At 64.5% G+C, this 230,686-nt stretch carries 198 protein-coding genes and 13 pseudogenes (1 of these 211 cut by a window edge); 98 read left to right on the forward strand and 113 right to left on the reverse strand.

The features are described 5' to 3' along the window. Positions 1-343: 343 nt before the first annotated feature. Positions 344-1,498, reverse strand: coding sequence for an IS110 family RNA-guided transposase (locus ACZY0R_RS38610; RefSeq protein WP_488859803.1), 1,155 nt, complete (start codon positions 1,496-1,498; stop codon positions 344-346). 83 nt (positions 1,499-1,581) lie between these two features. Further along, positions 1,582-2,376 (reverse strand): annotated as a pseudogene (locus tag ACZY0R_RS38615) (ISKra4-like element ISBte1 family transposase); the annotation flags it as partial. A 440-nt stretch (positions 2,377-2,816) separates the two neighbouring features. On the opposite strand from ACZY0R_RS38615, the gene ACZY0R_RS38620 reads away from it, so the two are divergent. From ACZY0R_RS38620 to ACZY0R_RS38635, 4 genes are all read left to right on the forward strand, one after another. Continuing rightward, a complete protein-coding gene (locus tag ACZY0R_RS38620; RefSeq protein ID WP_488866488.1) occupies positions 2,817-3,899 on the forward strand; it encodes a type IV toxin-antitoxin system AbiEi family antitoxin in 1,083 nt (360 codons plus the stop codon). Continuing rightward, positions 3,887-4,756, forward strand: coding sequence for a nucleotidyl transferase AbiEii/AbiGii toxin family protein (locus ACZY0R_RS38625; RefSeq protein WP_488866490.1), 870 nt, complete (start codon positions 3,887-3,889; stop codon positions 4,754-4,756). The genes ACZY0R_RS38620 and ACZY0R_RS38625 overlap by 13 nt, the downstream gene beginning before the upstream one ends. A 138-nt stretch (positions 4,757-4,894) precedes the next feature. Beyond that, positions 4,895-5,905, forward strand: a complete 1,011-nt coding sequence (locus ACZY0R_RS38630; RefSeq protein WP_488857598.1) for an IS5 family transposase — start codon at positions 4,895-4,897, stop codon at positions 5,903-5,905. A gap of 426 nt (positions 5,906-6,331) precedes the next feature. Beyond that, positions 6,332-8,071 (forward strand): IS1634 family transposase, encoded by a 1,740-nt coding sequence (locus ACZY0R_RS38635; protein ID WP_488866492.1) that lies wholly within the window; start codon positions 6,332-6,334, stop codon positions 8,069-8,071. A 323-nt stretch (positions 8,072-8,394) separates the two neighbouring features. Here ACZY0R_RS38635 and ACZY0R_RS38640 read toward each other — a convergent pair whose 3' ends face one another. Beyond that, positions 8,395-9,279, reverse strand: coding sequence for an alpha/beta fold hydrolase (locus ACZY0R_RS38640; RefSeq protein WP_488866494.1), 885 nt, complete (start codon positions 9,277-9,279; stop codon positions 8,395-8,397). Between the two features lie 166 nt (positions 9,280-9,445). Here ACZY0R_RS38640 and ACZY0R_RS38645 point away from each other — a divergent pair. The 5 genes and pseudogenes from ACZY0R_RS38645 to ACZY0R_RS38665 form a co-directional block, all read left to right on the forward strand. Next, a pseudogene (locus ACZY0R_RS38645) lies at positions 9,446-9,776 on the forward strand (TetR/AcrR family transcriptional regulator); the annotation flags it as partial. Between the two features lie 451 nt (positions 9,777-10,227). Next, positions 10,228-10,875, forward strand: coding sequence for a TetR/AcrR family transcriptional regulator (locus ACZY0R_RS38650; protein ID WP_488866496.1), 648 nt, complete (start codon positions 10,228-10,230; stop codon positions 10,873-10,875). Positions 10,876-10,947: 72 nt separating this feature from the next. Then, positions 10,948-12,153, forward strand: coding sequence for an alpha/beta hydrolase family protein (locus ACZY0R_RS38655; RefSeq protein ID WP_488866498.1), 1,206 nt, complete (start codon positions 10,948-10,950; stop codon positions 12,151-12,153). Positions 12,154-12,189: 36 nt separating this feature from the next. Continuing rightward, positions 12,190-12,723, forward strand: coding sequence for a LysR family transcriptional regulator (locus ACZY0R_RS38660; RefSeq protein WP_488866500.1), 534 nt, complete (start codon positions 12,190-12,192; stop codon positions 12,721-12,723). Between the two features lie 754 nt (positions 12,724-13,477). Further along, on the forward strand, positions 13,478-13,951 hold the full coding sequence (locus ACZY0R_RS38665) for a (2Fe-2S)-binding protein (RefSeq protein ID WP_488866502.1): 474 nt from the start codon (positions 13,478-13,480) through the stop codon (positions 13,949-13,951). Between the two features lie 103 nt (positions 13,952-14,054). On the opposite strand, the pseudogene ACZY0R_RS38670 reads toward ACZY0R_RS38665, so the two are convergent. Further along, positions 14,055-16,261, reverse strand: a pseudogene (locus tag ACZY0R_RS38670) (xanthine dehydrogenase family protein molybdopterin-binding subunit). A 792-nt stretch (positions 16,262-17,053) separates the two neighbouring features. Between ACZY0R_RS38670 and ACZY0R_RS38675 the strand changes: the two are divergent. The 4 genes from ACZY0R_RS38675 (at position 17,054) to ACZY0R_RS38690 (ending at position 20,128) form a co-directional block, all read left to right on the forward strand. Continuing rightward, the gene (locus ACZY0R_RS38675; RefSeq protein ID WP_488866504.1) at positions 17,054-17,995 is read left to right on the forward strand and encodes a LysR family transcriptional regulator; all 942 of its coding nucleotides are present in this window, start codon (positions 17,054-17,056) and stop codon (positions 17,993-17,995) included. A 122-nt stretch (positions 17,996-18,117) separates the two neighbouring features. Next, on the forward strand, positions 18,118-18,708 hold the full coding sequence (locus ACZY0R_RS38680) for a LysR family transcriptional regulator (protein ID WP_488866506.1): 591 nt from the start codon (positions 18,118-18,120) through the stop codon (positions 18,706-18,708). Beyond that, positions 18,677-19,711, forward strand: coding sequence for an IS630 family transposase (locus ACZY0R_RS38685; protein WP_488856757.1), 1,035 nt, complete (start codon positions 18,677-18,679; stop codon positions 19,709-19,711). The genes ACZY0R_RS38680 and ACZY0R_RS38685 overlap by 32 nt, the downstream gene beginning before the upstream one ends. Before the next feature lie 9 nt (positions 19,712-19,720). Then, positions 19,721-20,128 carry a LysR substrate-binding domain-containing protein gene (locus tag ACZY0R_RS38690; protein ID WP_488866508.1) on the forward strand — a complete coding sequence of 136 codons (408 nt, stop codon included), beginning with the start codon at positions 19,721-19,723 and terminating at the stop codon, positions 20,126-20,128. Here the strand turns inward: ACZY0R_RS38690 and ACZY0R_RS38695 are convergent. The 3 genes from ACZY0R_RS38695 to ACZY0R_RS38705 are packed head-to-tail and all read right to left on the reverse strand — an operon-like array spanning position 20,112 to position 23,488. Next, positions 20,112-21,089, reverse strand: a complete 978-nt coding sequence (locus ACZY0R_RS38695; protein WP_488866510.1) for a Bug family tripartite tricarboxylate transporter substrate binding protein — start codon at positions 21,087-21,089, stop codon at positions 20,112-20,114. The two genes, ACZY0R_RS38690 and ACZY0R_RS38695, sit on opposite strands and share 17 nt — an antisense overlap. Positions 21,090-21,125: 36 nt before the next feature. Beyond that, a complete protein-coding gene (locus tag ACZY0R_RS38700; protein ID WP_488866512.1) occupies positions 21,126-22,040 on the reverse strand; it encodes an NAD(P)-dependent oxidoreductase in 915 nt (304 codons plus the stop codon). Then, complete coding sequence (locus ACZY0R_RS38705) at positions 22,037-23,488, reverse strand: aldehyde dehydrogenase (RefSeq protein ID WP_488866514.1); 1,452 nt, start codon at positions 23,486-23,488, stop codon at positions 22,037-22,039. Before ACZY0R_RS38705 ends, ACZY0R_RS38700 begins: the two co-directional genes overlap by 4 nt. 746 nt (positions 23,489-24,234) lie before the next feature. Between ACZY0R_RS38705 and ACZY0R_RS38710 the strand changes: the two genes are divergently transcribed. The 6 genes from ACZY0R_RS38710 (at position 24,235) to ACZY0R_RS38735 (ending at position 31,260) form a co-directional block, all read left to right on the forward strand. Beyond that, entirely contained in the window at positions 24,235-25,569 is a 1,335-nt protein-coding gene (locus tag ACZY0R_RS38710) for an MFS transporter (protein ID WP_488866516.1), read from the forward strand. A 26-nt stretch (positions 25,570-25,595) separates the two neighbouring features. Then, a complete protein-coding gene (locus ACZY0R_RS38715; protein WP_488866518.1) occupies positions 25,596-27,047 on the forward strand; it encodes an NAD-dependent succinate-semialdehyde dehydrogenase in 1,452 nt (483 codons plus the stop codon). A gap of 40 nt (positions 27,048-27,087) precedes the next feature. Next, positions 27,088-27,846 (forward strand): SDR family NAD(P)-dependent oxidoreductase, encoded by a 759-nt coding sequence (locus ACZY0R_RS38720; RefSeq protein WP_488866520.1) that lies wholly within the window; start codon positions 27,088-27,090, stop codon positions 27,844-27,846. Between the two features lie 50 nt (positions 27,847-27,896). Continuing rightward, positions 27,897-29,375 (forward strand): aldehyde dehydrogenase, encoded by a 1,479-nt coding sequence (locus ACZY0R_RS38725; RefSeq protein WP_488866522.1) that lies wholly within the window; start codon positions 27,897-27,899, stop codon positions 29,373-29,375. A gap of 32 nt (positions 29,376-29,407) precedes the next feature. Beyond that, positions 29,408-30,385, forward strand: a complete 978-nt coding sequence (locus ACZY0R_RS38730) for an aldo/keto reductase (RefSeq protein ID WP_488866524.1) — start codon at positions 29,408-29,410, stop codon at positions 30,383-30,385. Positions 30,386-30,501: 116 nt separating this feature from the next. Further along, entirely contained in the window at positions 30,502-31,260 is a 759-nt protein-coding gene (locus ACZY0R_RS38735) for an IclR family transcriptional regulator (RefSeq protein WP_488866526.1), read from the forward strand. A gap of 31 nt (positions 31,261-31,291) precedes the next feature. On the opposite strand, the gene ACZY0R_RS38740 is transcribed toward ACZY0R_RS38735, so the two are convergent. Beyond that, positions 31,292-32,278, reverse strand: coding sequence for an MBL fold metallo-hydrolase (locus ACZY0R_RS38740; RefSeq protein WP_488866528.1), 987 nt, complete (start codon positions 32,276-32,278; stop codon positions 31,292-31,294). Beyond that, positions 32,275-33,258: a tripartite tricarboxylate transporter substrate-binding protein gene (locus tag ACZY0R_RS38745; protein ID WP_488866530.1), complete on the reverse strand. Its 984-nt coding sequence runs from the start codon at positions 33,256-33,258 to the stop codon at positions 32,275-32,277. Before ACZY0R_RS38745 ends, ACZY0R_RS38740 begins: the two co-directional genes overlap by 4 nt. Before the next feature lie 293 nt (positions 33,259-33,551). Here ACZY0R_RS38745 and ACZY0R_RS38750 point away from each other — a divergent pair, with 293 nt between their 5' ends. Next, positions 33,552-33,686, forward strand: coding sequence for a hypothetical protein (locus tag ACZY0R_RS38750; RefSeq protein WP_488866532.1), 135 nt, complete (start codon positions 33,552-33,554; stop codon positions 33,684-33,686). A gap of 384 nt (positions 33,687-34,070) precedes the next feature. On the opposite strand, the pseudogene ACZY0R_RS38755 reads toward ACZY0R_RS38750, so the two are convergent. Further along, a pseudogene (locus tag ACZY0R_RS38755) lies at positions 34,071-34,478 on the reverse strand (transposase); the annotation flags it as partial. A gap of 370 nt (positions 34,479-34,848) precedes the next feature. Between ACZY0R_RS38755 and ACZY0R_RS38760 the strand changes: the two are divergent. Next, positions 34,849-37,527 carry a tannase/feruloyl esterase family alpha/beta hydrolase gene (locus ACZY0R_RS38760; RefSeq protein ID WP_488867298.1) on the forward strand — a complete coding sequence of 893 codons (2,679 nt, stop codon included), beginning with the start codon at positions 34,849-34,851 and terminating at the stop codon, positions 37,525-37,527. Between the two features lie 30 nt (positions 37,528-37,557). Here the strand turns inward: ACZY0R_RS38760 and ACZY0R_RS38765 are convergent, their stop codons facing one another. Beyond that, on the reverse strand, positions 37,558-38,502 hold the full coding sequence (locus ACZY0R_RS38765) for a LysR family transcriptional regulator (RefSeq protein WP_488866534.1): 945 nt from the start codon (positions 38,500-38,502) through the stop codon (positions 37,558-37,560). A gap of 172 nt (positions 38,503-38,674) precedes the next feature. Between ACZY0R_RS38765 and ACZY0R_RS38770 the strand changes: the two genes are divergently transcribed. The 3 genes from ACZY0R_RS38770 to ACZY0R_RS38780 all read left to right on the forward strand — a co-directional run bounded on the left by ACZY0R_RS38770 (position 38,675) and on the right by ACZY0R_RS38780 (position 42,288). Then, the gene (locus ACZY0R_RS38770; RefSeq protein WP_488866536.1) at positions 38,675-39,820 is read left to right on the forward strand and encodes a hypothetical protein; all 1,146 of its coding nucleotides are present in this window, start codon (positions 38,675-38,677) and stop codon (positions 39,818-39,820) included. 308 nt (positions 39,821-40,128) lie between these two features. After that, positions 40,129-41,073 (forward strand): Bug family tripartite tricarboxylate transporter substrate binding protein, encoded by a 945-nt coding sequence (locus ACZY0R_RS38775; protein ID WP_488866538.1) that lies wholly within the window; start codon positions 40,129-40,131, stop codon positions 41,071-41,073. A gap of 627 nt (positions 41,074-41,700) precedes the next feature. Then, positions 41,701-42,288, forward strand: a complete 588-nt coding sequence (locus ACZY0R_RS38780) for an oxidoreductase (protein ID WP_488866540.1) — start codon at positions 41,701-41,703, stop codon at positions 42,286-42,288. Between the two features lie 16 nt (positions 42,289-42,304). On the opposite strand, the gene ACZY0R_RS38785 is transcribed toward ACZY0R_RS38780, so the two are convergent. Beyond that, entirely contained in the window at positions 42,305-43,219 is a 915-nt protein-coding gene (locus ACZY0R_RS38785) for a LysR family transcriptional regulator (RefSeq protein WP_488866542.1), read from the reverse strand. Between the two features lie 130 nt (positions 43,220-43,349). On the opposite strand from ACZY0R_RS38785, the gene ACZY0R_RS38790 reads away from it, so the two are divergent. The 3 genes from ACZY0R_RS38790 to ACZY0R_RS38800 all read left to right on the forward strand — a co-directional run bounded on the left by ACZY0R_RS38790 (position 43,350) and on the right by ACZY0R_RS38800 (position 45,460). Continuing rightward, positions 43,350-44,615 (forward strand): serine hydrolase domain-containing protein, encoded by a 1,266-nt coding sequence (locus ACZY0R_RS38790; protein WP_488866544.1) that lies wholly within the window; start codon positions 43,350-43,352, stop codon positions 44,613-44,615. 166 nt (positions 44,616-44,781) lie between these two features. Then, positions 44,782-44,907, forward strand: coding sequence for a hypothetical protein (locus ACZY0R_RS38795; protein ID WP_488866546.1), 126 nt, complete (start codon positions 44,782-44,784; stop codon positions 44,905-44,907). A gap of 43 nt (positions 44,908-44,950) precedes the next feature. Further along, positions 44,951-45,460, forward strand: coding sequence for a hypothetical protein (locus tag ACZY0R_RS38800; RefSeq protein ID WP_488866548.1), 510 nt, complete (start codon positions 44,951-44,953; stop codon positions 45,458-45,460). 308 nt (positions 45,461-45,768) lie between these two features. Here ACZY0R_RS38800 and ACZY0R_RS38805 read toward each other — a convergent pair whose 3' ends face one another. Beyond that, entirely contained in the window at positions 45,769-46,416 is a 648-nt protein-coding gene (locus ACZY0R_RS38805; RefSeq protein ID WP_488866550.1) for a Rossmann-fold NAD(P)-binding domain-containing protein, read from the reverse strand. A gap of 653 nt (positions 46,417-47,069) precedes the next feature. Here ACZY0R_RS38805 and ACZY0R_RS38810 point away from each other — a divergent pair. Both ACZY0R_RS38810 and ACZY0R_RS38815 read left to right on the forward strand, forming a co-directional pair. Next, positions 47,070-47,233: pseudogene (locus tag ACZY0R_RS38810) on the forward strand (IS5/IS1182 family transposase); the annotation flags it as partial. A 188-nt stretch (positions 47,234-47,421) separates the two neighbouring features. After that, entirely contained in the window at positions 47,422-48,507 is a 1,086-nt protein-coding gene (locus tag ACZY0R_RS38815; protein WP_488857140.1) for an IS630 family transposase, read from the forward strand. Between the two features lie 47 nt (positions 48,508-48,554). On the opposite strand, the gene ACZY0R_RS38820 is transcribed toward ACZY0R_RS38815, so the two are convergent. Beyond that, the gene (locus ACZY0R_RS38820) at positions 48,555-49,574 is read right to left on the reverse strand and encodes a zinc-dependent alcohol dehydrogenase family protein (RefSeq protein WP_488866552.1); all 1,020 of its coding nucleotides are present in this window, start codon (positions 49,572-49,574) and stop codon (positions 48,555-48,557) included. Positions 49,575-50,095: 521 nt separating this feature from the next. On the opposite strand from ACZY0R_RS38820, the pseudogene ACZY0R_RS38825 reads away from it, so the two are divergent. Continuing rightward, positions 50,096-50,458: pseudogene (locus ACZY0R_RS38825) on the forward strand (helix-turn-helix domain-containing protein); the annotation flags it as partial. Here the strand turns inward: ACZY0R_RS38825 and ACZY0R_RS38830 are convergent. From ACZY0R_RS38830 to ACZY0R_RS38840, 3 genes are all read right to left on the reverse strand, one after another. Further along, entirely contained in the window at positions 50,379-51,359 is a 981-nt protein-coding gene (locus ACZY0R_RS38830) for an amidohydrolase family protein (protein ID WP_488866554.1), read from the reverse strand. The pseudogene ACZY0R_RS38825 and the gene ACZY0R_RS38830 overlap by 80 nt on opposite strands. A gap of 60 nt (positions 51,360-51,419) precedes the next feature. Continuing rightward, complete coding sequence (locus tag ACZY0R_RS38835; protein ID WP_488866556.1) at positions 51,420-52,349, reverse strand: MBL fold metallo-hydrolase; 930 nt, start codon at positions 52,347-52,349, stop codon at positions 51,420-51,422. A gap of 77 nt (positions 52,350-52,426) precedes the next feature. Then, a complete protein-coding gene (locus ACZY0R_RS38840; RefSeq protein ID WP_488866558.1) occupies positions 52,427-53,875 on the reverse strand; it encodes an aldehyde dehydrogenase family protein in 1,449 nt (482 codons plus the stop codon). A gap of 211 nt (positions 53,876-54,086) precedes the next feature. Between ACZY0R_RS38840 and ACZY0R_RS38845 the strand changes: the two genes are divergently transcribed. Then, positions 54,087-54,869, forward strand: a complete 783-nt coding sequence (locus ACZY0R_RS38845; protein WP_488866560.1) for a coniferyl-alcohol dehydrogenase — start codon at positions 54,087-54,089, stop codon at positions 54,867-54,869. Here ACZY0R_RS38845 and ACZY0R_RS38850 read toward each other — a convergent pair. The 10 genes from ACZY0R_RS38850 to ACZY0R_RS38895 all read right to left on the reverse strand — a co-directional run bounded on the left by ACZY0R_RS38850 (position 54,866) and on the right by ACZY0R_RS38895 (position 66,600). Next, a complete protein-coding gene (locus tag ACZY0R_RS38850) occupies positions 54,866-55,825 on the reverse strand; it encodes an AraC-like ligand-binding domain-containing protein (protein WP_488866562.1) in 960 nt (319 codons plus the stop codon). The two genes, ACZY0R_RS38845 and ACZY0R_RS38850, sit on opposite strands and share 4 nt — an antisense overlap. Before the next feature lie 62 nt (positions 55,826-55,887). After that, on the reverse strand, positions 55,888-57,228 hold the full coding sequence (locus ACZY0R_RS38855; protein WP_488866564.1) for an MFS transporter: 1,341 nt from the start codon (positions 57,226-57,228) through the stop codon (positions 55,888-55,890). Between the two features lie 60 nt (positions 57,229-57,288). After that, positions 57,289-58,749 carry an aldehyde dehydrogenase family protein gene (locus tag ACZY0R_RS38860; RefSeq protein ID WP_488866566.1) on the reverse strand — a complete coding sequence of 487 codons (1,461 nt, stop codon included), beginning with the start codon at positions 58,747-58,749 and terminating at the stop codon, positions 57,289-57,291. Positions 58,750-58,795: 46 nt separating this feature from the next. After that, positions 58,796-59,800 carry a Bug family tripartite tricarboxylate transporter substrate binding protein gene (locus ACZY0R_RS38865; protein ID WP_488866568.1) on the reverse strand — a complete coding sequence of 335 codons (1,005 nt, stop codon included), beginning with the start codon at positions 59,798-59,800 and terminating at the stop codon, positions 58,796-58,798. A gap of 43 nt (positions 59,801-59,843) precedes the next feature. Further along, a complete protein-coding gene (locus ACZY0R_RS38870) occupies positions 59,844-60,566 on the reverse strand; it encodes a class II aldolase/adducin family protein (RefSeq protein WP_488866570.1) in 723 nt (240 codons plus the stop codon). 25 nt (positions 60,567-60,591) lie between these two features. Next, positions 60,592-61,689, reverse strand: coding sequence for a porin (locus tag ACZY0R_RS38875; protein ID WP_488866572.1), 1,098 nt, complete (start codon positions 61,687-61,689; stop codon positions 60,592-60,594). Between the two features lie 86 nt (positions 61,690-61,775). Further along, positions 61,776-63,086 carry an MFS transporter gene (locus ACZY0R_RS38880; protein WP_488866574.1) on the reverse strand — a complete coding sequence of 437 codons (1,311 nt, stop codon included), beginning with the start codon at positions 63,084-63,086 and terminating at the stop codon, positions 61,776-61,778. 87 nt (positions 63,087-63,173) lie between these two features. After that, complete coding sequence (locus ACZY0R_RS38885; protein ID WP_488866576.1) at positions 63,174-64,013, reverse strand: VOC family protein; 840 nt, start codon at positions 64,011-64,013, stop codon at positions 63,174-63,176. Between the two features lie 39 nt (positions 64,014-64,052). Then, entirely contained in the window at positions 64,053-65,711 is a 1,659-nt protein-coding gene (locus ACZY0R_RS38890) for a bifunctional 3-(3-hydroxy-phenyl)propionate/3-hydroxycinnamic acid hydroxylase (protein ID WP_488866578.1), read from the reverse strand. A 40-nt stretch (positions 65,712-65,751) separates the two neighbouring features. Then, positions 65,752-66,600 (reverse strand): fumarylacetoacetate hydrolase family protein, encoded by an 849-nt coding sequence (locus ACZY0R_RS38895; RefSeq protein WP_488866580.1) that lies wholly within the window; start codon positions 66,598-66,600, stop codon positions 65,752-65,754. Between the two features lie 179 nt (positions 66,601-66,779). On the opposite strand from ACZY0R_RS38895, the gene ACZY0R_RS38900 reads away from it, so the two are divergent. The 11 genes from ACZY0R_RS38900 (at position 66,780) to ACZY0R_RS38950 (ending at position 76,601) form a co-directional block, all read left to right on the forward strand. Further along, positions 66,780-67,514 (forward strand): IclR family transcriptional regulator, encoded by a 735-nt coding sequence (locus tag ACZY0R_RS38900; protein ID WP_488866582.1) that lies wholly within the window; start codon positions 66,780-66,782, stop codon positions 67,512-67,514. Between the two features lie 152 nt (positions 67,515-67,666). Then, the gene (locus ACZY0R_RS38905) at positions 67,667-67,882 is read left to right on the forward strand and encodes a PIN domain-containing protein (RefSeq protein WP_488866584.1); all 216 of its coding nucleotides are present in this window, start codon (positions 67,667-67,669) and stop codon (positions 67,880-67,882) included. Between the two features lie 409 nt (positions 67,883-68,291). Next, positions 68,292-69,245: a SphA family protein gene (locus ACZY0R_RS38910; RefSeq protein ID WP_488866586.1), complete on the forward strand. Its 954-nt coding sequence runs from the start codon at positions 68,292-68,294 to the stop codon at positions 69,243-69,245. Positions 69,246-69,317: 72 nt separating this feature from the next. Continuing rightward, positions 69,318-70,913 (forward strand): hydantoinase/oxoprolinase N-terminal domain-containing protein, encoded by a 1,596-nt coding sequence (locus ACZY0R_RS38915; RefSeq protein ID WP_488866588.1) that lies wholly within the window; start codon positions 69,318-69,320, stop codon positions 70,911-70,913. Between the two features lie 34 nt (positions 70,914-70,947). Then, entirely contained in the window at positions 70,948-71,478 is a 531-nt protein-coding gene (locus tag ACZY0R_RS38920) for an S-methyl thiohydantoin desulfurase domain-containing protein (RefSeq protein WP_488866590.1), read from the forward strand. A gap of 50 nt (positions 71,479-71,528) precedes the next feature. Next, positions 71,529-73,217 carry an IS1634 family transposase gene (locus ACZY0R_RS38925; protein WP_488866592.1) on the forward strand — a complete coding sequence of 563 codons (1,689 nt, stop codon included), beginning with the start codon at positions 71,529-71,531 and terminating at the stop codon, positions 73,215-73,217. 302 nt (positions 73,218-73,519) lie between these two features. Continuing rightward, complete coding sequence (locus tag ACZY0R_RS38930) at positions 73,520-74,650, forward strand: alkene reductase (RefSeq protein WP_488866594.1); 1,131 nt, start codon at positions 73,520-73,522, stop codon at positions 74,648-74,650. A 21-nt stretch (positions 74,651-74,671) separates the two neighbouring features. Further along, positions 74,672-75,631: a TIGR03571 family LLM class oxidoreductase gene (locus ACZY0R_RS38935; protein ID WP_488866596.1), complete on the forward strand. Its 960-nt coding sequence runs from the start codon at positions 74,672-74,674 to the stop codon at positions 75,629-75,631. Between the two features lie 10 nt (positions 75,632-75,641). Next, the gene (locus ACZY0R_RS38940; protein ID WP_488866598.1) at positions 75,642-75,770 is read left to right on the forward strand and encodes a hypothetical protein; all 129 of its coding nucleotides are present in this window, start codon (positions 75,642-75,644) and stop codon (positions 75,768-75,770) included. Positions 75,771-75,791: 21 nt separating this feature from the next. After that, a complete protein-coding gene (locus ACZY0R_RS38945) occupies positions 75,792-75,992 on the forward strand; it encodes a hypothetical protein (RefSeq protein WP_488866600.1) in 201 nt (66 codons plus the stop codon). A 33-nt stretch (positions 75,993-76,025) separates the two neighbouring features. Continuing rightward, on the forward strand, positions 76,026-76,601 hold the full coding sequence (locus ACZY0R_RS38950; RefSeq protein WP_488866602.1) for an SDR family NAD(P)-dependent oxidoreductase: 576 nt from the start codon (positions 76,026-76,028) through the stop codon (positions 76,599-76,601). 183 nt (positions 76,602-76,784) lie between these two features. On the opposite strand, the gene ACZY0R_RS38955 is transcribed toward ACZY0R_RS38950, so the two are convergent. From ACZY0R_RS38955 to ACZY0R_RS39000, 10 genes are all read right to left on the reverse strand, one after another. Beyond that, positions 76,785-77,483 carry an SDR family NAD(P)-dependent oxidoreductase gene (locus ACZY0R_RS38955; protein WP_488866604.1) on the reverse strand — a complete coding sequence of 233 codons (699 nt, stop codon included), beginning with the start codon at positions 77,481-77,483 and terminating at the stop codon, positions 76,785-76,787. Positions 77,484-77,520: 37 nt separating this feature from the next. Next, positions 77,521-78,237 (reverse strand): ABC transporter ATP-binding protein, encoded by a 717-nt coding sequence (locus ACZY0R_RS38960; protein ID WP_488866606.1) that lies wholly within the window; start codon positions 78,235-78,237, stop codon positions 77,521-77,523. Continuing rightward, positions 78,218-78,952: an ABC transporter ATP-binding protein gene (locus ACZY0R_RS38965; RefSeq protein WP_488866608.1), complete on the reverse strand. Its 735-nt coding sequence runs from the start codon at positions 78,950-78,952 to the stop codon at positions 78,218-78,220. Before ACZY0R_RS38965 ends, ACZY0R_RS38960 begins: the two co-directional genes overlap by 20 nt. Continuing rightward, positions 78,949-79,989: a branched-chain amino acid ABC transporter permease gene (locus tag ACZY0R_RS38970; protein ID WP_488866610.1), complete on the reverse strand. Its 1,041-nt coding sequence runs from the start codon at positions 79,987-79,989 to the stop codon at positions 78,949-78,951. The genes ACZY0R_RS38965 and ACZY0R_RS38970 overlap by 4 nt, the downstream gene beginning before the upstream one ends. Positions 79,990-80,002: 13 nt before the next feature. Continuing rightward, on the reverse strand, positions 80,003-80,887 hold the full coding sequence (locus ACZY0R_RS38975) for a branched-chain amino acid ABC transporter permease (RefSeq protein ID WP_488866612.1): 885 nt from the start codon (positions 80,885-80,887) through the stop codon (positions 80,003-80,005). Between the two features lie 90 nt (positions 80,888-80,977). After that, a complete protein-coding gene (locus tag ACZY0R_RS38980) occupies positions 80,978-82,243 on the reverse strand; it encodes an ABC transporter substrate-binding protein (RefSeq protein ID WP_488866614.1) in 1,266 nt (421 codons plus the stop codon). A gap of 118 nt (positions 82,244-82,361) precedes the next feature. After that, positions 82,362-83,342 carry a transketolase family protein gene (locus ACZY0R_RS38985; protein ID WP_488866616.1) on the reverse strand — a complete coding sequence of 327 codons (981 nt, stop codon included), beginning with the start codon at positions 83,340-83,342 and terminating at the stop codon, positions 82,362-82,364. A gap of 1 nt (position 83,343) precedes the next feature. Next, positions 83,344-84,234 (reverse strand): transketolase, encoded by an 891-nt coding sequence (locus ACZY0R_RS38990; RefSeq protein ID WP_488866618.1) that lies wholly within the window; start codon positions 84,232-84,234, stop codon positions 83,344-83,346. A 102-nt stretch (positions 84,235-84,336) separates the two neighbouring features. Further along, the gene (locus ACZY0R_RS38995) at positions 84,337-85,791 is read right to left on the reverse strand and encodes an NAD-dependent succinate-semialdehyde dehydrogenase (protein ID WP_488866620.1); all 1,455 of its coding nucleotides are present in this window, start codon (positions 85,789-85,791) and stop codon (positions 84,337-84,339) included. A gap of 56 nt (positions 85,792-85,847) precedes the next feature. Then, complete coding sequence (locus ACZY0R_RS39000; RefSeq protein WP_488866622.1) at positions 85,848-86,942, reverse strand: iron-containing alcohol dehydrogenase; 1,095 nt, start codon at positions 86,940-86,942, stop codon at positions 85,848-85,850. Positions 86,943-87,131: 189 nt separating this feature from the next. On the opposite strand from ACZY0R_RS39000, the gene ACZY0R_RS39005 reads away from it, so the two are divergent. From ACZY0R_RS39005 to ACZY0R_RS39020, 4 genes are all read left to right on the forward strand, one after another. Further along, on the forward strand, positions 87,132-87,977 hold the full coding sequence (locus ACZY0R_RS39005; RefSeq protein ID WP_488866624.1) for a shikimate dehydrogenase family protein: 846 nt from the start codon (positions 87,132-87,134) through the stop codon (positions 87,975-87,977). A gap of 67 nt (positions 87,978-88,044) precedes the next feature. After that, a complete protein-coding gene (locus ACZY0R_RS39010; protein ID WP_441627103.1) occupies positions 88,045-88,725 on the forward strand; it encodes a GntR family transcriptional regulator in 681 nt (226 codons plus the stop codon). A gap of 167 nt (positions 88,726-88,892) precedes the next feature. Next, a complete protein-coding gene (locus ACZY0R_RS39015; protein ID WP_488866626.1) occupies positions 88,893-89,456 on the forward strand; it encodes a hypothetical protein in 564 nt (187 codons plus the stop codon). A gap of 8 nt (positions 89,457-89,464) precedes the next feature. Then, positions 89,465-89,758: a putative quinol monooxygenase gene (locus ACZY0R_RS39020; RefSeq protein WP_488866628.1), complete on the forward strand. Its 294-nt coding sequence runs from the start codon at positions 89,465-89,467 to the stop codon at positions 89,756-89,758. 60 nt (positions 89,759-89,818) lie between these two features. Here the strand turns inward: ACZY0R_RS39020 and ACZY0R_RS39025 are convergent, their stop codons facing one another. Then, positions 89,819-90,733 (reverse strand): LysR family transcriptional regulator, encoded by a 915-nt coding sequence (locus tag ACZY0R_RS39025; protein WP_488866630.1) that lies wholly within the window; start codon positions 90,731-90,733, stop codon positions 89,819-89,821. A gap of 136 nt (positions 90,734-90,869) precedes the next feature. Here ACZY0R_RS39025 and ACZY0R_RS39030 point away from each other — a divergent pair, with 136 nt between their 5' ends. Further along, positions 90,870-91,658: an SDR family NAD(P)-dependent oxidoreductase gene (locus ACZY0R_RS39030; RefSeq protein WP_488866632.1), complete on the forward strand. Its 789-nt coding sequence runs from the start codon at positions 90,870-90,872 to the stop codon at positions 91,656-91,658. A 238-nt stretch (positions 91,659-91,896) separates the two neighbouring features. On the opposite strand, the gene ACZY0R_RS39035 is transcribed toward ACZY0R_RS39030, so the two are convergent. Then, positions 91,897-93,636: an IS1634 family transposase gene (locus ACZY0R_RS39035; RefSeq protein ID WP_488866634.1), complete on the reverse strand. Its 1,740-nt coding sequence runs from the start codon at positions 93,634-93,636 to the stop codon at positions 91,897-91,899. A gap of 79 nt (positions 93,637-93,715) precedes the next feature. Here ACZY0R_RS39035 and ACZY0R_RS39040 point away from each other — a divergent pair. Continuing rightward, positions 93,716-93,925 (forward strand): annotated as a pseudogene (locus tag ACZY0R_RS39040) (LysR family transcriptional regulator); the annotation flags it as partial. Then, positions 93,925-94,137 (forward strand): annotated as a pseudogene (locus ACZY0R_RS39045) (LysR substrate-binding domain-containing protein); the annotation flags it as partial. The pseudogenes ACZY0R_RS39040 and ACZY0R_RS39045, both read left to right, overlap by 1 nt. Positions 94,138-94,151: 14 nt before the next feature. On the opposite strand, the gene ACZY0R_RS39050 reads toward ACZY0R_RS39045, so the two are convergent. After that, positions 94,152-94,994, reverse strand: a complete 843-nt coding sequence (locus ACZY0R_RS39050; RefSeq protein ID WP_488866636.1) for a type 1 glutamine amidotransferase domain-containing protein — start codon at positions 94,992-94,994, stop codon at positions 94,152-94,154. 123 nt (positions 94,995-95,117) lie between these two features. Here ACZY0R_RS39050 and ACZY0R_RS39055 point away from each other — a divergent pair, with 123 nt between their 5' ends. Beyond that, positions 95,118-96,038: a LysR family transcriptional regulator gene (locus ACZY0R_RS39055; RefSeq protein ID WP_488866638.1), complete on the forward strand. Its 921-nt coding sequence runs from the start codon at positions 95,118-95,120 to the stop codon at positions 96,036-96,038. 59 nt (positions 96,039-96,097) lie between these two features. Here ACZY0R_RS39055 and ACZY0R_RS39060 read toward each other — a convergent pair whose 3' ends face one another. Next, complete coding sequence (locus ACZY0R_RS39060; protein WP_488866640.1) at positions 96,098-97,078, reverse strand: NAD(P)H-quinone oxidoreductase; 981 nt, start codon at positions 97,076-97,078, stop codon at positions 96,098-96,100. A gap of 397 nt (positions 97,079-97,475) precedes the next feature. Between ACZY0R_RS39060 and ACZY0R_RS39065 the strand changes: the two genes are divergently transcribed. Then, a complete protein-coding gene (locus ACZY0R_RS39065) occupies positions 97,476-97,856 on the forward strand; it encodes a VOC family protein (RefSeq protein ID WP_488866642.1) in 381 nt (126 codons plus the stop codon). An 8-nt stretch (positions 97,857-97,864) separates the two neighbouring features. Here the strand turns inward: ACZY0R_RS39065 and ACZY0R_RS39070 are convergent, their stop codons facing one another. From ACZY0R_RS39070 to ACZY0R_RS39080, 3 genes and pseudogenes are all read right to left on the reverse strand, one after another. Further along, positions 97,865-98,038, reverse strand: coding sequence for a hypothetical protein (locus ACZY0R_RS39070; protein WP_488866644.1), 174 nt, complete (start codon positions 98,036-98,038; stop codon positions 97,865-97,867). A 271-nt stretch (positions 98,039-98,309) separates the two neighbouring features. Further along, positions 98,310-98,492 (reverse strand): annotated as a pseudogene (locus tag ACZY0R_RS39075) (ISKra4-like element ISBte2 family transposase); the annotation flags it as partial. Positions 98,493-98,559: 67 nt separating this feature from the next. Beyond that, positions 98,560-98,856 (reverse strand): hypothetical protein, encoded by a 297-nt coding sequence (locus tag ACZY0R_RS39080; RefSeq protein WP_488866646.1) that lies wholly within the window; start codon positions 98,854-98,856, stop codon positions 98,560-98,562. A gap of 54 nt (positions 98,857-98,910) precedes the next feature. Between ACZY0R_RS39080 and ACZY0R_RS39085 the strand changes: the two genes are divergently transcribed. Continuing rightward, the gene (locus ACZY0R_RS39085; RefSeq protein WP_488866648.1) at positions 98,911-99,222 is read left to right on the forward strand and encodes a ProQ/FinO family protein; all 312 of its coding nucleotides are present in this window, start codon (positions 98,911-98,913) and stop codon (positions 99,220-99,222) included. A 72-nt stretch (positions 99,223-99,294) separates the two neighbouring features. Here ACZY0R_RS39085 and ACZY0R_RS39090 read toward each other — a convergent pair whose 3' ends face one another. The 12 genes from ACZY0R_RS39090 to ACZY0R_RS39145 form a co-directional block, all read right to left on the reverse strand. After that, positions 99,295-99,507, reverse strand: coding sequence for a hypothetical protein (locus ACZY0R_RS39090; protein WP_488866650.1), 213 nt, complete (start codon positions 99,505-99,507; stop codon positions 99,295-99,297). A gap of 126 nt (positions 99,508-99,633) precedes the next feature. Next, the gene (locus ACZY0R_RS39095) at positions 99,634-100,659 is read right to left on the reverse strand and encodes a D-2-hydroxyacid dehydrogenase (RefSeq protein ID WP_488867300.1); all 1,026 of its coding nucleotides are present in this window, start codon (positions 100,657-100,659) and stop codon (positions 99,634-99,636) included. An 8-nt stretch (positions 100,660-100,667) separates the two neighbouring features. Beyond that, positions 100,668-101,693: a Bug family tripartite tricarboxylate transporter substrate binding protein gene (locus tag ACZY0R_RS39100; protein WP_488866652.1), complete on the reverse strand. Its 1,026-nt coding sequence runs from the start codon at positions 101,691-101,693 to the stop codon at positions 100,668-100,670. 118 nt (positions 101,694-101,811) lie between these two features. Then, positions 101,812-102,702, reverse strand: a complete 891-nt coding sequence (locus ACZY0R_RS39105) for an amidohydrolase family protein (RefSeq protein ID WP_488866654.1) — start codon at positions 102,700-102,702, stop codon at positions 101,812-101,814. Positions 102,703-102,734: 32 nt separating this feature from the next. Next, positions 102,735-103,706: a Bug family tripartite tricarboxylate transporter substrate binding protein gene (locus tag ACZY0R_RS39110; RefSeq protein ID WP_488866656.1), complete on the reverse strand. Its 972-nt coding sequence runs from the start codon at positions 103,704-103,706 to the stop codon at positions 102,735-102,737. Between the two features lie 62 nt (positions 103,707-103,768). Further along, complete coding sequence (locus ACZY0R_RS39115) at positions 103,769-104,557, reverse strand: class II aldolase/adducin family protein (protein WP_488866658.1); 789 nt, start codon at positions 104,555-104,557, stop codon at positions 103,769-103,771. A gap of 28 nt (positions 104,558-104,585) precedes the next feature. Further along, on the reverse strand, positions 104,586-105,758 hold the full coding sequence (gene tcuB / locus ACZY0R_RS39120; protein WP_488866660.1) for a tricarballylate utilization 4Fe-4S protein TcuB: 1,173 nt from the start codon (positions 105,756-105,758) through the stop codon (positions 104,586-104,588). Further along, a complete protein-coding gene (gene tcuA / locus ACZY0R_RS39125; RefSeq protein ID WP_488859180.1) occupies positions 105,745-107,172 on the reverse strand; it encodes an FAD-dependent tricarballylate dehydrogenase TcuA in 1,428 nt (475 codons plus the stop codon). The genes tcuB and tcuA overlap by 14 nt, the downstream gene beginning before the upstream one ends. Before the next feature lie 187 nt (positions 107,173-107,359). After that, positions 107,360-108,310, reverse strand: coding sequence for a LysR family transcriptional regulator (locus ACZY0R_RS39130; protein WP_488866662.1), 951 nt, complete (start codon positions 108,308-108,310; stop codon positions 107,360-107,362). A 75-nt stretch (positions 108,311-108,385) separates the two neighbouring features. Continuing rightward, the gene (locus ACZY0R_RS39135; RefSeq protein ID WP_488866664.1) at positions 108,386-109,099 is read right to left on the reverse strand and encodes a 4-carboxy-4-hydroxy-2-oxoadipate aldolase/oxaloacetate decarboxylase; all 714 of its coding nucleotides are present in this window, start codon (positions 109,097-109,099) and stop codon (positions 108,386-108,388) included. Then, a complete protein-coding gene (locus ACZY0R_RS39140) occupies positions 109,096-109,869 on the reverse strand; it encodes a PIG-L deacetylase family protein (protein WP_477102002.1) in 774 nt (257 codons plus the stop codon). The genes ACZY0R_RS39135 and ACZY0R_RS39140 overlap by 4 nt, the downstream gene beginning before the upstream one ends. 30 nt (positions 109,870-109,899) lie before the next feature. Beyond that, positions 109,900-110,871 (reverse strand): tripartite tricarboxylate transporter substrate binding protein, encoded by a 972-nt coding sequence (locus ACZY0R_RS39145; protein ID WP_488866666.1) that lies wholly within the window; start codon positions 110,869-110,871, stop codon positions 109,900-109,902. 109 nt (positions 110,872-110,980) lie between these two features. Here ACZY0R_RS39145 and ACZY0R_RS39150 point away from each other — a divergent pair, with 109 nt between their 5' ends. Further along, on the forward strand, positions 110,981-111,880 hold the full coding sequence (locus ACZY0R_RS39150) for a LysR family transcriptional regulator (RefSeq protein WP_477123443.1): 900 nt from the start codon (positions 110,981-110,983) through the stop codon (positions 111,878-111,880). A gap of 260 nt (positions 111,881-112,140) precedes the next feature. On the opposite strand, the gene ACZY0R_RS39155 is transcribed toward ACZY0R_RS39150, so the two are convergent. The 3 genes from ACZY0R_RS39155 to ACZY0R_RS39165 are packed head-to-tail and all read right to left on the reverse strand — an operon-like array spanning position 112,141 to position 116,834. Further along, entirely contained in the window at positions 112,141-113,304 is a 1,164-nt protein-coding gene (locus tag ACZY0R_RS39155; protein ID WP_488866668.1) for an acyl-CoA dehydrogenase family protein, read from the reverse strand. A gap of 30 nt (positions 113,305-113,334) precedes the next feature. Next, positions 113,335-115,455: an acetate--CoA ligase family protein gene (locus ACZY0R_RS39160; RefSeq protein ID WP_488867302.1), complete on the reverse strand. Its 2,121-nt coding sequence runs from the start codon at positions 115,453-115,455 to the stop codon at positions 113,335-113,337. 23 nt (positions 115,456-115,478) lie between these two features. Next, entirely contained in the window at positions 115,479-116,834 is a 1,356-nt protein-coding gene (locus tag ACZY0R_RS39165; RefSeq protein ID WP_488866670.1) for an MmgE/PrpD family protein, read from the reverse strand. Positions 116,835-117,132: 298 nt separating this feature from the next. Between ACZY0R_RS39165 and ACZY0R_RS39170 the strand changes: the two genes are divergently transcribed. The 6 genes and pseudogenes from ACZY0R_RS39170 to ACZY0R_RS39195 all read left to right on the forward strand — a co-directional run bounded on the left by ACZY0R_RS39170 (position 117,133) and on the right by ACZY0R_RS39195 (position 123,273). Further along, positions 117,133-118,044, forward strand: a complete 912-nt coding sequence (locus ACZY0R_RS39170) for a LysR family transcriptional regulator (protein WP_428179781.1) — start codon at positions 117,133-117,135, stop codon at positions 118,042-118,044. Between the two features lie 134 nt (positions 118,045-118,178). Further along, complete coding sequence (locus ACZY0R_RS39175) at positions 118,179-119,156, forward strand: Bug family tripartite tricarboxylate transporter substrate binding protein (RefSeq protein WP_488866672.1); 978 nt, start codon at positions 118,179-118,181, stop codon at positions 119,154-119,156. 337 nt (positions 119,157-119,493) lie between these two features. Beyond that, on the forward strand, positions 119,494-119,910 hold the full coding sequence (locus tag ACZY0R_RS39180) for a helix-turn-helix domain-containing protein (RefSeq protein ID WP_488866674.1): 417 nt from the start codon (positions 119,494-119,496) through the stop codon (positions 119,908-119,910). A gap of 271 nt (positions 119,911-120,181) precedes the next feature. Next, positions 120,182-121,966 (forward strand): group II intron reverse transcriptase/maturase, encoded by a 1,785-nt coding sequence (gene ltrA / locus ACZY0R_RS39185; protein ID WP_488857409.1) that lies wholly within the window; start codon positions 120,182-120,184, stop codon positions 121,964-121,966. 166 nt (positions 121,967-122,132) lie between these two features. Then, positions 122,133-122,690, forward strand: a pseudogene (locus ACZY0R_RS39190) (IS630 family transposase); the annotation flags it as partial. A 166-nt stretch (positions 122,691-122,856) separates the two neighbouring features. Beyond that, complete coding sequence (locus tag ACZY0R_RS39195) at positions 122,857-123,273, forward strand: transposase (protein WP_488867304.1); 417 nt, start codon at positions 122,857-122,859, stop codon at positions 123,271-123,273. A 335-nt stretch (positions 123,274-123,608) separates the two neighbouring features. Here the strand turns inward: ACZY0R_RS39195 and ACZY0R_RS39200 are convergent, their stop codons facing one another. Then, positions 123,609-126,251 carry a bifunctional diguanylate cyclase/phosphodiesterase gene (locus tag ACZY0R_RS39200; protein ID WP_488866676.1) on the reverse strand — a complete coding sequence of 881 codons (2,643 nt, stop codon included), beginning with the start codon at positions 126,249-126,251 and terminating at the stop codon, positions 123,609-123,611. 198 nt (positions 126,252-126,449) lie between these two features. Further along, positions 126,450-126,974, reverse strand: a complete 525-nt coding sequence (locus tag ACZY0R_RS39205) for a GDP-mannose mannosyl hydrolase (RefSeq protein ID WP_488866678.1) — start codon at positions 126,972-126,974, stop codon at positions 126,450-126,452. Positions 126,975-127,392: 418 nt separating this feature from the next. Here ACZY0R_RS39205 and ACZY0R_RS39210 point away from each other — a divergent pair. Beyond that, positions 127,393-127,874, forward strand: a pseudogene (locus tag ACZY0R_RS39210) (IS5 family transposase); the annotation flags it as partial. 389 nt (positions 127,875-128,263) lie between these two features. Here the strand turns inward: ACZY0R_RS39210 and ACZY0R_RS39215 are convergent. Continuing rightward, a pseudogene (locus ACZY0R_RS39215) lies at positions 128,264-129,419 on the reverse strand (IS110 family RNA-guided transposase). Between the two features lie 77 nt (positions 129,420-129,496). On the opposite strand from ACZY0R_RS39215, the pseudogene ACZY0R_RS39220 reads away from it, so the two are divergent. Beyond that, a pseudogene (locus ACZY0R_RS39220) lies at positions 129,497-130,022 on the forward strand (IS630 family transposase); the annotation flags it as partial. A gap of 138 nt (positions 130,023-130,160) precedes the next feature. Next, the gene (locus tag ACZY0R_RS39225) at positions 130,161-130,364 is read left to right on the forward strand and encodes a cold-shock protein (RefSeq protein WP_488866680.1); all 204 of its coding nucleotides are present in this window, start codon (positions 130,161-130,163) and stop codon (positions 130,362-130,364) included. A gap of 210 nt (positions 130,365-130,574) precedes the next feature. Here ACZY0R_RS39225 and ACZY0R_RS39230 read toward each other — a convergent pair whose 3' ends face one another. Together ACZY0R_RS39230 and ACZY0R_RS39235 are read right to left on the reverse strand one after the other, a co-directional pair. Further along, a complete protein-coding gene (locus ACZY0R_RS39230) occupies positions 130,575-131,024 on the reverse strand; it encodes a GNAT family N-acetyltransferase (RefSeq protein WP_488866682.1) in 450 nt (149 codons plus the stop codon). Between the two features lie 218 nt (positions 131,025-131,242). Continuing rightward, positions 131,243-131,566, reverse strand: a complete 324-nt coding sequence (locus ACZY0R_RS39235) for an H-NS histone family protein (protein WP_488866684.1) — start codon at positions 131,564-131,566, stop codon at positions 131,243-131,245. Positions 131,567-132,121: 555 nt separating this feature from the next. On the opposite strand from ACZY0R_RS39235, the gene ACZY0R_RS39240 reads away from it, so the two are divergent. The 3 genes from ACZY0R_RS39240 to ACZY0R_RS39250 all read left to right on the forward strand — a co-directional run bounded on the left by ACZY0R_RS39240 (position 132,122) and on the right by ACZY0R_RS39250 (position 134,222). Then, entirely contained in the window at positions 132,122-132,496 is a 375-nt protein-coding gene (locus ACZY0R_RS39240; RefSeq protein ID WP_488866686.1) for a PHA-granule associated protein 4, read from the forward strand. A gap of 179 nt (positions 132,497-132,675) precedes the next feature. Next, positions 132,676-133,548: a hypothetical protein gene (locus ACZY0R_RS39245; RefSeq protein ID WP_488866688.1), complete on the forward strand. Its 873-nt coding sequence runs from the start codon at positions 132,676-132,678 to the stop codon at positions 133,546-133,548. A gap of 260 nt (positions 133,549-133,808) precedes the next feature. Further along, on the forward strand, positions 133,809-134,222 hold the full coding sequence (locus ACZY0R_RS39250; RefSeq protein WP_488866690.1) for a hypothetical protein: 414 nt from the start codon (positions 133,809-133,811) through the stop codon (positions 134,220-134,222). A gap of 15 nt (positions 134,223-134,237) precedes the next feature. Here the strand turns inward: ACZY0R_RS39250 and ACZY0R_RS39255 are convergent, their stop codons facing one another. Both ACZY0R_RS39255 and ACZY0R_RS39260 read right to left on the reverse strand, forming a co-directional pair. Beyond that, a complete protein-coding gene (locus ACZY0R_RS39255) occupies positions 134,238-134,600 on the reverse strand; it encodes a helix-turn-helix domain-containing protein (RefSeq protein ID WP_488866692.1) in 363 nt (120 codons plus the stop codon). Positions 134,601-135,918: 1,318 nt separating this feature from the next. Continuing rightward, positions 135,919-136,362, reverse strand: coding sequence for a hypothetical protein (locus ACZY0R_RS39260; RefSeq protein WP_488866694.1), 444 nt, complete (start codon positions 136,360-136,362; stop codon positions 135,919-135,921). Positions 136,363-136,383: 21 nt separating this feature from the next. On the opposite strand from ACZY0R_RS39260, the gene ACZY0R_RS39265 reads away from it, so the two are divergent. The 7 genes from ACZY0R_RS39265 (at position 136,384) to ACZY0R_RS39295 (ending at position 144,117) form a co-directional block, all read left to right on the forward strand. Next, on the forward strand, positions 136,384-137,175 hold the full coding sequence (locus ACZY0R_RS39265; protein ID WP_488866696.1) for an SHOCT domain-containing protein: 792 nt from the start codon (positions 136,384-136,386) through the stop codon (positions 137,173-137,175). A gap of 509 nt (positions 137,176-137,684) precedes the next feature. After that, complete coding sequence (locus ACZY0R_RS39270; RefSeq protein WP_488866698.1) at positions 137,685-138,701, forward strand: AraC family transcriptional regulator; 1,017 nt, start codon at positions 137,685-137,687, stop codon at positions 138,699-138,701. A 149-nt stretch (positions 138,702-138,850) separates the two neighbouring features. Continuing rightward, positions 138,851-139,831: a Bug family tripartite tricarboxylate transporter substrate binding protein gene (locus tag ACZY0R_RS39275; protein ID WP_488866700.1), complete on the forward strand. Its 981-nt coding sequence runs from the start codon at positions 138,851-138,853 to the stop codon at positions 139,829-139,831. Positions 139,832-139,890: 59 nt separating this feature from the next. Beyond that, on the forward strand, positions 139,891-140,838 hold the full coding sequence (locus ACZY0R_RS39280) for an SDR family oxidoreductase (protein ID WP_488866702.1): 948 nt from the start codon (positions 139,891-139,893) through the stop codon (positions 140,836-140,838). 3 nt (positions 140,839-140,841) lie between these two features. Next, on the forward strand, positions 140,842-141,276 hold the full coding sequence (locus ACZY0R_RS39285) for a Zn-ribbon domain-containing OB-fold protein (RefSeq protein WP_488866704.1): 435 nt from the start codon (positions 140,842-140,844) through the stop codon (positions 141,274-141,276). After that, complete coding sequence (locus ACZY0R_RS39290) at positions 141,273-142,424, forward strand: thiolase C-terminal domain-containing protein (RefSeq protein ID WP_488866705.1); 1,152 nt, start codon at positions 141,273-141,275, stop codon at positions 142,422-142,424. The genes ACZY0R_RS39285 and ACZY0R_RS39290 overlap by 4 nt, the downstream gene beginning before the upstream one ends. Before the next feature lie 91 nt (positions 142,425-142,515). Further along, entirely contained in the window at positions 142,516-144,117 is a 1,602-nt protein-coding gene (locus tag ACZY0R_RS39295; protein WP_488866706.1) for an acyl-CoA synthetase, read from the forward strand. Positions 144,118-144,173: 56 nt separating this feature from the next. On the opposite strand, the gene ACZY0R_RS39300 is transcribed toward ACZY0R_RS39295, so the two are convergent. The 5 genes from ACZY0R_RS39300 to ACZY0R_RS39320 all read right to left on the reverse strand — a co-directional run bounded on the left by ACZY0R_RS39300 (position 144,174) and on the right by ACZY0R_RS39320 (position 149,839). Then, a complete protein-coding gene (locus ACZY0R_RS39300) occupies positions 144,174-145,151 on the reverse strand; it encodes a Bug family tripartite tricarboxylate transporter substrate binding protein (RefSeq protein ID WP_488866708.1) in 978 nt (325 codons plus the stop codon). 59 nt (positions 145,152-145,210) lie between these two features. Beyond that, on the reverse strand, positions 145,211-146,341 hold the full coding sequence (locus tag ACZY0R_RS39305) for a CaiB/BaiF CoA transferase family protein (protein WP_488866710.1): 1,131 nt from the start codon (positions 146,339-146,341) through the stop codon (positions 145,211-145,213). A 37-nt stretch (positions 146,342-146,378) separates the two neighbouring features. Continuing rightward, positions 146,379-147,563, reverse strand: coding sequence for an acetyl-CoA C-acyltransferase (locus ACZY0R_RS39310; protein WP_488866712.1), 1,185 nt, complete (start codon positions 147,561-147,563; stop codon positions 146,379-146,381). 68 nt (positions 147,564-147,631) lie between these two features. Continuing rightward, entirely contained in the window at positions 147,632-148,666 is a 1,035-nt protein-coding gene (locus ACZY0R_RS39315; RefSeq protein ID WP_488866714.1) for an acyl-CoA dehydrogenase family protein, read from the reverse strand. Between the two features lie 12 nt (positions 148,667-148,678). Next, positions 148,679-149,839 carry an acyl-CoA dehydrogenase family protein gene (locus ACZY0R_RS39320; RefSeq protein ID WP_488866716.1) on the reverse strand — a complete coding sequence of 387 codons (1,161 nt, stop codon included), beginning with the start codon at positions 149,837-149,839 and terminating at the stop codon, positions 148,679-148,681. Positions 149,840-150,100: 261 nt separating this feature from the next. On the opposite strand from ACZY0R_RS39320, the gene ACZY0R_RS39325 reads away from it, so the two are divergent. Continuing rightward, positions 150,101-151,012 carry a LysR family transcriptional regulator gene (locus tag ACZY0R_RS39325; protein WP_488866718.1) on the forward strand — a complete coding sequence of 304 codons (912 nt, stop codon included), beginning with the start codon at positions 150,101-150,103 and terminating at the stop codon, positions 151,010-151,012. Between the two features lie 55 nt (positions 151,013-151,067). Here the strand turns inward: ACZY0R_RS39325 and ACZY0R_RS39330 are convergent, their stop codons facing one another. The 3 genes from ACZY0R_RS39330 to ACZY0R_RS39340 form a co-directional block, all read right to left on the reverse strand. After that, positions 151,068-152,618, reverse strand: a complete 1,551-nt coding sequence (locus tag ACZY0R_RS39330) for an acyl-CoA synthetase (RefSeq protein WP_488866720.1) — start codon at positions 152,616-152,618, stop codon at positions 151,068-151,070. Between the two features lie 120 nt (positions 152,619-152,738). Further along, positions 152,739-153,860 carry an acyl-CoA dehydrogenase family protein gene (locus ACZY0R_RS39335; protein WP_488866722.1) on the reverse strand — a complete coding sequence of 374 codons (1,122 nt, stop codon included), beginning with the start codon at positions 153,858-153,860 and terminating at the stop codon, positions 152,739-152,741. A 14-nt stretch (positions 153,861-153,874) separates the two neighbouring features. Then, complete coding sequence (locus ACZY0R_RS39340) at positions 153,875-155,071, reverse strand: acyl-CoA dehydrogenase family protein (RefSeq protein WP_488866724.1); 1,197 nt, start codon at positions 155,069-155,071, stop codon at positions 153,875-153,877. A 231-nt stretch (positions 155,072-155,302) separates the two neighbouring features. Between ACZY0R_RS39340 and ACZY0R_RS39345 the strand changes: the two genes are divergently transcribed. After that, positions 155,303-155,914 carry a DUF2889 domain-containing protein gene (locus ACZY0R_RS39345; protein ID WP_488866726.1) on the forward strand — a complete coding sequence of 204 codons (612 nt, stop codon included), beginning with the start codon at positions 155,303-155,305 and terminating at the stop codon, positions 155,912-155,914. A 109-nt stretch (positions 155,915-156,023) separates the two neighbouring features. On the opposite strand, the gene ACZY0R_RS39350 is transcribed toward ACZY0R_RS39345, so the two are convergent. The 6 genes from ACZY0R_RS39350 to ACZY0R_RS39375 are packed head-to-tail and all read right to left on the reverse strand — an operon-like array spanning position 156,024 to position 161,744. Further along, a complete protein-coding gene (locus tag ACZY0R_RS39350) occupies positions 156,024-156,992 on the reverse strand; it encodes a Bug family tripartite tricarboxylate transporter substrate binding protein (protein WP_488866728.1) in 969 nt (322 codons plus the stop codon). 45 nt (positions 156,993-157,037) lie between these two features. Continuing rightward, a complete protein-coding gene (locus ACZY0R_RS39355) occupies positions 157,038-158,018 on the reverse strand; it encodes a Bug family tripartite tricarboxylate transporter substrate binding protein (protein WP_488866730.1) in 981 nt (326 codons plus the stop codon). Between the two features lie 37 nt (positions 158,019-158,055). Further along, entirely contained in the window at positions 158,056-158,841 is a 786-nt protein-coding gene (locus tag ACZY0R_RS39360; RefSeq protein WP_488866732.1) for a crotonase/enoyl-CoA hydratase family protein, read from the reverse strand. After that, complete coding sequence (locus tag ACZY0R_RS39365; protein WP_488866734.1) at positions 158,838-159,323, reverse strand: hotdog family protein; 486 nt, start codon at positions 159,321-159,323, stop codon at positions 158,838-158,840. The genes ACZY0R_RS39360 and ACZY0R_RS39365 overlap by 4 nt, the downstream gene beginning before the upstream one ends. Before the next feature lie 13 nt (positions 159,324-159,336). Next, positions 159,337-160,503 carry an acyl-CoA dehydrogenase family protein gene (locus ACZY0R_RS39370; protein ID WP_488866736.1) on the reverse strand — a complete coding sequence of 389 codons (1,167 nt, stop codon included), beginning with the start codon at positions 160,501-160,503 and terminating at the stop codon, positions 159,337-159,339. 26 nt (positions 160,504-160,529) lie between these two features. Then, entirely contained in the window at positions 160,530-161,744 is a 1,215-nt protein-coding gene (locus ACZY0R_RS39375; protein ID WP_488866738.1) for a CaiB/BaiF CoA transferase family protein, read from the reverse strand. A gap of 288 nt (positions 161,745-162,032) precedes the next feature. Between ACZY0R_RS39375 and ACZY0R_RS39380 the strand changes: the two genes are divergently transcribed. The 6 genes from ACZY0R_RS39380 to ACZY0R_RS39405 all read left to right on the forward strand — a co-directional run bounded on the left by ACZY0R_RS39380 (position 162,033) and on the right by ACZY0R_RS39405 (position 170,341). Then, positions 162,033-164,825: a winged helix-turn-helix domain-containing protein gene (locus ACZY0R_RS39380; protein WP_488866740.1), complete on the forward strand. Its 2,793-nt coding sequence runs from the start codon at positions 162,033-162,035 to the stop codon at positions 164,823-164,825. A gap of 182 nt (positions 164,826-165,007) precedes the next feature. Beyond that, positions 165,008-166,147, forward strand: a complete 1,140-nt coding sequence (locus tag ACZY0R_RS39385) for an acyl-CoA dehydrogenase family protein (protein WP_488866742.1) — start codon at positions 165,008-165,010, stop codon at positions 166,145-166,147. A 107-nt stretch (positions 166,148-166,254) separates the two neighbouring features. Continuing rightward, positions 166,255-167,442, forward strand: coding sequence for a lipid-transfer protein (locus ACZY0R_RS39390; RefSeq protein ID WP_488866744.1), 1,188 nt, complete (start codon positions 166,255-166,257; stop codon positions 167,440-167,442). Further along, positions 167,443-167,742 carry an FAS1-like dehydratase domain-containing protein gene (locus ACZY0R_RS39395; protein WP_488867306.1) on the forward strand — a complete coding sequence of 100 codons (300 nt, stop codon included), beginning with the start codon at positions 167,443-167,445 and terminating at the stop codon, positions 167,740-167,742. A gap of 6 nt (positions 167,743-167,748) precedes the next feature. Further along, positions 167,749-168,549 (forward strand): SDR family NAD(P)-dependent oxidoreductase, encoded by an 801-nt coding sequence (locus ACZY0R_RS39400; RefSeq protein WP_488867308.1) that lies wholly within the window; start codon positions 167,749-167,751, stop codon positions 168,547-168,549. An 85-nt stretch (positions 168,550-168,634) separates the two neighbouring features. Further along, entirely contained in the window at positions 168,635-170,341 is a 1,707-nt protein-coding gene (locus tag ACZY0R_RS39405) for a long-chain-fatty-acid--CoA ligase (RefSeq protein ID WP_488866746.1), read from the forward strand. Positions 170,342-170,374: 33 nt separating this feature from the next. Here ACZY0R_RS39405 and ACZY0R_RS39410 read toward each other — a convergent pair whose 3' ends face one another. Then, positions 170,375-171,556: a Bug family tripartite tricarboxylate transporter substrate binding protein gene (locus ACZY0R_RS39410; protein WP_488866748.1), complete on the reverse strand. Its 1,182-nt coding sequence runs from the start codon at positions 171,554-171,556 to the stop codon at positions 170,375-170,377. A gap of 220 nt (positions 171,557-171,776) precedes the next feature. Here ACZY0R_RS39410 and ACZY0R_RS39415 point away from each other — a divergent pair, with 220 nt between their 5' ends. Both ACZY0R_RS39415 and ACZY0R_RS39420 read left to right on the forward strand, forming a co-directional pair. Further along, positions 171,777-173,336, forward strand: a complete 1,560-nt coding sequence (locus tag ACZY0R_RS39415) for an acyl-CoA synthetase (protein ID WP_488866750.1) — start codon at positions 171,777-171,779, stop codon at positions 173,334-173,336. Between the two features lie 90 nt (positions 173,337-173,426). Beyond that, positions 173,427-174,275, forward strand: coding sequence for an enoyl-CoA hydratase/isomerase family protein (locus ACZY0R_RS39420; RefSeq protein ID WP_488866752.1), 849 nt, complete (start codon positions 173,427-173,429; stop codon positions 174,273-174,275). 54 nt (positions 174,276-174,329) lie between these two features. Here ACZY0R_RS39420 and ACZY0R_RS39425 read toward each other — a convergent pair whose 3' ends face one another. Continuing rightward, complete coding sequence (locus ACZY0R_RS39425) at positions 174,330-175,445, reverse strand: CaiB/BaiF CoA transferase family protein (RefSeq protein WP_488866754.1); 1,116 nt, start codon at positions 175,443-175,445, stop codon at positions 174,330-174,332. Between the two features lie 330 nt (positions 175,446-175,775). Between ACZY0R_RS39425 and ACZY0R_RS39430 the strand changes: the two genes are divergently transcribed. The 8 genes from ACZY0R_RS39430 (at position 175,776) to ACZY0R_RS39465 (ending at position 185,200) form a co-directional block, all read left to right on the forward strand. Next, entirely contained in the window at positions 175,776-179,270 is a 3,495-nt protein-coding gene (locus ACZY0R_RS39430; RefSeq protein WP_488867310.1) for a pyruvate carboxylase, read from the forward strand. Positions 179,271-179,487: 217 nt separating this feature from the next. After that, positions 179,488-180,318, forward strand: a complete 831-nt coding sequence (locus ACZY0R_RS39435; RefSeq protein ID WP_488866756.1) for an SDR family NAD(P)-dependent oxidoreductase — start codon at positions 179,488-179,490, stop codon at positions 180,316-180,318. A 102-nt stretch (positions 180,319-180,420) separates the two neighbouring features. Further along, positions 180,421-180,615 (forward strand): hypothetical protein, encoded by a 195-nt coding sequence (locus ACZY0R_RS39440; RefSeq protein WP_488866758.1) that lies wholly within the window; start codon positions 180,421-180,423, stop codon positions 180,613-180,615. 96 nt (positions 180,616-180,711) lie between these two features. Beyond that, a complete protein-coding gene (locus tag ACZY0R_RS39445; RefSeq protein WP_488866760.1) occupies positions 180,712-181,848 on the forward strand; it encodes an acyl-CoA dehydrogenase family protein in 1,137 nt (378 codons plus the stop codon). Between the two features lie 76 nt (positions 181,849-181,924). Beyond that, complete coding sequence (locus ACZY0R_RS39450; protein WP_488866762.1) at positions 181,925-183,109, forward strand: lipid-transfer protein; 1,185 nt, start codon at positions 181,925-181,927, stop codon at positions 183,107-183,109. Positions 183,110-183,145: 36 nt separating this feature from the next. Next, positions 183,146-183,586 (forward strand): MaoC family dehydratase N-terminal domain-containing protein, encoded by a 441-nt coding sequence (locus ACZY0R_RS39455; RefSeq protein WP_488866764.1) that lies wholly within the window; start codon positions 183,146-183,148, stop codon positions 183,584-183,586. A 16-nt stretch (positions 183,587-183,602) separates the two neighbouring features. Then, positions 183,603-184,019: a MaoC family dehydratase gene (locus ACZY0R_RS39460; protein ID WP_488866766.1), complete on the forward strand. Its 417-nt coding sequence runs from the start codon at positions 183,603-183,605 to the stop codon at positions 184,017-184,019. A 206-nt stretch (positions 184,020-184,225) separates the two neighbouring features. Then, entirely contained in the window at positions 184,226-185,200 is a 975-nt protein-coding gene (locus tag ACZY0R_RS39465) for a Bug family tripartite tricarboxylate transporter substrate binding protein (RefSeq protein WP_488866768.1), read from the forward strand. A gap of 167 nt (positions 185,201-185,367) precedes the next feature. Here ACZY0R_RS39465 and ACZY0R_RS39470 read toward each other — a convergent pair whose 3' ends face one another. The 3 genes from ACZY0R_RS39470 to ACZY0R_RS39480 form a co-directional block, all read right to left on the reverse strand. Beyond that, positions 185,368-186,195, reverse strand: a complete 828-nt coding sequence (locus ACZY0R_RS39470; RefSeq protein ID WP_488866770.1) for a hypothetical protein — start codon at positions 186,193-186,195, stop codon at positions 185,368-185,370. Between the two features lie 73 nt (positions 186,196-186,268). After that, positions 186,269-187,267, reverse strand: coding sequence for a tripartite tricarboxylate transporter substrate binding protein (locus tag ACZY0R_RS39475; RefSeq protein WP_488866772.1), 999 nt, complete (start codon positions 187,265-187,267; stop codon positions 186,269-186,271). Positions 187,268-187,677: 410 nt separating this feature from the next. Continuing rightward, entirely contained in the window at positions 187,678-190,383 is a 2,706-nt protein-coding gene (locus ACZY0R_RS39480; protein ID WP_488866774.1) for a winged helix-turn-helix domain-containing protein, read from the reverse strand. Between the two features lie 513 nt (positions 190,384-190,896). Here ACZY0R_RS39480 and ACZY0R_RS39485 point away from each other — a divergent pair. The 5 genes from ACZY0R_RS39485 to ACZY0R_RS39505 all read left to right on the forward strand — a co-directional run bounded on the left by ACZY0R_RS39485 (position 190,897) and on the right by ACZY0R_RS39505 (position 198,212). Further along, positions 190,897-192,468, forward strand: a complete 1,572-nt coding sequence (locus tag ACZY0R_RS39485) for a long-chain-fatty-acid--CoA ligase (protein WP_488866776.1) — start codon at positions 190,897-190,899, stop codon at positions 192,466-192,468. 240 nt (positions 192,469-192,708) lie between these two features. After that, on the forward strand, positions 192,709-194,139 hold the full coding sequence (locus tag ACZY0R_RS39490) for an aldehyde dehydrogenase family protein (protein WP_488867312.1): 1,431 nt from the start codon (positions 192,709-192,711) through the stop codon (positions 194,137-194,139). A gap of 106 nt (positions 194,140-194,245) precedes the next feature. Further along, the gene (locus ACZY0R_RS39495; protein WP_488866778.1) at positions 194,246-195,799 is read left to right on the forward strand and encodes a hypothetical protein; all 1,554 of its coding nucleotides are present in this window, start codon (positions 194,246-194,248) and stop codon (positions 195,797-195,799) included. A gap of 150 nt (positions 195,800-195,949) precedes the next feature. Further along, positions 195,950-197,038, forward strand: a complete 1,089-nt coding sequence (locus ACZY0R_RS39500) for a Zn-dependent alcohol dehydrogenase (protein ID WP_488866780.1) — start codon at positions 195,950-195,952, stop codon at positions 197,036-197,038. A 232-nt stretch (positions 197,039-197,270) separates the two neighbouring features. Further along, positions 197,271-198,212 carry a TauD/TfdA dioxygenase family protein gene (locus tag ACZY0R_RS39505; RefSeq protein WP_488866782.1) on the forward strand — a complete coding sequence of 314 codons (942 nt, stop codon included), beginning with the start codon at positions 197,271-197,273 and terminating at the stop codon, positions 198,210-198,212. On the opposite strand, the gene ACZY0R_RS39510 is transcribed toward ACZY0R_RS39505, so the two are convergent. From ACZY0R_RS39510 to ACZY0R_RS39550, 9 genes are all read right to left on the reverse strand, one after another. Then, the gene (locus ACZY0R_RS39510; RefSeq protein ID WP_488866784.1) at positions 198,190-198,576 is read right to left on the reverse strand and encodes a CoA transferase; all 387 of its coding nucleotides are present in this window, start codon (positions 198,574-198,576) and stop codon (positions 198,190-198,192) included. The two genes, ACZY0R_RS39505 and ACZY0R_RS39510, sit on opposite strands and share 23 nt — an antisense overlap. A gap of 47 nt (positions 198,577-198,623) precedes the next feature. Next, positions 198,624-199,619, reverse strand: coding sequence for a Bug family tripartite tricarboxylate transporter substrate binding protein (locus ACZY0R_RS39515; protein ID WP_488867314.1), 996 nt, complete (start codon positions 199,617-199,619; stop codon positions 198,624-198,626). Between the two features lie 155 nt (positions 199,620-199,774). After that, positions 199,775-200,185 carry a Zn-ribbon domain-containing OB-fold protein gene (locus ACZY0R_RS39520; RefSeq protein WP_488866786.1) on the reverse strand — a complete coding sequence of 137 codons (411 nt, stop codon included), beginning with the start codon at positions 200,183-200,185 and terminating at the stop codon, positions 199,775-199,777. 2 nt (positions 200,186-200,187) lie between these two features. After that, the gene (locus ACZY0R_RS39525) at positions 200,188-201,348 is read right to left on the reverse strand and encodes an acetyl-CoA acetyltransferase (RefSeq protein WP_488866788.1); all 1,161 of its coding nucleotides are present in this window, start codon (positions 201,346-201,348) and stop codon (positions 200,188-200,190) included. Positions 201,349-201,368: 20 nt separating this feature from the next. Continuing rightward, entirely contained in the window at positions 201,369-202,529 is a 1,161-nt protein-coding gene (locus tag ACZY0R_RS39530) for an acyl-CoA dehydrogenase family protein (protein ID WP_488866790.1), read from the reverse strand. Between the two features lie 13 nt (positions 202,530-202,542). Beyond that, positions 202,543-204,084: an AMP-binding protein gene (locus ACZY0R_RS39535; RefSeq protein WP_488866792.1), complete on the reverse strand. Its 1,542-nt coding sequence runs from the start codon at positions 204,082-204,084 to the stop codon at positions 202,543-202,545. 22 nt (positions 204,085-204,106) lie between these two features. Further along, positions 204,107-204,982, reverse strand: a complete 876-nt coding sequence (locus ACZY0R_RS39540) for a MaoC/PaaZ C-terminal domain-containing protein (RefSeq protein WP_488866794.1) — start codon at positions 204,980-204,982, stop codon at positions 204,107-204,109. Between the two features lie 10 nt (positions 204,983-204,992). Further along, the gene (locus tag ACZY0R_RS39545) at positions 204,993-205,895 is read right to left on the reverse strand and encodes an SDR family oxidoreductase (protein WP_488866796.1); all 903 of its coding nucleotides are present in this window, start codon (positions 205,893-205,895) and stop codon (positions 204,993-204,995) included. Positions 205,896-205,973: 78 nt separating this feature from the next. Next, entirely contained in the window at positions 205,974-206,888 is a 915-nt protein-coding gene (locus ACZY0R_RS39550) for a tripartite tricarboxylate transporter substrate binding protein (RefSeq protein WP_488867316.1), read from the reverse strand. Positions 206,889-207,132: 244 nt separating this feature from the next. Here ACZY0R_RS39550 and ACZY0R_RS39555 point away from each other — a divergent pair, with 244 nt between their 5' ends. Further along, positions 207,133-207,963 (forward strand): IclR family transcriptional regulator domain-containing protein, encoded by an 831-nt coding sequence (locus ACZY0R_RS39555; protein WP_488866798.1) that lies wholly within the window; start codon positions 207,133-207,135, stop codon positions 207,961-207,963. 76 nt (positions 207,964-208,039) lie between these two features. Here ACZY0R_RS39555 and ACZY0R_RS39560 read toward each other — a convergent pair whose 3' ends face one another. The 4 genes from ACZY0R_RS39560 to ACZY0R_RS39575 all read right to left on the reverse strand — a co-directional run bounded on the left by ACZY0R_RS39560 (position 208,040) and on the right by ACZY0R_RS39575 (position 211,906). Further along, positions 208,040-208,606: an acyloxyacyl hydrolase gene (locus ACZY0R_RS39560; RefSeq protein WP_488866800.1), complete on the reverse strand. Its 567-nt coding sequence runs from the start codon at positions 208,604-208,606 to the stop codon at positions 208,040-208,042. Positions 208,607-209,163: 557 nt separating this feature from the next. After that, positions 209,164-209,841 carry an isochorismatase family protein gene (locus tag ACZY0R_RS39565; RefSeq protein WP_477154829.1) on the reverse strand — a complete coding sequence of 226 codons (678 nt, stop codon included), beginning with the start codon at positions 209,839-209,841 and terminating at the stop codon, positions 209,164-209,166. 80 nt (positions 209,842-209,921) lie between these two features. Beyond that, positions 209,922-210,788: a pirin family protein gene (locus tag ACZY0R_RS39570; RefSeq protein WP_488866802.1), complete on the reverse strand. Its 867-nt coding sequence runs from the start codon at positions 210,786-210,788 to the stop codon at positions 209,922-209,924. A gap of 167 nt (positions 210,789-210,955) precedes the next feature. After that, a complete protein-coding gene (locus tag ACZY0R_RS39575; RefSeq protein WP_488866804.1) occupies positions 210,956-211,906 on the reverse strand; it encodes a VOC family protein in 951 nt (316 codons plus the stop codon). 441 nt (positions 211,907-212,347) lie between these two features. On the opposite strand from ACZY0R_RS39575, the gene ACZY0R_RS39580 reads away from it, so the two are divergent. Continuing rightward, positions 212,348-213,307, forward strand: a complete 960-nt coding sequence (locus ACZY0R_RS39580; protein ID WP_477115037.1) for a LysR family transcriptional regulator — start codon at positions 212,348-212,350, stop codon at positions 213,305-213,307. Between the two features lie 213 nt (positions 213,308-213,520). After that, positions 213,521-214,912 (forward strand): alginate export family protein, encoded by a 1,392-nt coding sequence (locus ACZY0R_RS39585; RefSeq protein WP_488866806.1) that lies wholly within the window; start codon positions 213,521-213,523, stop codon positions 214,910-214,912. A 35-nt stretch (positions 214,913-214,947) separates the two neighbouring features. On the opposite strand, the gene ACZY0R_RS39590 is transcribed toward ACZY0R_RS39585, so the two are convergent. The 15 genes from ACZY0R_RS39590 to ACZY0R_RS39660 form a co-directional block, all read right to left on the reverse strand. Continuing rightward, positions 214,948-215,913, reverse strand: a complete 966-nt coding sequence (locus ACZY0R_RS39590) for a pirin family protein (protein WP_488866808.1) — start codon at positions 215,911-215,913, stop codon at positions 214,948-214,950. Positions 215,914-215,959: 46 nt separating this feature from the next. Beyond that, a complete protein-coding gene (gene aceE, locus ACZY0R_RS39595; RefSeq protein ID WP_488866810.1) occupies positions 215,960-218,641 on the reverse strand; it encodes a pyruvate dehydrogenase (acetyl-transferring), homodimeric type in 2,682 nt (893 codons plus the stop codon). Positions 218,642-218,817: 176 nt separating this feature from the next. Beyond that, positions 218,818-219,207, reverse strand: coding sequence for a nuclear transport factor 2 family protein (locus tag ACZY0R_RS39600; protein ID WP_488866812.1), 390 nt, complete (start codon positions 219,205-219,207; stop codon positions 218,818-218,820). 27 nt (positions 219,208-219,234) lie between these two features. Next, positions 219,235-219,954 (reverse strand): ABC transporter ATP-binding protein, encoded by a 720-nt coding sequence (locus tag ACZY0R_RS39605; protein WP_488866814.1) that lies wholly within the window; start codon positions 219,952-219,954, stop codon positions 219,235-219,237. A 2-nt stretch (positions 219,955-219,956) separates the two neighbouring features. After that, the gene (locus tag ACZY0R_RS39610; protein ID WP_488866816.1) at positions 219,957-220,766 is read right to left on the reverse strand and encodes an ABC transporter ATP-binding protein; all 810 of its coding nucleotides are present in this window, start codon (positions 220,764-220,766) and stop codon (positions 219,957-219,959) included. Then, complete coding sequence (locus ACZY0R_RS39615; RefSeq protein ID WP_488866818.1) at positions 220,763-221,698, reverse strand: branched-chain amino acid ABC transporter permease; 936 nt, start codon at positions 221,696-221,698, stop codon at positions 220,763-220,765. Before ACZY0R_RS39615 ends, ACZY0R_RS39610 begins: the two co-directional genes overlap by 4 nt. Before the next feature lie 2 nt (positions 221,699-221,700). Then, a complete protein-coding gene (locus ACZY0R_RS39620; RefSeq protein ID WP_488866820.1) occupies positions 221,701-222,582 on the reverse strand; it encodes a branched-chain amino acid ABC transporter permease in 882 nt (293 codons plus the stop codon). Positions 222,583-222,618: 36 nt separating this feature from the next. Further along, entirely contained in the window at positions 222,619-223,785 is a 1,167-nt protein-coding gene (locus ACZY0R_RS39625; RefSeq protein WP_488866822.1) for an ABC transporter substrate-binding protein, read from the reverse strand. A gap of 59 nt (positions 223,786-223,844) precedes the next feature. Next, complete coding sequence (locus tag ACZY0R_RS39630; RefSeq protein ID WP_488866824.1) at positions 223,845-224,765, reverse strand: NAD(P)-dependent oxidoreductase; 921 nt, start codon at positions 224,763-224,765, stop codon at positions 223,845-223,847. A gap of 281 nt (positions 224,766-225,046) precedes the next feature. Continuing rightward, positions 225,047-226,123: a Bug family tripartite tricarboxylate transporter substrate binding protein gene (locus ACZY0R_RS39635; protein WP_488866826.1), complete on the reverse strand. Its 1,077-nt coding sequence runs from the start codon at positions 226,121-226,123 to the stop codon at positions 225,047-225,049. A 52-nt stretch (positions 226,124-226,175) separates the two neighbouring features. Then, positions 226,176-226,814 (reverse strand): 3-isopropylmalate dehydratase small subunit, encoded by a 639-nt coding sequence (gene leuD, locus ACZY0R_RS39640; RefSeq protein WP_488866828.1) that lies wholly within the window; start codon positions 226,812-226,814, stop codon positions 226,176-226,178. 14 nt (positions 226,815-226,828) lie between these two features. Next, positions 226,829-228,244, reverse strand: a complete 1,416-nt coding sequence (leuC, locus tag ACZY0R_RS39645) for a 3-isopropylmalate dehydratase large subunit (protein WP_488866830.1) — start codon at positions 228,242-228,244, stop codon at positions 226,829-226,831. 80 nt (positions 228,245-228,324) lie between these two features. After that, positions 228,325-229,269: a hydroxymethylglutaryl-CoA lyase gene (locus ACZY0R_RS39650; protein WP_488866832.1), complete on the reverse strand. Its 945-nt coding sequence runs from the start codon at positions 229,267-229,269 to the stop codon at positions 228,325-228,327. 29 nt (positions 229,270-229,298) lie between these two features. Then, positions 229,299-230,528: a CaiB/BaiF CoA transferase family protein gene (locus ACZY0R_RS39655; protein ID WP_488866834.1), complete on the reverse strand. Its 1,230-nt coding sequence runs from the start codon at positions 230,526-230,528 to the stop codon at positions 229,299-229,301. 133 nt (positions 230,529-230,661) lie between these two features. Further along, positions 230,662-230,686, reverse strand: partial view of a LysR family transcriptional regulator gene (locus tag ACZY0R_RS39660; RefSeq protein ID WP_488866836.1) — the 3' portion only. Its footprint extends 863 nt past the window's final position; the window shows 25 of its 888 coding nt (coding positions 864-888); the start codon falls outside the window, past its right edge — the gene reads right to left on this strand; its stop codon occupies positions 230,662-230,664.

The raw sequence follows: 230,686 nt of genomic DNA on the forward strand, positions 1-230,686 counted from the left end.
TTCTATGAGCAGTCCCTTGTCAAGCCGTTTTGCAAACTGACTGATTGATCGATATACGAATCCTCCCTTATCGCGACAGAGCGGGTTGGCTCCGTTGCGGTGAAACACGATGGCCCGAAGCCGGGTCTTGCGCTCGTGAGAAATGACGTCTCACCACCTTCTATCCGCTGGCGTGAAGCCAGCCTCATCCTGCATGCGCATTACGCCGGAATTGTCACCGGGAGCATGCCCCATCTAGAAAATCGGTTGCCTGTGCAACCCGGGTCTGTTACGGGCATGTTCACTTCAGGCTGTATGGATTGCGTATCACCATCCCCTGCATCTTCCTCCAAACCTCAATGGATTAAGCCGGCTTCAGTTGTGCCCCTTCGGGGATCACGCCATCCTTCAGATAGCGCCACATCGCAATCGCGAGACGTCGTGCCACCGCGACGATCGCAATCCGTCGGGCCCTTCGGTTCGGGCCTGTGCTCTGGGTGCGCTGGTTGAACCACTGCGTCAGTGCGCTCTCTGGCTGGTAGCGGATCCAGGACCACGCCATCTCGATCAGGAGTGCCCGCACCCGTCGGTTTCCCTGTTTGCTAATGCCCTGGTCCACCTGGCTCTCGCCGCTGTCGTAGGGTTGCGGTACAAGGCCAACGCACGCACCGACCTGGCGGCGGTCGCTGAATTCCCGCCAGAACAGCTCGAGCGCCAGTCGCGAGCCGCCAACCGGTCCGATGCCTTTCAGGCGAGTGAGGTGATCGACCCGGGCGCGTGCTGGCGCAGGCAGCTTCGTCGGAAGCGTCTGCTCCAGTGCGGTCAGTTGCTGCTCGGCTACTGCTAGCCGTTCGCACTCGCGTACCAGTCGATCGTTTAGCTCTGCTGGCAGTGGTGTGCCATCGTGACACCGTACCTCGCCGCGGGCGAGTCGGCCGGCGAACTTCCTGCTGTCGACCTCATCCCAGCAACCGAATGTGGCCAGCAGTTTGCGCATGCGGTCGCGGTGTTGCAGGATTTCTTTTTGCAGTTGTCCGCGATCGCGCATGAGATGGCGGGACGCTTCGTCCTGCAAAGAGGGCACCCGGATTGCGCGCATCCGGTCGCGTTCACCGCGCAGCCAGGCACGTAGGTTGATCACCAGCTTGATCGCATCGAGGCGATCCGTCTTCGCGCGCCGTTTCTGGCGCTCAACGGGAATGCTCGCGGGATCGACGACATGACATTCGATCCCGCGAGCCTGCAGCGCGCGACAGATCCAGAATGCGTCCTGGCCGGCTTCATAGCTCACGACAACCCGTACATCCGCCGGCAGCGACCACTCCTCCTTGTACCGTTCAGTCAGGGCCAGCGCTGCCTGCAGCCGCAGCGTAGCCTGCGGTTGCGCGACAGTGTGTACTGTAGGACTATCACGACGGCCGTCGTGCAGTGCAACCATCCACTTGGCCGCCGCCAGCTCAAGTGACACCGCCAGCACCATGTGCCCGGTGTACGTCGTATCTGCCAGATCTGTGCGCATGATGCCCTCCATTAGGTCAAGCCTCGACACGCTGATTCTATCTATCCGTTGATTGCCTCTCCTGCTACATAGGATCTAGTTTGCACACCTTCACGTAGCAGGAAATTCAACATACGATCGGCCGGCCGGTGCTCCAGCTTGTGCACGTAGGCAAAACTATGGCCGGCATCCTGATCCCGCATGGACTTCCCGACGATCACTTCAAACCAGCCGTCCTGCCGGCGCCGGTGGCCGGCCAGCCGAAGGTAGCCGCCGTCAATGCCGACGGCGCGGACCGGACTGGGCTCCGGGATGTCGGGCGAACCGACGCTCGCGGCCACCTCCGCGTGCTGCCGGGCGTCGGTGGCCTGTTCCGCTTCCAGCCGGCGACCGAGCCCGGTGACCTGGCGCCGGATCGAGCTGGCTGCCAGCACATGATCGAGCGGCAACACCTCTTGCAGGACGTTGACGGTCAGACCATACGACATCAGCGCTGCGAACTTGACCTCGAGATACTGCAGTTTTGGACTGACTCGCTCAGGCAAGCAGTTGGAGACCGGACTGAAGGTGGGGGCGTCGCCTTGGCATTGCCGACAGGGATACAGCCTGGGACTGTCAATCGACAGTCGCCCGAACGCGCTACGGAAGACCAAGTGATGGTGGCCCTTGCCAGCCAGCTGCGCACCGCACGTGGGACAAACGCTGGTCCGGGCAACTGCCTCGGCAACCTGTGCCGCGACCATCGTGCGCTGCAGCCGACCCAGCAATGATTTCGCCTCCTCCAGATGCAGGCCCAGCGAGCCCACATCAAGGCTGTCTCTCTCGAACTGGGCAATTTCGGTGACGGTGGCTGGCACCCCTCCCTCGTCCTGCACTACGAGTTGCAAGTGATCCGCCACGTCGGCGCCCGGTATGGTGCTCAAAAAACGTCTCTTACATCGCAAAAAATTAATTGCGGCATTTATGTGCACTCAATACGGCACTTTTCGCTATTGTTGATTTCTCATATCATGAAACGGCAAAGCGTTGCTTACGTTACTTAAAGAGACTTTCAGGTCTGAGGCCGTGGGGCTTACTGCTTCACAAGGGGGGGGCGCAGCGGGGCCAGCCGCTCCAAGAGGCGCTGCCCTGTGGGACGCGCTGGATACTGTGGACGCGAGACGCACCCGTAGGCGTTAGCGATGAAGTGTCTCAAGCAGATCTTTGCATGAGGTACGGGTCCCACGCGGGCGAGTTTGCTCCTAAATTTCAATAGAATGATATATTTCAGCATTTGTTGAATACATCAATTTCAGTGAAAATTCTTGACCAATTTCACTAAACGGATTATATTCAGCAAATGCTGAAAGCCTCAGATTCACTGAAGGGCGCCAATATCCAGGGCCGAGAAGCCCTGGACGGGCTGCTTGCGCAGATCCCGATCATCGAATTCGATGACGTCCGGGAGGAGCAGCCTATCGCGAATCGCCGGGTCGACCTGATTGCTAATATCCGGGCGGCCGGGCAGCCGTATCGGCTGTTTTGTGAGGTGTTGTCGAACGGACAACCGCGCTACGTCAGGAACGCCCTGCTGATGGTCCGAGACTCTGCGAGCCATGGAGGCCCAGGAGCAGTGCCCATCGTCATTGCTCCTTACTTCTCGCCCGCAACTCGGGAGATGTGTCGGGAGAGCGAAGTGGGCTATCTCGATCTGGAGGGAAATGCCCGGATCGCGTTCGGCGGGGTTTTCATTGATCGCCAGGTATCCGAAAAGCCAACCGTCGAACGCCGGGAGCTCAAATCGCTGTTCAAGCCGAAGTCGGCGCAAGTGCTTCGAGTAATGCTGCGTGAGCCCGATCGTCTCTGGCGCGTTGCAGAGCTTGCGGAAACCAGCGGCGTAAGCCTGGGTCACGTGAGCAATGTGCGCACCGGGTTGCTGGACAGGGAATGGGCCAAGGCGACCAGCGACGGCCTTTATCTGTCTCAACCCGGCGCCCTGCTGGACGCATGGCACGACAGCTACGAGGCGCCAGCAGGCGAGCGCAAACGGTTCTACACAACGTTGCACGGGCGCGCGCTGGAAGAAGCCGCACGCAACGTGATAGGTGGAGAATGCCAGAAAAGGGATGTGGTCTTTGCATCGTTTTCTGCTGCCAACTGGCTCGCACCCTACGCTCGCACCGGTACGCACTACTTCTATGCTACCGAGACAGGCCTAGATAAACTCAAGACAGCCCTGAAGCTAGCTCCTGCTACCAAGGGGGAGAACGTCATCATCACGGTCCCGAAAGACGAGGGCCTACTATCCGACACCGTTGAGCCGGCGCCGAACGCCGTCTGCACCAGTACCGTCCAGACCTACCTAGATTTAACCCTTGCTGGTGAACGCGGCGAAGAGGCCGCCCAGCATCTACGCCAAGAAAGGATGATATGGCCGGCATAGTCCCGCAGGAACCGCAGTCCGCAGCCGGATACGATGATCGCACTACCGCTGCAGTGAAATCGGTCCTTGTGGAAATCGGCCAGATCCTCGGCACCTTCCAGGGCAAGTTCGCGGTCATCGGCGGGGCGGTGCCCTGGCTGCTTCTCGACAACGAAGAGATGCGCCACGTTGGTACGATCGATGTGGACCTGAGCCTGGATGCCGACGCGCTCGCCAACAACGAGTACGCCACGCTCGTCGAAGCGCTGATGGCGCAGGGGTACATTCAACGTGAGGGGCTCAGACGCTTTCAACTCGTTCGCCAGGTTCCTGCGCAGGACGGTGGCCCCGCCATCGACGTCGTCGTTGATTTCCTGATGCCGCGGCATGCCGAAATCGAAAAGAACATTCCCCCGCTGATCGAAAACTTCGCAGTCCAACGCGCAGATGGCGCCGACCTGGCGACGCGCTTTTACCAGATGGTGGCGGTGTCCGGGCCAATGCCGAACGGCGGCACGAACAAGGTCGAAGTCGCAGTGTGTTCCATTCCTGCCCTGCTGGCCATGAAAGGGTATGCGCTGAATGGCCGGTTAAAGCAGAAGGACGCCTATGACATCTACTACTGCGTGCGGAACTACCCAGGGGGAACTAGTGCCCTGGCCGAGGCCTGCCGGCCGCTCCTCGACGAGAAAAGTGGCGCGACAGGATTTGGTTACATCGCCGCGAAGTTTGACGAGATTGACGGTTTCGGGGCGACCTCGGTGAGGCAGTTCGTTGAAGACACCCAAGTACTAGGCGATCGAAGCCCTGAGCAATGGCAGCAGGACGCTTTCGGGCAGATCGACGCGCTTCTTCGCGAATTGAAGCTGCGCGAGTAGCGCGTCGATATTGCGCAACGGACTGCGCTGGGCTGATGTTGATGTCTAGGCTAGGGAAATGCTGATCAATTCAGCCACAAGTCATCCGACGGAAAGTGTGGCGCGTTGAAGGGTGAGGCATGGGAAACAAAGACGAGCATGAAACAAACGAGCTTTGCAGATGTTGAGTTCGCGAAGAAGAAGCGCGTGACACGGCGCGAGAAGTTTCTCGGAGAGATGGATCGGATCGTGCCGTGGGCACGGTGGACGGCGTTGATCGAGCCGCTGTATCCGACGAGCGGCCGTGTTGGGCGGCAGCCGATTGGCGTGGAGAGGATGTTGCGGATGTACTGTCTGCAACAGTGGTTCAGTCTTAGTGATGAGGCCGTGGAGGACGCGCTCTACGACAGCCAGGCGTTGCGTCAATTCGTGGGGGTGGATCTGTCGCAAGAGTCGGCGCCGGATGCGACCACGCTGCTCAAGTTTCGCCGGCTGCTCGAGAAGCACGCGTTGACTGCCGCGATGTTCGACGAGGTCAAGGCGGTGCTCAGTGAACGCGGGCTGCTGATGCGAGAAGGCACGATGGTGGATGCGACGCTGCTCGCGGCACCGAGCTCGACCAAGAATAAAGACAAGTCGCGTGATCCGGAGATGCACCAGACGAAGAAGGGAAACGAGTGGCATTTTGGAATGAAGGCGCACATCGGTGCCGACGCGGACTCAGGACTGGTGCACAGCTTGCACACGACGGCGGCGAACGAAAGCGATATCGCTCACACCCATCACCTGCTGCATGGCGAGGAAAGCCAAGTGCATCTTGATGCGGGTTACACGGGTGTGGAGCGCAGGGATGAGATCAAACAAGCCCAAGGGCAAGGGACGATCCGCGCTGACATAAACTGGAACGTAGCGGCAAAGCGCAGCAAGATTGAAAAGATGCCGGCAGGTCGGTGGAAGGACCTGACGAAGGCAGTGGAACGCAAGAAGGCCCAGATTCGGGCGCGGGTGGAACATCCCTTTCACGTGGTGAAGAACTTGTTTGGCCACAAGAAGACCCGCTACAAGGGCTTGGCCAAGAACAAGGCACAGATGTTCAGCCTGTTTGGCCTGGCAAATCTGGTGATCGCCAAAAAGTCGTTACTGGCGTTTCAGGGGGGCAATCCGTCTTGATTACGCAAATCGGGCCCGAAAGGGCGCGAGATGGGGGGCATGCGGCTCGAAAACGGCCTCAGACCCCTCCCGTCTTCCGCATGGTGAAAATCAGACGCCAAACAGCCGCCGACCTCCAGCGCGACTGTTATTGATCAGCAATTCCCTAGCTTCAGATGTCCGGTGTTTGGCTAAGTTGATGACAGATGAAATTCGCCGCATAAGGCTTATGTCAAATCGTGAGCATGTGAACGATTAGGGGCGCCAGTGCCTGGACATCCTGCCATGGAGTTGTCTCCTACTTCTCCTAGTCCTAACTTTGGCCCCTGAACTCGCCGGAACCCGCGCCACCGTTGGGTTTCGGCTATTTTTTGGGGTGCATATGTACCCATGTAAATACATTACATTAGCCTTGTTTTTTGCTGAATATGTCCAATAATGGTGTTCATGTATATCGAACACGTCCCCAACCGCAATTCCCCGCCGGCGATCCTGCTGCGCGAGTCCTATCGCGAAGGCAACAAGGTCAAGAAACGCACCCTGGCGAATTTGTCCGCACTGCCGCCCGAGGTGATCGAGGGCTTGAAGGTCTTGCTGCGCGGCGGGGCGGCCGTGGCCTCGGCCGATGAGGCCCTGGTGATCGAGCGCAGTCTGCCGCACGGCCATGTGGCCGCCGCGCTCGGTATGGCCCGCGCCTGTGGCGCGCAACACTGGTTCGCGGCGGCGCCGGGCCGCGTGCCATCCCTGGTCATGGCGCTGCTGGTGGCACGCCTGATTTCGCCCGCCTCCAAGCTGGCCACGCACCGCATGCTGCAGCAAGAGACCGCGGCCCATTCGCTGTCGCGCATGCTCGGCATCGGCGATGTGGAGCCCGAGGAGTTGTACGCCGCGCTGGACTGGCTGGGAGAGGCCCAGGAAGCCATCGAGAAGCGCCTGGCGAAGCAGCATCTGACGGGTGGCACCCTGGTGCTCTATGACCTCACTTCCACCTGGCTGACCGGGCGCTGCTGCGACCTGGCGGCCTACGGCTACAGCCGCGATGGCAAACGCCACGAGCCGCAGATCGTGTTCGGTCTGGTTTGTACGCCGCAAGGATGTCCGGTGGCGGTCGAAGTCTTCGCCGGCAACACCGCCGATCCGGGCACGGTGGCGTCTCAGGTGGAGAAGCTCAAAGACCGGTTCGGGATTGAGAAGCTCGCCTGGGTAGGGGACCGGGGGATGCTGACGCAAGCCCACATCGACACGCTGTTGCGCCCGGCAGGACTGGACTGGGTGAGTAGCCTGCGCGCCCCGCAGATTGCTGAACTCGCCCGGGAACAAGGCCCCTTTCAGCCCTCGCTGTTCGATGAACGCAACCTCATCGAGCTCACCAGCGAAACGTTTCCTGGCGAGCGACTGGTGGTGTGCCGCAATCCGCTGCTGGCCGACGAACGGGCCAGGAAACGCGAGGCGCTGTTGCAGGCCACCGAACAGGAGCTCAACAAGATTGCCGAGGCCACCACGCGCGCGCGCAACCGGCTCAAGGGCACGGAGGCGATTGCCCTGCGCGTGGGCCGGGTCATCGAGCGCTTCAAGATGGCCAAGCACTTCGAACTGACCATCACCGACACCAGCTTTGCCTGGGCGCGCAAGACGCTACAGATCGAGCAAGAGGCGGCACTCGATGGCCTGTATGTGGTGCGCACGAGTTTGCCGGCGGCGCAACTGTCAGCCGAGGCGGCCGTGTCGGCCTACAAGGGCTTGGCGGCGGTCGAGCGAGCGTTTCGTTCGCTCAAGACCATGGACTTGCACGTGCGCCCCGTGTTCCATTGGAATGCCGAGCGCGTGCGTGCTCATGTCTTTCTGTGCATGCTGGCCTACTACGTCGAATGGCACATGCGCGAAAAATTGAAGCCGATGCTGTTTGACGATGAATACATCGAGCTAGCGCGCGCTTCCCGTGCCTCGCCCGTGGCCAAGGCACGGCGTTCGGAACAGGCGAAAGCCAAGGACGCCACCAAGCGCACCGAGGATGATCTGCCCGTCCACAGCTTGCGCACGTTGCTCGGTGATCTGGCCACGCTCACCTACAACATCTGCCACACGCCGCCGAATCCGGAGGCCAAGATCATCATGACCACTCGGCCAACGCCCATTCAGGACCGCGCCTTCCGCCTCCTCGGTATCAGCCCGGCAGCCCTTCTGTAGCACCTGTACCCAGCAAGCCCTCGCTACGCACTCGCATAACTGCGTGGAATCAACACCTTACGTTCGCAGTGAACTCAAAGTTGGGTCTAGTGATGCTTATCCGGCCAACGTGGCCGCGGTTCGCCTCGGCACCAACCGCATCCCTTGCGCGACGAAGCGATCCGCTATGCCGCGCGCCGGAATGCGTCAGGCGTGGCGGCATAATTTGCCCGACTCGCGGGCGTCCCGCACATGAGCATCCACATGGGCGGGATCAGTCCGGGCCTGCGCGCGAATCTACGCCGTGGCCGGCGCCTGACGTCTGTTTCGCGGTTCCAACCTGCTCATCGCCGCGCTGCTGCCAGGAACGGGACGAGCGCGTCGAGCAGGCCGCGGGGGTTTTCTTCCGGCACGTAGTGTCCGCAGTCCGGGACAGTGACGGACACAAGATCCGGCGCCACCGGCTGCAGCAGCTCTCCCATCCTGGCCCCCAAGGCGGCCGATCCGCCCACCGCCAGCACCGGCATGGGCAGCTGCACCGACGCCGTGGCCCGGTTCTGCTCGATCGACTGGAAGAGGGCGCGGTAGTATCCCAGGCCGGCGCTCCAGCGCCCGCGCCTGGCGTACAGCCCAGCGTACAAGTCGATGTCCGCGGGCGTGAAGGCGTTCGCCGGCCGCAGCGACTTGCTGCGGAAGAACCATTCGAGAAACACGCGCTCCTTGCCTTCGATCAGCAGTTCGGGCAATTCCGGCAGGAAGTTGAAGGTGAAGTGCCAGGTCCCCGAGAATGTCGACGGCGCGAGCCGATAGGCTTCGGGCGGCGTCAGGCCGGGGATCGCCGCATCGATCAGCGCCACCCTGGGAAAGCGCGCGGGAAATCCGGCGGCAAGCGCGTAGCCGATCCAGGCGCCGACGTCGAAGCCGACGAGGACCGCCTCTGACACCAAAAGCGCATCGAGCGCGCCGATGAGTATCCGCGCCACCGCCGCTGTGTCATAGCCGCACGATAGCGCACCACTCTCGCCGATCCCAGGCGGATCGATGGCCAGCACGTGATAGCGCTCGACGAGCGCCGGCATGATCTTTCGGAAGCAGTACGACGACTGCGGCCAGCCCGGCAACAGCAGGATGCAGGGCCCCTGTCCGCCTTCGACGACGTGCAGCGTGTTGTCCCCGACGGTGATTTCGCGATGTGCGAAATCGCCGGGCCCCGAGTGTTGCATAGGCATGAAAGGCTCCTTTTCCGGGGCGGCCGGCGGGTGCGTGTTCCGACACCGTGGCTCCACCGTCTGCGCCACCATATTGATCGATCGAACAATTATAGTCATGCGCGTCGGCGGAGACCAGCTGGTCGCATGAAGATGGAAGAAGTCCCGCAGTTAATGCGGCAATTCGGAATGGATCCGGGTCTATGTTTTTGCCGGCCTGACGCGTGAGGGCATCAAAAACATGTATCTCAACAAGCTTCGCAGCAAGGGATTCCTGCCCGTGCTGGCCGAAGTGCGGGAAGAGTTCGGCATCCCCGAGCCGCGCAGCGCCGCCGAACTCGACGCCGACACCGACACCGAGGTCGAGGTCGAGATGATATGGAGCCTGCACGCGGCCATCTTCTATCTGGTTGCTCGAGGTTCCCAGCGACATTGCCGCGGCAGCGCACCAGAAGGGGGACATGTTCCTCCACGACGCGCCTGCCGCGATTCTTAGTTTGCGCAAGCCAACGGACTGACTCCCTGTCTGCGCTGCCCCACTCCCACTCTCGAAATTCTGCAGGATTCTCCGCGATTCCATGCCGCGGAGCCATCGCTACAAGCCTGGCGCTATAGCGTGCAGAACACGTCCCACAATGACTCTCCCCCAAAAAAAAGCGAATGTCATTTGCATTTCTAGAGGCTCCGCCCTATAGTGATCATGTGATAATTAATACAAAGGAGACATCGCATGAGGCTGGAGATATGCAGCACTGGCATTGGCCGCCTGTGTGATCGGGAGCGCAACGGCGGCGGCCCTGGCAACCCTTTTGTTCCGCCAGCTGCGCGGGAGGAGGTTGTACTCGAGCGGGGCACCATGCTGTAAGAGCAAAATGTTGCGGTGACGCAGCGAGACGGGCTCGTAGTCTTTGCCAACGTCTATCGTCCGATAGCCCATCGTTTCATCGCACTGACCGCCGGAGCCAACCAATGTCTTCCTTAGACACTTCGCCGTTCGTGTTGGCACCCCAACAGGAGCGCAGCCGTATAGCCCTCGTCAAGATCGTAGCGGCGGCGGCCGAGTTGATCAACGCGCTCGGCGGCGATGGATTTTCGATGGCGGACGTCGCGCAGGCCGCGGGAGTGCCGGTCGGTAATATCTATCGGCGCTTCCGCGGCAAGGATGACTTGATCCGGGCTATCAAGCAGGATATCACCAGCCGCATCGAGCAGAGCATTTCCAGGGAACTAACCCGACACGGAGCGACCGGCCTTGACAGCCTGGTCCCCGTGTTCGCAGCCGCAGCAAGCAGAGCGTTTTCCCAGGACGAAGCACTGCATCGGTACTTGTTCAGCCATTCTGCTAAAAGTCCGGCACTCGACGGAATCGGCATGAGCGGCCGTGCACGGGTGTTCTCGCTTTATCGCGAGCGCCTGCTGCCGGCCCTGAGCTCCGTCCGAGCCGAGCGCGCGGAGCTCCTGATTCGCATTTCATTCCACATGATCGCGTCCGCCCTCCTTGCCCGGGTGCGCGGCGACGATCATGAAACGCCTATGCTCCCTTGGGAAACACTGGGAACGGAGCTTGGCAAAGCCGTCGTGGCCTATTTGAGGGCCGAGATTGTCGTGGCAGTGTGACCCTGAAGGTCAGCAGCCATATCAGCAGATGCCCGCCGAGGCGGGCTGAATTCAATTAGGGTGAGAACCACTATGCATTTCCTGTTCCAGAACGAGTCATTTTCCTTTGAAGCCTTGCGCGCAGCCGGATTCGCCAACTACGGGGGCGCCGATTTGGGCGAGGTTCTGGTCACCGCCCGAGCCATTCCCGAGAATGACGAAGAGGCCTGGATGCGCGAATGGACGGCAACCGCCGACCGTGTTGCCGCACTTGGCGAACGGTCGCTACGCAAGGGCCATCGCGTCAGCGCGCGCGACGCCTTCCTGCGCGCCTCCAACTATTACCGGACGGCCGAGTTCTTCCGCCGTGCCGATCCGTTCAACGACCCTCAGGTGGCCGCGCTTTCCCGCCGCTCGCGAGATACCTTCATCCAGGCCGGCAAGCTGTTACCTAGTCCGTTCGAAGTGATCGAGATTCCCTACGAGAACACGACGCTGCCGGGTTACCTCTTCCTGGCCGACGATTCCGGCAAGCCGCGGCCGACCATCATCTACAACAACGGTTTCGACTCCACGCAGGAAGAAGCATGGTTCGCCATCGGCGCCGCCGCGATCGAGCGCGGCTACAACGTGCTGGCCTTCGACGGACCCGGACAAGGCGCGGCAATCCGCCAGCAGCGGCTCCCCTTCCGCCCCGACTGGGAGAAGGTGATAACTCCCGTGCTGGACTACGCCATGAGCCGTACCGAGATCGCGGTCGACAAGATCGCCCTGTTTGGCTACAGCCTCGGGGGCTACCTTGTTGCACGCGCTGCCGCGTTCGACCATCGGGCAGCCGCTCTGATCCTGGATGACGGGTTATATAATTTCCATGAAGCGTTCGCGAATATGCTTCCGCCCTTTCTCAACCAATGGATCGAGAACCAGCAGGACGACGCAGCCGTTCCCGTGCTGCAGCTCCTGATGTCCTTGCGCACCGCGGCGCGCTGGGCACTGAGTAACGGCGTCTGGACTTTCGGAAGCGCGTCGTTGCCGGCCTTTATCCGTGCAACAAAGGCCTACACGATGCAGGGGATCACGGGCGAGATCAAGACGCCCACGCTGGTGCTCGACGCCGAGAACGATCAGTTCCTGAAAGGGCAGCCGGAACGTGTTGCTAGGGAACTGCGGTGCGCGCACCAACTGATCACACTGCACGAGGCCGAAGGCGCGGGGGAGCACTGCCACATGGGTGCCATGTACAGGCTGCACCAGACTATCTTCGATTGGCTAGGTGATACTCTTGGGCATTCGGCCTAATAAGTCAGCCCTGCCGCTAACGCTGGATCCTTGCACATGGACAAGCTACTGGCATTGAAGATGTTCGTGGAAGCGGTCGACGCCAAGGGGTTTTCCTCAGCCGCTCGCCGGCTAAACCTTGCCACGTCGTCCGTGACCCGCATGCTGGATAACCTGGAGGAGGAACTCGGGGCGGTCTTGCTGAACCGGTCAATCCGGCAATTCACCTTGTCCGAGGCCGGCGCGGCTTACTACCAGCGGGCACGCAAGAAGATCGTCAGTTGCTGCCGGGCATCCATTTCCGTCGTCCCCACGGAGTCCACCAAAGACTCCTTTGGCGCCGATCTCAATATTCAATCGACGGCTCCCATCTGTGCCAATTTGGATTACTACGTCGACAGCACCCCCTACTTCACGATCCCGAGTCAGGGCAATCGCGGCTCTGACCGCGTCTTCGGTACGAAGCCCATTACACGGGCCAACGTCTCAGACGTTTCATGCAAGGTCTGCAAATCGCAGAGCAAAGCGGGCGCGGATCGAACAGACGGCAGTAGCCAAGCACGCTCAACCGAAGCTCGGAAGCTCGCATAGGATCACCATCTCTGACGACGGCAGCACCCTAATGGACAACTGGTGCAACAAGGACGGTGGTTGCAGCACCTGCCTGCTGCAGCGTTAGCCCAAGCGCACTGCACACCGCACAGCTAACGGAACGCTTATCTCGGCCTTCTTTGCGCGCACCTCCGTTGCGCCCGTACCTAAAGATCGAAGCCGGTCATCTGCGTCCCGTTCTCCCGATCGGTCACAAGCAAGCCGCCTCCGAAACCTCCAGAACCGCATGGAAGCATTACGGGCCAGCACGAAACCAAGGTACACCGCGACGAACTGGAGCCACGCTGTGCGTACCCCAGCAATGTCTAAGCGAGGGCCGGACACAGTATCGATTAGATGACTGCTGGCCCCCGGCAGGCACAGTTCGAAGCCAACCGCAACCATCGTCAATGCAGCCCCGGCCAGCGCCAGCCGGGGCTGCCGTCGCCACAGCCCGAAAATGAAGTGCAGCACATAGGAATTGGCCATCGCCGGAATTTCGGTGATGTCCGCATGCGGGCGTTGATGGTGTTGCGTATCCAAAGACCTCTCTCTCTGTGCAACCTGGCGTGCCACCGCCGGGCAAGCGCAAAGTTTAACGTCGCAACCTCGCCCCTGCGATAAGCACAGCTTCAAGGCCTATCAAGGGGGAGCACCCTTATCACCGCTGGCTATAACCGCTAATCTCTGGGCGAGCGTGCGCCCCGACCGCAGTTGCGCATCGCGCCTTCCTATCACGCTTCAGAAGCTGGCAATGACTTACACACTCAAAATCAATGGCGCGCCACATACTGTCGACGCCGACGGCGATACAGCCGTGCTCTGGGTTTTACGCGACGTGATCGGCTATGTTGGCACCAAATTCGGGTGCGGCATGGGCCTATGCGGCGCCTGCACCATCCACATTGACGGCGCACCTACGCGCGCCTGTCTGACACCGATCGAGAGCATTGGCGCGCGCGAGATCACAACAATCGAGGCTGTCGGCGAAACGCCCGTCGGTAAGCGCGTGCAGGCCGCCTGGATCGAGCATCAAGTGGTGCAATGCGGCTACTGCCAATCTGGTCAGGTCATGTCAGCCACCGCCTTGCTTCAGAGCAATCCGAACCCGACCGATGCGGACATCGATGGTGCGATGTCGGGCAACATCTGCCGCTGCGGCACCTATGCGCGCATCCGTGAGGCTATCAAGACTGCCGCCAGGGCGACGGGCGAGCCGAAGGTCTAATGCCCCGGACCACTTGCGGTCCTCCCATGGACAATGTGCCGACTCTGGCCGTAGACCCAAACGACAGAGTCGGCGCGTTTTCGCGCCGACCTCCTTCCTATTGCTATGCCTTAGCGAGTTGCGCCGAATCGACTGGCAGGCTCCGCAGGCGCTTACCGGTGGCGGCGAAGATCGCATTCATGACCGAAGGTGCAATCATAACCGTCGAGACCTCGCCGACGCCGCCCGGCTCATCCGTACTGTCGACCAAGTAAGTCTCCAGCACCGGCGTCTCATTGATTCGCATGATCCGGTACGTATCGAAGTTGCCCTGTTCGACCTGCCCGTCCTTTATGGTGATTTCTCCGAACAACGCCGCGGTCAGGCCGAACACCATGCCCCCCTGCATCTGCGCGATGACAGTATCGGGAGAAACCGCACGACCACAATCCATCACCGTCACAACGCGCTTGACCTGTACCTCCCCGCTAGGGTCAACGACCACCTCGGAGATTTGCGCAGCATAAGAACCAAAGCAGAAGGTCAGCGCCACGCCTCGGCCGCTACGCGCCGGCATTGACCGGCCCCAGCCGGCTTTCTCTGCAGCCATCTCGAGCACCCTGCGCGCGCGCGGATGTTTGTCCAACAGGGCCAACCGGTATGCCACGGGGTCCTTACCCGCCGCGCTTGCCAGCTCATCAAGGAAGCTTTCGACTACGAACGCGTTCTGTGTGTGGCCGACACCGCGCCAGAAACCAGTCATGATGCCCGGCGCGGGCTCTTGCCGCACATACTCTACCAAAATGGTGGGGAAATATACGGCCCCGCCGCATCGCGGATGGCATCTCCATCCACGTTGTTGGTAAAGCGCGAAGGTGCCCAGCGCGCGAGTACCGACGATCCCGTTACGCGATGCTGCCACGCTACCGGGCGCCCGTCGTCGTCGAGGGCTGCCGAGATGCGGTTGTAGTGATACGGCCTAAAAGTGCTGTGCCGCGTATCTTCCTCCCGCGACCAAACCACCTTGACCGGACCCTTGACCTGACGCGCGATTTTGACCGCTTCCGTCACAAAATCGACGTCGAGGCGCCGCCCGAATCCTCCACCAAGAAACTGGTTATGCACTAGCACCTTCTCCTTCGGCAGGCCGGTGACCTCTACGGCCGCCGCTTGTGCGCGTCCAGGTACTTGTGTGCCAAGCCATAGGTCGCAACCATCCTCGCGCACATGAACCGTACAGTTCACTGGCTCCATGCAGGCATGCGCGAGAAACGGTTGCTGGTAAATGGCTTCGACGCGCCGCGCGGCCTTCGCCATCGTAAAGAGTGCGTCGCCCTCCTTCCTGGCCACTGCCCCAGGGGCGAGCGATGCGCGGGCAAGATCGGCGACCATCTGCTCGGTCGAGTAGCGAGCGTTCGCGCCGCCGTCCCAGCGCACGTCGAGCGCAGCCAAGCCTTTGCGAGCGGCTCCGGTGTGGTCAGCGACAACCGCCACAGCATTATCCAGCTTCACAACCTGGCGTACCCCTTTGACCGCCAGCGCACGCGCGTCTTCAACGGCGGAAAGCTTGCCGCCGAACACCGGGCACGTCAGCACGGCCGCGACCGTCATATTCGGCAGGCGCGCGTCGAGCCCATAGCGAGCGCGACCGGTCACCTTGTCCGGCGAATCGGGCCGGCCGATCGGCGTGCCAATCAGTTTGAACTCGGCCGCCGGTTTGAGCGGCACATCCTGCGGCACGGGCAGGCGTGCGGCTCGCTCGGCCAGGTCGCCATAGCCGAGCTTGCGGCCCGAAGTTGGGTGCAGCACCGCACCGCTTTCGACACGGCAACTGCCCGGCGCGACTTGCCAAGCCTGTGCCGCAGCCGACACCAGCATTGTTCGCGCGGTGGCGCCTGCACGCCGCATTGGCTCCCATGCACTCCTGATGGAGGTCGAGCCACCTGTCACTTGAAAGCCAAGTGCTGGATTGTCATAACGCGTATCCGCTGGCGGGTGTTCCAGCGTTATGCTTTCCAACGTGATGCCAAGCTCCTCGGCCAGCAGGATCGGCAGCGCCGTATATGTTCCCTGCCCCATCTCGACGCGCGGCACCACGAAAGTCACCTTGCCGTCAGGACCTATGCGGATGAAAGCATTAGGCTCGAATACCTGGCCCGCTGCGATACCATCAGCCTCGCTCGCCTGCGCGGGCCGGTCCGCCAGCCCAAGCAGGTTGAACCCGATAATCAGCCCACCGCCGACGGCAATGCCGCCCTTGAGGAAGGTCCGCCGCGAAATGCTGGAAGGCGTGGCAGGACGATTTTCCTGTTTCACCACTTCGGCATCCATGTTCATGTCTACACTCGTTAGTTAGAAAAAAGGACGGGCCGGGAAAAGCCTGAGACCCACTTCGCGAAAGTCTACGTGTTCACTTTGATCGATAGAACCAGACGCACTGCCAAGCCCTTTGAAGCAGATCTGCAAAGTCAGGCAGCACCTGTGCTTTAGCCCCCGGGCGGTGACGTGCGCCGTAGGATGTGGCTGGAGAGCGCGTCCTGCCCGCGGCAGGCGTGATCACACGCAGGGCCTGAACACTTGTCGTGCGGCGGCAAGGACGTCTGCATTCCGGCACGGCAGCACTATGAGGTCCTACGGCTGCCTGCAAGGAAGGACCACGGGCCGCTGCATTCAATTGGAAGGAAGTACCTTCAGCGTACCGACGCCTGGTGCGCGAGTGACGGCACGCCGCCCACGACGATCGTGCTTCGCCTTACGCCGTTCTGACTACGCTATCCAATTAACTGTTGGGTGGACGTCGCCTGCAACGCAGTTAGCTCGGCGCGTGAGAAGTGATAGCGGTTGCCCTCCTGCAGTCGCGCAACCAGGAAACCCACCATCGGTACCCGCGGTGGCAACGCAGTGCGGTGGCCGTAACAGATAAAAAAGTCCATGCTGCGTGTGATGTGGCGAGTCAGCAGCGGCACAGGCCTGCCCGCGCGAATTGGGGGCACTGCCGTGGAGCTTAAAGGTTTCGCAACTGCATGTTGATAATCGATGCAGCAACTCGTGACGGTAGAATCTAGAGTGCTCCGAAAAGACGCGGCGCTGCGAAGTGCCATCACATGAAAGGAAGAGCCCTGGATGCCCCAAGACCAACTGGACGGCCTCGCCACGTTTGTTTGCGTTGCCGAGTTCAATAGTTTCTCCTCCGCGGCAGTACGGCTCGGGGTCACGCCATCCGCCATCAGCCAGTCGGTGAGGATGCTGGAGAGGCGGGTCGGCATCACGCTGTTTAACCGGACCACGCGCAGCGTCAGCCTCACCGAAGCCGGCGCCCAGTACCTAGCACGCATCGCGCCGGCTGTACGAGAGCTGATAAACGCCACTGAGGCGCTCGGCGACCAAGGCCGCGAGCCAAGTGGCCTGCTGCGGCTCAACGTACCAAGGGCCGCCTATATGATCGTGCTCCAGCCGATGCTTGCGCGCTTTCTTGAGGCCCATTCGAAGATTGACGTGGAAATCTCCGTCGACAACACGCTGGTCGACATCGTTAGTCGCGGCTTTGATGCCGGCATCCGCTTCGGCAACCTCGTCGAGCGCGACATGGTGGCGGTACCCGTGGGGCCGCGCATCACCGCGCATGTGGTGGCCTCGCCCGACTATCTGCTCCACCGCGGCACGCCGTTCGAGCCGGACGATTTGACCGCCCACAGTTGCATCGGCTTTCGCCACGTCACCAGCGGGCAGGTGGAACGCTGGGATTTCCATAAGGATGACAGGTCGGTACAACTGGTGGTCAAGGGCCGCCTGATCCTCAACGACTCCGCCGCGCTGGTGCAGGCAGCGCTAGACGGACTGGGCGTCGCCTACATGATCAATGGGTACCTGGAGCGCTTCCTCGCGGACGGACGGCTGGTGCGCGTGTTAGCCGACTGGAGCCCGACGCTCCCGGGCCTAACGCTCTACTATCCTGACCGTCGTCGAGTGCCGAATAAGTTGCGTGCGTTCATCGACTTTCTGACGCAAGAGAGCGGCGAAGGCAGCCCGGGAGTCGACGGCAGTCTCGTTCTGCCTGCGCCGTAACGAGTTTGTCTGCGCGATATTTCAGTTTTGCTTACAACCAAGGGAAGACAGGCTTAATAGAAAGTCATTGCCGTGGCTCGATGCTGCGCACACCATGTCGGTGCACGTTTATTCAGCCTATCATGCGCACTAGCCTCCCCCCCCTAAATCCCCTTCGCGCCTTCGAGGCCGCAGCCCGCTTGCTCAGCTTCACGCTTGCGGCTGAAGAGATGCGCGTCAGCCAGGTTGCGGTCAGCAAACAGGTGCGGGCGTTGGAAGAGTACTTCGGCGTCACGCTGTTCGAACGGAACCACCGCAGCATCCAGCTGACGCAGGACGGCGCCAGGCTATTGCCGCCGCTCACGCGCGCTCTTGACGAGATCGCTGCCGCCACCAGCGGGCTCAAGCATCGGGGGCGGCGGGACATGTTATCGATTCAAGCTTATACGACCTTCGCGCAACGCTGGCTGATTCCGCGCTTGGCGTCATTTTCCAAGGCACATCCCGAGCTTGAGGTACGCCTGTCCGCATCTCTGCGTCCGGCGAATTTCGAGCACAGCGGACTGGATACGGCCATCCGCTCTGGTACCGGCGTATGGCCGGGGCTGACCGCGGATTTTCTTACACCACTGGAACTACTCAGCAGTCAGAAATATATGCGACAAAAATTGAACTTCCATGATCTGTTGAAATCCGACGTTAATGAAACGAGATGGACGAACCTTGGCGCATAACACCCTTGAGGAAATGCGCGTACTGGCGGTGCAGCGGATGAGGGAGGGTGAGCATCCCGAGGACGTGGCCAAGTCCTTTGGCATGCATCGTTCCTGGGCCTTCCGATGTCGCGCTATGACCATGGGCCGCGGCAAGGGCTTGCAGGCTTTGCGCTCAACCAAAGGTAGTGGCAGGCCACGCAAACTCACGAACAGCCAAGAAGCCCAGGTGTTTCGCTGGATCAATGGCAAGAATCCGACGCAATACGGTTTTGACTTTGGTTTGTGGACGCGCCAGATTGTTCAGTTGTTGGTGGAAGAAAAATTCGGAGTGGATCTGTCCTTGGCTAGCATCGGTGCGCTTCTGGCGCGCAGGGGACTGACGCCGCAAAAGCCACTGCAACGCGCCTATCAACGCGATCCAATGGCCGTTGAGACATGGCGCAAGGAGACCTTTCCTGCCATCGCGAAGGCGGCAAAGGCACAGAAGGCTGACATTTTCTTCTGGGACGAGTCTGGCTTTCGTGCCGACACCGTGCATGGCAAGACATGGGGTGCGCGTGGCAAGACCCCGGTGATCGATCGGCCGGGGCAGCGCCAGAGCATCAGTGCCGCGTCGGCGGTCAACTCCAAGGGGGCCTTCTGGTTCGCCACCTACAAAGGCGGTCTGACGGGAGAGCTGTTCGTCGAACTCCTCAAAAAGTTGATGCGCGGGCGAAAAAACAGCGTGCACATGGTGGTCGATGGACTGCCCGCGCACAAGAAGGCATGCGTGAAGCGCTACGTTCAATCGACAAAGGGCAAGCTCGCATTGCACTTCTTGCCTGGCTACTCGCCCGACCTTAATCCAGACGAGTTGGTGTGGAGTCATACCAAGCGCACAGGTGTGGCACGCAGGCCTCTTCGTAAAGGTGAGGACCTGCAACAAAAGGTTAACGAACAGCTTCAAACCGTGGCGGAAAACCCGACGCTTGTACGCTCATTCTTCCGCCATCCTTCTGTCGCATATATTTCTGACTGCTGAGTAATACCTGTGTGCCGGCCGGGACTGTTGGAAGGCAACGCATCCGCGCCCGTGGACGCCTTGCGACACATCACGCTCCTCCATTCGATGTCGCGCCCTGACGACTGGTCTGCATGGCTCAGCGGCAGCGGGGTGGCAGGCATCGGTGCACATGACGGGATGAAGTTCGAGAACTCAGCAATGGCCTACGAGGCCGCTTTACAGGGTGCAGGCATCGCCATTGGGATTCGCGTGTTGGTTGAGGGCTATCTGGCGGCTGGAGAACTTGTCTCGCCATTCGATCACGTCCATCGGCTTGACGGCGGCTACTACCTGGTGTATCCGACCGGCGCGTCGCTATCATGCGCCTTTCGGATCTTCCGCGAGTGGTTGCTGAGTGCGACCGGCACCGCCAGCCCGTTCAATCCAGATCAGTAGCGCCCGCAATCTTGGCCATCTTGTCCCAACGCTCGTTCTCCTGCCGGATAAACATAGCGAACTCGGTTGGTGACTTCGACAGCGGCTCGGTGCCCAGGGCGGCCAGCGCCCCCCTAAGGTCAGGTGTCTGCAGCACGCCGCGCATGGCCGCCACGAGCCGGTCAGTTGCCGGCTTTGCGATACCGGTGGGCGCCACGAGCCCAAACCAGATTGTCACATCATACTTCGGCACGCCGGCTGCCGCGATCGAAGTCACGCCGGGGAATGCTGACGACCCGTTGATGCTAGTCACCGCAAGTGCCTTCACCTTGCCTGCGCGTACATTTGGTGCGTGCGTGGAGGCCGTATCAAACATCATATCGACCCGACCGGCCAGGAAATCGACCAACGCCGGCGCGGAACCGCGATATGGCACATGCAACAGCTCGGTGCCGGTCATCGAAGCGAACAGTGCGCCAGACAGGTGGCTGGAGCTACCTATGCCAGCGGAACCGTAGGTCAGTTTGCCCGGATTGGCTTTAGCCAATGTGATCAGTTCAGCTACAGTACGTGCCTTGACCTGCGCGCCGACAACGAGCACATTTGAAGCGCTCGCCAAGGTTCCGATCGGCGTGAAATCCTTCTGTGGGTCGTATTTCAGCTTCCGATAGATATGCGGATTGATGGCCATCGTGCCAGTGGTGGCGAAGAACAACGTGTAGCCGTCCCGGGGCGCTGCCAGCGTGTATTCTGCCGCTACAGATCCGCCAGCGCCCCCTCGATTGTCCACGATTACCAATTGGCCGAGTTGTTTGCTCAGCCGTTCGGCTAGAAGCCGTGCCATAGCATCGGTTGCTCCGCCGGCGGGGAAAGGCACCACCAGACTGACGGGCCTATCCGGATAGGCTGCAATCGCCAAGGGCGAGGTAGCAACGCCCGCAAAGCCAAAGGCGAGTATCGTCGCAAGCAAAGTCTTTTGCATCTATTGTCTCCAGTTCTTTGAACTCGCTCACCGTGTTCAGATCGCCCCACTGGGGTCGGCACCATCGCCGATCAGCGTGTAAAGCACGGGGTAATAACGGTCTGCGCCGCCCTCTTGGCAGGTCCGTCTCAGCATGTCGGCAGTGTGCCGACCCAGTGCGGCGTTAACCTGCACCGCCTCGGCCAACTCCAACGCCAGTGAGACGTCCTTCAGCGCGTAGCGCGTCGGAAACTTGCCGGCCGGATATGCGCCTGGAAGCAGGGCCTGCCGACCCTGCACGCGGACGGCGCGGCAGTCGGCCGAACCCAGCTCCATAGCCCGAAACAGTACCTCGCCCTCCACCCCGTTACGACGCGCAATCGCCAGCGCCTCCGATAATGCGTGGACTGTCTCAAACAGAAAAGTGTTGTGAAGTATCTTCACCACCTGCCCGGTGCCGACTGGCCCGCAATGCGTGACGTCCGTTCCCATACAGCGCAACCAAGGCATCACGGCCTCGACGGTTTCTAACGTGCCGCCGACCATAATGCTAAGAGTGCCGTGGATCGCAGCCTCCGGCATTCTTGCCACCGGCGCGTCGGCGAACACTTGACCGGTCGCGAGCGCATACGCATTCAGGTGGCGTGTGATATGGATCGATGTGGTGCCAGTATCGACCAAGATCCCGCACCTTCCTGCGGAATGCCAGGCCGAAAAAATCTCGCTGCCCACGGCTTTGCTAACATCGCCGTCAGCCAAGCAGAGAAATACGATATCGGCTGACTGCGCCACCTCGGCCACCGAGCGTGCAACCTTCGCTCCTGCTTCGCGCGGAGCAGTCGTCCTGGACGTATTTACGTCGAAACAGATAGTGGACGTGCCGGCCTTGCGGGCAAGATTGGCGCACATTGGCGCGCCCATCACGCCCAGCCCAATAAAGCCGAGACGCGGCGCGGGAGTTGCCTCGGTCATTCCAAGCCCCACATCACAGTCTTCGGTTCCTGGTAGGTCCGAATTCCCCAAAAGCCCTTCTCACGCCCGCTACCACTCTCCTTGACACCGCCGAACGGCACGGAGACGGAGAGCTGCTTGTATGTGTTAATCCAGACCGTGCCGGCCTCCAACGCGCGCGAAATACGCCAGGCCTTGGCCATATTATTGGTCCACACGCCTGCCGCAAGCCCGAACGCGGTGCCATTGGCTTGGCGCACCAAGTCAGTCTCGTCGTCGAACGGCAGCACACACAGCACCGGGCCAAACACTTCCTGCTGGCAAATTTTGGCGTCATTGCTCACGTCGCCGATAATCGTGGGCAGAAAGTAAGCGCCGTTCGCCAGCGCGGAATCGACCGGCCGAGTTCCACCCGCCAGGATTGTTCCACCTTCCTCGCGGGCCATCGTAACCATGGCCTCGACCTTGTCGCGATGGATAAAGGACGAAAGCGGTGCAATGTCGGTATCGGCCGCATCCGGCGGCCCGATCTTTAGGTCCCCCGTTATCTCGACGAGTCGCTTTACAAAGGTATCGTGAATGCCTCGCTCCACGAACAGGCGCGAGCCCGCGATACACGACTGGCCCGTCGACGAGAAGATGCCGTACAGCACGCCCTCCAGCGCCTTCCCGAGGTCCGCATCCGCGAATACGATGTGGGGTGACTTGCCACCAAGCTCCAGCGCGACCGCGGCCATGCGGCTGGCGGCCTCACGGGCGATCGCCTTACCTGTGGCTGTGCCTCCGGTAAAGGAGATCAGACGCACATCGGGATGGCTCACCAAGGCAGCTCCGGTTTCGCCACCGAGTCCCGTGACGACGTTGAGGATGCCACTGGGCAGACCCGCTTCCAGGGCCAGTTCTGCCACGCGCAAAGCGATGGTCGGTGTGAACTCGGAGGGCTTCAGAACCACGGCGTTGCCCGCGGCAATAGCCGCTGCAACCTTTTGCGATTCCAACGTCAGAGGCGAATTCCATGGCGTAATCGCCGCGACTACCCCAAACGGCTCATACACCACCATCGAGAGGTGATTGCCACGCGCCGGCGCCACCTCAGACGGGATCGTCTCGCATATCCCGGCAAAGTATCGATACGCAGCCGCGCCAGCCAGAGCCTGATCGCGGCATTCCTTCAGTCGCTTTCCGTTCTCGCGCATTTGCCGAAGGGCAAGCGACTCAGCATCGGCTTCGATCAGATCCGCTAGTCGGCGCAGGATAGCAGCCCGCTTATGCGGTTGCATGCTGCGCCAAGCCGGATCCGCCTGCGCCTCTTTCGCGGCTTGGACGGCACGATTGACATCCGCTGCACTTGCAGCGCCAATCAACCCGTTGCATTCTCCGGTCGCAGGATTGATTGATTTGAATGGCGTGCCTTGGCCAGTTGTCCACTCGGCACCAATAAGGAATGGCTTAACGTCTTGGGATGGCATGGTGTCTCCTTTTGGGCTACGCTAAACCGCGCTGCCTTGGGTGTGAAACTGTCCCACATCGCTACCAGGGGCTCAATAGAGGAAATTTATGTCGATGCCAAACAAAAAGTTATGCGTATCCGCCAGGGTCTTGCAGGATCAGTAGACGAAATTTCTTCATCGGGATTGCTGTCTCCATTCTTCAGGCGCGGAATACGCAGCCATAGAATGCCCTCAAATCCAAACGCTGAGATACCGGAACGTGAATTGTCCGCATGAAGGTCAGGCATCGATTTTGCAAGCAAGCATTTGAGATGGGCTAGGAGGGCGAACGCCGCAGAGCGCAGATCCGCGACACTTGCCGCAAATGACAGTCGGCGCCATGTAGCCCAAGCCTTTGGTGCAGGCCAGCGTCACGGTCTTGCCACAGATCTGCGGCGATGAAAGTGCAATAGTTCAGCGGGACGTTTGCCGACAGCTGCCAAAGCGTTAATTATGCGCAGCGCGCGCCAGCCGCTAGCGTGCGTGGACTACAGACGCTGCCGCGTCACCTTCGGCCTACTGCGTGGCGTCGCTACGCCAAACCGCAGCCTGCGTACTAGCATTCCGCGAACATCTTCCCCGCGGCGTAATCCGCCGCACACCTCCCTCGCATCCTGTCTTAATTCCATCAATTGGAACGCTATCATTGCCAGCCCTCACGGCACGACGCACCATTCCCTGACATAAAAGCAGGCCCGCAATGGCCCAACGAACCAGGAGACAGCATGACTTCCCCTCCACCTCTCGCAACTGGCCACTACGGAGCCACCTCCACCGCCGCCGATCCTGCGGCCGAGCACCGCATCCGCCGGGTCGTACGCGCCGCCGCCTTCGGCACCGTCATCGAGTACTTCGACTACACGGCCTATGCCTTCCTCGCAACCACGCTCGCACAGGTGTTCTTTCCCTCGGCCAACCCGGCGGCCGCCCTGCTCTACACGCTGGGCGTGTTCGGCGTCGCCTTCGTGGTACGACCCATCGGCGGCATCCTGTTGGGGCATCTCGGCGACCGATACGGCCGGCGGCCTGCGCTCACGGTGTCCGTGCTCGGCATGGCCTTCGCAACTGCGGCCATCGGCTTCCTGCCGACGTACGGACACATCGGCATCGCCGCACCGTTGCTGTTGCTCGCGTTGCGCTGCATCCAAGGCTTTTCGGCCGGCGGAGAGCTCGGCGGCGCGGCGGCCTACGTGGCCGAGGCCGCACCAGATAGCCGTCGCGGCTATTTCACGAGCACAACGCAGGTGGGCACGCTGGTCGGCACGATGCTCGGCTCCCTGAGCATCGCACTGCTGCGCGGCTGGCTCACTCCCGAGCAGTTGCTCGCTTGGGGTTGGCGCATTCCGTTCCTGGTCTCACTGCCGCTGGGCCTCATCGGTCTCGCTGTGCGCCGGCAGATGGAGGAGTCGCACCAATTCGAGCAGATGGAGAGCCGTGGCGGCGCCGCGAAGATCCCGGCGCTCGCGGTGCTGCGCGCGCATTCAAGTGGCGTGTTCAGCGTATTCGGGCTCTCGCTGGTGTCCTTTACGGCCTATTACCTCGTCTTCACCTACTTCGCGACATACTTCGAGCGTCAGTCGATCATGTCGGCAAGCCAGGCCGCTTGGTCGACCACGGCCACTCTGCTGTTCGCGGCTATGGCGATCCCCTTCTGGGGTCGGATCACCGATCGCATCGGTCGTAAGCCGCTGCTCGTGGGTGTGTGCATCGCCAACCTGCTGCTGGCCTACCCGATGTTCGTGCTGATGAAACAGTCGGCACTCGCGGCTTTCGCGGCCCAGTTTGTGCTCGGGCAAATCGAGGCCGTCTACCTTGGCGTGATTCTGGCGGCCTACTGCGAGATGTTTCCGGCGCGTGTGCGCCTAAGCGGTTTCAGCCTCGGCTACAACTTTGCCGCCATCCTCGCGGGTGGCTCGGCACCCTACCTCGCGACCTGGCTCATCGCCGTCACTGGCCAGTCGCATGCGCCCGCCTGGATGTTGATGGGGACCGCAACGTTCTCGCTGGTCACGGCGATCTCGATCCAGGAATCCGCCGGCCGGCCGATGCCGGTGGTCTGAGAAGCCCCTATCCGAGGACCTCGACGATGACCTTCTACCCTTTTTCGCGTATCCGCCAGTTCATCGGCGGCGAATGGACCGACGGTTCCGGTGCCGCCACTGAGACCGTGCTCGACCCTGCGACCGGCGAGATGCTCGCAAACTTCGCCCATGCGAGCGAGGCCGACGTGGCCGGCGCACTCGACATGGCGCAGCGCATGGGCCCGGTGTGGCGCGCGACAGCGCCCGACGCGCGCTACCGCATCTTGCGGGAGGCCGCTCGCCTGCTGCGCGAACGCGCAGAACCTGCTGCGATACATCTGTGCCTCGAGCAAGGCAAGCCATTGGCTGAAGCCGCCGCCGAGATTCAGACTTCAGCAGACGTAATCGATTGGTACGCGGAGGAAGGCCGCCGCGCCTACGGTCGCATCGTGCCTGGCCCCGCAGGCACGCGTCTTATGGTGTTGTCCGAGCCAGTCGGCCCCGTGGCGGCCTTCACGCCGTGGAACTTCCCGGGCACCACCGTCGCGCGCAAGCTCGGCGGCGCGCTTGCGGCGGGATGTTCCATCGTGCTCAAGGCTTCCGAGGAAACGCCCGCAACCGCGGTGGCCGTGCTTGAATGCCTGTCGCAAGCCGGATTGCCGCCGGGCGTAGCGAACCTCGTACTCGGCGACCCCGCGCGCATTTCCGCCCAGCTCCTGCGCAGCCCGGTGATACGCAAAGTCTCTCTCACAGGCTCGATCGCGGTTGGCAGGACGTTGGGCCATCTCGCGGTGGACCACGACCTCGTCACGACAATGGAACTCGGCGGCAACGCGCCCGTGCTCGTGTTCGACGACGTCGACGTGGAAGCGGTAGCCGATCTTTGCGCCATCGCCAAGTTCCGCAACGCGGGCCAGGTATGCAACGTGCCGAGCCGCTTCTATGTCCACGAGCGCATCGCTGAACGCTTCGCGGCCCGTATCAAAGCTCGCGCAAGCGCGCTGCGGGTGGGTGCGGGGATTGAACCAGGCGTCGCAATGGGACCGCTGTGCAACGCGCGCCGGCTCGAGGCGATGGAGCGGTTCATGGACGACGCCCGCCGCCGCGGTGTGCGCGTACGCACCGGCGGCGGGCGGCTCGACCGACACGGGTTCTTCTTCGCGCCAACCGTGCTTGACGATGTGCCCGACGACGCGTTGGTAATGCGCGAGGAAGCCTTCGGCCCGATCGTACCGATCGCCACCTTCAGCGACGCGGATGATGCAATCCGCCGCGCCAACGACACTTCCTACGGCCTCGGCGCCTTCGTGTTCACCGAATCGCTCGCGCGCGCCACCGAGGCCAGCGACGCACTCGATGCTGGCATGGTGGGCATCAATACCGTCGTACTCTCGCGCGCCGAGACACCGCTCGGCGGCATCAAAGCCTCCGGTCACGGGCACGAGTCGGGCATCGAAGGCCTCGATGCCTATTTGCGCAAGAAGACCGTTCTCCAGCACCCGCCGGTTTGCGCCTAAGCGCAGCCGTCCACCGCATTTCTCAATCGGAAGCCGATTCATGAACGAACAGAAAGTCGCTCTCGGCACGGGCGCGGGGAGCGGCGTGGGCCAGGAGACTGCCACGCTGCTTCATGCAGGCGGCTACGCCACCGTGGTGCTCGACATCGACGCGCAAGCCGCGCAGGCCCAGGCGCACCATCTTGATCCCGAGGGCCGAAGCGCGCTGGCGGTGGCTTGTGACGTCTGCAACGCCGCCCAGGTGCGCGAGGTCGTCGCGGCGGTCGAGTTTCGCTGGGGCCGCATCGACGTGCTAGTCAACAACGCTGGCTTGCCACACGCAAACCTGCCATTCGACGACTTGGACGATGCGCAATGGCAGCGTAGCTGGGGGGTCAATGTGATGGGCATCGTGAACTTGGCACGCGCCGTCGTGCCCTCGATGCGAGCGCGCAAGTCGGGCGCGATCGTCAATGTCACCTCTGTGGCCGGCGTGCGCGCCCGTAGCGGCCTCAGCGCCTATTGCGCCACAAAAGCCGCCGCGATTTCACTCACACAATCGCTCGCGCTAGAACTCGCGCCGGATGCGATACGCGTCAATTCGGTGGCGCCGGGCTCGCTCGCAACGCCGATGTTCGGCAAATTCCTGCAGCCTGGCGAAAGTTGGGACGCCGCAATGCGGCGCTACCTGCCGCATATCCCCGTGGGGCGGCTCGGCACGCCAGCCGAGGTCGCCCAGGCCGTGGTCTGGGCCGCGACGCATGCGCCAGACTTCATGACCGGACAGACACTCATCGTCGACGGCGGCCGCTCGCTGTAGCTTGCTGTCGCACCTACAAAGGGGCAACAAATGCATCAAAGGAGAAAAAAATGAACCATGACAGAGGCCTGTGGATCGGGCACGAGGAAGTCCTCTCCGAAAGCACGCAGCGCCTGCCGGTGATGAACCCGTACACGCAGGAACAATGGGGCACCGTCGCGCTGGCAACGGCCGCCGACGTGGACCGCGCCGTGATGTCCGCGCAGCGCTGCTTCGAGACTGCCTGGTCGGCCACCAATGGCTATCAGCGCGGCCGGCTCATGAACCGGCTGGCCGATCTGCTCGACGCGCAGGCCGAGCGCTTCGCCGAACTCGAGACCCGCAATAACGGCAAACTCTACAAGGAAACGCTCACGCAGGTGCGCTTCGCCGCGCGCAGCTACCGCTATTACGCCGGCTATGCCGACAAGATCCACGGCGAATACCTCCCGCTAGACGACGCCCATATGGTCGACTTTACTGTCTACCGGCCCTTTGGCGTGGTGGCACTGATCACGCCGTGGAACAGCCCAATGGCGATCCTCTCGAACAAGCTAGCGCCCGCTCTCGCGGCCGGCAACTGTGCGGTGGTCAAGCCCTCGGAATTCGCGCCGATCACCACTCTCGAGTTCGCCAAGCTCTTCAAGGAGGCTGGCTTCCCAGCCGGCGCAGTCAACGTGGTCACGGGAGCGGGCGAAACTGGCGCTGAACTCGTCAACCATCCGAAGGTGCGGAAAATCAGCTTCACCGGCGGCAACGCTGGAGGATGCAAGGTCATGGAACAGGCCGCGGCACGACAGGTGCCAGTGACGCTGGAACTCGGAGGCAAGTCGCCCAACATCGTGTTCGCCGATGCGGACATTCCCCGTGCGATCAACGGTGCGATTGCAGGCATCTTCGCCGCGGGCGGCCAGACCTGCATCGCTGGCTCACGGCTCCTGGTCCAACGGCCGATTTATGCGCAGATGATCGAGGAACTGGGCCGGCGTGCGCGCCTGATTCGCCTGGGTGATCCCATGCAGCCCGACACCCAGATGGGCCCGGTGGCCAACGGACCGCAGCACACTCGCCTGCTCGGCGTAATCGAACAGACCCAAAACGGCGGAGCGCGCATGGTCGCTGGCCCGGGCGCCACAGGCCAACAGGTACCCGAACGCGGCCTGTTTGTACCAGCCACGGTGTTCGCCGACGTGCGCAATGACATGGACATCGCGCGCCACGAGGTCTTCGGCCCCGTGCTCGCCGTGCTGCCCTTCGAAGACGAGGACGAGGCAGTGCGCATCGCCAACGACTCCGAGTTCGGTCTGGCCGGCGGCATCTGGACCCGCGACGTCGCGCGCGCCCACCGTGTGGCGGGACGGCTCGAATGTGGCAACGTCTGGATCAATGCCTACCGCGTGGGCGCAGTGCAGGCGCCTTTCGGCGGCCGCAAGGGCAGCGGCTTCGGCCGCGAGCGCGGCTCCGAGGGCCTGCACGCTTATCTCACTGTACAGAATGTGATGATCAACACGACCGAGACCGACGACGACCCGTTCTCGATTCGCACCTAATTCTTTTTTTCCCCAACCACAAGGAGACTCGAATGAACGCGACACGACACGACCAGGCAATCGCCCTCGGCACCATGGCCATGACGGGCTGCTACGGCTCGGTCACACGCTCGGACGCCATTGCCACAATCCGCGCCTTCCTCGACGCCGGCCAGACTTGGGTCGACACAGCCGATCTCTATGCCGATGGCGACAACGAGGTGCTGGTCGGTGAAGCCATCCGCGGCCGCCGCCAGGACGTGCAGGTCTGCACCAAGGTCGGCTTTACGTTCGGTGTGCGCTCCGATGAGCGCGGCCTCGATGCACGTCCAGAGCGCATCGAAGCCGCATGCGACGCAAGCCTGCGGCGCATGGGCATCGACCACATTGACCTGTACTACCTGCACCGCATCGACCCCAATGTCCCCGTGGCCGACACCGTGGGCGCGATGAAACGCCTGGTGGAGAAAGGCAAGGTGCGCGAGCTTGGCCTCTGTGAGGTCAGCCGCCAATCACTGTGCAGTGCGCTGGCGGTGCACCCGATCTCGGCTGTTCAGGCAGAATACTCGCTTTGGAGCCGCGATCCCGAGTACGACACGCTGGCCGCCTGCCGCGAGTACGGCATCCGATTCTTCGGCTATGCGCCGCTGGGTCGCGGCTTCCTCACGGGCCAGATTAAGACGCCCGCCGACATCCCCGACGGCGACCAGCGCAAGGAATACCCGCGCTTCATGGGCGAAAACTTCATGAAGAACCTCGCGCTGGTCGAGGAAGTTCGCGCGCAAGCGCGTGCACTCGGTGCCTCGCCGGCGCAGCTTGCGATCGCCTGGATCCTGCGCACGCACCAAGTCGTGCCGATCGTGGGGGCCACCACCGCGGCGCAAATCCAGGAAAACCTGGAAGCGCTTAAGCTCGAGTTGAGCGACGATCTGCTGCAGGCACTGGAGCGGATCCTGCCCGCGGGCGAGCGCTATCCCGACTCGGCTATGAAGCGGCTCGATCCCTCACTGCGTCCTGCGGCCCTTGCTTGAGCCGGGGCCCACCGCGCGCGGCATCTTGAATGCTATGCTTACGTGATGCCATGCCCGACGCCGCGCACCCCATGAGCCGCCCTCCCCACTCGCCGCGGAATGCCGAAGGAGCGGCCGTGCCCGCCCTCAAGCGGCAGCAGCAGAACAACCGTTCGCTCGAGCGCGGCCTGCAACTGCTACGCGCCTTCGGCCCGGGCGTAACCACGCTGAGTAACAGCGAGCTGGCCGAACGCACCTGCCTACCGCGATCCACCGTAAGCCGGCTCACGCAGACGCTGGTGCAGGAGCGATTCCTCGACTATCTGCCCGACGCCGGCGTTTACCGACTCGGCCCACCGCTGTTGAGCCTCGGGCTCGCGATGCAGCAGAGCTCCGAGGTCTTCCACTTCGCGCAGCCGCTGATGCGCAGCGTGGCCGAAGGGCGGCGCATCAACGTCGGGCTCGCGTTGCGCGATGGCACCAACATGGTCTACCTCGGCTCGATCCGAAAGAGCCGTAGCGAGGTGTTCCGGCACGTCACCACTGGCTCTCGCATCCCAATGGCGCTGACAGCGCTAGGACGTGCCCACCTTTCCACACTCGGTGCCGCCGAACTCGCGACCACCTTGCGTGCGCTGCAGGCCAAGCACTCGGCCCAGTGGTCCGCGCTCAAGTGCGAGATCCAGACCGCAATCGCGATGTGTCATACCAAGGGTTATTGCAGCGCGACTTGGCAGACCGGCATCGTCTCGGTTGCCGCGCCGCTGCGCGGATATGCGGGCCATGCCTTCAATGTCTCAGTGCTGATCGGTGGCCCGCCGCTGGCCGACCTGGTCGAAGAACTCGCGCGAACGCTGCACCAACTCATGACGCAGGTCAACGCGGTGTTGAAGTAGCCGTACTGCCCGGCGCCGCTCAGCAAGCCGTTCAGGGCACCGTGTCGTAGGCGAGCGGCAACCAGCGGAAGCCCGTGCGCTCTGCACGCAGGTAGCCCAAACCCGGGAATGCGAGGTGTGAGCCGCCGATGAGCACGCCCGAACGCGCAGCTTGCTCGAAAATGCGCTGCCGCACAGTGGCCGCGCCGACCAGGTCGCTGTCGGCGCGAAATCCCGTCTTGGGCCGTGCGAACTGCACCACGCCCATGTGTACCAGGTCACCCCAGAGCATCAATTGCCTGCCCTGCGACGACACCCGGTAGCCGGTGTGCCCTGGCGAATGGCCCGACAACGCGATGGCGCGGATGCCGGGCAGTAACTCGGTCTCGCCGTCGAAGAGTGCGAGGCGGTTGGCTTGGGCATAGGGCCTCAGAGCGTCCTGTGCACTCTTGAAAAAGGACCGCATCGCCTGCGGCGCGGCATCGCGATTTTCTGCCGACAGCCAGTAACCCGCCTCGACGCGACTCGCATGCACCGTGGCATTGGGAAAGACTCGGCGGCCGTCGAAAGTCACGAGCCCGCCGACGTGATCGACGTGCATGTGGGTCAGCAGGATCTCGCCGACCTGCTCGGTCCGGTAGCCCGCAGCCTGCAGGTTTGCGACCAAGTGCCCTAGCCCGGCGCCAAACATGTTGCCACCGCCCGTGTCCACAAGCACGAGCCGGGAACCGGTGTCAATCAGGAATGCGTTGAACGAGGTCATCACCTCATCGGGTTCGCCGCCGCGGGCCAGCAAAGTGCTGATGCTCTCCTCGTCAATATTGCGCAACGTGGCCTTGGCAGACATCGTGCGAGCGCCGTCAAATAGCACCGTGACCTGGAAGTCGCCGAGCCTGAGCCGGTAGTAGCCGGGGGCCTGCGGTGCATCGGCCGCGTCTGTGCCCACGGCGGTCAGCAGCGTGCCGACGCAGAGGCAGGCACTAAGGCCAATGCAGCGCATCCGGCGTCCGACCATGAGAAGAAGAGCCGGCGCATTCATTCGAGGTGGATGTTGGCTTTGCGGACCAGCGCGCCGTAACTCGCCACCTCGCGGGCGATATGTTCGCTCGCCTCCATCTCCTCCTTGAGGATCGGCGCGACGCCCGCGTCGACGAGCTTCCTGCGAAGATCGGCGTCCTTCATGGCCTCGCGCATGAGCGCCGTGAGCCTCTGCATCACCGGGTCGGGTGTGTGGGCGGGCGCAGCCAGACCGAGCCAGGTGGTCGCCTCGTAGCCCTTTGACACCTCGGCGACCGCAGGCACGTCCGGCAACTGGGCCGAGCGCTTCGCGGTGGTCACCGCGAGCGCGCGCAGCTTGCCCGCCGCGATCTGCTGCGCCACTGAGGACTGGCCAGCGATGACCATCTCGATCTGCCCTCCAAGGGTGTCGGTCACAGCCGGCGCCGCACCGCGATAGGGAACGTGAAGCATGTCGATGCCCACGTGGTACTTGAACATCTCAGCCGCGAGGTGCGCACCTGTGCCAGAACCGGGCGAACCGTAGCTGAGCTTCGCAGGATTGGCTTTAGCATAGGAAATCAACTCGGCAAGCGTCTTCGCGGGCACGCGCTGTGGATTAACCGCAATCACAGAAGGCATCTCGGCGAACATTGCGACTTCCCGAAAGCTCTTGACAGAATCGAAAGGCACGCTCTTGTAGAGCACCTGCGAGATTGGTACCGCGCTGGAGGTCACTAGCAGCGTGTAGCCATCAGCCGGAGCGCGCGCGACCTCCCCGGCGCCCACTGTGCCGCCCGCACCCGCTTTGTTGTCGACGACGAACTGCTGCCCCGACACTCGAGCCAGCGTGGCCGCCAGCAGGCGTGCCGGCCCGTCGAGCGTGCCGCCCACAGGGAAAGGCACGACCACTCGCACCGGGCGGTTTGGGAACGACTGCTGTTGCGCCTGTGCCGTTGCCACCGCACCCGCGCAGGCGATGGCGGTCAGCCAAAGGCCCAGTGTTTTGTGGGTCGAATTCATCCTTCTTGTCTCCAACTCTGGATTTTCTTTTGAATGAATGAACGGACGAGAGCCTTGCTAGCGGGCAAGCCAGGCGCAGCGCTGCTCATATTTGCAGGTTCACGGTAAATGTGAGTGCCATGGCGGCAAGCCCCATCAGCCCCTGGCACGCGAGTGCCAGGACGGCGCGTGCGCGCTACGCAAAGCGGTCGTCGATGTGCATCCTTATCATTGCCGACGATATGCGGCCGTGGACAGAAGCATAACGACTCAGACGACGACAGACACCTCCTTAATTCCATTTAATGGAATTTATGGCCAACACTCCGACGACCACGAAGGAAGCGAACCACAAGCCCCGCGCATTCATCGCCGCCCGCGGGCGCTCGCATGCTCTGGCGAAGGCGTTGAATGCGTTCAATGACGCCTGCAACTTCGAACGCCCCTGACACAGCCGTTGGCCCGGTTATCGATCAGCGCCAGCTCGATAGGCTGGAGACCATGTGTTGAGAATCGGTATTTCCGCTTCTATGAAGTCAAGTAGCGATGAGGCTCCTGAGTAAGGATTCAGGTCATAAGTATTCCCCCAGCTCGGAGCCACGGTCTGGACTTGATGTGAGGGAGGCGGTCATTGCGCAAGTGAGACATCGACGTCTCACCAACTTCTATCCGCCGGAGTTGTACCTGCCTCATCCTTTATGCGCGCGGCGCCAGATAGCGCGATCCGGAAGATGTGCCCCATCTAATGTTCGATTGCGTTCAGCAACCCAGCGGAATTGCGGGCACAGCTCACCTCAACCCTTTGAACCTCAAGCGAGATGCCATTTTCGGCTTCATGCCGGTTTGAACTGGGCTCCCTCGGGAATGATGCCCTCCTTCAGGTAACGCCACAGTGCGATTACCAGGCGCCTGGCGAGCGCGACGATGGCAATGCGGTGGGCACGGCGATTCGGCCCGGTGCTTTGGGTGCGCTCGTTGAACCATCGTGCGACCGCACTGCCCGCCTGGTATCGCAGCCAGCCCCATGCCATCTCGATGAGTTGGACGCGCACTTGTCGGTTACCTTGTTTGCTAATGCCCTGGTCGACCCAGCTCTGGCCACTGTCGTAGGGCTGGGGCACGAGTCCTACGCACGCGCCGAGTTGGCGGCGGTTGCCGAACTGCCGCCAGAACAACTCGAGCGTGAGGCGGGATGCACCGATGTCGCCGACGCCTTTCAGGCGCTTGAGCCAGGTGGCCCGCTACATAGGATCTAGGAATCCCGGGGGCTCCTCACCCGAGTGGGGATTTCACGCAACTCGGTTTCACCAAGGTGCTGTTTCCCGACCGGCCTCCCAATAGCGACGACTGATCGCTTTGCCTGGCGCGCTACGGCGCCGTCTCGCCGCCGCACTCTCTTGCTGTCTCCCATTGTTTTGTTGCGACGCCGGGTCAGGGCAAGGGCCGGCGCTCATCCGCTTTACGATTCAGTAGCCCGGCGTCGCCATATGTTTTAAATATGCCTTTAGCTTAATTTATATATTTTACCTGCATATTCCACGGTGCTACCGTCTCGCTCCACATCCCGGGCCCTTGCTACCGGGAGAGATGGAGGAGACAAGAAAGATGAAGATGGATCGTTCCAGCCGCGCGATAGCGTGGTCCCTGATGGTGGCCGCCATGGCGGCGAGCCTGGCGCTCGGTGGCTGCGGCGGCGATGACCAGGCCGGCCCGGCCACCCCCGCCGCGCCGGGTGGCACGGCCGGCGCCTCGCCCGCCTCGCCCGGCGCTCCGGCGCTATCAGCACAGGACGCCTGCATGGTACTCGCCGGCGACGGCCTGCCGGCATCGGCCCTCGCGGTGCCCAGCGGCGGCGTAAAGGTGGATTCGGCCACGCTGGTGATGGCCGACGCCGCCGGCAATACCCTGGGCGAATACTGCGCGGTGCGCGGCGCGATCCTGCCCGTGGACGCCAGTGCGCCCAATATCAACTTTGCGCTCAACCTGCCCACGCAGTGGAACGGTCGCGCCATCCAATTCGGCGGCGGGGGCTTCGACGGCAAGCTGATCGACGGCACCGAGGCTGTGCGTTTCTCGCTGCCCGACGATCCGGCGCCGCTGGCGCGCGGTTATGCCACCTGGGGTGACGATTCCGGCCACCAGAGTGCCAGCATCACTGACGGCAGCTTCGGCACCAATGACGAGGCGCTGGCCAACTATGGCGGCGACACGCTCAAGAAGACCCACGATGCCGCGCTGGCGCTGCTCAGGCAGCGCTACGGCAAGGCCCCGGACCGTGCCTATTTCCTCGGCACTTCGACGGGCGGGCGCGATGCGCTGAGTTATATCCAGCGCTGGCCTGCCGACTACGACGGCGTGATCGCCAACGAGCCCGCGCTCAACTACACTGGCACGCGCCTGTCGAACGTGGCGGTGGGCCGCGCGCTCTATCGCAACGGCGGAGCCGGCTGGCTCAATATCAACAAGACCCTGCTGGTACAAAGCGCGGCCATGACCGCCTGCGACAAGCTCGACGGCGCGGCCGATCAGGTCGTCAGCAATGTGGAGGGCTGCCGGGTCGGCAACCTGCAGGTGCTGGCGAGCCTGCGCTGCCCAGGCGGTACCGATGCGGGCGATACCTGCCTGTCCGATGCGCAGATCGACACGGTCAAGACCATCGAAGCGCCGCTGCAGCTCGGCTACGCGCTCGCCAACGGCGTGACCGTGGCAGGCGGCTACAACCTGCTCGAAGGCGCGCTGGTGGCGGGCCCGTTCACCACCCGCGACCTCGGCACGCGGCCCGTGCCGGGCAATCCGGCCACCACAGCCGATGCCAACATGTACCTGACCGGCGACCAGTGGGCCAAGTACTTCGTCACCCGCAACGCCGGCCTCGACTCGCTCACCTTCGACCCTGTCGCTCCGGGCCCCTATACCGCGCGCGTGCAGCAGGTCTCGGCATTGACCGACGCCACCAATCCGGACCTGTCGGCCTTCCTCCGCCATGGCGGCCGGCTGATCCTCTTGCACGGCCTGGCCGACGAGGTGATCAGCCCGAACTCCACCATTGCCTGGTACCAGGCCGTAACGGGCCGGGTCGGGCAGGCTGCGGTGGACCAGGGCATCCGCTTCTACACCGTGCCCGGCATGGGCCACGGCACCGGCAGCTTCCTGCCGGCGTGGAATTCGCTGACCGCGCTGGAGAACTGGGTGGAGCAGGGCGTAGCGCCGGGTACCCGCACTATCATGGATACCAATGCCCGGACCTATGGCCGCACCCGGCCGCTGTGCCAGTATCCGTCGTGGCCCAGGTACAAGGGTTCGGGCAGCCTGGATGCCGCCATCAACTACAGTTGCGCGGGCGCCAGCGGGCCGCCCCAGTCGTGCCTGAACCTCCCCGCGGCAGCTACCAGCTACAAGGGCGGCAATCTGCTCGGCGAGGAAGTCACGGTGCGGCTCGACCCGGCCACGCTCGACTACACCGTGACCATCGACGCCAGCCTGCAGCGGGCCACCGGCGCGGTACGCAGCGGCAGGCTGGTGGCCCAGGGCGGCTGTACCTTCGCCAGCGGCGAAAACGGCGCGCTGTTCACGTTGACAGGCGGCGGTGTCATGCTGGGCGGGGTGGCCAATGCGTCCGGCGCCGGCTTTGCGCCGCTGCTGGCATTCCAGAGCGTCAGCAGCGACTACAAGGCGGTGGCGGATATCTACAACGTCAACGGTATCCAGTACACGGTGGCAGGCGGTGCCCCCAGCATGGTGAACGGCTCGGCGCGGTTGCGCTCGTCGGCTGCTACCTGGCAGACCTGCCAGGACCCGGTCACCGGCGGCTTTATCACGTATGACGCGGCCTGCACGGCGACCACCAAGGGCTATATCGCCTGGAACAGCGCGCGCAATGCCTTCGATTACTTCGTGGGCGGATCGCCTACCACGGGTGGCGGCACGCTGAGCGGTTCGCTGGTGAGCGGCATGGTCAACGGCAAGCCGGTACCGCTGGTACTGACGCGCGCGGCCACCACCTATGGCATGCAGCTCTACGCGCCGCAGCCGGCCAGTCTGCCACTGGCAGCGGGCGCCGCCGATGGCAGCTACCGCGTGAGCGTCAGCGACGGCACGCAGCTCAACGCCGACTTGGCGGGGCTGGCGATCACCCGCGGCAGCGCCAGCGGCACGCTGACGTACAACCAGCCGGTGCTGGGCGTGATCGGCGCCGCCGGCGGCGTTACCAGGGCCTATACGGTCAGTGGCGGTGTCCTGTCCGGCACCGGCGCGGGCAGCGGCATTTTCGAACTCGGTCTGCTGTATTGACGCCTGCCGTGCGCGGCGGCGAGCCCGGATTCACTGGCTCGCCGCCGCTTTGCCTTGCCGGCGATGGCGTGCTGCAATCCGGTGCGTCAGCGCGACCAGCGCCGCGCAGGCGGGGTTATCGTCCCGCTCCCTGCAGGCCAGGGTCAGCGGGGCGCGCAGCCGGTCGGCTTCCAGCATGCGGCGATAGGCAACGCCATGTGGGTTGAGGCCTGCCATCGAGGCCGGCACCACGCTCACGCCGGCGCCGGCGGCCACCAGGTTGAGGTTGCTCAGCATGCGGTCGACTTCCGCACCCACGCGAGGCGTGAAGCCCAACTGCTCGCAGACGTTCAGCAGATCGCCGTACATGCCTGGCGCCCCCGGCCGTCGCACCAGGATGAAGTCGTCATCGGCCAGCGCGCGCAGCGAGACTGGATCCTGCGCAGAAGCGCCGCGCTTGCGCAGCAGCGGATGGTCCAACGGCAGGGCGATCACCATTTCCTCCTCTAGCAGCAGGTCGAAGCGCAGGCCTTCAGGGCGGCCCACCGGGGCGCGCAGTAGTGCGACATCTAACCTGCCCGCGGTGAGTTGCTCGCCGACTTCGGCGGCATTGCTCTCGTTGAGCTTGAGCGCGATACCAGGGAATTGGCGGCGGCAGGCGCGCAGAACTTCGGGCGTCAGCTTGTGCGCCGCGGCGGAACTGGTGAAGCCCACCGACAGCGTGCCTTCCTCGCCTCGCGCCATCCGGTGCATGCGCTGGCGCATCCGTTCCAGGCGGGCGAAGATGTCCTGCGCGTCCACGCGCAGTGCACGGCCGGCGGCGGTGAGTTCAACACCGCGCGGCTGGCGTTCGAACAGGATCACGCCGAGTTCGGTTTCCAGTGCTTTTAGCTGCTGCGACAACGGTGGCTGCTGGATGCCGAGTTGCTCGGCAGCGCGCGTGACGTGACCGGTTTCGGCTACCGCGAGGAAGTAGCGAAGGTGTCTCAGTTCCATGGTGTCTTTCCGGAGATGCGCGGCGGCGGGAGGCATATTTTTTCGATATGCATTTCTACTACGGCATATATTTTACATCCAGCTGGTGGCGGCCTAGCATGGTGCGACTTTACAAACGAGTATTGGCGCGGCGCGCCGAGTGTTGCGCCGCATCGGCATCAGGAGACCGGACATGAAGATATTTAGCGTTGCGCGCTGCGCGTCGATCGCGCTGATTGCGCTGGCAGCCGCCGCGCAGTGCGGCTGCGTGGCGCCCGGCGTGGACAATGCCGCTGCGCAGGCCAAACCGGCAGCGGCGGCAGCGCCACAAGCGGCCGCCCCGCAATGGCAGCGCGTACAGCTCGGCGCGGGCGCGCAGGCCTACGATTTCCCGGTCTATGCCAACCATCCGCTGGACGGCGACCTGCAAGGCATCCGCGAGGTGATCTTTGTGCAACACGGGATACAGCGCAACGGCGATGATTATTTTGCTGCTGGTGCGGACCTGCTTAAGCAAGCCGGGCGCAATCCCGCCGAGGTACTGCTGCTCGCGCCCAATTTCCCCGGCACGCCGGACGCCGCCAAGGGCAAGGTCTTCGACCGTATGCCGATGTGGAGCGTACAGGGCTGGATGGGCGGCGATGATGCGGTCAACCCGCCGTACTCGGTCAGCTCGCTGCAGGTGCTGGACAATCTCGTCGGCATGGTGACCGACAAGCGCCGCTTTCCCGCGGTGACCCGTGTGACGATCGCCGGCCATTCGGGCGGCGCGCAGCTGGTGCACCGGTATGCCGTGCTGAACAACGTCGACGAACGCATTCGCGCGGGCGGCATCGACCTGCGCTACGTGGTGGCGAATCCTTCGTCGTATCTCTATTTCACGCCGGAGCGTCCGCGCGGCAAGGGCTTCGCACCGTATGACACGGCCATTTGCGCGGACTACGACAAATATCGCTACGGCATGCGCGACATGGTGCCCTATGCGCGCGGCGCGACGGGCGACGCGCTATTCCGCCGCTATCTCCAGCGCCAGGTGACTTACCTGGTGGGGGCGGAAGACAACGACCCCAACCATAGCGTGCTCGATAAGGCTTGCGGTGCCGAAGCCGAAGGGCCGACGCGGCTGGAGCGCGCGCGCAGCTACCTGCGCTACGAGCGCTATCTTGCCGCGCCGCTGGGCAGCCAGCACCCGCCGATCCGCCGCCAGGCCTTCGAGGTGGTCGGCGTTGGCCACAACCAGGGGCGCATGCTCGGCTCGCAATGCGGGGCCAAGGCGGTATTCGGGATGGAGGAGAGGGCCAATGCGGATGGCGCGGCTTGCCGCGCGCCCCAGCTATGACGCGGCGGGCGAGGGCCAGGGCGCTTCCGTAGCCGGGTTTGCCTGGGCACCCTGACGACTCGTGGGCCGGCCGCGCCAGCGGTGCTAGCATGGCGGATCCCGCCGGATACTTCGGTGCGGCGAGACCACGCTGCCGCGTTCCGGCACAGACTGAATGTCCGGGTCGCACTAACCATCCCTTCGTCATGCGTTTTTCCAAGGCCCACAGTTCCGCCCGCCCGCCGTGGCATTCGGACTCCTTAGTCCCGTCCCCGTCGCACTCCCTGCCCCCGGACGCACCCGCTTCATGGCCCAAGCGCCGCCAGCTGGTGCGGTTAGGCGTCCTGGCGGCGCTGGGCGCGGGCTGGCGCGCGGCGCATGCCGCGGAGCCTGCGTGCCGCTTGCTGGTGGGCTACGGCGCGGGCGGCGGCGCCGATCATGTGGCGCGGCTGGTGGCCGATAGCCTTAGCGTGGATGGCTGCCTTACCATCGTTGAAAACCGGCCGGGCGCGGCGGGCCAGGTGGCGTTGCAGGAAGCGGTGCGCGCGCCGGCCCAGCGGCGCACGCTGCTGCTCGGTACGGTCGGCTCGATCAGCATCGCTCCGCAGCTGGCGCCGCAGTCGATCGCGGCGGACCCGCTGCTGCCGCTTGCCATCGTCGCCTGCACGCCGCACGTATTGCTGGTGTCGGCATCGGCCGCTACCGCTGGCCTGCGTTTGCCGGACCTGCTGGCCGACGCACGCCGGCGTCCTGGGCGGCTCGGCTACGCCTCACTCGGCGTGGGTTCGAGCGCGCACCTGGTGGGCGAGTTGCTATGCCGCCAGGCGAGCGTGGAAATGGCCCATATTCCATATCCCGGCAGCGCGCGCGCCATGATCGACCTGCAGGGCGGCCATGTATCGGTGCTGGTCAGTACGCTGCAGGCGGCGTTGCCGTTGATGCGCCAGGGCAGGCTGCACGCACTGGCCGTGACCGGCAGCACGCGTAGCGCGCTGGCGCCCGCGGTTGCGACGTTCGAGGAATTCGGGATTGCTGGCATGGACCAGCAGGCCTGGTACGGCGTGCTGGCACCGGCGAGCTGGGCGCAAGCGCAGCGCACGGCGCTGGCCGGGCGGCTTGGCCGCTTGCTGGCGGGGCAGATGCTGCGCCAGCGCCTGCACGCCGATGGCGCGGAGCCGGTTGCCCTGATCGGGGCAGCCGCGCAGGATTTCCTGGCGCGGCAGCGCGACGTGTGGAATCGGGCCATCGCACTGGTGGGCGCGCGACTCCGTTGACGCGCGCTTGTTTAAAAACTCAAGGATGAGCGACTCTGCGTAGCAGCAGTCCGCCGATTGCGTATAGACCATGGCCTCAGCACATCAGGACACCGGTAGTCCCTGACAAGGCCACGCCAACGACTCATCCAGGCGAAGGCACGAACCACCACCCAGCGCCAGGGGTAACACCGCGAATTGAGCAATGGGGACTACTCTGTCACGGTCACAGGAAGCTACTCTCTGCCGGTCGAAAGAGTCGGCCAAATCATAGTGAGGAATTCCTGTGCCCCGCGCGGGCAGGTCGCCGGCGTATTCATCCATCTAGGAAGAGGAATGCACGGAGCGTTGAAGGATTACGGCATGTAATTTGACATTGCCACAGCGTGTCTTGCCGTGACCTCTGCGGCACTGTAGCTGGCCTCTTCCCGCTGTCGGGCGCAGCGGACGTCGAGCGGGCCTCGAACACGGCGCTGTGGGCCCTGGAGGGCGCGTGGGGAACCATGTCACCCACGCACCGGGGGCGCCTGATGATGTGCTGGGCAGACTTGGTCGCAATGGCGTTCAATTCGCCGTTCGGCGGCATGAAGGACCGCGGTATCGGACGTCAGAACGGCATGGAATCCGTTCCACGGCGGCGCGCCGCCGGTGGCGCCCTCGGCGGTGCCGTTCGAAGGCGCGATCTGGAAGGTGGACCCGGCCACGGGCGCAGGCGCGATGGTGGCCTGCCCGACGCCGCGCGCGCTTACGCGCGAGGAGATCAAGGCCATCATCGTCGAGGATTTCCGCCGCGCGGCGCGCCATGCAATCGAGGTCGGCTTCCACGGCGTCGAGGTTTACGGCGCCAACGGCTATCTCGTCGACCAATTCCTGCGCACAACTGCCAACGTACGCACCGACGAATACGGCGGCTTCGCCTACCTGCACCTGGTCGAAGCCGACTGGGACGACGCGCCGCAGTTCACCGAGGCATTCCGGCAGGCGATCCGCCAGCGCTTCACCAACCCGATCATCGTGGCCGGCAAGTACGACCAGGCGCGCGCCGCATGGGTGCTGGACAAGGGCTACGCCGACCTGGTCGCATTCGGCCGCCCCTTCGTCACCAACCCCGACCTGCCCCGCCGCTTGGCCAAAGGCCTCCCGCTCGCCGCGCTCGATGCCGGCTCGCTGTTCGGCGGCACGGAGCATGGCTACACCGACTATCCCGCCGCCGAGGAAGTTGCCGCGCAGGAGTAAGCGCTGATGCGTGCGCTCATGGCAGCCTCCAGGGCGGGTTCGCGCCGAACGCGCCGACCAGGAAATCGGTCATCGCGCGCACCTTGGCCGGCGGCGCGCGATCCGCGGAGCGGACCAGGTGGATGCCACCGAGGTCCGCGCTGTCGGCATCGAGCCCGACGCGCTCCAGCTCGCCTCGCCGGATCGCATCCGCTACGATGAACTCGGGTTCATAGAGCACACCGAGGCCGGCCGACGCGGCGGCGACGAGCGCATCGCCATTGTTGGTGCGCAGCGTGCCGCTCACGCCCACCCGCCTTTCCCCATCCTTGCCGTAGCGCCATTCCCCGGGGCGGGACAGGTTCGACAGCGCGAAGCTCAGGCAATTGTGCGCCGCCAGGTCCTGCCACCGCGCGGGACGCCCGCGCCGGCGCCAGTAGGCGGGCGCCGCACAGACGATCATCGCGCTGTCGGCGAGCTTGCGGGAAACGAGGCGGCTGTCCTTCAGCGGGCCCACCCGGATGGTCAGGTCCCAGCCCTCTTCCATCAGGTCGACCACGCGGTCGTTCAGGCCGAGATCCACCGTCACGGCCGGATGGCTCTCGCTGAACGCCGGTATCAGCGGGGCGACATAGCGCACGCCAAACGACAACGGCACGTTGAGCCGGAGCAGTCCGGTCGCCTCCACGCGCTGCGAGGCGATCGCCGCCTCCACCTCCGCTAGCTCGGGCAGGAGCCTGGCGCATGCCTCCAGGTACTGCTGGCCGGCCTCGGTCAGGGTGAGCCTGCGCGTACTGCGATGGAACAGCCGCACGCCCAGCCGCCCCTCCAGCGCGTCAACGTGCTTGGCCGCCATCGCCGGCGACAAGCCCAGCTGGCGGGCCGCTGCCGACAGGCTTCCCGCCTGCGCCGAGCGAGCGAACACCTGCATGCCTGTAATGCGATCGAGCATGACAATCTCACACTGTCTGTAGAAACTGTATCGAACGGAAAGCCGATTATCACCCATGGAGATAAGCCCTACATTGTGTCCGATCTTCCACGTTGGTATCGCGATGTCGCACACAGGCAAACCACCGGCCATGAAAAACGCCTCCTCCACGAAGCAAGCGGCCCCCGTCCGCGCACGGCGCGCGTTTCTCGTCACCGCGGCCATGAGCGGACTGTCCGTCGCAATCGGGTCGCCCACCGCCGCGGCCGCGCCTGCCGCGAGCGGCGCCGGCTGGAGCCGCGCCGCGGCGCTGGACGCCGTGATCCGCGCGGCGGTGGACAGCGGCCGGATCGTCGGCGCGACCGTCATCGCCGCGCAGGGCGGCGAGATCGTCTACCAGCGCGCCGCCGGCTTCGCCGACCGCGAAAGCCGGCGCCTGATGGCGCTGGACGAAGTCTTCCGGCTGGCTTCGATGACCAAGCCCATCGTCTGCGTAGTGGCGCTGGCGCTAGCCGACCGCGGCCTGCTGCAGCTGGACGACGCCGTCACCCGCTGGCTGCCTGGCTTCCGGCCGCGGCTGACCGACGGGAGCGAGCCGGTCATCACCGTGCGACACCTGCTCACGCACACAGCGGGCCTCGGCTACGGCTTCCTCGAGCCGCGCGACGGCTCCTACCACCGGCTCGGCGTGTCCGACGGCCTGAATGCATCGGGCCTGACGCTGGAGCAGAACCTGCAGCGCATCGCCGCCGCGCCGCTGCTCTTCGCGCCCGGCACGGGCTGGCACTATTCCGTCGCCATCGACGTGCTGGGCGCCATCGTCGCGCAGGCCGCCGGCATGCCGCTGCCCGACGCCGTGCGGCGCATCGTGACAGCCCCGCTGGGAATGTCCAGCGTCGCGTTCACCGCGCCCGCCGTCCTCGCCACGCCTTACGGCGACGCCGTGCCGCTGCCCGTGCGCATGACCGAGCCGTTCTCGCTCGCCTTCGGAGCCAGCGCGATCGACTACTCGCCCGCGCGCGCCTTCGATGCCGCCGCGTTTCCCTCGGGCGGCGTCGGCATGGTGGGCACCGCCCGCGACTACCTGCGCTTCGCCGAGGCGATGCGCACCGGCGGCGCGGGCATCCTCCGCCCCGAGACCGTGGCCGCGATGACCACCAACGCCATCGGCGACCTGCCCGCCGGCGCCGCGGGGCCGGGCTTCGGCTGGGGGCTTGGCGTGGCGGTGCTCAAAGACCCGGTGGCCGCAGCGCTGCCGATGGCGGCCGGCGCCTGGCACTGGGCCGGCGTGTATGGCACGAACTTCTGGGTAGATCCAGCCAGGCAGCTATCAGTGGTCGCCCTGACCAACACCGCGGTCGCCGGCATGACCGGCAGCTTTCCGCTGGCGCTGCGCCAGGCGGTCTACGCACGATGACAACGTTCCCCGCGCGGCATGCCGGCAGCCGCCTTCGGCAAGCCGGCCCGCGCACCGACACCGAGGAGAACCCATCAAAGCATATCAACTGCAGGCAGGCGCGGGCATTGCCGGGCTGCAACCCATCGAGCACGCCAGCACCGAGGCGGCCCCCCACGAGATCCGTGTGCGGATCGACGCCGCCGCCCTGAACCACCGGGACCTCGGCTTCGCGCGCGGCCAGTTCCCCAACCCGTCGGCCGGCCCGATCGTTCCGCTGGTCGCCGTGTGCGGAGAAGTCGCCGCCGAATAGCCCGGATGCCCTCGCCTCCCTGGCGCCGGAACTGACCTACTACGTGACAGGGTTCTCCAAGTGTTTTGGAGCAGGCCTGCGCATCGCATTTATCAATGGTCCAACCCTGCAGCAGGCCCAACGGCTGCCAGGCACGCTGCGCACCACCACAGTCATGGCAAGCCCCATCAGCACGTTACTGGCCATCGCGTGGATCAAAGACGGTACTGTCGACGACATGCTCAGGGCACTGCGGGCCGAGAACGCTGAAAGACAGGTCACGGCGCGCAGCGTAATAGGCGACCGCCCCTACGAGGCCGCCCCCTATGACTTTCAACCTGTAGCTGCCAACTCCGGAGGCCAGCGCGTGGAGTCCGTCCGAACTAGCCCTCCGCCTGCGCTCGTGCGGCTACGCGCGGTGTCGAGCGCGGCGTTCTCCGCCGACGGCAACCCGTCGAACGCCATACGGATATGCCTTGGCCGCCCGCACGATCGCGACGAGACTGAGGATTCCATGCAAATCGTGATCGACACGCAGTACGATCCGCATCATCTGCATTCGGCGATGCTCTAGCTAGGCGCCGCTTGTCATGCTTTAGACTGCGGGCGCGGCCAGAGCGAAGACCGCATCAGCAGGTTAGCCTCACGCATGACGATATCTCGCAGAACTCGCACCACGGCACGCGGATCGCTCGTGCGCCAGTGAAAGCAATAGTTGAGGTTGTACGGTGCTGGATCGCCGATCAGCTCCACCAACCGCCCTGCGTCGACAAACGGTGCGATTTAAGCCGCGGCGGGCTGATCCCCACGCCCGCCATCACCAGGGTGATCAACGCCGACAGGCTGTGCATTGGATGGACGGCCATGTTGTGGCCCGGTGCGCTACCCCGCTGTTCTGTCGACAATGTTCCTAGACGTCAGCCTTCGGACGCCTTTGCTCTGCGCAAAAACCGCCTCCAAAAGCACGTCTGCGATCGTCGAGGCTGGGTTGATCCAAAGCCCCTTGGGCAGGATCGGTTGAAGCAGACGAGCTATCGGAAGTACCAGTCGCTCGGCCAATCGAAACTCCTCTCGAAAGCCGCCGATCATGCCCGGACGTACAATCGTCACGTACGGGAACCCAACCTCAGCAATGTCTCTCTCTAGCTCCGCTTTGGTTCTTGAATAGAAAAGCGGAATTGAGAACGACGCGCCCGGAGAAGATACCAGGGCGATCGCCTTGGCCCCATCGTCATAGGCACGTCGCGCGAACCGCATGGGCAACACGTAATCTGCGTGCCGAAATGCCTCTCGCGATCCGGCTTTTGCAATTGTTGTCCCTATGGCACATACGATGGAGTCGACCCAGTGCCAGGACATATTGGTGAGCAGAACTTCAAGTTCCGACGCGACTGGGTTGACCAGCTTGGCATGCGCCGTGAGTGGACGGCGCGTTGGTGCCAGTACGAGATCAATACGAGGATCCTTCAGGGCTGCCTGCAGTACGTGGCGCCCCACAAGACCAGTACTACCTAGAACTAGTAGTCTCATATCGACACCTCGCTGCTGCTATCATGCTTTCCCTCATCGGGCCCAAACGACGGCCGTGACCTCCGGCGCAGGCCTATTATGGTTATGGAATAGAAGGACTCCGTAGAACCAGCCACCGGCAAAGCAGTGGGCCTCAAAGCAAAAGCTCTTTCCAACACTTTCTCCGTGTCCTTTTTACAACGTGCATGATATGGCTCGGGTCATTATCCATAAGGGAAAGCACTGCGAGCAGATCGCGTTGGGCTTGCACCACTTCTCAGGATCCCCAAGCCCTCTGGGGTGCGAATTCCCTTGTCCGCAGGTTTCAGGCGCGATCGAGCAGCACCAACTATGCCAATCCAGCGGTACCGGGCGTACTGTTGACGATAGCCCCCACGACATCGACTTCCCATTCGCGCGAGAGCTGGCTGATCCAGCACAATTGCTCTGTCAGCTCATTAAAGAAACCGGTATGACAAAGCAAGTGCAGATATCTATTTAATAAAGAGTTTCATGCCACGTATCTCCGGACCTCGTGACGACAGTAGCGAGGAGTCGAACGATCCGAAAACATCGTTGGTTGCGACACTTCCTAGGCGAGATCGGCTAGCACACACTGAACCTGTATGGCAGACGACTTTCTTCCGTAAGAAAGCGCGACGTCTCGATCGCTCCACCATTCCGAGACGGATCCCGATGCTCGGCTGTTCCGAAAAGGCAAGACTGCAGCGTGCTGCGCTACATGGGACACACCCTGAGCGATAACCGTCATGGCCTGATGGCCAGCGCCATGGTGACAGTCGCCGGTGGTTGCGCAGAACGCGAAGCCGCCATGGTGGGAGCCTTACGCACTGCCGTTGTATCGAGTGCTGGCCGGTGACTATGCTATTGCGACCCTTAGCGCAGCAACATGGTTCGGCCATACGCATGCATAACTGGCTAGCTAGTGTCCTGCGTCAGAAATTCATTGCATTATTGACACTACGTAGTAGTCTGCGTTGAAGGCACGCAAACGGCGAGGCGGTGATGAGAGGAAGACCAAAGGCGGAACTTGTGTTGAGTGCGGTCGAACGTGAGCAACTCAAGGCGCTGACGATGCGGCGCAAGACGGCACAGGCGTTGGCCTTACGCGCGCGCATTGTGCTGGCTAGCGCTGAAGGCTTGGACAACAAGACCGTCGCGGCAAGGCAGCGTGTCACTCAGCAAACCGTATCGAAATGGCGTGCGCGCTACGTGGCACATCGGCTCGATGGACTGCTCGATGCACCGCGACCAGGGGCACCGAGGACCATCGGTGATGCACAGGTGGATGCGATTATTGCCCAGACGCTCGAATCCGTGCCAGCCGGCGCCACCCACTGGAGCACGCGGAGTATGGCTCGCGCGGCGAATCTATCGCCGTCGACCGTGACGCGTATCTGGCGTGCCTTTGGACTGCAGCCTCATCGACAGGAGACCTTCAAGCTCTCCACCGACCCATTGTTCGTGGAGAAGGTGCGCGATATCGTGGGGTTGTACCTCGACCCACCGCTCAAGGCCATGGTGTTGTGCGTTGACGAGAAGAGCCAGATCCAAGCACTGGACCGTACGCAGCCCATCTTGCCGCTGGCGCCAGGCCTCCCCGAGCGACGCACGCACGACTACATGCGCCATGGCACGACAACGTTGTTCGCTGCGCTGGACATTGCCACAGGAGAAGTTATCGGTGAATTGCATCGCAGGCATCGCAGCAGTGAATTCCTGCAGTTTCTACGCACGATCGAAGCCAACGTGCCACCCACGCTCGATGTGCATCTCGTCATGGACAACTACGGCACGCACAAGACGCCGTCGATCAAGGCTTGGTTCGCTCGCCATCCGCGCTTCCATGTTCATTTCACACCGACCTCTGCCTCATGGATCAATCAGGTGGAGCGCTGGTTTGCGACCATCACTGAACAATACATTCGCCGCGGCACGCATCGCTCAACCCGACAACTTGAGCAAGCCATCCGCCAATACCTTGACCTGAACAACGCCAACCCCAAGCCTTTCGTGTGGACGAAGTCTGCCGATGACATCTTCGCCAGCATCAAGCGATTTTGTCTACGAATTTCTGGCGCAGGACACTAGCGCGCTGCGCTGAGTCAACCGAGCCGTAGCATCGGACTGTGATCGCGCTATGCATGGACACGAATGACAACTTTGCCAAGGTGCTTCCCGGATGCGAGATACTCGTAAGCGGCTTCCGCCTCGTCGAATGGGAAAACCTTGTCGATGGTGGGCGCAATCTTGTTTACTTCGACAAAGCGAACGAGTTGTTCGAGCATGGCCCGGCTACCCGTCGTCACGCCGACCAGTCGCTTGGCACCGCCGATAAGCATGCCTGGCTCGAGCAAGACGCCACCGCCCCCACTGACCCTCCCGATCACGACCACGATGCCACCGGGACCGGTGGCTTTGAGCGAACGCGCCAACGTGCCTTCACCTCCAACTTCGACCACGAGATCGACCCCGGTGCCTCCCGTGAGCTGCAAGACTTGATCCTGCCATTCCGGTGTGGTCCGGTAATTGATGGTCGCATTCGCGCCCAGCGAGCGCACGCGTTCGAGTTTCTCATCTTGAGACGACATTGCGATCGTGAAGAGGCCCGCCGCCTTGGCAAGTTGCAGCGCCCAGAGCGAGACCCCGCCGGTGCCAATCAAAAGCACGCTGGCCCCCGGCTTGGCCGCGCCGGCGACGAACAGTGCATTCCATGCCGTCAGCCCTGCACACGGCAAGGTGGCCGCCGACGCGGCATCCAGGCCGCGTGGTGCTAGAACGAAAGCCTCTTCACTGGCCACGAACTCTTCGGCAAGAGTACCGTCAAGTTGGGCTCCGAAGGAGCTGTCCGTCTTGCTAGCCGACTGGGCACCATCAAGCCAGCGCGGGTAGTAGTTAGTGATGACACGGTCACCCGTTTTGAAGCGGGTGACGGCCTGCCCAACGGCGATGACTTCCCCACATCCATCGACGAGCGGGACGATCGGATAGCTGGGCGGGTTATAAAACTGCCCCTGCGCGAAACTGAGGTCGCGGTGGTTCAGTGCTGCAGCCTCAATGCGCACAAGGACTTCGTTGGCATTGGGCTGGCGGCTGGGACCCTCGACAAGTTCGAGTCCAGCAATACCGGCACCTGCTTTGAGTTGATAAGCCTTCATCGGGATTTCTCCAAAATGTATGTGAAAGCAGAGTCAATCGAAACGTCTAACCGCTTTGAAGCGCACGAAGCGCGGATGTCTGAGTCATTCCGGCTTACCGCAAGGACGAGCCAGCTGACATGAACCACGCAACATACTCGGCGGGGTCCAGTATCCAGCGCCGGGGTGCGGTTCCATCTGGGCCTTGCCTTGGATTTTGTCGTTGCGGCATCCCATGCCGGCCCCATCAATGCGGCCACTCCAGCGAATGAGCCCATCACGAGGAACTCTCGCGAAGATGGTTTCGTACTACCCTCAGCCCTTGCGATGGTGATCTCATTGCGGATTCCCAATCGGCATAGGCCACATATTTTGAACAGTAGAACTTACAGCTTCATCGTACGGGTGATAATCACCCGTCTGTTCGATACAGTTTCCAGTGATAGTGAGAAATATCCGGGCTTGATCGCATTTCGGGAAGGCGCCTATTTTTTAGTGCCGCCCACGTGTGAAGCCTATCGGAGGAGCCCCGGCAACTCGAGCTCTCGCCGGCCATAGCGGACAAACTTGTGGATGCGCTGGAGGAACGCGTGGGGGCGCGGCTATTTCATCGAAGTACGTGCAGGCTCACCCTTACCGAAGCCGGGCACCCATTCCGTGGAGTTGTCGAAGAACTCCACCGCCATGGCACGCGTCAACTCCCTTGCAAACGGAAGTGGCGCAACTACCTTTCGCTTTTACCTACGTGGTTCGCACGGCCAAAAGCGAGAGCGACGCGCCCGAGGTGGGCGCATTGGCACAGCGTCTCCCCGTTGACGTGCCTAGCTAGGTGCTCAGACGAGGGAACAGCCGCCGCACATTTTCACGCGCGATGGCAACATGCTCCTCCGCCGTCAAGCCGCTGAGGCTGCGGAAATTCGCGATGTTTCCCGCCACGTTCGCCGCCGACTGGAATGGGAAGTCGGTGCCGAAAAGGATATGCGAAACCGGCGCGAGTGTGCGCAGGCTGTCGAACGTCGGCTGGTTGGCCGACATGGCGAGGTCGTAGTACAGATTCCGGAACTCGTTGAGTACCGCCTCGCCGCTCTTTGGTGCCGGTTTCATGACCGGCATCGGGGCAAGCAGCGCGATCCGATGCGCGATGGACGGCAGCACGCCGCCCGCATGCGGCAGGATGAACTTCAGGTTGGGGCAGCGGCGCAGCGTGTCGGAGAACACCAGGTCGATGACCGTGCGCGCGGTGTCGCACGGGAACTCGAACAGCGGTGCCGGGCGACCCAGCCCGACCGCTTCGAGGCACTGCGGCGCCGTGGGGTGGAGGAAGATCGTGGCGTGGCGCTCGTCGAGCGCGTCGAAGATAGGGACGAGTTCCGGATTCCCCAGGTATTTGCCGTCTGTGTTGGTCTCGATGACAACACCGTCGAGGCCGAGTTCACCGAAGGCATGGTCGATTTCCTTCAGCGAGGCGTCGACGTGCGGCAGCGGCAGCGTGGCGAAGCCGCCGAAGCGCCCCGAATGCGTACGCATGGTCTCGGCAATGTCTTCGTTGATGCGACGCGCCAGGCGCGCGCGCGCGCCGGCATCGCGCAAGAAGCCGACGCTTGGCGACGACACCGACAGCATCATGGTGTCGATGCCGCCCGCGTCCATGACGTCGATGGCGGATTGCGCGGACCACGCGGGAATCGGGTAGCCGCCGTCCAGCGAGACTAGGCCCGCATCGACGAGGGCTTGGCGGTACGCGGGGGGCAGGCAGTGCGCGTGGACGTCGATGAGGCCACAGGTGCAGCGATAGGGTTGGGTCATGTCGGTAACCTTTGAGCGAGAGGCGGCAATGGCCGCAGGCGATCGGTGCGGGATGCGCGGCTACGACAGCGCATCGGGCGCCTCTAGTTCAAGCCGGGTGGGCATCCAGTCGTAGCCGTCCGCGTTGCGGCGTAAGTGCCCGCGCCCCGGGAACGGGAAATGGTACGAGAGAATCTCCATGTTCTCGCTGCAGGCCCAGTCCAGCACGCGCAGCCGCGACACCGCGGCGGCGGCGGCGTCGGAGTCGAACTTGAAGGCCCAGTTCGGCCGCTTGAGGAGCAGGATCTGGTGATGGCAGAGATCGCCCCAGTTGAGCAGCGCCCTGCCCTGGCTCGCAATCCGGTAGACCATGTGCCCCGGGCTGTGGCCTGGCGTCAGGTGGGCGGTAATACCTGGCACCACCTCGTCGCCGTCCTCGAGAAACGTGATGACGTCGCGATAGGCCAGGATGTTTAGGTGCGCGCCGCGGAAATGGTCCTTCATGTGCTCCGACATCGTGGCCCGGATATTACCGAGATCGGTCCAGTACTCCATGTCGGTGCGGTTGATGCAGACGCACGCGTTCGGGTAGAGCTTGTTGCCGTCGTCGTCAACCAGTCCCCAGCAGTGGTCGGGGTGCGCGTGCGTGAGCGCGATCACGTCGATCTGTTCCGGCGCGATGCCGGCCTGGCGCATGCTGGCAAGCGCGCGGCCGGTCAGTTTGCCGAAGGTCTTGATGCCGAGTTCGGCGTTGATGCCGACCCCGGTGTCGAACAGCACCAGATGCGTGCCGGTGTTGACGATCAGCAGGTTCTGGTCGAGCTCGATGGTCTCGGTCGGCAGGCAGGCATCGGCCAGCAGCTGGTCGATCTCCTGCGGGTCGGCTCGCGGAAACGTGTCGCGCGGCGGACCCATGTGCAGCAGGCCATCGGTCACCACGGTGCATTCGAAGTCGCCATGCCGGAAGCGCGTCCAGCCGGGCTGTTGGTTGCATTGGATCGGTGCGCTCATGATTGTCTCGCTCCTGGTTCGGCCAACCGCGGCGGGCGAGCGCCCGCCGCGCAGTGTTGGCGGTATTTGTGGTGGTTTCAGATCGGATAGGAAGCCGCGCCGGTGGCGATGGTCACCCAGCGCAGCTCGGTGAACTCGGCCACGCCGGCGTTGCCGCCGAAGCGGCCGTAGCCGGTGGCCTTGACGCCGCCGAAAGGCATCTGGGGCTCGTCGCTGACCGTGGCGCCGTTGATATGGCAGATGCCGGTCTCGAGGCGGCGCGCGATGTTGAGCGCGCGTGCGGCGTCGCCGCCGAACACGGAAGCCGAGAGGCCGTACTCGGACTGGTTCGCCAGCGCGATCGCCTGTTCGTCATTGGCGACGCGGGTGACGCTCACCACCGGACCGAAGGTTTCCTCGTGGAAGATGCGCATGGCGGGCGTCACACCGTCGAGCACCGTGGCGGACATCAGTGCGCCCTGTGCGTCCCCGCCCGCCACCACGCTCGCGCCCTGCGCAACGGCGTCGGCGATCAGGGCGTTGATGCGCTTGTACGCGGACGGGTCGGCCAGCGCGCCCAGCGCATGCTCGCCGACCGCCGGATCGCCCGCGGTCAGGCCACGCGCCTTGTCGGCCAGCCTGGCGACAAAGGCATCGGCCACGCTGTCGGCAACCAGGATGCGCTCCGTGGACATGCAGATTTGCCCTTGGTTGAAAAACGCGCCAAAGGCTGCAGCGCGCACCGCGGCATCGAGGTCGGCATCGTCGAGCACCAGGCAGGGTGCCTTGCCGCCCAGCTCGAGCAGTACGGGCTTGAGGTACTCGGCGGCCTGCCGCGCCACCATACGCCCGACGCGTGTCGATCCCGTGAAGTTGACGCGGCGCACGGCCGGATGGACGATCAGCGCGCCCACCACCTCCTTGGCATCGGCGGGGGCGTGGGTGATGACGTTTACGATGCCGCCGCCAAGTCCGGCTTCGATCATCGCTTCGCCGATCAAGACGTGCACGCCGGGGCTGACATCCGAGGCCTTCAGGATTGCGGTGTTGCCGCACGCGAGCGCCATCGCCACCGCGCGCACGCCCAGCACGATCGGCGCGTTCCACGGCGCGATGCCGAGCACCACGCCGACCGGGCAGCGCATGGCCATGGCCAGGCGCGCCTCATCCGACGGAATGACCTCACCCTGGATCCGCGTGGTCATGTATGCGGCCTCGCGTAGGATAGCGGCGGCGGCGTCAACGTTGTGCTCCGCCCAGGCGCGGGCGGCGCCCGTTTCCGCCATCATCGTCGAGACGAGATCGGCGTGCCATTGCTCGATCCGGTCGGCAGCCAGCAGCAGCTTGTGCCGGCGCGGCCCGGGGCCGAGCGCCGACCAGGCTGGGAATGCCGCCACGGCGGCTTCGACCGCGGCGCGAGCATCGGCCACCGTCGCGGCGGCGGCGCGTGTGACGACTTCGCCGGAAAGCGGGTTCCTGCGCTCGAACAGCGCGCCGGACGCGGCGGGAACCTGGCGGCCGGCAATCAGAAGGGAAAAATCTCGCAAGCGCTTCTCCATGCGGTTGTTGCTTCGTGCCGCTACTTTATGCACGCGGCGCGTGGCCGACTTGCCTGTGAGGGAAGTAAACCGCTCCACGGCGCGGCTCGTCCCGGCAGTTCACTGTCAGGCAAGACAGCCGCGCCCCGCCCCGGCATCATTGGCGACCAATGACCGGGCGGCCGCGGGTGGGCGAGCCGGCAATTCAGGAGGGATGTCCATGAAACTTGCAGACAAAATCATCGTCGTCACCGGCGCGGCGTCCGGCATCGGTGCCGCCTGCGCGGCGTACTTCAAGGCCGCCGGCGCCCATGTGATCGGCGTCGACCGCAACGCCATACCCGGGAACAGCGTCGACCAGTTCGTGCAGGCCGACCTGTCCGACCAGGCATCGATCGATGCGGCGGTTGCGCGCATCGATCGCGCGGACGCGCTGTGCAATATCGCCGGCTTGCCGCCCACGCGCGGCGTCGTGCCGGTGCTGCAGGTCAACTTCACCGGCCTGCGGTTGTTCACCGAGGCATTGCTGCCCAGGCTCAGCGACGGCGCGGCCATCGTCAACCTGGCGTCGCTGGCGGGCTTTGGCTGGCACCAGGATGCTGCGCAGGCGCTGGCCCTGCTCGACGTCCGGCAGCTCGCGGAGGTACCGGCGTTCTGCGCCAGCCATGGCGTCAATGACGCGCGCGCCTATTTCCTGTCGAAGGAAGCGCTCATCGTCTGGACGATGCAGTGCCGCTGGAAATGGCGCGAGCGCGGCATCCGCATGAACGCGGTCAGCCCGGGCCCGGTGGAAACGCCGATCCACCAGGATTTCCTGAAAACCCTCGGCGAGCGCGCGGAGGAGGACATGCGGCTCATGGAACGCGCCGGGCGGCCCGCGGACATCGCCCCGCTGGTGGCTTTCCTGTGCAGCGACGAGAGCGGCTGGGTCCGGGGCGCCAGTATCCCCTGCGACGGCGGCATGGAGGCCCACGTGCTGAGCGGGATGCACCGGCTCGGCTAGCGCTGCCCCGCAAGGCTGGCCGCGCGATAGTCGCGCGGCGTCGTACCGAAGGCCTGCTTGAAGCTGCGGGAAAAATGCCCGCAGTTGACAAATCCCCAGCGCATCGAGATCTCGGTGATCGAGCGCGCGCCAAGCGCCGGATCAGCCAGGTCCCGGCTGATCTGCGCCAGGCGCAACTGCTGGATATACCTGGCCAGCGTCATGCCGTCGGCATCGAATACCATGTGCAGGTAGCGCTTCGAGCAATTCAACGCGGCCGCGATCTGGTCAACCGAGAGATCCGCCCGCTCGAGATGGTGCCTGACGTATTCCACGATCCGCTCGCGCAGTACCGCCGGTAGCAGGCGCCTGGGCGCGGCGGCAAGTTGCTCTTGCACCGCGGCGGCCAGCACCTGGCCCAGCTCGCCCGCATGGGCTTCCGACATGGCGGGCCCCGCCAGTACGCCAGCCATGCAGATGGCCATCCGGCTCCCCGCCCCGGTGCGCGCGCTATGCACGCGCAGCAGCACGGCACGGCGCTCGCGCGGCGACAACGGCAGGACCGCGTGCGGCACCACCATCGTGGCTATGTCCACCGGTCGGCTCGCGGTCATGCGATAAGGACGCGCGGTATCGTAGATGGCCCAGTCCCCCGGCGCCAGGCGGGCGGTGAGGCCGTCCTGCTCGAAGCGGGACTCGCCCTCGAACTGGATCACGACCTTGTAGCTGCGCGGCGCCTCGGCGGCGTCCGGCGGCAAGTTGGTCGCCCGGTGCGCCTGCGCGGTCACGCGGCACAGGCGGGTCTGCCCGACGCTTGCCATGCGAAGCGCGCCGTCGAAGGCATCCCCTCCGTAGGTGTCGACATGCAGGCCGCCGAAACTGGCGCGAATGGCTTCGCGCCAGAACCCGGGCCGTTCATGCGGGGACACCGCGTTGGTGCAAAGCGTCTGGAAGGGTCCGGTGGTATCGGTTGTCACGGCAGTAGACATGGCAGCAAGAGGTAGCCGGGGTAGCCGGAAGCCCCCCCCGGCGGCAATCATCAATGCGCACCGGCACCGGCCGAGACCGGGACCAGCCCGGTCCCGGAACGGCGCATCGCCAGCACGGCGAGCGCGGCAAGCAACGACGGCATGGCGATCAGCGCGAAGGTCTGCGTGGTGTCCATGCCGGCGCCGACCAGCACGCCGACCAGCAGGGGCCCGGTCGCGCCGCCAAGCCGGCCGGCCGCCAGGCCGCATCCCACGCCGGTCGAGCGGATGGCGGTCGGGTAGCCCATGGCCGCCAGGCCGATCATGCCGGAGGTGGCACCGCCGACGAAGAATCCGGTCAGCATCGAGCATGCGGCGGCGAACACGACCTGCGAGCCGGCGATCCCGGTCAGGGCCACCGCCACGCTGCCGCTGCCCAGCAGCATCGCCAGGAAGCGGAAGGTCCCGAACCGCTCCATTAGCTTGCCGGCCAGCGCGACGCCGACCATGCCGCCGACATTGTTCCAGGCCAGCACGAGCGAGGTGTCCGGCAAGGACATGCCGTCCTTGCGCAGCAGCGTGGTGGTCCAGGCCAGCACGCCGATCAGCGTCATGAAGTTCAGGAAGAAGCCGAGCCACAGGAAGCCGGTGAAGCGCCCGCGCCCGCCGGTGAACAGATGCGAGACCGGCATGCCCTGCGGCGCCGCCTCGCGCATGAGCAGCGCGGCGGCGCGCATCTGCGGGTCCACGCCGAGGCGGGCGAGGATACGCTGCGTCGCCATTCCCTGGCGGCCGGCCAGAATCAGGAACCGCAGCGACTCCGGCACGCATAGGCACACCAGCAGCGCGCCGAGGATCGTCACCGCGCCGAAGGCCTGGAACATGGCCTGCCAGCCGAAAGCCGGGATCAGCCGGCTGCCCGCGAAGCCGGCGAGCACGCCGCCGGCCGGCACCGCCGCCCACAGCAACGATGCCACGCGAGCGCGCAGCCGCTGCGCCACGAACTCCGTTGCCAGGCTCACGAAGCACGGCGCCGCGCCCCCGAGGCCAATGCCGGTAAGGACACGCAGCGCCAGCAGCATGCCGAAGCCGGTCGCCGCCGCGGTGCACAGCGAGGCCACGCCGAACAGCAGTGTGCAGAGCACCAGCACGGACTTGCGGCCGAGGCGGTCGGCCAGCGGGCCGAAGATCAGCGCGCCGGCCATGAAGCCGATTTCGGAAGCGGCGAACACGGGGCCCAGTTGATCCGGCCCGAGCGCGAGGGACTGCGCCATCATCGGCGCGCTCAGGCCCATGATCTGGATGCTCGCCCCATCCATCAGCGCGATCAGGAAACAGATGGCGAACAACAGCCATTGAAACGGCCCGAACGGCCGGGCATCGATCACATCTTCAACGTACAGCGGTTTCATTTCTCCTCCCGGGAAGGAACATGACTGGACAAGGCGCGGCAAAGCCGCGGCGGGCGCGTCTCAGGCGCCGACGATGTTGACCGCCTTGGTCTCGGTGTAGCTCAGCATCTCCTCGATGCCTTCCTCGCGGCCCACGCCCGAGTTCTTGTAGCCGCCGAACGGCACGCCCTTGTAGTGAGTGCCGACGCCGTTGACCCATATATAGCCCGCCTGCAGCCGGCGCACCGTCCGCATGGCGGTGTGCAGGTCGCGCGTCCATACCGAGGCGGTCAGGCCGTATTCGATGCCGTTGGCCATGTCGATTGCCTGCGCGGCATCGGACCAGCGCATGATCGACAGGATCGGCCCGAACACCTCCTCCTGGGCAATGCGCATGCCGGGCGTCACGTCGGCGAACACGGTCGGCTCGATCCAGTAGCCGCTCGCATAGGCGCTGCCGGCCGGGCGCTTGCCGCCGGCCACAAGGCGCGCGCCGTCCTGCTTCGCCACTTCGATATAGCCAAGCACCTTGTCGTACTGGCCCTTCGAGTTGACCGGTCCCATGGTGCTGTCCGGCGCGCGCGGATCGCCGATGCGGATGCGCCCGACGCGCTCCGCCACGCCATCGACAAAGCGGTCGTAGAGGCTGTCGTGTACCAGCAGCCGGCTGGTGGAGCCGCACGACTGGCCTTGCCAGAGGAAGTTCATGCCGCGCACGGCCGCATCGAGCGCGCCGTCCACGTCGGCATCCGGAAACACGATCAGCGGGTTCTTGCCGCCGAGTTCGAGTGAGATATGCTTGACGCAGACCTCGGCCGCGCTGCGCTGGATCTGGCGCGCCGTCTGCGGGGAGCCGATGAACGCGATGCGCTTGATATCCGGATGGCGCGCGATGGCGTCGCCCGCGGCGCGGCCGGCGCCGGTCACGATGTTCATCACGCCGCGCGGGAACACGTCGCGCGCGATCTCCGCCAGCATCGTCGCGGACAGCGAGCTCGTCTCGGGCGGCTTGACGATGACCGCGTTGCCGGCGATCAGTGCGGCCGCGGTGCGCGCGGTGGCGAACATGATCGGGTGGTTGAACGGCACGATGCGGCCGACGATGCCGTAGGGCTCTCGCAACGTGACGTGCAGGTTGTTGGGCGTGGTGGCGGGAATCGACTCGCCCTTGAGCTCGTAGCCGAGCCCGGCGTAGTAGTTCAGCCCCCACGACGCGGCATTCACGTCGCCGCGCAGCGCGGCCAGCGTGTTGCCGGTGTCGGCAACCTCGGTATCCAGCAGTGCCTCGGCCGCCGCCTCGATCCTGCGCGCGTACTCGCGCAGGCATTCGGCACGCCCTTCGATGCCCAGGCCGTGCCAGGCCGGAGCGGCCGCGCTCGCGGCACGGGCCGCGCGGTCGATGTCCGCTGCGTCGCCGGCCGGCACCTGGCCGATCACTGCCTCGGTGGCGGGGTTGATGCTTTCCAGCCATTGTCCGCCGACGGCTGCGGTCAGCTCGCCGTCGATCAGCATGGTGCGTTTGTTGTCGGGTCCCAGCTTCATTGGTTCGTCTCCACGATGACTGCAATAACGGGCGCGCGGGGGCGCGTCATTCGATATGGATGCCGTTGCGCTTGATGAACGACGCCCACTGCTCGCGTTCCTTGCGCATTGATGCCTGGAACGTGGCCGGCGTATCGAACACCGGCACCAGGGCGTTGGCTTCGAGCGCGCTCGCCAGCTCGGGGGTCTTCATGGCGGCGTTGATCTCGTCACTCATCTTCTTGAGGATCGGCGCCGGCACGCCGGCCGGCGCGAACACGCTGAACGAAGTCCAAATGTCGATCCGCGCGGGGCCGGGCTCGGCCAGCGAGGGCACGCCGGGCAGCATCCCGCTCTTCTGGTTCACGGCCAGCGGCTTGAGCTTGCCGGCCTTGATATAGGGCTGGACCGAGCTCAGGTCCGTAAACATGAACTGCAGGCGCCCGCTGAGCAGGTCCTGGTAGGCCGCGCCCACGCCCTTGTACGGCACGTGCAGGAAACGCGCACCGGTGGCCTCCTCGATCATCCGCACGCCGAGATATGGCGGGCTGGCCTCGCCGGCCGAGCCGTAGGGAATCACGCCGGGCCGCTCCTTGCCCTGCCGCACCAGCTCGCCGAAACTGCCGATGCCGGCGGACGGGTTGGCCACCAGCACCATCGGCGCCAGCACGCCGCGCGCCACCGGCACGAGATCTTTTTCCACGTCGAACGGCAGCTTGCTGTACAGCGCGGGACTGATGGCGACCGCGGCATTGGCGGTCACGAGGAACGTATAGCCGTCCGCCGGCGCATGGGCGACCACCTGGGTGCCGATGTGTCCGCTCGCGCCCGGACGGTTATCGACCACGAACGATTGCTTCATCGACCGGGACAGCAGCGTGGCGACCAGGCGCGCGTAGACATCGGTCCCGCCACCCGGTGCGGAAGGCACGATGAGCCTGACGGGGCGCGCGGGCCAGGATTCTTTCGCCAGCGCCGGCATGGCGGGCGCCGCTGCGGCAAGCAGGCACAGCGCGCCATGCGCGAGCACAGCGCGGCGCGAAGGGGAAGTGAGGGATGGGGGCGGCTTCATGCGGTTAGTCTCCTGATATCGTTGGTGTTTTGGTAAGTGGCGCTCAGCGCAGCCCCGCCGTCGCCTGCCGCGCGGCGCGACGCCACAGGTCCCAGGCGCGGCCGATCTGGCCGTCGTTGGCATGCTCGGCGGCGAGTCCTTCGGCCACCGAGAGGTAGCGGATCTCGCCGCCCAGGCGCGCTGCGTCGAGCACCAGGCGCGCGTTGGCCTGGGCATACACTGCGCAATAGACGGCCTTCTCGACCGAGTCGGCCGCCACGGTGACGCCGTGGCCGCGCATCAGCACGACGGTGGCGCCGTCCATCGCGGCCGCGAGCGCGTCGCCGAGGCGGCTGTCGCGGATCAGCATGTCCGAGCCGTCGCCGGCCACGTCGGCGATGTCGAAGACCGGCGCGCCGCGCGCGAGAAAACCGCTCATGTGGCAAACCGGGCGCAGCGCCGCGCCGGATACCACGCCGAACGGAATCAGCGCGGGCGAGTGGCTGTGCACCACCGCCCGGACCTCAGGCCGCGCGCGATAGAGCGCCGCGTGGATATGGCGCTCCAGGAACACCTTGCGGCCTTGCGCATCGATGGGCTCGCCGTCCAGACCGAAGGCGAGGATGTCGGCGAGGCCGGCCTGCACCGGCGCCAGGCTGCGCGACATCAGGAAGCGGTCGCCGTCCGGATGCCGCGCGCTGACGTGGCCGAACGCATCCAGCACGCCTTCATGGAACAGGATATGGCCGGCGTCCACCAGGTCTTCGACGAGGGTCTGGGTCTGCATGGTTGTCTCCTTGCGCGAAAGGGGTTCAGAAAATATGCTTCACGCCGGCCATCGCGCCAAGCTGGTTCCCGCCCGGCGCCGGGTTGGCCCCGATGGCGCCGGAGCTGACCGAGAGTGCGAGGTTGCCGCGGTTGTCCAGGAAGCCCGCCGTGCCGTACACCGAGGTGCGCTTGCTGAACGCATAGGTGGCGCGTGCCGCATAGAGCCATGCCTTGTCGGCGCTGTTGTGGAAGCGCAGGTAGAACGCCTCGGCGTCCACGCTGAATGCCGGCGTCAGCGCATAGGATGCGCCGAGGAACCACATGTCGCTGCGAGGCGTGGCGCTACCGTCGTTGTCGCGCCGCAGCAGGCCGCCGCCGACCTTGCCGTTCTTGAAGTTGACGTAGCCGTTGATGGCGAGGCGGTCGTCGCGCAGGCTGCTGCGGGTCAGGCCGCCGAACGCGCCGGGGCCGCCGCGCAGCGAATCGTAGGCGGCGCTGACGCTCCACCAGTTGGTGTCGTACTTCAGCAGCACCGACCATTCGCGGCACGCGCGCTGGTCCGCAGGGTTCTCGCCAGCGCAGTTGGCGCCGGACGGGCTCGGGCCAGCGTTGACCGTATCGCGGCCGAAGCTGTAGGTGCCGCCGACCGTCAGGCCGCCGAACGTGCCCTTGTAGGAGATCGCGTTGTCCGCCCGGGCGCTCGACAGGTAGCTGTCAAGCGACGAGGAGCCGAAGGTGTTGGGACCCAGCATGTCCGGCTCCAGCATCGACCAGAACAGCATGGTGTACTGGCGGCCGAGCGCGACCTGGCCCCAGCTTCCCGACAGCCCGACCCACGCCTGCCTGCCGAACAGCCGGCCGCCCTGGTTGGAGGTGCCGGCGTCCGGCGCGAAGCCGGACTCCAGCACGAACTGGCTCTTGAGCCCGCCGCCCAGGTCCTCGGTGCCGCGCAGGCCCCAGCGCGATGGCACCGTACCGGCCAGGCCGGGCATGCGCACCAGCTTGTCCCGCGCGGCGCCCACGCCGGACACGAACTCTATGCCTGTATCGATGACTCCGTACAGGGTCACGGACTGCGCATGGGCGTGACTCGCCCCGGCCACGCAAGCGCATAGCGCCGCGGCCATTGCCGACTGCTTCATGATCTCCTCCAGCCTTCTTTTTTTGACGGAATGGACCTGCCGCGTTGTTCCGCGGCTGGCCTGATGGTGAAATCGTCCGGACGGGCCTAGCGCGGCGCCCGGTTGACGACGACGGCGATCGCGGCGACCAGCGCCGGCACGATGCCCGCCATGAAGATGTCGCCCGCGCTCCAGTTCCAGCCCAGCAGCATGCCGCCCAGCGCGGGGCCGCTGATGGAGCCGATGCGGCCGATGCCCACCGCGCAGCCGATGCCGGTGGCGCGCATGCGGGTGGGATAGATCTCGGCGGCCAGTGCATTGAAGCCCGCCTGCGCCCCCTGCACCGTTATGCCGATCGCCAGGCTGGCCGCGATCACGATCGCATAGTCATGCGGCCACGTGGCGAGCACCAGCGCCAGCGCGGCATAGGCCAGCAGCTCGCACAGCAATACCGGCCGTGCGCCGAAGCGGTTCATCAGCGCGCCTTGCACCACGGAACCGAGCACGCCGCCCAGGCTGAACGCCGTGATCGCCGCAATGCCGACTGAGGCGGAATGGTGCGCGCCGATCAGCACCGCGGGCATCCAGCTGACGATGAAGTACAGCACCACGAGGTTCAGGAAGTATGGAATCCACAGCAGGATGGTGCCCGCAGCGCGCCCCTCGGTGAACAGCAGCCGGATCGGCACGCCGGCCGCCACGCTATCGCTGGCGCGATAGGACTCGTCGCCGCGCAGGTCCGGCGCAATGCGGCGCATGATGGCCGACAGCCTGGCCATGTCGTGCCCGCGGGCGATCAGGAAGCGCGCGGACTCCGGCATGGTCAGGGCGATCAGCAGCGCCACCGCCAGCGGCAGCACGCCGCCCACCACGAATACCGCCTGCCAGCCTAAGCGCGGCAGCATGACCGCGCACACCGCGCCGCCCAGCACGGCGCCCAGCGGCATGCCGCACATCAGCGTGGTGACGGTGCTGCGCGCATGGCGCTGCGGCGCGTACTCGGAGGCCAGCGCGATGGCGTTGGGCAGCGCGCCGCCCAGGCCGATGCCGGTCAGCATGCGCAGCACCAGCAACTGCTCCAGCGATTGCGCGTAGGCAGTCGCCAGCGAGAGGCTGCCGAACAGCACACAGGAGAAGACGATCATCGTCTTGCGGCCGTAGCGGTCGGCCAGCGGGCCCAGCACCACGGCGCCCAGCAGCATGCCGAGCAGGCCGGCGCCGAAGACCGGGCCGAAGGCCTTGACCGGCACGCCGAGGCTGGCGCCGATGGACGGCGCCAGCATGCCGATGGTCTGGGTGTCGAAGCCGTCGAGCACCGCGACGAGGATGCACAGGCCGATGGCGAGGTACTGGAAGCGCCCGATCGGGCGGGCATCGATGACTTCGTGGACGAACAGGGGCTGACCATGAGCGAGCATGGCGTTGTCTCCGGTAGTGAGGGTATCCCCCTCATTTTTCTTGTTGATCGGAAAAGGCGGCGCGCACCGGCGCCGCGGACCTGAGGGTCAGGTGCGAATCCAGCCTCGCCCCCAGGAATTGAGTGTGTATTCCTCGTGGGGCCAGACGCCCGGTGCCCGCCCGGCATCCACTTGTTCCAGCTCCGCCGACAGCTCCACGCGATTGCCGTCCGGGTCCGTCACCATGAAGAACAGGTTGTTGCCCGGGCCGTGGCGGCCGGGACCGAAGAAGATGCCGCGCCGCACGCGCGCGAAGCGGTCGCCCCAGTCGCGGATGTCGTTCCAGCAGCTGGTCTCGTAGCAGTGGTGGTCCCAGACGTTCTGCGAGCCCTGGAAGAACGCCAGCGAGTGGTGCTCGTCGTCCGAGCGCAGGAAGCATGTGGCGATCGCGCCGTCGTCGGTCACGACTTCGTCCGAGACCGTGAAGCCGATGCGCTGGACGTAGAAGTCGACGACGGTTTTGAGGTCCGTGGTCTGGAACACCGTGTGCTGCAGCCGCGCGGCCAGCCGGTCCGGCTCGCGCCCGGCGCGGGGCACGCCGAACAGCAGGGTGCGGCCTTGCGGGTCCGTCACGGTGAACGCGCCCCGGGCGAAGAAGATCTCCGCTGCCGGACCGGCATCCTGCGCCAGGTCCGCCAGGCGCGCGCGCAGCGTGGCCAGGTCCTGGACCGAGCGCGCGGCGTAGGCCGCCAGGGCGAGCCCGGGATCCTCGCCCTGGCGGATCACCACGGCGCGCTCGCCGCCCGCCAGCGCCACAGTGCCTTCGGGCGCCGGCACGCGGTGGAGCTCGAACAGGTCTTGGTAGAAAGACGCGAGCGCGTCCGGCGCGCCGCTGCGCAGATGAAGGTGATGGAGCCGCAGCGGCGTGGAAGTCTGTAGTGTGGTCATGTTTCTCCTGCTTGTCTGTTTTGCCGTGGAGCGGCGTGCCTATGCGGCACGCGCGGTTGCGACGACCTCTTCCGCCGTGCCGGCCTGCGCCATGTCGATGCCGAGCCGCCGGCCGAATGCCGTGGCCAGCGCCTCGGCGTCATCGTGGCCGAACACGCCGGCCACATAGCGGTCCGGACGCACCACGACCACCTTGCCCGCCAGCGCGCGCAGCGTCTTCGGCATCGCCTCTGACGCCAGTTCCACCGGCACGTAGCCGTGCTGTGCCGCCAGGCGCACCGCCTCCGGCGTCAGCCGGGGCAGCAGCACCACGCGGCGCGCTTCCAGCCGGCGCCACAGGGCGTGCGCCAGTCCGGCGGTGTCAGCCATTGCCTCGGCGCCGATGGCGACGTGCGCGAACCCATCGCCAATGACTTCGTCGAGCGGCAGCTCCGCATCCCCCACGGTGCGCACCTTCGGTTGCGGCAGCATGGTGCCGACCAGCCCGGCAGTATCGGCGGCGCTCGCTTCCAGCAGGCCATCGTGGAAGCGCGGCTTGGGCTTGAACTTCATCTGCAGGAAGTAGTCGCGCACGGGCGGCACCAGCGCCGTGGCGCGGAAGAACGCGGCGCATGCCCATGCCGACAGACGGCTGCGCGGCGCCATCACGACGCCCAGGTTCAGCGCCAGGCGGATCAGCGCCCACGCGTGGTCGCGCCGCTCGCTCTCGTAGGAATCGAGCGCGGCCGGTGCCAACCGGTTGCGCAGCACCGCGGCGAGCTTCCAGCCCAGGTTGTGCGCGTCGCGCACGCCACTGTTCATGCCCTGCCCCGCGTACGGAGGCGTAAGGTGCGCGGCGTCGCCGGCCAGGAACACGCGCCCCACGCGCCATCGGTCCGCCACGCGGGCATGGAACGTGTAGACGGTCTTGCGCACCACGTCGGCCGGGCGGTTGCCGCGGAACGGCCGCAGCAGTTCGGCCAGGCGCTCGGGCCGCAGGACCTCTTCGTCGGTCTCGCCGGACTGGAGCAGGAACTCGAAACGGCGCGTGCGGTTGGGGCCGGGCACGTCGACCACGGGGCGGGACGGGTCGCAGTAGGCGCGCGTCTGCCAGAACGGGTCGTCGTCGTTCTCGGTATCGACCACCAGCCAGCGCGCGTTGAACGACGAGCCGGCTAGCGTCGCGCCGATAGATTGCCGCACGAAGCTGCGGCCGCCGTCGGTGCCGACTACGTAGGCGGCGTGGATGCGCAGGGGCCCGTCGGGGCCCTGCACGACGGCATGCGCGCCATCGTCGTCCTGCGACAGGGATTCCAGGGTATGGCCGAACAGCACGCGCACCGACGGATGGCGCTGCAGCCCCTCGCGCAGCGTGGCTTCGAACAGCGGCTGGCGGAACGCGTTGCGGCGCGGATATCCGTACTCGCTGGCGGTGGGCTCCACCTTGGCGAAGCAGCGGCCGCCGGGGCTGGTCAGATAGTGCACGCCGTAGCCGGGCACCACGTCCCGCATCACGGCCTCCACCAGGCCGATCGCCTGCATGGTACGCAGCGATTCGTCGTCGATGGAAACCGCGCGCGGCTCGGCCACGGTGCTGGCCTTGCGGTCGATCAGGATGGTGTCGATGCCCTGCTGACCGAGCACGTTGGCCAGCGTCAGGCCGGTCGGGCCCGCGCCGACCACCAGCACGGCGGCGGCGAGCGAAGTGGATTGGTTCATGAGTCTCTCCTCGGCCGGCGCGCGACGGCGCCGGACAACATCATTCGTCCTGGATACCGTTGCGCAGGACGCCGATGCCAGAGATTTCCACTTCGACCGTGTCACCCGCGCGCATCCACAGCGGCGGATTGCGGAACGCGCCCACGCCGCCGGTGGTGCCGGTGATGATCACGTCGCCCGGGCGCAGTTCGGTGAAGGTGGAGCAGTAGGCGATGACATCGCCCACGCTGAAGATCAGGTCGTCGGTACGCGCTTGCTGCACGACCTCGCCGTTCAGGCGCGTGGTCAGCGTCAGCTGCGACGGATCGGGGATCTCGTCGCTGGTCACCAGCCACGGCCCGAACGCGCCCGTCTGCGGGAAGTTCTTGCCGGGCGTGAACTGGATAGTGTGTTTCTGCCAGTCGCGCACGCTGCCGTCGTTGTAGCAGGAATAGCCTGCCACGTAGCCGAGCGCCTCGGCGGCGGCGACGTGACGCGCAGTCTTGCCGATGACGACGGCCAGCTCGCCTTCGAAATCGAGCTTCTCCGATGCGCGCGGGCGCAGGATCGGCTTGCCGTGGGCGACCTGCGAATCGGCGAAGCGTATGAAGAACATCGGGTATTGCGGCATCTCCCGGCCGGTCTCGCGCACGTGCGATGCGTAGTTGATGCCGACGCAGAGGATCTTGGCCGGATCGGGAATCACGGGTAGGAATTCGACGTCCGCGACGGCCAGCGACGGCTGGCTGTCGGCGGCGATCGCGGCGATGCGCGGCAAGGCGCCGCGCGCCAGGGCTTCGCGCAGGTTGGCACCGACGGCCTCGCGATGCGGCGCAAGGTCGACAATCCGGTCGCCGACGACGACGCCAAAGGCCTCGCGGCCACCGTGGATGAAGCTGATGAGTCTCATGGAATCTCCTGGGTCCAAATGCGGTGCCGCTCTTTGGGGGCGCACCGATTGACTGCATTATTATCAATATATGCGAATAATGCAGTCAATGTTTACCACTATGAGCGCATGGCGAGATTCTTGCAGGTACAGCAAGACTCAGTGATATGCTTCGGGGATGGAACCAAGGAGCATGGAGAATGGCCACGGATCGTGCGCTCGGCGTGCTGAGCCTGTTTTCGCTGAAGAAGCCGGTATGGACCGCTGAGGAAGTGGCCGCGCAACTCGAAGTGTCTATCAGTAGCGCCTACCGCTATCTGTCGAACCTGATGGAGATGGGACTGGTGGCCACGGCCGGGGCGGGGTGCTACGTGCTGGGGCCCGCCATCATCCAGCTCGACCGCCAGATCCAGCTGACCGACCCCATGCTGCAACAGGCGCGCCCGATCATGGACGAGTTGATCGTCTACGCGCCGCCAGGATCGGTGATGCTGCTGTGCCGCGCGTTCGGCGACTCGGTACTGTGCGTGCACCAGGTGCTCAATCAAGGGCCGCAGGCGGTGGTGAGCTATGAGCGCGGCCGGCCGATGATCATGTTCCGCGGTGCTACGTCCCGGATCATCCTGGCGTTCCAGCAGACGCGGACGCTCCAGGCGATCTACAACAAGCATGCAGACGAGATTCGGGCAGCGGGCCTGGGAGAGGACTGGACGACGTTCCGCCAGGCGCTGAGCCGCCTACGCAAGGCGGGCCACGCAGTCTCGCACGGCGAGATCGACCCCGGCCGCGTGGGTATCGCCGCCCCCATTGTTAGCGAAGACGGGCGTGCGATCGGGAGCCTTAGTTACGTCGTGGCGGAATCGGAAGTGGACGCGCGCGGCATCAATCGCCTGGTGCACCTGCTGGCGCCGGCCGCGGCTGAGATTCGCGCGTGATGGCTCACGTGGCGCACGGCGCCTGCTGCCAGGCATGAGGGCCGAGGTAGGCACGTTTGATACCGAAGAAGCAGCCACGGACGCAGGCCGCGATCACTGCGACCCCGGATTTGTGGTGATCCATGCTCCGCGCTAACGAAGCGGATAAAAGGATGCCCGGCCCGATCATTCTCGTCGACATGGAGAACATCCAGCAGCTCGCACCTGCTGCGGTGCCTGAGGGAGCCCGCCTGGTTATCTTCGCCGGCGCCGGCCAAAAGTCCATTTCTCTTGATGTCGTGATCGCAGGCCAGGCACTTGAGCCGCCGGCACAATGGATCCGAGCCAGCGGCAGCGGTCGCAATGCACTGGATTTTCACATCGCGTAGAGCAAGAATGCCTCTCATTTATGAGCAGGGATTCACCCCGATTCCCACGAAAATTGCCAGGATGGCGGCGTAGTCAGATCAGATCCCACACCGTGAATCCGAGCTGCGCAATGAAATTCCGCGCCCCATTTCCGTGCACCCCGTCGCGGCCCGCAGCCTCCCCCAAATTGCAGGCGCTCCTCCCCCATTTCCCTGAGCCTAGCCGGCTTCCGGACAGACAACAATTCAGACGTCCCCACTTGCCAAGCGCGTCCAGGCCGGCATCGCGCGCTTGAGCAGACTTCGATCGGAAGCCGAAGGGGAACCGCCGCTGGTGGAGTCCCTGGATGAATCCGTGGGCAATACGCACGCACCACGTCAAGCCGCTGACTCAAGTAGCGGCTCAAGACGCTGTATTTAGGAGAAGTGAATGAATGGAATGCAGTATGCCGCCTCGCTGTCGCTTGGCACCTTGCTCGCCCTGGGCGGCGGCGGCCTTGCGCACGCATCGGAAGGCGCGAACTACGGGGGGCCGATCGGTGGCACCGACATCCAGGCCGCCATGCTGCCGCCCGTCAGCGGCTTCTATGGTGCCGTCGTCGCCGGCTATGGGAATGGCAACAAGTTCTACGGCAACGACGGCCACCAAGATCCCAACCTGCGCGGCCGCATCGAGTCCGGCGTTGCCGCGGCAGGCCTGCTCTATGTGTATCCGTTCCAACTCTTCGGCGGCACCCTAGGCACCACCTTGCAAGGCAGCGTCAATACCGGCCGCCTGGAGGTCAACGGCGCAGCGCAGAACTACAAGGGCGTGGGCGACATCTATTCCGACCTCATTATGTGGAGCAAGTACCTGGGCAACACGCCGCAGGGACTGGCGCCCACGGGCCTCACCGTCAAGCTGGCTTATTCGATGGTGTTCCCGGCCGGGAAATACAACACGAGCGATCTCTACACCTCCGGGCGCAACGTCTATTTCTTCGTCCCGAATGCAGCGTTTACCTACCTGACCAAGCCCGACATGCTGGGAGACGGCCTGGAGATGAGCGCCCATGTGTTCTTCAATTTCGCGGCCAGGAACCGGGCGACGCAGTATGCCAGTGGCACGGTCGCCAACGTCAACTTCGCTGTCAGCGAGCACTTCGCCCGCTGGCAGGTCGGGCTAGCGGGGTACTACGCCACGCAAGTGTCTGACGACCACGTCAACGGCCAGGTTGTCCAGCCGGACGGCCGGCACTATGCGTCGATGGCGCTCGGCCCTGTCGTCTCGTACGACATTCCCGCCTGGAAAAGCAACATCAAGTTCAAGGCGTTGGTGCCCGTCTATACGAAGAACTCACTGTCCGCGACCACGGCCTATGTCGTGCTGTCGAAGGCGTTCTGACAAGCCCGTGCCGCGCCTGCCATTCCTCGGGAAGCGGCGCCATCGTCCGACAGCAACCCAACAAGGAGAACAATGACAACCCCGGATTCTGAAGACCTGCGCATCGGCATCGACGTCGGCGGCACCAATACGGACGCCGTGCTGATGAACGGACGTACCGTCGTGGCCGCGCTAAAGCAGCCCACCACCGCAAACGTCGGCGACGGGCTGGCCCTCGCGATTGATGCGCTGCTGGCCAAGACCCAGGTGCGCCCCAAGTCGATCCGCGCCGTGATGGTCGGCACCACCCAGTTCATCAACGCCTTCCTGCAGCGCAAGAACCTGGCTAAGGTCGCCACGGTCCGCTTGTCGCTGCCCAAGACCGATGGCGTGCCGCCGATGCTCGCATGGCCCGACGACGCGCGCGCCGCCATCGGCGAGCACGTCTATCTCGCGCATGGAGGTGCCTTCTATACCGGCGAGATCTACCGCGAACTCGATCCGGCCGAGCTGGCGAGCATCGCGGCCGACATACGCGCCAAGCAGATCGAATCGGTGGTCATCGCCGCCAATTTCGCGCCCATCCGGCCCGACATCGAACAGGAGGCCGAAGCCATCCTCCGCCAGACGCTGGGCGCCACCGTGCACGTCACGTTGTCGTCCGATGTAGGCGGCATCGGCCTGGTCGACCGGGAGAACGCCGCCATCATCAACGCCTCGCTGCGACCCTTCGCGCGCACCGTGATCGCCGACATGGAGCGCGCGTTCTCCGAACTGGGCCTGTGCGCGCCGCTCTATATCAGCCAGAACGACGGCACACTGATCTCCACGCGGATGGCCGCCGCGTTTCCGATCCTGACTTGCGCGGCGGGCCCGACCAACAGTATCCGCGGCGCCGCCTTCCTGACCAATATCACCGATGGCCTCGTCGTCGACGTGGGTGGCACCACCACCGATATCGGCGCGCTGGTGCGCGGCTTTCCCCGCGAGACGGCCGGACAGAACAGCCTGGGCGGGGTACGCACCAATTTCCGTATGCCCGACACGCTGTCGGTGGCAGTCGGCGGCGGGTCCCTGATCCGGCGCGGCGACGGCGCGGTACAGGTGGGGCCCGAATCGGTGGGCTTTCGCATCCTGCAGGAAGCGCTGGTCTTCGGCGGCAGCACGCTGACGGCCACCGATGTCGCCGTCAGCGTGTGCGCGTTGCACAACGTGGGCGACGCCGCGCGTGTGGCTGGGCTCGACCGCCAGCTTGGCGCCGACGCCATGCAGGCGATCACATCGGCCATCGAGGAGGCCATCGACAAGATGCGCGTCAGCGCCAAACCAGTGCCGGTGGTACTGGTGGGCGGGGGCAGCATCCTGCTGCCCGACTCGCTCGATGGCGCATCGGAGGTGCTGCGCCCGCGCCACTCGGATGTTGCCAACGCGATCGGCGCGGCCATCGCCCAGGTGAGCGGCCGGGTCGACCGCCTGTTCGACATGGCGGCACTCGGCCGGGATGCGGTGCTGCGCGATGCGCGCCAGCACGCAATCGACGATGCCATTCAGGCCGGCGCGGACCCGGCTACGGTGGAGGTCGTCGAAGTCACAGAATTGCCGATGACCCATATGCAGTACGGCGCCACCCGCGTCAGGGTGCGCGCCGTCGGCGAGCTCGCCACGGCCGGCGCCGCCTGCCAGCCTTGAACCCAATGTACGGCACTGAAATCACGGAACTGAAATGACGGATACCTTCGATGCGCTCGCCAGCCAGGACTTGGCGCGGGGCGCAGTACTTCTCGGCACCGGCGGCGGCGGCGATCCCTATGTGGGCGAACTGTTCCTGCGCAAGCAGCTCGCCGCGGGCATGCAGCCCCGGCTGATTCCCGTCGACGCGCTCAGCGACGACGCCTTCGTGGTCGCTGTCGCAGGCATTGGCGCGCCCACGGTGCTGGTCGAGCACCTCGTCAGCGAAGCCGCGCTGAAGACCTTGCTGGACCACGCCGTGACCCTCTACGGCCGCCCGATCGACGCGATCATCTGTGCCGAGATCGGCGGCGCCAATGCCATGTTTCCCCTCGCCATCAGCGCGATGACCGGCCTTCCCGTGGTGGACGGCGACGGCATTGGACGCGCCTTCCCGCACATCGAGATGACGACCTTCAGCATCCACGGATGTCGAGTGTCTCCGGCGGTGTTTGCCGACGATCTAGCCCTACCTTCGCAAGCTCGGTGTTGTTCCGCGGTGGCACCGAGTCGGAATGCCGCGTAGATACTGGATTTCGCTTGATTCTTTGGCTCTGAGATGCTACATGAAAGAACATGCACATCTTCGAACGAGAAGTCAACGGCCATCGCTACCGTATTGCCGCGCAGTCGGTGTGGGACGCCGAGCGGGGCCGTTCCGTCGCACGCCAGGTCGTGCTGGGACCGGCCGAGCCGCCGCGAGTGGCGGATCTGAGCGCGACCCAGACGGTGGGCACGCGCGGGGTCGGCGATGTCGGAGCCTTGATCTGGGTGGCCGAGCAGCTGGACTTGGTCGGGCAGATTGATCGCGCGTGCGCAGGGGTTGGCGCCAAGGATGGCCCGTCGGTGGGTGAGTTGGCGGTGGCTGTGGCGATTCAGCGTGCGTGTGCGCCGGGACCCAAGTGCGAGCTGGGTGATTTTCTGGACGCGAGTTTGCCGCGGCTGTCGTGTTTGCCGGGGTCCGCGTTCACCGGTCAGGCCTTTCATCGCGTCGCGCAGCAGGTAACCGATGAGCAGTTGGAGCAGGCTCAGGTGGCCATCGCGAAGGCCGCGGTGGCCCGCTTCGAGCTGTCCGCCGACGTGCTCGCGTTCGATACGATGAACTTCGATACCCACATCGACACGCAGACGCCCGGCGAACTGGCCCGGCGAGGCCACGCCAAGAGCAAGAGAAGCGACCTGCGTGTCGTAGGGCTTGGCGTCCTGGTCAGCGAGACCGGGCATGTGCCGCTGTTGTATCGGACGTATCCCGGCAACGGCTCGGACCAGGCCGTGCTCGCGGCGTGCCTGGGTGGGTTGGCGCAGTTGCACGAGGCACTCGACAGCGGTGAGGGCCGCGCGCGGCCGGCGCAGCGCACGGTGGTACGGGACGGCGGGTTTTGGAGCCCGCAACTGGAACTCGATCTCGATGCCGCCGGCTACTACAGCCTCATCTCGTTGCCGCTGGGACACAAGGCCGCGGAGGAGGCGCTGCGGATGGCGGCGCAGCGCGGTGCCATGAAGCCGCTGTCAGGCAAGCTCAGCGACGTGCGGGCGGCGCGGGTTCGGACCACCGTCGGCGAGTTGGATCGCACGCTCGTCGTGGTGGAGAGCCAGGAGTTGCTGGCGGGCCAGAAACGCGGGATCGCGACGGCACTGCGCAAGGCGAAGGTGGAACTGAGCACGCTGGAGGAGTTGGTCCAAAAGGGCCGCATCACGCGCAGCCGGTTGGAGCTGCGGGTCAAGAAGGCGCTCGCTCGGGAACACCTGTCGAGCTTCGTCGTGACCACCATCGCCGGCAGCGAAGCGGTACCGACCTTGCATTGGCACGTCGATGCCACGTTGCGCCGCGAACTGGAGAGAACGCGGCTGGGCAGGCGGGTGCTGTGTACGGATCGGCACAACTGGAGCACCGGGCGAATCGTTTCCGCCTTCCGAGGACAGTGGAACGTCGAGGAGCTGTTCCGCAGGGCCAAGAAAGGCGGCGTGGTTCCCTGGGGACCGTCACACCAGTGGGCCGATGGATCGTTGCGCCTGCACACCTTCGCGACCGTGCTCGGCCTGATGCTCGTGAGCTTGGCGAAGATTGCCCTGCGGACCGACGCTTCGGCCCGTCGCATGATGGAAGGACTGGCCGAGATCAAGGTGACGTTGGTGAGGACGAAGACCGGGGCGGCGGGACGACGGCCAACGGCAATGCTGGCGCCGGAGCTCACGGCCGAGCAGCGCCGCGCCGTGAAGGTTTTCGAACTGCAGCGGTGGGGACCAACGTTGTTTCATGTATGACATGGGCGCCCGTTCAGCCACGATTGACTGGCAAGAACCGTCGATCCGGCCCCTTGCTTTGCGAAAGTAGGGCTAGCCGTTATCCCGCGCTCCGTTGTTCTCCAGCGCAGGGCGTACATCGGCATATCCTTGACCTGGACGCAAGGATCATTTGCCCGCGGCGGGGTATTTTCGGAACCCGGGTTCTCCCGATAATCGCCACATCTTGCCGGCAACACGGCCGGAGCAACCCCAAGGGTCTTCATGCTGGCCGGCTCCTCGTGGCGGCTTTCAGCCTGACCTTTCCTACGTGCGAGAGAACCATGCTTTTCACTCCCTACCGCCTCGGCAACATCGAGATGCCCAACCGCATCGTCATGCCTCCCATGACCCGCTCGCGGGCCGGCGCCGGCGACGTCGCCACCGACCTGATGGCCGAGTACTACAGCCAGCGCGCTAGCGCAGGCTCGATCATTTCCGAAGGCACGCAGATCAGCCGGCAAGGCCAGGGTTATGCCTGGACCCCCGGCATCTACAGCACGGAGCAGGTGCGCGGCTGGCGCAAGGTCACCGACACGGTGCATGCCGCCGGCGGCAGAATGTTCGCGCAGATCTGGCATGTGGGCCGGGTTTCGCACACGTCACTGCAGCCGGACAACGCCGCGCCGGTTTCGTCATCGGCGCTGGTGGCGGATGGCGTCAAGGTATTCATCGATCCCGAGGGACGCGGCCCGCAAGCCGGCGTCGGCGAGATGATCCAGCATTCCACGCCGCGCGCGCTTGCCGTCGACGAAATCCGGCGCATCGTCGCGGACTACGCCAAGGCCGCGCGCAACGCTTTGGATGCTGGATTCGACGGCGTTGAGCTGCATGGCGCCAATGGTTACCTGATCAACCAGTTCATCGATTCGCAAGCCAATGCCCGCGATGACGAATACGGTGGCTCGCTGTCCAATCGGCTGCGCTTCCTCAAGGAAGTGGCCCAGGCCGTGGCCGACGTGGTTGGAAAGGAGCGCATCGGTGTGCGCCTGGCGCCGTTGACCACCCTGCAGGGCGCGGTCGACGATACACCGGAAGCCACCTACCTTGCCGCTGCGCATGCGCTCGGGCAGATCGGTGTTGGCTATATTCATATCGCCGAGGCGGACTGGGAAGATGCCCCGGTGATGCCGGCGGCGTTCAAGGAAGCGTTGCGCGCCATCTATCCGGGCACGCTGATCTATTCCGGCAACTACACCCTGGCGCGTGCGGAGCAGGCGCTGGCCAAGGGCTGGGCAGACCTGATCGGCTTCGGCCGTGCATTTGTTGCCAACCCGGACCTGCCCTACCGCCTGCAGCACAAGCTGCCGCTCAGCGTAGGCGACCGCTCCAAGTACTTTGGGGGTGCCGCCGCCGGCTATACAGACTACCCGCTCCACACCGGCACCTCGCTCGAAACCAAGGCCGCCGCATAGGCCGGCACACAAGGAATCGCCATGCCATCAGCATTGGAAAAACTGACCGCCGGCGGCTTCAGCGTCGGCGTCGAATTGCCGCTGGACAATGACTGGTCGCCCGCCGGCGACCTTGCGCGCCGCCAGGCCGGCCGCCTGCCCGGGGAGCCGGACCTGATCCGGCACGGCGAGCTGGCCAGGTTGGCAGATCAACTCGGTTTTCGCGCGCTGTGGGTGCGGGACGTACCGCTCTATGACCCGCAGTTCGGTGACGCCGCGCAGGTCTTCGAAACCTTCAGCTACCTGGGCTACCTGGCGGGCGTGACCGAGCGCATCCTGCTCGGCACGGCCGCGGTGGTGCTGCCGCTGCGCGAACCGGTGCTGACGCTGAAATCCGCCGCCACGGTAGATCATCTCAGCAACGGCAGGCTACTGCTCGGCGTGGCCAGCGGCGATCGCCCCATCGAATACCCGGTCTTCGGCCGCGACTTCGAACACCGCGGCGAGGCCTTCCGCAAGCAGGTAGCGCTGTTGCGCGACGCGGGCGCGGCCGAGTTGCCCGCTGGCATCAAGGTATTGCCGCGCCTGCATAAGCCATTGCCCTTGTTGGTGGCAGGGCTGGCCCAGCAGACCCCGCCCTGGGTAGGTGAGCATATGGACGGGTGGCTTGCCTATCCCGGCACGCCGGAAGACCACACGCGCCGCAGCGTGCTCTGGCGCAGCGTGGCCGGCGCGAAGCCTTACATCAGCTTTATCCACCTTGACTTGCTGGACGATGCGAACGCGCCGCTGCAGCGCCAGCGCTTTGGCGCGGCAGTTGGCCGCAACGGCCTGATTGCCGAGCTCCATGCCATGCGCGAAGCCGGCGCCGGGCATATCGGCCTGCACTTCCGCCGCAGCCACCGGCCGGTGCGGGAAGTCATGGAGGAAATCGCGGCGCATGTACTGCCGCACTTTCACGACGAGGCGCGCATCGCCAATGCTCAGCCTGAAACCGCCTGAGGAGCCCCAGATGCATCAACCTACCGAAAGCTTTGCCGAATACACCTGCCTGCGTGCCGAATGCCTGTTGCCGGTGCCCGAGGACGTGAGCGACGAACTCGCCGCCAGCCTGCCCTGTCCTGGGCTGACCGCCTGGTAAGCGCTGCAAAAGGTGCCCGACGTGCCGTGGCGCGACGTTCTGGTGAGCGGCGCGGGCGGCAGCGTTGGCTCGATCCTCGTCCAGTTGGCGCTCGCGCGTGGCTGGCGGGTCTGGGTCGCCGCCTCGACGAGGCATCGCGCCCGGCTCACCGCCCTGGGCGTGGCCGGCACCTTTGACTACCGCGAGCCAGGCTGGCCGGTGCGTCCAGCGGCATTGGATTAGCAATAGCCCAGGGCTTCGCCGCGCTCGGATAGCATGCTTGGGCCAATCCGATTCGAACAGCTCGATGTTCGCGACGCGGGAGCCATCCAGGCATTCGCAAGGGGCCGGGACCGGCTTGATGTCCTGGTGAATGCTGCAGGTGTCGCACGTCCCTTCGAGGAGTATCGCGACGTTGTGTTTTGCGACGTGCTGGACGTGAACCTCACCAGTGCAATGCATCTTTCGACGGCCGTCCGGCCACTTCTGGAACAGTCGGGCGGATCGATCATCAGTATCGCGTCAATGCTGAGCTATCTCGCCGATGGCGATGTGCCCGCTTACTGCGCGAGCAAGACCGGGATAGTCGGCCTCACGCGATCGCTCGCGCATGCATTTGGCGGCGCCGGCGTTCGCGTCAATGCGATCGCGCCTAGCTATCACCGGACGAACATGACGCGTGTCTTCTGGGAAACACCAGAGACTGCCGAGCGCATCTCCACGCGTAGTGCGTTGAAGCGGTGGGGCGAGGTGGACGATCTCGTCGGAGCCGCGTTGTTCTTGTCGTCCCCCGCCGCGGCATTCGTTACCGGCGTTACGCTTCCGGTCGACGGCGGCTACGTGTCGGGATGAGATCCCGGCATTCTTCAGAATTGCGGGCTTTCACAGCCTGTCATCGGGTCACTAGGTAAATTGGTACCGGTGAAGATCGTCGTCCAGTCGCGTCACGTCAGTACCTGGACGCCTCTACTGCACACGAAATCGAGTCCGATACAACGACAGCCGGCTGCGGCCGGCTGTCGTCGAGCACCACAATCAGGCGATGCCGAATCCTCCGTCCACAGGCAGAATCACCCCCGTCACATATTGCGCGTCTTCCGAGCACAAGAACCGCGTCACGCGCGCCACATCGCCAGGCGTGCCCCAGCGGCGCATCGGCAGCCGCGCCATGATGGCGGCGCTGCGCTCAGGGTTGTCGAGCGCACCGGCCGACAGCCGCGTGCGGATCCAGCCCGGTGCGACCGCGTTCACCCGGACGCCGTGCGGCGCGAGGGCCACAGCATACGAGCGTGTCAAGCCGAGAATGCCGGCCTTGCTCGCGGCATAGGCCGGGTTGTTCGCCGACCCGAAGTAGCTCCACATCGAGGCAATATTCACCACCGCCCCGTGGGCACGCACCAGGCGCTCCTGCAGCACGCTGGTCAGGATCTGCGACCCGTTCAGATTGACATCGACGACGGCTCGAAAGCCCTCTGGCGTGAACTCCTTGCCCTCGTGCCGGATGATGCCGGCGGCATTGACCAGCACCGATACGTCATCCAGATCTTCCGTCACCGCCCGGACAGCGTCAACCGAGGTCACGTCGAGCTTGCGGTAGGTCAGCGCGTCAGGCAGGTCCGGATCGGCATCCATGCCAAGGCAGACGACCCGCATGCCTGCCGCGTTGAGTTCCTCGGCAATGGCCCTGCCGATGCCTGTTCCACCGCCCGTCACCACTGCAACACGTTGCTCCATACTAAATGGCTCCTTTCCAGTTTTCAGATCACTTCGGCTAGACGCCGAGATAAGTTGCGCGCAACTGCGGGTTGGCTAGCAGATCCCTGCCCGTTCCCGCCAGCGCGATCGTGCCACTTTCAATCACATAGCCGTAGTCCGCCATATCCAGCACCTGGTTGACGTTCTGCTCGATAACCAGGATCGACAGGTCCCGCTCCTTCAGACGGCGGATGCTGTCAAACAACCGGTCGACCATGATCGGGGCCAGCCCCAGCGATGGCTCATCGAGGGCCAGCACACGGGGGATCGCCATCAGCGCGCGCCCAACGGCCAGCATCTGCTGCTGCCCGCCCGACAAGGTGGAGGCCGCCAGCTTCTGTCGCTCCTCCAGGATCGGGAACAGCTCGAACACCTCGCGCAGGGTCTGCGCGCGTCGTTGGCGCGCGCGCGCGTTGCTAGCGCCGATCAGCAGGTTCTCCAGAATCGACATGCCGAGGAACAACTGCTTGCCTTCCGGCGACTGGACAAAGCCTTCCGTTACTACTTGATGCGGCGCAAGGCCGTCGAGATACTTGCCGTTCAAGCGCACCGTGCCGCGCTTGCGGCGTAACAGGCCAGACACCGTGCGCAGGAAGGTAGTCTTGCCCGCCCCGTTGGCGCCGATCAGCGCGGTAATTGAGCGCGGCGCAAGCGACAGGCTCACGCCACGCAGGACCTGCTGCTCACCGTAGCCCGACCAGATATCGCTGACTTCAAGCACTGGTGCTGACATAGCCCTCTCCAAAATAGGCCTTGAGTACCTGAGGCATCTTCACGACCTCCGACGGCACGCCGTCAGCGATCAGGCGCCCCTGCTCCATCACAATGACGCGATCCGACAAACCCATGATGACCTTCATCACGTGCTCTACGATCAGTACCGTGATGCCCCTGTCCCGCACTTTCCGGACCAGTTCCACCATCTCTCCGGCTTCGCTCGGTGTCGCCCCCGCGACGACCTCGTCCATCAGAAGCAGGCGTGGCTTGGTAGCCAGCGCCCGGCCGAGTTCGAGCTTGCGCTTGTCGAAAGCCGTCAGGTCGTTGGCATCGGTGTCCGCGCGCTGGGCGAGGCCAAGGAACTCCAGACAGTTGTAGGCCTCGTCGCGCACCTTGGCGCGCGAACCGCCGCGAGCGAATCCGCCAACCATGACGTTCTCCAGCGCGGTCAGTCCGCCGAACGGCTTTGAGAGCTGAAAGGTTCGCGCAATGCCGCTGGCGCAGATCTGGTGTGGCTCGCGCCCGCGAATTTGCTCGCCGGCAAACAGAATCTCACCTTCGTCGGCCTTGATGAAGCCGGCGATCAAATTGAATGCCGTTGTCTTTCCCGCACCATTCGGGCCCAACAGGCCCAGGATCTCGCCCCCGCCCACGGTGAATGAAAGCTGATTCACCGCCTGAAGACCGCCAAATCGCTTGCCGATGGATTTCACTTCCAGGATATTTTTCATTGCGCCCTCTCCCCATCAGGCCTTGCGCGCGGCGGTAGCTCAACCGCGAGACGCCGCTTGACACGCCGTTGCAGCAATCGATCGAGCGGTCCGATAATCCCTTTGGGAAAGTAGAGCACCGCTCCGATAAGCACCAGCCCATAGATCACCAGATGCAGGCCGAGGAAGCGACCCGCGAAATAGGTTCGCGTGAACTCTGCGATCGGATGCAGCACGAAGGCGCCGATCACCGGACCGATGATGGTCCCCTGCCCGCCGACGATCGCCATGATGGCGGCATCGATCGACAAGTCGAGACCCATGTTCCGCTCTGGGTTGATGTAGCGGAAGAACTGCGCATAGAACGCGCCACCGAGTCCGGTCATGAAGGCACTGATCGCCAGCGCGATCAGCGGGTACTTGGTGGTGCTCACCCCGACTGCCTGCGCTGCGGCTTCGTCGCCTCGAATCGCCTTGAGGTAGTAGCCCAGACGCGAGCGTTCCAGCACAAACGTGGCCAACAACATCACGACCAGCATGGCAAGGATGATGTAGTAGTAAGGCACCTTGCCGTCGAACTGGAAGACCGTCCAGCCGCCGGCCGATGGCGGGATCACCAAGCCTTGCGCGCCCTTGAGCGGTATGCCGAGAAACTCATCGGTGTTTTCGATCCAGATGCGGACGATCTCGGCAAAGGCGATCGTCGTCAGCGTGAAGTACGGTCCCTTGAGCTTGAAGGTCGGATACCCGATGCACAGGGACAGCAGCGCGGCGGCCATGCCGCCAGCCACCATGCCCAGCCACGGCGACAAGCCCAGCCCCGTGAACAGCAGCACGGTGACATAGCCGGCGCCGCCGGCAAACACCGAATGCCCGAGCGAGAGCTGCCCGACATAGCCGCACACAAAGTTCCATGCCGACGCCATGTAGGCGAAGTACAGCACCATGATGAGCGAGTGCAGCGCATAGCTGTCCGTGACGAACAGGGGCAGCACAACGCCCGCGCACAGCAGCGGCAGGCCTAGCACCAGGTTGATATTCGTCCTTGATGATTTCATACGGAGGCCCTCCTCATTTGCGGCCTAGCAGGCCGTTTGGCCGGACCAGCAGGACAACGATGAACAGGCAGAACGAGAACACCGATGCCGATGTAGCGGTCACGAACTGCGAAGCGACTGACTCGAATACGCCCAGCACCAGGCCGCCGAGCAAGGAACCGGGAATCGATCCGATGCCGCCGAGCACCACCACCAGGAAGGACTTGATGCCAAAGCCCAGCCCCGTGGTGGGCGAGACCGGAAGGAACGGCACCAGCAGCGCGCCGAACAGGCCGAGGATGCCGGCACCGATGCCGAACGTCACGTTGTACACACGCCCGACGTTGATGCCAGACAGCGCCGCGGCCTCGCGGTTTTGCGCGGTGGCGCGGATCTTCCGGCCGGTGTCGGTGAAGCGCAGCCAGTAGGCCAGCCCGCCGGACACGCCAACCGCCGCCACGCAGGCAATCAGGCGCGGGACATTGACGGGCAGCCCGCCGATGTCGATCGAGCCGCTCAGCACGTCGGTGATCACCGTGCGCACATCGGGGCCGAAGCCCATCAGGATCGCGTTGTCGATGACGAGGAACACGCCCGTCGTCAGCAGCAATGCGCCGAGCGGCTCGACGACCATGGTGGTCTCCCGCCGGAACAGGGGCGAGATGACGACGGCCTGCGTGAAATAGCCAAACAGGAACAACAAGGGCACCGTCAGCAAGGCTGTGGCATACGGATGAATGCCAAAGACCGACCAGATCAGGTAACTGAGATACATGGCGAGCATCAGGAAGGAGCCATGCGCGAAGTTGATCACCCTCAGCACGCCGAAGATGAGACTCAGGCCCAGCGCGATGCCGCCATAGATCCCGCCGAGCAATACGCCGTTGACCACGGCGTAAGCCAGAATGATTGGGTCCATATACCTACCTCGGTTGGGCACGGCCGGCTCGCGCCGCCGTGCGGGAAATGACGATCCGGCAACCGTGCCGGATCATGCGGCTGCCGCCGCTTAGCGCGCGCCGGGCGCCGGCAGCGGCCACACCGGCTTGACGCCGGCCAGCCGGTTGTCCGCCGGCCACACCGTGCGGCGCTCGCCGTTCAGGTTCTGCGAGATCACGCCGTGGGCAAAGGTGTTCTGGCCCTGGCTGTCGAACTGGATGCGCTGGTAGCCGGTGACCAGCGCGGGGCCACTGGAGATATCCGTCGAGGCCAGTGCGTTGCGCACTTTCTCGCGGTCGACCGAGGCGGCGCGCTCCAGCGCGTCCTTGACTATGTACAGGTTGGACACGCCCTGGGCACCATACGAGTTCATGCCATAGCCGATTGCCGCCTTGAACTTCGCGTCCGCGTCGATGACCACCGGATCCTTGACGGCCTTCATGATGTCGACCTGGAAGTCATCCTGCACGAACATGTACTCGACGGCCTTGGGTGACACCGCCTTGTAGAAGTTCGGGTCCTCCGAGCCACCGCCCACCGAATGGACGCCGTAGGGCAGGTACAGGCGGCTCTCGGCCAGCTGGCGCGTGAACAGGATGTGGTCCGGCGTGTAGGCAACCACGATCAGCGCATCGGGCTTGGCGCTGCGGATCTTGAGCAACTGCGCGGACAGGTCGGTCTGGTTGGGTGGATACGATTCGTCCATCGCGATGGCGTAGCCGCGCTCCTTCGCCAGTTTCTTGATATTGGCGGCGTGCGAGCGGCCCCAATCAGTGCCTTCATAGAACAGTCCTAGCGTCTTGGGGCCCTTGCCGGTCTCCTTCTTGAGCAGCTCCAGCGCATCGATCTGCTCGCGCGCGTCGTAGATGGCCTTGTTGTTCGGGCGGAAGACATACTTGAAGCCACGTTCGGTGATCTCGTCCTTGACCGCGCCGGTGACCAGCCACGACACCTTGTAGCGCTCCGCCACCTCGGACGCCGGGAAGGTCACCGCGCTGTTGTACGCGCCGACGATCAGGGGCACGTTCTCGCGCTGGATGAGGCGCTCGGTTTCCGCCACACCCACGTCGGGCTTGGACTGGCTGTCGGCAAAGATCAGCTTGAGCCTGGCGCCGCCAAGCGAGCGGATGCCGCCCGCCTTGTTGATCTGCTCGGCGGCGATCTCCGCGCCGAGCTTGGTCTGGTTGCCAATGGTGGCCGCGCCGCCGGACAGCGGCAGCACGAAGCCGATGGGGACTTCCTTTACCTGGGCGAATGCCGCGCTGCACGCCAGGGTGGCGCCGATGCCGGCGGCCAGCAGGTATGCTAGCCGGGTCTTTGAAATAAGATTGCGCATACTGTCTCCTGAGTCGGGTCGACTCTGTCTTGTTTTGAAAAGCTGCTTGCGCCTGTGCAGGTTGGCCGCCCTCTTCCGCAAGCGGCAGAGGGCAGCCAACCCGCACAGGCCGCACCCGCTACGAAGCGATGGCTTGCGCCGCCAGTTGCTCGATGCCGTCGGCATCGAGCTTGTAGTGCTTGTAGAGATGCGTGGGCGGCGCGATCAGGCTGTACTCGTCGAGGATGCCGTGCCGCACCAGGCGCACGCCGGCGCCCACATCCGTCAGCACCTCGGCCACGGCACCGCCGAGGCCGCCCAGCACGTTGTGCTCTTCCACGGTCATCAGCACGCGTGAGCGCGCAGCCGCACGCAGCACGGCCTCGCGGTCCAGCGGCTTGACGGTTGCCATGTCGATCATCCCCACCGAATGGCCTGCGGCGTTGAGCCGCTTTGCGGCTTCGAGCGCCGGATGCACGCTGGAGCCGGTGGCGATCAGCGTCATCTCCTCGCCCTGCAAGTGCTCGATGGCCTTGCCGAATTCGAACTCGGTGCCTTCTTCATAGACAGAGGGCTCGCGGCCCCGGCCGATGCGGAAGTAGATCGGCTTCGCGTGCCCTGCGGATGCCTTGATGGCCGCGCGCAATTGCGGGCCGTCGGCCGGCGCCACCACGGTGAGGTCGGCGATGGAGCGCATGATGGCCAGGTCCTCGGTGGCATGGTGCGACGTGCCGTAGAAGCCCAGCGAGATGCCCGCGTGATGGCCGATCAGCCGCACCGGCAGGCCGGAATAGGCCACGTCCATGCGGATCTGCTCGCAGCACAACAGCGCGAGGAAGGACGCGAAGGTGGCGACGAACGGCGTATAGCCCACGCTTGCCATGCCGGCGGCCGCCGTCACCATGTTCTGCTCGGAAATGCCGAACTGGATATAGCGCTCGGGGAAGCGTTGCGCGAAACGCGCAAGGCCGTTGGAGTACTGCAGGTCGGCCGATCCCGCGAGCACAGGCGCGCCGGTGTCGACCAGGTCGATCAGGCCGTCGGACAGGTAGCTCAGGCCCGGCGTGATGGCGTTCAGGCCCCGGTACTGCCAGGAGTCCTTGGAAAGTGGCTGGTTCATGCTATCGATCCTTTGAGAGAATTTCTTCGACGGCGCGCTGCGCATCGTCGGGCGCGAGATAGCCGAGGTGCCATCCGGGCTCGGTCTCCATATAGGAGACGCCCTTGCCCTTGACCGTCTTGGCAATCACGCAAACCGGCGTGGTGCGGCCATCGTCGGCGCGCAGCTGGCGTAGCAAGGCGGTCAGGGCCGCAACATCATGGCCATCCACCACGTGAACTTCCCAGCCGAACGCGCGCCATTTGGCGTCGAGCGGCTCGATGCCCATCACCTCGTCCACGGCGCCGTCGAGCTGGTAGCCGTTGCGGTCGACGATGGCCACCAGGCGGTTGGCGCGGTGGTGCGCGGCGGACATCGCCGCCTCCCACACCTGCCCTTCCTGCATCTCGCCGTCGCCCAGCATGACGAAGGTGGTGAAATCCAGTCCCGCGTGCCGGCCCGCCAGCGCCATGCCCAGCCCGGCCGATAGCGCGTGCCCGATGGAGCCCGAGCTGAAGTCGATGCCCGGTACCTTGCGCATGTCCGGGTGATCGCCCAGCGGGCTGCCCAGGCGGGTGTACTCATCCAGCCAGGCCTTGGGGAAGAAATCCAGGTCGGCCAGGATCGGGAACAAGCCCACCGCCGCATGCCCCTTGCCCATCAGGAAGCGATCCCGCATCGGCCAGCCGGGCTCGCCACGGCGCAGCTGCATGACGTCGTAGTAGAGCGCGGCGAACGTTTCGGCCGCCGAGAACACCGAGGTGTAGTGGCCGGTCTTGGCGATCTCGATCAGCCGGATGGTCTCCAGGCGGACGAAGGTGGCGCGCTCCTTGAGCAGCGCGACCTGTTCCGCGCTGGGCGCGAGCGCGCTGGCGGAAGCAGTCGGCATGGCCGTTGCAACGGCGTGGTTCATCGGGCGTCTCCTACTGTTTTTGATGCATGATATATCATACATTCTTTCGTGAAATACAGGAAATCCATTGCTTCGCTCCTCTTGTCCTTTCGACTTGAATACTTAGATGCCGCCCATGCACATGTACTTGGGTTCCAGGTAGTCCTCGATGCCCTGGCGGGCACCTTCCCGACCCAGTCCCGATTCCTTGACGCCGCCGAAGGGCGCGACGGCGGTGGAGATCAAGCCTTCGTTGATGCCGACCATGCCGCATTCCAGCGCCTCGGCAATGCGCCACACGCGGCGCAAGTCACGCGTATAGAAATACCCGGCAAGGCCATACGGCGTGTCGTTGGCCATCCGCACTACTTCCTCGTCCGACGTGAAGCGCAGCAGCGGCGCCACCGGGCCGAAGATCTCCTCGCGTCCCAGTTGCATCGACGGCGTTACCTCGCCAACCACGGTCGGCGCATAGAACGCGCTGCCCGCATCCTGCCGCTGGCCACCGGCCAGCACGCGGGCCCCTAGCTCCACCGCGTCCGTTACCATCTCGTGCACGCGGCTGGCAGCGCGCGCGTTGATGAGTGGCCCCATGGTGATGCCGGACCCGCTGCCGTCGCCCACCTTCAGGGCAGCCACGGCGTCGCAAAGCCGACGCGCGAATTCGTCGTAGACGGCGGCGTGCACGAACATGCGGTTGGCACAGACGCAGGTCTGCCCCGCGTTGCGGTACTTGGACACCATCGCCCCACGTACCGCCGCGTCCAGGTCGGCGTCTTCGAACACGATGAACGGCGCATTGCCGCCGAGCTCGAGGGACAGCTTCTTGATATTGGCGGCGGACTGCACCATCAGCAGCCGGCCGACGCGAGTGGAGCCGGTGAACGACAGCTTGCGCACGGCGGGACTCTGCGCCAGCACCGCGCCAATGACCGCGGCGCGCGCGCTGGTCACCACGTTGAAGACCCCGCGCGGAATGCCCGCACGGTGGGCCAGTTCGGCCAGCGCCAGCGCGCACAGCGGCGTCTCGGAGGCGGGCTTGAGCACCACTGTGCAGCCCGCCGCCAGCGCTGGCGCGACTTTGCGCGTGGCCATCGCCACCGGGAAGTTCCATGGCGTGAGCGCCGCGACCACGCCTACCGGCTGCTTGATGACCATCAGCCGGCGGTCACCGGCCGGCGCAGGAATCAGTTCGCCGTAGGTCCGCGTGGCTTCTTCCGCGAACCACTCCACGAATGACGCACCGTAGACCACCTCGCTCTCGGCTTCGGCCAGCGGCTTGCCCTGCTCAGCCGTCATCAGCGCCGCAAGATCGGCCTGGTGCAATCGGATCAGGTCGTACCAGCGGCGCAGGCCGTCGGCCCGGTGCTTGGCCGTGGTGGCACGCCAGGACGCAAGCGCCTGCTCCGCAGCGGCAATCGCGCGCCGGGTTTCGGCTTCGCCCATGTCGGGCACCTCGGCAATCACCGCGCCGCAGGCCGGATTGGCAACCGCGAAGCGCGCGCCGTCGTCGGCCTGGGTCCATTCGCCATCGATGTACGCCTGCGTGCGCATCAATGCCGCATCGTTCAACTTCATGTCGTCTCCAGCTTGTTATGGGCTTGTTATAGGCTTGCCGTGGGCTTGCCGTGGGCTTACCGTAGTGTCGCAAGCGCGCGGGCTTCCACTACCTGCATCGCATCCGCGATATCGGCAGCACTCAGCTCGCGCGAGAAATTCTTCATGTGGGGCGCAGCCAGTGACAGCTCCGCCGCGGCCTCGAGTTCCTCACGCGTGGCGTCGCCAAGCCCAAGTCCGCTCAGGCTGAGCGGCAGCCCGATTTGCCGGTAGAGCGCCTCGATTTCCGCACGGGCACCATCCGTGCGCTGCTCCAGTTCTAGCTGGACCAGCAGGCCATAGGCCACCTGCAAGCCGTGCGCTGCGCGCCTGGCCTCGCGCAGCGTGGACAACCCGCGCGTCAACGCATGCGCAATCGACAGGCCACCGCTTTCAAAACCCAGCCCAGACATCAGGATGGTAGCTTCCACCACGCGCTCGAACGCCGCATCCGGCTGGCCCGTTCCCGCGACGGCCAGCGCGCCCTGCGCATCCGCCACCAGCACGCGGTGGCATTCCCGCGCCAGCGCTTGCGCCGACAGCAAGGACCGGGTGCCGAACATGTTCCGGCCCTGCGGGGCGGCCGCGCATTGCGCGGCCTCGAAGGATTTGGAGATCGCGTCGCCAATGCCGGCCAGCAGCATCTGCGCGGGCGCCTGCGAGATCAGCGCGGTGTCGGCAATCACGCAAACGGGGCTATAGGGCAGATGCCTGACCGCCAGCAGCCGGTGCTGTTCGTCGTACAGGACATAGTTCTTGCTGGTGGGCGCATCGTTGGACGCCACCGTGGGCACCGTGATGACCGGCGCCTGGTAATGATCCGCAAGCGCCTTGCCCGCATCGATGCTGCGCCCGCCACCCGCGGCGATGATCACGGCCGGCGCGGTGCCGCCCAGTTCGTCGACCAGCCGGGCGACCAGTTGCGGGGTCAGCCCTTCGTCAAAGCCGACGCTGCGCAGCGCGACCGACGCGGCACTGCATAGCCGCCCGACCCGCTCGCCAATCATGGCCATCACCATGCTGTCCGCGACCAGCACGGCGTCACGGCCAAGCCGGGCGACGTGTTCGCCCAGCAGATCCAATGTCCCCGCACCCTGGACATAGCGTCCGGGCGAGCCAAATACTGCTTGCACGTTCTCTCCTCCGTCGATGGCGCTGGTTCGCCGCCGGTTCGCGTATCGAACCCGATTCCGCTGCGCCTTTCCAATACATCATATAGGATATATCCTACATCATTATCGGTGCCTGGCAAGAAGGTTTTTTGCCGGGGCCTTGTTTGCAGTCCTTTTTGATCCTTCTTGATTCTTCCGGAGCACCCAACAATGTCAGAGACAAGCAGCTTGCCCGTGGCGCCCATCGACGGCCGCACCCGCATCGTCGTGATCCTCGCCTACCCCACCCACCACGTGCGAACGCCCACCTTCTTCAACGCCCGCGTGGCGGCGCTGGGGCTGAACGCCGTGCTCGTGCCATGGAAGGTCTCGCCGGCGCAACTGCCCGCAGCGCTAGAGGGACTGCGCCTGGTGGAAAACCTGGCCGGCGTGATCGTCACCGTGCCGCACAAGCAGCAGATGGCGGCGCTGTGCGATGGGCTCGAAGGTATCGCGGCGAATCTCGGCGTGTGCAATGTCGCGCGCCGCACACCCGACGGCTGCTTTATCGGCCGCATGTACGACGGCGTGGGATTCGTGACGGGCCTGCGCGACCAGGGGATCGACCCGGCCGGCAAGCGCGCCTTGCTGCTGGGCGCGGGCGGCGCCGCGACGGCGGTCGCCGCCGCCCTGCTCGATGCAGGCGTGCGGCAGCTGACCATCGTCAACCGCACGCGGGACAAGGCTGACTTGCTGGTGGCGCAATTGAAAGCCAAGCGGCCCGATGCGGCTGTCGGCTCCGCGGAAGGCGCGGCCGGGCAATGGGATCTGATTGTCAACGGGACTTCTCTCGGCCTGAAACCCGAGGATCCGCTGCCGCTGGACCCCGTCCTGCTTGATGCGAGCAGCCTCGTGGCCGAGGTCATCATGCAGCCGGCGGAGACCGCCCTCCTGCTGGAGGCAAAGGCGCGCGGATGCCGGATCCACCGGGGCGAGCATATGGTGACAGCGCAGATCGACCTGCTGGTGGATTACCTTCTGGGCCAGCCGCCGGAGCCGGAACGCGTCATGCCATGACGGACAGGGCAGCATTGCATATCATATATGATGTGCCCCTGAACACCATTTATCGAGACTAGACGTTATGAAAGAACTCGCGCGCGTGGAGAAGAGCAATCTGTCGTCACGCGTCTATGACCAGATCCGATCCGCACTGATGAGCGGCAAGTACGTGCCGGGCGAGCGATTGCGCGTGGCGGAGCTGGCCGAATCGATGGGAACAAGCACCACCCCCGTGCGCGAGGCGATCTTCCGGCTGGTAAGCGAGCAGGCCCTGACCATGACGGCTGCCACCTCCATCACCGTGCCCGAGCTGGATCCAGGCACCGTCGCGGAGATCCAGCTGATGCGCACGCTGCTGGAAGGCGCGGCCGCCGAGGCGGCCGCGGCGCGCATCACGCCGCAGGAGATTGCCCGCCTGCGCAAGACGCATGAAGCCTTTATCAAGGCCGTGGCGACCAGCCCGCGCGAGGCGGCCAGCCAGAACCGCAAGTTCCACTTCGAGCTGCTCGCCGCATCGCACCTGCCCAACCTGTTCTCGGTCGTCGAGAGCATGTGGGTGCGCATGGGTCCTTTGCTGCATATCTTCCACACGGAGCTGCAGGCCAGCCGGGAAAGCCTGGAAGAGCATCCTCACTATCGCGTGCTCGATGGCCTTACCCGAGGTGACGCCAAGATAGCATCCGCAGCCATTCGCGACGATATCCAGTGGGGCAAGACGGTGCTGCTGGAGTGGATGGCATCGCGGGAGGAAGAACAGGTCTGACCGCCCCGGCGCCGGAAACTGCCTGATTGCACCTGGCCATCCCTGAATTTTTTTCCAGGTTGAAGTTCCATTGCACCCTCTAGTTGAGGGAGTCGCGCTCGCCAATACTATGTTCCAGGTTGTCGTTGAAGACAGTGTCTTCAACCAGGCCGTTCACAAGGAACATCATGGACACGATTCTCTCCGAGGCGCGCGCACCGCGCGCTAAAGCCATATTTGCCGCGAAGGCCACCTTGGCCTCCGCCTTCGCCGCTCTCCTCTTTTCGCTCGGTGCTGCGGATCCGGCGGATGCGGCCACCCCCGCCGCATCCGCTGCCCCGCTCCCTTCCCTGATCAATCCCGCCGGGCTCAAATGGGAGAAGACCATTCCCGCGCTGGGAAAGGACTCGCCCGAATACGCGATCCTGCATGTCGACCAGAAGACGGGACTGACGATGCTGATGTTCCGCACGCCCATCGCGGTGCATATCAAGCGCCACACGCATGATCTCGCGGAGTCCCATGTGATCCTGGTTGGCGGCACCCATGTGTTTGAATCCAGCGGCGTGCGCTACAACGTGGAAAACGGCGGGTTCTTCCGTGCGCCCGGCGGCGTGGAGCACGAGGCATGGCTGCCGGCGGGCTCGCAAACGCTCAACGTCCTGGAGAGCGGCTGGGTCGTGAACTGGCTGCATGGCGGCCCGTCTCCGGAAGACGCGAACCAGTACCCGCCCGCAGCGGCTCAGCGTTGAGGTGCCCCATGAAACATACCCTGACTATCATCGCTCACGCGCGGGCGAGGCCCGGCCTTGAAAACCGCATGATCGCCGAACAGATCAAGATGGTCGCGTCGGCCAACCAGCAGCCCGGCTGCCTCCGATACGAGCTACATGTATCGAACACCGAACCCGGCCTGGTGACCTTCGTCGAGCAATGGGCTTCGGCGGAACAATGGCGCAGCCATCTGGCGAGCGATTACATCCAGGCATTCCGCGAAGCCGCCGGCCACTGCATCGGCGAGTTCGAGCTGCATGAGATGCATCAGGTAGCCTGATTCTCCTGGCACCGCGGCGCTCCCGGGCAATGCCTCGGAGCGCCTGCGCCTTGCGCCATGCTAGCTGGCTGCAAAACGACGCAGTTCCGGCCCGGTCCGTTCCACCAGGAAATCGATGAACACCCGCACGCGCAGCGGCATATAGCGCTGGTTGCTGAAGATCGCATGGATCTCCTCCTTATCGTCCGGGTTGCATTCCCTCAGCAGCTCCACCAGGCGGCCCGCCTCGATATCCCTCGCCACGTGAAACAGGCCGAGGCGGCTGATGCCCATCCCATCCAGCGTCAGCTGGCGCATGGTCTCGCCATTGTTGGTCAGCATGTCGCCACGCATCGGCATATAGACGGTATGTCGATCGACCAGGAACGGCCACTCGTCCAGCGAACGCCTGAAGTTAAAGCCCAGGCACCGATGCCGCTGCAGGTCCTCCAGCGTTTGCGGGCGTCCGTGCGCCGCCACGTAAGCTGGAGACGCTACCACCGCGCGCCGGCTCTCGCCCAGCACACGCGCGCGGAAACTCGCATCGGCCAGTGGCCCCATGCGGATCGCCACGTCGATACGTTCGCGCTGCAGGTCGACCAGCGTATCGGTGAGCGAGATATCGAGCGCGATTTCCGGATAGCGCTGATGAAATTCGGGAACGAGGGGAATCAGGTGATGCGTGCCGAACGGAAATGACACATTGACGCGCAGGACGCCGTGCGGCGCTACCGTGCCCTGCGAAACGCCCTGCTCGGCTTCTTCTATGTCATTCAATATCCGAACGCAGCTGTCATAGAAGTGCTTTCCCTCATTGGTGATGACCAATTGCCGGGTGGAACGGCGCACCAATTGCACACCCAACCGCTCTTCGATCCTGCCAAGCAGCTTGCTCACGGCCGATGCAGTCAGGTCCAGCACCTTTCCCGCCGCTGAAAAACTGCCTGTTTCCATGATTTTCGTGAACACCAGCATCTCACCGCTGCGACTATCCATTTTCTGAATTACACGAATTGAATTCAACAATCATATTCCATTGCATGCCGTTATCAAAGGAGTCATGGCCCGCCATACTTCAATCTGAAATGGCAGGCATCGCTCTGCTGTCTTTATCAATATTTCGAGATACATCATGGATCTGAACCTGAAAGACAAGACCGCCCTGGTCAGCGCATCCACATCCGGCATCGGCCATGCCATCGCCGCACAATTGCTGGAGGACGGCGCGCGGGGCATCGTCAACGGGCGCAACGCCGCGAACGTCGAGCAAGTGGTAGGGGCGTTCAACGCGCGCTTTGGCGCCGGCCGCGCGCTGGCGCTTGTCGCGGAAATGAGCGTTGCAGGCAGCGAGAAACTGGCGGCCGAGGCGTTTCCCGAGATCGATATCCTGGTCAACAACATCGGCACCTACGCGCTCAGCGATTTCTTCAGCACGTCCGATGCAGACTGGCAACGCATCTTCGACGTCAATGTGTGGAGCGGTGTGCGCCTCGCCCGCACTTACATGAAGGGCATGCTCGATCGGAGCCACGGCCGCGTGATCTTCATCTCCAGCGAGGTCGCGCTCACGCCGATGGCGTCGATGGCGCACTACAGCGCCAGCAAGGCGACGCAACTCTCCATTTCGCGCAGTCTGGCCGAACTCACGAAAGGCACCGCCGTCACGGTGAACGCCGTGCTGCCGGGCCCCACCGAAACGGAAAGCCTCAAAGCCTTCATCGAGTCGGTGAACCCTGACTTGTCCTACGCCGACGCAGAGCGAAAGTTCATGCAGGAGAACCGCCCCTCCTCGCTGATCTATCGCCTCGCGAAACCGGCTGAAGTTGCCAACGTGGTCGCCTTTCTCGCCAGCGAGCGGGCCGCGGTGGTCAATGGCGCGGCGATCCGGGCCGAGGGAGGCACCGTGCAGACCATCGCCTGACCCAGCTAGCCACGCAAGCGCGATTCGTGCGCCTCGGGCAAGTATCTTCTGACTCCCGGCGGCTTACTCCCGCAGGCGGGAAGGCACGATACTGCAGCCCGTGCCGCCACTCCCGCCGCTGGCCTTGACCAGAGCCATGAAGACAACCCTAGACCCAACTTTGAGTTCACTGCGAACGTAAGGTGTTGATTCCACGCAGTTATGCGAGTGCGTAGCGAGGGCTTGCTGGGTACAGGTGCTACAGAAGGGCTGCCGGGCTGATACCGAGGAGGCGGAAGGCGCGGTCCTGAATGGGCGTTGGCCGAGTGGTCATGATGATCTTGGCCTCCGGATTCAGCGGCGTGTGGCAGATGTTGTAGGTGAGCGTGGCCAGATCACCGAGCAACGTGCGCAAGCTGTGGACGGGCAGATCATCCTCGGTGCGCTTGGTGGCGTCCTTGGCTTTCGCCTGTTCCGAACGCAGTGCCTTGGCCACGGGCGAGGCACGGGAAGCGCGCGCTAGCTCGATGTATTCATCGTCAAACAGCATCGGCTTCAATTTTTCGCGCATGTGCCATTCGACGTAGTAGGCCAGCATGCACAGAAAGACATGAGCACGCACGCGCTCGGCATTCCAATGGAACACGGGGCGCACGTGCAAGTCCATGGTCTTGAGCGAACGAAACGCTCGCTCGACCGCCGCCAAGCCCTTGTAGGCCGACACGGCCGCCTCGGCTGACAGTTGCGCCGCCGGCAAACTCGTGCGCACCACATACAGGCCATCGAGTGCCGCCTCTTGCTCGATCTGTAGCGTCTTGCGCGCCCAGGCAAAGCTGGTGTCGGTGATGGTCAGCTCGAAGTGCTTGGCCATCTTGAAGCGCTCGATGACCCGGCCCACGCGCAGGGCAATCGCCTCCGTGCCCTTGAGCCGGTTGCGCGCGCGCGTGGTGGCCTCGGCAATCTTGTTGAGCTCCTGTTCGGTGGCCTGCAACAGCGCCTCGCGTTTCCTGGCCCGTTCGTCGGCCAGCAGCGGATTGCGGCACACCACCAGTCGCTCGCCAGGAAACGTTTCGCTGGTGAGCTCGATGAGGTTGCGTTCATCGAACAGCGAGGGCTGAAAGGGGCCTTGTTCGCGGGCGAGTTCAGCAACCTGCGGGGCGTGCAGGCTACTCACCCAGTCCAGTCCTGCCGGGCGCAACAGCGTGTCGATACGGGCTTGCGTCAGCATCCCCCGGTCCCCTACCCAGGCGAGCTTCTCGATGCCGAAACGGTCTTTGAGCTTCTCCACCTGAGACGCCACCGTGCTCGGATCGGCGGTGTTGCCGGCGAAGACTTCGACCGCCACCGGACACCCATGCGGCGTACAGACCAGACCGAACACGATCTGCGGCTCGTGACGCTTGCCATCGCGGCTGTAGCCGTAGGCCGCCAGGTCGCAGCAGCGCCCGGTCAGCCAGGTGGAAGTGAGGTCATAGAGCACCAGGGTGCCACCCGCCAGATGCTGCTTCGCCAGGCGCTTCTCGATGGCTTCCTGGGCCTCTCCCAGCCAGTCCAGCGCGGCGTACAACTCCTCGGGCTCCACATCGCCGATGCCGAGCATGCGCGACAGCGAATGGGCCGCGGTCTCTTGCTGCAGCATGCGGTGCGTGGCCAGCTTGGAGGCGGGCGAAATCAGGCGTGCCACCAGCAGCGCCATGACCAGGGATGGCACGCGGCCCGGCGCCGCCGCGAACCAGTGTTGCGCGCCACAGGCGTGGGCCGTACCGAGCGCGGCGGCCACATGGCCGTGCGGCAGACTGCGCTCGATCACCAGGGCCTCATCGGTCGAGGCCACGGCCGCCCCGCCGCGCAGCAAGACCTTCAAGCCCTCGATCACCTCGGGCGGCAGTGCGGACAAATTCGCCAGGGTGCGTTTCTTGACCTTGTTGCCTTCGCGATAGGACTCGCGCAGCAGGATCGCCGGCGGGGAATTGCGGTTGGGGACGTGTTCGATATACATGAACACCATTATTGGACATATTCAGCAAAAAACAAGGCTGATGTAATGTATTTACATGGGTACATATACACCCCAAAAAATAGCCGAAACCCAACGGTGGCGCGGGTTCCGGCGAGTTCAGGGACCAAAGTTTGGCCTAGACGAACTTCTCACCTCCACCATCGTGGTGGACACCGCCTCCATCACGGCGGCAGCCGAACAACTGGAGCAAACCGTCTCGGCCGTCAGCCGCGCCCTCACCCGGCTGGAAGACGAGCCGGAAAACACGCTGCTACGCCGTACCACGCGCGGGGAGAAGGCATTGCCTGCCTGGCCGACTACATGACGCAAGCGGACCGGGCCCGGGGCGACCTGGTCCAGGTGCTGATGCAGGACACCGTGGAGCTCGAGCAGCCCATCCACGCGGTCTATTACCGCAACACGTTGCTGTCCTCGCGCATTACATCCTTTCTTGACTACGTCAGCGCGCGGCTCGGGGAAACGCCCTCCGGCCGCGGCTGAGCAGACTTGGGGGCCTACTTCAGGCGTTCCATCAACTTGCCGGCAACGGCCAGTGCCGAAGCCGGGTTCTGCCCTGTGATCAACTCGCGGTCCACGACCACATGGGGCGTCCACGGCGCCACGTTGCTGCCATAGCGCGCGCCGGCCTTCTCCAGCGCCGTCTGCGGATAGAACTTCATCGCCCCGCCGTTCAGCAAGCCTTTCGCCTGCTCCTCTTCGACATTGCTGATCACCGTAAGCCGATAGCCCGCATAGATCCACGCCGGCGCGGCTTGCACATCCGCTCCGGCCTGGAGCGCTTGCACATAGCTACGCGCATCCGGCAGCGTCGATAGCAATGCAATAGGGCCATGGCAAACCAGCGCCGTGGTCTTGCCGCGTGCATGGAAGCTTGCCAGCAGCTTGCCAAGCTCCGGACTTTGCAGCAGGTCCTGCATCGGCGCATGCCCGCCGGGGATGTACACGGCATCAAAGCGGTCGTAGCCAATCTGCTCTACGCGCGACAAGCTGATCACCGGTGACTTGCCACGCGAGGTGATCTCCAGACGCTCCATCAACACCTTGTGCGCCTGGAGCGCGGCTTCATCGCCGTTGAAATACATCTTGTCGATCGATGACTTGTCCACCATAGGCGCATTGCCCCTGGGCGTAGCAAACGTGACAGCGTGGCCGGCGTCGAGCAAGCGCTTTACCGGCTGCATCAGCTCGTTCAGGTAGAACCCGGTTTCGAACACCTTGCCATCCTTCAGGTCCAGGTGATCCGAGTCGGAGAGCACCACCAGGACGTTACCGGCCTGCGCGCCAAACGCGGCCATTGCCATTACCGCACCGGCGGCAAGCTTGTGCATGTGTTTCATTTTTTTCCCGATAGGTCGAACGGTTCGCGCCGCTGCGCACGCGGCGAATGCACACACTTTATTCAAGCCGCTTGCGGCGATAAACTCCCACATAAGGAAATCACCTGTTCTTCAGAGGCAATAATGGGGCGTCGATTTGATCATCTGAGTGATGTGGAGGCGTTTATCGTGGTCGTGGAAAAGGGATCGGTCACGGCGGGGGCCATCGCGCTTTCGACCACCCCGTCGGTCATCAGCCGTGCGATTGCCCGCCTCGAGTCCCGTCTTGGCATCCAGTTATTGCGGCGTACCACCCGGCGTCTCAACCTGACCGAGGCAGGCCGTCTGTACCTGGAGAGCACCCGCGCCGCCTTCGCACTGATCGACGATGCCGAACGGGCCATCCAGGGGCAGGATGGCGAATTGACCGGGCGCGTCCGCCTCAGCGTACCGACGACCTACGGCCACTATCGGCTTCCCCCGATGCTGCGGCGCTTCACGCAGCGCTATCCTGATGTGCAGATCGAACTGAACATCACCAATCGCAATGTGGACCTGGTGGCAGAGGGGTTCGACGTCGCCATACGCATGGGTAAGCTGCCGGACAGCGGGCTGGTGGGGCGCAAGCTGGAAGATGCCGAGCTATGCGTGGTCGCCACGCCGGCCTACCTGGAGCGCGCCGGCACGCCGCAGGCCATCGGCGACCTCGCTGGCCATGCCTGCCTGCACTTCGTGATGCCCAGCACCGGCCGGGTTGGGTCCTGGGCGTTCAGGGACGACGGCGCCGATGTGGAGTGGACACCGTCGGGCGGCTTGCAGGTCTCCGACGATGTGCTTGGCGTGGTGTCGCTGGCAGAGCAAGGGCTGGGCATCTGCCAGACCTACAGGTTCATCGCGGACCAGCGCATCCGGGACGGCGTGTTCGTGGAAGTACTGGCCCATGCGCACGGACGGCCGCGGCCGTTTTCACTGGTTTTTGCGCCACATCGGCGTTTGTCGGCGGCGTCGCGCGCGTTGATCGACTACCTCGTCGGGGACACCCCGGTGCAGGATGACCCCGGCTGACACGCAAGCCCGATAGCAGGGCCGTACGACCATCGGCGGTGCAGCCCTGGACGTACCTGCTACGCCACCTTGAGCAGGATCTTGCCGGCGTGCGTGCTCGACTCCATCAACGCATGCGCCTTGCCGGCATCGGCAAGCGGCATCACGCAATGAATGAGCGGCAGGCACCGGCCCTGGTCCAGCACGGGCCAGAACGCGTCGTGCAAACCCGCGATCAGCGCCGCCTTGTTTTCCGGGGTGCGCGCCCGCAGCGTGGAGCCCGTCATCTTGAGTCGCTTGAGCATAACCGGCAGCAGGTCGATATCGACACGGCTGCCCTCGAGGAACGCGATCTGGACCAGCGAGCCGTCCAGCGCCAGCGCGCGCAGGTTCATTTCGATGTAGCGCCCGCCCACCATATCCAGCACCACATCGACGCCCTGGCCCTGCGTTACCTCGGAGACGACGTCATTGAAGTCCTGCTCGCGGTAGTTGATCAAATGCGTGGCGCCGTGCTGCCGGCAGATCGCCAGCTTTTGCGCATTGCCGGCGGTGACGATGACCTCGGCGCCAAGCTCGCGGGACATCTGGATGGCTGTAATGCCGATGCCGCTGCTGCCGCCATGGATCAGGATGGTCTTGCCCCGCGACACCAGCTTGCCGGCGAACACGTTGGCCCATACCGTGATGTAGTTTTCCGGTAGCGCCGCCGCTTGCTCCAGCGTCAGCCCTGTGGGCACCGGCAGACAATGCCGCGCGTCGGCGACACAGAATTCCGCGTAGCCGCCACCGTGCGTCAAGGCGCAGACTCGATCGCCGACTTTCCACTGCGTGACCGATTCGCCTACCTGCTCGACCGTGCCCGAAATCTCCAGGCCCAGGTACGGGCATGCGGACGGCGGCGGATTGTACAACCCTAGCCTTTGCAAAACGTCCGGGCGGTTGACGCCGGCGAACGCCACGCGGACCAGCACTTCGTGGGCGGCTACCGCGGGGGTGTGGGCTTCCTTCAAAACCAGCGTATCCGCCCCGGTTCCCGGGCCATGACTGATGAACTTCATCGAGACATCCTTTGCCTGAAAAGGCGTTCCTTGTCCAAGAGAGACGACAACACAAGACGTACGGCAGGCTTCCAGCCGGATACCAATGTTGACGCCAATAGAATATATCATGCATCATATCTTCTTGCGCGGCGACACTACGGCTGGCGTGAAGGCCAGGCATTGGCCGACCATGCCTGACGGCCTACCCGGATTCAGGGATCAAAAGGAAGGAATCGATCTGGACGGATTTGGACGAAACGCCCGGGAGAACCGGGCGCCGCCCTTGTGAAAGATCGATGAAGACGGCTCCTCTGCCCCATCGCTTAGACTAACGGCACTGGGGGCACTGAGGGAACTGACGATATTTACCGTAACGATAGGGCGCCCCTGGGCTCCTGCAGAATAGGAGCAATGCATGGCGATTGCCGGAATGAACCACTTCACCGTACTCACCGCGGCGCTGGAAGACAGCGTGGCGTTCTATACCAACGTGCTTGGCTTCGAGACCGGTGAGCGCCCGCCGTTCTCGTTTCCGGGCGCGTGGCTCTATGCGGCTGGCGCGCCCATCATTCACCTGGTCGCGAAAGACGAGCTACCGGTATCCACCGCGGGTGTGCTGGATCACATGGCATTCAGCGCGACCGATCTCCCCCGCGTCGCGCATCATCTGCGGCAGCTGGATGTTCCGTTCAACCTCGGGCGGCAGCCGGGCACCGGCATCTGGCAACTGTTCCTGCACGACCCCAACGGCGCCAGGATCGAGCTGGATTTCGATCCGCAGGAGCCGGCGCCCTGAGCACTGCGCTATCGATCGAGCGCGCCGCGCACTGCTGCTTCGAACCTTGGATCCAGCACCGCGCCCACATTGAAGCGCGACCACGGCGACGTCGCCTCGGAGTCCACGCGGAAGACGCCGCCAGGGGCGATCACGACTTTCCGCGGGAGCAGCCGTTCCGCCAGCACCAGTGAATCGTCCACATTCGGAAGCGCCCCCAGAGGTACAAGCTCTGCTCCGTCCTCGCAAGAATGCGGGCGTCCAGCCTGTCGAACAGCGCCAGCGCCTTGTCGGTCGCCTCCGCCAGACGTAGACGAGAGCGTGCAAAAGTTAGGGAGGCCTATTTCGTCAGGCGCCCTGGCTTGCGGCGAGGATGTCACGGTTAATTCTGTTCGTTGGCCGGTGCCGGTTTGGCAATGCTGGCCCGATGGATTTGCTGTGACGCGAGGCGGTGATCTCGAGCGCCGAGATGCGGTCGGGTGAGAGTTCCCCGTTCAAAACCGCGACCCTGACCTGCACCATGCAGTGCGCCCCTTCGTCCGTCCAGCGCATTTGTCGCTTCTTGGCCATGCGATGGCTGACGACCTGGTTCACCGCGGACTCCGCGATGCTACTGCTGATCGGCAGGCCCTTTCGATGCCGAGCGCCGTAGTTGACCAGCGCATGCGCGTTGTTCCTCAGGTACCAGGAGACTTTATCCAGGTTCCACCACAGCGTGCTGAATTCATACCCCGTCCTCGTCAGCAGTCGAGCGTCCAATGCCTTGATGCGCTCCAACGCTTTGCGGGCCCTTGCCATGCCAGACCAGCCACTTGGCGTGAGTGATTTCGGTCTCCATCGACTCTCGTTCCAGTGAGTCGATCATCTTGCTGCCGAACACGGAACGCTGCGCCGCGTTGAACTTCATGGCGATGTGGAACCAATCGAGAATCCTGCCGCGAGCAAGCTGACTGCCCTGGACGGTCTTCTCAAATTCACCGGCGTCGTCGCTGATCACGGTCACGCGTTCATCGGTCGCCACACCGTTTCGACTGAGGAACTGGTCGAGTCGCGCTGCAGCCGAGGTGACTTCCCGGTGCACATAGGCATAGAACTTTGGCGGACTGTCGGTGAACGTCGCTCGCCCGGCGACGAGATCTTTGAGGACCTCGTCCAGCACGCGCAGGAACTTGGCCTGACGGAGCCGGTATTGCGCGACGCGATCCGGACCTGGTGCAGCGGCACTCGCTACTGGACCTGTCTGATAGAAGGTGCCCCGCGCGCGGATCTGGCAGGGCAGGAGGCGGGACACGTTGCACTGGCGGATGCGAGCCGGGCGCAGCAGCTGCAAGCCCATCGTGCGGCGCGAGCGTTATCCCTACACGCGACTGCGCCGAAGCCCAACTGATCTGTGACGGGCGTGCCGTGCCACCGGCGCGGGGTTCGTGCGCCAACGAAGCGCATCCAGCGCATCGCACGCTCAAGAGCGAGCTGCAGCGCCAATGAACTGGGAGACCTGCTCGTTCAAGACCACTGTCTGAAGCTGTTGCAGCAGTGCATGCGTCTCGCGGATGAACAAGCCCAGGCCAGAGCCGGATGCAAAATCGGCCTTGCGCTCGATCACGCCGACCGTGATCCTCTTGGAGGGCTGCGCTCCCTCCCCTTCAATGCAGGCCCGGATCGAGATGCACATGGAGGCTCTCCGATAGTGTCAGTAGACAATACTCTCTTTACTGACGGATTCCCCTCCTCCTTTTGGCCACTCCCGCGCGAGGCGTGTCGCGCTTCCAAATGCCTGCCCTGTAGCCAGCCTGCCAGCTCAGGCAACCAGGTTGCGTAAACCCTCGCCCGCCTGCCAGCGCCTCAAGTTGTCCAGAAAGATGCCCGCCACACGCGCGGCATTCCCATCCGAGAAGCCTGCGCTATGCGGCGTGGCAATGACGTTGGGCAGCGTCCACAGCGGCGAATCCGCCGGCAGCGGCTCGTGCGCGAACACATCCAGATAGGCGCCAGCGAGGCGTCCGGCTCGCAGCGCCTCGATCAGCGCGGACTCGTCCACCACCTCGCCGCGCGCCACGTTGACCAGCCTGGCACCCACAGGCAGCAACGCTAGCGCGGCGGCATCCACCAGCCCGCGCGTTTGCGGCGTCAGCGGACACGCCAGCAATAGCCAGTCTGTACGCAGCAACACGCTGCGCACCGCATCGAATGCCACCGTTTCGTAGCCAGGGCCGGCCGGCACGGCGCTCTGCCGTACCACGATCACCTTCATCCCCAGCGTCAGCAGCAGCCTGCCGAGCAGTTGGCCTATCGGGCCCCAGCCGACGATGGTGGCGGTCTGCCCGGCTAAGTCGCGTGGCAGGCCCGAGCCGATCAGGGGGGCCCACACGCTATCACGCTGCGCGGCCAGCATCTGCGGGAAATGCCGCGCCAGCGCCAGCAGCCCGGCCAGCGCGGTCTGCGCCACCACGCCCGCGTTGGCGCCCGACGAAGTCGTCACCGTCACGCCGCGCGCGCGCAACACGCCAAAGACCGCGCGGTCCGCGCCGGCCGAATGGGTATGCACCCAGCGCAGCCTGAGGCTTGCCAGCATGGCGTCATAGAAGCGCCGGGTAGCAGGCAGGATTTCATGCTTGGTGGACAGGCCAGTGACGTCGCGCGAGACAAAGGCGATATCGGCATCCAGTTCGGACGACACGGCTTCGCCTTGCCCGGAACGCGCTACCACCGGCACGAAAACTGCTCCACCAAGCGCAGCGCCGATATCCTCGCCATATTGCTGCAAGGCCGCCTCCGACAGCAGGATCCGCAAGGGTTGCGCGGCTGCAGGGTTACTAGTATTCATGTTCATGCTTATTCCAGGGAAGCACCCGAATCGCGCACCACCACTTTCCATTTCGCGTATTCCTTGTGCGTGAACTTGCCGAATTGCTCCGGCGAGCCACCCACGGGGTCGGCCCCTTCCCGCACCATCTGCGCCTGCAGCGAAGGCAGGGCCTCGTTGATTGCCTGGTTCAGCTTGGCGATCACAGGCTTGGGCGTGCCCTTGGGCGCGAACACGCCGAACCAGGAGCCGGCTTCGAAGCCGGGGAAGCCTTTTTCCGCCACGGTGGGCACATCCGGCAGCGACTGCGAACGGCGCGCACTGCTCACCGCCAGTGCGCGCAGCTTGCCGACCTTGATATGGGCGATGACCGACGGGATCGTAGCAAACATGAACTGTACCCGACCGGACAGCAGATCGTTGAGTGCATCGGCGCCCTTGAATGGGATATGGGTAGCCTCGGTCCCGATACGCTGCGTCAGCATGAAGCTGGAGAGCTGCGACGACGTACCCACGCCGGTGGAACTGTAGTTGAGTTTGCCGGGATTGGCCTTGACGTAGGCGACGAACTCCTCGAAACTCCTGGCCGGCAGTGAGGGATGCACCACCAGCACGTTCGGCACGTCGGCAATCTGCACCACCGGCACCAGGTCGGTGAGCGGATCGTAGTTCAGGCGCTTGTAGAGCGTCTGGTTGATCGAGATCGGGCCAACCGAGGTGACCAGCAGCGTGTAGCCATCGGCCGGCGCGCGCACCACGGCCTCGGTGCCGATATTGCCGCCGGCGCCCGGACGGTTGTCGACCACAAACGATTGCTTGAAGCGCTGGGCCAGCACCTGGCTGACGCTGCGCGCCAGGATATCGGTGGTGCCGCCGGCGGTGAACGCCACCACCACGCGCACCGGTTTGGCGGGGTAGTCATTGCCGGCGGAGTGGGCGTTGACGGCCCCGACGCACGTCAGCAAGCCAGCGAAGGCGGTCAGCGCCGCGCGTGCCCGCCGCGCGGCGGACCGCGATGCGAGGGTCGTGGAAATGGTTGGGGCAAAACAATGCATGGTGTCTCCTATGGACGGCCGGCGTCGGGACGCACCGCGTCCGCCGTGTGTTCTGCATGACCGGCGCCGCCGAAGCCGGCACCGCCGGGTGTGAAGGGCCTGGGGGCTAAGCGCGCGCTTAGCCGAAGCCGTACAGGCACGCCGGGTTGCTCACCAGCACGCGCTGGCGCACCTCGGCATCCGGTAGCCACCGCGCCAGCAGGTTGAACAGCATGCCGTCGTCGGGCACCTGGCGCGCCTCGAAGTAATTGATATGCGGCCAGTCCGAGCCCCACACCACGCGCTCTGGATTGGCCGCGAGCAGCGCGGCGGCGAATGGATCGACATCGGCATAGGGTGCACCCGCCGCGCTCAGGCGATCGGCCCCTGATATCTTGGTCCACGCCGCACCCTCGGCCAGCAGCGCGCACAGCGACTGGAAGCCTGGATCGGCCACGCCGCGCGCAGTGGACATGCGGCCCATGTGGTCGATCACCAGCGGCACGCCTAGCGCGCGCAGGCGCGGGGCAAGCGCCGGCAGGTCCGGCGCGTGGATCCAGATCTGCGCGTGCCAGCCGCGCTCGGCCAGGCGCGGCGCGAGCGCTTCCAGCACCTCAAGCCCCACGCCGTTGCGGTACACCGCGTGGCCTTCCACCTGGTACAGGTTAATGCGGATGCCACGCACGCCGGCCGCGTGCCAGTCGTCCAGTTCGGCATCGCTGGTATCGGGCGCCGGCACGGCGATGCCGCGCAGGCGGTCCGGGTAGCGCCGCAGTGCCTCCAGCACGGAGCCGTTGTCGGTGCCGCAGGCGCTGGCGGTGACCAGCACGCCGCGCGCAAGACCGAGCTGCTCCAGGTGAGCGATGAATGCCTCGGCCGGGTGCTCGGCGGGTGTATAGCTGCGCTCGGCGGCCAGCGGAAAGCGCTGGTAAGGCCCGAACACATGGGCGTGGCTGTCGCAGGCGCCGGCAGGGGCACGGAAGGCAGGCGCAGTGAAATGGTCCAGCGGAGGCAGGCAGGGTCGGGTCATGATGGTGGCGGTTTTTGGGGGCGAGATACGGCTTAGTCGGCTTTCAGCCGCCCGGAAGCGGCCAGCGCCTGCGCACGCACATCCTCGCGCTGCAGTGTTTGCAGCAGCTCCTGGGGGCTCGAGCTGCGCGCAACGCTGCCGACGTTCAGCAGCCGGCTCTTGACGCTGTCCTCGGCCAGTGCCTTGCGCAGCGCCTTGCTGAGCGTCTCGATGGCTGCAGCCGGCGTCCCCGCCGGCGCCAGCAAGCCGGTTGCGGTAGTGGCTTCGAAATTCACCAGGCCGGCCTCGCGCAAGGTCGACACGGTAGGCAGGGTGGCGTCCCGCTCGCGCGACATCACCGCCAGCACGCGCAGTGCACCGGCCTGGATATGCGGCGCGGAACTGGTGAGCTGGTCCACCACCATATCGATCTGCCCGCCCATCAGGTCCATCAGCGCGGGGGCCGACCCCTTGTACGGCACTTCGTTGAGCTTGATGCCGGCAGCGTCTTCCAGCTGCAGCGTGGCCACGTGGTTGGTGGTGCCGGGCCCAGCATGGCCAGCGGCAACCTTGCCGGGGTTGGCCCGTGCATAGGCCAGCAGCGCCTTGACATCCGCGAAGCGTTTGTCGCTGCCCTTGACCACGATCACCAGTGTGGTGGTGGACACCAGCCCGACCGGCTGGAAGCTCGCCAGGCTGAAGGCGGTACGGGTCATGCGCGGCAATACCACGATGGCGTTCGGCGTCGTCACCAGCAGCATGCTGCCGTCGGCCTCGGCGCGGGATACCGCGGACGCGCCTAGCACGCCGCCCGCCCCTGGCCGGTTGTCGACGATCACATTGCGCCCCAGCGCCTGTTCCATGGCCGGCGCCAGCGCGCGCGCCACCACGTCGAGATTGCCGCCGGGGGCGAACGGCACTACCAGGGTCACCGGCTTGTTCGGCATCGCCTGGGCACGGGCGGCTGCTACCCACGGGGCAACGCCCAGCGCCAGTACCTGCGCCAGCATGTGTCTTCTGTTCATCTTGTCTCTCCGTCCGTCTTTTATTTCTATATCTTGCCGCTGCGGGGCACCGGAGCCTGGCTTCAGTCGCGGAAGCTCGGATCCAGCCGGTCCAGCTTGCGCAGCAGCGCCGGCCACTCCATCACACCGTAGGGGCGGCGCGTCCCGGGCTGGTAGTTGTTCCAGGTTTCCTGCAGCACGTCGGCACCCACCTCGCGCAGCGGCGTGTTACACGACATCGCGCCGATCTGCGCGCGGCAGGCCAGCTCCAGCCGGTGCATCCAGTTGAAGGCTTCGCCAATGGTATTGCCCACGGTGAGCGCGCCGTGGTTGCGCAGGATCAGGGCCTCGCCCTTGCCGAGGTCTTCGAGCAGCGAGGCCTGTTCGGCGGTGTCGAGGACCACGCCCTGGTAGTCGTGATAGCCGATCTTGAGGAAACGCATGGCGGTCTGCGTGAGCGGCAGCAGCCCGCAGTCCAGCGACGACACCGCCATCGAGGCCCAGCTATGTGTGTGGATCACGCAAGCCACCTCCGGGCGCGCCTCGTGCACGGCGCTGTGGATCACATAGCCAGCCTTGTTGATGCCGTAGTTGAGCGCGCCGAAATCCGGCTTGGCGAGAATATTGCCGGCATGGTCCACCTTGATCAGGCTGGAGGCGGTGATCTCCTCGTACATCATGCCGTAGGCGTTGATCAGGAAGGCGCCCTCTTCGCCGGGCACGCGCACCGAGATATGGTTGGCCATCATGTCGGCCATGCCGTACAGCTCCACCAGCCGGTAGCAGGCGGCCAGGTCAACGCGCGCCTGCCATTCGGCTTCGCTGCACTGGTCACGCATCGAGGAAATGCTGAGCACTCCGGGTTTTGTCATGATGGGATCTCCTTGGGTACTTGGGTATTCAGTCCGAACCGAGCGACAGGTTGCCCGGCCGGCGTTTTTCGATATTCCATTTCAGCAGCGCCGCGCTGCGATAGATGCCGTGCGCGAACTTGCCGTAAGGCAGGGTCAGGAACAGTGCCATCACCACGCCCAGGTGCACTGCCAGCAGCAACGCCATGGCCGATGTATCGCGCCACGCCAGCAGCGCCAGACCGGTCAGGCTGGTGAAAAACAGCAGCGCGATAAAGCCCCGGTCCATCGGCTTCTGGGCCGCGTCGCCTGTGCGCGGATCGCGCCTCAGGTTGAGCCAGAGCAAACCGGCGGGACCAACCAGCAGGCCGATACCGCCTGCCGTGCCGAGCAGCACCGGCAAGCTGCCCGGCGCATACGGCGCGTGCAGGTCCAGCAGGTAGTGGTACAGCGTGGCCGCCGCCGTGGCGGCAAAGCACAGCATGAAGCCATAGAAGGTGAAATGGTGGAAGCGCCTGCGCCACAGGGTGAACGCGTCGTCCGCGTTGTTGCAGCCCTGCCCGTGGCCGCCATCGAGGTAGCGCAGCCGCAGCGCGTCGTGCGCCGCGCCGCCGATGGCCGGACCGCGTTTCTCGCCCTCGACCTCGCCGGGCGACACCTTGCGCCAGAAGCGCGCCACCCCCACGCCCAGCGCCGCCACGGCGAAGGCGAACACCACGCCGAACATCGCCGCGAGCAGGTTGTGCGGGAAGATGGCATAGAAGTTGCCGGCCAGCGGCGCGTGCAGCAGGCTGCCGCGCATCGCCAGCACCATCACCAGGAACAGCGCCAGCCCGGCCGCCAGCGCCAGCGCAGTGGCCAGGCCGGCGCGGCGGTACAGGCCACCGAAGGCGGCGGGCCAGGCGTAGTCGGAATACGTCTGCGCACGCACCCTGGCCATGGCCTGCGGCACATTGACCGCGAACTCGTGCGGTGGCGCGTACTGGCACGCGTGGTAGCAGGCGCCGCAGTTGTGGCACAGGTTGGACAGGTAATGGATGTCGGCCTTGCCGAATTCCAGCCGGCGCGTCATGGCCGGAAACACGGCGCAGAAGCCTTCGCAATAGCGGCAGGCATTGCAGATCTGCATGACGCGGCCAACCTCGGCCTCGTCCCCGGTGAGCGGCAGCACGCCCTGGGCCAGCGCCGCCGCTTCGCGCGTCAGCGCTTCAAGATGTTGCATGCTGCTCTTCCTGTAGTGCGTTCTGAGCGGGCCGCCCGAGAGCGGCTGCTGCGGCCTGGGTGCCGGCGATGCGGCCGAAGGCGGTGCCGATGGCCATGCCGACGCCTGCCGTATAGCCCTTGCCGAGCACGTTGCCAGCCATCATCTCGCCGGCCACGAACAGGTTGGCGCTGGGCTTGCCGCCGAAGTGCACGGCGGCGTGCTCGTTCACCCTGAGCCCGAGGTAGGTGAAGGTGATGCCGGGACGCAGCGCATAGCCGAAGAACGGCGCGGTATCGATGGGCCGCGCCCAGTGGGTCTTGGCCGGTGCGATGCCCTCGGTGTGGCAGTCGTCCAGCACCGTGTGGTCGAAGGTGCCGACGCGGCAGGCCGCGTTGTACGCCTCGATGGTGCGCACGAAGGTGGCCTCGTCCAGCCCGAGCTGGCGCGCCAGTTCCGGCAGCGTATTGGCGCGCGCGCCCGGGAACACCGGTGGCATGAAACGGCCCACGGCCTTGGCGTCGATGATCGAATAGCCGATCTGCCCCGGCTGCTGCGCCACCAGCCGCCCCCAGATGGCGTAGCGCTTCGGCCAGAAATCCTCGCCCTCGTCGTAGAAGCGTTCGGCGTTACGGTTGAGCATCACGCCCAGCGAGACGCAGTCCACCCTGGTGCAGATGCCGCCGTCGTACAACGGCGCGCGCGCGTCGATGGCCACGCAGTGCGATTGCGACGGATCGCCGATGGCGTCGGCGCCGGCCGCGATCATGTGCTTCAGCAGCACGCCCATATTGAAACGCGTGCCGCGGATCAGGAAGTTGTCGGCCGGCCAGTCGCCGTCGGCGTTCTGGCCCCAGGCCTCGCGCAGCCACTCGCGGTTGGACTCGAAGCCGCCGGCGGCCAGCACGCAGCTGCGCGCCTCGATGCGCTCGCTGCCAATGCGGGCGGCGACGAAGCGGCCGCCGTCCAGTTCGATGGCGTCCACCGCCGCGTTGTAGCGCACCTGCACGCCAAGCGCCTCGGCACTGCGGAAGTACGCATTGACCAGCGCCTTGCCTCCGCCCATGAAGAAGGCATTGGTGCGCGCCACATGCAGCGCGCCCGACAGCGGCGGCTGGAAATGCACGCCGTGGCTGCGCATCCAGTCGCGGCAGGTGGAGGAGGCGCGGATCGCCAGCCGGGCAAGGCGCTCGTCGGTGAGGCCGCCGGTGACCTTGAGCAGATCCTGCCAGTACTCCTCTTCGGGATAGGCATCGATCAGCACGTCTTGGGGCGCATTGTGCATGCAGCGCAGGTTGCGGGTGTGCTGGGAGTTGCCGCCGCGCCATTCGCGCGGGGCCGCCTCGAGCAACAGCACGCTGGCGCCCGCTTCGCGCGCCATCAGCGCGGCGCACAGGGCAGCGTTGCCACCGCCAATGACCAGGACATCGATCATGGGCGAATGCCTCCGGCAAGACTGAAGGAAGTTGGCGGGGACTGCTCCCGGATTCGAATATTGGAAAGCACGATAGGGGTTCCGGTGGGGATGCCCGCAATGTAGCGGCCCGCCGGCGCGCTGCTAAGTCCTCTTATCGCATGGGGGCATCACGAATCGTGATACCCCGGCCCTGCCCCGCCGCGTCTCAGCCCTCCGGCCCCAGCAGCCGCGCGCCCCGCCAGGCGCCCGAGCGCACCAGCTCGCGGGCGCAATCGGCCAGCACCACGCGCGAGGCCAGCGCGGCGGGCGACAGCTCATCGTCAGAGAGGCTGCACAGCACGTTCTGGCGCCGCACCTTGGGATCGGCGATCTCGGCCAGGTGGAAGCGCTGCCGGGCATCGGCATAGCGCCCCACCGCGGCCCAGGGCTGCAGGGTGCCACCGAAGCCAAGGTCGACCGCGTCCATCAGCATGGCGAGAGAATCCACCTCCTGCACCACCTGCGGCACGATCTTCACGCGGGAGAAGGCCGCATCGAGGGTGCTGCGCAGGCCGTGCAGGCCGGTGGGCATGATCAGCGGCACGTCCTGCAACTGCGCCATGCGCAGCCGCGCGGGCGCATCGGCATCGACGCCGGGAGGCAGCACCTTGCGCGAGCGGATCAGGAACAGGGTTTCTTCCAGCAGCGGCATCACGCTCCACCGCCGCGCCACATGGGTATCGAACAGGACGGCGAGGTCAAGCTGGCGGGCATTGAGCATGGCACTGAGGTGGCCGGACAGACTCTCCACCATATGCAGGCGCACATCCGGATAGCGCTCGCGCATGGCGCGCATCAGCGGCACGCCGATCACCGACGCGGTGGTGGGTGCCAGGCCGACGCTGACCGTGCCGGACAGCCGTGCGTGGTGGGCGGCGCGCTTGGCCTGCTCCGCATGGCGCAGCGCCAGCTGGGCTTCGCGAAAGAAGGCCAGGCCGGCTTCGGTGGGCGCGACACCGCGCGTGGTCCGGAGCAGCAACCGGGTCGAGAGTTCGCTCTCCAGCCGGCTGATCTGCTGACTCATGGCAGACTGCACCATATCGAGATCGAGCGCAGCGCGGCTCATGCTGCCGAGTTCCACCACCCGGACAAAGTACTGAAGCTGGCGCAGTTCCATCTGGCTCCTTCCCGATGCCTGGATGCTTGTCTGCGTCGCTTATACCAGATGCGGCCGCGCCGAGCGACGTCGGGCTCACGCCTCGTCGAAACCGCTATACCAGTCCACGGTCTCATCCGAGTAGGTCAGACCCTTGGCCGCCAGCGCCTCGCGCATCTTGTACATGTCCAGGCCGAGCACGCCGGAGGCCAGCGTGGCCCGCTTGCCCGCTTCCATGGCCTCGCGCTCGGCGGCGCGGCGTGCGGTCTCGGCGGCCAGGGGTCGCGGCACCACCACCACGCCGTCGTCGTCGGCCACGATCACGTCGCCGGGCCGCACGTTGGCGCCGGCGCAGATCACCGGGACATTAACCGCGCCGACGGTCTCCTTGACCGCGCCCTGGGCGGAAACCGCCCGCGACCAGACCGGGAAGCCCATGGCATTGAGCGTGGCCACGTCGCGCACGCCGCCGTCGATGACCAGGCCACGCGCGCCCCGCGCCTTGAGCGAGGTCGCCAGCAGATCGCCGAACAGGCCATCGGTGCAGTCGCTGACCAGCGCCACCACCAGCACGTCCCCGGGCTGCACCATCTCCACCGCGACGTGGATCATCCAGTTGTCACCCGGGTGCATCAGCACCGTCACGGCGCTGCCGGCAATGGCTACGCTGGACTGTATCGGCCGCAGATAGGGCTTCATCAGTCCCGTGCGGCGCTGCGCCTCATGCACAGTGGCCACGCCTGCGGCACCCAGCACCTCGATGTCCGCGGCAGCGGCGCGCAGAAAATTGCGATAGGCGACGGTCCTCATGCCAGGCTCTCCGATACTTGCGGGAACACGCGTGCATAGCCCTCGCCGTACTTCACCTTGCGATCGGAATTGCGCGTGGCCTGGGCGCCGCGCTGCAGCGCCACCCGCGTGTAGTACTCCCACAGGTGCTCCTGCGCCGCCATGGTGGCGAAAGCGCGCTGCTTCTTCTCCCAAACGGAAGAAATGTCGAGCAGCAAATCGGGTTTCCAGTTGCACTGCTCGGGCTGGTGCGGCTCGAACAGGAATACCGGCGGCGCGCCGATCACCGGCACTTCAGGCTTGTAGCCATGCGCCTGGGCGATGACGCGCGCTTCCTGCGCCACGTGGGTGGCGAGAGGATGGTCGAAGTTATAGATGTCCTCGCGCGAATGGCTCAACACCAGCTCCGGCCGCAGTTCGCGGTAGAGGTCGGCAAGGCGCAGCAACGCCGCGTCGGTCACGCGCAGGGGGTAATCGCCGAGGTCGAAGCACTCCAGTGTGGCGCCGAGGATGTCGGCGGCCTGCTGCGCTTCTTCAAGCCGCGCGGCCTTGACGCGCTCCATGGTCATACCCGGCTGGCGCCACATCTTGGCGGACTCGCCGCGTTCGCCAAAGGACAGGCAGACGATCTTGACGTGGTAGCCGCGCTCGGCATACAGCGCGATGGCGCCGCCGGCGCGCCAGACGAAGTCGGCGGCATGCGCGCTGACCACCAGGATAGAGGGACGCTTTGCGTCGGCTTGCGCGTCGGCCGGAGCCGGGGATTGCGCTTGGGCGTGGATGTCTGACATGGGGATTTCCGTTGGGTCGCGTGGAAGGCTTCAGTCGGCCGTGATCCCCGCCTTGCGGATCACGCCGTTCCAGGTTGAGATTTCGTTGCGCACAAACTGGCCGAAGGCTTCCGGGGTGCCGGGCAGGATGGTGACACCCAGTTGCATGAGCTGCTTGCGCACGTCCGGGTCGGCCAGCGCCGTATTGGCAGCGGTGTTGAGTTCACGCACGACAGCGGGCGGCGTCTTGGCCGGCGCCACCAGTCCCCACCAGACAGAAGCGGTGAAGCCCGGCAGGCCTTGCTCGCGCGAGGTTGGCACACCCGGCAGCAGCGGCGCACGCTGGTCGCTCGCCACCGCGATGGCGCGCAGGGTGCCGGCGCGGATATGCGTGATGACTTCGAGCGGGTTGATCGGCATGAACGTGATGCGCTCGCCCAGCAGGTCGGTGATGGCTGGCGCGCCGCCCTTGTAAGGCACATGCAACACGTCGATGTGCGCCGCTTCCTTGAACAACTCGCCGGCGAGATGGCCGGAGCTGCCGTTGCCGGCCGAGGCATAGCTGAGCTTGCCGGGCTGCGCCTGCGCCTGGGAGACCAGGTCCTTGAGCGAGGTCACACTGGATTTGGCCGGCACCACCAGCACCAGCGAGGCCTGGCCAATACGCGCCACCGGCGTGAAATCGCGGGTCGGGTCGAACGGCAGCTTGGCAAACAGCGCGGCATTGGTGGCCAGGCTGTTGGAGGCCATCATGATGGTGTAGCCATCCGGCGCGGCCTTGGACACCGCGTCCATGCCGATATTGGTGCTGGCGCCCGGGCGGTTGTCGACAATGATGGGCTGCTTGAGCAGCACGCTCATCTTCTGGCCAACCGAACGCGCCACGATGTCGACAGCGCCGCCCGCCGCGTAGGGCACGACCAGCCGGATGGGCTTGGCGGGGTAGGTCTCGGCGCCGGTGGCGGCAGCGCCCAGCGACAGCGCGGCGGCCAGCAAGCCGGCTAGGTAAGGTCGGCGCAGCATTCTTGTCTCCTGTGGTCCGGTTTCATTCGTTTGCGTGCATTTTGGCCAACCGTCGTGATACTGTCTAATATGTTTTCAAACCGCTTGTTATTGCACTTCGATATAACCGATGGACTTTCGCCAACTCCGCTATTTCGTCGCCGTGGCCGAAGCGCTGAGCTTCAGCGAGGCCGCGCGCAAGCTCCATATCAGCCAGCCACCGCTGAGCACCCAGATCAAGGCACTGGAAGACGAACTTGGCAGCCCCTTGCTCGACCGCTCCCGCCACCATGTGGCGCTGACGCCGGCGGGCACGCTGTTCCTCGACAAGGCAAAGGCGGCGCTGGGCAACTTGGAGCAGGCCCGCGAGGTGGTCAAGCAGGTTGCCGCCGGTGAGGCGGGCGAGATCCGGGTGGCCTTCACCGCCTCTGTGCCCATGCAGAATGTTTTCCCGCGCGCCGTGCAGCAGTTCCGCCTTGGCCACCCACGCGCCATGCTGGAACTGGTGCATATGTCCACCGGGCAGCAGTTGCAGGGGCTGGAGAAGGGAGAGATCGAGATTGGCTTCCTGCGCCCTTCGCCCCAGTTCTACCCGCCCGCCAGCATTACCGTGCACGAGGTGCTGGCCGACCGCCTGGTCGCCGTGTTGCCGGCCTCGCATGCGCTGGCGATAGCGGACGATGACAGTGGACTCGACATCGGCGCGCTGTCCGCCCAACCCTTTCTGCTGTTCCCGCGAGGGCTGGGGTGCGGGCTGTTCGATCATGTCACCACGCTGTGCAACCGCGCGGGCTTTGCGCCGCGCATCGGCCAGGAAGCGCGCGAGGCCACGACCATCATCGGTTTGGTGGCGAGCGGTGCCGGGGTCTCAGTGCTGCCGGAGATTTACTCACGCACCGGCATTCCGGGCGTGGCGTACCGCCGGCTGGCCGGCCCCGACGCGGCCAGCCGGGTGCTGGTAGCGCATCGCGCGGGCGCGTTGTCGCCCATCATGCGCAAGTTCTTGGCTTTTTTTGAGGTTGGCGCCTAATGGAAGTAGCTGCCGATCACGGCACGGTGAAGGAGAAGTGCGCAAGCGGTAGCCGCGACATCACCGGGACCACGGCCGCATCTTAGATCTGGGCGAGTTCGGCCTGCAGGAAGCGGCGCACCGCCGGATCGGCTTCGATTCCGATGGCTCGCCGGTAGGCTTCGGCAGCCCCGTTTGCAGGCTGCCGGCCCGGGCAAGCTGCGCGTCCGGCTTTCCGTTGTACAAAACATAATGCGCCCACACCTGGGATGCGTTCTTGATCAACCCGCCTGCTGTTTTTCCGGGCGCTGCGCGAAGGTCCGCTCGAATACCGATTCGGCGATGCGGTTCTTCAGGATCTCGATGGAGCCGCCGGCGATCATCCAGCCCCGGCAGCGGCGCAGGCAGTACTCCACCAGCGCCTCCTGGCTGTAGCCCATGCCGCCCATGACCTGTAGCGACTCATTGGCAACGTCGAAGCCCGCCTGGTTGCAGAACGCCTTGGCAATCGCGGTTTCCTCGGCGGAAGGAAAGCCGCTGTCCGCGTTGGCCGCGGCCCGGTACAGCAGCAATTGCCCGGCATCGAGCTTGATCTTCATCTCGGCGAACTTCCATTGCAGGCCCTGGAACTCGCACAGTAGCCTGCCAAATTGCTTGCGCTGCATGGCCCAGTCGCGGGCTACTTGGTAGGCATAGCGTCCCAGCGCCAGCGAGCGCGCTGTATTGCCCATGCGCTCGACATTGAAACCGGCAATCTGCTTCTTGAAGCCGCCCTCGCCCAGCAGCACATCGGACGCCGAAATGCGGACATCCTCGAAATAGATCTGCGCCCATTCCTCGCCCGACATGAAGCGCGAGCGCTGGCCGATGCGCACACCCGGCAGCCTGGTATCGATCAGCACGGAACCGATGCCGTTGACGCCCGGGCCAAAGCGCACGTAGGCCAGGATCACGTCGGCGTGCGGGCCATGGGTCGTGAAGACCTTGGTGCCGTTGATGAGGTAGTCGTCGCCATCGGGCGTGGCCGTGGTGCGTAGCTCGGTGACGGCGGAGCCGGCCTCGGGCTCTGTCATGCCGACCGAGATCAAGGCTTCACCAGCCAGCAGGCGGCGTAGCCATTTGTCCTTTTGCGCCGACGAGCCATACTCGGCCAGCACCCGGATGGCGCCAAAGTTGCCGGCCTGGATCACATCGGCGCTGCGCGGGCAGACCGAGGCCACGGCCTGGATCGCGATGATGGCATCCATCAGGCTGCCGCCCTGGCCGCCGTCAGCCTCGGCCACGGTGATGCCCAGCAGGCCTTGCTCGCTCATCTTGCGGGCGACATCCCAGGGGTAGTCGTCGGTATGGGCGCGGGCGACCGAGCCGGCGCGCAATTCCTTCTCGGCGAAGCGCGTGACGGCGTGCTCGAACTCAGCTTGCTCGGGGGTAAGTTTGAAATCCATGTTTGTCTCCGTTTTCTTACTCGATTCGAATCAATTCAGTTCGGCTCTTTGTTCTTCCGCCAGCCGGACCACGCAGTCCACCCCGACCACGCCGTCGGCACGCACGAACAGCGGATTGATCTCGGCCTCCAGCACGTTCACGCCCTCGAAGGCGGCCAGCCGGGAAAACCGCTCGATGGCGTCGGCCAGGGCGGCGATATCGCCGCGCGGCAGCCCGCGGAAGCCGCGGACCAGCGCGGTACTGCGTACCTCGTCGATCATCTCCATGGCGTCGTCGCGCGTCACCGGCGCCGGCCGCAGGCTGACGTCCGGCCGCAGTTCGGCGGCGATCCCACCCGCGCTCAGCAGCACGATCGGGCCCACCAGCGGGTCATCCCGGTAGCCCAGCATCAGTTCCAGCAGCTTGTCCTCCATGCGCTGCACGAGGATGCCGTCGAGCCGGGCCTGCGGCGCGGCGCGGCCGACATCGGCAAGGATCGCCGCCGTGGCGCGCTGCAGTTCGTCCGTGTCGCGTACGCCGACGCGTACGCCGCCCACATCGGTCTTGTGCAGGATGTCGCGCGAGCAGATCTTGGCCACCACCGGGTAGGGAATCCTGTGCTTGTACTCACCCACCGGCATCAGCGCGAGCGGGGCGATCGGCACGCCCAGCGCCGCGAACGCGCTGGCCGCCTCGTGCTCCGAGAGGTTGCCCGACAGCGGCAAGCCGGCCGGCCAGCCGAGCGGTGCGACGGCTCCGTCGGCCTCGGGATGCGCCCGCGCCGCCTTGAACAACTGCGCCAGCGCGTCCGCGCAGGCTTCCGGCGTGCGGAACGCCGGGATGCCTTCTGCCTGCAGCACGCGCAGCGACTCCCCCGCCTCCGGCGCGAGGAAAGCGATCAGCGGCTTGTGTCCCGCGCCGGCCGCCTCCACCATGGGCCGCACCGCGAGCTGGGGATGGAACTGCGCGGACGAGCCCGCCACGCAAAGCACGGCGTCGCACCAGTCACTCAGCAGCAGTTGCTCGACCAGATCCTTGTACTGCGCGCTGGTCGCGGCCAGCGTCAGGTCGATGATGGGCGTCTGGCGGATGCGCACGCCGCGCGCCGCCATGTGCGCCACGAAGCCGTACGGCGGCGCCACCGCGTCGATCTGCGACAGGCCCAGGCGGTCCACCACGGTGGCCGCGCCGCCACCGGTGGTGGTCACCACGGCCACGCGGGGATTGCGCTTGAGGGCGGGCACCCACCGGCCATAGCGCAGGGCCAGCGGCGCGGCTTCGAACAAGGTCTCCAGCATTTCCACGCGCATCACGCCGTACTTGCGCAGGAAGGCGTCCACCGCGGCATCGTTGCCGGCCAGCGCGCCGGTGTGCGACTGCGCCAGCGCCTCGCCCTGCGTCGAGCGGCCAAGCTTGTAGGCGATGACCGGCTTGCCGGCTTGCCGCGCGCGGCGCAGCGCCGGGCCGAGCACGGCGGCGTCGCGGATCGTTTCCAGGAACAACAGGATCACCTTGGTAGCGGCATCGTCCACCAGCAGATCGACCAGCTCCCCGACGCCAATATCGCTCTCGTTGCCCACCGACACCAGCTTGGCGAAACCCAGCCCCCGCGCCGCGCCACGCGAGAGCAGCGCGCCGAGCATCGAACCGCTTTGCGAGATCACGCTGATGCTGCCGGCGTGCAACTCGTCCATCTCCAGCACGGCATTGACCGACAGCACCGCGCCGGATTCCACATTGACCACACCGATACTGTTCGGTCCGATCAGGCGCACGCCCAGCGCCCTGGCCTTGCGGACCAGCGCCTGCTGCGCGGCCAGGCCCGCCTCGCCCACTTCCGCGAAGCCGTCCGAGAACACCGTCACCACCTGCACGCCCTTGGCCGCGCATTGCTCCAGCGCGGCCTCGACATGCTTGCCCGGCACCATGACGAAGGCGTGCTCCACCTCGCCCGGCACCGCGTCCAGGCTCGGGTAGGCCTTCTCGCCCAGCACTTCGGTGCGGGTGGCGTTGATCGGGTAGATGGTGCCCTGGTAGCCGTGCTTGCGCATGAAGCGCATCGGCCGGGCGGTATTCTTGGTGATGTCGCTGGATGCGCCGACAAGCGCCACCGTGTCCGGCGAGAACAGCGCTTTTGCCAGGCCGCGGGTCATCGCCGTCGTTACAGTCATATCGTTCACGCTTTCCTCCCCTCTCATGCCACGCCAAGACCCGCGAGCCGCAGCCCGCGAACGCTGCCGGTCTCGAGCTGCCACAGCGCGGCGAGCAGTCCCTCGGCCGTGCCGATGCCGATCACCGGCGCCGCCAGCTCCATGAACTTGTCGCTCAGCGTGGCGTCGTCCAGCGGCGACTCCGGGTCGCCCTTGCGGTAAGGCGCGAACAGCGTGTGGCGGGTGCCGTCCTTCAGCAGGATCTCCACCCGCGCCGCGCGTTGGCGGGGGAACGCCGCGGTCAGCCCCGGATCCGCGTGCAGGGTGACGCGCTTCATCAATTGCCGGATCTGCGGGTCGCGCAGGCGTTCGCCGGAGAAGGCGTCGAGCCGGACCGCGCCGTGCAGGATGCCGTGCGCGATGACGTAGGGAAGGCTGAAGCGGGCTTCGAAGGCGGTGCCCGGTACGGCATTGCCAGTGACGTCGATGGCAGTCTGATAAGTCCACACCGTGACTGCCTCGATCCCGGCGGCGTCGATGCCATGCCCGCGCACCAGTTCAATCGCCGCATCGATGGCCGCAAAGGTGTGGCCGCAGCATCCGTGGTTCTTCTGGGTGATGCTAAGGATGTTGTAGTTCGCGCCCAGGCCCTTGGCCACATCCGACCAGCCCGGACTGCCGCACATCGCCGCGCCGAAGCCGGCCGCGCCTTCCAGGATGTCGTGCACGCCGTTGACGCCCACCGCGGCTGCCTGCGCCGCCTGCACGCCCACCATGGCGGCATGTCCCGCGTGCAGCGCCTTGGTCATCGCATCCGAGCGGAAGGCCTGCTGCAGGCCCGAGGCGAACGTGGCGGAGGTGGCCAGCGCATCGGCGGCGACGCGCGCATTGCCCGGCGACAGCAGCAAGGCGCTGGCTGCCGCGCTGCCGAAGCAGCCCACGGTGCCGGTGGTATGGAAATAGCGATAGTGCGCGGGCTGGATGGCGGCGCCGATGCGGGTGGAGACCTCATAGCCCGCCACCACGGCCCGCAGGAAGGCCTCGCCGCTCACGTCGCGGTCTTCGGCCAGCGCCAGCGCGGCAGAGATCGTTGGGCAGCCTGGATGGTAGACCGCGTCGCGGAAGATATCGTCGAACTCGGCAGCATGCGACGCGCTGCCATTAATCCAGGCCGCCGTGGCTGGGAACGCGGTGGTGCCGTGCGCGACCACGGTGGCGTCACCTACGCCCAGTTCGGCGCGGTGTGCCTGCACGAGGTTCGTGCCGGGCGACATGCGCGTGCCCGGGAATAGCGCGGCAAACCAGTCGATCACGGCGCGCTTGCCATAGTGGAGGACCTCGGGCGACAGCGCCCGCCGTCCCTCCGCGCCGACGTATTCGGCTAGTTCATCGATCACCATGCAGTGCTCCTTGTCGTCATACGGCTTGATGGCGGCTTGATCGGTATTGCCTTGCCGCCTTGACCCCATGTTAGGGAGTGCCGGCAGGCAAGCTTTGAAATTTGGTGAAAGCTCCCGAGCACGGTGGCGAAGTGGCCCACGCGCGGGCGCGTCAAGCACTGCTGCCGGCGCATCTAGCGAGCCACCTGTCGCGGCCGGGAAAATCCCGTTTGACGTTGGCAGCGAAGATGAATAGCATGGCACTCCTGCCTCGGCGCTTTCTCGCGCCACGCCATCCGCACATCAGCAAGACACCCGCATGGATATCGCCTCCCTGGAAGTCCTGATCGCCGCCGTCGAGGAAAAAAGCCTTTCCCGCGCGGCCGAACGCGAGAACCTGGTCACCTCGGCGGCCAGCAAGCGCATCTCGGAACTGGAGCGCCAGGTCGGTACCGCCCTGCTGGTGCGCCACGGGCGCGGCGTGGAGCCCACGCCGGCCGGCGCCATGCTCTACCAGCGCGCCAGGGCCATCGTCCGCAGCATCAAGCTGGCCGAAGAGGCGCTGGCCACCTATTCGACGGACGGCATCGCCAAGATTCGCCTGGCGGCAAACCCGTCCACGATCCTGCAGTTCCTGCCTACCGATATCAGCGGCTTCCTGCAGAGCGCGCCCGACAGCCGCATCGACCTGATCGAAGCGTTAAGTTTCGACATCCCGCGCATGGTTTCTAACGGCGATGCCGACATCGGCATCTATCACGCCGAAGCACCCAGCCCCGGCGTGTTCTCCCTGCCCTACCGCTCGGACCGGGTGGGACTGGTGGTGCCACGCGGGCATCCACTGGAAGCCAAGGGTTCGCTGCAACTGGAAGAGGCGCTGGATTACGACTTCCTGGGCTATTTCCCGCGCTATACCTTTGAGGCCTTCCTGCAACTGGTGAGCAGCACCATCTCGCGGCCGCTGACGGTGAAGACGCAGGTATCGAATTTCGAGGCGCGCTGCCGGATGGTGCGCGAGGGGCTGGGCATCGCGGTGGTGCCGGAGGGCATCGCCAAGAACTACCTGTCGATGATGGGGCTCAGCCTGCTGACGCTGACTGATGCGTGGGCCGAGCGCAATTTCTATGTGTGCGTGCGCGACCGGCAGTCGCTGCCAGCCGGCACTGCCAGGCTGCTGGACTACCTGGCCCAGTGCGCGACGATGGAGCGCCATTACCAGCGCGCACGCTAGCCGCGCCATCATGATGAAAGAAGGCAGCGTTTCTATTTGATCAACGCTGGGCGGGACCAGCTTCGTACCATGTCTTTAGTGGGCACGCGCCAAAGCAGCGCGGCCTGAAACCACCTCAATCCGTGGAGTGAGACATGATCCTGCCAAAGCGGCTGACCGCCGCCGCGCTGCTATTGCTTGCCGGCGCCGGTACAAGCACCGGCGCCAATGCCGAGCCCTATCCGACCAAACCCATTCGCGTCGTAGTTTCCTTTTCCGCAGGCGGCACCACCGATATCCTCGCGCGCGAAGTGGCCAACCAGCTCAGCCAGAGCCTGAAGCAGACGGTGATCGTGGAAAACCGGCCCGGCGCGGGCGGCAATATCGGCACAGAGTTCGTGGCCAAGAGCGCGCCGGACGGCTACACGCTGCTTGCCACCTCGGTCGGCCCGATCGCCATCAATCCCACGCTCTATCCCAATCTCAAGGTCAATCCGCAGACTGCACTGGCGCCGGTGGCGCCAATCGCCGATGTGCCGAACGTGCTGGTGGTGCATCCCGGCGTGCCCGCCAACGATGTCGCCCAGTTGGTGGCCTACGCAAAAGCGAATCCCGGCAAGCTGAACTTTGCCTCCACCGGCGTCGGGACCGCCGCGCATTTGTCGGGCGCGCTGCTCAACGAACGCACCGGCGCCAACGCCGTGCACGTGCCCTACAAGGGCGCGGATGCCTTGAACGACCTGCTGGCCGGGCGCGTGCAGTTCATGTTCGCGACGATCCCCTCGGTGATGAGCCATATTCGCGCCGGGCAACTGCGCCCGCTGGCCGTCACCAGCGCCAAGCGCGCCGAGGCGCTGCCGGACACCCCGACCATGGCCGAAGCGGGCGTCAAGAACCTGGTGACGGGTGCCTGGTTTGGCCTGTTTGCGCCCATGGGCACGCCGCCGGAGGTGGTTGCCAGGCTGAACAAGGCCGTGACCGACGCTGTCAACAGCCCCACTATGCGCAAGAAATTCCTGCTGCAAGGCGCGGAGCCAATGCAATACACGCCGGAATCATTCGGCAAGTTCGTGGTGGCCGAGCACCAGGCGTGGCGGCCGATCGTCAAGGCGAGCGGCGCCCGCATCGACTAGCCGCCGGCACCTGCGCCGCGCATTCGCTGATGCCGCGGGCCAGGTATCGCCGATGGCGGCCTGACGGGCGCCGCGGCCTGGCCCTCGACGGCCAGGCCCTCAGTGGCGCGAATTCGCCGAACTCGCCCAAAATCCGTCGACGGCCTTCTGACAGTCGTCACACCTGCCGTCGTGCCGTCTCACTCTCGGCAACTTGACAATGCACATTAGCGGCACCTTCATTCTTCCTGCGTTACGCGGCCTGCGATCCCGATAACCGCCTGATTGCCGCTCAGTTAAGCGCCTCACAAGAAGTATCTCTATACTGTCGGGCCGAACAAGAACCGCTACATAGACGATGGCCGTATTGAAGCCGCTGGAACTGACGAAGGAAGAACGTACCGAGCTTGAGGTTCTGGCGAGAAGCCGCCGTGATTGGAGAACACGAGACAGGTCTCGGACGATTCTGATGTTTAGCAACGGCGTGCCAGCCAAGGAGATAGCCAGGCGGCAGGAGTTGACGTTGGAGGCGGTGTACGAGAGGCGCTATCGTTGGTTGGACAATGGCATGGCAGGGCTGTCGGACGCGCCGCGTAGCGGTGCGCCGTCGAAGCTGTCGCCGGCGCAGGTTGAGCAGTTGGAGATGTGGGCGACGCAGGAGGCGCTGACGGCCGCGGAACTGCTGGCACGACTCGAAGAGAAGTTCGGGATTCGAGTTCATGTGCGACCTGAAAGTCGCTTGAGTTTCTGTTTCACTGGAGCAGGTATTACCTGATGAAACCGGTTGTTCCATCAACCGTTCCCTACCCGGGCATGCGGAGCCGGTAACAGCTCGGTGTGAAGCTCTGGGGACAACGTAGCCGCCGGATAACCGGTACGCCGAGCCGCGAGGTAAGGCGGAATCTGCCAGCACAGAGGCGGAGAGGAGCAAGGGATGAGTGGGTACGATCAACATATGTGAACTTCCGATAAACGTCGTCAGAATCAACAAGCCAAACGTGCTGACAGGCTTGGACCAAAACGGTACGCGGTGTGGAGTGGCCTTCGTGAACTGGGCCACCATGGACGACAAGCCGCCGGCGAAGAGGAAGGGTCCGCCCCGCTCGGAAATTCATGCGGAACAGGGTAAGCCCATCGCGGCGCCGGCAACGGCAGGCGAACCGCGAGGAACGCTGTTGGCGCGGTGGGTAAAGGAATGCGGAGAAAGCGAACGCCCGGCTGTAATGGACGGGATACGGGCTGAGACATCGCCCGACGCGAAAGCGGGCAGACTTCCGCGTGGTCATTCATGGCGAGATAACCTTGAACAATCGTTATACGGGGGAAAGCAGATGACGGCAACGGACGCGAAAGCTCCTGACGCTGGTGCACTCTCGAGCGCTGCGCAGATGTGGGACCATGCAAACTGGTCGCACATCGAAGCAGAGGTGAAGCGACTTCAGATGCGTATCGCCAAGGCCGCTCAGGAAGGCCGATGGGGCAAGGTGAAAGCATTGCAACGTCTGCTAACCCGCTCGCATGGCGGCAAGATGCTCGCCGTCAAGCGTGTGACGGAGAATCGCGGTAAGAGAACGCCGGGGGTGGACGGCAAGATATGGTCATCCCCGGCGGCCAGATGGAACGGAATGCTGTCGCTACGACATCGCGGCTATCGTGCGATGCCGTTGCGGCGTGTCTACATTCCCAAGAGTAATGGGAAGAAGCGTCCGTTAGGAATCCCGTGTATGCGGTGCAGGGCGATGCAGGCCTTATGGAAGCTCGCTCTGGAACCCGTCGCGGAGACCCTTGCAGACGCCAATTCCTACGGCTTTCGGCCCGAGCGCTCGACCGCCGATGCCATCGAACAGTGCTTCAACGTTCTGGCCAAGCGTGCCTCGTCAGAATGGATTCTGGAGGGTGACATTCGGGGCTGTTTCGACAACTTCAGTCATTCCTGGTTTCTGGAGAACGTACCGATGGATAAGGAGGTTCTGCGCAAGTGGCTTCGAGCCGGATATATCGATGAAGGAACCTTGTTCGAGTCACAAGCGGGCACACCCCAAGGGGGTGTGATCTCGCCTGTGATCGCGAATATGGCGTTGGACGGACTTGAAGCAGCAGTTCATGCAAGTGTGGGCACATCCACACTTGAGTGCAGAAAGGCGCAGCTCAACGTCGTCCGCTATGCCGATGACTTTGTGGTGACTGGCGTATCGAAAGATGTGCTGGAATCCCGGGTACTTCCGGCAGTCAGGCAGTTCATGGCGGCTCGGGGTCTGGAGCTCTCGGAAGAGAAAACCCGGATCACGAACATAGCGGCGGGTTTCGATTTCCTTGGCCAGAACGTGCGCAAGTACGACGGCAAGTTGCTGATCAAGCCAGCGAACAAGAGCATCAAGTCGCTGCTTGACAAGGTCAGGGGAATCATCAAGGAAAACGCGAGCGCCACGCAGGAGGCGTTGATACGACAGCTCAACCCTGTGATCCGGGGATGGGCCCAGTATCACCGTCACGTCGTGTCGAAAGCGATCTTCTCCTCAATCGACTCCCACATCTGGCAACGGCTCTGGAGATGGGCGAAGCGTCGTCACCCCATGAAAGGAGCCCGATGGGTCCGGCAACGGTACTTCCGGCGCGACGGATACCGGTCCTGGGATTTTGCAACAGAGGGTTCAACCGAGGGTGACACCTGCGGCCTGCAACTCTTCCGCGCAACGACCGTCGCGATCCAGCGACACGTCAAAATCCGGGGACTGGCCAATCCGTTTGACCCGGCATGGGCCGCCTACTTTGCCCGCCGTCGAACCGCGAAACGTTCCGCTGGTCTGCCCGGTGCCACACAATGGTGCTGAACGAATGGCTTGAGCCGGATGCGGGGCGACTCGCACGTCCGGTTCTTAGGGGGCGGCGACGTAGTAATGCGTCGCTGCTACCCGACCGCAATACGCTGACAGGGATTCTCAAACGGGCGGGGCTGGTATGGAAGCGAACCCGGCATAGCTTAAAAAAAAGCGGGACGAACAGCGGTTCCGACAAGCCCAATCCGAAATTGGGGAGTTGGTCCAGCAAGCCCAGCGTGGCGAAATCGAACTCGCCTACGTAGACGAAGTTGGCTTCGCGCAAGCGCAGCCGAATCGAAGTGCGTGGACACCTGTCGGGGAGCAACACATGATTGAAGCCCGGCGTGGTAAGCGTCTGAACGTGGTCGGAGCACTGCTGTCCTCGGGAGAACTGTTTGCAGCGAAGTTGTGGGAGACGATGACCTCGATGCTGTTCGCTGGATTTCTCGGCCTGCTGGTCGAACACGTCGGCAAGCCGCTGACCGTGATTCTCGACAATGCTTCGGTCCACACGGCCCGCGCACTGCGGCCTTATCTCCGGCTGCTACAAACGAAAGGCTTGACGTTGTATTTCCTGCCACCGTACAGCCCGGAGCTCAATCGCATCGAGAAGCTCTGGCACAAGATGAAATACGAGTGGCTGGCCTTCAAAGCCCGCGACACCAAAACCCTTGAAGCTGATGTCGATGTAATCCTTCAGGGATTTGGGGCAGACTACAGATTCACTTTTTGTTGAAAGCTTATCGAGAAACGAATCGTCCAGGGCTGTCGCTTTCCTGAACTGATCTGGCAAGAACTCAAGCAGCGAGGTTACTTGGGAAGTCGCGGCTCCGTGCAGTTGCGTGACCCGCCTCCTCTTTCCGCTGGGCAAGACGCCGCTTGTCCTGGAGCCCGTGCGAACGATGCCGATTCCGTCGGCCCGGCGCGTGTTCGGATGGCTTCTCGGATGGAGGAACCTCGCCGTCGAGGAGCCAAAAAGCGCGGACCACGAGCGGTTCGTGAAGGCGCTGTGCAAGATCGAACCCGTGGTGGGCGAGGTCCGCAGTCTCGCGCGGGAGTTTCTGGGGCTCATGCACCGGCGAAGTGTGCGACATTTCGATCGATGGTTGAAACGTTTGTCGTGCTGCGACGCTGTGGAAATGCGTCGGTTCGCGCAGAGCCTGAGCGCCGACTTACCGGCTGTGCGGGCGGCCTTCAGGCTGCAATGGAGCAATGGCCAGACCGAGGGTCATGTCAACCGGCTCAAGCTCCTCAAGCGCCAAATGTATGGCCGCGCGAATATCGAGCTTCTGCGGCTGCGGGTGTTGAAGCCAAGCTAAACCGGCCTGCCTTGTCCTACAGGACCCGCTAGTCCGGTCGCCATCGCAGGCGCGTGAGCTGGTGCGGCCAGGACGAGGCTGGCGGGCTCGCTTACTTAGTCAATAAGAAGAATGGTGGTAGTGGGGCGGGAAAGACGACGGCAAGGGTTCTCGACGCAAATTCGCCGTCGTCACACAAATTGCGGAAGACCCATCTTTACTACACCTCACGATGGAAGGGTTGCCGGAGCGCCTGACAGCATGCGAGAGAAGCGCAGGAACTAAGTGTAGGAACTAAGCGCAAGGACGAAGCCCAGACGAGCCCCCGACCAAGGCACCGAAGGACGCCGCTCACCTCAAGTCACGGCGCTCACGAAGGCCTCGAACGCGCTGGCCTCCACCGGCGGACAGAAGAAGTGGCCTTGCCCGTAGTCGCAGCCGGCAGCCAGCAGGATGTCGCGCTGCGACTCGGTCTCGACGCCCTCGGCAATCACGCGGATGCGCAGTGCATGCGCCATGCTGATGATGGCGCGGCACAAGGCCACGTCGTCCGGGCCCCGCGTCAGCGAGCGGATGAAGGACTGGTCGATCTTGATGTAGTCAATGTCCAGGCGCCGCAGGTACGACAAGGACGAGTAGCCGGTGCCGAAGTCGTCGAGCGCGATCTCGATGCCGGCCGCCTGGAAGCGGGAGAGCTGGTCCATGACATCGGCGTTCTGCTCCATCAGCGAGCCTTCGGTGATCTCGATGACGAGGCTGCCCACCGGCACGTTCCTGCGCTCGATCATGCTGGACCAGGACTCGGGCCCGCTCGCAGGCGCGCAGAACTCCACTGGTGATTTGTTGACCGAGATCTGGAAGCCCTTGCCCAGCAGCACCTGCCAGCGCGCAAGCTGGTCCAGCGCTTCCGTCAGCACCCAGCGGCCTATGTCGATGATGAGGCCGGATTCCTCCGCAACGGCAATGAAATCGGCCGGGTGGATCGGCCCGCGCACCGGATGGTCCCAGCGGATCAGGGCCTCGGCCTTGCAGACCTTGCCCGTGCGCAGATTGACAATGGGCTGGTAGTGCAGCGCGAACTGCCCGGACGCCAGCGCCGTGCGCAGGTCCTGCGTGATGCGCAGACGCTCCCTCTCCGCCTGCAGCAGCGCCTGGGTGAAGAACTTCCAGCGATTGCGGCCCTCCTCCTTGGCGGCAAACATCGCCTGGTCGGCGCACACCAGCAGGGCCTCGGCGTTGTCGGCGTCCTTGGGGTAGGTCGCCACGCCGATGCTGGCCGACACCACCACCAGCTCGCCGGCCAGGCGGTAAGGCGCGGCAATCCGCTCCAGGATCGCCTGGGCAATGCCCCCGGCAACGCCGGCATCGCCCACCGCGGGCAGGATCACGGTGAACTCGTCGCCGGCCAGCCGCGCCACGGTATCCGACGCGCGCACCGATGCCGCAATGCGCCGCGCCGCCTCCAGCAGCAACTGGTCACCCTGATCGTGGCCGAGGGTATCGTTCACCTCCTTGAAGCGATCCAGGTCGATGAACAGCAGCGCCAGCGCATCCTGCATGCCGCGCGAGCGCTCGATCTCCTGCTCCAGCCGGTCGAAGAACAGGCGGCGGTTGGGCAGATCCGTCAGCGCATCAAAATTCGCCTGGTGCCGGATGACTTCTTCCGCCTGGCGCTTCTCGGTCATGTCATGGATCAGCGCAACGCGGCGGCGCTCGCCATACGCGTGGGCCAGGTAGGTATCCACGGTCAGGTAGGCGGGAAACTCGCTGCCGTCCTTGCGGCGGATCGAGAATTCGCCGCTCCATCTGCCCTTGGCTGCCACGGTGGCCCGCAGGCGTTCGACCAGCCCTGCCGCATTGCCTGCCCCGCTGACGCTATAGCCCGAGCGGCCCTTGATTTCCTCGACTGTATAGCCGGTGGCGGCGGCAAAGGCCGGATTCACGTCGATGATGGTGCCATCGAGCGACGTCACCACCATGGCCTCGCTGCTGGACGAATAGACCAGCGAAGCCAGCCGCATCTCCTCCATATGGCGCCGTCGCTCCGCCATGGAGCGGCGCAGGCTGTAGTACAACAGGCCAAGCAGCAGCGTGGATGCAATGGCACCGGCCAGGGCAACGCGGCGATATACCTCGTAGGGCGCCAGCACCAGGCCGACCGACTCGCCCACCACGAAATTGAGCCCGAACTCCGGCACACGGTAATAGCCGAAGACTCGCTCCACGCCTTCGGAGCCCGACACCGCCCGATAACTACCAGACTGGGGCGACTCGCTGGCGAGGTACGGCCTGTTGCTGACCGCCCTGGCCAGCGTGCCCTCCAGGGCCGGCACGCGCGCAATGACCTGGCCGGAAGTCTTGATGACCGACGCCACTTCGCCATCGCGGTTAGTGAACGTCTGCGCAAAGCTGGCGAACTGCTCCGGACTGACCGAGACCACGATGACCCCGTCGAAGCTGCCCGCGCGCAGGATGGGGCGCGTGAACTGGATCGACCATTTGCGCGAGACCTTGCCCTTCACCGGGTCGCTGATGAACAGCATGTCGCGCCCGCCCGCGTTCTGATGGACCCGGAAATGCTCGCGCCCGCTCAGGTCGACCTTCTCGCCGGGCGCGGGCGGGGCGATGGACGAGTAGATGAGCAGGCCATGCTTGTCGATCACCGACACCTGGAACGACAGGTCCACCACTAGGTTCTCCCGCTCACGCACCATGTCGATGAACCCCGGCTGGCCGACCAGCCAACTGGCTCGCAGGTCGAGGAGGAACTCGGACAACCGCAGGATGCTGGATTTCGAGTACGCGCCGAACGCCCGGGCCTCCGCCTGGGTATGCTCCGCGGCGTCGTGCAGCAAGCGGTCCCGCTCGCTCACGAGCTGAAACGCCGCGAACGCCCATGTTGCAATCAGCCACGCCGCCGCCCCCAGGTTCAACGGGGAAAAGACCTGGCGCAGGCGCTGCAGCGCCTTGCCATATCGGGTGGTCGAGCGTTCTGGCATCAAATGGGTATCGCAGCGCAGCGAAGAATCGACATCGATAGCAGGCTAGTCGAGGTCAGCGAACCCGACAAGCAGCACGCACTCTAGTCCCGTGCTCACCGCGTGGAGCCGGGCCGGCGCGCGCCGAAAGCGTCACGTCGTGATCATACCCCGCTCGACTCGTGGGCACGTGGGCCTCGATACCGGACATGGCCCGCCTCATGCGAAGTACGCCTTCGTAAAGGCGTGCACGCCCGCATCCGCCAGCACCGCCTCCGGCGCCAACCAGCGATACGCCTCATGCTGGAGCAAGGGCAACTGCGCCCCGTCCACCGGCCAATGCAAGACATAGGCCAACACCACATAGTGCGTACTGCTGCCAGCCTCGTTGGCAAAGTTGGTGTCATAGAAATGCTCATAGACACCGCGGAACACCGGCGCACCCTCACCCATCTTCGCCGCCTCCACGCAACCAGCGCCGCCCTCCTCCGTCAGACCCAGTTCCTCCTGCAACAGGCACCGCAGCGCCGCCGCAATGGGCTCGTCGTTGCGAATGCGCCCGCCCGGCACGAACCACGAGTCCTGCGCCGGCGGATTACGGCGCCGGCCCGGCAGGAAACGACCCTGTTCGTCTTCGACGAGCAGGTCGATGGAGACCAGCGGCCGGCTGGCGACGGCCTGGCGGAAGCGATTGGGTGGCAAAAGCGGCGTGGTAGCCGTGGAATCGCGAAGCAATGATGTCAAAGCGCTCTCCGGATATGCACCGGCAGGGCTTGCAAGAGGTGCGCCGCCCGCCGGCGAGCGGGCGGGTATCGGCGACCAAGCGAAGGTGCAAAGGCTGGCCGGCATGCATTATGGCTACTATGTGCCATTCCGGCCTGATTGACGCCCCCCAAAAGGGGGCTAAGGCATTTTCGCCACAGACATTTCGGCGCCGCTGTCTTGCCCGCGCAGGTGGACATCAGACGTCTTTCACGGCAGTGGAATCCGCGCAAAGACGCAAAGGTCCCAGCCTCCGCAGATACTGTGTTGCTCAAGCCTTTGTAAGTGCTTTTTCCAAGTCGAAGGCCTGAGCGTGCTTTAGAGGCCAGTTCAAAAACGCCGTGAGGGGGCTGTTTGCGAAGCTGTTAATCTTGGCTGCCTCAACAACGAAGCCCAAGGAATGGAAGCGCCGGTCATTGATGACGAACTGTGGATACTGATCGAACCGTTGCTGCCGCGACCAAAGCCACGGCGCAAGAAGCACCCTGGCCGGCCGCGCGCATCGGATCGGGCGGCGCTAAATGGCATCCTGTTCGTGCTCAAGACAGGAATCAGGTGGAACCACCTGCCGACCCGCTTGGGCTTCGGCTCGGGTGCAACCTGCTGGCGGCGACTGCGCGACTGTCAGAAGGCCGGTGTATGGCGTCGGATGTACGAGTTGCTGCTCGACAAGCTGCGCGAGGCTGGCCAAATCGACTTCTCATACGCCGCAGTCGATTCCTCGTCGGTACGAGCTGTTGGGGCGGGCGAAAAACAGGCCCGAACCCCACGGATCGCGCGCGACCTGGTTCCAAGCACCACATCCTTGTAGACGCCAATGGCGTTCCCGTCAGCGCCATCCTGACTGGCGCGAACCGCAACGACGTCACGCAGTTGCTGCCGCGGGCGCGCGGCCACCATGACCCACGACTTCTATGAGGGGGAAGTTGTCAAGACCTTTCACTAACTAATCTGGCTTCCTCACGAATCATCGGGGGACAATTCCTTCCGCGAAGGGCAATATGTGGCCGTCAACAATGCGGGCTAACGTCTGGTCTGAAGCCGATCGTGGCGCGCGTAAGACTCCAACGTCCTACCACCTTCTATCCGCCGGCGCGTGGCCAGCCTTATCCTGCATGCGCACTGCGCCGGAAACTGCTCCGGAGACATGCCCCATCTACAGAGATCGGTTGCGGGGGCAACCCGTCGTGGGTACGGGCATGTCTACTTCAAACCATCATGGATTGTGCGATGTCTCGCGTGCTCAGGCTCTCACGCCCCACGCCCCACGCTTACACTGGCTTCAGTAAGGCCCCTTCGGGGATCACGCCGTCCTTCAGATAACGCCATAGCGCAACCGCGAGACGTCGCGCCACCGCGACGACCGCGATGCGCCGCGCGCGGCGATTCGGCCCGGTGCCCTGCGTGCGATGGTTGAACCACTGGGTCAGCGCACTGCCGGGCTGGTAGCGCAGCCAAGACCACGCCATCTCGATCAGTAGCGCGCGCACCCGTCGGTTGCCCTGTTTGCTGATGCCCTGATCGACCTGGCTTTCGCCACTGTCGTAAGGCTGCGGCACCAGGCCGACGCACGCGCCGACTTCGCGCCGGTTGCTGAACTCCCGCCAGAACAGTTCCAGCGCCAGGCGCGACGCACCCACTTCGCCAATGCCCTTCAGGCGCGCCAGGTCGTGGCTTCGCTTACACGCGGGTGCGGGCACGCTTGCCTGCCGCGTCTTCTCCAGCGCCGCGAGTTGCTGCTCGGCGAGCGCTAGCCGTTCACACTCGCGCAGTAGCCGCTCACGCAGCTCGGGCGGCAGCGGCGCGCCGTCGTGACACCGCACCTCGTTACGCGCGAGCCGGTTGGCGAAGGCCTGGTGATCGAACGTGATCCCAGCACCCGAGCGTGGCCAGCAGTTTGCGCATGCGGTCGCGGTGCTGCAGCACTTCCTTTTGCAGTTGCCCGCGATCGCGCATCAACTGGCGGGACGCTTCGTCCTGCGGCGACGGGACGTGCACCACGTGCATGCGGTCGCGCTCGCCGCGCAGCCACGCGCGCAGGTTGATCACCAGCTTGATGGCGTCGAGCCGGTCTGTCTTCGCGCGCCGCCGGTGACGTTCGACCGGGATGCTGGCGGGATCGACGACATAACATTCGATGCCGCGCGCTTGCAGCGCGCGACAGATCCAGAACGCGTCCTGGCCGGCCTCGTAGCTGACCACGGTGCGCACGCCGGCCGGCAGCGACCATTTGGCCTTGTGCGCTTCGATCAGGCCCAGCACCGCCTGCAGGCGGGCGGCGGCTTGCGGCTGCGCGATCGTATGCACGGCCGGCTGCTTGCGCCGGCCATCGTGCAGCGCAACCTTCCACTTGCTGGCGGCCAGCTCCAGTGACACCGCCAGCACAACCTGTTCGGAATGCGTCAGGTATGTCTGATCCGCGCGCATGATGCTCTCCTTGTAGCAGGGCTCGAACGACTGATTTTATCGCTCACGTCCGGCAGATCTCCCCGCTACATAGGATCTACAAGCGCAACGGCACGACCACGCTGTTTGCCCCCCTCAACGTGCTCGATGGCCAGGTCATCGCCCAGTGCCAGCAGCGCCACCGCCATACCGAGTGGTTGACGTTCCTGCGCAAGATCGACCGCGAGACGCCCAAGGACAAAACGCTGCATCTGATCGCCGACAACTACGCCACGCACAAGCATCCTGCGGTGCAGGACTGGCTGGCCAAGCATCCGCGATTCAACATGCACTTCACGCCCACCTCGGCATCATGGCTGAACATGGTCGAGCGGTTCTTTCGCGACGACCGAGCGACTTCGCCGCGGCGTACTCACCAGCGTGCCGGAACTGGTCGCCGCCATCAACGAGTACATCGCTCACCACAACACCAACCCCAAGCCGTTCATCTGGACCAAGAGCGCTCGCGACATCCTGCAGAAGGTCATTCGCGCCAACCGCCGCTTAAGTTCCAAACCCGCCCTTGGCTTAAAAAATCGTACGCCCTCATGGAAAACCCCAAGAAGCGCGCGCTTCTTGGATTGAACGGCAAGATTGAGCTATGCTTGGCGTCGCAGAGCGCCATTCGGAATGCCGTCATGTTGTCCGCGAAATCCATGTGTCGTTCCGCAATTTTCTTCTGTTCAACATGCAGGGTGCTTTCCGCACCGATACGAGGATGAGATGGCAACGGGTATCGTGAAGTGGTTCAACAACGAAAAGGGCTTTGGCTTCATCACGCCGGATGGTGGCGGCAAGGACCTGTTTGCGCATCACTCGGAAATCCTGGGTACTGGATTCAAGTCGCTGGAAGAAGGCGCCAGAGTCGAGTTCGAGGTCACGCAAGGCCAAAAGGGTCCACAAGCTTCCCAGATTCGCAAGCTCTAACGCCCTCAGCGTTCTCGGCCACTGTGGCCCGGCCGTCCAGCGCCAGACTTGGGCTCCCGATATTCAGAGGCAAAGCCGAGTTCGACACCGGCTCGGCTTTGCACGTGGTGCTTGGCGACGTGGATGTCGATTGAGTGTCCAGTTTCCTGGCCAGCCATCGGCGCTGACTTGCGCGAAATATTGACTCTTCCCGGTAAGTCGTGCGCAAAGCTAGCCCATGGAAATCTTGAATGTACTCCCCCCGCCAAATCTTCCCACGAACGTCTTGGATAGACGAACTTCCTCCGGCATGGATTCGGGCTCCGCGAGCGAAAAATCGCAGTGATGAGAGAGGCCGAGCCGGCCAGCGGTGATGAGTACCGCCTTGGTACAGCCATCCGCGCGAGCGCGCGTCAGAATGCTGCCGACAAGGTGCGTCGCGATTTGATGACCACGGTACTCTTGAAGCACACCAACGGACCGCACAACAACCGTCTCTCCATATTGCTCAGCGCAAGCACAACCAACTACCCGCTCATCCAATACAGCGATATGAAAGAAGTGCAATGCCTGGTCAACGACGTCGTTAGGCAATCCACAACATTCGAGAACATCCACGACGGCAGGCCAATCAGTTTTTCCTGCTGCCCGAATCTGCACACTTCTCATCATTTCCGGCATCTCCCCGTGTCATACGCGAGCTGAAGGCGGAAAACACTTAACAATTCGATGTCGAAAGATTGCGGCTTCTAGGCTAACACTTCCGCCAAGGTAATGGATAGCGGGAAAATCCAGATACGTCTGGGTAATGCCGTGCCATCGATGCCGAAAGACAGCTTTGGCAACCACACCGTAGACCAAGGAATCCCTGCTTGGCAATCGGATGCTAGCGCTCCCGATCACGCCTCTGGAATCAGAAACCTGTCGCGATTCTTCCCTAGCCACGCCGGCGCCCGACCACGGCCGGTCCAGGTGGCGCCCGTCTTGGGGTCCATGTACTTTGGCGGCAGCGAGGTCTTCTCCTTCGGCGCAGCCTTAGGCTTGTCACTAGCCGCCGGGCGTCCACGGCGTCGTTTCGGCGCCAAGTCATCGACGGTGAGTTCGTACTCTGCCATCAACGCCTGGATTTTCTCAATAACTCCGGCGACCTCGCTTTGACGAACCTCGGCGAGCTGGGTTTCCAGCTTTTCCTTCTCTGCCAGCAATTGTTTGTAGGTAGCCATCTCGGTCTCCGTCTATAAATAGCAGTTCGATTATCCTACAGCACTTCGCCATATTTTCACAAATTCTGTGGATCTCGCCCGCCCGGATGATCTTAGCCGGAACAGAGCTAGCTTCTGTGAATACAACCCTCCCGGCCTATTCTTCCCCCGTCAGGAAAGGTGCGATGGCAGCTGAGTGGGTGAATTCAATGCGAGTTGCCATGTGTAGAATGAAGTGCGCACAAACAAGTTCTTCGCCGATGCTTGGCTGCCCCGAGCTGAAGTTGCCGAACTCGAGGCCTACAAGGGCTCCGGCTATGACCGTGGCACCGGCGGCAAATCCCCAATGCCATTGCCATGGCTGGCATCCCTCAAGGTGAATCAAGTGTGTTCTGACAGAGCGGCGACATCGCAGCTCTCCCCCCCTGCCCACCTAGTCTGCCGCCACAGTCCACAGCCCCTGCGGATGTCAATCGCCGGAAAGGGCTATCGGGCACGAGGCTCCGCCCGCGATTACAATAATGTGGGAGCACAGGGCGTTGCCCCAATGCGCCAAGAATGTGAGTGGAGAAGTCAATGGCGACAGCACGAGCTGGCACCAAAGGGGAGGCAATAAGACTCCTGGGGACGGAAGGCGTGACCGTGGTGGAACTGGACTATGAGGCTGGCTGGCAGGACGCGATTGAACTTGGTCGGCTCGGCCAGAAGGCAGGGATCCGCGTGGAATATCGTGGGCAAGAGAACATCGCGGTCAAATCGCCGACGGCATTGGTCGCCGGCCCGATGCGGCCAAAAACGACCTTCCGGCAGCGAAACCTCTATTGTCAATTTGATCTGACCGAGCTGCCTGCAGCTGAGTTGGAGAGCCTCGAGGCAAAGGCATCCAAGCTGGGCGACTATATTCTCGCCGGGCGCCTGATGCGGGGAGTGGATTCTGTATGGACAGAGTGAACACTTCCCCATGGCATCCCATTGGCGACTCCAGCGCGCATCCACCCATCGGCCGCGCTGGCAAGGTTTCCGCTTGACACCACTGATGCGGCCACTCCCCACCTGCTCCTGAGCTGCCAGATGGATTAGAATCCCTCCTCATGCCTTGAACGATCACATTATTCTGGGTGTTGAAGTCGATGCAACTCGATATCTTTGCTGACAGCCGCGATGTGATACTACGCAACGATGTTGCCGACGCCCTGCAGCGACGCGATGCAGTTGCGGCGCGTGGTGCGTTGCAGCTATTGCTCAGCGAACATCCTTCCGACGATCTTCTTCCCGCTCTTGGTACGCTGACTCGGGCTCTTGGGGAACCAAGGCCAGAGCGCTTTGGCGACCACGATGCGCTGCAACATGCGCGTGGCGAGATAACCCGCGAGGTCATGCCCGCCGCTGCTCGCGTGTTCGGCGGCGCTGCCGGCAGCGCATGGGTAGCGCCGTTTTGGCGAGCGCTTGCGCACGCAGCTGCGCACTTGCCGTTGTGCCGCAACGAGCATGATGCCCATGCAGCGCCGTTGTGGCTCAAGGTCGAGGACTGGGTCGCGGCACAAGAAGCCGTCGCACGTATTGCATCGTGGCGCCGCATTCCCACTACGCTGTGCTGGATGGCAGAGGCGCAATATCACCAGCGCGGACTGGAAGCCATCTGGCCGCTGTTGGCCGAGCTCGCGTGGCTTTCGGCAAGCCGGCTTGACGGACTGATGCACCGCCTGAAGGATTCCTGTCTGACTACGCTGCGCAAGACGTTCGACTCTCGCTTCGAGGGCGATGGTGCCGTTGAGGATCTGGTGTGGTTTCCCGCCTGGGCGTTGATCGAGAAACCGGGCCTAGCGAACCTACTGCGTCAGACACAGCAGTCGACTCAAAGCTCGCCTGAGCGTGCGATGCGCTTGCTGCTTGAACTGCTGAACTTGGAGCGACACGGGCGCCACCATGAGCTAGTGGAACGGCGCAAGGAATTGCGCGGTTTGCAGCCGGCGCTGTTTGCCGCCTACATGAGCAGCCGATAGGGTTGTGCCGCAGAAAGGGAGGGAGAGTCAGCAGCCGAAGTTGGCGATGGCCGTATTGCATTGATGAACGCCCAGCCATGGCCCGGGCGTTCATTGATCAGGCTTGGGTCGCGGACCGTGCCGCCGTGGCCTAGCGGGTCGTTACGGGCACCGCGGCTTGCGCTTCATGGTTTTGCCAGCGCAGGTTTTCCGTGGTGTCACACTTGCCGTCATGGCTCCAGCCCGGGAGCAGGGCCAGGTAGCTGATTGCATCCCATAGGTTGCGTGCCGAAACGATTTCCCGTGCCACCCTGCAGACCTATCGGCGCGCGGCGCGCCCGCGTGGCGGGCCATTTGCCGGTCCGCTCTCTCCGGTGAGCGCGCGCCACACCATGGTGATCCTCAACGGCCTGTTCGCCTGGCTGGTCGACGCCGGCTACTTGGTCGGCAATCCGCTCTCGCTGGCACGCAGCCGGCGCGGCGCGCCCAAGCCGCGCATCACGCGCTACCTGCGCCACGCCATGTGGCAGGCGGTCAAGGACGCGATCGACGCGATGCTGGGCTCGATCGACAGTGCGACCGAGCGCGATTGCCACGACCAGCGACTACCTGCATACGGAGGACGACGCGCGCCATCAGGCCACGCAGGAACGGCACCGGATCGGGTGGCAGCGAGAGCATTGACGGTCGCCTGACGGCGGCGGTCGCTTTCAGAAGTACTGGGCTTCGCCCTCTTCCTCGTGGGGGTCACCCTGCCGCGCCGCCTCTTGAGAGGTCTTGGCTGCATGAGCGGCGGCCTGCTCGAGCAGGGCTGCGTGCGCCTTGGGCACGACCAGCATCGTCAGACCCAGTCCTTCCATCGCGCGCAAGACTGATTCCAGATTCACGCCCTTGCCGTTCTCCAGCTTGGAAAGCATCCCGACTGAGACGCCGCGCTGCCGGGCGGCCTGGTCAATCGGCGTGCCCTCTGCCGCCCGGGTCGCGCGAATGCGGTCGCCTAATTGGCCGATGGTGCGAATCGTGGCCCGCGAAGGCAGGGTCGGGAAGATGGCGCGGCATTGAAGCGAATGCAATAGGCGGGAGTAGGCTCTCGGACCGCTCCCAAGGATAATTTCATGATGATGAAAGTATCCCAGGCGCGAATGGCCACGTCCGCTTCCAAGACTTAGCTTGTCGACTCGATCGCCGCGCAGCTCGCCACGCTGAAGTAGCGACCGCACCAAGCCTCCCGTTCGCAATTGTGGCAACAGCCTTAGGCGCTAATTACGCTCGTCTCGCCATATTGGGGAAGGCGAGCGTCCTGCGTCAGCAGAACCATCGCCTCGCTGAACGCCTGGCGACCAGAGCCAGCAAGGGCATCGTCAAGTTTTGGACATGGTCCTGCAGAAAATCCCACCTCGTGAACGTTTTCGGCCCTCTAAAGCCGCTCTGCGGATGGTTTCCCGCGCCTCGTGGTGCCGGTCAACTCCCACTTTCGAGCGGAAAATTCTCGCGGGTTCCCCCAAAGTTGACAAAGCCCTTGCGGGCATACAAGAAAAGAAGACTGGCTCGGAGCCGGTGGCTCCCCGACCGTGCTAGCGCATTCTTATCGCGGCGTTTGAAATCCTGGCGATTAATTGCGTTTTGGTGCTGGCGCCACTGCATCGTAGTCTGAGGGCACAGCGGATGGACAGGACGACGTTCGCCACGCGAAAGCGCGGGTTTCGCCGCCGCTTGCGCCGGAACCCACAGCACCGATTGCACAGCCGCGCCGGCGCGCCAGCGGATGGGATGGGCGTCCCGTGCAGGCGGAAGGCCCTGGCGACCGGTCCCTAACTCCTCCACGTCGCGCCCCTGGCAGGTGGCCTGGGTTGCCAAACCCCGGGATAAGGTTGGGGCAGAATTTCTGGCGATTAATTGCATTTTCATCATCAGGAGGACGCTCGCCAGGGACATTCGTCACGCGGACCCCGTAAATCAAGGTAAATATCGTCACGAATGGATCATTTACATGGGAACAATCAGGGCACAAAAAATGGCGCAAAAGCGCGCCACCTCTTGCTTAGCAATGTTTCAGGGAAGCCGTTAAAGGCCCTGGGATGCCGGCCCGCATAGGAGTATCGTCTTTGTATCAAAGAGACGGAGAGCCGACATGCGATGCACGATCGTTCTCGAGTTCGATGATGGCGATGGCGCAGCGGTCAAGCGCGTCGGGGTGCCGTCAAGATTCGGACTTTTTCGTACGGTAGGCGTCCTTGTGGGGCGTCTCGAATGTCGCTGATCGACCCACAGCAGTCACCCAAGTTTCCTCAAAGCAGTCCGTCGCAAGCGTCTGTTCTGACGTTACAGGTCGGAGGTGACAGACCCTTCATCGCAAAACAATCGGACAGTGACAATTTCCCGGGAGTAACATCATCCCGTGAGGCAACACGACCGGACGTCCTGCTTGACGCTATCCACGAAGATCCGCAACGTGGCTGGGGAACAGTTCAGTGCACTGGCGCCATCGCAGCAGCGAATTTCGACGTATTCGCAAGGCACGTTCGCGCCTGCGGACAAGGAGAAACAGGTTCGCATCGCCTTCCAGCGTCGATTCGCGGAGCGCGAGCGGTGTTCTTCAACCGCCCGGGGGAGATCCGGGATCACGTTGCGGAACACGATGTATCTGGAACGGGCAGTCACTGCCTTGCGGCAGCGTTCAGCAAGCGATCGCAAGGCTGAATTGCCCAGTCCGGCACCGAGCAGGCGGCGCTGCGGTTTATATAACACGGTGTCGGAAGAAACTATGAGTGGATCACCATGCGAAAACTCACCCCCGCCGGCCAGCAATTGATCGAAGAAGTAGCCCAGCGACATGGGTTCAGCACGGATGCCGTGATGAGCATGCTGGAGTCTGTGATTCGCGGTAACGGCAGCATGGCCCAGTTCAATCACCCCGAATTTGGTGGCTCCGGCCAGTGGATGCAGGGGGGAATGACCATGGTCTCCGACATGTTCAACAACTACCTGAAAGGCCGGGTCTATGGGCTCTGTTCCGAGCTTTCCCGCGTGATGGCAAACCAGCCCGACCTTATTCGCAGCGGCAGCTTCCAGTCGCAGAGCCAGGGTACTCAGCAGCAGGGCAACGACGGCGGCGGCCAGCAACAACAGCAGAGCGCTGGTTACGGTGGCAGCAACCAGCAGCAGACTGCAGCCGGACCGGTCGGACCGGTGAGTCTGTTCGTTCCGCCCGCCACCGGCACCTCTGGCGACTGGTGGCCCGCTGATCTGGGGCGGCCCAACAGCACCGGCGCGCAGAACGACGTCCGCTATGCCTACTTCGCACAGCCCCGGCGCTTGGCGATCGAAGTGAACGGCAAGGTGACGGTTTACGATACGCTCGATCACCAGATCAGCGGCTTCTCACAGCAGCAGTCCCGCGGCGCGTCCCTCACATTTGCGAGCCAGCACGGCTTGGTTGCTGTCGCCAGCCTGCCGGTTGTCTCGGTCGGTGGGGTTCCGCAGCCGGCGTCGCCGCCGGTGCAGGAGGAGCCCGTCAGCACTCAGTCGGTCGCCCGCGAGCCAGACGTGTTCGCCACCATAGAGAAGCTCGCCCAACTGCACGCGAAGGGAATTCTCAGCGATGAGGAGTTCGCCGCCAAGAAGGCGGAGCTGCTGAGCCGTTTGTGAGCGTCCCGTCATCGCGCAGCGCAATCGGGGCACGATTTCTACTTGGCTGAAACGCCGCTGAGGTTTCCCCACAAATCGGAGCTGCGTTTCGATAGGGTTGCATGGTTTGCCCTTCCGGCGCATCTCGGCGCTCGAGATAGCCGCCTTGCAGCCTCACGAGCCGGGCGGCAACGGTCGACCTTGCGGCGGCTTCCGCGCTCATCAGCCCCCCTCATTCGGGTAGTTCAACCGTAACCGCTCCTGCCCATACTGCTGCTTATTCCGTGCTCGAACAGAAGAGCAAGCTCGCACCAGAAGAATGAGGCGGTCCTGAGAGTCGACCGGGATTCGTGAATATCTGAAGCTTAAGATATTTGCGATTAGGCCGACCAACCCTCGCCCTGGCAGTGGAGACAAGCCGTATCAACGGCCAACGTGTGGCGATGCCGTCGGTCAATTCAGCCAACGCCCGGCCTCACCTTGCATCATCCCGGCGCGGGTAACACACAGGCGTTTGCAGGAGCACACCTATGCGCGAACACACCATCTCTGACAGCATGGTGGGCTGGATTCTGAGCGGTGCGCGCGAGCGCGGATACGACACCGCGGCCATTCTGCGCCGGGCCGGGGTCCGCAGCGGCGGCGATACGGCACAGGGCGGCCGCATCCCGCGCGCGCGGTACGCAGCACTACTGAGCACACTCACGCGCGTGATGCGCGACGAGCTATGGGGCCTGTGCAGCCGGCCGGTACCGCCCGGCACATTTGCTTCGGCCTGCTGGGCGGTCGTGCACTGCAGCAACCTGCGCGAAGCGACGACGATGGGACTGGCCCATTACCGCCGCATCGTGCCAGAGTTGCGCGCTCGGCTGCGGGTGGTCGGCCACGTGGCCCATCTCTATCTGGATCCTACCGGCGATGAACTCGGCAGGTCTCCGCGGATCGCGCAATCGGTGTTCCTTTTCCACGCCATCCAGCAAGTCTGGTGGCTCACGGGCCGACGGTTTCCCCTGCAGGACATCCACTTTACCCACGAGAGCCTTCTCGGCAGCGAGGAAACCCCCAAGCTGCTGAACACCATCTGTCGCTATGGGCAAGCTCAGGCCGGCCTGAGGTTCGACGCGCGCTGGCTCGATTTGCCGGTGGTGCAGACCCGGGATACGTTACGCCAACAGCTGTGCGACGCGCCTGACAGCCTGCTGATCCGTCATCGCGAATGCGCCACGCTGGCTGCTCAGGTGCGGGCCCGGCTACGGCGGCAACTGCCGGACCGCTCGCTTTCGCTCGCCGAGACGGCGCGCTTGCTCAACCTCACCGAGGCCACGCTGGATCGCCGCCTGCGCGAGGAGGGTGTGACATTCCAGGACGTCAAGGACAAGCTGCGCTGCGACGAGTCGCTGCGCCACCTCGAATGCACCACACTGTCAGTGAGAGAAATCGCCGGCGCAGTGGGCTTCTCCGAGGCGGCGACATTCTGCCGTGCCTTCAAAAAATGGACCGGCGTTGCGCCTGGACAGTACCGCCGCGGCGTTCGCCCCTGGCCCTGACGGGGGAACCGGGCGGAAAACGAGTACGGATGGAATCGGCCAAGAAATTTGCCGATATTGGCCATTTCCGCATGACGGCACTGCGGCAATACTTTCTCCATAGCTCCATAGCCATCAGCTTCAGCATCTCACGAGGAGACCCAAAGAGTATGCACCCACGCCCGCTAGCAAAATGGCTTCTCGCCGTCATCATGCCCGCCGCTGTGGCGTGCAGCACCACCACCGCCGCCGCCGACACGTTCCCCTCGCGCCCGCTGCGCATTGCCCTACTGATCGGCCCCGGCAGCAGCGGCGACGCAGTTACCCGCTTCGTAGCTGATCGTCTCGGCGCCGCACTGGGCCAGCCGGTGGTCGTCGAAAACAGGCCCGGTGCGGAAGGACTGGTGTCGGTGCAGAGCGTGCTCAATTCGCCGGCGGACGGATACAGCATCCTGCTGCTCAGCCCCTCCATGATTAGCGGCCCGCTGATGAACAAGGCCGCCGGATACGACGTGCAGCGCGATTTCCGTGTGCTGTCCTTCCTCCACCGCACTTCGGCCCTGCTGGTTACCGGCGCGAACGCCAGATACACCTCGCTGGACCAGGTGCTCGCGCAAGTCCGCGCCAAGCCAGGCACGGTCAGTCTGGCGGACTACGGAAATTCGTACCGCGTCGGCGGCATCCTGCTCGCCCAGCAAGGCCAACTGAGCTTCAACCAGGTCAGCTACAAGGGCTTCTCGCAGGTGTCTTCCGACGTCATCGGCGGTGCGGTCGACCTGGCACTGGTCGATGCCGGTGCCTCGCTGCCGCTGGTGCGCTCGGGCAAGATGCGCGCTCTGGCGAGCACCGCCAGGGCGCGCCTCGAGGATCTGCCGTCCGTGCCCACGCTGCACGAGAGCGCCCTTCCCGATTACGAGCTGTACATCTGGGTTGCACTGGCGGTACGCAGACAGACCCCCGAACCGGTGGTGCAGCGCCTGGAGCAGGAACTCGTGAAAATCACCGCCTCGCCAGACTTCCGGAAGTTCCTCGCCACATTCGGCAGCGCCGAGGCAATGCCAGTCAGCGGAGCACAGGCCGCGCACGAGATCGCCAGCGAGTCCGAGCGCTATCGCAAGGCCATCGGCATTCTCGAAGCCGCGCGACGCTGAGCGCGAACCCCATCGTCAAGCCCCCCCCTTTTCCGTCTCCACTCCGAGAGAGAATCACCATGAGTCAGCTTTGCAAGAATCGCGTTGTCGTTATCACCGGCGCCGGCCGCGGCATCGGCCGCGAGTACGCGCTGCAATTCGCCCGCCAGGGCGCCAAGGTTGTCGTCAATGACCTTGGCGCCGCGCCCGATGGCGGCGGCTCGCAAGCCGGCCCCGCCCACGCCGTGGTCGAGGAAATCCGCGCCTTTGGGGGCCAGGCGGTCGCCAACACGGACGATATCTCCGACTGGGACGGTGCTCAGCGCCTGATCCAGGCCGCCATCGACAACTTCGGCGGCCTCGATATCCTTGTCAACAATGCCGGCATCCTGCGTGACCGTACCCTGGTCAATATGACCGCCGAAGACTGGGACGCCGTGATCCGCGTGCATCTGCGCGGCACCTTCGCGCCGATGCGGCATGCTGCCGCCTACTGGCGCGACGAAGCCAAGGCAGGCCGCCAGCGCGTGGCCCGCGTCATCAACACCAGTTCGTCGTCCGGCCTGTACGGCATCATTGGGCAGACCAACTACGGCGCTGCCAAAGCCGGCATCGCCAATATGTCCATCGTTGCCTCCCGCGAACTGGAGCGCTATGGGGTGACCGTGAATGCGATTTATCCCACGGCCATGAGCCGCCTCACCGAGGACCTGTTCAAGCAGAACGGCATGGCCGCAAAGGCTGCCGACGCGCAGGCTGGCGGCGCCTTCGATCCGCTCGATGCCGGCAACGTGGCGCCGCTGATCGTATGGCTGGGCAGCACCGAATCGAGCGGTGTGACGGGCCGCGTCTTCGGCGTGCGCGGGGGTTCCATTACGGTGGCCGAAGGCTGGCACGCCGGCCCGCGCATCGAGAAGGATGGCCGCTGGCAGCCGGAAGAGCTTGGCGCGCGAATCCCCGCCCTGGTGGCTAGCGCGGCACCGAACGCGCTGATTTCCGGCGAAATCCCGGCAACCCAGGAGGCTTGAAGCATGACCAACGTCAATTCGGGCCTGGCCAAGGCGGTACCGGTGCCCATTCCCGCCACCCGGCCGTTCTGGGAAGGCACCCAGGCGGGCGAGCTTCGCCTGCAACTCTGCGATTGCTGCGGCGCTCACGTGCTTTACCCGCGCCTGAACTGCCCCAAGTGCGGTGCCAACGCGCTATCGTGGGTACGTGCCAGCGGACGCGGCCGGCTGTACTCTTACGTGATCAGCCACCTGGCCATGCCCGGCTGGGCAGGCGAAACGCCTTACGTGATTGCCGTCGTCGAACTCGATGAAGGTCCGCGCATGATGAGCAACCTGGTCGGCGTGCCGGCCGATCCCCAGTACCTGCCGCTGGATATGCCGCTGGAGGTAGTCTTCGAGCCCCGCGGCGAAATCATGCTGCCCCTGTTCACGCCGTCCACGGAGGCCGCCCGATGAGCAAGCTGACCCAAGTCATTGCCATTGCGGGTGCCGCCGAAACCGAACTCGGCGCGCTGCCGCACCTGTCCGAGATGGACCTGCGTGCCGACGCCGCGCACCGCGCCCTGGCCGATGCCGGGCTGACCCTGGCCGACGTCGACGGCATCACCAGCGCGGTCGACAGCCCGATCGATGTGGCGCACTACCTCGGCGTCACGCCGAAGTGGTATGACGGCACCTCGGTCGGCGGCTGCTCGTTCATGGTCCACGTGCGCCACGCCGCCGCCGCCATCCGGGCCGGCCTCTGCTCGACCGTGCTGGTGCTGCACGGCCAGTCGGGCCGCTCGCGCATGGGCTGGACGCCGCGCACGGTGGCGCCATTCTCGATGCTCGGCCAGTTCGAGCTGCCCTACGGCAGCGGCGCGCCGCCCAATACCTTCACGCTGCCGACGCTGCGCTACATGTTGGAGACCGGCACCACGCACGAACAATTGGCGGAAGTCGTGGTGGCGCAAAGCCACTGGGCGCAAGGTAATCCGCGCGCCAGCCGCAAGAAGCTGCTGACCGTGGAGGATGTCATGGCCTCGCCGATGATCGCCTACCCCTTTCACAAGCTGGAGTGCTGCGTGGTCACCGATGGCGGTGGCGCGCTGGTGATCACCTCCGCCGACCGCGCCCGCGATCTGCGCCGGTCCGCTTCGCCGGTCTACCTGCTGGGATCGGGCGAAGCGTGCGATAGCCCACTGATCTCGATGATGGACGACATGACCAGCTCAAAGGCGTTCCGCCTGTCGAGCCAGCAAGCCTTTGCCGAAGCCGGCGTAGGGCATGCGGACATCGACCATCTGATGATCTACGACGCCTTCGCCCATCTGCCGCTGTACGGTCTAGCCGATCTGGGCTTTGTCGAGCGCGGGGAAGCGGGCCACTTTATCGCCGATGGCCATACCCGTCCGGGCGGCAAGCTGCCACTGAACACCAACGGCGGCGGCATTCTCTACACGCACACCGGCATGTACGGCATGTTCGCCATCCTGGAAGCGGTGCGCCAGTTGCGCGGCGAGGCCTTCCGCCAGGTCGACAATGTCCGCACCTCCTTCGTGCAAGGCGTGGGCGGGATGTTCACAGCGGCGTCGGCACTCGTGCTGGCCAACGAGCTGCATTAACCAACGGAGCCGGGACGGGCAGCACCCGGTCCCGGCCGCCCGCGCAAGGCGGCGCCGTTTCCGGCTTGCACGGAAAACAGGAGACATTTCTATGGTCGTGGGTATGGATGCGGATATGGATGATTGGTCCTACCTGGGGGGACGCGCGCGGCTCACGCCGGACAAGACAGCCGTTGTCAATGGCACTACCGGCGCCTCGCTAAGCTACGCCGAACTCGATCGGCGGTCCAACCGCTTTGCCCGGTATCTCTACGCACAGGGACTGCGCCCGGGCGATCATATCGCCATGGTGCTGGAGAACAATATCCGGTGCTTCGAGATCGGCTGGGCAGCCCTGCGCTCGGGCCTGCAACTCACGCCCGTGAACCGTTTCCTGACACGAGACGAAGCCGCATACATCATTGCCGACAGCCAGTCGAAAGCCGTGGTCAGTTCTTACGCAATGCGCGAACTCGCCGCCGCCCTGACCGATGGCATGCCGCGCTGCCCACTACGCCTGATGGCCGATGGCTTGATTGACGGCTGGACTAGCTATGAGGATGCGATCGCCGCCCATCCAGCCGAACAACTCGCCGAGGAAACGCTTGGCGCGCTGATGCTCTATAGCTCGGGAACCACGGGCCGGCCCAAGGGCATCGTACGGGCGCAGCCGTCTTGCAATGTGCTGGATTACATTGACCCGTTCCGGCGGAAACAACTGGGCATCTACGGCTTTTTCCCTGACATGGTCTACCTGTCCACCGCGCCGCTATACCATTCGGCACCGCTGGCATGGGCGCTCCAGATCCAGGCGATCGGCGGCACCGTGGTGTTCATGGAAAAGTTCGACGCCAAGGACGCGCTCGCGCTAATCGAACGCTACCGCGTCACGCATAGCCAGTGGGTACCGACCATGTTCGTGCGCCTGCTCAAGCTGCCCCAGCAGGAACGCAGCGCGTTCGACCTGTCCAGCCTGCGCATGGCGGTCCACGCCGCGGCGCCCTGCCCGGTTGACGTCAAGCAGCAGATGATCAAGTGGTGGGGCCCGCTCATCCACGAATATTACGGCGCCACCGAAGGCTGCGGCCTGGCCATGATCGACAGCGCCGACTACCTCGCACACCCCGGTTCGGTGGGGCGCGCCGCGTTGGGCATCCTCCATATCTGTGACGACGAAGGCAAGGAGTTACCAGCCGGTGAGAGCGGGCTGATCTACTTCGAGCGCGACAAGGTACCGTTCCACTATCACAACGATCCGGACAAAACGCTTGCCGCGCAGCACCCGCACCACCCGACCTGGACCGCAGTGGGAGATATGGGCTACGTCGACAAGAACGGCTATCTCTACCTGACCGACCGCAAAAGCTTCATGATCATTTCAGGCGGCGTGAACATCTACCCGCAGGCGATCGAGGATGCACTGGTGACGCACGCCAAGGTCGGCGACGCGGCGGTGATCGGCGTACCGGATCCGGAAATGGGCGAGCAGGTCAAGGCAATCATCGAACCCGCTATTGGCGTGGAGCCGTCCGAAGCGCTGAAGGAGGAACTGATTGCCTACCTGCGCGGCAAGGTGGCGCGCTATATGGTCCCGCGTTCGGTGGAATTCATCGACAAGATGCCGAGGCTGCCGACCGGGAAGCTGTATAAGCAAGGTCTGCGGGAGCGCTATGGGATGGCCGCAGGCGTGTCCGCGACATCGAAAGCGCGTTAGTCCTGACGTCCTCCCTTTGCGCCGCTCGCGGTGAAGGGGAGGACGCCGGCGATGAATCAGTCCGGCTGGATGCCAGCGCTTGCTATGAAGCGCTTCCATTCTTGCTGGTCGGCGACAATGGCCTTGCGGAACGCCTCTCCGCTTGCGGGGTATGCCGTGGTCCCGCGCGCCGCATAGTGCGCCATCGCCTCGGCCGAATTGACGAACTCCAGGGTCAGGCGCGCGAGCTTGTCGACGATCGGCGCGGGCGTTCCCGCCGGCGCGAACAGGCCGATCCAGCTGGTCAGCGCGATGCCGGACACGCCGGCTTCGGCGAGCGTGGGCACCCCGGGCAGCGCGGGCACGCGTTGCGGGCTATAGAGCGCCAGCGCCCGCAGCTTGCGTGACTGCACATGCGGCACAACGGCAGACACCTCGACCGCGCTGAAATCCACGACACCGCCCATCAGGTCGGGCAGCAGGTTGCTCATTGCCTTGTACGGTACGTCCACGGCTTTGATCCCGGCGACCTGGCTGTAGGCGGACAGCATGGTGCGGTAGCCAGCGCTGCTGGTGCCGTAATTCAGCTTGCCGGGATTGGCGCGCGCGGCAGCGCTCAGTTCGGCGAGCGTCTGGTACGGAGAATTGCCCGGGACCACCAGCGCGACCGGGAGCGCCGACATGCGGGCAACCGGTACGAAGCTCTTCAGGGGATCGTAAGGCAGGCGCTTATACAGCGAGGGATTGGCCGCCATCGTGCTGCCTGCCGCGAGCAACAGCGTGTAGCCATCCGGCTCCGACTTGGCAACGTGGTCAGCGGCCAGGATAGTGTTCGCGCCCGGGCGGTTTTCCACCACGAAGCTCTGACCCAGCTTCTGGTTAAGGAACTTTGCCAGCAGCCGCGAATAGTCGTCGACCCCCGTGCCTACGCTGGTGACCGAGACGATACGGACAACCCGCGTGGGATATTCCTGCGCCATGGCCGGCGCGGCAATGGCGAGAACCGTGCCAAAAGAGGCGATGCCTCGCCGGGCCCAGGTTGGGTACTTCGTCATGTCTGTCTCCTGTTGTCGTTGTCGTGCTGGTGATGCCCCTGGCGCTCGCGGAAACTGCTTCACCTCCCGCGCCACGCCTCGATCTCTCCCTCGGGCAACCATCCCGCCAACGCATCGGCAAAACCTTCCGCGCTCGCTGCCTGCGGCGGCGTGGGCATGGCCGCCTGGCTGCGGCTGAAGCGCGGCGCCGGCGCCGGCTGGACCACGCCATCGACTTCGATGAAGGTGCCGCGCGCCTTCAGGTGCGCGTGCTCGGGTGCCTCGGCAAACGACAGCACTGGCGCAAAGCAGACATCCGTGCCTTCCAGCAGTTCGCACCACGCTTCGCGCGTGCGGGTCCGGAATACCCTGGCCAGCACTTCACGGGCCTTTGGCCAATTCTCCTGGTTCATCTGCTCACCGATCTCGCCGGGATCGATACCCATGCGCTGCAGCAACTCGGCGTGAAAGCGCGCCTCGATCGGGCCAACGGAAATCCACTTGCCGTCCTGGCACTGGTACACATCGTAGAAATGCGCGCCCGAATCCAGGATATTGGTGCCGCGTTCCGGATGCCATTGTCCGGCTGCGCTCAGGCCAAAGAAGGTGGTCGCCATCGAGGCGGTGCCGTCGACGATGGCGGCATCCACCACCTGGCCCGCGCCCGACGTGCGTGCTTCGATGATGCCCGCCAGCACGCCCATGGCCAGATACAGCGCGCCGCCGCTCATGTCGCCCAAAAGGGCCAATGGCACCGACGGAGGCTGGTCGCGGCGTCCGATGGCGTTGAGCACGCCGGTCAGGGCGATGTAGTTGATATCGTGCCCCGCCGCGCGGGCCAGCGGGCCGGTTTGCCCCCAACCCGTGATGCGCCCGTACACCAGCCGCGGATTGCGCGCCAGGCAAGCATCCGGGCCAAGGCCGAGGCGCTCGGTCACGCCCGGACGGAAGCCTTCGATCAGGGCATCTGCCGCGCCTGACAGCTTCAGCACCAGCTCTATCGATTCCGGCTTCTTCAGGTCCAGCGCGATCGACTTGCGATTGCGCAGCGTCAGGTTGTACTTGAGCGGCTTCTTCACACCGAGATCGACTGGCTCCAGGCGCTCGATGCGCAGGACCTCCGCGCCCATGTCCGCCAGCAGCATCGCTGCCATCGGCCCTGGCCCGATACCCGCCAGTTCCACCACCTTCACGCCAGCAAGCGGTCCCATCTTGTCTTCTCCTTCAAGTAGCAGTCTGATCGAAGATTCAGGCGACCTCGAGCGCCACCGCCGTCGCTTCGCCGCCGCCCAGGCACAGGCTAGCCACGCCACGGCGCAGGCCACGCTGCCTGAGCGCGTGGACCAGGCTCACCAGCAGCCGCGCTCCTGTTGCGCCCACCGGATGGCCCAGCGCGCAGGCGCCGCCGTTGACGTTGACACGCGCGTGGCGCAAACCCAGTTCGCGCATGGCGATCATCGTCACCACCGCAAAGGCCTCGTTGATCTCGTACAGATCGACCTCGTCCACATGCCAGCCGGCCTTGTCCAGCACCCGGCGGATTGCGCCGGCCGGCGCGAGCGCAAACTCCCCTGGCGCCAGCGCGTGCGTGGCCAGGCCCGTAATGCGCGCCAGCGGCGCCACGCCCTGCTGCCGGGCATCCCCTTCGCGCATCATCACCAGCGCCGCTGCGCCGTCGGAGATCGACGATGCATTGCCCGGCGTCACTGTGCCGTCCCGGCGGAATGCCGGCTTGAGCTTCGGGATCTTGTTGATATCGCAGCGTGCCGGCGTTTCGTCGTCGGCAAGGAGTTCGGCGCCGCGCGTCTTGAGCGTGACCGGCACGACTTCATCGCGAAAGCGCCCTTCGGCCACCGCCCGCAGTGCACGTGCCACGCTTTCGGCGGCGTAGGCGTCCTGTTCGGTCCGGGAGATACCGAGTTGCTCCGCGCTGACGTCCGCGTAGTGCCCCATCAAATGGCCTTCGTAGGCATCTTCCAGGCCATCACGGTACATATGGTCGAGCAACTGGCCGTGACCTAGGCGATAACCGTGGCGGCCGCGCGGCACGAGGTGCGGTGCGTTGGTCATCGACTCCATGCCGCCCGCCACCGCCAGGGAGCAACTGCCCGCACGCAACAGGTCATGCGCCAGCATGGCCGCCTTCATCCCGGAACCGCACATCTTGCTGATGGTGGTAGCCGGCACCGAGGTGGGCAGGCCAGCACCGAGCACGGCTTGCCGCGCCGGCGCCTGGCCCAGCCCGGCAAACAGGCAGCAGCCGATGATCGCCTCATCAACGGCGCCTGCCTCGATGCCGGCCTGGGCTACCGCGGCGCGGATGGCGATGGCGCCGAGCTCGGGCGCCGTGTGCGCGGCAAGGGCGCCGTGGAATGCGCCAATGGGCGTACGGCTGGCGCCTACGATGACGATGGAGTCGTTCTGTTGCTGCATCAGCTTGTTTCCAAAAATTCAGTTATGCAAAAAGGCGGCTTGCCGCGGCGGCCGGTTTTGTCGGGCGTCTATGCCAGGCACGCCTCGTGCAGGTTGCCCGCGGGCATCAGACGCAGGCGCACGAAGTCGAACATGGATTGACGCTCCTCCTTCAGCAGCGCTTCGCCCAGGCGAGCCGCACAACGGCCTTCCGTACCGGGACTGGCACGCCATTCGTGCAGGCGGCGGGTGAACAGGCCCAGCACATGCTCTTCGGTGATGCCGATGGCCCCATGCACCGCGTGCGAAATTGCCGCGACCCTGGTCGCCGCCTCGCTGGCGCGCAGCTTGGCGGTAGCGGCCAGCAGCGGGTCCGGCAGGAAACTCGCGCCGGAAGCGCAGCCAAGGCGCGCTGCCAGCCCCGTTGAGATCGCCTGCTCGGCCAGCACACTGAGTTCCTGCTGCACGGCCTGGAACTGGGAAATTGCCCGGCCGAACTGGCGCCGGTCATTAGCGTATTCCACGCTCAGCGCCTGGATGCGCGCCATGGCCCCGGCCATGCCCGCCGCGTGAAGTGCATTGCAGAGGGACTCGGCATCCGCGCCCTGCCCCTCGATCCGCGCGACCGCCTGCTCCGGTCCCGCCCACCGCAGCGATGCCGACACATGGGGCCGGTAGCTGCCCGGCTCGCAATGCGCCTGCACACGCGGCAGCAACAGCCAATCGCCGTGCCAGCTCACGAGCACATGCTCCGCGAGCGCGGCACCGGGAACATCGCGGCAGAGGATGGCCTGCCCTGTGCACGAGGCGGCGGGGGCGACAGCAATGCCGCCAGGCCCGGCGCGGTGACCTGCACTGGCCAGGATCGCACGCGCCACGGCGGTTTCGGCAAAAGGCAGGCTCAGGCCAGCCCTGCCGGCGGCGAAGAAGAGCGGATACATGTCCGCCAGCGCCAACCCGTGACCGCCATGCTCGACCGGTATCAATGCATCGGTATAGCCAAGCCTATCGATGCTGGTCCATAGCGCGTCGGCAGGCTCACCCGCCTCGATATCGCGCAGCCGTTCGTCCGTGCACAAGTCCAGCAAGGGACGCTCGAATCCTTCCAGTAGGGAATCAGTCATGATGTCGGTCTTTCAACGAAGTCCCAAGCCGCGCGCGATGATGCCGCGCAGGATCTGGCGAGTGCCGCCGCGCAGCGAATAGCTCGGCGCGATTTGATTCACATAGGCAAGTGTGCGCATCAGGGCCGGCGAAGGAAGCGGCGCGGTGCTCAGCGCCAGTGCCTCTTCAATCCAGCCAGGTACGGCTTGCTCGAATTCAGTGCCCAGGTCCTTGACCAGGGCCGCCTCCAGCTCCGGATTCTGGCCCTTGTTGAGCTTGTCGGCGACCGCCAGCGACATTGTCCTCAATACCGCCATGCGCCCTGCCATCCTGCCGGCAAAGATGGTGGCGCCTTGCGGCACGCCAGGCGCGCGGCGCAATTCCGCCAGCCAGGTTTCGGCCAGCACCAGGCTCGAGTAGATGCGCTCCGGGCCGCTGCGCTCGAAGGCCAGTTCCGCCGTCACCTGCCGCCAGCCCGAACCCTCTTCACCGATCAGTGCATCGGGCTCCAGTTCAACGTCCTCGAACAGGACTTCGCAGAAATGCGCGTCGCCCGCGACATCGCGGATCGGGCGGATGGTGATGCCGGGCAGCGAGAGGTCGACGATCAGTTGCGACAGGCCCTTGTGCCGGTCTTCCGGCGCGCCGGAGGTTCGCACCAGCGCGCACATGTACTGGGAGCGATGCGCATTGGTGGTCCATATCTTGCGCCCGTTCAGCCGCCATCCGTTCGCCGTGAGCGTGGCTCGCGTGCGCACGCTGGCGAGGTCCGAACCCGTATCGGGCTCGCTCATCCCAATGCAGAAGAATGCTTCGCCGCGGATGATCCTCGGTACGTAGTAGTCGCGCTGGGCAGCCGTGCCGTAGCGCAGGATCAGTGGTGCGCTCTGCCGGTCGGCGATCCAGTGCGCCGAGACGGGCGCGCCGGCGGCCAGCAACTCTTCGAGCAATACGAAGCGCGCGAAGCTGCTGCGGCCGCCGCCTCCATACTCTTTCGGCAAGGTCAGGCCGATCCAGCCCTGGCGCGCCAGCGCCCGGCTGAACCCGGCATCGAATCCAAGCCAGGACCGCGAGCGCACCTCGGGTGCAACGTCACGCATGGCGGCCTGCAGGAATTCCCGCACCGGGGCGCGCAGCGCCTCATCCTCGGGCGGGATCGCGGCCAGGGAGAGCGAAGACAGTATCGAAGTCAATGGAACTCCAGACGGATGAGTTTTGAATTTTTCGAATTTTTGAATTGCAGTACCCTGTGCCGGGGTACACCACGCGCGAGGCGGGCAGGCAGGGTCATGGCATAATTTACGACCCGGCAACCTGCGCCGTCCAATACCGGATACAGACCGGCCGATATCCCAAACGTATCGCGTGGAACGCGGCCCGCAAGCGCCGCTACACCCCGCTCCGAATCCCGATGGCGCCAAGCCGATGCCGGCGCCTGATAACCGTGAACCAATATGGAGCTTCGTCAACTCAAGCAGGTGCTGGTGCTGGCGGAGACGCTCAACTTCCACCGCGCCGCCGAGAAGCTGCACATGGCGCAGCCGCCGCTGTCCACTTCCATCAGGAAGCTGGAAGAGGAACTCGGCGTGACCTTGTTCGACCGGCTACCCTCGGGGCTCAGGCTGACACCGGCGGGCGAAGTGGTGCTTCGCAATGCGCGGCGCACGCTCTTCTTCTCCGAAGAGATTCGCCGCGCCGCGCGCGAGGGTGAATCCGGCGAGCAGGGCATGCTGCGGGTCGGCTTTGTGGGCTCGGCGACCTATTCGCTCATGCCCCAGCTTATCCGCAGCTTCCGCCGGCAATATCCACGCGTGGACCTGACCATCGAGGAGTCCACCACCGCCGAACTGCTGCGCCGGCTGGAGGAGCATTCGCTGGATGTCGCGCTGGTCCGTTTCCCTGTGCTGGAGCCGACCAGCGCCACGATCACGCTTCTGCAAACGGATCATTTCATGCTGGCGGTCAGCGCGGATGCACCGCTGGCCGGGCGCAGCGAGGTGGCGCTGGCGGAATTGGCCGAGGAGCCCTTCATCATGTACTCGCGCGCGCTGGTGCCATCCATGCACACGCTCACGACCTATGCCTTCCACGAGGTCGGCATCAAGCCGCGCGTGGTCCAGGAGGCAGTGCAGGTGCAAACCATCCTGAGCCTGGTCGAGAGCGGCCTTGGGATCGCGCTGGTGCCGGGGGCGGCCAGCAGGTACGCCGGCAGCGGCGTCAAGCTGATCCCGCTGACGGACTGGCCGGAAAGAATGAAGCTCGGCATAGCGCTGGCAACGGTGCCGGATGCGCTCACCGCGACCGCGAGAAACCTCCTCAACCTGGCCAGGACCATCGTGCCGCCCGATACCGAATCGAAAGCGTGAGTCATTGCGCTCCCGGCCCTGGCGCGACGATGCGTGAAGCACGCATCGTCGCGTCTCAGTGCTGGTTCCAGTAGCGCTCTCGCAGCACCTTCTTCTGCAGCTTACCGGTCGGCAGGCGCGGCATCTGGTCGATGAAATCGATCCCGCGCGGCACCATGTAGCGGGCGACTTTCCCTCGCAGGAAGGCAAGCAGTTCCTCGGCCAGGGCCGCGCAGGGCTGGATGCCGGCGGCCGGCTCGATGATCGCTCTCACCTGCTCGCCCATCTCCAGATCGGGCACGCCGATGACCGCCACGTCGCCGACGCTGGGATGCAGCGTCAGGGCGTTCTCAATCGCCTGAGGGTAGATGTTGACCCCGCCCGAGATAATCATGAAGGACTTGCGGTCGGTCAGATAAAGATAACCCCCGGCGTCGACATGACCGACATCGCCCAGCGTCGTCCACGCAGTTTTCGACGGATGCCGCGCGCCGCGGGTCTTCTCCGGATCGTTGTGATACTCGAACGGCACCGCGTCGCGCTCGAAATAGACCAGCCCGTCCTTACCCGCCGCCAGTTCGTTGCCGTCTTCATCGCAGATGTGAACCTGGCACATGAAAGGCCGACCGACCGATCCCGGGTGCGCAAGCCATTCCTCGCTGTTGATGGTAGTGCTGCCGTTGCCCTCGGAGCCGCCGTAGTTCTCGATCAGTATCGGCCCCCACCATTCGATCATCTGCCGCTTGACTTCAACCGCGCACGGTGCGGCGCCGTGGAGCGCGCCGCGATGGCTGGAAAGGTCGAAGGCGCGACGTTCTTCCTCCGGTAACTTCAGCATGCGCACGAACATGGTCGGCACCCATTGACTGAAATCGACGCGGTATCGCTCGATCAGGGCGAGCGCGTCCCTGGCGTCGAACTTCTCCATGAAGACGACGGTGCCGCCAAGGAACTGGGCGCCCATCGTGGCCATCAGCGGCGCCAGGTGATACTGCGGCGCAGGCGAAAGATAGACCGTACTGGCGGAGAATCCCATGCGCTCCCAGAGTGCCTGGCGAAAGGGCTCCATCCCCGCCGTCACCTTCCGCTCCGGCAGCGGCCGGACGATGCCTTTCGGGCGCCCCGTGGTGCCCGAGCTATACATCATGGCGCCGCCCAGCCATTCGTCCTCCAGGCGGTGCGCAGGATAGCGGGCGATCGTGTCTTCATAGCTCTCCCAGCCCGCGATGACACCGTCCGTCATCAAGCGCAAGCGGCAGCCCGGAATGCGGTCAGTCAGCGTTGCCGCCCGCTCGCGCATCGCGAACGAACTGAGCACGACCTGGGAGCCGCTGTCTTCGACGATATAGACGGCTTCGTCCGCGGTCAGCAAGGTACTGATCGGCGTCAGCAGCAATCCCGAACGCCAGGCCGCCCAGCTTGCTTCGAAGTAGCGGACATGATTTTCCATCAGGATCGCGAACCGGTCGCCCCGGCGCAGGCCCAGCGCGTGCAGGCATTGCGCCAGGCGCATCGAGTTCTCATCGAGCTCGCAATAGGTCAACGTCACGCCCGTCGTACCGTTGATGACTGCCGGCTTGTCTGGTGTCACACGGGCGTGGTCGCCCAGATACAGCGGTCTGCTCATCTATGTCTCCTCTATGATTGCGGCCTTGCATGGTCAACCGCGTACCGCCAGCATTCCGGCGCTCCGCCGAGGCTCGCCCTCCCTCGCGCGAGGGGGCAAACCAAGTCCCCCTGCTTCGCCTCAGGCAGCCATCGCCGCGCAGTAGCGTTCCATGTGGAAGTCCACATCGCCCAGCAGCACGTCCGTCATGGCGAGCTGCTTGAAGTAGTCGCCGACCTCCAGCTCATCGGTCATGCCCATGCCACCGTGCAGTTGAACGGCCTGCTGGCCCACAAAGCGCGCTGCGCGGGCCACCACCACTTTCGCTCCGGCCAGCATGCGCCTGCGCGCGCCGGCATCCGTCTCGTCCAGCGCCTGTGCAGCGACATAGGCCATCGACAGCGCCAGCTCCTTGTGCACCAGCATCTCGGCCACACGATGCTGCAGAGCCTGGAAGCCGGCCAGCGGCTTGCCGAACTGCTGGCGGGCGCGCAGGTATTCGCTCGTGATCTCGATCAGCCGCTCCATCGCGCCCGTCGAGGCGGCGCACTGTGCGGCGATGCCGTGGTCGAGACCGTGTTCGAGCGCGGCCAGTCCGGCGTCCGCCGGCCCAACCAGCGTATCGGCGGGCACCGCCACGTCCTGCAGTAACAGGTCGGCGCCGCGCAGGCCGTCAATGGTCGGATAGCCCGTCACGCTAAGGCCCGTGGCATCGCGCGGCACCAGGAACAGCGCATGCGCGCCCGCCAGCCGTGCGCTGACAAGATAGGCATCGGCAGCTTCGCCATGCCAGACCAGCGACTTGATGCCACTGAGCCGATAGCCGTCGCCGTCACGCACGGCACTGGCCTGCGCGGCTTCGGGGCGATAGCGGGTGCCCGGTTCGAGGTAGGCCACGGCCAGCACGCGCTCGCCAGCGGCGATGGCCGCCAGCCATTTGGCTTTCTGAGCCACGCTGCCATAGCCATCGAGCACTGCCGTGGCGATTACCGCGCCTGGAATCACCGGTTCCAACACCAGGCCGCGCCCCAGTTCGCGCTGCACCACCAGTTGGCTCGCGGCGCCTTCGCCGATGCCGCCAAATTCGGCCGGGACCGTCAGGCCCAGCACCCCCATTTCGGCCAGCGCCGACCACATGCCGCGGTCGAAGCCGTCGCCCTCGCGCGCTATTTCGCGACGTCTGGCGAACGGATATTCGGCATCGACGAACCGGCGCAGGCTGTCGGCCAGCATCTGCTGTTCTTCGCTGTAGTTGAAATCCATGTCTGTGATTCCCTTCAAAAACCAATGATCATCTTGGCGATGATGTTCTTCTGCACTTCATTGGCGCCGCCGTAGATCGACGTCTTGCGCATGTCGAAGTAGGTGGCGGCAGCGGGCGATGCCCAGCCCGGCCCACTCACGGGTTGCACTGTGCCCGCTTCGCGCCAGTCCGCCGAATATGGCCACGCGTGCGGGCCAGCCAGTTCCAGTTGCAGCATGGCGATGTCCTGTTGCAACTCGGAGCCGCGGATCTTCAGGATCGACGCTTCCGGGCCGGGGCCGCGGCCGCCTTCCTGCGTAGCCACGCGCAGCAACAGCATTTCCATCGCCATCAGGTCGATTTCGAGACGGGTGATCTTGTCGCGCATGCGCACGTCCTCAATCATCGGCCGGCCCTTGCCATCCGTCGTCTGGCTGGCGTAGTGCTTGAGCAGGCGCATTTCGCGATGACAATGGCCGATGCCCGCAATCGCCGTGCGCTCGTGCCCCAGCAAGTATTTGGCGTAGGTCCAGCCGTGGTTTTCCTCGCCCACCAGGTTCCCGACCGGCACTTCCACGTCTTCGAACCACGTCTCGTTGACGTCGTTGGCACCGTCAAGCGTGATGATCGGGCGTACCGTCACCCCAGGGCTCTTCATGTCGATCAGCAACATCGAAATGCCGTCCTGAGGCTTGGACTCGCTATCGGTACGGACCAGGCAGAAGATCCAGTCGGCGTATTGCGCGTAGGAAGTCCAGGTCTTCTGGCCGTTGACGATGTAGCGGTCGCCCTTGCGCACCGCGCGCGTCTTGAGCGAGGCCAGGTCGGAACCCGCGCCGGGTTCGGAGTAGCCCTGACACCAGAAGTCTTCCATGGTCGGAATCCGGGGCAGGAAGTGTGCTTTCTGCCCCGGACTTCCATATTTCATCAGCACCGGACCGATCATTGTCAGGCCGGTCGGCATCAGGCGAGGCGCATCGGCATTGAACGTCTCGATCTCGAAGATCAGCCGCTGCAGGGCGTTCCAGCCTGTACCGCCGTATTCGGCCGGCCAGCTCGGCGCGCCCCAGCCATGGGCCTGCAGGATGCGGTGCCACCGCACGTAGTCGTCCTTGCCGAGACGCTGATGGTTGCTGACCTTGTCACGGATATTGGCCGGCAGACTGTTCCGCACGAAGGCACGGACCGCCTCGCGGAAGTCTTGTTCGGCCGAGGTGAAACGTAAGTCCATTGACTACTCCCTGCTGACTGTTTGTCGAAAGATGTGCCGGCAGCGGACTCGCGGGCGAGCCCGCCCCTTGCTCCGCCCGGCAATCAGGCGGCCTGATACGCGGAGCATATCGGCCGCGACAGACCTTCCGCCCTCCCCGATGTGGGTAGGGTCGCTACCTGCCTTTTTCCGGGATCATGGCGTCATGGCGGCCTAGCCCGCACCATCGTTTTTTTCAGGAGTCACCGCCCCATGGATCAAGCCACATCCGAACAGCGGCCCCGCACGCTACTCCACGGACGCAAGATCGATTGCAAAGGGTACGGCCGCGACGACGGCCTGTATGACATCGAGGCCCGCATGATGGATCTCACCCCGAACGGAACCGAACTGCCGTTCAAGACGCTTGCACCAGGCGCCGCGATCCATGACATGTGGCTCGTCATGACGATCGACCGGGAACTGGTCATCCGTCAGTTCGAAGCGCGCACCGATGCCGGCGCGACCCCGTATTGCAGTGAAATCAACGCCGCCTACTCGGCGCTGGCCGGCCTCAAGATCGGTCCCGGCTTCAAGCAGAAGGCCAAGGCGCTGGTCGGTGGCGCGCGCGGCTGTACGCACCTGACCGAGCTGCTCGGCCCGCTCGCCACCACCGCCATGCAGACCATCATGTCGGAATGGCGCGCCGCGCGGCCCTGGCATGTCGTCAAGAACGAGCAGGGACCGTTGGCGAAGCCCTGGGTGCTCGACACCTGCCACGCGTATCGCCTGGAAGGCGAAGCCGCGGAAGTGATCTGGCCGCTGCACCGCCGCGACCACGACGCCCCGCCGCGGAAGATCGAACTGACCGTCCCGGTGAAATAACGCATCGGGAGGCGGCGCGCCACCGCCCTCGCCCGGCGATCCACCTCCCTCTGAACTTCCCCGGTGGGGTCCCGCTTGCCGCCAGGGGCCGGGGGAACCGCCCGGCCTGTTATTCCTGGTGAATTCCGGCCACCTCGACGATCCGTCTGGTCCTTTCGATCTCGCTCAACTGGAAATCGCGCAGTTGCTGCGGCCCGCCGGGAAAGGCGCTGCCGCCCAGCGAGTCCATGAAGCGCGCACCCTCCTCGGTTATCAAGGCCTCGCGCACCGCCTGCGACAGCCGGCTGACGATCTTTTCCGGCACCTTGGCGGGAGCAAACATGCCCGTCCACGCATACGACTCATAGCCCTTGCTGCCGCTTTCGGCAATGGTCGGCACTTGTGGCAGCTCCTTGAGGCGCTCGGCGCTGGTCACCGCGAGCGCGCGCACTTTGCCGGCGCGGATCAGCGGCATCACCGCGCTCACCTCGGCCATCGAGTAATCGACAGTGCCGGCGGCCAGGTCGCTGATGGCCAGCGAGGTGCCCTTGTAGGGGATCGGCGTGGCCCGGATGCCCCGTCCCTCATGGAAGTGTTCCAGCGCAACCTGGTAGGTCGGCGTGCCACTGGCATAGTTGAGCTTGCCCGGCGCGCTGCGCGCCGCCGCCACGAGGCTGTCCAGGGTCTTGTAGGGCGAGGTGGCCGGCACCGCCAGCACCATCGGAAAGCGCGCGATGCGCGCCACTGGCGCGAAATCCTTGACCGGATCGTAGGGCAGGCTCTTGAACACCGCGGCGTTGGTCACCATGGGCGAGTTGCTGGCCACGAAGACGGTGTACCCGTCCGGCGCGGCCTCCGCCACCGCCTTGGCAGCGATAAAGCTGTTGGCGCCGGGCTTGTTCTCGACCACGAAGGGCTGGCCGAACTTTTCAGTCAGGTGCTTGGCGATAAAGCGTGCGGTGGTATCCGCGCCGCTGCCCGGCGGCAACGACACGATGAGCTTGACCATCCGCTCGGGATAATCGGCTGCAGCCGCGCTCGCCCCAGCCGCGAGCATGGACAAGGTAACAAGGCAGTGCCCGAATTGGCGTCGTTTCATTTGTCTCCTCCTGTTTCTGCATCTTTTTCTATGTGACTGTCCGGCCTATTCCGGTTCCACGCCCGCCGCCCGCGCTGCGCTGGCCCAGCGCGCGGTTTCGCCGCGCAGGTAGGCCGCGAACTGCTCCGGCGTCGAATTCTGCAGCTCCACGCACTGCGGCGCAAACTGTTGCCTGATCTCGGGATCGCCGACCGCCTTGTTCGCCGCCGCGTTCAATCGCTGCACGATGGCCGCCGGCGTGCCCGCGGGCACCAGCATGCCATGCCAGGTCGGCGCGGCAAAACCGGGCATGATGGATTCGCTCAGCGCCGGCACGCCGGGCAGCACGGAGACGCGCTTCTGGCTGGTCACGGCCAGCGCGCGCACACGCTTGTCTCGTATATAAGGCAGCGCCGAGCTCACGGCATCCAGCATGAATTGCGTTTGCCCGCCGATCAGGTCGGTCATGGCCGGCGCCGTGCCCTTGTATGGCACGTGGATGGCCTGCAGTCCATTGGCCTGAAGGAACAGCGCGACGCCCAGGTGAGTGATGTTGCCAACGCCGCCCGTGCCATAGGACAACTGGCCCGGATGTGTCTTCAGGTACTGCACGAATTGCTGGATGTTTGCCGTGGGAAGCGATGGATTCACCATCAGGACCGCGGGAATCGTCGCGGTCATGGCGACCGGTGAAAAATCCTTCAGCGGATCGTAGGAAAGGCGCTTATAAAGTGCCGGGCTGATGGCAAAACCGGACGAATGATATAGGACGGTGTAACCGTCCGGCGCGGACCGGGCAACGTACTCGCAGGCGATATTGCCGCTCGCCCCGGTACGGTTGTCGACCACTACAGGCTGCCCCAGTTGCTGCGACATTTTCGCCACAAGCCCACGGGCAACCGCATCCGTTGGTCCTCCAGCCGCGTAGGGCAATACCAGCCTGATCGGCTTTTGCGGCCAAGCGGCAGGCTCGCCCGCCGCGCGCGCGAGCGGCCATCCTGCCATCGCACCCAACGCCGCGAGTACGCGGCGACGCTTGATCTCCATAGGTCGTCTCCTTGTCTTGTTTTTTCTCTAGGGCCAGTCAGCCGTTGCTTCGATTCAGGAAGCCGTCGAGCGCCGCCTCATGCTCCCCGGTGTGATGGGCCAGCGCCTGGAAGCCCGCCGACATCTCCAGCAGCGAATCCAGCCGGGCGTGTTGCCCCTCGCGCAGCAAGCGCTTGGTCATGCGCAGGGCGTGGGCCGGATTGCTGGCGATCCGGCGTGCCAGACCGAGTGCGGCCGGCATCAGTTCGTCCGCGGGCACCACGCGCGACACCAGGCCCCAGGCCAACGCCTGCGCGGCGTCGATCGGCTCCCCGGTGAACGACATCTCGCAAGCGCGCGACATACCCACCGCGCGCGGCAGCAGCCACGCGCCGCCGTCGCCCGGCAGCAGGCCGAGCTTGACAAAGCTCTCGGCGAACACTGCCTTGTCAGATGCGATGCGGATGTCGCACATGCAGGCCAGGTCATTACCAGCCCCATAGGCGGGCCCGTTGACCGCCGCGATGGTGGGCACTTCCAGGTTGCATAGCGCCAGCGGTATGCGCTGGATGCCATCGCGGTAGGCATAGCGGCTTTTGGCCGGCTCACCCAGACCCGTCCCCACCGAATCGCGGAGCGTCTTCAGGTTTCCGCCCGATGAGAATGCCGGACCGGCACCGGTCAGGATCACGGCGCGCACCGACATATCCTTGTTGATAGCCTCGCACATGGCGACCATGCTTTCAATCGCATCGTCGTCGGACAGCGCGTTGCGCGTCCGCGGACGGTTCATGGTCACCACCGCGACATGCCCGTCCTTCTCGATCTTCAGAAAAGCGCTCATCTCGACTCCTGTGCCTGTACGGCAATATTGGCTTCCGCCTTCATGCGCATCATGCGCAACGGCGCATAGGTAAGGACGGTCTTTCCGTGCTGGTTGACGACCGCGTTGCGGGTGCGCACCAGGCCGCGGCCCGGCTTGGAAGTGGCGCGGTGCTCGATCACCTCGCATTGCACGTGGATCGTGTCGCCCACGAAGGCGGGCGCGCTGACGTCCAGGCTGGCATTCAGGAAAGCCAGCCCGATGCCCTGCATGGCGGGCGTGACCAGCCCCTCCGCGCACGCATACAGCAGCGCCGCCGGTACCACGCGCCCCTGGATCGCCATGTCGGCGCGATCGCTGGCGTTGGTGAACAGTTCCTCGTTCAGCCAGCTCAGGTTGACGAAGTTGACGAGGTCAGCCTCGGTCACCGTACGGCTGCGCGAGCGAAAGCGCATGCCCAGCTCCAGATCGTCCCAGAAGAATCCCGTGTTTAGTGTGATCATGGCGATTCCCCGTTCAGTACGACTTGGGCAAGCCGAGCACCTTCTCGGCAATGAAGCACAGGATCAGTTGCGGGCTGATCGGTGCAATGCGCGGGATCAGCGATTCGCGCAGGTAGCGCTCCACGTGGTACTCCTTGGCATAGCCATAGCCGCCGTGGGTCATCACCGCGCTCTGGCAGGTCTTGTAGCAGGCCTCCGCGGCGAGGTACTTGGCTGCGTTTGCCTCGGCGCCACATGCCTCGCCGCGGTCGAACTTCGCGGCGGCGTTAAGCATCATCAGGTTTGCCGCCTCCAGCTCCATCCAGCATTCCGCCAGCGGATGCTGGATCCCCTGGTTCTTGCCGATCTGGCGGTCGAACACCACGCGCTCCCTGGCATACTGCGTGGCCCGCGCCAGCGCGGCGCGCCCCAGCCCCACCGCTTCCGCCGCCACCAGGATGCGTTCGGCATTCATGCCGTGCAGGATGTAGTGAAAGCCCTTGCCCTCGTCACCGATGCGGTCTTCTACCGCCACCTCGAGGCCGTCGATAAAGACCTGGTTGGTATCGACGGCCTTGCGGCCCATCTTGTCGATCTCGCGGGTTTCCACATGATTGCGGTCGATGGTCGTATAGAACAGGCTCAACCCGTCCGACTTGCTCTTGACCGACTCCAGCGGCGTGGTGCGCGCCAGGATCAGCATCTTTTCCACGCAACTGGCGGTCGAGATAAACGTCTTGGCGCCGTTGAGCACATAGTGATCGCCCTGCCGGTCCGCGCGCGTCTTCAGTTGCGTTGTATTCAGGCCAGTATTGGGCTCCGTCACCGCAAAGCATGCGCGTTCCTTGCCGGCAATCAGCGGCGGCAGCATGCGTTGCTTCTGTTCCTCATTGCCGAACATCACCACCGGATTGAGGCCGAAGATATTCATATGCACGGCGGACGCGCCACTCATTCCCGCGCCCGACTCGGCAATGGCCTGCATCATGATGGCGGCCTCGGAAATGCCCAGGCCGGAACCCCCATAGGCCTGGGGAATGCAGATGCCCAGCCAGCCGTCCTTTGCCAGGGCCTGGTGGAAGTCGGCCGGAAAGCCGCCGGCGCGGTCTTTTTCCAGCCAGTACTCGGCGCCGAAGCGCTCGCAGATTTTCAGGATGGCATCGCGGATCTCGCGATGCTCGGCGGAAAGGTTCAATTCCATGGCTTAGGCGTTATTACCTGCTGTTGTTACTGGCTGTTGTGCTCGGGAAGAAACGTCGCGGCCTGCGCGGCGAGCGCCTGGATTTGCGCCGCGCTGTAGCCGGCCTGCGCCAGCACCTCGGCGCTGTGCTCGCCCAGCCGCGGCGCCTGGCGCTCGACGCGCGGCTGCGACTTCGACCAGGCCGAAGGGATTGCCATCGAACGCACGCGGCCTTCGCTGGGATGCTCGACGATGCCGAAGAATCCCACCGCATTGAGATGCGGGTCCGCCATGAGCGAGTCGATGGTGTGCATGGGCATCACCGGGATGTCGGCGGCTTCGAGCACCGTGGTCCATTCGGCCGAGGTACGCGTTGCCATGACCTCGGCCAGCATCCGGTAAAGCTCGTGAATGTGTTCGGTACGCTTGCCGATGGAGCTGAAGCGTGGATCGCTTTCCATGACCTCGGGCTTGCCGATCAGGTCGAAGAAGGACTTCCACTGCTTGTCGTTGTAGACCATCACGCAAAGATGCCCGTCCCGGGTCCGGTACGGACGGCGGTGATCGTTCAGCAAGCGCCCGTAACCGGCGGGTCCTTCCGGTGGGTCGAAGGTGTGCCCGTACATGTGATCGCCAAGGACGAACTGTGCCATGGTCTCGAACATCGGCACTTCGATCGATTGCCCTTCTCCCGTGCGCTCGCGGTGGTACAGCGCCGCGCTTACGGCATTGGCGGCGCTCATGCCGACGATACGGTCTGCCATGGCATTGGGTGCGTACCGCGGCACTTCCGAGCCGGCCTGGGTGCTTAGCGACGGAATCGCGACCGCGCCCTGGATCAGATCGTCGTAGGCAGGCTTGGCGGCATAGGGGCCGCGCTGCCCGTAGCCATAGACGCCGACATAGATGATTTTCGGGTTAACCCCGACGATTTCCTCATAGCCGAGGCCAAGCCTCGCCATGGCTTGCGGCCGCACGTTGTAGATCAGCACGTCCGCATCGGCCGCCAGGCGCAGCAGCGCATCGCGTCCGCCGGCCTGCTTGAGATCCAGCACCACGCTGCGCTTGCCGCGGTTGGCGTGCAGGAAAACGCCACCCATGCCCGGGTTGCGGCTGGGACCAATGCCGCGGACGGTGTCCCCTCCGGGGGGTTCAACCTTGATGACATCCGCGCCCAGTTCGCCGAGTATCTGGGTCGCGTACGGCCCCATCAACACCGTGGTCATGTCGACGATACGCACGCCTGCAAGGGGGCCGCTCACGCTTTGCTCCCTGAGCACAAGGTGGGCGGGAAAGTATCGGGCTTCATGGATGCCTCCTCGAATAGAACGAGGCCATGCTACGGAAGCCGGTGCAGCGAGAAAAATACTTTCTTTGTGTCGGCCGATACGCCAAACGTATCGCGCTGTCGCCAGCGCCGCGCCAGCGCCGCGCCAGCGCGGCACTATAATGTGTCCGCGTCTTCGCTCCGTCTCCGGAATCTGCTGCATGGCCGCAATCGGAGCCGGCAAGCCAGCTGACCATTAAAGTTGATCAACAAGCCTGCGCCAATGCCTCCCTCCAGCATCCCGTCCGAAGGAACGTCCGTCTCCACCGGCCATGCGGCTCAATCCATCGCCAGCACCAAGCTGGTTCCGCCGCGCGGCGCGCGCCGGCTGATGCCGCGCGAAGCGCTGCTGGCGCGGCTGCTCGAAGCGAGGCGCCAGCGCTGCGTGGTGATCCAGGGGCCGGCCGGCAGTGGCAAAACCAGCACATTGGTGGCATGGCGGCAGGCGCTTTTGTCTCTCGACTTCGACGTGGCCTGGCTTTCGTTGGGCGCCGAGGACAACGAGCCCACGCGCTTCTTCGACTGCCTGCTGGCCAGCCTGGCCGAAGTGGATGCCAGGATGGTGCGCGAAGCTGCCTTGCTCATGGGGCGCGACAGCGAAGACTCGGCCATCGAGCATTGGGTGATCACGCTGGTCAACGGCATCGCAAGCCGGACGCGCGAACTGGTGCTGATGCTCGACGACCTCCAGCACGTGAACGATCCGCGCATCATCGAAGCCCTGCAATGCCTGATCGATTACGCGCCCCCGCAACTGCACCTGGCGCTAGGCTCCCGCAGCGCGCTGCCGCTGTCGCTGTCGCGCCTGCGCGCACAGGGATTGCTGAGCGAATTCGACCTGCGCGACCTGCGTTTTAGCGCGGAAGAGTCCGAACGCTTCCTGCTCGAGCAGCTCGGCAAGATCGATAAGCGCGATGCCGAGGTGCTGCATGAACTGACCGATGGATGGATCGCCGGCTTGCAGCTATTCGCCCTCGACCTCAAGACCAAGCAAGGCGCGCCGCAATACGCGCAATACGCGCGCATGGAGGTGCGCGACGCGCGTGCCTTCGCCAGTTACCTCGAGCGCGAGGTGCTGCTGAGGCTGGCGCCGGACGACCTCGAACTGCTTACCCGTATTTCGATCTGCAACCGGTTTTCCGCGCCGTTGTGCGCCACCCTGATGGGCATGCCGCACGCCGTGGCGCGCATGATGGCGCGGCTTGCGCACCTGGACAGCGACAACCTCTTCATTACGCAGATCAGCAGCCGCGACCGCGAGACCTGGTACCGGATACATCCGCTTTTGCGCGAGGTGCTGCAGGCCCGCCTGACAGTCTTGTCCGACGATGAGCAGCGTGCCTTGCATGCGGCAGCGTGGCGCTGGTTCGAGCAGCATGGCCATGTCGATGAGGCGGTTCGTCATGCCGTGCAGGCGGGCGAGCCGCAGGCTGCGGCCGATCTGGTCGAGGCCTGCGCCCGTGAGCTGTATGTGCAGGGCGAACTGAGCCAGGTTGCCGCCCTGGTGCGGCGGCTGCCGCCGGCCGAAGTGGAGGCGCGTTTCAGCCTGCGCTTGCTGTTGGCGCATCTGCGCCTGTACGCACGTGACCTGGACGCCGTCGCGCGGACCATCGATCAGTTGGAGGCGCCGGCCACGCTTGGCGAACTCGATGTCGGCCAGCGCTATGCGCTCATCCTGCTGCGGGCCGGACTGGCGCTGCAGCGCGACGACACCGATGCGGTGGTTGCCCTGCTCCCCGAGCTGCAGCGCGTGCCCGCCGACGCCGACGACCTCACCCTCGCCGGGCGGAGCAATGTCCTGTCGTGGATGTACATGTACCGCGGCGAGTATGAAATGGCCCGCAAGGTGCTGGAAGACGAGGGCTGGCGCGAGGGTGCGCCGCGCACCAGCCTGGTGGGACGCTGCCTGGGCGGCATGAGCCACGCGCTGGAAGGCGATATCGTACGTGCCGAACGCATCTTCCGCGACGCGCTGCAGGAGGCGGAGAAGTATGGCGCCGCCTTCATCGGCGTCGCCTGCATGGCCGCGGGCCTGCTGGGCGATGCCATGTACGAGCTAAACGAAGTCGACGTCGCGCGGCGGATGCTGGAGGCGCGCATCGAGGTGCTGGAGCGCATCTCGATCCCCGACACCGTGTTCCGGGCGCTGCTGGTACTCGCCTCCGCCCACTGGCGCGCAGGCGGCTACCTGGAAGCGCGGGCCTATCTCGATCGTCTCGAAGAGTATGCCACCACCCATGGCCTGGACCGGCTCCTCGCACACGCACTTGGCTCACGCCTGCGCTGGCACCTCCAGCAGGGCGAGCCGGACCAGGCCGAAGCGGTCCTGGCACGGCTTGAAACGCTCGGCGTGCGCCACGCCGACGCTACCCGCAGCCCCGCATGGGAGATCACTGTCTGCGCCAGGCGCGCGCGTATTGACATGTGCGTGCACCGCAAGGATTTCGAAGCGGCGCTGGCCCAGTTGGTACCGCTTATCTCGATGACCGAGGCGAGCGGCCGCTGGCGGCGCGTAGCCAGCCTGCGCATGCAACTCGCGCTGGTCGAGCAGGCCTGCGGACGCACCCGCTCGGCAAGCGAAAACCTCCTCCAGGCCGTCCGCCTGGGCCATCGGCTTGGGCTGGTGCGCACCTTGCTTGATGTTTCGTCGCGCGTACCGGAGCACCTCGACGCGCTACTGCAGGAGAAAGTGCTCGACCCGGTGCTCACGTTTTACGTCCAGCGCCTGCTGGCAGCGGCGGCCCAAACCGTGGGCGAACCTGCGGCCCGCCCGTCCGCCGGCCCGGCAGGCGCAATGCCTAACCTCACCGAGCGCGAGGCGGAAGTGGTGGAGCTGCTCGCGCAGGCCATGGCCAACAAGAGAATCGCAAAGGTGCTCAACGTGACGCCGGAGACCGTGAAATGGCACCTGAAGAACATCTACGCCAAGCTCAACGTAGCTGGGCGAGACGAGGCTGTGGGCCGCTTGCGCGATCTGGCGGCCAGCCAGTCGCAGGTGCCTGCCCGCCCTCGCTAGCACCGGGGCGGCCCTCAAAGCCGCACAGTTTGATCGGCAGTCGCGCCAGGTCCGCAGCACGCTAGCCCCCCCGACTCGGGGAGTGCCGCCCGCCCCGCTCTCCACGAAGATGAATGCAATGCGGCGCCGTGCCATAAATCAGCACAACGCCGCCCTTCATCCAGACATCAGGGGAGCATCGGGTGGACGTCATCCGTACCGTTTTTCGCGAAGACCACGAAATGCTGCGCGACAGCGCGCGGCGCTTCTTCGAGAGGGAGTGCGCGCCGCGCCAGTCCGATTGGGACCAGGCCGGCCGCGTGGACCGCGAGACCTGGCTCAAGGCCGGCCGCGAGGGCCTGCTGTGCGTCGCCATTCCCACCGGGTACGGCGGCGGCGGTGGAGACTTCGGGCATTCCGCGGTCGTTCTCGAGGAAATGCACCGCGCCGGCATTTCCGGGGCAGGCTTCTCGCTGCATTCCGACATCATCGCGCCTTACATCAACCGGCTGGGCACCGAAGCGCAGAAACAGCAGTGGCTGCCCTCGATCTGCGCCGGGGAGACCATCCTGGCGGTCGGCATCACCGAGCCTGGCGGCGGCTCCGATGTCAAGGCCGCGCGCACCACGGCCGTACGCGATGGCGACGAATACGTCATCAACGGCAGCAAGACGTTCATCTCGAATGGCATGAGCGCCGACATGATCATGCTCGTCTGCAAGACCGACCCGGCGGCCGGCGCCAAGGGCATCAGCCTGATCATGGTCGAGACCAACCGCGAGGGTTTCCGCCGCGGCCGCAAGCTCCAGAAGGTCGGCCAGCCGGCAGCGGATACGGCCGAGCTGTTCTTCGACAACGTGCGCGTGCCCGTGGGCAATCTGCTGGGCGAGCCGAATCAGGGCTTTGGCTACCTGATGCAGGAACTGGCTCAGGAACGCCTGATCATCGCGCTGTACGCCGCCACCGCGCTTGAACGCCTGCTCGGCGTGACGCTGGATTATGTGAAGGACCGCAAGGCCTTCGGTCAAACCGTCTGGGACTTCCAGAACACCAAGTTCAAGCTGGCCGATGCCAAGGCCCACGCGGTGGCGCTGCGCACCATGGTCGACTACTACCTGGGCGAGCACCTGCGCCGCAAACTCACCGTGCACGAAGCCGCCATCGCCAAGCTCCACGCCACCGAAACCCTGTGGAAATGCCTCGACGACATGGTGCAACTGCACGGCGGCTACGGCTACATGCTTGAGTATCCGATCGCGCGCGCCTTTGCCGACTACCGCGTGTCGCGCGTGGTCGGCGGTGCCAACGAGGTCATGCGCGACCTGATTGCACGCAAGCTCTAGGCAGAGCCTGGAAGCTTCCCTGGCGATTCCCCCTTTCAATCCCGTTATTGCAAACAAGGCGGGCAGTGGCCGAAGGCCGCGCCCCCATCGAAACACTGGAGACAGACATGAGTGAAAAAGTGCTGGTTGGCGGCGTAGGCATGATCCAGTTCAGCAAGCCGGGCGCCAGCCCGAGCTATACCGACATGGGTGCCGAGGCCACGCGCCGCGCGCTGGCCGATGCCGGGATCGACTACCGGATGGTACAGCAAGCCTATGTCGGCTACGTGTACGGCGACTCCACCTGCGGGCAGACTGCGCTGTACGAGGTGGGCCTGAGCGGCATCCCCATCGTCAACGTCAACAACAACTGCTCGACCGGCTCGACCGCGCTCTACCTGGCCCGCCAGGCGGTGGCGCTCGGCGATGCCGACTGCGTGCTGGCGCTGGGCTTCGAACAGATGCAGGCGGGCGCGCTGAAATCGCACTGGGACGACCGCCCTGCCACGCGTGCGCGCTTCCAGCCCATCATGCGCGAGCTCACCGCCGACGTGTCCGACTTGCCGCAGGCCCTGCGCACCTTCGGCGGCGCCGGCCGCGAGCACATGCAGAAGTACGGCACCAGGATGGAGACCTTTGCCGCCATCCGCGCCAAGGCCAGCCGCCACGCCGCCAACAACCCGCTGGCGCTCTTCAAGAACGTCCTCACCACCGAGGACGTGATGAATGACAAGGTGATGTGGCCCGGCGTGATGACGCGCCTGATGGCCTGCCCGCCGACCTGTGGCGCTGCCGCCGCGCTCATCGTCTCCGAGAAGTTCGCCAAGAAGCACGGCCTGCGCACGGACGTGCAGATCCTGGCCCAGTCGATGACCACCGACCCGGTCGAGTCCTTCGACCCGCCCTCGCTGATCAGCTATGCGGGCTTTCACATGGCCAAGGCGGCGGCGGACAAGGTCTACGAGAAAGCCGGCGTAGATCCCAAGGATATCCGCGTCTGCGAACTGCACGACTGCTTCGCCCACAACGAACTGCTGAGCTACGAAGCGCTCGGCCTGTGCGGCATCGGCGAGGCCGAGAAGTTCGTGATGAATGGCGACAATACCTACGGCGGCCAGGTCGTGACCAACCCCTCCGGCGGCCTGCTGTCCAAGGGCCATCCGCTGGGCGCCACTGGTCTGGCCCAGTGCTACGAGCTGACGAACCAGTTGCGCGGCACCGCGGACAAGCGCCAGGTCGAGGGCGTGAATCTTGCCTTGCAGCATAACCTCGGCCTGGGCGGCGCCTGCGTTGTCACGCTCTACGGCAAGAACTGAATCCAGGAAGGCGCGGTTCGCGCCTATGCGAAGGCCATCGGCGAGACCGACCCGACCTATGGCGACCTCGCTGCCGCTCGCGACGCGGGCCACCGTCCGGTACGCGTTCCGCCCACCTTCCTGTCCTGCCTGGAGGGGCGCATCTTCGACACGCGCGCGCGTCGAAGTGCCATACGCCAACCGGAAGGGCGAAATCAAGATCACCGGCCAGGCCGTGGTCGCGGTTCTCCGAATTTCATCAAGTACCCAAGTATCCATACACCAGGAGTTAGATTCATGAGCAAGACACTGCAAGGCTAGGTTGCCATCGTTACCGGCTCGGGCCGCGGCATCGGCCGCTGCGTGGCCCTCAAGCTCGCCAGCCAGGGTGCACGCGTGGTGGTCAACGATCTCGACGAAGCCCCCGCCAACGAGGTGGTGGCGGAGATCCGCAGCGCCGGTGGCGAAGCCGTGGCATTCGCCGGCAACATCATCGCACCGGATTTCGGCACCCGCATTGTGAAGACCGCGGTGGATGCGTTTGGCGGGCTCGATATCATCGTCAACAATGCCGGCTACACCTGGGACAACGTGATCCAGAAAATGTCCGATGAACAGTGGGACGCGATTGTCGACTGCCACCTGAAGGCGCCGTTCAACCTGCTGCGCGCCGCCCAGCCGGTGTTCCGCGAACTCAGCAAGGCCGAGGCCGAAGCCGGCAAGGAAGTCTTCCGCAAGGTGGTGAACATCTCGTCGATCTCCGGCACGCAGGGCAACGCCGGCCAGGTCAACTACTCGGCCGCCAAGGCTGGCGTGATGGGCATGACCAAGTCCCTCGCCAAGGAGTGGGGCCGCATGAAGGTCAACGTGAACTGCGTGGCCTTCGGCTTTATCTCGACCCGCCTGACCGAGGCGACCACCGAAGAAAAAACCGTGAGCATCGAAGGACGCGATATCAAGGTCGGCGTCAATCCGGACCGCATCGCTCAGGCCAGCAAGGAAATCGCGCTCGGCCGCCCTGGTACTGCCGAGGAAGCCGCGGGTTCGGTGTACATGTTCTGCATTCCTGAGTCGAACTACGTGACCGGCCAAACCCTGATTTGCGGCGGCGGCCGCGGCGGCTTCTAAGCCTCGGAACCGGCAAGCGCCGCCCCGCGCCGCAAGGTCCGGGGCGGACGGAACCAGACAATATGCCCCCTCGCCCCCAACTGACATGCCCCGCCTGACGCACCATTACGCACACTGGCCCGCCGGCGTCCCCCATACGGCGGCGCCGCCGGACTGCAATCTGTTCGATCATCTCGCGCTCAGCGCGGAGCGTCATCCAGACCGGACCGCGATTGAATACTATGGCCGGCAGACCAGCTACCGTGCGCTGCACGCTGCCACACTGGCGCTCGCCGGCTACCTGCAACAGCACCTGCAGGTCAGCCGTGGCGACAGGGTCGTGTTGCTGATGCAGAACTGCCCGCAGTTCGCCATCGCCTACTACGCGATCCTCCGCTGCGGTGGCGTGGTGGTGGCGGTGAACCCGACGAGCACAACCGAGGAAGTCCGGTACTACGTACAGGACTCCGGTGGACGGGCGCTCATCACCATGCAGGACATGTTGCCCAAGGTGCAACCGCTGCTAGACGATAGCGGCCTGGAGGGCTGCGTGGTGGGCGCCTGCTCGGAGTTTGCCGGCCGTGCCGGCGACGTGCCGTTCATGCATGTGCCGACGTTCGTGCAAGAAGCGCCAGACGCACCGCAACATAGGCGCCTCCACTCCTTCAGCGGCGCCCTGGCGGCGGGCATCGGCCCCGTCCTCGTGACGGCGGGCGGCGCGGACCTGGCAGTCATCGCCTATACCTCCGGCACGACCGGCAAGCCCAAGGGCGCCATGCTCAGCCATTGCGCCTTTGTCCATGCAATCGCTCAGCGCAAGCTATGGCAAGGCGACAGGGCTGGCCAGGTGGAACTGGCGGCATTGCCGGTCAGCCATCTGGCCGGCATGAGCATCCTGAACCTGGCGCTGTCGGCAGGCCGCACCCTGATCATGATGGCGCGCTGGGATGCGGATGCCGCCATCGAGTTGATCGAGTGCCATCGTGTCAATGCCTGGGGGGCGGTGACGCCAATGATCCTTGAGGTGCTGGCCCGCCTCGCTGTCACCCCGCGCGACTTTTCCTCGCTCACCTGGCTGTTTGGCGGCGCCACCGCCATACCGGAGGCCGTGGCCAGCGAGATCGAGATGCGCTTCGGTCTCGCCCTGATTGAGAGCTACGGCATGACCGAAACCTGCGCCGCCACGCACATCAACCCGCCGCAGGCGCCGCGCCGCCAGTGCGCCGGCGTGCCTTATGTGAATGTCGACGCGCGCATACTCGATCCGCAAAGCGGCGCCGAACTCGGCCCCGGCCAGTCCGGCGAGATCGTCATGCATACGCCGACGCTGTTCGACGGCTACTGGAACAAGCCAGAGGCCACGCGCGACGCCTTTATCGAGATCGACGGCAAGCGCTTCATGCGCAGCGGCGACATCGGCCATTACGATGAAGACGGCTACTTCTATGTCACGGATCGCCTCAAGCGCATGATCAATGCTTCCGGCCTGAAGGTATGGCCGGCCGAGATCGAGTCCAGGCTGTTCGAGCATCCCGCCGTGCAGGAAGCCTGCGTGATCTCCGCGCACGACGCGCGTCGCGGCGAGACCGTCAAGGCCTGCATCGTGCTGCGGCCATCCGCACGCGGCACGCTGCAACCCGAGCAATTGATCGAGTGGGCCCGTGCGCGCATGGCCGTCTACAAAGTGCCTCGCGTGATCGAGTTCGTCGACAGCCTGCCCAGGACCTCCACTGGCAAGCTATTGTGGCGCGTGCTACAGGACGAGCAGAATGCGCGCGATCGCGCTGCCCGTCCTTCCCGTCCTTCCCGCTGAACCGGGCGACCACCATCCCTTGTGCTCTCAGCCTCAGCGCTTCCCCAACCCGGTTTCCGCCACCAGCCGCCTATACCGCTCCGTGTCCGCCACCACCAGCGACGCAAGTTGCTTGCCGGAATCTCCCGCCACGACATAGCCGCCGTTCTGCAAGGCAAAGGTGCGGAATTCCGGCTGACGCACTACGTGGAGCAGCGCCGCTTCCAGCGCCTGCGCGACAGGTTCCGGCGTCTTGGCGCTCACGCCGAAGCCGATCCAAATCCTGTAGTCGTAGTTCGGTACACCGCCCTCGGCGACGGTGGGCACATCAGGCAGGTCCGGATGGCGCGCCTTTCCCGTGACTGCCAAGGCGCGAACTTTCCCTGAGCGAATGAGCGGCAAGGCACCGCCAATGTCGAGCATCCCCACGGCGATCGACCCGCCCATCAGGTCGGTCATCATCTGGCCCGCACCCTTGTAGGGAATGTAATTGAACGCGACCTTCGCCATGTCCTCCAGCAATACGACCCCCGCCTGATAGGTCAGCCCGTAGCTGGCCAGACTGACAGCCATCGGCCTGTTCCGCGCGGCGGCAAGCACGTCGCCCACGCTCTTGTAAGGCGAGTCGGCAGGCACGACCAGTGCCGCCGAGGCGTGCACTACGCTCACAAGGGGCCGGATATCACGCTGCGCGTCGTAGGGTATGTCCTTAAGGGTCAGGGGATTCAGCACCAGCGAGGCGGGCGACAGGAGCAAAATGCTGGCGCCGTCGGCCGGTGCATTGAGCATGCTTTGCACCGCGATCACCGAGTCGCCGCCCGGCCTGTTCGCGACAATGGCAGACTGTCCAATGACCTTGGCCATGCGCTCGGCCACAAAGCGGGTAATCGTATCACCACCGCTGCCTGGCCCGACTGGCACGATAAACCGCAACGGCCGCTTCAGCACCGTATCGGCCCGCGCACCTGACATGGTCCCCGGCAGCAGGCCCGCGGCCACCACGATACTGCAGTCAAGCATGCGCAACAACGACAAACGACGGTTCATCAAGGTCTCCAAATTCCATCTGGTTCTTGTGGGGCAAGTCTCGGTGTACCGCCCGCCGCCCGTAAATGGCCGAAGCCCGCAGAATCGTTGGCCGATGCCAGCGCACGCGACGAACATGCGCACAAACCCTGAGCGGCTCGGACGGCTGCGCGAATCGGCCAATTCGTTTGCGGGAACTTGCCATTTCAAGGCTGTTTCCCAAGCTTCATACTGAGCCGAGCATTCCAGGCAGTTGCAGCAGAAATCATTCAGCAGTGAGTACCGGCGCCCGCAGCGGTGCCAGCCCCGCCGGGTCACCAACAGCCAATCGGCGGGGAGCGATTGTGAATTTTTTGCCCGATTCGTGACCGCTGTGGAACCGTCTCGTTGCCAGCGTTGTCCCAAGTCGGTTCCCCCTGATCGGAGTGTGATGACAGTGAGACAGCCGAACTATCCCGGTGACTACGCCGCCCTGACACCCGGCAAGCCTGCCGCCATCGATGCGGCAACTGGCGCGGTGCTGACTTACCGCGAGCTTGACGAGCGCTCCAACCGGCTCGCGCAATATCTGCATGCGAACGGCCTGCGCCGCGGCGACCACTTCGCCGTGGTGCTGGAGAACAATCTCCGGATGTTCGAGATTGCCTGGGCGGCGCTGCGCTCCGGGTTGCTGATGACGGCGGTCAACCGCTTCCTGACGCCAGCCGAGACCGCCTACATCGTCGAAGATTGCGGCGCGCGCGTCGTCATTGGTTCCTACGCCATGCGCGAGCTGGCGGCGGCATTAACATCATGCATTCCAGCGGCCGCCACGCGCCTGATGCTGGACGGCACCATCGAAGGTTGGGGGAGCTACGAGCACGCCATCGCGGAACATCCGGCGCGCCCGCTGGAGGAAGAATGGCTGGGTGCCTTCATGCTCTACACCTCCGGCACCACCGGCCGGCCCAAGGGCGTGGTAGCCGCGACCCCGTCATGCAAGGTCTCGGACGACATGGCCATGGCGGCGCGCCATTCCATGTTTCGGGACCGCTATGGCTTTGCCACCGACACCGTTTACCTTTCCACTGCGCCGCTGTATCACGCGGCTCCGCTCGGCTATGCCATCAGCACACAGTACTATGGCGGCACCGTGGTCTGCATGAGCAAGTTCGATGCGGCGCAAGCGCTGGCACTGATCGAGCGCTATCGGATCACGCATAGCCAGTGGGTGCCGACAATGTTCGTGCGCCTGCTGAAGCTCTCCCCCGAGGCGCGCGCGAGACATGACTTGTCGAGCCACCGCTGCGCAATCCATGCCGCGGCACCATGCCCGGTGGAGGTCAAGCACCAGATGATCGCCTGGTGGGGGCCGATCATCCAGGAATACTATGGTGGCAGCGAAGGAAACGGCCTGACCGCCATCGACAGCCATGAGTGGCTCGCGCGACCTGGCTCGGTCGGGCGCCAGGTAAAGGGCGTGCTGCATGTCTGCGACGAGGATGGGCAGGAAGTCCCGGCGGGCGAGAAAGGTCTTATTTATTTCGAGTACCCACTGCCGTTCCATTACCACAACGCGCCCGACAAGACGGACGCGGGCCGGCACCCCCGGCAGCCCACCTGGAGCGCCATCGGCGACATTGGATACGTCGATGCCGAAGGCTATCTGTATCTGACTGACCGCAAGTCCTTCATGATCATTTCCGGCGGGGTCAACATCTATCCGCAGGCCATCGAGGACGCACTCGTCATGCACCCGCGCGTGGCCGACGCGGCAGTGATCGGCGTGCCGGATGCCGAGATGGGAGAGGCGGTCAAGGCGATCATCGAGCCCGCCCCGGGCGTGGCGCCGACAGAGGCGCTCGCAAACGAGCTTGTCGACTTCCTACGCGACAAGGTAGCGCGCTACATGTTGCCGCGCTCAGTGGACTTCATCGATGTCATGCCGCGGCTGGCCACCGGCAAGCTGTACAAGCAGTCCTTGCGCGAACGCTTCGGCAAAGCGCCATAACGCGCGGGCGCTGCCCGCCTGAGCGCCCCCGAAACGGTTTGCCAAAAGAACAAGATAACAACACAACGTCCGTTAAACAGGAGACAAGCCATGATTCAATCGCCTATCCAGCAGGTCTCGCTACGCGAGTCCCGCCTGACCATCGACAACGGTATCGCCGAATTCAGCCATCAAAGCCCGGCGGTGCGCAATGCACTATCCAGCGCCCTGATGGAAGATTACGAGGACCTGATCCGCCGCATCAACGGCGACCGCAGCGTCCGGGTGCTGATCATCACGGGCTCGGGCGGCAGCTTCTGCGCCGGCGGCGACATCAAATCGATGTGGGAACGACTGTCCAGCACCGACTCCGAATACAACTCGCCCGACTATATGCGGCGCCGGATCGATCGCTCGCAACGCATGTTGAAGCAACTGCGCGAGCTGGATGTGCCGGTGATCGCCGCCGTCGATGGCGCTGCCTACGGCGCCGGCTTCGGTCTCGCGCTGCAGGCGGACATGGTGCTGGCCTCGGACCGCGCCGCGTTTTCCATGTCGTTTGCGCGCGTCGGCGCGGTACCTGACTACGGTACGGCCTACACGCTCCCGCGCATCGTCGGCATGGCCCGGGCCAAGGAGATCGTCCTGACGGCGCGCCGGATCGACGCCCGGGAAGCATTGGCGCTGGGCTTCGTGCTTTCCGTCCATGCGGCGGATGATCTGCTTGCGCAAGCGCGCGCACTCGCTCTGCGTCTGATGGCAGGCCCACGCGAGGCCTTTGGCCTCGCCAAGCACATGCTGAACCTTAGCTACGAAACCGATTATGCCACCCTCGCCTCGCTGGAGGCGTCCGCACAGGGTGTCTGCTTGAGCTCGGCGTATCACCGGGAGGCCGCCACCCGCTTTTCGCAGGGCGAGCCGCCGCTCTATGACTGGGATCGCCCCGCCTCGGCGGCATAGGAACGATGCCAGGCCGGCGACCGCGCTATCCGCCGGTCGCTTTCGCCTCGCCGCTTACGCCGCGCGCCACACCTTGTCCGGCGCGGCGCCGTTCAAGGCCGCCAGGATCTCCTCGCTTTGCTCGCCCCGTTGCGGGATCGGTCCCGGGGAGCGTACCTCACCATCGAAGCGCGGCGCCGGCGACGACTGCAGCAATCCATCACGCTCGAAGTAAATGCCGCGCGCCATGTTGTGCGGATGCGTCGCCGCTTCCTGGGGACTAAGGACCGGGCCAAAGCAAATATCGGTGTTCTCCATCAGCGCGCACCATTCATCGCGCGTCTTGCTGCCGAACACCTCGGTGAAATGCTGGTGCAGTTCCGGCCAGCGCTTGCGATCCCATTGCTGGGTAAAGCGCGGATCGCCCTTGAGGTCAAGCTTGTCCAGCAGCAGTGCATAGAACTGCGGTTCGAGCGAGCCCAGCGTGACAAAGCCGCCATCGGCGCAGCGATAGGTGCCGTAGAAGTGCGAGCCATCGTGAACATTCTCGCCGCGCGCGCCGGTCACGAGTCCCTTGGTGCGGGTGGAGAGGATCAGTTGCAGCATATGCGCCGAGCCATCGACGATCGAGGCGTCCACAACCGTGCCCTTGCCCGTCTCGCGCGCCTTCAGGATGCCTGCGAGCAAACCCACGGCCAAGTAGAGCGCGCCGCCGCCTACGTCGCCAACCAGGGTGATGGCCGAAGACGGCGGCTCTTTCGGCGTGCCGTTGTAGTAAAGCGCGCCCGATAGCGAGATGTAGTTGTTGTCATGGCCGGCGGCCTGGGACATCGGCCCGTTCTGGCCCCAACCCGTCATGCGCCCGTAGACGAGCTTCGGGTTACGCCCCAGGCAAGCCTCCGGCCCCAGGCCGAGGCGTTCCATCACGCCGGGGCGCATGCCTTCGATCAGGGCGTCGGCCCCCTCGATCAGGCGCAGCACCGTTTCACGGCCTTCCGGCGTCTTGAGGTTCGCCACCACCGAGCGCTTGCCGCGATTGAGCAGGCTGGGGCCGGTCGCCGGGCCAGCCCAGCCCGCCGCTTCCTCGCGCTCTACCGCGATCACGTCAGCCCCCAGGTCGGCCAGATGCATGGCGCAAAACGGCCCGGGACCAATTCCGCAAATCTCCACAATCCTGATACCTGACAACATCGCGTCTCCTCTTGGTTGATTCATTCAGGCGGGTAGTCCGTCACTACACCAGCACGACACACAGACTAATACGGCACAGCGCTCCCGACCCCACCCGCATTGAGGAGGGTCATCGGGGACGGAAACACCAGGCCTCGCGAAGCGCACCCCGGAGATTGCGCTTGCAGGCAAGTTCCTCCCCATCTTGGGGGGGCGGGCAGTCAGGGGGGCGCAAGTAGACTGCTTTCCCGGGAGCGCGTGCGCGTCTCCTGCCCTTCGGCCGTGCGCCACACCCGGTGCATTGCCCGCTTCGTTTCCCGACCGCCACCTGCCACCTCATGAAGTACGCCCATCAAATCGCTCCTGATCGCGAACCGCTCGGAGATCGCCATCCGCGTGATGCGCGCGGCTGCGGAAATGCATATCCGCACCGTGGCGATCTATTCGAAGGAAGACCGCCTTGCCTTGCACCGCTTCAAGGCCGACGAAAGCTATCTCGTGGGCGAGGGCAAGAAGCCCTTGGCCGCTTATCTCGATATCGACGATATCCTGCGTATCGCCAGGCAGGCCAAGGTCGATGCCATCCACCCGGGCTATGGCTTCCTGTCCGAGAATCCCGATTTCGCGCAGGCGGTCATCGATGCCGGTATCCGCTGGATCGGCCCGTCGCCCGAGGCGATGCGCACGCTCGGCAATAAGGTAGCGGCGCGCAACGCGGCGCTTGCCGCCGGTGTGCCGGTGATGCCGGCCACCGCCCCGTTGCCGCACGACCTGGAGGAATGCAAACGCCTGGCCGCCACGGTCGGTTATCCCCTCATGCTCAAAGCGAGCTGGGGCGGCGGCGGGCGTGGCATGCGCGTACTGGAAAGCGAGCGCGACCTGGACACGGCGCTGGCGGCCGCCCGCCGGGAGGCGCTCACCGCGTTCGGCAACGATGAGGTCTATGTCGAGAAGCTGGTGCGCAATGCGCGTCACGTGGAGGTCCAGGTGCTGGGCGACACCCACGGCTCGCTGGTCCACTTGTACGAGCGGGACTGCACCGTGCAGCGCCGCAACCAGAAGGTGGTCGAGCGCGCCCCGGCGCCCTACCTCGACGCGGCTGGCCGCGAGGGCCTGTGCGAGTCAGCGCTGCGCCTGATGCGGGCTGTCGGCTACAGCCACGCTGGCACCGTCGAGTTCCTGCAGGATGCCGACACCGGGCAGTTCTACTTCATCGAAGTCAATCCGCGCATCCAGGTGGAACACACCGTCACCGAGATGGTCACCGGCGTGGACATCGTCAAGGCGCAGATCGGCATCACCGAAGGGGGCCGGATCGGCAAGATCGAAGATGACTTTGACAGCCGCGGAACCCTGTTGGCGCGCGGGACCGGCGTGCCGCACCAGGCGGATATCCGGCTCAACGGCCATGCCCTGCAATGCCGCATCACCACCGAAGACCCCGAGAACGGCTTCCTGCCCGATTACGGCCAGCTCACCGCCTACCGCAGCGCGGCGGGCTTCGGCGTACGGCTGGATGCCGGGACCGCCTATGGCGGCGCCGTCATCACGCCCTACTATGACTCGCTGCTAGTCAAGGTCACTACATGGGCGCCCACCGTGCCCGAGTCGATCAGCCGGATGGACCGCGCCCTGCGCGAATTCCGCATCCGGGGCGTGGCTTCCAACCTGCAGTTCCTCGAGAACGTCATCAACCATCCGGACTTCGGCAGCAGCAAGGTCACCACGCGCTTTATCGACACCACGCCCGCGCTGCTCGCCTTCACCAGGCGGCGCGACCGCGCCACCAAACTGCTGCGCTACTTGGGCGAACTGGCCGTCAACGGCAACCCCGAGATGAGCGGGCGCACGCCGCCCCAGTTGCCGCTGCCAAAGCCGCTGCGCCCCGATGCGGACATTGCCAGCCCGCCGCCACCCGGCACGCGCGACCGCCTGCGAGAGCTGGGACCGGAGAAATTCTCCCGCTGGATGCTGGAACAGAAGCAGGTCTTGCTGACCGACACCACCATGCGCGACGCGCACCAGTCCCTGTTCGCGACCCGCATGCGCACCGCCGATATGCTGCCTATCGCCCCCTTCTATGCGCGTGAGCTGCCGCAGCTGTTCTCGCTGGAATGCTGGGGTGGCGCCACCTTCGACGTGGCGCTGCGCTTCCTGAAGGAAGACCCGTGGCAGCGCCTTGCGCAACTGCGCGAGCGGGTGCCGAATATCCTGTTCCAGATGCTGCTGCGCGGATCGAACGCGGTGGGCTACACCAACTACGCCGACAACGTGGTGCGCTTCTTCGTCCGGCAGGCGGCCAGCACTGGCATCGACCTCTTCCGCGTGTTCGACTCGCTCAACTGGGTGCGCAATATGCGCGTGGCGATCGACGCTGTGGGCGAGAGCGGCGCCCTGTGCGAAGGGGCGATCTGCTACACCGGCGACCTGCTCGACGGGGCTCGGCCCAAATACGACCTCAAGTATTACGTGGGCATCGCGCGCGAGCTGCAGCGCGCCGGCGTGCATGTGCTGGGCATCAAGGACATGGCCGGCATCTGCCGCCCGCAGGCCGCCGCTGCCCTGGTCAAGGCGCTCAAGGAAGAGACCGGTTTGCCGATCCACTTCCATACGCACGACACCAGCGGGATCTCCGCTGCTGCCGCGCTGGCGGCGATCGGCGCTGGCTGCGACGCGGTGGACGGCGCGCTGGATGCCATGAGCGGGCTGACTTCGCAGCCCAACCTGTCGAGCATGGCCGCCGCGCTGGCCGGCAGCCCGCGTGATCCGGGCCTGAGCCTGGAGCGCCTGCATGAGGCCTCGATGTACTGGGAAGGCGTGCGCCGCTACTACGCACCCTTCGAGTCCGAGATCCGCGCCGGCACCGCCTACGTCTACCGCCACGAAATGCCCGGCGGGCAGTACACCAACCTGCGCGAACAGGCACGCTCGCTCGGCATCGACCATCGCTGGACGGAGGTCTCGCGCGCCTATGCGGACGTGAACCGCATGTTTGGCGATATTGTCAAGGTCACCCCGACCTCCAAGGTGGTGGGCGACATGGCACTGATGATGGTGGCCAACGACCTGAGCGCGGCGCAAGTGAGCGAACCCGCACGCGACGTAGCCTTTCCCGAATCGGTGGTGTCGCTGTTCAAGGGCGAGCTCGGCTTTCCGCCGGACGGCTTCCCGGCCGAGTTGTCGCGCAAGGTGCTCAAGGGCGAGCCCCCGGCGCCCTACCGCCCTGGCGACCACCTGGCCCCGGTCGACCTGGAGCAGGCGCGCGCGCAGGGCGAGGCCGCCTGCGAGCACGGGCTCGACGACCGCCAGCTGGCTTCCTACTTGATGTATCCCAAGCAGACCACTGAGTACTTCCAGCACCGCCGCGCCTATGGCGATACGTCCGTACTGCCGACGCAGTCCTTCTTCTATGGCCCGCAGCCGCAAGAGGAGGTGGCAGTCGAGATCGCACCGGGCAAGACGCTGCTGATCACGCTACAAGGCGCGCATCCCGACGCCGATAACGGCGTCGTCAAGGTCCAGTTCGAACTGAACGGCCAATCGCGCACGGCGCGTGTCGAGCGCCGCATCGCGGCGCAATCCGAACAGGCCCGCAAGGCGCGCCCCTCGGCCGACCCGTCCAATCGGCTGCATATCGCCGCACCCATGCCGGGCGCGGTGGTGACAGTCGCGGCCCAGCCGGGGCAGCGGGTGGCAGCCGGCAGTGCGCTGGTCTCCCTGGAAGCCATGAAGATGGAGACGCACATCGTCGCCGAACGAGACTGTGAAATCTTGGCAGTGCATGTCCGCCCGGGCGACCGCATTGCGGCAAAGGACCTGCTGATCGAACTGAAGGGTACGTCCTGAGCAGGGGGGCGCTGATTGCTGCGGTACGGAAATTAACCTCCCCCCCCAATTCGAGAGGGTTGCGAAGCCGGACAGGCCGGTACGCTGAGATCTGTCGGCGCTGCACGCCGCCATGGAAACAGCGTGCAAGGCGGCCGGATGGCGCTGGAGGACCTAAGAGACGCCGCCGACCCATCGCGGCGCCATATCAATCAAGCATGAACCGGAGACTGAAACAATGAAAAAGCTCAATGGCAAGGTTGCCCTGGTAACGGGTTCGGGACGCGGTATCGGCCGCAGCGTGGCGCTGAAGCTCGCCGCCGACGGCGCGCGCGTCGTGGTCAACGACCTGGACGCCGAACCGGCGCACGCGGTGGTTGAAGAGATCCGCAAGCTCGGCGGCGAGGCCGTGGCCTGCGTCGGCAGCGTCACCGCCCCCGACTTCGCCGAACGCTTCGTCAAGACCGCGGTGGAGAACTACAAGGGCATTGACATCATCGTCAACAATGCCGGCTACACCTGGGACAACGTGGTGCAGAAGATGAGCGACGAGCAGTGGTACGCCATCATGGACTGCCACCTGACCGCGCCGTTCCGCATCCTGCGCGCCGCTTACCCGGTGATCAGCGCGGCTGCCAAGGCCGAGGCGGCCGAAGGCAAGGAAGTCTTCCGCAAGATCGTCAATATCTCCTCGGGCGCCGCCGGCGGCAACCCTGGCCAGATCAACTATTCGTCGGCCAAGGCCGGCATCCTGGGCATGACCAAGACCATCGCCAAGGAGTGGGGCCGCCTGAAGGTCAACGTCAATGCCGTGGCCTTCGGCCTGATCGAGACGCGCCTGACCGAAGCGCTGGCCGGCAGCGAGAGCAAGACCGTGAACATCGAAGGCCGCGAGATCAAGGTCGGCGTGCAGAAGGCCATGCTCGACGGCGCCGCCACGCGGATCCCGCTGGGCCGTGCCGGCACGGTCGAGGAAGCGGCCGGTGCCGTCTACCTGTTCTGCACCCCCGAGTCCAACTATGTCTCCGGCCAGGTACTTGTCTGCGGCGGCGGCAACGGCGCGGTCTGACGCGCTCCTGTGCCGTACCGTGCGTGCGCGGGGTACGGCCAGGGCAAACGCCGCCTGGCCTGCGCGACCGGCTTGCCGGCCCGGGCACGAGGAGAGAACGAGATGAATGAGAAGTCGAATGCCGACGGAAAGCGTCTGTTTGAGCCGCCCGATCCAATGTCGGCCAGCAAGCCTTCGCGTAGCAAGCCGCACGCACCGCCCAGCGGTAGCGTAGCAGCAAAGTTCGCCCAGGAAAGCCATGCCAACCCTGCCGAGCGGGAGTTGTACGACGGCATTGCCGTGCGGGGATACAACTAGTCCGTTGAGTGATTGAAATAGGGTTTCGACCAGTATAGGCCCATCCGGGCTCCCTGCGACCCCCAACACCTACACGTCTTTTGCCAGGAATCAAATATGGAAGTCCACCGCAGTGTTTATCGTGAGGATCACGAGCAGTTCCGCACTACCGTGCGCCGCTTCTTGGAGCGCGAGTGCGCGCCACGCCAGGAGCAGTGGCTCGTGGAGGGCATCGTTGACCGCGAGACCTGGCTGAAGGCCGGGCGCGAAGGCCTGCTCTGCACCGCGCTGCCGACCGAATACGGCGGCGGCGGCGGCGACTTTGGCCACGCGGCCGTCATCGCCGAGGAAATGGCCTACACCGGTGTCAGCATATCGTTCGGCCTGCACTCGGACATCGTTGCCCCGTACATCGCACGCCTCGGCACCGAGGAGCAGAAGCAGCGCTGGCTGCCGAAGGTCTGCAGCGGCGAGACTATCCTGGCCGTGGCCATCACCGAGCCAAGTGGCGGCTCGGACGTCAAGGCCTGCCGCACCACCGCAGTGCGCGACGGTGATGAGTGGGTCATCAACGGCAGCAAGACCTTCATCTCCAACGGTTTCATCTCCGACATGGTGATGGTGGTCTGCAAGACCGACCCCGCCGCCGGCGCCAAGGGCGTCAGCCTGATCATGGTCGAGACCAACCGCGAGGGCTTCCGCCATGGCCGCAAGCTGCACAAGGTGGGCATGCACTCGCAGGATACCGCCGAGCTGTTCTTCGACGACGTGCGCGTGCCGGCCACAAACTTGCTGGGCGAGGTGAACAAGGGCTTCCCCTACCTGATGCACGACCTGGCCCAGGAGCGCTTCATCATCGCCGTGGGCGCCGCAGCCAAGGTCGAGCGCCTGCTGGAGCAGACCCTCGAGTACGTCAAGGACCGCAAGGCCTTCGGCCAGACCGTGTGGGACTTCCAGAACACCAAGTTCAAACTGGCGGACATCAAGGCCCAGTCGGTGGCGCTGCGCACCATGGTCGACTACTACCTCGGCGAACACATGCGCCGCCGCCTGACCGGGGAGGAAGCTGCCATCGCCAAGTTGTACTCCACCGAGACGATGTGGAAGTGCATCGACGACATGGTGCAACTGCATGGCGGCTACGGCTACATGCTCGAATACCCGATCGCGCGCGCCTTCGTCGACACGCGTATAGCGCGCGTCTACGGCGGCAGCAACGAAGTCATGCGGGACATCATTACGCGCAAGCTCTGAGCCGGAATCCGGCCATTCAGGCAAAGCGGGGCCCGCGCCCTGCGCGCCATCATCGAACCCTCCAAGGAGAGAGACTGTGACCAATAAAGTGTATGTTGCCGGCGTGGGCATGGTGCCCTTCAGCAAGCCGGGTACTAGCGCCCCCTATGACGTAATGGCCGGAGACGCGGCCAACATGGCCCTGGCGGACGCCGGCATCGACTATCAGGATGTGCAGCAGGCCTTCGCCGGCTATGTGTATGGCGATTCCACCTGCGGCCAGAAGGCGCTGTACCGGGTCGGCATGACCGGCATCCCGGTGGTCAACGTCAATAACAACTGCTCGACCGGTTCCTCGGCGCTGTTCCTTGCGCGCCAGCTAGTGGAAAGCGGCGCGGTGGACTGCGCGCTGGCCGTAGGTTTCGAACAGATGAACCCGGGCGCGCTGAAATCGCCCTGGACAGACCGCCCCGGCGCGATGGAGCATTTCCAGACGCAGGCCGATGCGCTGCTCGGCCAGATCGAAGTGCCGAACGCGCTGCGCCTGTTCGGCGGCGCCGGCCAGGCCCATATGCGCAAGTACGGCACCAAGCTGGAAACCTTCGCCAAGATCCGCGCCAAGGCCAGCCAGCACGCAGCGCGCAATCCGCTTGCGGTGTTCCGCAATGTCGTCACGACCGAGGACGTGATGGCCGACAAGGTGATGTGGCCCGGCGTGCTGACCCGCCTGATGGCATGCCCACCGACTTGCGGCGCCGCTGCCGCGCTGATCGTCTCGGAGAAGTTCGCGCGCGCCAAGGGCCTGCGCACCGATGTGCGAATTGCCGGTCAGGCCATGACAACCGATCCGGCCAGCACCTTCGACGCCAATGACATGATCCGCCTGGTCGGCTTCGATATGGCCAGGAAGGCCGCGGGCATCGCCTACGAACAAGCCGGCATCGGCCCGCGGGATGTCGATGTGGTCGAACTGCACGACTGCTTCGCCCAGAACGAACTCCTGACCTACGAGTCGCTCGGCCTGTGCGGCGAGGGCGAAGGCGAGAAGATGGTCAACGACGGCGACAACACCTACGGCGGACGCTACGTGACCAATCCCTCGGGTGGCCTGCTCTCCAAGGGGCATCCGCTCGGCGCCACCGGTCTGGCGCAATGCTTCGAGCTGGTCCACCAGTTGCGCGGCACCGCGGCAGACCGGCAGGTCGCCAACGCACGCGTGGCCTTGCAACACAACCTCGGCCTGGGCGGCGCCTGCGTGGTGACCGTCTACCAGAAGAACTGATTTCCGTACGCCCCCAATTGAACCGGATACATCGACATGATTGACAAGAAAATCATCGGCATGACTTTCCCGCCGCTGCACGTCGCCGCGGAGGCCGGCCAGCTGCGTTTCTTTGCGAAAGCCATCGGCGAAACCAACCCCATCTACTTCGACGAAGCCGCCGCGCATGACGCCGGCCATCCCGCGTTGCCGCTGCCGCCCACATTCCTGTTTTCACTGGAACTGATGCGGCCGCCCAGCAACTGGCGCGAGGAAGCCGGCATCGAACTGGCACGCGTGCTGCACGGTGAGCAACAGTTCACCTATCACCGCATGGCCTACGCCGGCGACACGCTCACCTTCGAGAGCAAGATTACCGACGCGTACGAGAAGAAAGGCGGCGCGTTGTCGTTCCTGGTGCGCGAGAGCCGCGTCACCAACCAGCGCGGCGAACACATCGCCGACGTGCGCAACGTGCTGGTACACCGCAACGGATAATCGGGAGAACTGAACCATGACCATGCCCAGCTTCGACACCCTCAAGGTCGGCGACGTGCTGCCGCCCCTGGCACTGCCGCCGATCGACCGCACCACGCTGGCGCTGTTTGCCGGCGCCTCCAACGACCATAACCCGATGCATATCGACATCGACTTCGCCCGCAAGGGACGCATGCCGGACGTGTTCGCGCACGGCATGCTGTCGATGGCCTATCTCGGACGCCTGTTGACGCAGTGGGTCAGCCAGGCCCAGGTGCGCGAGTTCAATGCGCGCTTTGCCGGCATCACCCACCTCGGCCACCGGATCACCTGCTCCGGCAAGATTATCGAGAAATTCGAGGCCGGCGGCGAGCGCCGCGTCAAGTTGCAGATCCAGACGGCCAACCAGTACGGCGAAGTGAAGATTCTCGGCGACGCCGTCGTGGCGCTGTGAGTCCAGGGCCGCTCTCGCCGCGTGATCGCCCGACGGCAAAGAGCGGCCCGCAGCAAGCATGACCGCGCCCCGCCGCCGCCTCGGCGTGGCGGTGGGGCCGGATAGCGGAAGCAATGCAGCGCAGCAGTAAAGGCACACTGCCGCGCTATTGGCGCGGCAACCCAAACACACCGAGAGCCAAAAGGCTCCGCCGAGGAGACATTGCCATGCTGAAGTCACTGATTACCACGCTTGCGCTCGCGATCGCCGCCAGCCCCGCGAGCGTCAACGCATCCGACCTGCCCTATCCATCCAGGCCCATCACCTTTGTGCTGCCCTATCCGGCCGGAGGCGCCTCCGACAGCCTCACGCGCGCGATGGCCGAGGAGATGGGAAAGAAGCTTGGCCAGCCGGTCATTGTTGAAAACCGGCCGGGCGCGGCCGGCGCGATCGGTACCAACTACGTGGCCAAGGCACCTGCGGACGGGTACACCGTCCTGGTCACGCTGACCCAGTCAATCCTGAACAATCAGCTCCTGTTCAGCAAACTCCCCTACGACACCCGCAAGGAACTGGCGTTCATCTCGGAACTCTTCACCGGAAATGTGGTGCTGGTGGTCAATCAAAGCCTGCCGGTGAGGAATGTAAAGGAACTGCTGGAGTATTGCGCGCAGAACAGGGGGACTTATGGCTCGTGGGGCATCGGTTCCTATGCCCACCTGGCTGGCGGCTATCTTGGGCAGAGCCGAAACCTGAACCTGACCCATGTGCCCTACAAGGGCGAAGCGCCGGAACTCCAGGACATCATCGGTGGCCAGTTGACCTTCGCCTTTGGCTCGATCGGTGGCACGCGGCCGTTCGTCGAGGCGGGCAAGCTGCGGGCACTTGCCGTCTCGGGCGAACAGCGCATGAAAGGCTTGCCGAATGTGCCCACCTTTGCTGAAGCCGGGATCAACGGCCCGGAATTCAAGCCAAACGGGTCAGTCGTGATGATGGCGCCCATCGCCACGCCCGCGCCGATTCTGGCCAGGCTGGAGAAAGAAGCGCGCGCGGCAGTCGATACGCTCCAGGTACGTGCACGCCTGCAGACCTACGGCCTGGAGCCGCTTGGCACTGACGCCAGGCGGGCGCGTGAAAACTATGACGCGCTGTACCCGGTCCAGGAACGCCTGATCAAGTTGACCGGGGCAAAGCTGGACTGACGCCCTGGCGCGGCCAGCCCCGTCTTCCTTCTTGTCCACTGGCGCGCCACTCGGGCGCCAGACTCTTTCGCCTCACCGGTTTCCCGGTCGCCGGAACCAGCGACACTCGCGCTATCTTCCGTCCCGCCCCCCTTTGCGCCGTTTCCTGCCCCAGGGAACTGCCGGCGCTACAGCTCCGTGCCTACTCGTAGCGTCGTCCTGGCGGGGGTTGCTGCGGACGCGCGCGACCAGCTCAGCGAGGCATGCCACGCCAGCCGCGCAACCCGTTCGGCGCTGCAACCGAATCGATCGCGGAAGGCCACATCCAGGCGTTCGAACGAGGCAAAGCCATGCCCCAGCGCCATCTCCCGGGACGAGAAGCGCCCGCTGGCGAGTTTCAGCAGCACGCGCATCAAGCGCTGTTCGCGCACGATATCGGTCAGCGCCGAGCCTTCCCGGAACAAATGGCGACAGAATTCGCGCGCCGGCAGATTCAGGGCGTCCGCCGCGTAGCGGACCGACCACGGGGCGCCCGGATCCTGGAATACGGCCCTGGCCAGTTGCAAAGTCGAAGGCCCTGCAATGTGGCTTTGCCAGGGAGCCGGCATCGCCATCCGGCCTGCGTGCTCGGCATGTGGCGGCGGCTGATGCGCTTCGTCTTGCACCACCAGATGCAGCTCCTTGCCGCCCCGCAGATCGATGACCGGGGCACCTTCGCAATGGAATAGCTGATAGGCGGGAACACGAACGGTTGCCCCTTCGGGCAACAGACCGGTGCGCCGGCCGCTGGCCAGATGGAATTCGCCTCTCAGGCAGACGATGTCCACCGGGAACGGCAGCCGCAGGTTGCGCAGATAAAGCCCGGCATATGGCGCGCACCCTGACGCCGAGGACATGATCGACGCCGCCGACGATGCGAAGCCGACGTTGCGCGCCGATGCTGGCGCGCGCTCGTCAGCCGTCTCAAATTCCGCAACTACCATGGCGACGGCGGCTCCGCCCGGATGCTGCCGCATGCGCGAGGCTTCACGTCAACAATCTGCCAATTCATGTACTGCCTTTTCATTCCCGATTTCAAGTCACGCGTCCTTAGTCGAGCCGGACGTCGGCTGAGCGGATCAGTTCGCCCCAGTAGACCTGGTCGCGCCGGACCACCTCGGAGAACGCCGCCGGTGTACTGCCCTTGAGCAGGATGCCTGCCTCCAGCATGCGCGCGCGCAGGGCCGGATTTTCCAGCGCCTTGTTGACGTCGGCCGAGATCGTCTGGACAAGGGATGGCGGCGTGGCCGCCGGTGCGAACATCCCGAACCAGCCGGTCCGATCCATCCCGGAAAAGCCCGCCTCCTGGAAGGTGGGAACATCCGGAAGCAAAGACGAACGGTTCATGCCGCCAACCGCCAGCGGGCGCAGCTTGCCGGTGCGCACGTGCTGGCGGGCCGTGACCGCGGCTACCAGCCCCACTTGCACCTGGCCACCGAGCAGGTCGGTCATCAAGGGCGCTTCTCCCTTGTAGGGGACATGCGTAAGCGCCACCTTGGCATTGCGCCCGAACACTTCCATTTGCAGGTGGCTGCTCGACCCCAGGCCGACGGTGCCATAGGGCAAGGGCTTGCCGAGTTTCTGCGCGTACTCGGCAAGCCCTTTCATGTTGGTCACCGGCAAGTCGGGATGTACCACCAAGGTCTGGTGGATGGTTGCCAGTTCCGAGATAGCCGCCAGATCGCGCACCGGGTTGTAAGGTGCCTTGCCATACAGCAAAGGCGTCTGCACCACGCTGGTCAGTGCCATCAGCAGGGTGTGGCCGTCCGGCTCGGCCTTGACGACCATGTCCGCGGCGATCATGCCGCCCGCCCCCGGGCGGTTGTCGACCACCACGGCCTTGCCCCAGATGCCGGCCAGTGCTTCGGCCAGCGCCCTGGCGAACTGGTCGCCGGTGCCGCCCGCGCTATAGGGCCACACGAGCCGCACCACGCGCTTGGGGAAGGCGGACGGCTGCGCGAGCGCGGTGCCGGTAGTCAGCCCCGTCAGCGTTGCGGCTGCGGCTCCCTTTGCCAGTTGCCGCAATACGCGGCGTCTTGCCTGTTGCATCCTATGTCCCTCCGGGCATTGGCGTCTCCGATACGAGATCGCTTCATTTTTGCTGGTGCGCCGGGCGCGCCTTCGAACGGGCGCGCCCGGCCGGTAGTGCGGCTCGGCCGAATCCGCACCGTCAAATCGAACAGAAAGGCTCCGGCCAGGTGGCCGGAGCGAAAAGCCCGTCGGCACCGACAGCCGGAGAGCATGGAGATCGTTGGGCGGATGCAGCCGATAGCCAGCCTCCGGCCGGCACCCTGTCCGCTGGCTCCGCAGACGGGACGCATGCGGATTCTTGTCTTGAGCAGACGTCCTGAGCGGACATCTTGTACGAACGGCTAGAGCATAGGCCAACGGTGTGGGCATCAACCCACTCGCGAAGGGTGGGTCGCCGCAACCATCCACACCGGATGCGACCGGGCCCTTCAGCCATGATCGGCACCAAGGCCCAGCTTGCGCGCGGCAACGAAGGCCTCGTAGCGGCTCGAAACATCGAGCTTGTTGAAGATCATCCTGAGGTTCCACTTGACGGTCTGGACGCTGATGTTCAGCGTGAGCGCAATCCGTTTGTTTGACATGGCCTGCTCCAGCAACGCCACGATCTCCTGCTCGCGCCGGGTCAGCACGGAGCACTCGGCCGCCGTGGCTGGCACTGGCGAAGTCGGCGCATCCCTGGCGGCCTGAGCGCCATCTGGCGCAACGCCGGTCCCCGCCCCGGTCAGCCGGGTAAGGTAAGAGCACATTGCATCGCCGCAGCCGCTGGCCAGGCGCTGCAGCATGGCCACCGTCCTTGTCCCTTCATCCATGACGGTCCGCACCAGCCCCAGACGGTATCCCGCGGCGAGCGCCGCGCGCAGGTATTTGGTTGCCTCGGACTCGCGTCCCAGCTCTTCCAGCGCCCTTGCCTCAAGCAAATCGGCACTCACCAGGAACGCACCCCTGCCGTACTGCGCAGCGGTGCCACGCACCGTCGCCAGCGCTTGCAGCGCCTTCTTCGGCTGGTGCCGGGCCAGCGCAAGACGGGCACGCGAGCCTGCCGCGAGCATGCCGATCTCGGCATCGCGCGGGCTGGTACCCGCATGGCACTGCGCAAAATCGTCAAGCGAAGCCTGCAGGCATTCAGCATGGCGCAGGTCGCCATCTCCGAGCGCAATGCGCAACTGCTCAGCTACCAGATGCGCCGCGCAACGATCGATGCCGAGGTTGCGCAGATGCGCCTCTTGCTCGACAAGATAGTTCACGGCCTGGCCTCGCATGCCGTCCGCCAGCAGCAGCCTGGCGTGACACAGTGCCACACGAAGCATGATGTCAGGGGACGAAATGCGCAGCATGTCAAGGCGGTTTGCCAGCAGCTCGCGCGCACCATCGAGCCGATCCAGCTCATATAGCGTGTCGGCCAGCACAGCCGCGCACATGCAAGCGCTGACCGAGCGGCGGCCGTAGCGTGCTTCCGCCTGCTCGAGCGCACTTGCGCTGATCCGCTCGGCCTCATCTGGCTTTCCTTCCAGCAGGCAACCGCCGGCCATGGCGGCGGCGGCAATCAGCGCCAGCTCGGCAGATGCGATGCGGGTGGCGCGAGCCGCCGGACCGTTGTAGAGGCGACGGGCTTGTGCATGGCGTCCCTCGGCGCTCAAGCAGCGGATGGTCAGGGCAACACGCAAATGCTGCGCCAAGGGATGGCCGAGTCGCGTCTCCTCGAGCGAGCGCAGGAGGATATGCGCACCTTCCACGTCGTCATGCTGCACAGCGAGCATGGCCTTCAGCAAGCCGATTTGCGGCGGATCCTCCGTTGCAGCCCCGGCCGATTCAAACGCAGCGATCCACTTCCCTGCCTTGGACGCACGACCGGTCATGACACAGGCCCAGGCGGCCAGCATTGCGAGACGGGGATGGTGCGAGAGCCGTTCTGGCGGCACGCGATCCACCCAACGCAGGAAGGCGCCGAGCTGGATGATGCTGCTCAATGGCGGCGTGGAGCCCTCCAGCAGTTGCACCACCGGCTCGAAGGCGTCACCCAATAACGCATGGTGCATGGCCTCCGCCAGCGCACCATGCTGCGCAAACCATTGGGCCGCGCGGCAGTGCAGACCGCGCACGTTCACCCCATCCTGCTCCAGGCGCTTGCTCAGGTACTCCGCGAACAATGGGTGGAACCGGTACCAGTGATACTGGTCCTTCGTGTCCACCGGCAGCAGGAAGAGATTACGCGCATCGATTGCCGCGATCATCTCGGCCGCCCGCGCAAACTCGGTGACATATGCCGCCACCTCCGGACTGAAGCGGCGCAGCACCGAGACACGCAGCAGGAAGGCGAACAGATCTGGCGGCAAATCCGCAATCACGTCCTCGGACAAATAAGCCGCGAGATCTACGCTCTTTGGGCCCAGCGAACGCGGCCGCCAGCGAGCGCGGGGACTTGCCTTTAGCGAGATCGATACCAGTTGCAAGCCGATGGCCCAGCCGTCGGTCAGGTCATGAATGCGCTTGGCGGTATCGAGATCGACCTTCGGATCCAGGTGGACCCTCAGGAAGGAAAGCGCATCCTGGAAATCGAACAAAAGCTCCGCGCTGCGAACCTCTGTCAACTCGCCCATAGCGCGCAGCCGCCCGAGCAGCAACGGAGACGCGGCGCGGGAAGCCAGCGTCAGATGCAGGCTGGGCAAAGTGGCATCGACCAATGCCTGCATCAGGGCGATGGTGGCGGCGTCCGTGATGTGATGCACATCGTCGATCAGCAGGTACAACTCCCTCTGGCTGCGCGCCAATGCGTTGACAAGGATCCGCGCCACGTCATGAGGGGCACGCTCCGACGCGCCGGGCATTGCCTGATCCCCATCGGGCAACAGGCCTGCCCGTTGCAACGCGGCGTGCAAGGTAGCACAGAACCGGGGCAGCGCGTTGTCATCGAGAGCAAGCGACAGCCACACCACGTCCGCACCCGACTTGACGAGTTCCCGGCGCCACTGCGCCATCAGCATGGTCTTGCCGAATCCCGCGCTCCCGGTGATAAGCGCCAGCTTTCGGTGCTGCTCCTGCACGAGACGCGTGATCAGGCGATTGCGCGGGATGGTGCGCCTGCCGAGGCGGGGCGTAGCATGCTTGACGGCAACGGGGGACGGTGATGGTTCCATACGGGTTATGTCTCTGGCATTCTCGTCTGACGCGCCGGCACAGCACTGATGCCCGCTGCGCTAATTGCGTGCGCAAGGTGAAGAGGAACGGGTCCGCTGCCGCCGCCCCCTGGTTCCGCTCTCGTGCCCCCCTCCGAAGCACTCCTTTAGGAGTGGGCATCTCATGCCACCACGCTTTAATATGGATTGTCCGAGCACCGTGGAAGGAAGCCTTGGGGGGTTTCCACCATGCGTGGCGGCAGCCTTCATCGCGAAAGCCGGAGCAGCGGCAGCTGCCCGGTATGCTGGCGCCTCATTGGGCGCACCACGGTCAGCGGCACGCGAAGGCATCCTGCATGGTGCGGCGTAGATCGGTCACCCCCCGATTTGGGGTGGTTCAGCCGGTGGTGCCTACGACATACTCTTTTGCATCCGCGAGGCCGCTACTAGCGCCTCCGCGTATCGTATCGATAACGTCAAGACTCCGGTCGGCTGCGTGATGCCGCAGCAAGCGCCGGGGCAACGGAGACAAGCATGTATATGACGCAAGGCCTGCACCGTTCGGCACAACAGCGACCGAACGACGTTGCAGTTCACTTTCAGGGCAAGGCCCTGACTTTTGCACAACTCTCCGATCGCGTCGCAAGACTCGCGGGTGCATTGAGAGGGCTCGGCGTAAAGGACGGCGAGCGCGTGGCAATGCTGTCGATCAATTCGGCGCGCTATCTCGAATACGACATGGCCGTGCCGTGGGCCGGAGGCGTTCTCAACCCCGTCAATATCCGCTGGAGTTCCGCTGAGATCCTGTACGCGCTGAATGACTCCGCCAGCCTGATCCTGATTGTCGACGATACGTTCAAGGCACTCGGAACTAAGCTTGCCAATGAGGCGGGAACAGTACGGCATCTTATCTACACCGGTGACGACGAGACGCCCGCAGGCATGCTCAGCTACGAGCAACTCATCGGGGCTGCCGAGCCCATCGAAGATGCCTGGAGACACGGCGACGACCTGGCCGGCATCTTCTATACAGGCGGCACCACGGGTTTTCCCAAGGGCGTCATGCTAAGCCACAACAATCTTGGCATCTCGGCAATGGCACAGTTGATGACTGGCCGCTGTGGCGCGGATGCGGCCTTCCTGCATGCCATGCCGATGTTCCACCTGGCCAATTTCGCCGCGGTATGCGCACTATTCCTCAGTGGAGGCACCCACGTGGTGATTCCGGCGTTCACCCCGCAGGCCACGCTGGAAGCCATTTCGCGCGATCGCGTAACACAGATCACGCTGGCCCCGACCATGCTCCAGATGCTGCTGGACTGGCTCAAGCAACATCCTGGCGAAGCCGCCCGGTTGGACATGTCCTCACTGAAGCTGATCGGCTACGGCGCGTCACCCATCTCCCAGACCTTGCTGCGGCAAGCGCAGCAGACTTTCCCAGAGGCGGAGTTCGCCCAAGGTTACGGCATGACCGAGCTAGCTCCGCTCGCAACCGTGCTCGGACCTGAGTATCACACCGAAGGAGCTTTCGTGAGCGGCAAGATGCGTGCGGCGGGCAGGCCGCATCTGTGCGTTGAGGTCAAGATCGTCGACGAGTTCGACCGGGAGGTACCGCGCGGCACCGTCGGCGAAATCGCCGTGCGCGGCGGCAATGTCATGCTGGGCTACTGGAACCAGCCCGAGGCCACGGCGCAGGCAGTGCGCGGCGGCTGGATGCATACGGGTGACGGTGGCTACATGGACGAGGAAGGGCTCATCTATGTGGTGGACCGCATCAAGGACATGATCGTCAGCGGCGGCGAGAACATCTACTCCGCTGAAGTGGAAAATGCCATCGCCAGCCAGCCGGCTGTCGGGCAGTGCGCGGTAATTGGCGTGCCCAGCGAAAAATGGGGCGAGTCGGTGCACGCCGTGATCGTTCTCAAGCCAGGCGCGAGCGCAACTGCGGAAGACATCCAGGCGCACTGCCGTGAACGCATAGCCGGCTACAAATGCCCACGCAGCGTGGAATTCCGGGAAGCGCTTCCGCTTTCCAGCGTGGGAAAAATTCTCAAGAACGACCTGCGCAAGCCCTATTGGGAGCAGCAAGGGCGCGGGGTGGCGTAAGCCAGCCGCCGGCCGCTTCCCCTCGGCGCCATCAAGTTTCGATTCGACGCGCGCCAGCTCCTCATCTGATTCTAGTTGCATCGTGCTGCCGAGCGCGGACGCCTTAATGGCGTCACGCGACCGGCGGCTGCCTTGAATCAAGTGCTTGCGATCAACATCCGCGCCGCCAAGGCGGTGCTCCGCATCACCTACGTCCGGCTTTCGAATGGCCGGCAATTCATGTTTCCGGAGACTGTAGCCGTGCATCATCTCAATACCTTCTACATTGGCGGCCAATGGGTCGAGCCCGCGCCCGGTGGCACCGTCGCCGACATCGTCAATCCTGCGACGGAAGCCATTATCGGCACGTTGGCCATGGGACACAGCGATGACGTTGAGCGCGCGGTGCGCGCTGCGCGGGTGGCGCTCCCGGCATGGTCGCGTTCGAGCCGCGAGGAACGCCTCGCCCTGCTCTCCCGTATTGCCGAGCTATACCGCGCACGCATGGACGCGATTGGCGAGGCAATCAGCGCCGAGATGGGTGCGCCGCTGTGGTTCGCCAAGACACGCCAGGCCGGGTTGGGGCTCGGGCAGATCCAGGCGGCCATCGCCGCCCTGCAGGAAACAGAATTTGTCACGACACGCGGCACCACGCGGGTACAGCGTGAGCCCATCGGCGTGGCGGCGCTGATTACGCCGTGGAACTGGCCGGTCGGCGTGATCGCCAGCAAGGTCGGGGCCGCGCTCGCGGCGGGCTGCACCGTGGTACTCAAGCCATCCGAGCTTTCGCCGCTGGACGCGCGTATCTTCGCCGAGATCGTGCATGAGGCCGGCGTACCGGCGGGCGTATTCAACATGCTCTATGGCGAGGGAAAAACCGTGGGTGCCTCGCTGTCCCGCCATCCCGGCGTCGACATGGTGTCGATCACAGGCTCCACGCGTGCCGGTGTGGATGTTGCCATTACCGCTGCTCCGACCGTCAAGCGGGTCACGCAGGAGCTGGGCGGGAAGTCGCCCAACGTGATCCTTGACGACGCGGATCTGCAAAAGGCCGTTTCGAATGGCGTGCTCAGTTGCATGTTCAATTCAGGCCAGACGTGTGCCGCGCCCACACGGATGCTGGTGCCGCGACCGCTGTATGAGCAGGCGGTAGCCATCGCTACGGCCACCGCCACCGCACTGACCGTAGGCGATCCGTCGCTGGCGTCGAGCAAACTCGGCCCTGTCGCGAACCGCGCGCAGTTTGAGAAGGTGCAACGCATGATCGGCGTCGGCATCGAAGAGGGTGCCCGGGTTGTGGCAGGCGGTCCGGGGCGCCCTGAAGGGCTAACCCATGGCTACTACGTACGTCCCACCGTGTTCGCGGATGTGCGCAACGATATGAAGATAGCGCGCGAAGAGATCTTCGGACCGGTCCTTGCGATGATCGTCTACGACACCGAGGAGGAGGCCATCGCCATCGCCAATGACAGCGATTACGGGCTGGCGGCCAATGTCTGGTCTGCCGACCTGGCACGCGCCCAGCGGGTGGCGGCCAGCCTGCAGGCCGGCATGGTCCAGATCAACGGCGCCGGCATGGACCTCAACGTGCCATTTGGCGGCTATAAGACTTCCGGCAACGGCCGCGAGCATGGTGTCTATGGGTTGGCCGAATACCTGGAATACAAGTCAGTGATGGGTTGCGCGCAGTAACGGCGAGGCCTGATCAATGCGCACGAATCCTGCCAGCACCGCAGATTGAAGTACAAACGTTTTTCATCCTATGAAAATCTCAAAAAGATACATCCGGCCATTGCTGATGACGGCAGCCACAACCAGCGTAGCCATCAGCCTTGCCGCGCATGCCACCGCCGACAGCCGGCCGGCCCGTAACCCGTACCTCTCCGCTGAGAAGTACGCCGTTACCCATTTCGATCCTGCCCAGTCCGACCTCTTTCCTTATGCCGTGCCGCGTGGCACGTTCCACGTCGACCTGCGCAAGATGCCGCGGGTTTCGTCTGGCCCGATCAACATCATGACGCTCGCCACAACGTCGCCGAACTATATGTGGGCCGCCTCGAGCGGAGACGTGGCCTATATGGAGACCTCCGGCAATGGCTGGCGCGAGGTCGCGCGGATCAAGCTGCCGGGCGCCAAGGTGCTGCCCGACGGACAACTCGACCAGGTACTCGCGCAGCGGTTCACCGACGTCGCACAGGTGGAGAAGGCTGTCAAGCAGGACCTCGGGCTGAACCAGCGCCGTATCTTCGCCAACGTTTATACCGTGGCCGGCAGCGATGGTGTCCTCTATTCCACCAACCTCGCTGCAATCACGGCGTTCGCCCTGGTTGACCAGAATGATCCCGCCAAGGGCATCAAGATTATCAACACGGTTGATTTCGCGAAGGATCTCGGCAAAGGCGAACATAGTGTCTACCTGAACATGACCTATGACGGCAATCTGGTGGTCGGCTCCCAGCGCTCCATACGGATTGTCGATCGCAGCCTGAAGAAGGTCCTGGGCATGGTCCGGCTCCATGACGATGAGTACGTCACCAATGCTGTTGCGATCGACGACAAGAACGGCATCTACGTCGCGTCCGACAAGCTCATGCGCAAGCTCGTGTGGACAGGGTCCAGGCTCTCCGAAGACGAGGCTGATGGCGCCTGGTCCGCGCCGTACGACATCAGCGACCGGCAGCCGCCTAGCGTCAAGTTCGGTACCGGCACGGGGTCAACGCCGACGCTGATGGGCTTCGGTGACGATCCGGACAAGCTGGTTGTGATCACCGATGGCGCCGACCACATGAAGCTGGTGGCTTTTTGGCGTGACCAGATTCCGGCCGGATGGAAACGGCAGGCAGGCGCAACATCCGATCGCGTCGCCGGGCAGATTCCGGTGACCTGTGGACTATATCCGCTGCCTGAGTTCATCCAGAGCGAACAGTCGGTGGTCGCACGCGGCTACGGCGCGTTCGTGGTCAACAATATCCGCGACAAGGGCGTGGAAGACAGGCTGGTGGACGTCGTGGCCGGCGGCCCCGTGCTGGAGCCGGCACGCGGCGCCGAGCGCTTCGAATGGGACCCGAAGAAGCATGCATGGCGCTCAGTCTGGAAGCGCAATGATGTCGTATCCACCAGCATGGTGCCCACCGTGAGTGGCCCGTCCGGCATCGTGTTCGCCAACGGCTACACAAAGAAGGACGGCTGGGAAGTGACCGGCATGGACTGGGCAACGGGCAAGACCGTTCACCGCACCATCTTTGGGCAGGACAACCTCGGCAACGGTGCTTACGCACTGATCCAGTTCTTCCCCAACGGAGACATGCTGTTCAACAGCATCGGCGGGCCGGTGCGTGTGCCACTGAAATAGAGGGCCAGGAAGGCAATCGCCACCCTGATCTACCGAACATACGAAAGGGCCACATCCACGCTAGCCGGTCAAAGGCAGGCCGGACGGGGCCAAGCGCAACAGAGGTCGTTGCAAGACGATTCCGGTGACGGCCTCGAAATGGAGAGAGATATGAAAGCCGCAGTCCTGCACGCACCCAAAACGCCGCTGGTGATCGAGGACGTCACCATCGCCAAGCCCGGCCCGCGCGAAGTGCTGGTGCGCACCGCAGCGGTGGGCGTGTGCCATTCCGACCTGCATTTCGTCGATGGCACCTATCCTTACCCCATGCCGGTGGTGCTGGGGCATGAGGCTGCCGGTGTGGTCGAGCAAGTGGGCTCCGATGTGCGCACGGTCAAGCCTGGCGATCACGTCATCACCTGCCTGTCGGCCTATTGCGGCCACTGCGAGCACTGCCTGAGCGGGCGGCTGTCGCTATGCGTGGAGCCGGACACGCGCCGGCGCGAGGATGAAGAGCCGCGCCTGCGCGCTCCCCAGGGCGCTGCAATGAGCCAGTTCGTCAATCTGTCTGCTTTTGCCGAACAGATGCTGGTCCATGAGCACGCGCTGGTGGCCATCCGGCGCGACATGCCGCTGGACCGTGCGGCCCTGATCGGCTGCGCCGTCATGACCGGCGCGGGTGCGGCCATCCATACCGCCAAGGTGCGCCCGGGCGAGACCGTGGCAGTGATCGGCTGCGGCGGCATCGGTCTGGCTACCATCAATGGCGCGGCGCTGGCTGGCGCCGGGCGCATCATCGCGATCGACCGGGTACCCGCCAAGCTGGAGCTGGCGCGCCAGTTCGGCGCCACCGATGTGATTGAGGCCAGCAGCGCCGACGCCGTAGAGGCGGTGCGCTCCCTGACCCGCGGCGGCGTGCACTATGCCTTCGAGGCCATTGGCCTGAAGCAAACCGCCGAGCAGGCCTTTGCCATGCTGCGCCGCGGCGGAACCGCCATCGTAATCGGCATGCTCCCACCGGGCGTGAAGATTGAGATCAAGGGCAGCGAGCTCCTCTCGGAAAAGCGTATCCAGGGCTCGGTGATGGGCTCCAACCGCTTTCCGGTGGACATGCCGCGCCTGGTCGACGCCTATATGGCCGGCAAGCTCAAGCTGGACGAACTGATCTCGCGCCGCATGCAGCTGGCAAATATCAACGAGGCGTTCGACGAGCTGCGCCGCGGTGAACTGGCGCGTTCCGTGATCATGTTCAACCAGTAAGATTCAAGTATCGCTAAACAAACCGTCCGTCATGGAGACACGTTGAGCAACAAGGCAGCAAACGGTAATGCGCAGCTGGCGGCGGCGATGTTTGACGACATCGTCGTTTGCGCGGGTTCGACCGGCTGTGCCTATTACACCGAGCCTCCGCCTGGACTCAACGGCCGGCGCAACCGCCGCAAATCCGACCCGGTGGCGCCTGATGCCAGCCCCAAGAAAGAGGAGACACGAGATGCAATCCGCTGTTACTGCTGTTACCCATGTTGCCGCACCCAACTCACCTGAATCCCAGCCAGCTGCAACGAAGGCGACGGACACTGAGAACTGGCCCTTCACTGTCAAGCGCACAACACCGACCATCGGCGCCGAGATCGGCGACGTCGACCTGCGCAATCGGCTAGACGATGCAACTTACTTAGCCCTGCGCCGCGCACTGGTGAAGTTCAAGGTCCTGTTCTTCCGCGACCAGGATCTCTCGCCAGCGCAGCACGTTGCCGTGGCGCGGCGCTTCGGGGAACTGGAAATCCATCCCATGATCGGCCACCATCCGGACCACCCGGAGCTGGTGGTGTTTGGCCGCGACGGCGAGCAGCGCGGCCGTGAGAACCTGTACCACTCCGATGTATCGTGGCGCGAGGTCCCATCGATGGGATCGATGCTGCGTTGCGTGGAGACGCCCGAGGTGGGCGGCGACACCATCTGGGTCAATATGGCGGCGGCCTACGCCAACCTGCCGGAAGACGTGAAAGCGCGCATCGCCCGGCTCCAGGCCGTGCACGATGCAATGCCCACCTTTGGCCAGAGCCTTTCGGATGAGCGGTACGAGATCATGCGCAAGAAGTACCCGCCGACTGTCCACCCCGTGGTACGCACGCATCCGGAAACCGGCGAAAAGGTCCTGTTCGTCAATGAAGGATTCACGACACATCTCGCCAATTTTTCCAAGGAACAGCCGTACCGCATCGGCTCCGACTTCCGGCAGGCCGAAATGGACCTGCTGCAGTACCTCTTCCGCCAGGCCGCCGCGCCCGAGTACCAGGTGCGGCTGAAGTGGCAGAGCAACACGATTGCCTTCTGGGATAACCGCTCCACCCAGCACTACGCCATACAGGACTATTTCCCGGCGGTCCGGCATATGATGCGGGCCACCGTCATCGGCGATCGTCCGGTCTGAGCCAGTCATCCCCCGCTGCGCGCCTGGTATACGTCGAACTGGATTTCAGTGTCAGGGCCAAGCGCCCTCTGGAGACGAACCGCTCCGCGAAATGCTGATGCACATCGGGCCAGGCGTCGCGGTCCCACTGACAGGCGCAGCGCGCGTCCTCGCTCAGGCCAAGTTTCTCAAGCAACAGCGCGTAGAACCGAGGCTCGATGGACCCGACAGTAATGAAGTTGCCATCAGCGCACCGGTAGGTTGAATAGAAGTGCGAACTGTCGTGGATATTGCGAGGGGGGGCCCCATCAATGTAGCCCTTCCTCGTTGTGGAAAGCAGCAGCTGCAACATATGCGCGGAGCCATCCACGATGGCCGCATCCACTACCGTACGCCTCACCAGCCCAGAGTGACGCTCGCCAGGCCTGTCGCTTAGTCCAAAGTAATCCGCGCGCTCGTAGCAATCCGGTTCCAGATCTGCGCATCGCGTCGCATGAGCTTCGCGAACTCGTCCGGGGCGAGCGCGCCGGGCTCGAGTCCTTGCCCACGAGTAATTGCCAACGTCTCAGGCTTGCTCAGAATGCTCATCACCGCCGAAGTGAGCTTCTCAACGACCGCCTTTGGGGTCCCGGCGGGAACGAACAAGCCGTACCAGCCGTTTGGCTCGAAGTCGCGGAAGCCGAGCTCCGTGAACGTAGGCACATCGGGAAGCAGCTGCAATCTGCGCTCACCCGTCACGGCCAGTACCTTGATCTTGGGGGATACCAGGCTGGAGCGGCTGCTGGCCACATCGACAAACGCAGCGCCGACCTGCCCGCCCAACAAATCCTGCATCGCAGGCATACCACCTTTGTAAGCGACGTGGGTCAGGTCGACCCCGCCCTGCATCCGCAGCAGTTCGCCATGCATATGCGAAGATGTCCCGTTGCCATAGGACCCGTAGCTGAGTTTCCCGGGGTTGGCACGCGCGGCAGCGATGAATTCCCGCGCGCTGTTGATACCTGTCGTGGCGGGTACAGCAAATACGTCAGCAGAAAGCGCCACCCGCGCCACCGGGCTGAAGTCCCGGAACGTGTCATATGGCAGGCTCTTGTAAACGGACTGCAGTTGAACAAGGGGCGTGGCGCCCAATAGCAAGGTGTAGCCGTCACGCCCCGCCTTTGCCGCGGCCGTAAAGCCAAGCGTGCCACTGGCCCCGGGCTTGTTCTCGACCACAACCGGCTGACCCCACATCGCCGTCAGTTGATGGCCAATCAGGCGTGCCACGGTATCCGAACCACCGCCAGCCGGGAACGGCACGATCATGCGAATCGGCTTCTGGGGATAACTCGCGGCTTCGTCGGCCCGGCTCGCCTGCGGGACGAGCAGTGCGGCCGCCAGCGCGACCACAGCCGCCAGCCCGATACGGTTGCGATGGGAATCAGACATTGACATGAGGGATATGCGGGACATATTGGCTTGATGTGGGTTGCATGTGTCGATCGCACCTGCGCGGCAACGCATGGTTCAAATTGGCAACGGGGCCGTAAGCTGAACGGTTTCCCGAGGGACGCACGATCCCTCAGGCTTCCGGCATGAGTCATTTATCGGACCAGTTCGAACTGCGGCAGCTTCATGTCTTCCGACACCTTCTCGAAGACCACTTTCACTCGCTTGCCGATGCCAATTTCCGCGGGATCGGCGTTCAGAATGTTCGCCATCAGCCGCACACCCTCATCCAGTTCGACGATCGCCACGGCATAGGGCAATCGCGCCTTCATGAAGGCATTCGGCGCGCGGTGATTGATGGTGAAGGTATAGATGGAACCATTGCCCGACACCTCTTCCCAATCAACCTGCTCCGACTCGCACTGCAGGCAAAACGGCCGGGGGGGAAACTGACGATGCCCACAGGACTGGCAGCATTGCACCACCAGGCGCTCTTCATTGGCCGCGTTCCAGTACCCTTGAGTCATGTCTGTCGGCTGTGGCAGGGGACGTTGTGCTTCGCTCATGCTTAGACTCCGAGAATCATGGTGGTATTGCAGGAGAAGACCAGGCCGGGCGCGTGGCACAGCGCCAGTTCCGCTTTGGGCAGTTGCCGTTCGCCGCATTCGCCACGTAGCTGGCGCACGGCTTCGATCACGACAAATATCCCGAACATGCCAGGGTGTCCATACGACAACCCGCCCCCTGACGTGTTGATCGGGAAGCGCCCTCCCGGTGCCAGCGCGCCGTCGGCCACGAAACTGCCGCCCTCCCCGCGCTTGCAGAATCCGAGTTCCTCCAGCGACTGAATCACGCCGATGGTGAAGTGGTCATAGATCTGCACCACATCGATGTCGCTACGCGTAACGCCGGCCATGCGAAACGCTGCATCCGCCGTTTCGGCGACGCCGGTGTCGAGCCAGTCAGCCGTGTTGAAGGGCGTGTAGTGATGCGAATGGGATTCGGCGATGCCCATCACATAGACCGGCTTGCCTGGCAGGTCGCGTGCGCGCGAGGCTGAGGTAATCACCAGCGCCCCACCGCCGTCGGTAACGAGGCAGCAATCCCGCTGGCGCAGCGGTGCGGCCATGACCGGCGAGGCCATCACCTCTTCGAGGCTGGTAGGCTCACGGCGATATGCCTTCGGGTTGAGCTGCCCCCACTCGCGTGCCGCGACGGCGACTTCGGCGAGGTCGCGCGGCGTGGTGCCGTAGCGATGCATGTGAAGCTGCGCGATCATGGCGTAGTAGCCGATGGGGCTCAACTGGCCATAGGGCGTAATGAACTGGCCCCTTGGCGAGGCCGCGCTATCGGCCGCCACGGCGCCGCTCTTGCGCGAACCGTCCGAGAGCTGTGTGCTGCCGTATGTGACCAGTGCCACCGTGCACATGCCCGCCGCGATGGCAGCCATGGCGTGGCGGATATGCATGATGTTGGACATGCCGCCGACATTGGTCGAGTCCACATAGCCCGGGCGCACACCGAGATACTCCGACAATTGCAGGCTGGAGAAGCGGTCATCGGTATGCGCAAACACGCCGTCGACATCGCGCAGCGTAAGGCCTGCGTCCTTCAGGGCCCGATGCGCGGCCTGTGCCTGCAGTTCGAGGGCCGTCTTGCCTGGAACCTTGCCCAGGTCGGATTCCGCCGCGCCGACAATGGCGACGGAGCGAGACAGGTTTTGCGTCATGGGTAGATCCGGTGAATCGTTCAGAGGGCACGCGCAATGACTTCGCGCATGATTTCGGAGGAGCCGCCGTAGATGCGGTTGGGGCGCACGTCCGTATAGGCGCGCGCGATAGGGTACTCGCGCATGTATCCGTATCCGCCGAAGAACTGCATCAGATCGTCGATGGCACGGGTCGCCTCGCTGGCCCAGAACTTGGCCATGGCAGCGCCATCCACCGTCAGCGTTCCGTCGAGATACTGCGCAAGGCAACTGTCGACAAAGGCGCGCGTAGCGCACGAGTGCGTCTTGATCTCGGCAAGCTTGAAGCGAATGAACTGATTGTCGATAAGTGCCTTGTCGAAAGCACGGCGCTGCTTGACGTGGTTCAGCGTCCATTCGAGCGCGACTTCCAGCGCAGTGGCGCAGCGCAGCGCGATCAGCAGGCGCTCGCGCACTAGACCGCTCATTGCGTAGCCAAAGCCCGCATTGAGCTCGCCAACCAGCATATCCTCCGGCACGAAGACATCGCCAAAGAATAGCTCGGCGGTGTCCTGTGCCTTTTGGCCGACCTTGTCCAGCAGGCGCCCGCGGGTGAAGCCCTGCGCCTTGGCATCCACCCAGAACAGGCTGATCCCGCGCGCGCCTGCCGCCGGATCGGTCTTGGCGAAGACGAGCACGCGGTCGGCGTGATAGCCGTTGGTAATGAACGTCTTCTGGCCGTTGAGGCAGTAGCCGCCGTCAACCTTGACCGCGCTGGTGCGGATCGCCTTCAGGTCGCTGCCCGCGCCGGGTTCCGTCATGGCGAGCGAGCCCACCACTTCCCCGCTGGCCATCTTCGGCAGGAAAGCTGCCTTTTGCGCCTCCGTGCCGAAGTCCAGCAGATAGGGCGCGACATTCTCCGAATGCGTGGTGAAGCCGGTCACGCCGGTCACCAGTGCGCGGGCAATCTCCTCCACGACAATGGCGCTGTGCAGGAAGTCGCCGCCACCGCCGCCGTAGGTCTCGGGAATGCCGGGGAGCAGGAGCCCGGCTTCGCCTGCCGCGCGCCAGAGATCACGTGGAACGAGGCCCTCCTGCTCCCACATTGCATGGAAAGGCTCGATCTTGTCCGCGATGAAGCGTGCGACGCTCGACCGGTAAAGCTCATGGTCAGGCGTGAACATCGTGCGCCGCGCGTAGTAGGTAGCTTCGTGTCTTGTCATTTGCGTGGCCCCATCAATGAGCGATGCGGTTATCGGTCGGCCAGTAGCCGGCTTTGACGGCGCGCTTGAGCAGCTTGCCGGTCTCGGTCCGCGGCAGCGCCTGGACGAAATCGACCGAGCGTGGGCACTTGATGGCGGAGATGCGGCTGCGGCACAGCGAAATCAGTTCCTGTGCCAGCGCTTCGCTGGCAAGGCCGTGCTCATACAGTTGCACAACCGCCTTGACCTCTTCGCCGAATTCCTCGTTCGGCACGCCCACCACCGCTACGTCGGCGACGGCGCCGTGCGTCATCAGGACGTTCTCGGATTCCTGCGGATAGATGTTCACGCCGCCGGAGACGATCGTGTTGGCGAGCCGGTCGGTCAGGTAGAGGAAGCCGTCGGCGTCAAGGTGACCCACATCGCCGTAGGTCGCCCAGCCTCGCTTGTTGTAGGCTTGCCGGGTCTTCTCGGGGTCGTTGTGATAGGTGAAGGCGCTCCCTCCGGAGAAGTAGACGACGCCGGTCCCGCCCTGCGGCAACTCGCGACCCGCCTCATCCACGATATGCACCTGGCCAAACTCCGGCTTGCCCACCGAGCCCTTGTGCGCCAGCCATTCCCCGGAACTCAGCGAGGTCCGGCCAACCAGTTCCGTGCCGCTGTAATACTCGTACAGGATCGGCCCCCACCAATCGATCATCTGCTCTTTGACCGACACCGGGCAGGGCGCCGCCGCGTGGATCGCGAATCGCAGGCTGGAGAGGTCGAAGCGCGCGCGCTCCGAAGCGTCCAGGCGCAACAACCGGACGAACATGGTTGGCACCCACTGGGCGTGCGTGACCCCGTAGCCCTGGATCGCATCGAGCGCGCTCAGCGGATCGAACTTCTCCATGAGCACGCATGTGCCGCCCGCGCGCATGGCTGCCATGTTCCAGCGCACGGGTGCGGTGTGATAGAACGGTGCCGTGGAGAGGTAGACCGAACTGCTGTCGAAGTCCTTCCATCGTGTTCGAGGATCCGCACTCGCATTGAAGAAACCGTTGGCGCCCGCAAGCGGCCGCTTGATGCCCTTGGGCATGCCGGTGGTGCCCGACGAGTATGAAAAATCGGTGCCTTCCATTGTCTGTGGCAACTGCACGTCGTCGGGGATCTGCGCCAGCCATGCCTCGTAGTTCGAGAAGCCCGCGCGGCTGCCGTCGACCAGCACCCGGTTCAGCGACATCGCTTCGATCGCGCCGGGCGCGAGATCGCCCAGCGTTTCCGTGGAGCAGAACAGCGTCTTTGCTTCGCAGTCGGTGACGATATAGCGCACCTCGTCGGCCTTCAGGTGACGGCTGATCGTGGTGTAGTACAGGCCGATACGATGGGCCGCCCAGAGGATTTCAAAGTAGCGGACGTGGTTCTCCAGCAGCACGGCGATGCCGTCGCCGACACGATGCCCTGCGGCGAGCAGTGCGGCGGCGCACTTGCGGGAACGCAATTCCAGCTCGCACCAGGTGACTGCCTGGCCTGACGGCACCATCCGGTAAGCAACACGTTCTGGTGTCAGCTGTGCGTGAAGTTCGATAAGAGACATAGTGGATTCTTTTGGAGTTGGCTTACGCATGGCGGATGTCGGCAACGCCGTTACTGAGCACCACGACATTCCGTTCCACAGCCAGCACGCGGAAGCGCACCTGATCCTCGATTCGCCACATCTCCGCGCGTAGTGTCTCGCCGGGCACGACCGGCGAGGAAAACCGCGCGGCTAGGCTGCCCAGCCGTGCGGGCACGCCGCCGCAAGCGTGTTTCAGGATCGCGCGGGCCGCCATGCCATACGTGCACAAACCATGCAGGATCGGACGGTCGAAACCAGCCTTGTGCGCGGCGACGGGCAGCGCGTGGATCGGATTGCGGTCGCCGTTCAGCCGGTACAACAGTGCCGCGTTCGGAAGGGTCGGCATCTCCATGACCATGTCGGGCTCCCCTTGCGGTGTGGCGGGCAGCGCGTCAAGCGGCGCATCGCCCGGCTTGTCGGCGGTGGCGAAGCCACCATCCGCGCGGCAGAACGAGACATGCTCGACGGTGGCCAGCAGTTCACCGCTAACCTGATTGATAATGCTGCGCTCGGTCACCACCAGCGCACCCTTCCCGGCGCCTTTGTCCACGACGCGGCTTACGCGGGTCTTGCTCCGCACCGTAGCGGCCGCGGGCATTGTGCCGTGGAAACGCATGCGGTGCTCGCCGTGCAGGATCTGCATCCAGTCGATGCCAGTACGCGGGTTGGACGCCCACGCACCAGGCGCCCCGACGGTAGCCAGGAAAGTCGGCACGACATGCATGCCTTCCTCATGGACGTACCTCAGGTCACCCTCGTCAAGCGGATCGCTGGCAATGCCGAGGCTGAGCGCATAGCGGATGCAGTCATTCTCTACATAGGGAGAGACCTGCTCGAAGAAGTCCCATTGCTTGAGCTTGCGATAATCGATGGCCATAATGCGCGCCTCAGATCGGGTCCCAGCTAAAGACTTCGGGCGAGCGTTCCAGCGGCGTGAAAGCACGCTGGATCGCCGGCACTGCATGTTCCGCCAGGCTCTCGAGCGTCCACCCCTCGGCGCGGTGGACCGATGCCACCGGCCGAGGCTGGCTCATCACGATCAGCTCATTGCCGCGCACGGCCAGCACCTGGCCATTGACATCGCGTGCCGCGTCGCTCGACAGGAAGACGGCCACCGGCGCCACCTGCTCCGGCGTCATGGACTGCATGCGTGCCAGGCGCTTCTTCTCCGCTTCGGTCTCGCTGGGCAGCGTGCCGATCAGCCGGCTCCAGGCGAACGGCGCGATGCAATTGGAGCGCACATTGAAGCGCGCCATGTCCAGCGCAATCGACTTTGACAGGGCAACAATGCCGAGCTTGGCCGCCGCGTAGTTGGCCTGGCCGAAGTTGCCAATCAGGCCGGCGGTCGAAGTCATATGCACGAAGACGCCGCTTTGCTGCTCCTTGAAAAACGGTGCGGCGGCGCGGCTGACGTAGTAGGCGCCGTTCAGGTGCACGTCGAGTACGCCCTGCCATTCGTCCTTAGACATCTTGTGGAAGATGCGATCGCGCAGGATTCCCGCGTTGTTGATCACGCCGTCGATACGGCCGAAGCTGTCAATCGCCGTGCGCACGATCGCTTCGGCGCTGTCGACTGTGGCCACGGAGTGGGTATCCGGCACCGCCGTGCCGCCGGCGGCGCAAATCTCATTTGCCACGCGGCTGGCGGGACCGCTGTCGCTGCCGTCGCCACTCCCGCTGGAGCCCAGGTCGTTGACGACGACCTTTGCGCCCTGAGCGCCGAGCAGCGTCGCGATGGCGCGTCCGATGCCGTTCCCTGCGCCGGTTACAACGATGACTTTGTCTTTCATGGTGTTCTCCTATGGATTGATAAGTGAGCCTGAAACAGGGTCGGGACCGCGGCTCGCTGGCGCGATGCCACGGCGCCCTTATTCCGGTTTGATGTTTCCGGCTTTGATCACTTGCGCCCAGCGCAGTTTTTCGGCCCGCACGAAGGCAGCGAACTCCTGCGTGGTGCCCCCGGCAGCCTTGCCGCCCTGTTCGGCCAGCCTCTGGCGAAGCCCAGGGTCGGCCAGCGCCTTGTTCACTTCGGCATTCAGCGCCTGGACGATCGCGGGCGGCGTCTTCGACGAAACGAACAATCCCAGCCAGACCGACACATCGAAGTCCTTGTAGCCAGACTCCATCACCGTGGGCGTGTCCGGCAACTCGGCGCTGCGCTCCCTGGTGGTCACGGCGAGCGCACGCAGCTTGCCGGCGCGAATCAGCGGCAAGGCCGTAACGAGGTTGTCCACCATGAAGTCAACCTGCCCGGCCACCAGGTCATTCAGCGCAGGCGAAGCGCCGCGGTAAACCACGTCTACGGCTGCAATCCCTGCGCGCTGCTTGAGCAGGTCACCGGCCAAGTGACCGGAGGAACCGCTGGTGGAGACCGCCATCGACAGCCCATTCGGCCTGGACGCGGCATAGGTTTTCAGCTCGGCAATGGTGTGGACCGGCAGCCTTGGATTGACCACAAGGACATCCGGCATCGAGAGCACGTGGGCGACCGGCGCCAGGTCCTCGTAGGCGTAGGGAAGCTTGTCGTGCAACGCATAGTTGGCGGCGTTCGGCCCAAGGCTGCCCATGACAAGGGTGTGTCCGTCCGGGTCGGCACGCAGCATGGCCTGGATGCCGATGACACCGCCCGCGCCGGGGAAGTTCTCCACAATCACCGGTCGCTTGAGCCGCTCCCCCAGGGACTTGCCGAGCAGCCTGCTGGTCAGGTCGAGGATGCCGCCCGGGGAACTGGGCGCAATCAGGCGAATCGGCTTGGTGGGTTGAAATGCCGGCTGCTGCGCCATGCCTATGGCGGGGACGATCAACGCGAGCGACGGCAAGGCCACCCGCAGGAATTTCCACGGTTTCAAGATTGTCTCCTTCGTTTCCTTAGTGGGTCATTTTGTGTAAAATGACCGCCTAGCGGATATCATGATCCGTCTGGCGGATATTTAAGGCCGTTTTTGTTGTGGTGTCAACCGATTTCAGGCAGATGCGCGCCGCCACACGGATGGGCAATTCAAATCAAATCGTGGACAATCACGCCCCATGGCAAATCCTGACAACGAAGGCTTCATCCGCTCCTTCGCTCGCGGCCTGTCCGTGATCGAGGCAATGGGACGCAGCGGAACACACACGGTGGCGACGGTTTCCACCGCTACCGGCCTGCCCCGTACGGTCGTGCGGCGCATTCTTTTGACGCTGTGCGAACTCGGTTTTGCGGCGGAATCAGAGGAGAGAGGCTTCAGGCTGACACCGAAGATCCTCAATCTCGGCATGACCTACCTGACCTCATTGCCCTTCTGGGGCCATGCCCAGCGAGTGCTGGAGAATCTTTGCATGCAGATGAAGGAGTCGTGCGCGCTGGCCGTGTTCGACGGCGACGAGGTCGTATTCGTATTGCGCATCCCTTCGCCGAAGATCATGTCGCTGCGCCTGGGGATGGGCAGCCGCCTGCCGGCCTACGCCACTGCACCGGGACGCGCGCTCCTGGCGTTTCAGAGCGCGGAACTCCTGGGTCACTATGCCGACCAGACCGACCTGAAGGCGTTTACGTCCAGCACAGTGGATAGCAAGGCAAAGTTGATGGCGGAACTGGAAGTGGTGGCGCGTGATGGCTACGCCTGGGTCGATGCAGAGTTCGACCAGCACGTCTGCGGGCTGGCAGTGCCGGTGCGCGACGAGCAGCGCAACGTGGTGGCGGCTATCAGCGCCAACCTGCTGTCCGGTGAAGTCAGCCGTGAGCAGGCTGTCAGGGAGATCCTGCCGGCCCTGCGTGCGGCGGCGGAGCAATTGTCGGGCTTGGCCCCCGCGTTCCTCGGCCCGGCCAACCGGCCGTTCTCGCGGACAAATGGAGCCCGCCAGATCGGAGCTGACTGAGTTAGCCACGCCTTCCGCATTCGTTGTGTCGTCGTACGCGAGCGCATCGGCAACGGCAACGGCAACGGCAATACGCTTAGAAACGCGCCGAGTACTGGAGCATGTAAAAGTTGATACCGGGGTTGGGCTCCTTAATGCCAGCGTTGGAGTAGTGCTGGAAACGCACCGCCAGTTCCGATTCGAACGGATCGCCAAACCGGTAGCCCGCGGCAATGCGATCGCCAAACTGGAACGCCGTCGAGAAAACCTTGGAGTCCGAGATGTGCGTCCGAGACAGCAGGTGCATGCCGGCGCCAATCTCCGCGAAGGCACCTGAGCGGCCCGAGCCCTGGATCCGGAAGATGGGCGTAAAGCCGATATCGCCCATCACGCTGCTGTTGCTGCCATGTGGATTCCAGCCACCCACGGAAGCCTCGAGACCCAGGCGAACCCGGACCGACTGCGAGCTCGTCGCCCAAAGGTCGTTCTTCAAGTTCCATCGCGCCTCCAGGCGCGCAATCGAAGCCGCATCTCCCGCACCCAATGCGACCCCGAGACGAACCGGATCGAACCACGAGGCGTCCTCGCTGGTGGGCGCGGCACCCGCGGCGCCGCTGGCAAACGCACTGGAAAGCAGGATGATGGAGATGACGGATCGAAGCATGACTAAAGCCTTATGAAAAGTAATTCTTGCTTTTGGTGACACGTTGCACGGCGCTGAAAGTGAACACGAACCATGAGGATTTCATCGCCGTGCCGAACACTCCCCAGGTTCGCCGCACCGCCTGGGCGAGCTCCGCGCGAAAATCCGGAAGTATGCTTTCAGCGCAAGCGGTCGAATAGACGCCGCCAGCGCATATCTGCGTTCCACATTTGGAACGATGTGATCGGATGGAATACTGTCCGTGGAAGAAGGAGCGTCGTTGGTCGCGTGGAAGGTCGCTTCACGAAGCTTCCCGATGTGTGGCCAACGAGGGGGCGAACATGGCGCGAGTCTGCGGGTCGTCATCGGCGTGGCGCCTGCAATCAAGCGGGGCGCCGGCACGCGAGAAAGGTGCTCTTGGGGTTGACTGCGGAGGACCCGCTCGTAAAGCGAGTGAATTGTTGAAGGCCGGCACGGGTAATGGGGCAAATATCCGGTGCCGGCCTGGTGCTTGAGCTAATCGGCGACCGACTGTGTAAAAGACATAACAATCTCTCACACAGCGGCAGCACGGACGATCAGCGAGCCGAGTCCAGCACCTCGCTGTCCTTCACGACGTTCTGGGCCTTGGTATAGCTCTCGATCAGCAATTGGTACGCCGGGAAGATCTTGGTGTAGATCTCGGCCCACTGCATGGCATCGTCCCGGTGCCAGGTTTTCTGCAGTTCCGAAGCAACCGCGGCGGTATCCATCGGAACCACCCCGGCTTGTACAACCCGGGCAAGCGTGATCTCCTGGGCCATCTTCGAGTACGTGCCAGACGCATCGACTACCGCGAAAACCCTGTAACCATCCGCGACCGCGCTAATCGAGGGGAAGGCCATGCACACGCTCGTAATGGTGCCCGCGATAATCAGCGTCTTGCGGCCGGTCGCCTTCACCGCTGCCACGAAATCCGGATTGTCCCAAGCATTGATCTCGCCTTTGCGGGCGACATACTGGGCATGCGGCGCGTTTTCATGGATTTCAGGGATTAGCGGACCATTGGGCCCTTGCGGCACTGAAGCCGTCGTGATGACCGGCAGCTTGGAAAGCGTGGCCATCTTCGCCAATGCAGCGGCACGGGCCCGTAGTTCCAGCATGGGCATATCGCCTACAGTTTGGAACAAGCCGCTCTGATGGTCGATCAACAGCATGGCCGCATCGCTGGGATCGATAACCGGGCGCTGCCCATTGAAGTTCGCAGGTGTGCTCATCGTGCTTCTCCTTGAGGGGTGAACGGTGCATCGGCACCAACTTTAGAATGTTCTGCCGCTCCGAGGCGGCAGAACAGGAACTATCCTTGCATCTGACCAAAGCGACCACTGTTGAAGTCGGCATAGGCCTGGACAATTTCTTCCTGGCTGTTCATCACGAAGGGACCGTAACCCACGATAGGCTCATCAATAGGCTCGCCGCTCAAGAGAAGTGCGACGGTATCGCTAGTGGCCTCGATCGATATGTCCTGCCCTGCTCGGTCCAGTACGATCATTTGCGCATCGCCGGCCACCGTATCGCCATTCACCAGCACCGCACCTCGCAGGATCACGAGTGCCGTGCTCCAACCGTCCGGTAGAGACATTTCGTTGCTGCCGCCTTGCGTCAACCGCAGGTCCCAGACATGCATCGGCGAGAAGGTTTGCGCGGGGCCTGAGTGGCCGGCATACTCGCCCGCAATCACTCGAACCGTCCCGGCGCCATTTGGGAGCGTCACGGCCAGAATGTCCCGGTCGAGGATAGCCTGGTAGCCGGGCTCGGTCATCTTGTCCCTCGCAGGCAGATTCACCCAGAGCTGGACCATCTCCAGCGCGCCACCGGATTGGGTGAAGGCCGGGGAATGGAATTCCTCATGCAGAATGCCAGCGCCCGCCGTCATCCATTGCACATCGCCGGGACCAATGACGCCGCCCCGCCCTGTCGAATCGCCGTGTGCCACCTCACCCTTGTAGACGATCGTAACCGTCTCGAAGCCGCGGTGGGGGTGCTGGCCGACCCCGCGTGGCCTCTCGGAAGGGGTGAAATCGGCCGGCCCAGCGTAGTCGAACAGCAGGAACGGACTAAGGTGTCTTCCAAGGGTCTGGTAAGAGAACATCGACCGCACCGGGAAGCCATCCCCCACCCAGTGGCGGTGCGGTGCGCTGTACACGCCAAGGACTCGTTTCATGTGAATCTCCAAGGGCGATTGGATTCAATCGCGTCATTTGCGGTAAGCATAGGGGGGATGCCGCTTCCCCGGTAGTCTGCCAAATCGGGCTACAGAGTCCTACTTCGTGAACGATGGGCCCACGCTTCCCGTGCAAGACCCGCAGCTCGCTCCCACAGCACCTATCGTCAGACCTCGGAATTGACCGTAAAGTCCGAAGGCGAGTCAGGTCCCCATATGTACAAGATCTCGTCTCGCGCATGGGTTCGCTCCTTCCAATCGGCACCCGCCGGAATATAGTCAATGTGAGCGGCGTACTCACAGAAGGAACCCCACGGATCTCTCGCATAGTAGAAATAGTTGGAGCCAAGAATGTGTCTACCAACTCCCCAGCCGTCGCAAAACCCCGCAGCCCTCATCTGCGTCGCACCACTTCCCACGTCGTCCATGTCCGGGACCTCCCAGGAACTGTGATGCCACCCCGTCGCCGAGGACGCCGCAAAGGCAACTATGTGATGGTCGCTTCCATGCCTTGCATGCATATACCCGACCAACCCGTCCGCGTTGTCGGTGATTCGCATGCCGAGGGCCTGAACATAGAACGCCATAACCGCCTCCATCTGGGGCACGAAGAGCATCACATGAGACAAACGTAAGGGCTGGACCTCTCTGATTTCGCTACGGATCAGCACATTCCTCGCTACGGCATCGCGTTGCAGCGCTGTCGAGACGACACCTCGGTCGAGTTTCACCGGTGCATCGATGGGTCCCTGACGTAGCTGGACAAGATTTCCAACGATGTCACGAAACCAGTAGCCGTCGGGTGGCGCTTCGGGGAACGGCGTCGCTGGAGTACCGCCAGCACAAACAACTTGCGCACAAATTCTCTCGAAGTCTTCTGGAAAGCAGCGGAACGCGATATACCCCAAGGTTCTCGACCACCCAGGGAAAATGCGGGCCCAACAGCGTTGTGCACCGCCAGCGCGCAACTCCAGATTGCTGCCGGGAGTCTCGACTACATCGAGGCCGAATGCCCAGAAGAACTCTGTTGCAATGCGAAGGTCCGGTACAACAAGGCCAAAATGGTCAATCGAATGTATGCCAGCCAACTCATCCATGTTTGACATCTCTTCGTGCATCTTCCCTGCTCCTCTGCTCTGCTTCAGCCGAGAGCAGACGGCACATCAACGCTGTGCCGCAAGCGCACGACTAAGCTCTCCGCGCAGCGGCAACGCCGTGCACATTCCGTAGCCCCGCCACCTAGCTTGCGAGGGCAATCATTCGGATGCACCCCGCCGCCGGACCAATGATGTGGATTGCCGGAGCGAAGCGGATTGGCCAGCAGGCTGACCAGTCGTGCATTTGGAATCAGGTCCCGGCACATCACTGTCCACGCTAGTCCGACTGGTCGTCTTTCAGCGAGTGCGTGCCGGGACGCGAAGAGTAGCATCGGAACACCGCCTTTACGTACGCCTCTTGCCGAAAACGGCGTTCTTCGCTGCCGAACAATCCCCCTCCGGGGACCGGGTTCCACGCGATCATCGGGGCGATTGCTGAACGCAATCGACCTTGGGTATCCTATGGACCCGACGCATCCCTCTCTATACATTCGAATGCAGCTAAGAACGGACGAACTTGAAGCTTTCCTGTTGGTTGTTGAGCAAGGCAGCGTCAGCGGGGCCGCCCGTCACCTCAATTTGTCGAAATCCGTTATCAGCAAGCGATTAAGTGACCTGGAGCGTACGCTCGGCGTTTTGCTCCTTCAACGCTCGACGCGACGCGTTCAGCCCACGGAGAATGGTGCAAGATTCTATGAAGAGACGCGCTCAGCATTGGCGCAGCTCACGCGCGCGGCCGAGACCATTTCTCAGAACTCACAAGAGTTGTGCGGCGAATTGCGAATTCTTGCTCCCATGAGTTTTGGTACGCTCTGGCTCTCGCCACTCCTGTCCCGGTTCGCAGCCGCAAATCCAAAACTGAATCTGGTCGTCGATCTCGACGACCGACTCGTCGATACCGAACACGCGCGGTTTGATGTGGCAATCCGGGTGACGCGCCTGGGCGACACTGCGATGATCGCAAGGAAGCTTGCGGCAAGTCGCAGGATCGTCTGCTGCAGCCCAGCATACGCGCAACGAGCGGGGCTTCCCAAGACGCTGGACGACATCACACGCCATGCCTGCCTGACTTATAGCAACGCGCCGCCCGGCCAGATCTGGGCATTCCAGGGTCCGACACCCCGGTCCGCCCCGAGAGTGGTCACGCCGCGGGGTCAGTTCACCGCGAATAATGGCGAGGTGCTGAGGGATGCAGCGACATCTGGACAGGGGCTGGCTGTGCTGCCGCTCTTCATCGTGGCCGACGACATTCGGGCGGGCCGTCTTATCAATGCGCTACCCAACGAGACGCCGCTGGACGACGGCATCTTTGCCGTCTATCAACGCACCCCGTTTGTCTCGCACAAGCTGAAGGCACTTATCCTGTTCCTGCAACAATCACTGTCGCCACCTCCCTGGGAGGAGCCGGGGCATCAGGAATAGCCGGCGACATCATTGTCTTGCGGCTGTACGAAGGCCAGCCTAACCTTGTGCTCATAAGCGAAATCCTGCCGTAGCGGCAGGCTTCCAACTGACGAACGGAATTCGAACCACGGGTCGCTAGTCAGGAAAGACATGAGCACGGGAGCGCTCCCAAAACGAAGTCGCCGGCTACGTCCGGCCACTCGTTCCGGCTTCGGGAGGGTGGCTGGCGCGATGCTTGCCGCCCTGGCCACCGCTCTGGAGATGACCTGCGCCACCGCCCAGCAGTCTTCTCCGGCGGCTGCCACTGCGCCCGCCTACAAGCTGATGCGCTACGACGAGGACTACAGCTACCTGCAAGACCCCGCCAGACGGAGCGACTTTTGGGATCCCGTCAAGTACATTCCGATCAGCGAGTCTGGCTGGTTCATCAGTCTCGGCGGCGAAGTGCGGGAACGCTTCGAAGATTACACGGCGGCGAATTTTGGCGTGCCGGGCAAACAGGGCGACAGTTACCTGCTGCATCGCGCCCTGCTCCATGCCGATCTGCATGCGGGTGAATTCGTTCGCGGCTTCGTGCAGCTTGGCAATCAGCTGGCGCCCGGCAAGGATAATGCGGCGCCGCCCTATAGTGACCGGCTCGACGTGCAACAGGCCTTCGTTGACGTGCGGTTTCCGTTGAAGGAACGTCCGGCCGATGACCCGTTCCTGCGGATTGGACGTCAGGAAATGGCATTTGGTGCACAGCGCCTGATCTCGATCCGGGACGCGCCGAATGTGCGGCGCGCTTTCGATGGCGCCCGCCTGGGCGGAACGGTCGACCAGGTTCGCGTCGACGCCTTCGCCACGCGCCCGGTACTGTTGCGGGACGGCGTTTTCGATGATCAACCCAACCATGCGCAGGGGTTCTGGGGCGCCTACGCGACGGTAGCGGACAGCGTCATACCCCACTCCGGTTTCGATCTCTACTATCTTGGTTTCGAGAACGACCACGCGCTGTTTAGCACCGGCACAAGCGTGGAGCGAAGGCACTCGATCGGCGCACGTGTCTTTGGCCACCACGGACGCTGGGACTGGGATTGGGAAACGCTCGGCCAGTTCGGATCCTTCTCCCAGCGACAGATCCGGGCGTGGGGATTTTCAACCGATACCGGCTACACGCTGGCGGCTTACGACTGGAAGCCCAGGGGCGGGATCAAGGCGACCATGGGCAGCGGCGACCGGAACCCCCACGACGGAACGCTCGGCACATACGACGGACTCTTTCCAAAGCTCGCGTATTTCAATCAGGCCGGGCTGATTGGGGCCTCCAACGTGATCGATATACAGCCATCGCTGACCCTGCACCCGACCCCTGCCCTGAAGCTCACGCTGGCCTGCGATTTCATCTGGCGAGCGACAACCCACGATTCCGTCTACACCTCAGTGGGCATACCGATCGCGGGTACTGCAGGACACCCGGGCCAGTACAGCAGCAGCCAGTTTTCAGTCGATGCGGTCTGGCAGGTAAATCGCCACATTCTCTTCAATGCCGGCCTTGTCTATGTGGATATTTCCAAGGCCTTGAGCACAGTGGGCGGGCGCAATACAACGTTCACCTATATCGCGGCCAGCTACACGTTCTGACCGTGTCGGGCGTTACGCAAATGCATGGCGGCTCGCTAGCGCCCGCGGCTGGCCTTGATCTGGAGCCCTGCCATATCGGGGGCGACAAGACGGGGCGAGGTACTGCCCCTGACCTCGCCAAAGCGCTCGCCGTTGTGGTTCCATTCATGCGTCGCGGCCTCGATCTCGGCCTGAGTGCGCCCGACGAAGTTCCACCACAGCAGAATTTCCTCGTCGAACGGCACGCCGCCAATGATGAGCAATTGCGCCGGCCCGGCACAGCGCAGGCTCAGGTGTGTCCGGCCTGCGCCGAGGTACATCAAGGTGCCGGGGGCGAGTTGCTCCCCGTCAATCTCCACTTCGCCGCGCAGGGTCATCGCGGCATACTCGAAGCCGGCATCCAGCGGCACCGATTGCGCCCCGGCACCCGCGGCCGCGAGATCGAGTCCCACCAGCGGCGAGTACACCGGGACGGGAGACGTTTCGCCGAATGCCGTCCCCACCAGTACTGTTATACGGAAGCCGCCGGCATCCACCACCGGCAGGTCGGGATAGTTCCGGAACGCCGGCTCCCGGTGACGCTCGGCGTCCGGCAGTGCAATCCAGAGCTGCGCGGCATGCAACCGGCCTGCGCTTGCATTCGGCGTATCTTCGGCGTGAACGATGCCCCGCCCGGCGGTCATCAGGTTGACCTGCCCCGGGCTGATCAGTTGTTCATAGCCCAGGCTGTCGCGGTGCAGGACTTCTCCCTCGATCATCCAGGTGAAGGTCTGCAGCCCGATGTGCGGATGCGGACCCACGCGCAAGCCCTGTCCGTCCCCAAACTCGGCAGGACCCGCGTGATCAAGGAAACACCAGGCTCCGACCATGCGCCGTTGCCGGCTGGGCAGCGCGCGGTGAATGACGAAGCCCTCGCCGATCTGGGCCGCGCGCGTCGGGATGCGCTCCAGTACCGGATGGCCGGGGCATTGCGGACAGTCGCGCGACAGCGAAGCGGCGCTGTCTGTCGTTACATTACTCATGGAAAACTCCTCTATTCGGACTAGGCGATCCACAGCCGCGGCCCGATCAGGCGCGCAGCGGATACGGCTTGCCAGGGTCGATTTCATACTTTTCGATGGCACGCTGCACGATAGCCTTGTCCAAGGTACCCTCATCCGCCAAGGCCTTCAAAGCGGCCAGGACAATCCAGTGGCGGTCGACTTCGAAGAAATGGCGCAATTGTTCACGCGTGTCCGATCTGCCGTAGCCGTCGGTACCGAGCACCGTGTACCGCCGCGGCACAAACGGGCGAATCTGCTCCGCCAGCGCACGTACGTAGTCGGTGGCGGCAATCACCGGGCCTTGCGCCTGCCCAAGGCACTGTTCGACATGGGACCGCCGTGGCGGCGCTTCCGGGTGCAGGAGATTCCACCGCGTTGCCTCGTTGCCCTCGCGCGCCAGTTCGGTAAAGCTGGGGCAACCCCAGAGGTCAGCCTGCACGCCCCAGTCCCGCTGCAGCAGATCCGCCGCCGCGATGACCTCGCGGAAGATGGTGCCGGCGCCGAGCAGCTGAACTCGGGGCGATGCGCCGTTGCCGTCCTCGCCGCGCCGGAACAGGTACATGCCCTTCTGGATGTTGGCCTCGGCGCCGGAAGGCATCGCCGGATGCTCGTAGTTCTCGTTCATCACGGTGATGTAGTAATACACATCCTCCTGGTCCTGGATCATCCGGCGCAGGCCATCCTGGATGATCACAGCCAGCTCGTAGGCGAACGTCGGGTCGTAGCTGATGCAGTTGGGGATGGTTCCGCCCCAAACCAGGCTATGGCCGTCCTCGTGCTGCAGGCCCTCCCCGTTCAGCGTCGTGCGGCCCGCGGTTCCCCCCAGCAGGAAGCCGCGCGCGCGCTGGTCGCCGGCGGCCCAGGCCAGATCGCCGAAGCGCTGGAAGCCGAAGATCGAGTAGAAGATAAAGAACGGGATCATCGGCTCGCCGTGCGTCGAGTACGCCGTGGCGGCGGCAATCCAGTCCGCCATCGCCCCCGCCTCGTTGATGCCCTCCTGCAGAATCTGCCCGTCCTTCGATTCCTTGTAGAACATCAGCTGCGTGGCATCCTGCGGCGTGTAGGTCTGCCCCTGCTGCGACCAGATGCCGATCTGCCGGAACAACCCTTCCATGCCGAAGGTACGCGATTCGTCCGAGACGATCGGCACGATACGCCGGCCCAGTACCTTGTCGCGCAGCAGCGTATTCAGGATGCGGACGTAGCTCATCGCGGTCGAGAACTCGCGCCCCTCGCCACCGGCCTTGAGCTGGGCGTCGAAGGCCGACAAGGGCGGCACCGGCAGCGACGGGCCGCGCCTGCGCCGGGACGGAAGATAGCCGCCCAGCGCGCTGCGGCGCGCATGCAGGTATGCGTGCTCGCGGGAGCCTTCCTCGAACTTCAGGTAGGGCAGGGCTTCGAGCTGCTGGTCCGATAGCGGCAACTTGAACCGGTCACGGAAATGCATGAGCGCTTCCACGCGCATGCTCTTTTGCTGATGCGTGATGTTCTGGGCTTCGCCCGCCTCGCCCATGCCGTAGCCCTTGATGGTCTTCGCCAGGATGACGGTCGGCTGGCCCTGATGATCCGCGGCGGCCTGATAGGCGGCATAGACCTTGTGCGGATCATGGCCGCCGCGGTTCAACGCCCAGATATCGTCGTCCGACCAGTCGGCGACCATGGCCTTCAACTCGGGCGTGTTGAAGAAATGCTCGCGCACGTACGCGCCATCCTTGGCCTTGAAGGTCTGGTAGTCGCCGTCCACGCATTCCATCATCCGCCTGGCCAGGATACCGGCCTTGTCCCGCGCCAGCAGCGCATCCCACTTGCTGCCCCACACCACCTTGATGACGTTCCAGCCGGCGCCACGGAATTCCGCCTCCAGCTCCTGGATGATCTTGCCGTTGCCGCGGACCGGGCCATCGAGCCGTTGCAGGTTGCAGTTGACGACAAACACCAGGTTGTCCAGGTGCTCCCGCCCTGCCATGCCCAGCGCGCCACGGGATTCGGGCTCGTCCATCTCGCCGTCGCCGCTGAACACCCAGACCTTGCGGCCGGCGTGCTGCCCGAAACCGCGGTCTTGCAGGTACTTCATGAAACGGGCCTGGTAGATGCCCATGATGGGGCCCAGCCCCATCGACACCGTCGGGAACTGCCAGAAGTCGGGCATCAGCCAGGGGTGCGGATAGGAAGAGATGCCCTTGCCGTCCACTTCCTGGCGGAAGTTGTCCATCTGTTCTTCCGTCAACCGGCCTTCGAGGAATGCCCGCGCATAAAAGCCCGGCGAAGAGTGCCCCTGGAAGAAGACCAGGTCGCCGCCATGCTCGCCGGACGGCGCATGCCAGAAGTGATTGAAGCCGACCTCATACAGCGTCGCGGCCGATGCGAAGCTGGCGATATGGCCGCCGACATTGGTGTCGCGCGCTGCTCGCAGGACAAGCGCAACCGCGTTCCAGCGGATATACGTCCGGATGCGGTGTTCGAGGTCCTGGTCGCCGGTACTCCTGGCCTGCACGTCAACGGGAATGGTATTGACGTAGGCCGTGTTCGCGCTGAACGGCAGGTAGATGCCGGCGCCATGCGCACGCTCGATCAGTTTCTCGATCAGGAAGTGCGCACGTTCATTCCCTTCGTACGCGATGACGGCATCGAGCGCGTCGAGCCATTCCGCAGTCTCCTGCGTGTCAATGTCGTCGTTTGGAAAAATGGGCGGCGTAGCTTGCGCCATGTTGAACTCCTCGTGGGCAAGGTTGGAGCGAAGCGTCCGGCAATCCATATGGGAAGACTCCCCGGACAGGGGAGTGAAGCGTAGCATCCGCACTTCGCCGCGGTAAAGTTACAGCTATCGAACACGCTGTTCCATCGGCGCGAACAGCAGGCCGACGGATCAGGCTGGCGAACCTGTCACGCTGCGCGTGCCGGCACGGGCGTTGACGCCCATGCGACCATCTGCCAGCCACTGCCGCCATGCTTCCAAACGCTCAGGAATTGGTTGTCCAGGGTGCGCTCGACGCCATCGACGACAGCTTCGATCACCGCCATGCCGTGCATCACCGCCATGCCGTCATAGATGGTTTGCTCCACATCACTCAAGCGGGCGTCCAGGTACCTGACCCGGCCGTTCGCAAGCGAGGCGAGGTACGCTTGCTTGCCCTCCCGCAGCGCGGACGAATGCGTGTAGGAAAGCTCCTCGGCCAGCAGGCCTTCCAGCGCGGCGATATCGCCGGCGAGCATGGCGCGGTACCGGGCTTCGTCGGCTAGCTTCAGTTGCGCCACGGCCGTTGTGTGTTCCATGCTGTCTTCTCCTTGAATCGCCGGGCATCAGCCCTGCAGGTAGGCTTTGATCAATGTCTTGTCGTTCAACACCGCGCTCCATTCCCCCCGGCGAACCTCATGGATGACGCGCCCCACCGACAGGACGTAAGCCCGGTCGGTCATCTCGGAGGCAATCGCGACGCTCTGCTCCACCAGCACGATGCTCATGCCGCGCGCCCGCAGCTGGTTCAGCACCGCCAGTATCTCCTTGACGATCCTGGGCGCCAGCCCGGTGGTCAGTTCATCCATGATCAGCAAGTCGGGCTGCAGCAACAGCGCGCGGGCGATCGCGACCATCTGCTGCTGGCCGCCGGACAGCAGTTCCACCGCGCACTGCCCGCGCTCGCGCAGGATCTCGAAGAGATTGCAGACTTCGTCGAATGAAAAGCGCGTCTTGCCGCCATTGGCACGCTTGCCCGCGCGCTCGGCAAGCCGCAGGTTGTCATGGACCGACAGCTCGGTGAACAGGTTCCGGTTCTCCAGCACCACCGCGATGCCGTGCTCGAACCGCCGGCAGCCAGGCACCCGGCTTATCTCGACGCCATCCTTGACAATGCTGCCGCCCATCGGCCTGATCAGGCCGGACAGGGTCCGCACCAGTGCCGTCTTGCCGGCGCCATTCGCGCCCACTACGGCAACCGCCTCGCCTTGCTCCACATCGATATCGATCTCGTGCAGCACCGGCACTGTCCCGTAGCCGGCGCGCAAGCCTCTTACCTGTAGCATCGTCAGACCCCCATATAGGCTTCACGTACACGCGAATCGGCCTGCACCTCATGCAGCGCCCCGGTGGCGATGATCTCGCCAAAATACAGCACGTGCACGGTGTCGCAAGCCGTCATCAGCCCCATATCGTGCGAGACCAGCAGGATGGTGATGCCTTCCTCGTTCAGGCGCGCGATCCACGCTGCCAGCGTTTCGATCTCGTCGCCGTTGAGACCGGAGGACGGCTCATCCAGCAGCAGCAGGCGCGGATTGCCGATGCAGGCGCGCGCCAGTTCGACAATGCGGCGCTGCCCGGCAGGGAGGCTTCCCGCCAGGCTGTCCTGCAGCCGTGCCAGGCCGAACTTCTCGCAGCAAGCCTGTGCGGAAGCGCGCATCGCACGTAGTTCGGCACGGGACTTCGGGGTGCGCAGCATAGCTTGCAGCACGCCCGAACTCGTCGCCTTGTAGCAGCCCACCATCAGGTTTTCCAGCACGGTCATGTGCTCGAAGACCTGGGGCGTCTGGAACGTCCGGACCAGGCCGGCGCGGCTGCGCTGCTGGATCGTATCGGCGGTGATCTCTCGCTCCGCCAGCGATACCCTGCCGCCCTTCGGGCGCAGGAAGCCGGAGATGATATTGAAGCAGGTAGTCTTGCCGCTGCCGTTCGGACCGATCAGGCCGACGATCCGGCCCGCGGGCACCTCGAAACTTACGTTGCGCAGGACGTCGAGGCCGCCGAAACTGTGCGCGACGCCTTCGAGCGTCAGCAAGGGCGGCGTGGCGGCGTGCACGGCATGCGCGCCGGTACTGAAATCAGGCACGGGAGCATTCATTGCGCCGCCCTCCACGACCGGGCGCGCATCAGCGCACCCACCAGCCCACCCGGCATCAGGGTCACGACCAGAACCAGCGCCAGACCGAACAGCACCTGGTGGAAGTCTCCCAGGCCGCTGAGCAACTCCGGCGCCAGGGCGACAAACAGCGCCCCCAGCACCACGCCATAGACAGAACGCGCACCGGCAACGACCGGCACCAGCAAGAAGACGATGGAACGCTCCACGGTGAAGCTCTGCACGCTGACAAACGACACGTAGTGCGCGAACAGGGAACCCGCCAGCGAGCCGAGCATGGCGGACAGCACGAACATCGCCGTCTTCAGCCCGCGCATGTCGATGCCCAGCACTTCGGCCGCCGGCGCGGCGTCGCGCATGGCCCGCATCGACAGGCCCGGCCTGCCCTTGACCAGGTTGTCCACCAGCCACAGCAGCAGGATCGCGAGCGGCCAGATGAAGTAGTAGTAGCGCTCCGGCGTGTCGAGCATAAAGCCGAACAGCGACAGCTTCGGAATGCCGCCGATGCCGAGCGTGCCGCCGGTCAGCCAGTCCCACTCGAAGAAGAGCACATTGGCGATGCTCCCCACCGCAAGCGTAGCCAGGGCGAGAAAGAAGCCGCCGAGGCGCAGCACCGGCATGCCGATGATCGCAGCCAGCACGGCGCTGAAGACCAGGCCGGCGGCGAACCCGCCCAGCGCCGGCCAGCCGAGTACCGTGGTGCAGTAGGCCGACGCATACGCACCAAAGCCATAGAACGCGGCCTGCCCGAGGTTGACGATGCCGCACTGCCCGAGCAGCAGGCCAACGCCCAGTCCGCCGACCGTCAGGATCGCCGCGAAGTTCAGCATGTCCAGGTAGTGCCGCGACAGCATCTGCCCGGCCACCGCCCATAGCACCAGGGCGATGAGCACCAGCGCACGCGAGTAGTTCATGGTTATCCTCCTTTGCGGCCCACGCGGCCAAGCATGCCGTTGGGAAGCAGAATCATGATGACGATCAGGATCGACAAAGCGATCACATCGCGGTAGCCCGATGGGAAGCCCAGCACGGCCAGCGATTCGATCAGGCCAAGCATCAGCCCGCCGACGACGGCGCCCAGCGGATTGCTCAGCCCGCCGAGGATGGCGGCCGCGAAGCCTTTCAGCGTGAGGCCGATGCCCATCTGGTAGTTCATGGCGATCAGCGGCGTGACCAGGATGCCGGCAATGGCGCCGAACCCGCCGCCAAGCAGGAACGTCAGGGACCGCATCCGGCGCACATTGATGCCGGTGGTGGTGGCCCCGTCGGGATCGAGCGAGGCGGCCGTCATGGCCAGGCCCGTCAGCGTCCTGGTATAGAACAGGCGCAGCAGGCCAACCAGCAGCGCGGCAATGCCGATCAGGGACAAAGCGTGCGTCGGCGTGACGGCGCCGAGGAGTTCGACCACGCCGTCACCGCCGATGCCCGGCAGCAGATGCGAATCGCGCCCGCCGACATACAGCGCGGCGGCGGACAAGGTGAAGGCCAGCCCGATGGTCAGCAGCAGATAGCTTTCCTCGGTGGCTCCGCGCCGCGTCATCGGCCGCACGAACAGCAGGTCGATGACCAGGCCGCTGGCCGCCCCGGCGGCGATGCCGGCAGGGATGGCCAGCGCGTAGGGCAGCCCGACGGCCTGCAACGCGAACACCGCCACCAGTCCGCCGACCACGGCGAACTCGCCTTGCATGGCGTTGACGATGCGGGTGCCCTTGTAGATGACTGCCATGCCGACGCCGATCAGCGCGTAGACAAAGCCATTGGTGATCCCGGACAGGGCCGCCTGGATGGTGAGGCTCATGGACATCGTGGTTCCTCTCAGATTACCGGTATCCCGCTATGGCTTGGCGGCCGTGTAGCCCAGGCGCACGAACTGGCCCTTTTGCAACCGCGAGTAGGTGAAGCCGGCAAGCGTCATGCCGCCCATGTCGGACGCGGAGAAGTCATAGCCGGTGGTGGCGCCCAGATATGGCTTGCGCAGTGCGCCGCAGAGCTTGTCGTTCGGCGCGTCCGCGCCGGCGGTCTTCAGGCCGTCGGCCAGCGCCATCACGGCGTCCCACGCGACCGCGGAGAAGTGCTTGGGCAGCTTGCCGTACTCCTTGCGATACGCTTCGACGAACACCTTCTGGTTCGGCAGCGGGTCCTCGGCCACCACGAACTCCGGGTGGATGATGTTGTCCGCCGCATCGCCCATCGCCCTGACGGTCTCGTAGGTGGCGGTGCCGTGCACGGAAAGGATGGGCACGCCGATCTTCAACTGGCGCACATTGCGGAACGGCGCGGGCGAGGTCGAGATGATGATGAGCGCATCGGGCGTGGTTGCCTTCACCTTGGCCGCCTGGGTGGTCACGTCGGTCGCGGCGATTTCGAATTTCTCCACCTGCACGAAGCTGACCCCGTACTCGCGGTCCAGGTTCTTCATGCTGTTCCACACCACTTGCCCGTAGCCGGAGTCATGCAGCACGCCAATCCGCTTGAGGCCGTTGTCGCGGGCGTAGGAGAGCACGGCGCGAGCGTTGAGCTCCTGCGAGGGCGTCATGTGAAAGACGCAGGTGCGCTCGCGCTCCACCGCCGGCCCCAGGCCGGAAAAGGCGAATACGGGCAGTTTCTGCGGCTGCGTGATGCTGCCGATGGCGACGGTCTGCGCAATTCCCGTGGGCCCCACAATGGCGCGCACCTTGTGCGTGTACATCAGTGCGTTCGCCTTGGCCACCGCGGAGTCCGGGCTGGACCCGTCGTCCTCGAACACGATCTCGAGCGGACGTCCCTGGATGCCGCCGCGGCCATTGATCACCTTCTGGGCCAGCAGGGCGCCTTCGCGTTCGGCGAGCCCCACGGCGGCAAGTCCGCCGGTCGTCGACAACAGCGCGCCGATACGGATTGGCTCGCCGCCCGGCTTCGGCTGGGCCAGGGCCGGCTGTACCGCGCATGTGAATGCCGTGCCCGCAATGACGGCGGCCATCGCCTTCCCGGGCATCCGTAGATGGATTGCTCTGTAGCTCATGTCTGCTCCGTTTCTATTATTAGTGATTGACCCGATGGCCTTGAAGGATCGGCCCGGGCTCACGGCCCCGGGCAAGACGGGCGGAAGTCCTGCGCATCGGCATGCCCGCTCATCATCGCCAGCACGTCAGCAAGCGCGGCCACATCGAGATGACTCATATCCCGGCTCTGCATCATGGCGAGGTACTGGCGCACCAGGGATGAAATCGGCAGCGCGGCGTCGTTGCGGCGAGCGACCGCCAGCGCCAGGTCCAGGTCCTTCACCACAAGCGAGATGGCGCCGTCGGCGCCGTACTCGCGCTGCTTCAGTTTTTCCGCCTTGGTCTTGTAGTGCGGACTGGCCACGATGCTGTCGTTGATCGCGTCGATCATGAGCGCGCGGTCCAGCCCCGCGCGCGCGCCGAAGGCGAGCCCTTCGCCGATCACCGCGGTGCTCATGAACACCATCAGGTTGATCATGAGCTTGATGACGCGCGCCTCTTCGGCCTCCCCGACATAGGTTTGCCTCGCCGTGAGACAGGCCAGGACCGGGCGCACGGCCTCGAAGGCCTCCTTCGGGCCGGAGACATAGCTGCTCAATTGCGCGTTCGCCGCCAGCGACACCGTCCCGGAGACCGGAGCGCGCAGGTACTGCACGCCACGCTGTGCAAGCGCCTGCGCAACCGTGGCAGAGACATCGGGCGAGACGGTGCTCATATCGACATGGATCCCGGCACCCGCCGCTCCGGCGAGGAGGCCATCCTCGGACATGACAATGTCGCGCAACCCCTCGTCGTTGAATATCGTCGAGAAGACCACGTCCACCGCCGCCATCAGCTCCTTCGGCGAAGCTGCCATGGCCGCGCCCGCCGCGACGACGGGTTCGCACTGCGAAGCTGTCTTGTCGAAGACCATCACCGGATAGCCGGCTTTCAGCAGGTTCAGGCACATTGGCCGGCCCATGGCGCCGACGCCAATCCAGCCGATTCGCAAGGGATTCATGCTTTGTCTCGTCCTTTATGTGCTTTTGGTCAACGCTCATTTTTTGCGTTGAGCGCAAACAAAGTCGTTGTGCGAAGAAATTTAGTTGAGAACCCGCAGGCAGGCAAGGCGGGGTTTTCACCGGGGGTGGGAGATACCGCGAGCCATGCGGGCATGGGGGCGCCTTGCAGCCTGAAAGAGGCCGCAAGGCGCGATGCGGGAACAGCCCTCGACGCCCGATTGCCTGTGCAAAGAGAGTGATCGAGGGCACGACGGCCATGTGCCGCCGATGGACCGGCCAGTTAGTCGACCTTCGCGCCGGAGAGCGCCACGATCTTCCTGGTCTGCTGCGTCTGCTCGTCGATATAGCGCGAGAACTGCTCCGGGCTGACCTTCATCGGCACCATCCCCTGCGCGGCGAAGTTCTTCTCGACGAAGTCCCGCTCATTGAGGATCTCGACAATGGTGGTGTTCAGCTTGGTCACCACCTGCCTGGGCATTTTTGCCGGGGCAAGCACGCCGTAGACGGCGGAGATATTCATCTCCTTGAAGCCGGCCTCCGTAAATGTGGGGACATCCGGCAGGGCCTGGGTCCGCTTCTCGCCGCTCACCGCCAGCACTTTGATCTTGCGCGCGCCGACGAAGCTCTGGATGGTAGGCAGAGCCGGGAACGTCAGGAGGATCTGGCCGCCCACGACATCGCTGACCGCCGGCGCGGAGCCCTTGTAGGGCACGTGGACCAGATCGGTGCCGGCCAGCTTGTTGAACAGCGCCCCCATCAGGTGGGGCTGGCTGCCGTTGCCGAACGAGCCGTAGCTGAGCGTGCCTGGCCGGCTCTTTGCATAGGCCGCCAGTTCTTTGAGACTATTGACCGGCAAGCTGCCCGACACGGCCATGACGAGGGGCACATAGCCAATGGCGGCCACCGGCACGAAATCCCGCGATACGTTGTAGGAAAGCGTGGGCAGTACCACCGGGTTCAGCACAAAGGTGGCGTCGTTCGTCAGCAGCAGCGTATAGCCATCGGGTTGCGCCTTGGCCACGGCTTCCGCGCCGATCACGGTGTTGCCGCCGCTCTTGTTTTCGACCACGACTTGCTGGCCCAGCTTTTCGGACATGCGATGGGCCAGTTGCCTGGCGATGATGTCGGTGGTGCCGCCGGGCGCGTACGGCACCACCAGCCTGATGGGCTGGGCGGGAAAGGACTGCGCCCACGCCGTGCCCGCCCCGGTCAGCCAGGCGAGGGCAAGGCCCGCCAGGCCCATGTGCCTGCAGTGGCGGGAAAGCCCGCTGGTCTTTGCGTCCGCCCTTGCATCCTTGTTCCCGCGCGCAGGGGAATTTTCGCGGCCAGGTTGCCGCTTGTGGTCTTGCCAAAGCATAGTGTCTCCATCCATTTCAGTATTGGAATCCAGCTCGCCGGCTGGCTTTCATTCAGGCAAACAACCAGGGCTCCCGCCGTGCCCGCTCTTGTTCATAGCCGCGGATTTGTACGGTATGGCGCAGGGCCAGCGCGATATCGTCAAGCCCGTTCAGCAGGCAGTACTTCTTGAACGGATCGAGCGAAAAGCCAATCGCTTCGCCGGACGGTGTCGTCACGGTCTGCTCGGCGAGGTCGATTTGCAGGCGGTAGCCGGGCGTCGCCGCGACCTCGGCAAACAGCCGGTCGACAATGGCCGCATCGGCGACGATCGGCAGCAAACCGTTCTTCATGCAGTTGTTGTAAAAGATGTCGGCGAAACCGGGCGCGATCAGGGCGCGCATGCCAAAGTCTTCGAGTGCCCACGGCGCGTGTTCACGGGACGAGCCGCAACCGAAGTTCTCGCGCGCCAGCATGACCGAGGCACCCAGATAGCGCGGCTGGTTGAGCACAAAGTCCGGGTTCAGCGGACGGCTGCTACAGTCCTGCCCCGGCTCGCCGTGATCCAGGTAGCGCCATTCATCGAACAGGTAGGGACCGAATCCGCTGCGCTTGATGGATTTCAGGAACTGCTTGGGAAGCATGGCGTCGGTATCGACATTGGCGCGGTCCAGCGGCGCCACCAGTCCATCCAGCGTGGTAAAGGCTCTCATCGTTACCTCCTCTGTCAAAGCGCGCGAATGTCGACGAAATGGCCCGCCACCGCCGCCGCGGCCGCCATCTGCGGGCTCACCAAGTGGGTTCGTCCCCCTGGTCCCTGCCGGCCCTCGAAGTTGCGGTTCGAGGTAGACGCGCATCGCTCGCCGGCCGCCAGCCTGTCGTCGTTCATGCCCAGGCACATGGAACACCCCGGCTCCCGCCACTCGAAGCCGGCCGCGATAAAGACCTGGTCCAGCCCTTCGGCCTCCGCCTGCGACTTCACCAGCCCGGAACCAGGCACCGCCAGGGCCAGGCGGATGCTCGGGGCGATGTGCCGGCCGCGCAGCACTTGCGCTGCCGCGCGAAGATCCTCAAGGCGGGCGTTGGTGCACGAGCCGATGAAGATCTTGTCCAGCGGGATGGACTCCAGCGGCGTATCCGGCTGCAAGCCCATATAGTCGAGCGCCCGTTCCATGCTCTTGCGCTTGACCGGATCGCGCTCCCACTGGGGATCGGGTACGCGCTCGCCGATGGCCACCACCATTTCCGGAGAGGTGCCCCAGGTCACATGCGGGCGGATCGAAGCCGCATCGATCTCCACGATGGCATCGAAAACCGCGTGCGGGTCGCTGCGCAAGTTCCGCCAGAACGCGCTGGCGGTCTCCCACGCCTGGCCTTCAGGCGCGAGCGGACGGCCCCGGAGATAGGACAGCGTGGTCTCGTCGACCGCCACCATGCCGGCCCGCGCCCCGGCCTCGATCGCCATGTTGCAGACCGTCATACGTGCTTCCATGCTCAGGCCGCGAATAGTGCTGCCAGCGAACTCGATCACATGCCCGGTCGCGCCGGCGGTGCCGATCCGGCCAATCAGGCTGAGCGCGATATCCTTGGCGGAAACACCCGGCGACAACTCGCCTTCCACCCTGACCAGCATCGATTTCGGCTTGGTCATCCACAGGCATTGCGCGCCCAGCACCTGCTCGACCTCCGAAGTCCCGATACCAAAGGCGAACGCAGCGAATGCGCCGTGCGTGGATGTGTGCGAGTCGCCGCAGGCAATGGTCATGCCGGGCAGCGTGGCCCCGCGCTCTGGCCCGACCACGTGCAGGATGCCCTGGCGCGGATCATCCATGCCGAAGTTGACAATGCCGTGCTCGGCGCAGTTCTGGTCCAGCGCCTCCACCTGGGCGCGGCTCACAGGATCGGTGATGCCCTGCGCGCGCGCGGTGGTCGGCACATTGTGGTCGGCCGTGGCAAGCACCGATGCGGCGCGCCAGAGCTTGCGCCCGTTCAGGCGCAGGCCTTCGAAGGCCTGGGGACTGGTCACCTCGTTCACCAGGTGCCGGTCGATATAGATCAGCGAGGGCCCGTCGGCTTCCTCGTGGATGACGTGGCTGGCCCAGAGCTTATCGAGCAGGCTGGCCGGCTGGCTGACTTCAAGCATGATGTTTGTCTCCGTAATACCCCGCGCAGGCGCAGGTCGCGCGCGGGCCTTGCCAAGGGATGCTGGATTGCGCTGCCGGCCTATCGTGTTTCCAGCCAGGCCGGCCTGGGATGGAGGTCGGTGCGCTTGCCGGCCTTGACGACCTGCCCGGAAATGTCGTGCCCGACCAGGGCCGGCAGGCCTAGCGCCACACCGAGCAACCGGTCCAGGTCGACCCCGGTGTCAACGCCGGACGACTTCAGCATGTGCACCAGGTCTTCGGTGCAGATGTTGCCGGTGGCGCCCGGCGCGAACGGGCAGCCGCCCAGCCCGCCCAGCGACGCGTCGAAGCTGGTCACCCCCGCCGCCAGTCCCGCCAGCACGTTGCTCAGTCCCATGCCGCGCGTGTTGTGGAAGTGCAAGGTCAAGGGCACGCCGGGGAACCATGCGCGGAAGGCCGCCACCAGTGCGCCCACCTGGCGAGGATCGGCCATGCCGGTGGTATCCGCCAGCGTGATGCTGTGCATGCCCATGCCGAGATACTGCTCGGCAGCCCATTTCACCCGCTCGGGCGCAATCTCGCCTTCGAACGGGCAGCCGAAGGCCGTCGCGATGCAGCCGCTGACCCGCAGCGCCGTTCCCTGCACCAGTTGCATCACACCGCGAAACTGCTCGATCGACCGCGCGCAGGTCATGCGCATATTGGCCAGGTTATGCGTCTCGCTTGCCGACATGACCAGATTGATCTCGTCTATGCCGCAAGTGAGCGCCCGTTCGCAGCCGCGCGCGTTGGGCACCAGCGCCGCGTAGGTGACATCCGGATGGCGCCGGATCCCCCTGGCGACCGCTTCGGCATCACGCAGATTCGGAATGGCCTTGGGCGAGACGAAGGAAGTGATCTCGATCTTGGCCAGTCCCGTTGCCGATAGCCGGTCGATCAGATCGATCTTCCGCTCGGTCGGAATAAACTCTGGTTCGATCTGGAAGCCGTCCCGTACCGAAACCTCGTTGATGAATACCCGCTGCGGGGCGTTTGAAAACCACATGACTTTCTCCTGTCGTGCTGGCTGGCGGTTCAGACCACGCCGGCGTCGCGCAATGCCTGGAATTCGGCGCCGGAGATGCCGAGCGATGCCAGCACCTCCTCCGTGTGGGCACCCAGCGCGGGGCCGAGCCACTGGGTCTTGCCCGGGGTCTCGCTGAGCTTGGGCACGATCCCCGCCATTTCCACTGGCACGCCGTCCGGCAGGGTGTGGGTCTCGATCATGTCGCGGGCGCGATAGTGCTCATCGGTGCAGATTTCGGCGGCCGTGTAGATCTTGCCGCAGGGGACGGCCGCGGCGCCCAGCGTGGCGAGCACCGTTTCCAGGTCATGCGAGGATGTCCACGCGGCGATGGCCTCGTCGAGCATCGCGTTATGCGCGACCCGGCCGTCGTTATGGGCAAGGCGCGGGTCTTCGGCGAGATCGCCGCGGCCGATGGCCGTCATGAAGCGCTTGAAGATGGCGTCGCCATTGCCGGCGATGACGACGTAGTGGCCGTCCTTGCAGGGATAGGTATTGGAAGGCGAGATACCCGGCAGGCTTGTGCCCGATCTCTCCCGCACATGCTTGAGCATCGAGTATTCGGGAACCAGGCTCTCCATCACGGCGAAGACCGATTCGTAGAGCGCCACGTCGATAAACTGGCCCTCGCCGCCGTTGACGCGCAAGTGATGCATGGCCAGCAGCGCGCCGATCACGCCGTAGAGCGAGGCCAGCGTATCGCCGATGCTCACACCCGAGCGGACCGGCGGCCGGTCCGGATAGCCCGAGACGTAGCGCAGCCCGCCCATCGATTCCGCGATGGCGGCAAAGCCCGGCCGGTCCTTGTAGGGACCAGTCTGACCGTACCCGGAAATCCTGACCATGATCAGCGCCGGATTCACCTGGCGCAGGTCTTCCCAGCCGAGGCCCCATTTTTCGAGCGTCCCCGGCCGGAAGTTCTCGATCACGATATCGGCACTGGCGACCAGCTTGCGCACGATGTCCTGGCCCGCGGGCGAGCGCAGGTCCAGCGTCACCGATTTCTTGTTGCGGCTCTGGCTGTACCACCACAGGGAGGTGCCCTCGTACAGCTTGCGCCATTTGCGCAGCGGATCGCCCTCCTCGGGCGGCTCGATCTTCAGCACGTCGGCACCGAACTGGGCCAGCAGGCTGCCCGCGTATGGTCCGGCGATCAGCGAACCGAGTTCAATGACCCGGATGCCCCAGAGGGAGGGTTTGTCGTTGACGTTGTCTTTGTCGTCGTTGTTGGCTTCGGCCATGGCTGTATCGAACTCCTATCTGCCACTATTGCCTGGTGGCTCGCGGTACTGAAGGTTGAAAGAAGTCGCGCAAGCCGTAAAGCAACCATTGGCGAGCGCGCCATCGCAAAACGCGATGGCAGGGCCGGCACGGCTACGGCGCCTCGCGAAGGTGGTCG

This window comes from Cupriavidus sp. F041 (assembly GCF_057814235.1).

Bases quoted from the DNA above. Each gene is read 5' to 3' on its own strand.
- ACZY0R_RS38610 (WP_488859803.1), bottom strand. From the start codon at position 1,498: ATGCGCACAGATCTGGCAGATACGACGTACACCGGGCACATGGTGCTG.
- ACZY0R_RS38620 (WP_488866488.1), top strand. From the start codon at position 2,817: ATGCTGAAAGCCTCAGATTCACTGAAGGGCGCCAATATCCAGGGCCGA.
- ACZY0R_RS38625 (WP_488866490.1), top strand. From the start codon at position 3,887: ATGGCCGGCATAGTCCCGCAGGAACCGCAGTCCGCAGCCGGATACGAT.
- ACZY0R_RS38630 (WP_488857598.1), top strand. From the start codon at position 4,895: ATGAAACAAACGAGCTTTGCAGATGTTGAGTTCGCGAAGAAGAAGCGC.
- ACZY0R_RS38635 (WP_488866492.1), top strand. From the start codon at position 6,332: ATGTATATCGAACACGTCCCCAACCGCAATTCCCCGCCGGCGATCCTG.
- ACZY0R_RS38640 (WP_488866494.1), bottom strand. From the start codon at position 9,279: ATGCCTATGCAACACTCGGGGCCCGGCGATTTCGCACATCGCGAAATC.
- ACZY0R_RS38650 (WP_488866496.1), top strand. From the start codon at position 10,228: ATGTCTTCCTTAGACACTTCGCCGTTCGTGTTGGCACCCCAACAGGAG.
- ACZY0R_RS38655 (WP_488866498.1), top strand. From the start codon at position 10,948: ATGCATTTCCTGTTCCAGAACGAGTCATTTTCCTTTGAAGCCTTGCGC.
- ACZY0R_RS38660 (WP_488866500.1), top strand. From the start codon at position 12,190: ATGGACAAGCTACTGGCATTGAAGATGTTCGTGGAAGCGGTCGACGCC.
- ACZY0R_RS38665 (WP_488866502.1), top strand. From the start codon at position 13,478: ATGACTTACACACTCAAAATCAATGGCGCGCCACATACTGTCGACGCC.
- ACZY0R_RS38675 (WP_488866504.1), top strand. From the start codon at position 17,054: ATGCCCCAAGACCAACTGGACGGCCTCGCCACGTTTGTTTGCGTTGCC.
- ACZY0R_RS38680 (WP_488866506.1), top strand. From the start codon at position 18,118: ATGCGCACTAGCCTCCCCCCCCTAAATCCCCTTCGCGCCTTCGAGGCC.
- ACZY0R_RS38685 (WP_488856757.1), top strand. From the start codon at position 18,677: ATGAAACGAGATGGACGAACCTTGGCGCATAACACCCTTGAGGAAATG.
- ACZY0R_RS38695 (WP_488866510.1), bottom strand. From the start codon at position 21,089: ATGCAAAAGACTTTGCTTGCGACGATACTCGCCTTTGGCTTTGCGGGC.
- ACZY0R_RS38700 (WP_488866512.1), bottom strand. From the start codon at position 22,040: ATGACCGAGGCAACTCCCGCGCCGCGTCTCGGCTTTATTGGGCTGGGC.
- ACZY0R_RS38705 (WP_488866514.1), bottom strand. From the start codon at position 23,488: ATGCCATCCCAAGACGTTAAGCCATTCCTTATTGGTGCCGAGTGGACA.
- ACZY0R_RS38710 (WP_488866516.1), top strand. From the start codon at position 24,235: ATGACTTCCCCTCCACCTCTCGCAACTGGCCACTACGGAGCCACCTCC.
- ACZY0R_RS38715 (WP_488866518.1), top strand. From the start codon at position 25,596: ATGACCTTCTACCCTTTTTCGCGTATCCGCCAGTTCATCGGCGGCGAA.
- ACZY0R_RS38720 (WP_488866520.1), top strand. From the start codon at position 27,088: ATGAACGAACAGAAAGTCGCTCTCGGCACGGGCGCGGGGAGCGGCGTG.
- ACZY0R_RS38725 (WP_488866522.1), top strand. From the start codon at position 27,897: ATGAACCATGACAGAGGCCTGTGGATCGGGCACGAGGAAGTCCTCTCC.
- ACZY0R_RS38730 (WP_488866524.1), top strand. From the start codon at position 29,408: ATGAACGCGACACGACACGACCAGGCAATCGCCCTCGGCACCATGGCC.
- ACZY0R_RS38740 (WP_488866528.1), bottom strand. From the start codon at position 32,278: ATGAATGCGCCGGCTCTTCTTCTCATGGTCGGACGCCGGATGCGCTGC.
- ACZY0R_RS38745 (WP_488866530.1), bottom strand. From the start codon at position 33,258: ATGAATTCGACCCACAAAACACTGGGCCTTTGGCTGACCGCCATCGCC.
- ACZY0R_RS38750 (WP_488866532.1), top strand. From the start codon at position 33,552: ATGGCCAACACTCCGACGACCACGAAGGAAGCGAACCACAAGCCCCGC.
- ACZY0R_RS38760 (WP_488867298.1), top strand. From the start codon at position 34,849: ATGGATCGTTCCAGCCGCGCGATAGCGTGGTCCCTGATGGTGGCCGCC.
- ACZY0R_RS38765 (WP_488866534.1), bottom strand. From the start codon at position 38,502: ATGGAACTGAGACACCTTCGCTACTTCCTCGCGGTAGCCGAAACCGGT.
- ACZY0R_RS38770 (WP_488866536.1), top strand. From the start codon at position 38,675: ATGAAGATATTTAGCGTTGCGCGCTGCGCGTCGATCGCGCTGATTGCG.
- ACZY0R_RS38785 (WP_488866542.1), bottom strand. From the start codon at position 43,219: ATGCTCGATCGCATTACAGGCATGCAGGTGTTCGCTCGCTCGGCGCAG.
- ACZY0R_RS38790 (WP_488866544.1), top strand. From the start codon at position 43,350: ATGAAAAACGCCTCCTCCACGAAGCAAGCGGCCCCCGTCCGCGCACGG.
- ACZY0R_RS38805 (WP_488866550.1), bottom strand. From the start codon at position 46,416: ATGAGACTACTAGTTCTAGGTAGTACTGGTCTTGTGGGGCGCCACGTA.
- ACZY0R_RS38815 (WP_488857140.1), top strand. From the start codon at position 47,422: ATGAGAGGAAGACCAAAGGCGGAACTTGTGTTGAGTGCGGTCGAACGT.
- ACZY0R_RS38820 (WP_488866552.1), bottom strand. From the start codon at position 49,574: ATGAAGGCTTATCAACTCAAAGCAGGTGCCGGTATTGCTGGACTCGAA.
- ACZY0R_RS38830 (WP_488866554.1), bottom strand. From the start codon at position 51,359: ATGACCCAACCCTATCGCTGCACCTGTGGCCTCATCGACGTCCACGCG.
- ACZY0R_RS38835 (WP_488866556.1), bottom strand. From the start codon at position 52,349: ATGAGCGCACCGATCCAATGCAACCAACAGCCCGGCTGGACGCGCTTC.
- ACZY0R_RS38845 (WP_488866560.1), top strand. From the start codon at position 54,087: ATGAAACTTGCAGACAAAATCATCGTCGTCACCGGCGCGGCGTCCGGC.
- ACZY0R_RS38855 (WP_488866564.1), bottom strand. From the start codon at position 57,228: ATGAAACCGCTGTACGTTGAAGATGTGATCGATGCCCGGCCGTTCGGG.
- ACZY0R_RS38860 (WP_488866566.1), bottom strand. From the start codon at position 58,749: ATGAAGCTGGGACCCGACAACAAACGCACCATGCTGATCGACGGCGAG.
- ACZY0R_RS38865 (WP_488866568.1), bottom strand. From the start codon at position 59,800: ATGAAGCCGCCCCCATCCCTCACTTCCCCTTCGCGCCGCGCTGTGCTC.
- ACZY0R_RS38870 (WP_488866570.1), bottom strand. From the start codon at position 60,566: ATGCAGACCCAGACCCTCGTCGAAGACCTGGTGGACGCCGGCCATATC.
- ACZY0R_RS38875 (WP_488866572.1), bottom strand. From the start codon at position 61,689: ATGAAGCAGTCGGCAATGGCCGCGGCGCTATGCGCTTGCGTGGCCGGG.
- ACZY0R_RS38880 (WP_488866574.1), bottom strand. From the start codon at position 63,086: ATGCTCGCTCATGGTCAGCCCCTGTTCGTCCACGAAGTCATCGATGCC.
- ACZY0R_RS38885 (WP_488866576.1), bottom strand. From the start codon at position 64,013: ATGACCACACTACAGACTTCCACGCCGCTGCGGCTCCATCACCTTCAT.
- ACZY0R_RS38890 (WP_488866578.1), bottom strand. From the start codon at position 65,711: ATGAACCAATCCACTTCGCTCGCCGCCGCCGTGCTGGTGGTCGGCGCG.
- ACZY0R_RS38895 (WP_488866580.1), bottom strand. From the start codon at position 66,600: ATGAGACTCATCAGCTTCATCCACGGTGGCCGCGAGGCCTTTGGCGTC.
- ACZY0R_RS38900 (WP_488866582.1), top strand. From the start codon at position 66,780: ATGGCCACGGATCGTGCGCTCGGCGTGCTGAGCCTGTTTTCGCTGAAG.
- ACZY0R_RS38905 (WP_488866584.1), top strand. From the start codon at position 67,667: ATGCCCGGCCCGATCATTCTCGTCGACATGGAGAACATCCAGCAGCTC.
- ACZY0R_RS38910 (WP_488866586.1), top strand. From the start codon at position 68,292: ATGAATGGAATGCAGTATGCCGCCTCGCTGTCGCTTGGCACCTTGCTC.
- ACZY0R_RS38915 (WP_488866588.1), top strand. From the start codon at position 69,318: ATGACAACCCCGGATTCTGAAGACCTGCGCATCGGCATCGACGTCGGC.
- ACZY0R_RS38920 (WP_488866590.1), top strand. From the start codon at position 70,948: ATGACGGATACCTTCGATGCGCTCGCCAGCCAGGACTTGGCGCGGGGC.
- ACZY0R_RS38925 (WP_488866592.1), top strand. From the start codon at position 71,529: ATGCACATCTTCGAACGAGAAGTCAACGGCCATCGCTACCGTATTGCC.
- ACZY0R_RS38930 (WP_488866594.1), top strand. From the start codon at position 73,520: ATGCTTTTCACTCCCTACCGCCTCGGCAACATCGAGATGCCCAACCGC.
- ACZY0R_RS38935 (WP_488866596.1), top strand. From the start codon at position 74,672: ATGCCATCAGCATTGGAAAAACTGACCGCCGGCGGCTTCAGCGTCGGC.
- ACZY0R_RS38940 (WP_488866598.1), top strand. From the start codon at position 75,642: ATGCATCAACCTACCGAAAGCTTTGCCGAATACACCTGCCTGCGTGCC.
- ACZY0R_RS38950 (WP_488866602.1), top strand. From the start codon at position 76,026: ATGCTTGGGCCAATCCGATTCGAACAGCTCGATGTTCGCGACGCGGGA.
- ACZY0R_RS38955 (WP_488866604.1), bottom strand. From the start codon at position 77,483: ATGGAGCAACGTGTTGCAGTGGTGACGGGCGGTGGAACAGGCATCGGC.
- ACZY0R_RS38960 (WP_488866606.1), bottom strand. From the start codon at position 78,237: ATGTCAGCACCAGTGCTTGAAGTCAGCGATATCTGGTCGGGCTACGGT.
- ACZY0R_RS38965 (WP_488866608.1), bottom strand. From the start codon at position 78,952: ATGAAAAATATCCTGGAAGTGAAATCCATCGGCAAGCGATTTGGCGGT.
- ACZY0R_RS38970 (WP_488866610.1), bottom strand. From the start codon at position 79,989: ATGAAATCATCAAGGACGAATATCAACCTGGTGCTAGGCCTGCCGCTG.
- ACZY0R_RS38975 (WP_488866612.1), bottom strand. From the start codon at position 80,887: ATGGACCCAATCATTCTGGCTTACGCCGTGGTCAACGGCGTATTGCTC.
- ACZY0R_RS38980 (WP_488866614.1), bottom strand. From the start codon at position 82,243: ATGCGCAATCTTATTTCAAAGACCCGGCTAGCATACCTGCTGGCCGCC.
- ACZY0R_RS38985 (WP_488866616.1), bottom strand. From the start codon at position 83,342: ATGAACCAGCCACTTTCCAAGGACTCCTGGCAGTACCGGGGCCTGAAC.
- ACZY0R_RS38990 (WP_488866618.1), bottom strand. From the start codon at position 84,234: ATGAACCACGCCGTTGCAACGGCCATGCCGACTGCTTCCGCCAGCGCG.
- ACZY0R_RS38995 (WP_488866620.1), bottom strand. From the start codon at position 85,791: ATGAAGTTGAACGATGCGGCATTGATGCGCACGCAGGCGTACATCGAT.
- ACZY0R_RS39005 (WP_488866624.1), top strand. From the start codon at position 87,132: ATGTCAGAGACAAGCAGCTTGCCCGTGGCGCCCATCGACGGCCGCACC.
- ACZY0R_RS39010 (WP_441627103.1), top strand. From the start codon at position 88,045: ATGAAAGAACTCGCGCGCGTGGAGAAGAGCAATCTGTCGTCACGCGTC.
- ACZY0R_RS39015 (WP_488866626.1), top strand. From the start codon at position 88,893: ATGGACACGATTCTCTCCGAGGCGCGCGCACCGCGCGCTAAAGCCATA.
- ACZY0R_RS39020 (WP_488866628.1), top strand. From the start codon at position 89,465: ATGAAACATACCCTGACTATCATCGCTCACGCGCGGGCGAGGCCCGGC.
- ACZY0R_RS39025 (WP_488866630.1), bottom strand. From the start codon at position 90,733: ATGGATAGTCGCAGCGGTGAGATGCTGGTGTTCACGAAAATCATGGAA.
- ACZY0R_RS39030 (WP_488866632.1), top strand. From the start codon at position 90,870: ATGGATCTGAACCTGAAAGACAAGACCGCCCTGGTCAGCGCATCCACA.
- ACZY0R_RS39035 (WP_488866634.1), bottom strand. From the start codon at position 93,636: ATGTATATCGAACACGTCCCCAACCGCAATTCCCCGCCGGCGATCCTG.
- ACZY0R_RS39050 (WP_488866636.1), bottom strand. From the start codon at position 94,994: ATGAAACACATGCACAAGCTTGCCGCCGGTGCGGTAATGGCAATGGCC.
- ACZY0R_RS39055 (WP_488866638.1), top strand. From the start codon at position 95,118: ATGGGGCGTCGATTTGATCATCTGAGTGATGTGGAGGCGTTTATCGTG.
- ACZY0R_RS39060 (WP_488866640.1), bottom strand. From the start codon at position 97,078: ATGAAGTTCATCAGTCATGGCCCGGGAACCGGGGCGGATACGCTGGTT.
- ACZY0R_RS39065 (WP_488866642.1), top strand. From the start codon at position 97,476: ATGGCGATTGCCGGAATGAACCACTTCACCGTACTCACCGCGGCGCTG.
- ACZY0R_RS39090 (WP_488866650.1), bottom strand. From the start codon at position 99,507: ATGTGCATCTCGATCCGGGCCTGCATTGAAGGGGAGGGAGCGCAGCCC.
- ACZY0R_RS39095 (WP_488867300.1), bottom strand. From the start codon at position 100,659: ATGAATACTAGTAACCCTGCAGCCGCGCAACCCTTGCGGATCCTGCTG.
- ACZY0R_RS39100 (WP_488866652.1), bottom strand. From the start codon at position 101,693: ATGCATTGTTTTGCCCCAACCATTTCCACGACCCTCGCATCGCGGTCC.
- ACZY0R_RS39105 (WP_488866654.1), bottom strand. From the start codon at position 102,702: ATGACCCGACCCTGCCTGCCTCCGCTGGACCATTTCACTGCGCCTGCC.
- ACZY0R_RS39110 (WP_488866656.1), bottom strand. From the start codon at position 103,706: ATGAACAGAAGACACATGCTGGCGCAGGTACTGGCGCTGGGCGTTGCC.
- ACZY0R_RS39115 (WP_488866658.1), bottom strand. From the start codon at position 104,557: ATGACAAAACCCGGAGTGCTCAGCATTTCCTCGATGCGTGACCAGTGC.
- tcuB (WP_488866660.1), bottom strand. From the start codon at position 105,758: ATGCAACATCTTGAAGCGCTGACGCGCGAAGCGGCGGCGCTGGCCCAG.
- tcuA (WP_488859180.1), bottom strand. From the start codon at position 107,172: ATGATCGATGTCCTGGTCATTGGCGGTGGCAACGCTGCCCTGTGCGCC.
- ACZY0R_RS39130 (WP_488866662.1), bottom strand. From the start codon at position 108,310: ATGGAACTGCGCCAGCTTCAGTACTTTGTCCGGGTGGTGGAACTCGGC.
- ACZY0R_RS39135 (WP_488866664.1), bottom strand. From the start codon at position 109,099: ATGAGGACCGTCGCCTATCGCAATTTTCTGCGCGCCGCTGCCGCGGAC.
- ACZY0R_RS39140 (WP_477102002.1), bottom strand. From the start codon at position 109,869: ATGTCAGACATCCACGCCCAAGCGCAATCCCCGGCTCCGGCCGACGCG.
- ACZY0R_RS39145 (WP_488866666.1), bottom strand. From the start codon at position 110,871: ATGCTGCGCCGACCTTACCTAGCCGGCTTGCTGGCCGCCGCGCTGTCG.
- ACZY0R_RS39150 (WP_477123443.1), top strand. From the start codon at position 110,981: ATGGACTTTCGCCAACTCCGCTATTTCGTCGCCGTGGCCGAAGCGCTG.
- ACZY0R_RS39155 (WP_488866668.1), bottom strand. From the start codon at position 113,304: ATGGATTTCAAACTTACCCCCGAGCAAGCTGAGTTCGAGCACGCCGTC.
- ACZY0R_RS39160 (WP_488867302.1), bottom strand. From the start codon at position 115,455: ATGACTGTAACGACGGCGATGACCCGCGGCCTGGCAAAAGCGCTGTTC.
- ACZY0R_RS39165 (WP_488866670.1), bottom strand. From the start codon at position 116,834: ATGGTGATCGATGAACTAGCCGAATACGTCGGCGCGGAGGGACGGCGG.
- ACZY0R_RS39170 (WP_428179781.1), top strand. From the start codon at position 117,133: ATGGATATCGCCTCCCTGGAAGTCCTGATCGCCGCCGTCGAGGAAAAA.
- ACZY0R_RS39175 (WP_488866672.1), top strand. From the start codon at position 118,179: ATGATCCTGCCAAAGCGGCTGACCGCCGCCGCGCTGCTATTGCTTGCC.
- ACZY0R_RS39180 (WP_488866674.1), top strand. From the start codon at position 119,494: ATGGCCGTATTGAAGCCGCTGGAACTGACGAAGGAAGAACGTACCGAG.
- ACZY0R_RS39195 (WP_488867304.1), top strand. From the start codon at position 122,857: ATGCCGATTCCGTCGGCCCGGCGCGTGTTCGGATGGCTTCTCGGATGG.
- ACZY0R_RS39200 (WP_488866676.1), bottom strand. From the start codon at position 126,251: ATGCCAGAACGCTCGACCACCCGATATGGCAAGGCGCTGCAGCGCCTG.
- ACZY0R_RS39225 (WP_488866680.1), top strand. From the start codon at position 130,161: ATGGCAACGGGTATCGTGAAGTGGTTCAACAACGAAAAGGGCTTTGGC.
- ACZY0R_RS39230 (WP_488866682.1), bottom strand. From the start codon at position 131,024: ATGCCGGAAATGATGAGAAGTGTGCAGATTCGGGCAGCAGGAAAAACT.
- ACZY0R_RS39235 (WP_488866684.1), bottom strand. From the start codon at position 131,566: ATGGCTACCTACAAACAATTGCTGGCAGAGAAGGAAAAGCTGGAAACC.
- ACZY0R_RS39240 (WP_488866686.1), top strand. From the start codon at position 132,122: ATGGCGACAGCACGAGCTGGCACCAAAGGGGAGGCAATAAGACTCCTG.
- ACZY0R_RS39245 (WP_488866688.1), top strand. From the start codon at position 132,676: ATGCAACTCGATATCTTTGCTGACAGCCGCGATGTGATACTACGCAAC.
- ACZY0R_RS39260 (WP_488866694.1), bottom strand. From the start codon at position 136,362: ATGTCGCTGGGCTACTTCTTCGATCAATTGCTGGCCGGCGGGGGTGAG.
- ACZY0R_RS39265 (WP_488866696.1), top strand. From the start codon at position 136,384: ATGAGCATGCTGGAGTCTGTGATTCGCGGTAACGGCAGCATGGCCCAG.
- ACZY0R_RS39270 (WP_488866698.1), top strand. From the start codon at position 137,685: ATGCGCGAACACACCATCTCTGACAGCATGGTGGGCTGGATTCTGAGC.
- ACZY0R_RS39275 (WP_488866700.1), top strand. From the start codon at position 138,851: ATGCACCCACGCCCGCTAGCAAAATGGCTTCTCGCCGTCATCATGCCC.
- ACZY0R_RS39280 (WP_488866702.1), top strand. From the start codon at position 139,891: ATGAGTCAGCTTTGCAAGAATCGCGTTGTCGTTATCACCGGCGCCGGC.
- ACZY0R_RS39285 (WP_488866704.1), top strand. From the start codon at position 140,842: ATGACCAACGTCAATTCGGGCCTGGCCAAGGCGGTACCGGTGCCCATT.
- ACZY0R_RS39290 (WP_488866705.1), top strand. From the start codon at position 141,273: ATGAGCAAGCTGACCCAAGTCATTGCCATTGCGGGTGCCGCCGAAACC.
- ACZY0R_RS39295 (WP_488866706.1), top strand. From the start codon at position 142,516: ATGGTCGTGGGTATGGATGCGGATATGGATGATTGGTCCTACCTGGGG.
- ACZY0R_RS39300 (WP_488866708.1), bottom strand. From the start codon at position 145,151: ATGACGAAGTACCCAACCTGGGCCCGGCGAGGCATCGCCTCTTTTGGC.
- ACZY0R_RS39305 (WP_488866710.1), bottom strand. From the start codon at position 146,341: ATGGGACCGCTTGCTGGCGTGAAGGTGGTGGAACTGGCGGGTATCGGG.
- ACZY0R_RS39310 (WP_488866712.1), bottom strand. From the start codon at position 147,563: ATGCAGCAACAGAACGACTCCATCGTCATCGTAGGCGCCAGCCGTACG.
- ACZY0R_RS39315 (WP_488866714.1), bottom strand. From the start codon at position 148,666: ATGACTGATTCCCTACTGGAAGGATTCGAGCGTCCCTTGCTGGACTTG.
- ACZY0R_RS39325 (WP_488866718.1), top strand. From the start codon at position 150,101: ATGGAGCTTCGTCAACTCAAGCAGGTGCTGGTGCTGGCGGAGACGCTC.
- ACZY0R_RS39330 (WP_488866720.1), bottom strand. From the start codon at position 152,618: ATGAGCAGACCGCTGTATCTGGGCGACCACGCCCGTGTGACACCAGAC.
- ACZY0R_RS39335 (WP_488866722.1), bottom strand. From the start codon at position 153,860: ATGGATTTCAACTACAGCGAAGAACAGCAGATGCTGGCCGACAGCCTG.
- ACZY0R_RS39340 (WP_488866724.1), bottom strand. From the start codon at position 155,071: ATGGACTTACGTTTCACCTCGGCCGAACAAGACTTCCGCGAGGCGGTC.
- ACZY0R_RS39345 (WP_488866726.1), top strand. From the start codon at position 155,303: ATGGATCAAGCCACATCCGAACAGCGGCCCCGCACGCTACTCCACGGA.
- ACZY0R_RS39350 (WP_488866728.1), bottom strand. From the start codon at position 156,992: ATGAAACGACGCCAATTCGGGCACTGCCTTGTTACCTTGTCCATGCTC.
- ACZY0R_RS39355 (WP_488866730.1), bottom strand. From the start codon at position 158,018: ATGGAGATCAAGCGTCGCCGCGTACTCGCGGCGTTGGGTGCGATGGCA.
- ACZY0R_RS39360 (WP_488866732.1), bottom strand. From the start codon at position 158,841: ATGAGCGCTTTTCTGAAGATCGAGAAGGACGGGCATGTCGCGGTGGTG.
- ACZY0R_RS39365 (WP_488866734.1), bottom strand. From the start codon at position 159,323: ATGATCACACTAAACACGGGATTCTTCTGGGACGATCTGGAGCTGGGC.
- ACZY0R_RS39370 (WP_488866736.1), bottom strand. From the start codon at position 160,503: ATGGAATTGAACCTTTCCGCCGAGCATCGCGAGATCCGCGATGCCATC.
- ACZY0R_RS39380 (WP_488866740.1), top strand. From the start codon at position 162,033: ATGCCTCCCTCCAGCATCCCGTCCGAAGGAACGTCCGTCTCCACCGGC.
- ACZY0R_RS39390 (WP_488866744.1), top strand. From the start codon at position 166,255: ATGAGTGAAAAAGTGCTGGTTGGCGGCGTAGGCATGATCCAGTTCAGC.
- ACZY0R_RS39405 (WP_488866746.1), top strand. From the start codon at position 168,635: ATGCCCCGCCTGACGCACCATTACGCACACTGGCCCGCCGGCGTCCCC.
- ACZY0R_RS39415 (WP_488866750.1), top strand. From the start codon at position 171,777: ATGACAGTGAGACAGCCGAACTATCCCGGTGACTACGCCGCCCTGACA.
- ACZY0R_RS39420 (WP_488866752.1), top strand. From the start codon at position 173,427: ATGATTCAATCGCCTATCCAGCAGGTCTCGCTACGCGAGTCCCGCCTG.
- ACZY0R_RS39425 (WP_488866754.1), bottom strand. From the start codon at position 175,445: ATGTTGTCAGGTATCAGGATTGTGGAGATTTGCGGAATTGGTCCCGGG.
- ACZY0R_RS39435 (WP_488866756.1), top strand. From the start codon at position 179,488: ATGAAAAAGCTCAATGGCAAGGTTGCCCTGGTAACGGGTTCGGGACGC.
- ACZY0R_RS39440 (WP_488866758.1), top strand. From the start codon at position 180,421: ATGAATGAGAAGTCGAATGCCGACGGAAAGCGTCTGTTTGAGCCGCCC.
- ACZY0R_RS39445 (WP_488866760.1), top strand. From the start codon at position 180,712: ATGGAAGTCCACCGCAGTGTTTATCGTGAGGATCACGAGCAGTTCCGC.
- ACZY0R_RS39455 (WP_488866764.1), top strand. From the start codon at position 183,146: ATGATTGACAAGAAAATCATCGGCATGACTTTCCCGCCGCTGCACGTC.
- ACZY0R_RS39460 (WP_488866766.1), top strand. From the start codon at position 183,603: ATGACCATGCCCAGCTTCGACACCCTCAAGGTCGGCGACGTGCTGCCG.
- ACZY0R_RS39465 (WP_488866768.1), top strand. From the start codon at position 184,226: ATGCTGAAGTCACTGATTACCACGCTTGCGCTCGCGATCGCCGCCAGC.
- ACZY0R_RS39470 (WP_488866770.1), bottom strand. From the start codon at position 186,195: ATGCGGCAGCATCCGGGCGGAGCCGCCGTCGCCATGGTAGTTGCGGAA.
- ACZY0R_RS39475 (WP_488866772.1), bottom strand. From the start codon at position 187,267: ATGCAACAGGCAAGACGCCGCGTATTGCGGCAACTGGCAAAGGGAGCC.
- ACZY0R_RS39480 (WP_488866774.1), bottom strand. From the start codon at position 190,383: ATGGAACCATCACCGTCCCCCGTTGCCGTCAAGCATGCTACGCCCCGC.
- ACZY0R_RS39485 (WP_488866776.1), top strand. From the start codon at position 190,897: ATGTATATGACGCAAGGCCTGCACCGTTCGGCACAACAGCGACCGAAC.
- ACZY0R_RS39495 (WP_488866778.1), top strand. From the start codon at position 194,246: ATGACGGCAGCCACAACCAGCGTAGCCATCAGCCTTGCCGCGCATGCC.
- ACZY0R_RS39500 (WP_488866780.1), top strand. From the start codon at position 195,950: ATGAAAGCCGCAGTCCTGCACGCACCCAAAACGCCGCTGGTGATCGAG.
- ACZY0R_RS39505 (WP_488866782.1), top strand. From the start codon at position 197,271: ATGCAATCCGCTGTTACTGCTGTTACCCATGTTGCCGCACCCAACTCA.
- ACZY0R_RS39515 (WP_488867314.1), bottom strand. From the start codon at position 199,619: ATGTCTGATTCCCATCGCAACCGTATCGGGCTGGCGGCTGTGGTCGCG.
- ACZY0R_RS39520 (WP_488866786.1), bottom strand. From the start codon at position 200,185: ATGAGCGAAGCACAACGTCCCCTGCCACAGCCGACAGACATGACTCAA.
- ACZY0R_RS39525 (WP_488866788.1), bottom strand. From the start codon at position 201,348: ATGACGCAAAACCTGTCTCGCTCCGTCGCCATTGTCGGCGCGGCGGAA.
- ACZY0R_RS39530 (WP_488866790.1), bottom strand. From the start codon at position 202,529: ATGACAAGACACGAAGCTACCTACTACGCGCGGCGCACGATGTTCACG.
- ACZY0R_RS39535 (WP_488866792.1), bottom strand. From the start codon at position 204,084: ATGTCTCTTATCGAACTTCACGCACAGCTGACACCAGAACGTGTTGCT.
- ACZY0R_RS39540 (WP_488866794.1), bottom strand. From the start codon at position 204,982: ATGGCCATCGATTATCGCAAGCTCAAGCAATGGGACTTCTTCGAGCAG.
- ACZY0R_RS39545 (WP_488866796.1), bottom strand. From the start codon at position 205,895: ATGAAAGACAAAGTCATCGTTGTAACCGGCGCAGGGAACGGCATCGGA.
- ACZY0R_RS39550 (WP_488867316.1), bottom strand. From the start codon at position 206,888: ATGGCGCAGCAGCCGGCATTTCAACCCACCAAGCCGATTCGCCTGATT.
- ACZY0R_RS39555 (WP_488866798.1), top strand. From the start codon at position 207,133: ATGGCAAATCCTGACAACGAAGGCTTCATCCGCTCCTTCGCTCGCGGC.
- ACZY0R_RS39560 (WP_488866800.1), bottom strand. From the start codon at position 208,606: ATGCTTCGATCCGTCATCTCCATCATCCTGCTTTCCAGTGCGTTTGCC.
- ACZY0R_RS39565 (WP_477154829.1), bottom strand. From the start codon at position 209,841: ATGAGCACACCTGCGAACTTCAATGGGCAGCGCCCGGTTATCGATCCC.
- ACZY0R_RS39570 (WP_488866802.1), bottom strand. From the start codon at position 210,788: ATGAAACGAGTCCTTGGCGTGTACAGCGCACCGCACCGCCACTGGGTG.
- ACZY0R_RS39575 (WP_488866804.1), bottom strand. From the start codon at position 211,906: ATGCACGAAGAGATGTCAAACATGGATGAGTTGGCTGGCATACATTCG.
- ACZY0R_RS39580 (WP_477115037.1), top strand. From the start codon at position 212,348: ATGGACCCGACGCATCCCTCTCTATACATTCGAATGCAGCTAAGAACG.
- ACZY0R_RS39585 (WP_488866806.1), top strand. From the start codon at position 213,521: ATGCTTGCCGCCCTGGCCACCGCTCTGGAGATGACCTGCGCCACCGCC.
- ACZY0R_RS39590 (WP_488866808.1), bottom strand. From the start codon at position 215,913: ATGAGTAATGTAACGACAGACAGCGCCGCTTCGCTGTCGCGCGACTGT.
- aceE (WP_488866810.1), bottom strand. From the start codon at position 218,641: ATGGCGCAAGCTACGCCGCCCATTTTTCCAAACGACGACATTGACACG.
- ACZY0R_RS39600 (WP_488866812.1), bottom strand. From the start codon at position 219,207: ATGGAACACACAACGGCCGTGGCGCAACTGAAGCTAGCCGACGAAGCC.
- ACZY0R_RS39605 (WP_488866814.1), bottom strand. From the start codon at position 219,954: ATGCTACAGGTAAGAGGCTTGCGCGCCGGCTACGGGACAGTGCCGGTG.
- ACZY0R_RS39610 (WP_488866816.1), bottom strand. From the start codon at position 220,766: ATGAATGCTCCCGTGCCTGATTTCAGTACCGGCGCGCATGCCGTGCAC.
- ACZY0R_RS39615 (WP_488866818.1), bottom strand. From the start codon at position 221,698: ATGAACTACTCGCGTGCGCTGGTGCTCATCGCCCTGGTGCTATGGGCG.
- ACZY0R_RS39620 (WP_488866820.1), bottom strand. From the start codon at position 222,582: ATGAGCCTCACCATCCAGGCGGCCCTGTCCGGGATCACCAATGGCTTT.
- ACZY0R_RS39625 (WP_488866822.1), bottom strand. From the start codon at position 223,785: ATGAGCTACAGAGCAATCCATCTACGGATGCCCGGGAAGGCGATGGCC.
- ACZY0R_RS39630 (WP_488866824.1), bottom strand. From the start codon at position 224,765: ATGAATCCCTTGCGAATCGGCTGGATTGGCGTCGGCGCCATGGGCCGG.
- ACZY0R_RS39635 (WP_488866826.1), bottom strand. From the start codon at position 226,123: ATGCTTTGGCAAGACCACAAGCGGCAACCTGGCCGCGAAAATTCCCCT.
- leuD (WP_488866828.1), bottom strand. From the start codon at position 226,814: ATGAGAGCCTTTACCACGCTGGATGGACTGGTGGCGCCGCTGGACCGC.
- leuC (WP_488866830.1), bottom strand. From the start codon at position 228,244: ATGCTTGAAGTCAGCCAGCCGGCCAGCCTGCTCGATAAGCTCTGGGCC.
- ACZY0R_RS39650 (WP_488866832.1), bottom strand. From the start codon at position 229,269: ATGTGGTTTTCAAACGCCCCGCAGCGGGTATTCATCAACGAGGTTTCG.
- ACZY0R_RS39655 (WP_488866834.1), bottom strand. From the start codon at position 230,528: ATGGCCGAAGCCAACAACGACGACAAAGACAACGTCAACGACAAACCC.